This is a genomic window from Dyadobacter psychrotolerans, assembly GCF_004349265.1.
GTDB lineage: Bacteria > Bacteroidota > Bacteroidia > Cytophagales > Spirosomataceae > Dyadobacter > Dyadobacter psychrotolerans.
Genome location: NZ_SMFL01000010.1, coordinates 57,672 through 278,561 on the forward strand (window position 1 = coordinate 57,672; position 220,890 = coordinate 278,561).

General features: G+C 42.1%; 188 protein-coding genes (1 of these 188 cut by a window edge). 99 read left to right on the plus strand and 89 right to left on the minus strand.

Going from position 1 to position 220,890, the window contains the following annotated elements:
• The 7 genes from E0F88_RS23230 to E0F88_RS23260 form a co-directional block, all read left to right on the plus strand.
• On the plus strand, position 1 holds a 1-nt sliver of the coding sequence (locus E0F88_RS23230) for a transglutaminase domain-containing protein (RefSeq protein WP_131960681.1). Its footprint begins 806 nt before the window's first position; only 1 of the gene's 807 nt is visible here; the start codon falls outside the window, past its left edge; its stop codon straddles the left edge of the window (only 1 of its three bases is visible, at position 1).
• 153 nt (positions 2–154) lie between these two features.
• Positions 155–484 (plus strand): hypothetical protein, encoded by a 330-nt coding sequence (locus E0F88_RS23235; RefSeq protein WP_131960682.1) that lies wholly within the window; start codon positions 155–157, stop codon positions 482–484.
• On the plus strand, positions 472–1,521 hold the full coding sequence (locus E0F88_RS23240; protein ID WP_131960683.1) for a DUF6973 domain-containing protein: 1,050 nt from the start codon (positions 472–474) through the stop codon (positions 1,519–1,521). Before E0F88_RS23235 ends, E0F88_RS23240 begins: the two co-directional genes overlap by 13 nt.
• Positions 1,522–1,675: 154 nt before the next feature.
• On the plus strand, positions 1,676–1,930 hold the full coding sequence (locus E0F88_RS34090) for a hypothetical protein (RefSeq protein ID WP_131960684.1): 255 nt from the start codon (positions 1,676–1,678) through the stop codon (positions 1,928–1,930).
• Between the two features lie 116 nt (positions 1,931–2,046).
• Complete coding sequence (locus tag E0F88_RS23250) at positions 2,047–2,331, plus strand: DUF6973 domain-containing protein (RefSeq protein ID WP_131960685.1); 285 nt, start codon at positions 2,047–2,049, stop codon at positions 2,329–2,331.
• A complete protein-coding gene (locus E0F88_RS23255) occupies positions 2,318–2,746 on the plus strand; it encodes a hypothetical protein (RefSeq protein WP_131960686.1) in 429 nt (142 codons plus the stop codon). Before E0F88_RS23250 ends, E0F88_RS23255 begins: the two co-directional genes overlap by 14 nt.
• A gap of 116 nt (positions 2,747–2,862) precedes the next feature.
• Positions 2,863–3,147, plus strand: coding sequence for a DUF6973 domain-containing protein (locus E0F88_RS23260; RefSeq protein WP_131960687.1), 285 nt, complete (start codon positions 2,863–2,865; stop codon positions 3,145–3,147).
• 503 nt (positions 3,148–3,650) lie between these two features.
• On the opposite strand, the gene kbl is transcribed toward E0F88_RS23260, so the two are convergent.
• Both kbl and E0F88_RS23270 read right to left on the minus strand, forming a co-directional pair.
• Positions 3,651–4,838: a glycine C-acetyltransferase gene (gene kbl / locus E0F88_RS23265; RefSeq protein ID WP_131960688.1), complete on the minus strand. Its 1,188-nt coding sequence runs from the start codon at positions 4,836–4,838 to the stop codon at positions 3,651–3,653.
• A gap of 55 nt (positions 4,839–4,893) precedes the next feature.
• Positions 4,894–5,847, minus strand: coding sequence for an NAD-dependent epimerase/dehydratase family protein (locus E0F88_RS23270; RefSeq protein WP_131960689.1), 954 nt, complete (start codon positions 5,845–5,847; stop codon positions 4,894–4,896).
• Positions 5,848–6,019: 172 nt separating this feature from the next.
• Here E0F88_RS23270 and E0F88_RS23275 point away from each other — a divergent pair, with 172 nt between their 5' ends.
• Entirely contained in the window at positions 6,020–6,481 is a 462-nt protein-coding gene (locus E0F88_RS23275; RefSeq protein WP_131960690.1) for an Lrp/AsnC family transcriptional regulator, read from the plus strand.
• A 98-nt stretch (positions 6,482–6,579) separates the two neighbouring features.
• Here the strand turns inward: E0F88_RS23275 and E0F88_RS23280 are convergent, their stop codons facing one another.
• From E0F88_RS23280 to E0F88_RS23310, 7 genes are all read right to left on the minus strand, one after another.
• Positions 6,580–7,110 (minus strand): hypothetical protein, encoded by a 531-nt coding sequence (locus E0F88_RS23280; RefSeq protein WP_131960691.1) that lies wholly within the window; start codon positions 7,108–7,110, stop codon positions 6,580–6,582.
• 115 nt (positions 7,111–7,225) lie between these two features.
• Positions 7,226–7,915 carry a hypothetical protein gene (locus E0F88_RS23285; protein WP_131960692.1) on the minus strand — a complete coding sequence of 230 codons (690 nt, stop codon included), beginning with the start codon at positions 7,913–7,915 and terminating at the stop codon, positions 7,226–7,228.
• Between the two features lie 206 nt (positions 7,916–8,121).
• Positions 8,122–8,550: a hypothetical protein gene (locus E0F88_RS23290; protein ID WP_131960693.1), complete on the minus strand. Its 429-nt coding sequence runs from the start codon at positions 8,548–8,550 to the stop codon at positions 8,122–8,124.
• A 72-nt stretch (positions 8,551–8,622) separates the two neighbouring features.
• Entirely contained in the window at positions 8,623–11,028 is a 2,406-nt protein-coding gene (locus tag E0F88_RS23295; RefSeq protein ID WP_229213881.1) for a hypothetical protein, read from the minus strand.
• A 17-nt stretch (positions 11,029–11,045) separates the two neighbouring features.
• Positions 11,046–12,161: a DUF4249 domain-containing protein gene (locus tag E0F88_RS23300; protein ID WP_131960694.1), complete on the minus strand. Its 1,116-nt coding sequence runs from the start codon at positions 12,159–12,161 to the stop codon at positions 11,046–11,048.
• Positions 12,162–12,172: 11 nt separating this feature from the next.
• A complete protein-coding gene (locus E0F88_RS23305; RefSeq protein ID WP_131960695.1) occupies positions 12,173–14,941 on the minus strand; it encodes a TonB-dependent receptor in 2,769 nt (922 codons plus the stop codon).
• Positions 14,938–15,681 (minus strand): hypothetical protein, encoded by a 744-nt coding sequence (locus tag E0F88_RS23310; protein WP_131960696.1) that lies wholly within the window; start codon positions 15,679–15,681, stop codon positions 14,938–14,940. The genes E0F88_RS23305 and E0F88_RS23310 overlap by 4 nt, the downstream gene beginning before the upstream one ends.
• Positions 15,682–15,932: 251 nt before the next feature.
• Between E0F88_RS23310 and E0F88_RS23315 the strand changes: the two genes are divergently transcribed.
• Together E0F88_RS23315 and E0F88_RS23320 are read left to right on the plus strand one after the other, a co-directional pair.
• A complete protein-coding gene (locus tag E0F88_RS23315; RefSeq protein WP_131960697.1) occupies positions 15,933–16,994 on the plus strand; it encodes an NAD-dependent epimerase/dehydratase family protein in 1,062 nt (353 codons plus the stop codon).
• Positions 16,995–17,191: 197 nt separating this feature from the next.
• Entirely contained in the window at positions 17,192–18,040 is an 849-nt protein-coding gene (locus E0F88_RS23320) for a hydroxymethylglutaryl-CoA lyase (protein WP_131960698.1), read from the plus strand.
• Between the two features lie 108 nt (positions 18,041–18,148).
• Here the strand turns inward: E0F88_RS23320 and E0F88_RS23325 are convergent, their stop codons facing one another.
• Both E0F88_RS23325 and E0F88_RS23330 read right to left on the minus strand, forming a co-directional pair.
• Complete coding sequence (locus tag E0F88_RS23325) at positions 18,149–19,021, minus strand: PorV/PorQ family protein (RefSeq protein ID WP_131960699.1); 873 nt, start codon at positions 19,019–19,021, stop codon at positions 18,149–18,151.
• A gap of 59 nt (positions 19,022–19,080) precedes the next feature.
• Positions 19,081–20,196, minus strand: a complete 1,116-nt coding sequence (locus E0F88_RS23330; protein ID WP_131960700.1) for a DUF8457 domain-containing protein — start codon at positions 20,194–20,196, stop codon at positions 19,081–19,083.
• A gap of 110 nt (positions 20,197–20,306) precedes the next feature.
• On the opposite strand from E0F88_RS23330, the gene E0F88_RS23335 reads away from it, so the two are divergent.
• Entirely contained in the window at positions 20,307–20,906 is a 600-nt protein-coding gene (locus E0F88_RS23335) for a thymidine kinase (protein WP_131960701.1), read from the plus strand.
• 228 nt (positions 20,907–21,134) lie between these two features.
• Here E0F88_RS23335 and uvrA read toward each other — a convergent pair whose 3' ends face one another.
• A complete protein-coding gene (uvrA, locus tag E0F88_RS23340; protein WP_131960702.1) occupies positions 21,135–23,996 on the minus strand; it encodes an excinuclease ABC subunit UvrA in 2,862 nt (953 codons plus the stop codon).
• A gap of 315 nt (positions 23,997–24,311) precedes the next feature.
• Here uvrA and E0F88_RS23345 point away from each other — a divergent pair, with 315 nt between their 5' ends.
• Together E0F88_RS23345 and E0F88_RS23350 are read left to right on the plus strand one after the other, a co-directional pair.
• Complete coding sequence (locus tag E0F88_RS23345; protein WP_131960703.1) at positions 24,312–27,572, plus strand: SusC/RagA family TonB-linked outer membrane protein; 3,261 nt, start codon at positions 24,312–24,314, stop codon at positions 27,570–27,572.
• A gap of 31 nt (positions 27,573–27,603) precedes the next feature.
• Positions 27,604–29,367, plus strand: coding sequence for a RagB/SusD family nutrient uptake outer membrane protein (locus E0F88_RS23350; protein ID WP_131960704.1), 1,764 nt, complete (start codon positions 27,604–27,606; stop codon positions 29,365–29,367).
• Positions 29,368–29,443: 76 nt separating this feature from the next.
• Here E0F88_RS23350 and E0F88_RS23355 read toward each other — a convergent pair whose 3' ends face one another.
• From E0F88_RS23355 to E0F88_RS23365, 3 genes are all read right to left on the minus strand, one after another.
• Positions 29,444–30,901: an amidohydrolase gene (locus tag E0F88_RS23355; protein ID WP_131960705.1), complete on the minus strand. Its 1,458-nt coding sequence runs from the start codon at positions 30,899–30,901 to the stop codon at positions 29,444–29,446.
• A 133-nt stretch (positions 30,902–31,034) separates the two neighbouring features.
• Positions 31,035–32,681 carry a RagB/SusD family nutrient uptake outer membrane protein gene (locus tag E0F88_RS23360; protein ID WP_131960706.1) on the minus strand — a complete coding sequence of 549 codons (1,647 nt, stop codon included), beginning with the start codon at positions 32,679–32,681 and terminating at the stop codon, positions 31,035–31,037.
• Between the two features lie 19 nt (positions 32,682–32,700).
• Positions 32,701–35,982 (minus strand): SusC/RagA family TonB-linked outer membrane protein, encoded by a 3,282-nt coding sequence (locus E0F88_RS23365; RefSeq protein WP_131960707.1) that lies wholly within the window; start codon positions 35,980–35,982, stop codon positions 32,701–32,703.
• Positions 35,983–36,949: 967 nt separating this feature from the next.
• Here E0F88_RS23365 and E0F88_RS33780 point away from each other — a divergent pair.
• Complete coding sequence (locus E0F88_RS33780; RefSeq protein WP_165940135.1) at positions 36,950–37,114, plus strand: hypothetical protein; 165 nt, start codon at positions 36,950–36,952, stop codon at positions 37,112–37,114.
• Positions 37,115–37,127: 13 nt separating this feature from the next.
• Here the strand turns inward: E0F88_RS33780 and E0F88_RS23370 are convergent, their stop codons facing one another.
• The 4 genes from E0F88_RS23370 to E0F88_RS23385 all read right to left on the minus strand — a co-directional run bounded on the left by E0F88_RS23370 (position 37,128) and on the right by E0F88_RS23385 (position 39,616).
• The gene (locus tag E0F88_RS23370; RefSeq protein WP_131960708.1) at positions 37,128–37,532 is read right to left on the minus strand and encodes a PIN domain-containing protein; all 405 of its coding nucleotides are present in this window, start codon (positions 37,530–37,532) and stop codon (positions 37,128–37,130) included.
• On the minus strand, positions 37,519–37,746 hold the full coding sequence (locus E0F88_RS23375) for a hypothetical protein (RefSeq protein WP_131960709.1): 228 nt from the start codon (positions 37,744–37,746) through the stop codon (positions 37,519–37,521). Before E0F88_RS23375 ends, E0F88_RS23370 begins: the two co-directional genes overlap by 14 nt.
• Positions 37,747–37,833: 87 nt before the next feature.
• A complete protein-coding gene (locus tag E0F88_RS23380; protein ID WP_181956108.1) occupies positions 37,834–38,439 on the minus strand; it encodes an IMPACT family protein in 606 nt (201 codons plus the stop codon).
• On the minus strand, positions 38,429–39,616 hold the full coding sequence (locus tag E0F88_RS23385; protein ID WP_131960710.1) for an MFS transporter: 1,188 nt from the start codon (positions 39,614–39,616) through the stop codon (positions 38,429–38,431). The genes E0F88_RS23380 and E0F88_RS23385 overlap by 11 nt, the downstream gene beginning before the upstream one ends.
• A 192-nt stretch (positions 39,617–39,808) precedes the next feature.
• Here E0F88_RS23385 and corA point away from each other — a divergent pair, with 192 nt between their 5' ends.
• Entirely contained in the window at positions 39,809–40,753 is a 945-nt protein-coding gene (gene corA, locus E0F88_RS23390) for a magnesium/cobalt transporter CorA (protein WP_131960711.1), read from the plus strand.
• Between the two features lie 26 nt (positions 40,754–40,779).
• On the opposite strand, the gene E0F88_RS23395 is transcribed toward corA, so the two are convergent.
• Positions 40,780–41,664, minus strand: a complete 885-nt coding sequence (locus E0F88_RS23395) for a glycosyltransferase family 2 protein (RefSeq protein WP_131960712.1) — start codon at positions 41,662–41,664, stop codon at positions 40,780–40,782.
• A gap of 67 nt (positions 41,665–41,731) precedes the next feature.
• The gene (locus tag E0F88_RS23400; RefSeq protein WP_131960713.1) at positions 41,732–42,682 is read right to left on the minus strand and encodes a glycosyltransferase family 2 protein; all 951 of its coding nucleotides are present in this window, start codon (positions 42,680–42,682) and stop codon (positions 41,732–41,734) included.
• Between the two features lie 269 nt (positions 42,683–42,951).
• On the opposite strand from E0F88_RS23400, the gene E0F88_RS23405 reads away from it, so the two are divergent.
• Positions 42,952–43,962 carry a ribonucleoside-diphosphate reductase small subunit gene (locus E0F88_RS23405; protein WP_131960714.1) on the plus strand — a complete coding sequence of 337 codons (1,011 nt, stop codon included), beginning with the start codon at positions 42,952–42,954 and terminating at the stop codon, positions 43,960–43,962.
• Between the two features lie 35 nt (positions 43,963–43,997).
• Here E0F88_RS23405 and E0F88_RS23410 read toward each other — a convergent pair whose 3' ends face one another.
• On the minus strand, positions 43,998–44,465 hold the full coding sequence (locus E0F88_RS23410; RefSeq protein WP_131960715.1) for a regulatory protein RecX: 468 nt from the start codon (positions 44,463–44,465) through the stop codon (positions 43,998–44,000).
• A 114-nt stretch (positions 44,466–44,579) separates the two neighbouring features.
• On the opposite strand from E0F88_RS23410, the gene E0F88_RS23415 reads away from it, so the two are divergent.
• From E0F88_RS23415 to E0F88_RS23425, 3 genes are all read left to right on the plus strand, one after another.
• Positions 44,580–45,392 carry a metallophosphoesterase family protein gene (locus E0F88_RS23415; protein ID WP_131960716.1) on the plus strand — a complete coding sequence of 271 codons (813 nt, stop codon included), beginning with the start codon at positions 44,580–44,582 and terminating at the stop codon, positions 45,390–45,392.
• Positions 45,393–45,560: 168 nt separating this feature from the next.
• Positions 45,561–48,935, plus strand: coding sequence for a PKD domain-containing protein (locus E0F88_RS23420; protein ID WP_131960717.1), 3,375 nt, complete (start codon positions 45,561–45,563; stop codon positions 48,933–48,935).
• Between the two features lie 3 nt (positions 48,936–48,938).
• A complete protein-coding gene (locus E0F88_RS23425; protein ID WP_131960718.1) occupies positions 48,939–49,949 on the plus strand; it encodes a PorP/SprF family type IX secretion system membrane protein in 1,011 nt (336 codons plus the stop codon).
• A 33-nt stretch (positions 49,950–49,982) separates the two neighbouring features.
• On the opposite strand, the gene tyrS is transcribed toward E0F88_RS23425, so the two are convergent.
• Positions 49,983–51,284: a tyrosine--tRNA ligase gene (gene tyrS, locus E0F88_RS23430; RefSeq protein WP_131960719.1), complete on the minus strand. Its 1,302-nt coding sequence runs from the start codon at positions 51,282–51,284 to the stop codon at positions 49,983–49,985.
• A 216-nt stretch (positions 51,285–51,500) separates the two neighbouring features.
• On the opposite strand from tyrS, the gene E0F88_RS23435 reads away from it, so the two are divergent.
• Entirely contained in the window at positions 51,501–52,340 is an 840-nt protein-coding gene (locus E0F88_RS23435; protein ID WP_131960720.1) for a BRO-N domain-containing protein, read from the plus strand.
• A gap of 2 nt (positions 52,341–52,342) precedes the next feature.
• Here E0F88_RS23435 and E0F88_RS23440 read toward each other — a convergent pair whose 3' ends face one another.
• From E0F88_RS23440 to E0F88_RS23450, 3 genes are all read right to left on the minus strand, one after another.
• Positions 52,343–52,954 carry a Uma2 family endonuclease gene (locus E0F88_RS23440; RefSeq protein ID WP_131960721.1) on the minus strand — a complete coding sequence of 204 codons (612 nt, stop codon included), beginning with the start codon at positions 52,952–52,954 and terminating at the stop codon, positions 52,343–52,345.
• An 83-nt stretch (positions 52,955–53,037) separates the two neighbouring features.
• The gene (locus tag E0F88_RS23445) at positions 53,038–54,282 is read right to left on the minus strand and encodes an S-adenosylmethionine:tRNA ribosyltransferase-isomerase (RefSeq protein WP_131960722.1); all 1,245 of its coding nucleotides are present in this window, start codon (positions 54,280–54,282) and stop codon (positions 53,038–53,040) included.
• A 48-nt stretch (positions 54,283–54,330) separates the two neighbouring features.
• Positions 54,331–54,843: a hypothetical protein gene (locus E0F88_RS23450; RefSeq protein ID WP_131960723.1), complete on the minus strand. Its 513-nt coding sequence runs from the start codon at positions 54,841–54,843 to the stop codon at positions 54,331–54,333.
• A gap of 235 nt (positions 54,844–55,078) precedes the next feature.
• On the opposite strand from E0F88_RS23450, the gene E0F88_RS23455 reads away from it, so the two are divergent.
• From E0F88_RS23455 to E0F88_RS23470, 4 genes are all read left to right on the plus strand, one after another.
• Positions 55,079–55,633, plus strand: coding sequence for a cob(I)yrinic acid a,c-diamide adenosyltransferase (locus tag E0F88_RS23455; protein ID WP_131960724.1), 555 nt, complete (start codon positions 55,079–55,081; stop codon positions 55,631–55,633).
• A gap of 108 nt (positions 55,634–55,741) precedes the next feature.
• Positions 55,742–56,809, plus strand: coding sequence for a branched-chain amino acid aminotransferase (locus E0F88_RS23460; protein ID WP_131960725.1), 1,068 nt, complete (start codon positions 55,742–55,744; stop codon positions 56,807–56,809).
• 122 nt (positions 56,810–56,931) lie between these two features.
• A complete protein-coding gene (locus tag E0F88_RS23465; RefSeq protein WP_131960726.1) occupies positions 56,932–57,447 on the plus strand; it encodes a cupin domain-containing protein in 516 nt (171 codons plus the stop codon).
• A 124-nt stretch (positions 57,448–57,571) separates the two neighbouring features.
• Positions 57,572–58,474, plus strand: coding sequence for a DUF72 domain-containing protein (locus tag E0F88_RS23470; protein WP_131960727.1), 903 nt, complete (start codon positions 57,572–57,574; stop codon positions 58,472–58,474).
• A 34-nt stretch (positions 58,475–58,508) separates the two neighbouring features.
• On the opposite strand, the gene E0F88_RS23475 is transcribed toward E0F88_RS23470, so the two are convergent.
• Positions 58,509–60,653, minus strand: coding sequence for a hypothetical protein (locus tag E0F88_RS23475; protein WP_131960728.1), 2,145 nt, complete (start codon positions 60,651–60,653; stop codon positions 58,509–58,511).
• A gap of 176 nt (positions 60,654–60,829) precedes the next feature.
• Here E0F88_RS23475 and E0F88_RS23480 point away from each other — a divergent pair, with 176 nt between their 5' ends.
• Both E0F88_RS23480 and E0F88_RS23485 read left to right on the plus strand, forming a co-directional pair.
• The gene (locus E0F88_RS23480; RefSeq protein ID WP_131960729.1) at positions 60,830–61,207 is read left to right on the plus strand and encodes a VOC family protein; all 378 of its coding nucleotides are present in this window, start codon (positions 60,830–60,832) and stop codon (positions 61,205–61,207) included.
• A 9-nt stretch (positions 61,208–61,216) separates the two neighbouring features.
• Complete coding sequence (locus E0F88_RS23485; RefSeq protein WP_131960730.1) at positions 61,217–62,317, plus strand: AI-2E family transporter; 1,101 nt, start codon at positions 61,217–61,219, stop codon at positions 62,315–62,317.
• 56 nt (positions 62,318–62,373) lie between these two features.
• Here E0F88_RS23485 and E0F88_RS23490 read toward each other — a convergent pair whose 3' ends face one another.
• On the minus strand, positions 62,374–63,690 hold the full coding sequence (locus tag E0F88_RS23490; protein ID WP_131960731.1) for an ABC1 kinase family protein: 1,317 nt from the start codon (positions 63,688–63,690) through the stop codon (positions 62,374–62,376).
• Between the two features lie 3 nt (positions 63,691–63,693).
• Positions 63,694–64,368, minus strand: a complete 675-nt coding sequence (locus E0F88_RS23495; RefSeq protein WP_131960732.1) for a TetR family transcriptional regulator C-terminal domain-containing protein — start codon at positions 64,366–64,368, stop codon at positions 63,694–63,696.
• Between the two features lie 319 nt (positions 64,369–64,687).
• Here E0F88_RS23495 and E0F88_RS23500 point away from each other — a divergent pair, with 319 nt between their 5' ends.
• A complete protein-coding gene (locus E0F88_RS23500) occupies positions 64,688–65,146 on the plus strand; it encodes a GNAT family N-acetyltransferase (protein WP_131960733.1) in 459 nt (152 codons plus the stop codon).
• 15 nt (positions 65,147–65,161) lie between these two features.
• On the opposite strand, the gene E0F88_RS23505 is transcribed toward E0F88_RS23500, so the two are convergent.
• The 3 genes from E0F88_RS23505 to E0F88_RS23515 form a co-directional block, all read right to left on the minus strand.
• Complete coding sequence (locus E0F88_RS23505; protein ID WP_131960734.1) at positions 65,162–65,614, minus strand: hypothetical protein; 453 nt, start codon at positions 65,612–65,614, stop codon at positions 65,162–65,164.
• Between the two features lie 46 nt (positions 65,615–65,660).
• Positions 65,661–67,838, minus strand: coding sequence for a phosphocholine-specific phospholipase C (locus tag E0F88_RS23510; protein ID WP_131960735.1), 2,178 nt, complete (start codon positions 67,836–67,838; stop codon positions 65,661–65,663).
• 99 nt (positions 67,839–67,937) lie between these two features.
• Positions 67,938–69,419, minus strand: a complete 1,482-nt coding sequence (locus E0F88_RS23515; RefSeq protein WP_131960736.1) for an aminotransferase-like domain-containing protein — start codon at positions 69,417–69,419, stop codon at positions 67,938–67,940.
• A 117-nt stretch (positions 69,420–69,536) separates the two neighbouring features.
• Between E0F88_RS23515 and E0F88_RS23520 the strand changes: the two genes are divergently transcribed.
• The 6 genes from E0F88_RS23520 (at position 69,537) to E0F88_RS23545 (ending at position 75,970) form a co-directional block, all read left to right on the plus strand.
• Complete coding sequence (locus E0F88_RS23520; RefSeq protein WP_131960737.1) at positions 69,537–71,483, plus strand: TonB-dependent receptor plug domain-containing protein; 1,947 nt, start codon at positions 69,537–69,539, stop codon at positions 71,481–71,483.
• A 227-nt stretch (positions 71,484–71,710) separates the two neighbouring features.
• Positions 71,711–72,931 (plus strand): sensor histidine kinase, encoded by a 1,221-nt coding sequence (locus E0F88_RS23525; RefSeq protein WP_165940136.1) that lies wholly within the window; start codon positions 71,711–71,713, stop codon positions 72,929–72,931.
• A gap of 65 nt (positions 72,932–72,996) precedes the next feature.
• Positions 72,997–73,794, plus strand: coding sequence for an alpha/beta fold hydrolase (locus tag E0F88_RS23530; protein WP_131960739.1), 798 nt, complete (start codon positions 72,997–72,999; stop codon positions 73,792–73,794).
• 72 nt (positions 73,795–73,866) lie between these two features.
• On the plus strand, positions 73,867–74,466 hold the full coding sequence (locus tag E0F88_RS23535; protein WP_131960740.1) for a pseudouridine synthase: 600 nt from the start codon (positions 73,867–73,869) through the stop codon (positions 74,464–74,466).
• 114 nt (positions 74,467–74,580) lie between these two features.
• Positions 74,581–74,949 carry a YccF domain-containing protein gene (locus E0F88_RS23540; RefSeq protein ID WP_131960741.1) on the plus strand — a complete coding sequence of 123 codons (369 nt, stop codon included), beginning with the start codon at positions 74,581–74,583 and terminating at the stop codon, positions 74,947–74,949.
• 19 nt (positions 74,950–74,968) lie between these two features.
• Complete coding sequence (locus E0F88_RS23545) at positions 74,969–75,970, plus strand: NAD(P)H-quinone oxidoreductase (protein ID WP_310589730.1); 1,002 nt, start codon at positions 74,969–74,971, stop codon at positions 75,968–75,970.
• On the opposite strand, the gene E0F88_RS23550 is transcribed toward E0F88_RS23545, so the two are convergent.
• Positions 75,971–77,044 (minus strand): DUF3500 domain-containing protein, encoded by a 1,074-nt coding sequence (locus tag E0F88_RS23550; protein WP_229213882.1) that lies wholly within the window; start codon positions 77,042–77,044, stop codon positions 75,971–75,973. It abuts the gene before it with no gap.
• Between the two features lie 189 nt (positions 77,045–77,233).
• Here E0F88_RS23550 and E0F88_RS23555 point away from each other — a divergent pair, with 189 nt between their 5' ends.
• From E0F88_RS23555 to E0F88_RS23585, 7 genes are all read left to right on the plus strand, one after another.
• Positions 77,234–78,577, plus strand: coding sequence for a deoxyguanosinetriphosphate triphosphohydrolase (locus E0F88_RS23555; protein ID WP_131960742.1), 1,344 nt, complete (start codon positions 77,234–77,236; stop codon positions 78,575–78,577).
• A 128-nt stretch (positions 78,578–78,705) separates the two neighbouring features.
• On the plus strand, positions 78,706–79,830 hold the full coding sequence (locus tag E0F88_RS23560) for an FIST signal transduction protein (protein ID WP_131960743.1): 1,125 nt from the start codon (positions 78,706–78,708) through the stop codon (positions 79,828–79,830).
• 2 nt (positions 79,831–79,832) lie between these two features.
• Entirely contained in the window at positions 79,833–81,173 is a 1,341-nt protein-coding gene (locus E0F88_RS23565) for a sensor histidine kinase (protein WP_131960744.1), read from the plus strand.
• Between the two features lie 45 nt (positions 81,174–81,218).
• Entirely contained in the window at positions 81,219–81,650 is a 432-nt protein-coding gene (locus E0F88_RS23570; RefSeq protein WP_181956109.1) for a response regulator, read from the plus strand.
• Between the two features lie 26 nt (positions 81,651–81,676).
• Positions 81,677–83,650: a response regulator gene (locus E0F88_RS23575; RefSeq protein WP_131960745.1), complete on the plus strand. Its 1,974-nt coding sequence runs from the start codon at positions 81,677–81,679 to the stop codon at positions 83,648–83,650.
• Positions 83,651–83,750: 100 nt separating this feature from the next.
• Positions 83,751–83,975 (plus strand): CDGSH iron-sulfur domain-containing protein, encoded by a 225-nt coding sequence (locus E0F88_RS23580; RefSeq protein ID WP_131960746.1) that lies wholly within the window; start codon positions 83,751–83,753, stop codon positions 83,973–83,975.
• Positions 83,976–84,041: 66 nt separating this feature from the next.
• Entirely contained in the window at positions 84,042–84,956 is a 915-nt protein-coding gene (locus tag E0F88_RS23585) for an alpha/beta hydrolase (RefSeq protein WP_229213884.1), read from the plus strand.
• A 12-nt stretch (positions 84,957–84,968) separates the two neighbouring features.
• Here the strand turns inward: E0F88_RS23585 and E0F88_RS23590 are convergent, their stop codons facing one another.
• From E0F88_RS23590 to E0F88_RS23615, 6 genes are all read right to left on the minus strand, one after another.
• A complete protein-coding gene (locus E0F88_RS23590; RefSeq protein WP_229213885.1) occupies positions 84,969–86,174 on the minus strand; it encodes an ATP-binding protein in 1,206 nt (401 codons plus the stop codon).
• 40 nt (positions 86,175–86,214) lie between these two features.
• Positions 86,215–86,856, minus strand: coding sequence for a ligase-associated DNA damage response endonuclease PdeM (gene pdeM, locus E0F88_RS23595; RefSeq protein WP_131960747.1), 642 nt, complete (start codon positions 86,854–86,856; stop codon positions 86,215–86,217).
• Positions 86,846–89,308 (minus strand): ligase-associated DNA damage response DEXH box helicase, encoded by a 2,463-nt coding sequence (locus E0F88_RS23600; protein ID WP_131960748.1) that lies wholly within the window; start codon positions 89,306–89,308, stop codon positions 86,846–86,848. The genes pdeM and E0F88_RS23600 overlap by 11 nt, the downstream gene beginning before the upstream one ends.
• A 94-nt stretch (positions 89,309–89,402) precedes the next feature.
• Complete coding sequence (locus E0F88_RS23605; protein ID WP_131960749.1) at positions 89,403–90,575, minus strand: ATP-binding protein; 1,173 nt, start codon at positions 90,573–90,575, stop codon at positions 89,403–89,405.
• Positions 90,576–90,616: 41 nt separating this feature from the next.
• Positions 90,617–92,215 (minus strand): ATP-dependent DNA ligase, encoded by a 1,599-nt coding sequence (locus tag E0F88_RS23610; RefSeq protein WP_131960750.1) that lies wholly within the window; start codon positions 92,213–92,215, stop codon positions 90,617–90,619.
• Positions 92,216–92,245: 30 nt separating this feature from the next.
• The gene (locus tag E0F88_RS23615) at positions 92,246–93,343 is read right to left on the minus strand and encodes a ligase-associated DNA damage response exonuclease (RefSeq protein WP_131960751.1); all 1,098 of its coding nucleotides are present in this window, start codon (positions 93,341–93,343) and stop codon (positions 92,246–92,248) included.
• 140 nt (positions 93,344–93,483) lie between these two features.
• Between E0F88_RS23615 and E0F88_RS23620 the strand changes: the two genes are divergently transcribed.
• The 9 genes from E0F88_RS23620 (at position 93,484) to E0F88_RS23660 (ending at position 100,316) form a co-directional block, all read left to right on the plus strand.
• Positions 93,484–93,879 (plus strand): DUF5618 family protein, encoded by a 396-nt coding sequence (locus E0F88_RS23620; protein WP_229213886.1) that lies wholly within the window; start codon positions 93,484–93,486, stop codon positions 93,877–93,879.
• A gap of 85 nt (positions 93,880–93,964) precedes the next feature.
• Positions 93,965–95,146: an ABC transporter substrate-binding protein gene (locus tag E0F88_RS23625; protein ID WP_131960753.1), complete on the plus strand. Its 1,182-nt coding sequence runs from the start codon at positions 93,965–93,967 to the stop codon at positions 95,144–95,146.
• A 53-nt stretch (positions 95,147–95,199) separates the two neighbouring features.
• Complete coding sequence (locus E0F88_RS23630; RefSeq protein WP_229213887.1) at positions 95,200–96,264, plus strand: FecCD family ABC transporter permease; 1,065 nt, start codon at positions 95,200–95,202, stop codon at positions 96,262–96,264.
• Entirely contained in the window at positions 96,261–97,295 is a 1,035-nt protein-coding gene (locus E0F88_RS23635) for an ABC transporter ATP-binding protein (protein ID WP_131960754.1), read from the plus strand. The genes E0F88_RS23630 and E0F88_RS23635 overlap by 4 nt, the downstream gene beginning before the upstream one ends.
• A gap of 65 nt (positions 97,296–97,360) precedes the next feature.
• On the plus strand, positions 97,361–97,762 hold the full coding sequence (locus E0F88_RS23640) for a hypothetical protein (protein WP_131960755.1): 402 nt from the start codon (positions 97,361–97,363) through the stop codon (positions 97,760–97,762).
• A gap of 58 nt (positions 97,763–97,820) precedes the next feature.
• On the plus strand, positions 97,821–98,219 hold the full coding sequence (locus E0F88_RS23645) for a nuclear transport factor 2 family protein (protein WP_131960756.1): 399 nt from the start codon (positions 97,821–97,823) through the stop codon (positions 98,217–98,219).
• 4 nt (positions 98,220–98,223) lie between these two features.
• Positions 98,224–98,823 carry a GNAT family N-acetyltransferase gene (locus E0F88_RS23650; RefSeq protein ID WP_131960757.1) on the plus strand — a complete coding sequence of 200 codons (600 nt, stop codon included), beginning with the start codon at positions 98,224–98,226 and terminating at the stop codon, positions 98,821–98,823.
• Between the two features lie 104 nt (positions 98,824–98,927).
• Entirely contained in the window at positions 98,928–99,827 is a 900-nt protein-coding gene (locus E0F88_RS23655; protein WP_131960758.1) for a carbon-nitrogen hydrolase family protein, read from the plus strand.
• Positions 99,828–99,947: 120 nt separating this feature from the next.
• Positions 99,948–100,316, plus strand: coding sequence for a hypothetical protein (locus tag E0F88_RS23660; RefSeq protein WP_131960759.1), 369 nt, complete (start codon positions 99,948–99,950; stop codon positions 100,314–100,316).
• A 427-nt stretch (positions 100,317–100,743) separates the two neighbouring features.
• Here E0F88_RS23660 and E0F88_RS23665 read toward each other — a convergent pair whose 3' ends face one another.
• The 8 genes from E0F88_RS23665 to E0F88_RS23700 all read right to left on the minus strand — a co-directional run bounded on the left by E0F88_RS23665 (position 100,744) and on the right by E0F88_RS23700 (position 113,587).
• The gene (locus tag E0F88_RS23665; RefSeq protein WP_131960760.1) at positions 100,744–102,171 is read right to left on the minus strand and encodes an APC family permease; all 1,428 of its coding nucleotides are present in this window, start codon (positions 102,169–102,171) and stop codon (positions 100,744–100,746) included.
• Positions 102,172–102,222: 51 nt separating this feature from the next.
• Positions 102,223–104,013, minus strand: coding sequence for a DUF885 family protein (locus tag E0F88_RS23670; RefSeq protein WP_131960761.1), 1,791 nt, complete (start codon positions 104,011–104,013; stop codon positions 102,223–102,225).
• 92 nt (positions 104,014–104,105) lie between these two features.
• Positions 104,106–105,365 carry an NAD(P)/FAD-dependent oxidoreductase gene (locus tag E0F88_RS23675; RefSeq protein WP_131960762.1) on the minus strand — a complete coding sequence of 420 codons (1,260 nt, stop codon included), beginning with the start codon at positions 105,363–105,365 and terminating at the stop codon, positions 104,106–104,108.
• A 263-nt stretch (positions 105,366–105,628) separates the two neighbouring features.
• Positions 105,629–106,630 (minus strand): 4-hydroxyproline epimerase, encoded by a 1,002-nt coding sequence (locus E0F88_RS23680; RefSeq protein WP_131960763.1) that lies wholly within the window; start codon positions 106,628–106,630, stop codon positions 105,629–105,631.
• A 99-nt stretch (positions 106,631–106,729) separates the two neighbouring features.
• Entirely contained in the window at positions 106,730–108,199 is a 1,470-nt protein-coding gene (locus E0F88_RS23685) for an aldehyde dehydrogenase (NADP(+)) (RefSeq protein WP_229213888.1), read from the minus strand.
• A 225-nt stretch (positions 108,200–108,424) separates the two neighbouring features.
• On the minus strand, positions 108,425–109,363 hold the full coding sequence (locus E0F88_RS23690; RefSeq protein ID WP_131960765.1) for a dihydrodipicolinate synthase family protein: 939 nt from the start codon (positions 109,361–109,363) through the stop codon (positions 108,425–108,427).
• Between the two features lie 210 nt (positions 109,364–109,573).
• Positions 109,574–111,511, minus strand: coding sequence for a DUF3857 domain-containing transglutaminase family protein (locus E0F88_RS23695; protein WP_131960766.1), 1,938 nt, complete (start codon positions 111,509–111,511; stop codon positions 109,574–109,576).
• Positions 111,512–111,523: 12 nt separating this feature from the next.
• A complete protein-coding gene (locus tag E0F88_RS23700; RefSeq protein WP_131960767.1) occupies positions 111,524–113,587 on the minus strand; it encodes a DUF3858 domain-containing protein in 2,064 nt (687 codons plus the stop codon).
• Between the two features lie 185 nt (positions 113,588–113,772).
• Between E0F88_RS23700 and E0F88_RS23705 the strand changes: the two genes are divergently transcribed.
• The 4 genes from E0F88_RS23705 to E0F88_RS23720 all read left to right on the plus strand — a co-directional run bounded on the left by E0F88_RS23705 (position 113,773) and on the right by E0F88_RS23720 (position 122,370).
• Positions 113,773–114,864, plus strand: coding sequence for a Gfo/Idh/MocA family protein (locus tag E0F88_RS23705; protein ID WP_131960768.1), 1,092 nt, complete (start codon positions 113,773–113,775; stop codon positions 114,862–114,864).
• A 438-nt stretch (positions 114,865–115,302) separates the two neighbouring features.
• Entirely contained in the window at positions 115,303–118,563 is a 3,261-nt protein-coding gene (locus E0F88_RS23710) for a SusC/RagA family TonB-linked outer membrane protein (RefSeq protein WP_229213889.1), read from the plus strand.
• Positions 118,564–118,599: 36 nt separating this feature from the next.
• A complete protein-coding gene (locus tag E0F88_RS23715; protein ID WP_131960769.1) occupies positions 118,600–120,168 on the plus strand; it encodes a RagB/SusD family nutrient uptake outer membrane protein in 1,569 nt (522 codons plus the stop codon).
• A 138-nt stretch (positions 120,169–120,306) separates the two neighbouring features.
• Positions 120,307–122,370 carry a T9SS type A sorting domain-containing protein gene (locus E0F88_RS23720; RefSeq protein WP_131960770.1) on the plus strand — a complete coding sequence of 688 codons (2,064 nt, stop codon included), beginning with the start codon at positions 120,307–120,309 and terminating at the stop codon, positions 122,368–122,370.
• Positions 122,371–122,453: 83 nt separating this feature from the next.
• On the opposite strand, the gene E0F88_RS23725 is transcribed toward E0F88_RS23720, so the two are convergent.
• From E0F88_RS23725 to E0F88_RS23765, 9 genes are all read right to left on the minus strand, one after another.
• Entirely contained in the window at positions 122,454–123,233 is a 780-nt protein-coding gene (locus tag E0F88_RS23725; protein WP_131960771.1) for a TIGR00266 family protein, read from the minus strand.
• A 62-nt stretch (positions 123,234–123,295) separates the two neighbouring features.
• Positions 123,296–123,547, minus strand: coding sequence for a hypothetical protein (locus E0F88_RS23730; protein ID WP_131960772.1), 252 nt, complete (start codon positions 123,545–123,547; stop codon positions 123,296–123,298).
• Between the two features lie 138 nt (positions 123,548–123,685).
• A complete protein-coding gene (gene gltX / locus E0F88_RS23735) occupies positions 123,686–125,236 on the minus strand; it encodes a glutamate--tRNA ligase (protein WP_131960773.1) in 1,551 nt (516 codons plus the stop codon).
• Positions 125,237–125,379: 143 nt separating this feature from the next.
• Entirely contained in the window at positions 125,380–125,748 is a 369-nt protein-coding gene (locus E0F88_RS23740; protein ID WP_131960774.1) for a Rid family detoxifying hydrolase, read from the minus strand.
• A gap of 116 nt (positions 125,749–125,864) precedes the next feature.
• Complete coding sequence (locus E0F88_RS23745) at positions 125,865–126,383, minus strand: acyl-CoA thioesterase (RefSeq protein ID WP_131960775.1); 519 nt, start codon at positions 126,381–126,383, stop codon at positions 125,865–125,867.
• Between the two features lie 50 nt (positions 126,384–126,433).
• Entirely contained in the window at positions 126,434–127,282 is an 849-nt protein-coding gene (locus E0F88_RS23750; RefSeq protein ID WP_131960776.1) for an outer membrane beta-barrel protein, read from the minus strand.
• 180 nt (positions 127,283–127,462) lie between these two features.
• Positions 127,463–128,158: a head GIN domain-containing protein gene (locus E0F88_RS23755; RefSeq protein WP_131960777.1), complete on the minus strand. Its 696-nt coding sequence runs from the start codon at positions 128,156–128,158 to the stop codon at positions 127,463–127,465.
• A 96-nt stretch (positions 128,159–128,254) separates the two neighbouring features.
• A complete protein-coding gene (locus E0F88_RS23760) occupies positions 128,255–130,789 on the minus strand; it encodes a PspC domain-containing protein (RefSeq protein ID WP_131960778.1) in 2,535 nt (844 codons plus the stop codon).
• A gap of 29 nt (positions 130,790–130,818) precedes the next feature.
• The gene (locus E0F88_RS23765) at positions 130,819–131,184 is read right to left on the minus strand and encodes a PadR family transcriptional regulator (protein WP_131960779.1); all 366 of its coding nucleotides are present in this window, start codon (positions 131,182–131,184) and stop codon (positions 130,819–130,821) included.
• 234 nt (positions 131,185–131,418) lie between these two features.
• Here E0F88_RS23765 and E0F88_RS23770 point away from each other — a divergent pair, with 234 nt between their 5' ends.
• From E0F88_RS23770 to murA, 4 genes are all read left to right on the plus strand, one after another.
• Complete coding sequence (locus tag E0F88_RS23770) at positions 131,419–131,934, plus strand: dihydrofolate reductase (RefSeq protein WP_229213890.1); 516 nt, start codon at positions 131,419–131,421, stop codon at positions 131,932–131,934.
• Positions 131,909–135,892 (plus strand): putative type IX secretion system sortase PorU2, encoded by a 3,984-nt coding sequence (gene porU2 / locus E0F88_RS33785; protein WP_229213891.1) that lies wholly within the window; start codon positions 131,909–131,911, stop codon positions 135,890–135,892. Before E0F88_RS23770 ends, porU2 begins: the two co-directional genes overlap by 26 nt.
• Before the next feature lie 166 nt (positions 135,893–136,058).
• A complete protein-coding gene (locus tag E0F88_RS23780; RefSeq protein ID WP_131960780.1) occupies positions 136,059–136,790 on the plus strand; it encodes a DUF4290 domain-containing protein in 732 nt (243 codons plus the stop codon).
• Between the two features lie 128 nt (positions 136,791–136,918).
• On the plus strand, positions 136,919–138,226 hold the full coding sequence (gene murA, locus E0F88_RS23785) for a UDP-N-acetylglucosamine 1-carboxyvinyltransferase (protein ID WP_131960781.1): 1,308 nt from the start codon (positions 136,919–136,921) through the stop codon (positions 138,224–138,226).
• Between the two features lie 164 nt (positions 138,227–138,390).
• On the opposite strand, the gene E0F88_RS23790 is transcribed toward murA, so the two are convergent.
• Positions 138,391–139,251: a 3-keto-disaccharide hydrolase gene (locus E0F88_RS23790; protein WP_131960782.1), complete on the minus strand. Its 861-nt coding sequence runs from the start codon at positions 139,249–139,251 to the stop codon at positions 138,391–138,393.
• A gap of 144 nt (positions 139,252–139,395) precedes the next feature.
• On the opposite strand from E0F88_RS23790, the gene E0F88_RS23795 reads away from it, so the two are divergent.
• A complete protein-coding gene (locus E0F88_RS23795; RefSeq protein ID WP_131960783.1) occupies positions 139,396–140,313 on the plus strand; it encodes a class I SAM-dependent methyltransferase in 918 nt (305 codons plus the stop codon).
• Between the two features lie 15 nt (positions 140,314–140,328).
• The gene (locus E0F88_RS23800; RefSeq protein WP_131960784.1) at positions 140,329–141,651 is read left to right on the plus strand and encodes a cryptochrome/photolyase family protein; all 1,323 of its coding nucleotides are present in this window, start codon (positions 140,329–140,331) and stop codon (positions 141,649–141,651) included.
• Positions 141,652–141,752: 101 nt separating this feature from the next.
• Here the strand turns inward: E0F88_RS23800 and E0F88_RS23805 are convergent, their stop codons facing one another.
• The 13 genes from E0F88_RS23805 to hisH all read right to left on the minus strand — a co-directional run bounded on the left by E0F88_RS23805 (position 141,753) and on the right by hisH (position 153,634).
• Positions 141,753–143,030, minus strand: a complete 1,278-nt coding sequence (locus tag E0F88_RS23805) for a M16 family metallopeptidase (RefSeq protein ID WP_131960866.1) — start codon at positions 143,028–143,030, stop codon at positions 141,753–141,755.
• A 71-nt stretch (positions 143,031–143,101) separates the two neighbouring features.
• Positions 143,102–144,253, minus strand: coding sequence for a type IX secretion system outer membrane channel protein PorV (porV, locus tag E0F88_RS23810; protein ID WP_131960785.1), 1,152 nt, complete (start codon positions 144,251–144,253; stop codon positions 143,102–143,104).
• Between the two features lie 107 nt (positions 144,254–144,360).
• Entirely contained in the window at positions 144,361–147,747 is a 3,387-nt protein-coding gene (gene porU, locus E0F88_RS23815; RefSeq protein ID WP_131960786.1) for a type IX secretion system sortase PorU, read from the minus strand.
• Positions 147,725–148,342 carry a SprT family zinc-dependent metalloprotease gene (locus E0F88_RS23820; protein WP_229213892.1) on the minus strand — a complete coding sequence of 206 codons (618 nt, stop codon included), beginning with the start codon at positions 148,340–148,342 and terminating at the stop codon, positions 147,725–147,727. Before E0F88_RS23820 ends, porU begins: the two co-directional genes overlap by 23 nt.
• Before the next feature lie 70 nt (positions 148,343–148,412).
• On the minus strand, positions 148,413–148,787 hold the full coding sequence (locus E0F88_RS23825; protein ID WP_131960787.1) for a PG1828 family lipoprotein: 375 nt from the start codon (positions 148,785–148,787) through the stop codon (positions 148,413–148,415).
• A complete protein-coding gene (locus E0F88_RS23830; protein ID WP_131960788.1) occupies positions 148,741–149,514 on the minus strand; it encodes a phosphoglycerol geranylgeranyltransferase in 774 nt (257 codons plus the stop codon). The genes E0F88_RS23825 and E0F88_RS23830 overlap by 47 nt, the downstream gene beginning before the upstream one ends.
• Positions 149,511–149,930 (minus strand): hypothetical protein, encoded by a 420-nt coding sequence (locus tag E0F88_RS23835; protein WP_131960789.1) that lies wholly within the window; start codon positions 149,928–149,930, stop codon positions 149,511–149,513. The genes E0F88_RS23830 and E0F88_RS23835 overlap by 4 nt, the downstream gene beginning before the upstream one ends.
• Before the next feature lie 91 nt (positions 149,931–150,021).
• Positions 150,022–150,360: a phage holin family protein gene (locus tag E0F88_RS23840; RefSeq protein WP_131960790.1), complete on the minus strand. Its 339-nt coding sequence runs from the start codon at positions 150,358–150,360 to the stop codon at positions 150,022–150,024.
• Positions 150,361–150,421: 61 nt separating this feature from the next.
• Positions 150,422–150,757: a phage holin family protein gene (locus tag E0F88_RS23845; protein WP_131960791.1), complete on the minus strand. Its 336-nt coding sequence runs from the start codon at positions 150,755–150,757 to the stop codon at positions 150,422–150,424.
• A 13-nt stretch (positions 150,758–150,770) separates the two neighbouring features.
• Positions 150,771–151,400: a bifunctional phosphoribosyl-AMP cyclohydrolase/phosphoribosyl-ATP diphosphatase HisIE gene (hisIE, locus tag E0F88_RS23850; protein WP_131960792.1), complete on the minus strand. Its 630-nt coding sequence runs from the start codon at positions 151,398–151,400 to the stop codon at positions 150,771–150,773.
• Between the two features lie 48 nt (positions 151,401–151,448).
• On the minus strand, positions 151,449–152,222 hold the full coding sequence (gene hisF / locus E0F88_RS23855; RefSeq protein ID WP_131960793.1) for an imidazole glycerol phosphate synthase subunit HisF: 774 nt from the start codon (positions 152,220–152,222) through the stop codon (positions 151,449–151,451).
• A 35-nt stretch (positions 152,223–152,257) separates the two neighbouring features.
• Positions 152,258–152,980: a 1-(5-phosphoribosyl)-5-[(5-phosphoribosylamino)methylideneamino]imidazole-4-carboxamide isomerase gene (hisA, locus tag E0F88_RS23860; RefSeq protein WP_131960794.1), complete on the minus strand. Its 723-nt coding sequence runs from the start codon at positions 152,978–152,980 to the stop codon at positions 152,258–152,260.
• A 66-nt stretch (positions 152,981–153,046) separates the two neighbouring features.
• Positions 153,047–153,634, minus strand: a complete 588-nt coding sequence (gene hisH / locus E0F88_RS23865) for an imidazole glycerol phosphate synthase subunit HisH (RefSeq protein ID WP_131960795.1) — start codon at positions 153,632–153,634, stop codon at positions 153,047–153,049.
• Positions 153,635–154,037: 403 nt separating this feature from the next.
• On the opposite strand from hisH, the gene E0F88_RS23870 reads away from it, so the two are divergent.
• From E0F88_RS23870 to E0F88_RS23900, 7 genes are all read left to right on the plus strand, one after another.
• The gene (locus tag E0F88_RS23870; RefSeq protein WP_131960796.1) at positions 154,038–155,528 is read left to right on the plus strand and encodes a M14 family zinc carboxypeptidase; all 1,491 of its coding nucleotides are present in this window, start codon (positions 154,038–154,040) and stop codon (positions 155,526–155,528) included.
• A 193-nt stretch (positions 155,529–155,721) separates the two neighbouring features.
• Positions 155,722–158,616 carry a TonB-dependent receptor gene (locus tag E0F88_RS23875; protein ID WP_131960797.1) on the plus strand — a complete coding sequence of 965 codons (2,895 nt, stop codon included), beginning with the start codon at positions 155,722–155,724 and terminating at the stop codon, positions 158,614–158,616.
• Between the two features lie 64 nt (positions 158,617–158,680).
• Positions 158,681–160,351, plus strand: a complete 1,671-nt coding sequence (locus E0F88_RS23880; protein WP_131960798.1) for an IPT/TIG domain-containing protein — start codon at positions 158,681–158,683, stop codon at positions 160,349–160,351.
• Between the two features lie 312 nt (positions 160,352–160,663).
• The gene (locus E0F88_RS23885) at positions 160,664–161,245 is read left to right on the plus strand and encodes a hypothetical protein (RefSeq protein ID WP_131960799.1); all 582 of its coding nucleotides are present in this window, start codon (positions 160,664–160,666) and stop codon (positions 161,243–161,245) included.
• A 233-nt stretch (positions 161,246–161,478) separates the two neighbouring features.
• Entirely contained in the window at positions 161,479–162,087 is a 609-nt protein-coding gene (locus E0F88_RS23890) for a HupE/UreJ family protein (RefSeq protein ID WP_131960800.1), read from the plus strand.
• A 118-nt stretch (positions 162,088–162,205) separates the two neighbouring features.
• Complete coding sequence (locus E0F88_RS23895) at positions 162,206–164,581, plus strand: M1 family metallopeptidase (protein ID WP_131960801.1); 2,376 nt, start codon at positions 162,206–162,208, stop codon at positions 164,579–164,581.
• Positions 164,582–164,766: 185 nt separating this feature from the next.
• Complete coding sequence (locus tag E0F88_RS23900) at positions 164,767–165,720, plus strand: D-2-hydroxyacid dehydrogenase (RefSeq protein WP_131960802.1); 954 nt, start codon at positions 164,767–164,769, stop codon at positions 165,718–165,720.
• Positions 165,721–165,724: 4 nt separating this feature from the next.
• Here E0F88_RS23900 and E0F88_RS23905 read toward each other — a convergent pair whose 3' ends face one another.
• From E0F88_RS23905 to E0F88_RS23930, 6 genes are all read right to left on the minus strand, one after another.
• A complete protein-coding gene (locus E0F88_RS23905; protein WP_131960803.1) occupies positions 165,725–166,129 on the minus strand; it encodes a response regulator in 405 nt (134 codons plus the stop codon).
• A 17-nt stretch (positions 166,130–166,146) separates the two neighbouring features.
• Positions 166,147–167,430: a sensor histidine kinase gene (locus E0F88_RS23910; RefSeq protein ID WP_131960804.1), complete on the minus strand. Its 1,284-nt coding sequence runs from the start codon at positions 167,428–167,430 to the stop codon at positions 166,147–166,149.
• A gap of 6 nt (positions 167,431–167,436) precedes the next feature.
• Positions 167,437–167,757, minus strand: coding sequence for a circadian clock KaiB family protein (locus tag E0F88_RS23915; protein ID WP_131960805.1), 321 nt, complete (start codon positions 167,755–167,757; stop codon positions 167,437–167,439).
• Between the two features lie 3 nt (positions 167,758–167,760).
• Positions 167,761–168,054 carry a circadian clock KaiB family protein gene (locus E0F88_RS23920; RefSeq protein ID WP_131960806.1) on the minus strand — a complete coding sequence of 98 codons (294 nt, stop codon included), beginning with the start codon at positions 168,052–168,054 and terminating at the stop codon, positions 167,761–167,763.
• 34 nt (positions 168,055–168,088) lie between these two features.
• A complete protein-coding gene (gene kaiC / locus E0F88_RS23925) occupies positions 168,089–169,801 on the minus strand; it encodes a circadian clock protein KaiC (RefSeq protein WP_131960807.1) in 1,713 nt (570 codons plus the stop codon).
• Positions 169,802–170,009: 208 nt separating this feature from the next.
• Positions 170,010–170,783: a TlpA family protein disulfide reductase gene (locus E0F88_RS23930; RefSeq protein ID WP_165940137.1), complete on the minus strand. Its 774-nt coding sequence runs from the start codon at positions 170,781–170,783 to the stop codon at positions 170,010–170,012.
• 334 nt (positions 170,784–171,117) lie between these two features.
• On the opposite strand from E0F88_RS23930, the gene E0F88_RS23935 reads away from it, so the two are divergent.
• The 10 genes from E0F88_RS23935 (at position 171,118) to E0F88_RS23980 (ending at position 182,709) form a co-directional block, all read left to right on the plus strand.
• Complete coding sequence (locus E0F88_RS23935; RefSeq protein ID WP_131960809.1) at positions 171,118–172,365, plus strand: SGNH/GDSL hydrolase family protein; 1,248 nt, start codon at positions 171,118–171,120, stop codon at positions 172,363–172,365.
• An 88-nt stretch (positions 172,366–172,453) separates the two neighbouring features.
• On the plus strand, positions 172,454–175,927 hold the full coding sequence (locus tag E0F88_RS23940) for a PVC-type heme-binding CxxCH protein (RefSeq protein ID WP_229213893.1): 3,474 nt from the start codon (positions 172,454–172,456) through the stop codon (positions 175,925–175,927).
• Positions 175,928–176,270: 343 nt separating this feature from the next.
• A complete protein-coding gene (locus E0F88_RS23945) occupies positions 176,271–177,017 on the plus strand; it encodes a ThuA domain-containing protein (RefSeq protein WP_131960810.1) in 747 nt (248 codons plus the stop codon).
• Positions 177,018–177,418: 401 nt separating this feature from the next.
• Entirely contained in the window at positions 177,419–177,784 is a 366-nt protein-coding gene (locus E0F88_RS23950) for a DUF1304 domain-containing protein (RefSeq protein WP_131960811.1), read from the plus strand.
• Between the two features lie 321 nt (positions 177,785–178,105).
• Complete coding sequence (locus E0F88_RS23955; protein WP_165940138.1) at positions 178,106–179,341, plus strand: RHS repeat domain-containing protein; 1,236 nt, start codon at positions 178,106–178,108, stop codon at positions 179,339–179,341.
• Complete coding sequence (locus E0F88_RS23960) at positions 179,341–180,033, plus strand: hypothetical protein (RefSeq protein ID WP_131960813.1); 693 nt, start codon at positions 179,341–179,343, stop codon at positions 180,031–180,033. Before E0F88_RS23955 ends, E0F88_RS23960 begins: the two co-directional genes overlap by 1 nt.
• 252 nt (positions 180,034–180,285) lie before the next feature.
• The gene (locus E0F88_RS23965; RefSeq protein ID WP_131960814.1) at positions 180,286–180,879 is read left to right on the plus strand and encodes a T9SS type B sorting domain-containing protein; all 594 of its coding nucleotides are present in this window, start codon (positions 180,286–180,288) and stop codon (positions 180,877–180,879) included.
• A 21-nt stretch (positions 180,880–180,900) separates the two neighbouring features.
• Positions 180,901–181,485 (plus strand): hypothetical protein, encoded by a 585-nt coding sequence (locus E0F88_RS23970; protein WP_131960815.1) that lies wholly within the window; start codon positions 180,901–180,903, stop codon positions 181,483–181,485.
• Complete coding sequence (locus E0F88_RS23975) at positions 181,467–182,012, plus strand: T9SS type A sorting domain-containing protein (RefSeq protein WP_131960816.1); 546 nt, start codon at positions 181,467–181,469, stop codon at positions 182,010–182,012. Before E0F88_RS23970 ends, E0F88_RS23975 begins: the two co-directional genes overlap by 19 nt.
• A 265-nt stretch (positions 182,013–182,277) precedes the next feature.
• Positions 182,278–182,709 (plus strand): hypothetical protein, encoded by a 432-nt coding sequence (locus tag E0F88_RS23980; RefSeq protein ID WP_131960817.1) that lies wholly within the window; start codon positions 182,278–182,280, stop codon positions 182,707–182,709.
• Positions 182,710–182,955: 246 nt separating this feature from the next.
• Here the strand turns inward: E0F88_RS23980 and E0F88_RS23985 are convergent, their stop codons facing one another.
• The 4 genes from E0F88_RS23985 to E0F88_RS24000 all read right to left on the minus strand — a co-directional run bounded on the left by E0F88_RS23985 (position 182,956) and on the right by E0F88_RS24000 (position 185,489).
• Positions 182,956–183,378, minus strand: a complete 423-nt coding sequence (locus tag E0F88_RS23985) for a hypothetical protein (RefSeq protein ID WP_131960818.1) — start codon at positions 183,376–183,378, stop codon at positions 182,956–182,958.
• A 460-nt stretch (positions 183,379–183,838) separates the two neighbouring features.
• Positions 183,839–184,375, minus strand: a complete 537-nt coding sequence (locus tag E0F88_RS23990) for a hypothetical protein (RefSeq protein ID WP_131960819.1) — start codon at positions 184,373–184,375, stop codon at positions 183,839–183,841.
• A 101-nt stretch (positions 184,376–184,476) separates the two neighbouring features.
• Positions 184,477–185,160 carry a hypothetical protein gene (locus E0F88_RS23995; protein ID WP_131960820.1) on the minus strand — a complete coding sequence of 228 codons (684 nt, stop codon included), beginning with the start codon at positions 185,158–185,160 and terminating at the stop codon, positions 184,477–184,479.
• Positions 185,157–185,489 carry a T9SS type A sorting domain-containing protein gene (locus E0F88_RS24000; RefSeq protein ID WP_131960821.1) on the minus strand — a complete coding sequence of 111 codons (333 nt, stop codon included), beginning with the start codon at positions 185,487–185,489 and terminating at the stop codon, positions 185,157–185,159. The genes E0F88_RS23995 and E0F88_RS24000 overlap by 4 nt, the downstream gene beginning before the upstream one ends.
• A gap of 314 nt (positions 185,490–185,803) precedes the next feature.
• On the opposite strand from E0F88_RS24000, the gene E0F88_RS24005 reads away from it, so the two are divergent.
• On the plus strand, positions 185,804–186,394 hold the full coding sequence (locus E0F88_RS24005; protein ID WP_220466369.1) for a DNA-3-methyladenine glycosylase family protein: 591 nt from the start codon (positions 185,804–185,806) through the stop codon (positions 186,392–186,394).
• 12 nt (positions 186,395–186,406) lie between these two features.
• Here the strand turns inward: E0F88_RS24005 and E0F88_RS24010 are convergent, their stop codons facing one another.
• The 3 genes from E0F88_RS24010 to E0F88_RS24020 all read right to left on the minus strand — a co-directional run bounded on the left by E0F88_RS24010 (position 186,407) and on the right by E0F88_RS24020 (position 188,858).
• On the minus strand, positions 186,407–187,138 hold the full coding sequence (locus E0F88_RS24010; RefSeq protein ID WP_131960823.1) for a tRNA threonylcarbamoyladenosine dehydratase: 732 nt from the start codon (positions 187,136–187,138) through the stop codon (positions 186,407–186,409).
• Positions 187,138–187,782 carry a TatD family hydrolase gene (locus E0F88_RS24015; RefSeq protein ID WP_131960824.1) on the minus strand — a complete coding sequence of 215 codons (645 nt, stop codon included), beginning with the start codon at positions 187,780–187,782 and terminating at the stop codon, positions 187,138–187,140. The genes E0F88_RS24010 and E0F88_RS24015 overlap by 1 nt, the downstream gene beginning before the upstream one ends.
• 185 nt (positions 187,783–187,967) lie before the next feature.
• Positions 187,968–188,858, minus strand: coding sequence for an NAD(P)H-binding protein (locus E0F88_RS24020; RefSeq protein WP_131960825.1), 891 nt, complete (start codon positions 188,856–188,858; stop codon positions 187,968–187,970).
• Positions 188,859–188,936: 78 nt separating this feature from the next.
• On the opposite strand from E0F88_RS24020, the gene E0F88_RS24025 reads away from it, so the two are divergent.
• The 4 genes from E0F88_RS24025 (at position 188,937) to E0F88_RS24040 (ending at position 191,317) form a co-directional block, all read left to right on the plus strand.
• The gene (locus tag E0F88_RS24025) at positions 188,937–189,338 is read left to right on the plus strand and encodes a winged helix-turn-helix transcriptional regulator (protein WP_131960826.1); all 402 of its coding nucleotides are present in this window, start codon (positions 188,937–188,939) and stop codon (positions 189,336–189,338) included.
• Between the two features lie 93 nt (positions 189,339–189,431).
• Positions 189,432–190,283 carry an alpha/beta hydrolase gene (locus E0F88_RS24030; RefSeq protein ID WP_131960827.1) on the plus strand — a complete coding sequence of 284 codons (852 nt, stop codon included), beginning with the start codon at positions 189,432–189,434 and terminating at the stop codon, positions 190,281–190,283.
• A gap of 86 nt (positions 190,284–190,369) precedes the next feature.
• Entirely contained in the window at positions 190,370–190,783 is a 414-nt protein-coding gene (locus tag E0F88_RS24035) for a DUF6157 family protein (protein WP_131960828.1), read from the plus strand.
• Between the two features lie 108 nt (positions 190,784–190,891).
• On the plus strand, positions 190,892–191,317 hold the full coding sequence (locus E0F88_RS24040; RefSeq protein ID WP_131960829.1) for a VOC family protein: 426 nt from the start codon (positions 190,892–190,894) through the stop codon (positions 191,315–191,317).
• 45 nt (positions 191,318–191,362) lie between these two features.
• On the opposite strand, the gene E0F88_RS24045 is transcribed toward E0F88_RS24040, so the two are convergent.
• Positions 191,363–192,229, minus strand: a complete 867-nt coding sequence (locus E0F88_RS24045; RefSeq protein ID WP_131960830.1) for an endonuclease/exonuclease/phosphatase family protein — start codon at positions 192,227–192,229, stop codon at positions 191,363–191,365.
• A gap of 227 nt (positions 192,230–192,456) precedes the next feature.
• Between E0F88_RS24045 and E0F88_RS24050 the strand changes: the two genes are divergently transcribed.
• Positions 192,457–192,924 carry a YMGG-like glycine zipper-containing protein gene (locus tag E0F88_RS24050; RefSeq protein WP_131960831.1) on the plus strand — a complete coding sequence of 156 codons (468 nt, stop codon included), beginning with the start codon at positions 192,457–192,459 and terminating at the stop codon, positions 192,922–192,924.
• Between the two features lie 95 nt (positions 192,925–193,019).
• On the opposite strand, the gene E0F88_RS24055 is transcribed toward E0F88_RS24050, so the two are convergent.
• The 3 genes from E0F88_RS24055 to E0F88_RS24065 form a co-directional block, all read right to left on the minus strand.
• The gene (locus E0F88_RS24055) at positions 193,020–193,952 is read right to left on the minus strand and encodes an NAD(P)-dependent oxidoreductase (protein ID WP_131960832.1); all 933 of its coding nucleotides are present in this window, start codon (positions 193,950–193,952) and stop codon (positions 193,020–193,022) included.
• 98 nt (positions 193,953–194,050) lie between these two features.
• Entirely contained in the window at positions 194,051–194,998 is a 948-nt protein-coding gene (locus tag E0F88_RS24060; protein WP_229213894.1) for a DUF4886 domain-containing protein, read from the minus strand.
• A 131-nt stretch (positions 194,999–195,129) separates the two neighbouring features.
• Positions 195,130–195,909, minus strand: coding sequence for a TspO-related membrane protein (locus tag E0F88_RS24065; protein ID WP_131960833.1), 780 nt, complete (start codon positions 195,907–195,909; stop codon positions 195,130–195,132).
• Between the two features lie 200 nt (positions 195,910–196,109).
• Between E0F88_RS24065 and E0F88_RS24070 the strand changes: the two genes are divergently transcribed.
• From E0F88_RS24070 to E0F88_RS24110, 9 genes are all read left to right on the plus strand, one after another.
• A complete protein-coding gene (locus E0F88_RS24070) occupies positions 196,110–196,649 on the plus strand; it encodes a pyridoxamine 5'-phosphate oxidase family protein (protein WP_131960834.1) in 540 nt (179 codons plus the stop codon).
• A gap of 631 nt (positions 196,650–197,280) precedes the next feature.
• Positions 197,281–200,535, plus strand: coding sequence for a SusC/RagA family TonB-linked outer membrane protein (locus E0F88_RS24075; protein WP_165940140.1), 3,255 nt, complete (start codon positions 197,281–197,283; stop codon positions 200,533–200,535).
• A gap of 45 nt (positions 200,536–200,580) precedes the next feature.
• On the plus strand, positions 200,581–202,386 hold the full coding sequence (locus tag E0F88_RS24080; protein ID WP_165940141.1) for a RagB/SusD family nutrient uptake outer membrane protein: 1,806 nt from the start codon (positions 200,581–200,583) through the stop codon (positions 202,384–202,386).
• A 28-nt stretch (positions 202,387–202,414) separates the two neighbouring features.
• Positions 202,415–205,411, plus strand: coding sequence for a SusC/RagA family TonB-linked outer membrane protein (locus E0F88_RS24085; RefSeq protein WP_165940142.1), 2,997 nt, complete (start codon positions 202,415–202,417; stop codon positions 205,409–205,411).
• An 18-nt stretch (positions 205,412–205,429) separates the two neighbouring features.
• Positions 205,430–207,187, plus strand: coding sequence for a RagB/SusD family nutrient uptake outer membrane protein (locus E0F88_RS24090; protein WP_131960838.1), 1,758 nt, complete (start codon positions 205,430–205,432; stop codon positions 207,185–207,187).
• 39 nt (positions 207,188–207,226) lie between these two features.
• Positions 207,227–208,243 (plus strand): DUF5627 domain-containing protein, encoded by a 1,017-nt coding sequence (locus tag E0F88_RS24095; protein ID WP_131960839.1) that lies wholly within the window; start codon positions 207,227–207,229, stop codon positions 208,241–208,243.
• A 62-nt stretch (positions 208,244–208,305) separates the two neighbouring features.
• The gene (locus tag E0F88_RS24100) at positions 208,306–209,427 is read left to right on the plus strand and encodes a glycoside hydrolase family 99-like domain-containing protein (protein ID WP_131960840.1); all 1,122 of its coding nucleotides are present in this window, start codon (positions 208,306–208,308) and stop codon (positions 209,425–209,427) included.
• A 34-nt stretch (positions 209,428–209,461) separates the two neighbouring features.
• A complete protein-coding gene (locus tag E0F88_RS24105) occupies positions 209,462–210,436 on the plus strand; it encodes a metallophosphoesterase (RefSeq protein WP_131960841.1) in 975 nt (324 codons plus the stop codon).
• A 41-nt stretch (positions 210,437–210,477) separates the two neighbouring features.
• Complete coding sequence (locus E0F88_RS24110; protein WP_131960842.1) at positions 210,478–211,545, plus strand: glycoside hydrolase family 99-like domain-containing protein; 1,068 nt, start codon at positions 210,478–210,480, stop codon at positions 211,543–211,545.
• Between the two features lie 64 nt (positions 211,546–211,609).
• Here E0F88_RS24110 and E0F88_RS24115 read toward each other — a convergent pair whose 3' ends face one another.
• Positions 211,610–212,746 carry a serine hydrolase domain-containing protein gene (locus E0F88_RS24115; RefSeq protein ID WP_131960843.1) on the minus strand — a complete coding sequence of 379 codons (1,137 nt, stop codon included), beginning with the start codon at positions 212,744–212,746 and terminating at the stop codon, positions 211,610–211,612.
• 354 nt (positions 212,747–213,100) lie between these two features.
• Here E0F88_RS24115 and E0F88_RS24120 point away from each other — a divergent pair, with 354 nt between their 5' ends.
• The 7 genes from E0F88_RS24120 to E0F88_RS24150 all read left to right on the plus strand — a co-directional run bounded on the left by E0F88_RS24120 (position 213,101) and on the right by E0F88_RS24150 (position 220,390).
• A complete protein-coding gene (locus tag E0F88_RS24120; protein WP_131960844.1) occupies positions 213,101–213,700 on the plus strand; it encodes a Crp/Fnr family transcriptional regulator in 600 nt (199 codons plus the stop codon).
• Positions 213,701–213,897: 197 nt separating this feature from the next.
• Entirely contained in the window at positions 213,898–214,263 is a 366-nt protein-coding gene (locus tag E0F88_RS24125) for a hypothetical protein (protein WP_131960845.1), read from the plus strand.
• 84 nt (positions 214,264–214,347) lie between these two features.
• Complete coding sequence (locus E0F88_RS24130; protein ID WP_131960846.1) at positions 214,348–215,031, plus strand: hypothetical protein; 684 nt, start codon at positions 214,348–214,350, stop codon at positions 215,029–215,031.
• Between the two features lie 894 nt (positions 215,032–215,925).
• Positions 215,926–216,441: a hypothetical protein gene (locus E0F88_RS24135; RefSeq protein WP_131960847.1), complete on the plus strand. Its 516-nt coding sequence runs from the start codon at positions 215,926–215,928 to the stop codon at positions 216,439–216,441.
• Between the two features lie 18 nt (positions 216,442–216,459).
• On the plus strand, positions 216,460–217,020 hold the full coding sequence (locus tag E0F88_RS24140) for a hypothetical protein (protein ID WP_131960848.1): 561 nt from the start codon (positions 216,460–216,462) through the stop codon (positions 217,018–217,020).
• Positions 217,021–217,032: 12 nt separating this feature from the next.
• Positions 217,033–219,435 carry a TonB-dependent receptor gene (locus tag E0F88_RS24145; RefSeq protein ID WP_131960849.1) on the plus strand — a complete coding sequence of 801 codons (2,403 nt, stop codon included), beginning with the start codon at positions 217,033–217,035 and terminating at the stop codon, positions 219,433–219,435.
• 4 nt (positions 219,436–219,439) lie between these two features.
• A complete protein-coding gene (locus tag E0F88_RS24150; protein ID WP_131960850.1) occupies positions 219,440–220,390 on the plus strand; it encodes a DUF4249 domain-containing protein in 951 nt (316 codons plus the stop codon).
• A 46-nt stretch (positions 220,391–220,436) separates the two neighbouring features.
• Here the strand turns inward: E0F88_RS24150 and E0F88_RS34825 are convergent, their stop codons facing one another.
• On the minus strand, positions 220,437–220,607 hold the full coding sequence (locus E0F88_RS34825; protein WP_374756324.1) for a GNAT family N-acetyltransferase: 171 nt from the start codon (positions 220,605–220,607) through the stop codon (positions 220,437–220,439).
• Positions 220,608–220,630: 23 nt separating this feature from the next.
• Between E0F88_RS34825 and E0F88_RS24155 the strand changes: the two genes are divergently transcribed.
• Positions 220,631–220,890, plus strand: a 260-nt coding sequence (locus E0F88_RS24155) for a hypothetical protein (RefSeq protein ID WP_131960851.1), incomplete at its 3' end; no start/stop codon positions are given.

The window sequence follows — 220,890 nt, forward strand, 5'->3', positions numbered from 1 at the left end:
ATTTTTCAAACAACTTCTTCACTATCGGATATATATTCCCGTAATTATTTAATAGTAAATCGCTTATTAAAAGTGCGTTTTGCATTGTGACTTATGGCTGGAAGTCCAGTCTTAAAATTATTTAAGTCCAATATGAAACTATTATTACATTACGATGAACAAAACGCCGAACTATTTATCAAATCTGTTAATGCTAACCCTGCTTGCTGGGGCTGCATGTAATCGGAACGAGTTAGCCGTTCAGCCTGTGCCAATCGCCCAAGCCATAGTTCCTGATGAGATTTCTGTGGAACGGGCAAAGGCTCTGTATGAAAGTGCAAACAAGGCAGGCGAAGCAATAGCAAATACGAGGAAAAAGAAACTCGGAGAGGCTCCGGACTGGGACAGACCTAAAAGGCTTAAATTTAAAGGTGGAACCAGTGCGTTAGTGATCCCGATTTTGAAATGCAGGAATCAGCTACACTTACCACTATGGGCTTCATAAAAGACAAGTCCAAAATTGCGGAGGAGGATTTGATAACCCCTGTTCAGCTGGTGGTGTACCTAGACGGAGATGGAAAAGAAGTGGTGGAACGTATGTATACCAAGACTGATGCAGAATACCGGAAGCAGAAAAAATCAAAAGACAAGGATTTCACTGGTATGCACTGGTTTGAAGACACGGAAGGGCATTTTAAACGTGGATTCGTATACAAGAATGGAGAGCTTGTTCAGACCTTGTTGCCGAAGGACATTGGACAGCAAGGAAACTTACGAACTAGTTGCGGGCTGATATTGCAATCAACAACCATTGATTATTATTCGATCGCGTGCTCGTCAAACGGTTGTGGGCCTCCCCAATTTATGTACACCGAAAGTTTTTCCTACTATGTTGCTGACAGAAATTGTGAGCAAAATAAGCATGACACGGAGTATGCACCTTCTGGCAGTGGCGGCAGCGGAGGAGACACCTCAGGCGGGGATCAGAATCAAGATGACACGGTTACTGAGGGATGGGCGGTACCTGAAGACAGGATCAGCCAATTTAATGCCTGGCTTCGAGACTTGAATCCCCGTGAAACTGCATGGCTGAAAGCTAACCCTGGGAAAGCTCCTGCGGCCTGGTTCAATACCCAAAAGGCTGAGAATCAATCCAGGTCTGAATATATGTGCCAAAAGGATGGCATTTTCAGTGACTGGATTGTAGATATTGACGGGACAAATCAAAATGCCTTTAAGCATGCCTATTGGAATGCTATGAATTATAATTCGTTCGGAGAAGAGGAAGCTAAGATAATAGGAGATAACCACGAAGGAGACTGGACCGTTAAAACTTTGGATATTGATATGGATCTCCAAAATAATGCTCTTGGACGCAAAGTAGCTCAAACCTGCGGATGCTCGGGAATTGCACTACGTGATGCCGTTTTGAAGGCAATAAAGGATGGACGTGGAAAACGTAACTCCATAGGCGTCACGGGTAAAAAGGAAGAACGTCTAATCTCCACTAGCTCAGCAACCACTTTCTGCAATGACAATTAAGCAATTTTTTTCGACCGTTTTCTTATTACTGGTGGGTTGTGGTCGTTCTGACATTATAGAGCGGCACATCATAACAGATCTGTCGAGATCACATTCTTTTTTTCATACTATTCAAAGAGAAAATAGTATTGTAAGCTATCATATGAAAGGCACTATGAATGGAACGGTTGGAAGAATAGAAGGAACCTGCTTTAACCAGGATGAATTTTTCATCTCCGCAGGAAACCTCACGGAAGTTGACAGTGTCTCATTAAGAAGATACTTCAGAATTTTTAAAGACTCGGTGAATACGGAAGGAGGCTGTGAAGGAACCCAATCAGGTGCAATGTATTGCCTGCAGATTATCCCCGGCACAGCAACAAAAGGGAAGATTGAGGTGGAATTCAGGGAGTATGGATATGGCTTTTAGTGCCTACGCTTACTGTATCTCTGCAAGCTGTTCATTATTGCAGCATGCAGTTTTATATTCAGTTGTGATTATTTTTTCTGGATCATAAACATGAATCAAATGCCTTTTAGAATGCTATGAATTATAATTCGTTCGGAGAAGAGGAAGCTAAGATAATAGGAGATAACCATGAAGGAGACTGGACCGTTAAAACTTTGGATATTGATATGGATCTCCAAAATAATGCCCTTGGACGCAAAGTAGCTCAAACCTGCGGATGCTCGGGAATTGCACTACGTGATGCAGTTCTGAAGGCAATAAAAGATGGACGTGGAAAACGACGATTTGTTAGCCCCGACACTCAATTAAATAAACTAATTAATACAAATAACGCAACCAGCTTTTGTAATGATCACCTTTAAGCTGATTCTCACTATTTTAATGGTAGCGGTGGTTGGATGCGGGAGACCCGACATCATCGAAGTCCAAACGATTACCGACTTTTCCGAGCCACAATCTTTGTATTATGCAATAAAAAGAGATGGGAGCAAAGTTGATTGTAGAATCAAGGGAAAGATGAACGGGACTTTGGGTTATTATGGCAACAATTGCTTTAACCCTGAAAAGTTCTCATCGGTCATTGCTAGCAATCACCTTAGCGATGTTGACAGCGTTACTCAACTCAATTACTTAATAGTCTTCAAGGATTCAATTTCAACGGAAGAAGGTATTGAGACCAGCCAAAAGGGCTCTTTATTTTGTGTGAGATTTATTCCTGGCACAGCAACAAAGGGCAAAATTAAGGTGGAATTCCGTGAACATGGATATGGCTTTTAGTGCCTACGCTTACTGTATCTCTGCAAGCTGTTCATTATTGCAGCATGCAGTTTTATATTCAGTTGTGATTATTTTTTCTGGATCATAAACATGAATCAAATGCCTTTTAGAATCCTATGAATTATAATTCGTTCGGAGAAGAGGAAGCTAAGATAATAGGAGATAACCATGAAGGAGACTGGACCGTTAAAACTTTGGATATTGATATGGATCTCCAAAATAATGCTCTTGGACGCAAAGTAGCTCAAACCTGCGGATGCTCGGGAATTGCACTGCGTGATGCCGTTCTGAAGGCAATAAAAGATGGACGTGGAAAAAGGCTCTCAAAAGGCACTACTGGCGATAAAGAAGCTCAATTATTCCCCACAAGCTCAGCCACAACTTTTTGCAATGACAATTAAAGAAATCCTTATACCTATGCTACTGGCACTAGCAGTAAGCTGTCGACGCCAGGATCTTACAGAAGTCCAAACGATAACAGACATATCGAAACCTCAGGCTTTGTTTTACAAAATACGAAGAGACCAAAGTAAGGTTAGTTATAAAATCAAAGGAGTCATGAATGGGACGTTGGGTTTTCACGAAGGTAATTGTCGCGATAATAATAGATTTTCTACGTTTATACATGGCAATAATCTTAGTGAAGTAGATATTATCATGAGACGGAGATTTATAAAAACATACAAAGACTCCATAGTTGTTGAAGGAGGAGTAGATACCAGCCAAGAAGGGACCATGTATTGTATACGATTCATACCCGGCACAGCAACAAAAGGGAAGATTGAGGTGGAATTCAGGGAGTATGGATATGGCTTTTAGTGCGATAAGTTAATTTAATTCCGCAAGCTGCCAACCTACAGCAGCTTGCGGTTTTTCTCCTTTATATATACTTAATACAAAGCTATCAAATTACCCCAAGCTCCTTCCCCACTTTCGTAAAGGCGGCGACGGCGGTTTCCAGGTGAGACTGATCATGTCCGGCTGAAATTTGTACACGAATCCTTGCTTTTCCCTGAGGTACAACCGGATAGAAGAAGCCGATTACGTAAATTCCTTCATCCAAAAGTTTGGCTGCAAATTCCTGTGCAAGTTTTGCGTCGTACAGCATAATCGGTACAATCGGATGCTCGCCGGGAAGAATATCAAAACCTGCTTCCGTCATTTCCTTACGGAAGTAGGCCGTGTTGGTTTCCAGTTTATCACGAAGTGCAGTTGATGACGACAATATATCCAATACCGCAATAGAAGCACCCACGATGGACGGAGCCAGTGTATTGGAAAATAAATAAGGACGTGAACGCTGGCGCAGAATTTCAACAATCTCTTTTTTAGCAGCCGTGAAACCACCCGACGCACCGCCCAATGCTTTGCCGTAAGTTCCGGTAATGATGTCAATCCGTCCCATTACGTTTCGGAACTCATGTGTGCCGCGACCCGTTTTTCCGATAAAACCGGACGCATGACACTCATCGATCATCACCATTGAACCGTACTGTTCGGCGAGGTCGCAAATTTTGTCAAGCTGTGCAATTGTTCCGTCCATTGAAAAAACACCATCTGTTACCACCAGAATCCGGCGGCTTCCCTGTGCTGCTTTCAATTGCGTTTCAAGATCATTCAGGTCGTTATGTTTGTAGCGAAAACGTTTTGCTTTACACAAACGAATACCATCAATTAAAGAAGCGTGATTCAGTTCATCGGAAATGATGGCATCGTTTTCTCCTAACAGCGGTTCAAAAACCCCACCGTTTGCATCAAATGCAGCGGCGTAAAGTATGCAATCCTCAGTACCCAGAAACTCAGCAGTTTTGCGTTCAAGTTCTTTGTGGATATCCTGGGTTCCGCAGATAAAACGTACCGATGACATACCGAAACCATGTGTTTTTATCGCCTCGATTCCAGCTTTAATTACATCCGGATGTGAAGAAAGCCCCAGGTAATTATTCGCACAAAAATTAAGCACCTCTTTACCATTGTCGGTAGAGATCAGTGCAGACTGGGGCGTTGTGATGATACGCTCCTTTTTATACAGTCCTGCTTCTTTGATTGCGTCCAGTTCCTGCTGAAGTTCCTGCTGAATATTTCCGTACATGATTGGTATATTTTAAAATGTTGCGGCCGGTCACAGCCAAAAATTACTGCAAAGGTCAGATTTTAACCGTTTTATATTTTTTCTGTAATTCAGAAATCATTTCTTCAGTCATTTTATCAAGGGTATAGGTTGGTCGCCAGCCCCAGTCTTTTTTAGCAAAGGAATCATCTATCTGCTGTGGCCATGATTCTGCAATACCCTGCCGAAAATCCGGTTTGTAGCTAATCTCAAAATCCAGAATTAGTTTTCTAATACTTGCAGCAATTTCTTTGGGAGAAAAGCTCATTCCCGCCAGATTGTAACTCGTGCGGACATTAATTTTATCACTTGCAGCTTCCATGAGACGCACCGTTGCATCCATGGCGTCGCTCATGTAAATCATAGGAAGCGTAGTATCTTCTTTCAGGAAACATTCAAAATGTTCACCTTTAACTGCTTTGTGATAAATATCAACAGCATAATCCGTAGTGCCGCCACCAGGCATCGACTGATAACTAATGATTCCCGGATAACGCAAAGAACGAATATCGAGGCCATATCTTTTAAAGTAGTAATTCGACCAATTCTCCCCTGCTGCTTTGCTGATACCATAAACCGTTGCCGGATCCAGGAAAGAATACTGTTCAGCGGTAACATCCACATTTACTCCGAAAACTGCGATTGAACTTGGATAAAATATCTTTTTCACCCCATTTTCGCGCGCTGCTTCCAACACGTTAAAATAAGTCTGCATATTAATATCCCAGGTTTTCAACGGTTCCTTTTCTCCGTTTGCAGAAAGGATTGCAGCCAGATGGTATATCTGGGTAATTTTGTGTTTGCGAACAATACTTGAAAGACCGGCCGCATCGGTAGCATCCAGTTTTTCAAAATAATCTGTCTTTAACTCCGGCTCACGTAAATCAGAAGCGATAATCCTGTTTTCTCCGTAAATTCCACGAAGATATTCCACCAGTACGGAACCGATCTGCCCGTTTGCACCAATTACTAAAATACGTTCTGATTTCATTTTGTCGAGCGTTTATTAAAAGCATAAATCACTTGCAATTTTACCTTTTCAGATATAATTTTCAATATTACAGCACTTTGTCAGCAAATATTCCCAGACTATGTTAATTTTAAAGTAAATATTACTTTGATCACTTGTATTCGTAATTAACTGCAGTAAATATTATTCCATTATGGAGCAACTTGATAAAATCGATACTAAAATCCTCAGGATCCTGCAAAAAGATGCAAAAAAGACAACCAAGGAAATAGCTACCATGCTGAACCTGACCATCTCACCAATCTACGAGCGGATCAGAAGACTGGAAAGCCTGGGATTTATCAAACAGTATGTGGCCATTTTGGACAAAAAGCTTATTAACCGCTCGGTAACAACCATCTGTCAGGTTTCCATGCGCTACCACAATGAAGCTTTTATTGAAAAATTCGAGCAGGAAATTCAAAATCTGGAGGAAGTACAGGAATGTTATCACATGGCCGGTCAGGTTGATTTTTTGCTTAAAATAAATGTTGGAAGTCTGGATGAATACCATGATTTCGTAAAATATAAACTATCTAAAATCGATAATATCGGTGTACTGAACAGCACATTTGTACTTAAAGAAATTAAGCACACGTCAGAATTTTATATTTAAGAATAACCTCTTTTATGCAAGAAAGGCTGTTCAAAAAATGACAGCCTTTCTTATTAATGAATTCTCTGTTCTACGCCATTATTACTACTCCACGTTCGTCAGTAAACCTTCGCAAGAACACCAGCCAGCCAGGCTGAAAGTTCTATGGCGGCGGCATCTGTATTATGGCTTTCAACATCTCCTGTCTGGCTAAGCAGAATTGGTGTATAAATCAATTTTTCCGCGTCGTAACGATAAGCATAAAACAGAGTTTGCCCCTGATCTGCTCCTTTTGCTACCGGTTTGGAAAAACTGTTTCCTATCGAGCTTATTTTTGAAATATTCTCTTTTAACTCCGCCATAGAAACACTTTTATCTGTATTGACAGAATTTGAAAGATTTTCTTTGAGCTGGGCTACAGACAACCCCGATTTTTCAGTTACTTTATTCCACTGAGCCGGTTTATCATACGTTTTGATTTTCCCATCCTTGTCTATTAAAAAACCTCTGAACTGCTCTCCCCAGGCAAAATTGGTATAAGAAACTTCAAAGTATACCTCCTGATCAGACACTGGTTTTACCATATTGTCATCACATGCAGTGCTAACAAATAATAAAGTTACGAAGAGACAATACAGTGCGGCTTTCATGGATACAGGATGATTGAATAAATAAATTTAATAAAATAATCTGGTTACATTATTAAAAAGAAGCTGACAACAAACTGATTATCTTGAATTTACACCAGATTCTTATTAAAAGGCATCAATTCCTGTATTTATCGACTTCTATGTAGAGCACCTTGCCATCCTTAAAATGGATTTTTATCAATTCCCAAAGACCAGCTCCAGTTCTTCGAACAAAGTACCACTGTGGCGAACGGGCCATCAATACGTCGTAAGGTGTTGAAAGCGTTTTGGTTGCCAGCAACAATCGCTCAAACTTGTGGGCGTATGTACCATTGTTGCGGATTTTTACCAGTTTTGGATAAACATCAGTTGCTCGGTCGCCGATACGGACCGACAGTTCCACCGTTGAATTAGACGGCCACTGCTTAATAGACTTTCCGCTGTTCAGGTAAATACTTTTAACCTTTCCGGATTCAAACGATAATTGTACTCCCGAATCCGTTCCTTTTGCCTCATCGAATACAATGTAATCATAAAGCGGAATGCGGCCCTGTAAATCTGCAAGGTTTACCGAAAAATTACTGACAATGTTGATATGTGTAATACTGTCTGTTTGCCCCAGCGATTGCGTTGCAGAATAAATCTTTTGAGCTTCTTCGTTAATTCCAATTCCCAAATAATTCCCGGAAGTGATACTATCCTTGCCAATAAGTGTAGCAAAAGGCGGATCAACGATAATAATTGGATCAGGCTGTAAATTGTCTAACTGGCAGCTGCTGCCGGTAAGCACAAGAAAAAGCAGAATTGCAGCGGTAATATTTTTCATTTGCTAAGGATAAAGATTAATAGGTAATCAGGAGACCCTTTCGCTTTTGATTTGGTTGTAGTGAGGACGGATTTTTTTCTTAAATTTTCGTATTACAAATAATGAATAGGCCGTATTCGCAATTTTACTAGCTTTTACACCCGGGTTTCTTTACCGCACAAATGTCGATGTATAACTTCAGAGCTTAGCCAGCTTCATAATGCACTTTATTTTTTAATATAAATTATATCGATATCTGCCAATTGATCAACTTTAGTAAATACTCTGGCCTTCCCATCATATTCAATTTCTAATGTTCGATCATTGATCCACAAGACTTGGATATCAATGAGCGTTTGATATTGCTCATGTGCCTTAGCACGGCCATGATCACTATCCGCAACAAACAAATTACCACCGCTACTTGTAGCCTCACTGGTATCTAATAATGTAACATGTGTTGAAAAACCCGTTATAGCACCACAATCTCTATCATAAACTAAAACTTTTTTTAAATGATCAGGAGAATAGATGGTTTGGTAAATCTCATTTCCACAACCTGCATCACCAAAATAAATAAAGATAAAGATGAAAATACTCAGAACCAAGATCATGCTACCAAGTATTACGCCTAGAATTTTAAGTGTCGTGATCACTTTACTTTTTATCATCAGATAAGTACCCACTATTAAAATAAATTCGTAATAGTCCCTTAAGCCGCCCTTCCCCTACAAACTCCGCTTCCCAACATAAAAATTAAAAGTCTTGCTGCCGGCAACACCCTTTTCAGTAATACCCTGCACCACAACTTTATAAGAGCCTGTTTGTTCGGAGGTAAAAAACTGAATTTGCGCTTTTCCGGTTTGGTCCGTCACTACATTCGGAGCCCAGTGAAGTAAATTTCGGAAGTCGGGCAGGCGGCTGACAAGTTCCGTCTGGCTGTCATATTTTGGCGCATAAAATTCCCGTTGCGCCTGCACACCTTCGTATTGCGTAATGAGCACACGCGGATCAGGTTCGAAACCGGCAAGATCATTTTTGTAGGTAGAAAAACTGACAATACCCGTAAAATTCATTGCACCCAACAGATACCAGGAACTCAGCAATTCTACTTTTTTAATTTTAAGGGGATCAATTTCCATGATTTTATCTACGTTAAAAACCGGGATACCGTCCAGCAAAACAAGTGGATCTGTTTTGTAAAACGTATTAGGCAGCAACTTATCCACCATCCGGAAGTGAAAACCTTTATCTCTTCTTCTGACCACAACTCCTCTTACATATTCCCTCAAAACTTCTTCCATTGTTGGGAAACGGGTAAAATCATCCAGAAAATACTTCTCATCAGGCACACCAAAAAACGCCAGAGAATCTGTCAGAACTGCTTTACGGGTTGTAAACAAACGTGGCAAGAAGGAGTTGCCGCTCTGCATATTGATGCTGCGTGTCAACAACGGATTACCCAGATTTTTATCAAACTTAAAAGCAGGAACAGCAGCCTGAGAAAACTGTTTTGAAAAGGGATTACTGATCTCAAATTTATAGGTAGAATCGCGCAGCAGATTGGTTTGCAGCGTGACCTCTTTTGCACCGGTAAAATTTTTAAGTTCAAACATAAAATTACCTTCCGCATCACTATGGTTCACATAAAGCTTTGCAGGAAAATCCAGCGCTGCAAGGTAGGAATCAATCCCCGGAGCCGGACTGTTGTCGGATATGTTCAATACTTTGCCCAAAACCAGATGTCCGTCAAATTCAGGAAGATGCTGGTATTTGGGTAATGTTCCGCCAAAGACATCTTCCCATTTAAACCTGCGCCAGCCATGCGAAATAATCAGATCATCCAGTTGACGATCCGTTTCCTTTGTATTGTTTTGAAAGTAATAGGCGGGATCTTCAATACGCCCTTTCAGGTCCGAAGTAAGAAAGAAATAACTTGAAATATCATTTTGTGCTAAGGCCTGGATACTGTCGGTCAGAAAAACCGAAACGGACATATTCGTCAAACTGCCTGTTGTTTCAGCAGACAAATTCATTGTTACTTTTTCCCTTGTAGCAAATTCAGGCTTGCCCACGCCCGCTTCAATATTCAGCCGTTTTTCAGGCCTTTTGAAATACAGTCTTTCACAAACTGGTTTGAGTTTTTCATTGAGAATAGTCATATGAGAAATGCCTTCGCCCAGCTGTGCGCGGTTGATCAGGAACTCAGTCCTGTTTCCTGCAAAGCTTTTTTTATCTGCAATCGGGTTGATTTGTCTTGTATGAGCTAGTAGATAAACCACGGATTGCTCCTCTTCTGCCGGACGGATTACACTTACCTTAATCAAATTGGAAGTCGAATCAGTCACGCGCATCACATAACCTCTTTCCTGTACCTGAGGCAATGGATAGGTATGTTCTTTGCCCTGGCTGTCGGTAATTATTGCACGGTAAGTGTCGGTTGTCTGAGGTTTAAAAATAAAACTTCCGATACCAAATTTACCAGGCTGAAACTTTACGATTTCATCATTTTGCCCACTGACAACAACCCCTTTAAATTGGATCCCTTTTCCATCCGGTCCTGCTGCACGAAACGCAACCTTACTTTCAAGACCTTTTACCAGATATCCGCCTTCCGGGAAAAACTGTACGTCATACGTGATTTCCTTTTTAGCATCCGGCTCGGGATCAAATTTCAGAAATGGGTTTACAACCGTAATATCGGTTTCAAAGAAATAATCTGCACCGAAATTTTTCATCCAGTTGGAATAACATCTTACTTTATAATTCCCGCTTACAACCGAAGCCGGAATCAGCAGCGATCCGTTTCCTTTGCCTTTCAGAAGAGAAAACTTGGTCTGAGCGACGGCATTATTCTCTTTGTCGAGTATTTCCAGGTAAGCCACTTTGCTCATATCCAGAAAACGATGGCGGGACCCGTCCAGATTATATGCCTTAAACCAGATCGTTTCTCCTATCAGATAGAAAGAGCGGTCAAGATGCACATATATTTTTTCCTGTAAAGCAGTAGTGCTGTAAAGATTAAACCTGTCTTTCAGCGATTTTACCATCGGATCATCCTGCCCGTAACTCCTGGCAGAACCAACAGCCAAGGTTAAAAAGAGGAGCAATATTTTTTTATATCTTTTTATCATAATCTTCACCGATATAGTTATTGCCAAAAAGGAGGTCTGATATTTGTTCCACCCTGTGCACGGCAATCCGCGCAAAAGCTGGAAGTTGTTAAAACGCTATCCATTCTTTCACCCTGATAACTGATTAGCATAATGCCGCTGGCTTTAAGCGCATCTGCCACCGACAAAGTATCAGGCGGATCGCACCTTGGATACAGTCCGCGGTTAGGCGTCAGGAAAATCCGTTTTGAAGTTTCCCGGGAAGCACTGAAATAGCCGAATACCAGTTCTTTTGGATTCGCAATATTTTTAATATTACCGGTTACCTGTGATGGCTGCGGGTCAAAAAGACTTCCGGTTCCCTGAGTCGTTTTGGCCAGCGCCGTCCAGTACTCAAAAGCGTCCTGCGTTAGACCAAACTGCTTGACCAGAATACTATATTTGATATAAAATTTATTGGTACTGATCGGTACGACGTTGATCGGCAAATCCCGTATCGCGTCGGCGCTCAGCTTGATGGTAGAACCCAGTGTGATGTTCGTAGAAAATGCCGATTTCCAGCACAGATTAATGTCTTCATTCCGATAGACGATCTCATTCTTTTTTGTATCAATAACCAGCGTAGAATAATACGCTGCCCTGTACTGATAGGTTTCTTCAAACTTCCATTTGTAAAACCGTGTTTTGTTGGTCGGGTCGTGTGTATTTACCTTAATAACCATAGCATCCCGTTCGGCATCGTAAACAGAACCCAGACTGTCAATCGGAGGTGTTGTCGTAACAGGAACATAATCCGACATATATTCCTTCCCGCCGGCAGTTTTGATCCTGAGCCGGTATTTTCCTGAAAGATTTACATTAATCGGAGGAAGAAAATAAGCCCCTTTTCCTTTTTCAGTGAAAGAATAGGCCGTCCCGGATTCCATCTCAACAGAAATCTTGGCACCGGTTTCAACCGATATCGCCGATCCGTCATTTGTATTTTGTGTCCGGCGAAGTTCAATTTTACTTGTATCGCTGCCTGCATTCAGAAAACCATCAACAACCAGATATTTTTCATCCGAATTTACTTCCGGCGGAGAGAAGGGTTCGATACAGCTATCCACACAGAGGAGCAGGATAAAAAAGCTAAATTTCAATAAATTATATTTCATAACATTCCTGCTTAGAATCTGAAATTGTAAGTAATCGTAGGAATAGGCTGTCCAAAAATCGAAAGCTGATAACCGTTGACCTGGCCATTAACTGTTTGAAAATAAACCGAACTCGGGTTTTTTCTCCCAAATAAATTATAAACTGCCAGCGTCCACGAGCTGTGTGCCAGCTTTTTGATCTTATGATTGCCTTCGATGTTCATGGCAAGATCCGTCCGGTAGTAATTTGGAATACGGAACTGGTTACGATCTGCATAATAAACTCTTTGTGCTCCATCGATGTAATATTTCCCGATCGGAGGCGTGTAAGGCCTGCCGGTGCTGTAAGTAAAGTTTAGAGAAACACTGAAACGATGTGAGAAGCGGTAATTGCTGATCATCGTAAAATCGTGGGGTTTATCGTAGTTGCTCGGGTACCAGTTGCCTTTATTCGGCGCATCTACCGACTCACGATCCGTTGCCCTTAGCAGCGTGCGGGAGTAAGTGTAACCCAGCCATCCGTTAAGCTTTCCGGTCATTTTTTTTACCATAAATTCAACACCGTACGCCTTGGCTTTCGTATTTAGCACAGCCGCTTCGATGTTGTGGTTCATGATCAGCGAATCACCGCCTTTGTAATCGAGGAAGTTTTTGATGTTTTTGTAATAACCCTCCAAAGAAACCTCAATCTTATTTCCTCTGAAATTACGGTACAGCCCAAGCGAAACCTGATCCCCGATTTGTGGCTTCACATACTTGTCACTTAACTTCCAGATGTCAGTCGGAGAAACCGTCATCGTGTTGGTCAGCAAGTGGATGTATTGCCGTAAAGTGTTATAACTGAGTTTCAGGGAAAGATTGTCCAAAACACTGTAACGCATCGAAGCCCGGTACTCGGGTCCGCCATAGTTCTTGATCGTCTTTCCTGAACCGAATTTTTCTGTTCCGTTTTCATAGATGTAGTCAACCGGAAAACCTGGCAGATAATTGTTAACCGTTTTGGGTCCAAGATATTGGTAAAAAGAAAAACGGATACCGGCTGTGATGGAAAGGCGGGGATTAACCTCAAATTTGTCTTCAATATAAATCGCGCTTTCGAGAGCCTGCTCCGGCTGCAGTGTATCCGGAATGATCAGAGATTCGGCACCCCGCGGAGTAAATGTTCCGGGCTTTAATTTGTAATATATTGAGCTTACACCAAAATCAAGCGTATGTCTTGGATCAATAACATAACTGAGATCGGCCTTAAAGTTGGACTGCTGAATATTAAATTTCAGGTCAAAGGAGTTAAGCGGTAGACCCGAAGCACCCATGGAATATTTGTACTGACTGTGCGAAACGGTATAAACGCTGTAAAGTTTCGGGTTAAAAGTATGTTTCCATTTTAAAGCAGCAAGCTGATTCTGATAGGTGTAAAGTGTATCACCATACAATCTGAAACGGTCATCGCTGACATAACCGGTTAAAAACAAACTATTTTTCTCATTGATCTCATGGCTCACATGCAGGTTGACATCATAAAACGAGGCTGAACTTTTGTTGTAAGCTGGATTATCCAGTGCTTTAATTACCCAATTGGAATAGGTTGAACGCCCGCCAAGCAGAAAAGACGTTTTATCTTTAACTATCGGGCCTTCTACGGTTAATCGCCCTGTTACCAGTCCGATCCCACCGGAAGCCACAAATTTTTTCTTATTTCCGTCACGGCTGTTGATATCAAGTACGGAAGATAACCTACCGCCAAATTTGGAAGGAATTGTACTTTTATATAACTCCACATCCCTTAATACATCAGGATTAAACGCAGAGAAAAACCCAAAAAGGTGGGAAGGATTGTAAATTACTGCATCGTTAAAAAGGATCAGGTTTTGATCCGTAGACCCTCCGCGAACGTTTAGCCCTGTGCTATTTTCACCAACAGATTTAATACCAGGCAGGGTAAGAATCGTACGAAGCAAATCTGTTTCACCAAAAACAGTTGGTACTTGCTTGAGATTTTTAATGGTCAGTTTCACCTGTCCCATCTGCGTGCTTACCACGTTTTTGTCCATTCCTGCTTTTACGGAAACTTCTTTTAGCGCAATCACGCTTTCGCGCATTTCGATGTCCAGTTTTCCATCGGAATAGAGGATAACCTGACGCTGGGTTTCGCGCATTCCAAAACTTTTAATTCTGACAAGTTGCTTGCCCCGCGGAATGCTTAAAGCATACAATCCAAGCGCATCCGTAGTCACACCAATCGAGGGTGACTCGATATAAACAGCAGCTCCGATCACAGGTTCACCTGTAATGGCATTTCTGACATAACCCGTGAGCGTGGAATTACCCGGTGTAATTTTTGTCTTTTTTATGCCAATTTCATGGACTTTACTCTCAGCGGAAGAAAGCAGCTTTTCCCTCACGCCGTCTTCCGGCCCGGCATAAGTTACCGCACCATTTTCAACAGCATTAGGATCGAACAGCCCAGGCTGAAGTTGTGTAATGATCCTCGGCCCCTGGGTAATATATATACGTTTTTGGCCATCGATGGCATATTCAAATTCAGAACCTTTGAAAACCTGGTCCAAAACCTCCCGGATAGTTTGATTTTCAACATTCAGGTCCAGTGAAAGCGAGTCGAAACGGACGGCATCGTAATAAAAGAAGTATTCGGTTTGTGATTCAACCTGTTTTACAAAATCATGAAAACGGGCAGAATCAAGACGCATTGTAATCTTTTTCTCAGGCACATTTTGTCCAAAGGAATTTTGGAGACACAATACTGAACAAAAGAGAAAGGTGAAGAGTAAAAGTTTTTTCATGGTTTGGCTAATGCGTCATACGTTGCAACCATCTTGGCAATGGCTGTTTCTCTTTCTGGTCTAAAAGCAATATTTTCGTCCCGCAGTGCTTTTCTGAGTTGTTTTTTGTATTCAGGAAACAAAGCAAGTACCGATTTTTTTGAACGGACGAAATTATACTTTCCATTTTTTCTGATGTAGAAAAAGCTTTTCTCAGGGAAATAAGCGATCACCCGTTTGTCCACAATTTTCTCCTGACGCTGTTTTGTCCTGCGTACCAGAAGCTGCGATTCGCCATTATATACAAGATCATAAAAACCGGTACGCATCTGCGGAGTGATATCCTTTCCAGATTCAAATCGTTTGAAGGTGTGCCCCTCATTCCAGAAATAATCAACCTTTTCAGACTGTAATAACATCGGATCGCCGTTCAAATGTTTTATAACCAGCTCATCCCTAACCAGATCATACATCAAAGCGACACTGTCAAACCGCTGTCCTTCATAAAAGACAATTCCCTTTTTCCACTTCCTTTCTTCGAAAAACTGGTGTTCTTCCATTCGGGAATCGTAGATATAGTAAAGCCGGCCGTTGTAGAGGTTTTGAGATTGGGCCGTAGCGGTCTTATAAAGTGAAACCGGATAGCTGGTTTCCGGCGGAGTTTCTAAAGAAATTCCGTTTGGTTCTGACGACGCTGTCTGCCCAAAAGAACATACCGATTTCAGTACCAAAACAGATAAAACAATGGTAAAAACGCGCATAAATAAACTGGTTTTATTCCTTTTACGCCACAGAACCGACTTTTGTGGCAGAGCGGGTATCAACCCATTAAAGAAGTGAACGCAAGTTACTTACTATTTAAAGACAATAATTATTTAGCAGGAAGCAAAAGCACGATTTCTTTCCAAAAACACAAAAAATGTGACGTTAACTATCCATTCTTATTGAATGATCCTAACTTTGGACTTTGGTTCATCACACATTCACTTTCATTCAATCACCAATTTCTTTTATGAAGATACTAATTACAGGAGGTGCAGGTTTCGTAGGCTCCGCCTTAGCAATATCACTTAAACTTAATTATCCTGACTACCAGATATTTGCTCTCGACAATTTAAAACGCCGTGGCTCCGAGCTTAACCTGACCCGGTTAAAAAAAGCTGGTGTTGAATTTGTTCACGGAGACATAAGAAATAAAGAAGATTTTGACAGTATTCCGGCTGTGGATACCGTTATTGAAGCTTCTGCGGAACCTTCGGTGCTTGCAGGATTGGACGGCACACCCGATTATCTGATCAATACCAATTTGGTGGGAACGGTGAACTGCCTTAATTACGCGCTGAAACATAAAGCTGCATTTATATTTCTGTCGACAAGCCGGGTGTATCCGATCAAAACGATTGAAACTTTAAATTTTGTTGAAGAAGAAACCCGTTTTGCACTATCCGACGACCAGCCGGTTCCGGGTGTTTCTTCAAAGGGAATAGCCGAAGACTTTCCGTTGAATGGCGCAAGATCATTGTATGGAACCACCAAGCTTGCTTCCGAACTGATCATTCAGGAATACAACGAGTTTTACAACCTTAAAACAGTAATTAACCGTTGCGGTGTTATTACCGGTCCCTGGCAAATGGGTAAGGTTGATCAGGGCGTAATGGTCTTATGGATTGCAAAACACTATTTTAATCAGCAGCTGGGTTATTTTGGCTACGGTGGAACCGGCAAACAAACCCGTGATATGCTGCACGTAGCTGATCTTTATCGTTTGATCGACTGGCAGCTTCATAATCTTGACAAAGTAAACGGAGAAATCCTGAATGCCGGCGGCGGACTTGAAAGCAGTGCGTCGTTGCAGGAACTTACAAAAGTTTGTCAGGAAGTAACCGGAAAGACAATTCCGATTAAGGTGGTTCCGGAAAACCGCACTGCAGATATTCGTTTGTACGTAACTGATAACACAAAAGTTACCGCTTTAACCGGCTGGAAACCCGAAATTGGCATACGTCTGATTGTGGAAGAGATCACGGCCTGGCTGGCAGAAAATGAGAAAGACCTTGCTCCTATTTTGATGTAATATTTAGGAATTTTAAGGTAGCTTTTGAACTGGAATTTTAAATTCTGATTCAAAAGCTGCCCAAAGGGCATCCTGTTTATAGAAAAGAATTCATAGACCTTCTCAACTCCGCAGGAGTTTCCTGTCCGAAGGAATTTTCTTTAAAATTTAAATTCAATCTTCCTGCAAAAACGGTACGATCATTTAAATTGCAAAACATGAAAATTATCGAATGCCCGAGAGACGCCTGGCAGGGCTATCATCCGTTTATCCCTACTGATCAAAAAATCGCTTACCTCAACCAACTGCTTCGGGTTGGTTTTGATACCATTGACTTTGGCAGTTTCGTATCTGCAACAGCCATGCCGCAGGTGAGTGACACAGCTGCGCTTCTTGAAAAACTTGATCTTTCGGTATCGGCTTCAAAATTGCTGGCCATTGTTGCAAACGAGCGTGGTGCACAGGAAGCCTGTACGTTTGAAAAAATAACCTATCTGGGCTACCCTTTTTCAATTTCTGAAACATTTCAGCTTAGAAATACCAACGCAACAATTGAGGAATCACTTCTTCGTGTTCAGCGCATTGCGGCGCTTTGCGAAAAAGCCGGAAAGGAACTGGTTATTTATCTTTCAATGGGTTTCGGGAATCCGTATGGCGACGTATGGAATCCGGAAATTGTAATGCAGTGGGTTGAAAAACTTAGTCAGTTTGGAATCAAAATTTTCTCCCTCGCTGATACAGTTGGCGTTGCAAAAACAGAAGATATTCAAGCACTTTTTTCAGCACTTATTCCAAAATGGCCTGATCTGGAATTTGGAGCACACTTCCATACAACCCAAGATCGTTGGGAAGAAAAAACAGAAACCGCCTATCTTGCCGGCTGCCGGCGTTTTGATGGTGCACTGCTGGGTTACGGCGGCTGTCCGATGGCTCAAAACGATCTGATTGGAAACATGCCAAGCGAAAGACTGATCGACTTTGCAAAAGAAAAAAATGAATTGATTAATATTGATTTGGAAGCGCTGGATCAGGCAAAGAGGATGTTTTTGGAATTAATTAGCAACTAGTTTTTTACCGGTCGGATGGCAAAAAAGCCATGCGACCGGAGAGGCTACCCGTCCCACGGCTTTTTCGCCGTCGGACGGGTAAAAGAATGTTATTTCAGAATAAAAAATTTACTCTTCCTCCTTTTTTTTCCAAAAACAATAACCCAGTGAAAAGTGATGCGACCAGCCAAGCTGCGCATGTGAATGCACCGCATAATCGAAGTAAAACTTCCCACCTTTAAAACCTGCACCAAAATGATTAGTCAGCGGGCGGGAATTTAAGCCGGTTCTGATGAATAGTTTTTTCAAGAACTGATATTCCAAACCTCCTTTTACAGAAACAGGCAAATCTGTGTTTTTATCAATTTCGGCAGTCAGTACCAGACTCTTTTGTGGTTTGTAAAGAAATCCGGCACGCAGCAAAGTAGGGACGCGATTTCCATAATCGCCGGAATAAGAGAATTGTGTCAGATTAAAAACATGTGCACCAAACGAAAAACGGGGCGAGAACTGAACAATTCCACCAAACTCGATTGCAATAGCATGTCGGCTGATGGTCAATGAAGGTGCATTAACAGCATTTTGAAGATAATTGACCTTCGCACCCAAACTGAATCGCCCTACTCTATGGCCGGCTCCAATTCCCAAAGCCAGCTGGTTGTAAAGTTTATCACCAAATCGTTGAACAGTAAATCCCGCTCCAAAATCATCACTTAACGGTAAAACGCCGCCAAATCCGATCGTGCTGATACCGTCAAAACCATAATGTGAATCGTAGGTAGAAATAACAACCGCTTCCTGAATACCGGCAAGTCCGGCAATATTGCTGAAGACAGAACTATTATCGGAATTAGCAACCGTTGCGCTGCCCATACCCCAGGATCTGGCACCGGCAGGAAAAGGAAAATCCTGACCGGGAGTTCTGCACGGTAGAAAAACAAAAATGAAGATTATTATGATGAAGTTTTTCTGTCGAGATAAATATCCAGATCGCTCTTTCATATTTACTGCGGCAGTTAAAAAGCTGCCGGTTATTTACCGGCAGCCCACTATGCTGAATATCAGCTAAATTTTCTTTTTACAATATTCAATAAAGCAGTAACGGCTTCTCCATTGACATCCCATGCATATTTTGAAGCATATCTATGCCAGATCAGATTTTGCGCCTCTTCATAACTTTTTACCATATCAAGCTCATAAATCGCTTTTTCGAAATGCTCGCTATTTTTGCTAAAAAGCTGATTTACAAACATAAACCTTTGACCCAACGGAATGGAAGCTGCAATGCTTTCCACTTTTACAGGTATCGTTCCATAAGATTTATCTTCACCCGGTTCGGGCATATTAGACTTAAAACGGTTATTAAGCGATTCCCGCTCTGTTGAATTGGTTTTAGCTACAATTTCGGATAAAACAGCTACACCAGGTTCGGCACGCTGCGGAGCGGCGGCAGGTTCAGGTCTTACGGTTTCACTTTCTCCAAAAGCGGCGTCAAAAAAAGATTTTGATTCAGATTTTAATGGAGCAACGTTTGCCTTTTGTTCTTCCTTCGGAAGCAGTTCAGAAAGGTTAAGCGGGAAGATCTCTGAAAACTGTATAAGATAAGGGTCTCTGTCATCCAGCAGATCTGCATTATTTTTAACTTCAAAAACCCAGCTAATAGCCTGCGTCTGATAAACAGATTCAGAACCGCTTTCCACCAGTTTTTGCAGCAAAGCTTCACCCATGGCGCGATGGATATGAGTGTATTTCACAAGCTGTTCTGCCTTTTCCTGTGTAAATTCGGAATCGGCAGGTAATCTTATTTTTTCCTCAAAGTAAACTTCCGGAGTAAATAATAATTTCAGCGCATCCTTCACAGAATCAAGCAGCAATGGTTCCAGGTCAGTGCGTTTTACTGCAATGTGTTGGGAAGCAGTGTTCATAAAAGCCTGAAGTGCCTGTTTTACTTCATCATTATCAAAATCAAAAAACACACTGCGGAAAGACTCCGCATTGCTTTTCCACTGTTCGAATAAACGATTAAGCATTCCAAGGTTCACCTGGCGTACCGGTGTAAGTTTTAGCAGCTGGGCACCGGTAACTATATCCTGCGACCGGTAGACTTCGTTCAAAACCGTAGTCGAGAACCGGGCAGCGTATTGATTGAGAGCAATTGAATTCAAACTATTCGACATACGAATAAGATCTTTTTAACGAAAGTGTTTAATAAAAATATGTTTGCTTTGTAAAGATAAATAAAATTAGCTGTTACGTCAGGTCTGCCTGATTCAATTATACCACTTACATGTTCATCGAACCATTAAACAGGAAAGCAAATCAGATCCCCAGAACCGGCTGGGTTGAAGTGATCTGTGGCTCCATGTTCTCGGGAAAAACCGAAGAATTGATCCGCAGACTCAACAGAGCCAAAATTGCGCGTCAAAAAATACAAATCTTTAAACCTGCTTTGGATCAACGTTACCATGTCGAGAACATTGTTTCTCACAACGACAATTATATCCGTTCCACACCGGTTTCATCCTCGGCACAAATCCTCGAATTGGCCGAAGATTGCGAAGTTGTCGGAATTGATGAAGTACAGTTTTTTGACGAAAATATTGTCGGAGTGGTTGATGGACTGGCAAATTCAGGAAAACGCGTGATCGTTGCCGGGCTGGATATGGATTACTTGGGTAAACCATTTGGCTGCATGCCGCAGCTGATGGCCATTGCGGAATTTGTCACCAAAGTGCATGCAATCTGCATGGTTTGCGGTGAAGTAGCCTCGCATTCATACCGCCTTTCAGAATCCAATGAACGTGTATTATTGGGAGAAACAGATCTTTACGAAGCGCGTTGCCGGAGATGTTTTAATTTAGGAGAGGAAGTTTCGCATCGGGAGTAGATTTGGTTTTCGGAAAATATTGTGTCATAGATGACAAGCTGCCCTGATAGAAAGAAGGCTCCTAAGGAGCCCGCCACCACTCTGGTTGTGACGGCTCTTCTATAAACAGGTGGCTTCTATGAAGCAGCAATCGCAACACAGAATTTGCCCCATCGGGGCATCCTGTTTATAGAAAAACATTAAAACAACATCCCAATTAACTCCATAGGAGTTTCCCTGTTAGCACCCTCACCCCTTCAACTCCTCTTTCAAAAAATGTCCGGTATAACTGCCTTTCACCTTTGAAACCTTTTCCGGGGTACCTTCTGCGATAATACGGCCGCCTAATGCCCCGCCTTCGGGTCCTACATCAATTACATGGTCAGCCACTTTAATTACATCCAGATTGTGCTCAATTGTCAAAACCGTATTTCCTTTCTCGACGAGTTTGTTCAAAACATTGAGCAAATGGCGGATGTCCTGAAAATGAAGCCCGGTTGTAGGTTCATCCAGAATGTAAAGTGTCTTACCGGTATCTCTTTTCGACAATTCTTCCGAAAGTTTCACACGCTGTGCTTCTCCGCCGGAAAGCGTAGTAGCATGCTGCCCAAGCGTAATATAACCCAGGCCGACGTCGTTCAATGTCTGTACCTTTCTCAAAATACGGGGCTGATTTTCAAAGAATTCAAGTGCTGTTTCCACTGTCATATCCAAAATATCCGCCACCGATTTTCCTTTAAAACGAACTTCCAAAGTCTCACGGTTGAACCGTTTTCCTTTGCAGGTTTCGCAATTGACATGTACATCCGGCAGGAAATCCATCTCAATTTTTTTCATACCCGCTCCCTCACAATCCTCACATCTTCCGCCTTTCACATTAAATGAAAAACGACCAGGTTTGTAACCACGGATCTTCGCCTCGGGAAGCTCTGCAAATAGGATACGGATGTCACTGAAAAGATTGGTATATGTAGCCGGATTTGAACGTGGTGTCCGTCCGATCGGAGACTGGTCCACCTCAATTACCTTATCAATATGTTCAAGTCCTTCAATGCTTTTGTAGGCAAGAGGTTCACGTCTTGATTTATAAATATACTGATTTAACAGCGGGAACAGCGTTTCATGAATCAGCGACGATTTCCCGCTTCCGCTCACACCGGTAACACAAACCATTGTCCCCAGCGGGAATGACAGATTTACATTTTTAAGATTGTGACCCGTGCAGCCTTTCAGCGAAATAACATTTCCGTTTCCTTTCCTGCGTTTTTTGGGTACTGCAATACTTTCCCGTCCACTCAGATATTCTGCAGTCAGTGAGCCGTTTTTAATAAATTCTTCCGGCGTACCCGCACCTACAACATTTCCGCCATGCCTTCCGGCTCCCGGCCCGATGTCCAGGATATAATCGGATGCAAGCATCATGTCTTTATCATGTTCAACCACCAAGACCGTATTGCCCAGATCACGCAGACTTTTCAGCGAATTAATCAAACGTACGTTGTCCCGTTGGTGTAATCCGATGCTTGGCTCATCCATGATATACAAAACGCCTGTCAGCTGTGTTCCAATCTGTGTAGCCAACCTGATCCTTTGTGCTTCACCGCCCGAAAGCGTTCTTAAAGCTCTGTTTAAAGTCAGATAATCCAATCCGACATCCAGCAGAAAACCAACCCTTTTACGGATTTCTTTCAAAACCTCATGACCGATCACACGCTGTCTTTCTTCAAGGCGGTCTTCCAGATTCACCAGCCAGTCGGCCAGCACGCGGATATCGCTATTGGAAAGCTCGGCAATGTCCTTTCCGTCTACTTTAAAATGCAGGGATTCCTTTCTTAATCGTTTCCCGTTACATTCAGGACAGGTTTGAATAACCAGAAAATCTTTCAACCAATCCTGGATTTTATCGTTTCCGGTTTCCTGCTGGCGTTTCAAAAAGTTAATAATCCCGTCAAACTTCGTTTCCCATTCTGTTCCCGGATATTTTTTTGAAGGAACAGGAACCGCATCTTCACTTCCAAAAAGAACCATTTTGATTGCTTCCTCCGGAAATTTATTCAAAGGCGTGGACATGTTTACCTTGAACGGTTTCAGCAATACTTCCAGCTGCTTGAAAATCCAGGCTTCCCTGTATTCTCCCATTGGCGCAATACCTCCCTTGCTAATGCTCAGGGATTTATCCGGCATGATGGATTCTTCCGTAATTTCCTCTACAACGCCCAAACCCTGGCAGGTCGGACACCAGCCATAAGGTGAGTTAAACGAAAATGCATTCGGTGCAGGATCGTCATAACTGATACCCGATTCCGGATCCATCAGGTTTTGGGAGAAATAATAGGTTTCGCCTTTTTGGTCTAAAACCATAAGCGCACCTTTTCCTTGTTTAATAGCCGTAGCAACCGACTGGCTCAAACGATACCGTGACTGTGGATCATCTTCTTCCTTTTTAGGAACCACACGGTCGACGACTATTTCAATATCATGGACCTTGTAACGGTCCAGCTGCATTTTTGGAACGATATCCTGTACTTCCCCGTCCACACGCACTTTGGTATAACCCATCCTTGCAATCTGGACAAAAAGCTCGCGGTAATGCCCTTTACGGCCTTTCACAGCAGGTGCAAGCAACACCGTTTTCTGTCCCAGAAACTGCGTCATCAGCTGATTGACAATCTGGTCCTGGGACTGTTTCACCATTTTCCTGCCCGTTACATACGAATAGGCCTCACCCGCTCTCGCATACAGCAAACGCAGGAAGTCATAAATTTCAGTTACCGTACCAACCGTAGATCGCGGGTTTCGTGAAGTCGTTTTTTGCTCGATGCTGATTACCGGAGAAAGGCCACTGATCTTATCAACATCGGGACGTTCCATTTCTCCAATAAAGCCTCGGGCATAAGCCGAAAAACTTTCCATGTAACGTCTTTGCCCTTCCGCATAAATCGTATCGAAGGCAAGAGAAGATTTCCCGCTTCCGCTGATACCGGTTACAACAACCAGTTTGTTGCGGGGAATGCTGACGTCAATATTTTTTAAATTATGCTCTCTGGCTCCCTGCACTTCTATCAGATCCTGGCCTTCAAGTGTAACATCAATCGTTTGTTCCAATTCCATCCAATCCGTTTTTTTCCTCTTTTTCACCCGAGGTTAATAGAATAACCACAAATGTAATCCTTGAGTTGCAAAAATCTGTGCCCAATATTTTGGTTAAAAACGTATAGTCCACTTAGCATGAAATCAAGATTATGACGGTAAGTGCAAACGTTTGTTTAGTAGGATAATAATCAGAAACACTCATTTTGTAACCATTATTATATTTATATTTTTTCTTATTTTAATCCTTTATTAATTTCTATTTGTCACCGATTAATGTAATTTTGAAAGTATTTTGATAAAAACTTATACATTTTTAACACGAACAAATTTACTATGAAAGAAAATCTACGAAGCCACTTATGGTTAATCATCCTCTTACTGACGACGCTATGCTGTACGGTCAGTTATGCGCAGGAAAAGAAAGTTACAGGTAAAGTTTCGTCTGCTATTGACGGAACAGGAATCCCCGGAGTAAACGTCCAACTGAAAGGTACCAATGTCGGAACAGTAACCGACGCTGACGGACAGTATTCTATTGAAGCCAGCGGCGCAGACGCTACACTGGTCTTTTCTTCGATCGGTTATATTAAGCAGGAAATTACGGTTGGTACCAGATCGGTGATTGACACGAAGCTCTCCGACGACATTAAAAGTTTAACTGAAGTGGTAGTAACCGGCTACGCTTCTCAGCGCAAGCAGGATATAACCGGGGCTGTAACAGTAATTAATACAAAGGAGCTTACCGCAGTTCCTGCCGCCAGTGTTACGCAAATGCTTCAGGGACGTGCTGCCGGAGTTACAGTAGGTAACGACAACTCTCCGGGAGGTGGCACCATGGTACGTATCAGAGGATTCGGATCTATTAATAATAACAGTCCGCTGTATGTAGTTGATGGTGTGCCAACACAGGGAACTCTAAATCAGATCAACCCAAATGATATCGAATCCATGCAGGTACTGAAGGATGCATCAGCTGCTTCAATTTACGGTGCCCGTGCTGCAAACGGTGTTGTGATTATTACAACTAAAAAAGGAAAACCGGGAGCGCCAAGTATGACATTTGACTTTTACACAGGTACTCAGCGCCCTGGTAAAATGCTGGATCTCTTAAATACAAAAGAACTGGGGCAATATTTGTACTTGTCTGACCTAGGTGCCGGCAAAAATCCGTCGGCTACTTCTCCATCAGCTCAGTATAAATTTGATGAAAATGGAAACCAGACTATTGCAGATTATATTTATCCCAATGTATTTGGAACGCTTCCCAGTAATTATACCTACACCAATGACATCGCCGATCCTAAACTGGGGACTACCGCTTTTAACATAACAAAGGCAAATAAGGAAGGCACTGATTGGCAGGATGTTATTTTTGATCCGGCTCCTATTACCAATTATCAGATAGGTGCAAGCGGAGGTTCTCAAAATGCGAAATATGCCATTTCTGCTAACTACTTCAAACAAGATGGTATTCTGAAATACACGAATTACAAGCGTTACTCCATCCGTGCAAACACTGAATTTACCAAAGGAAAAGTAACAGTAGGAGAAAACCTGACCTTCTCTTATGACGAAAGACAGGGAATAACGAACAATGACGAAAGTAATCCAATCATGTTTGCCATTCGTGTCCACCCTATTATTCCGGTTTATGACATCACCGGAGGTCCGAAAGAACTTGGAGGCGAGAATACATCTGCATACAATGGTTTTGCAGGAAGCCGGGGAAGTAATTTAGGAAATGCACCCAACCCATTTGCACGGCTTTATCGTGAAAAAGATAATATTACCAAAGGGACACACGTCTTTGGGAACGCATATGCTCAGGTTGACATTTTGCCGGGACTTACCGGTCGAACCAGTTTCGGTCTTGAGTATAACCAGTCGAACCGTTCGGAATATTTTCACCGGGATATTGAAGCTGCTGAGGCAAGAAATGCGAACAGCCTGAACGTAATTAATAACCTGGATCGCTCATTTACCTGGTTCAATACATTAAATTACACTAAAATATTCGCAGGATCTCACAACATCAACATTTTAGTAGGTACCGAGGCTGTTAAGACTTATGAAGCAGCATTTCAGGCAAGCAGAAGCGGATTCGCCTTTGACGACCTTGACTACCGTTATCTGGATGCAGGTTCTGCGGCTGGTTTGGCAAATGCAGGTGCAGGAGCTATCAGGAGTGCCCTCTTTTCGCAATTCGGCAAAATCAACTACGGTTATAAAGACCTCTTACTAGCGGATTTCACCCTGCGCCGTGATGGATCATCCCGTTTTTCAGAAGCCTATCGTTATGGTATCTTCCCGGCGTTTTCTGTAGGTATGCGTATGACTGAGTTGGGTTTTATGAAACCAACACGCAAAGTTTTGGATGATTTGAAACTTCGTTTCGGCTGGGGTAAAACAGGGAATCAGCTGATTCCAAATGTTTATAACGCATATACACTATATGCAGCTGATCCTCTTAACAATGGGTACGATATTAACGGTACCGGCTCATCCATTGTCGGCGGATTTGACCTTGTCCAATTCGGTAATGCAGCTGGAAAATGGGAAACCAATACTTCTACAAACATTGGTATCGACGCGGTTTTATTAAAGAGTAAACTTGAAGTCGTACTCGATTTTTACAACCGCAAAACTACAGACATGCTTACGCAGATAGCGATGCCCCGTACCGCCGGTACAGGAACGATTCCTTATACCAATATCGGAGAAGTGTCCAACAAGGGTTTTGATATCGGAATCAACTACCGCGACAGAAGAGGTGACTTCTACTACACATTGGGTGTAAATTTTGGCCATTATAAAAACAACGTTGAAAAGCTGAACAATGACCCTAACTCAACCATTTTTGGATTTGCAACCAGACTTCCTGCCATGTCAGCTACCAAGGCCGGATATCCAATCGCCAGCTACTACGGATACTTTGTTGATGGTGTAATAAAAGACCAGGCAGAAGCTGACGCCGCTCCGAAATTTGGTTCGTACACCCGTGAAGGTGTTTTCAAATTCAGAGATGTAAACGGAGACGGAATCATCACTGCTGCCGACAGAACTATTATCGGCAGCCCCCATCCGGACTTCAACTACGGTGTGAACCTGAACGTAGGATACAAGGCGTTTGACCTGACAGCATTTGGACAGGGTGTATATGGAAATGAGATATTCAACTACACCAGATACTGGACAGATTTCAACGTGTTTCAGGGTAACAGATCGAAGGACATGTTATATAACTCCTGGAAACAATCCGGTGATAACGCCAAGCTTCCAAGACTTAACTCTGGTGATGCTACCAGTCAGCAGGTATCCTCTTACTTCCTGGAAGATGGCTCTTATTTCCGTATCAAAAACATTCAGCTGACGTATACAATACCGCCGATGCTTTTGAAAAAAATCAAAATTGCTTCCGCACAGGTATACATACAAGGTCAAAACATGTTCACATTCACCAAATACACAGGTCTTGATCCTGACATTAACCTGAGAAGATCGGGCAATAACAACGAGGACAAACACCTGGGTGTAGATGAAGGTGCTTATCCTGTTTCAAAATCCTACCTGGTCGGTCTGCGTTTTGGTTTCTAATTTCTGACATTAACGAAATTCATAAAATACAATGAAAAAAATAGCAATCATTCTCCTGCTGACCGGACTGAGCTTTTCATGCTCCGACAGTTTTTTCGATCTGAAACCGCAGGGACGGGCATCAGTGGAACAGTTAAGCAACAAAAATGGGGTGAATGCCCTTTTGATAGGTGCCTATTCGCTTGTTGACGGAGTTGGATCAGGTAACACCGGTCGACAGTCTACAGTCTCAAATTATGTTTTTGGTGGAATTGCCAGCGATGATGCCGTAAAAGGAACGGATGCAGGTGACCAGCCTGAGCAGTCATTTATCGAGCAATACAACTGGCTTTCCGACAACACTTACTTTTTGGGTAAATGGTGGCATCAGTATGATGGCGTTGCAAGATGTAACGAGGTAATTCAGATTGCGAATAGCGATTTGATTAAGGATATGACCAAAGAGGAAATCCTTCAGGTTACAGCAGAGGCACGTTTTCTGAGAGGATTCTTCCATTTTGAAGCAAAAAAAATGTGGAACAAAATCCCTTTCATTGACGAAGTTATTTACAAGTCGGCTGATCCAAATTCTACCAAAGTACCTAATACCGAAGATATTTGGCCTAAAATTGAAGCTGATTTTGATTTCGCTGCTAAAACTTTACCCGGAGTACAATCCCAAAAAGGAAGAGCTACACAATGGGCGGCGAAATCTTTCCTTGCCAAAACCTATTTGTTCCAGAAAAAATGGGCTCAAGCAAAAACTTTACTTACCGATGTATTAACAAATTCAGGAAAAAAATTGGTTGCAAACTATCATGACAACTACCGTACTACCGGAAACAACAATACTGAATCAATCTTTGAAATTCAATTTTCGGTAAATGATGGGACAAACGGAAATAATGGAAATGCCGGTGATAACTTAAACTGGCCGTACTCAGCCGGAGCTCCCGGACGAGGTTGCTGTGGATTTTATCAGGCTTCTCATAATCTGGTGAATGCATTTAAAACTGAAAATGGTTTACCAATGATCGGTAGTGCCGCGGACGGAACAGCGGATACCTACAATAAGGTTGATTTACCAAGCGATCAGGGTATAAATGCAACCACAGCATTTACTTTGGATAAAACTATCCCTGTAGATCCCCGCCTTGACTGGACCGTAGGACGCAGAGGTGTCAACTTCCTCGATTGGGGCCAGATGCCCGGTTCTTCATGGATTCGTGACCAGGCTTATGCAGGACCTTTCACAGGTAAAAAATGGATGTATTATGTAGGTGAAGAAAATAGTACGACCCATTCAACCAGCAGACGTAACGTAAATAACAACTTCCGTATGATCAAACTTTCTCACATAATACTATGGCTAGCGGAATGTGAAACAGAGCTTGGAAATCTTGCAGCTGCAGAAAGCTTGGTAAACCAAATCCGAAACCGTGCAAAAACAGGTTCAGTACAGGACGCAACAGTTAAATATGTGGTGGAACCGTATCCGGCAGGTACTTTTGCGGGCAAAGGAGCCGACTATGCAAGAAACGCTGTCCGAATGGAACAACGACTTGAGTTTGCCATGGAAGGTCATCGTTTCTTCGACCTGGTTCGCTGGGGAATTGCCGCAAAAGTGCTGAATAAATACGCCGCCGAAGAATCGGTGCCAGGAAAAGAGCCTTCCGGACGTACGTTCAGCAAAAGAGGATACATGGTTGGAAAAACATTTACTGAAAAAAATAACTACTATCCACTGCCTCAGGATGAAATTCTGAATAGCCAGTTAGATGGCAAACCAACGCTGACACAAAACCCCGGATATTAACTAAAAACCAAACATAACGCAGAACGCCGGTCGAATATCTGACCGGCGTTTCTGTTTTAATATAATCTTGGGAAAATTACTTTCTGTAATCCAATGCCGGTTTCCTGTTCCCCACCATCGCTTCGTATTTGAAGTTTTGTCCTCTTGCTTTAAGCCAGTCGGCTTGTGCAGTTTTGATCAAAGCAGGATCTTTGAAAAGATCAATAGCCGTAAGCGCTAACGTTTTGGCGGCAACCATCATTCCTTTTGGGCCGATGGTCATTCCGCCTGCGGCAACTGCCTGCCAGCTATGTGCAGGCGTACCCGGCACCCAGGTAGCCGCAGCAAGACCAACCGTTGGTACTGCCCAGCTTACATCACCAACGTCTGTTGAGCCACCCATGCTTTCCGGATCTGTTGAAAACGGAGCAACTTTTTCGGCCATTGAATAAAGCGGGCTCATTTTACCGGGGACAACCAGTGATGGAATCAATTTTTCAGCAAAAGCAATTTCTTCCGGACTGTATTTTAATCCACCCACAACGTCAAGATTTTTATGCATTGCTCTGGCCAGCGATTCTATTGGCAAGAGATCATAAGCGCCGCCGGTAACTTCCAGTTCCACTTTTGTTCCTGTTCCCATCGCTGCGCCCTCAGCAGCCTTCACCATTCTGCTCCATACATCACGCACCACTTCACGGTTTGGATGGCGGGCATAATAATAAACTTCTGCAAAAGCAGGAACAACATTTGGTGCTTCTCCACCCCTGGTAATTACATAGTGAATTCTTGTTTCCTGAGGTACGTGCTCACGCATCATGTTCACCATGTTGTTCATAGCTTCAACGCCGTCAAGCGCAGAACGTCCGCGTTCAGGAGCACCGGCAGCATGTGCTGCGATACCTGTAAACCGGAATTTACCTGAAATATTGGCAAGGGAACTGGACGGATTTGCACCGTTACGGTCGGCTGGATGCCAGTGAAGAACAATATCTGAATCTTTGAAAACGCCTTCGCGAACCATATAAACTTTTCCTGAACCGCCTTCTTCCGCAGGACAGCCCATGAGTTTGATCGTTCCCGTTTTCCCTCCTTTTTTAAGCCAGTCCTTTACAGCAATGGCAGCAGCAGATGAGCCGGTACCAAACAAATGATGCCCGCAGGCATGTCCTGCTTTTTGCCCTTCGATAACCTTGCGGTCGGCTACAGCCTCCTGCGCCATACCTGGAAGTGCATCAAACTCAGCAAGAATACTGATCACTGGTTTGCCGCTTCCGTATGTCGCCACAAAAGCAGTAGGGATTCCTGCAACGCCTTTTTCAACTGCAAAACCTTCCCTTTTTAATTCTTCCTGAAGAATTTCAGAACTTTTGTATTCCTGATAACCCACCTCTGCCAGATCCCATATTTTTTTTGAAATCTCTGCATAATGATCCTTTTTCGCTTCCAATCCCCCGATGACTTCCTTCTGTTCCTTATTAAATGTAGTTTGCGCTTCAAGGGTAAAGACACTCAAACACATTAGTATTGAAACGCCTAATTTATTTCTTTTCATAAAAATAACTTTTATCATCAATGTGGCATTGACGAAATTAAACATTGTGATACAAAAGAAAAACATGACGATAGTTTTATCCATCTTCATGCTCCCCTTTATCGCGCATTAATTGAACTCCGTTTATTGATTTCTAGAAATTCGGGTTCTTAATTGCTGCTCCGGTTGTCGGATTAAGTTCGGCTTCATCAGCAGGCACATCCCAATAATCCATGAAGTTGTAGTTGACGGTAACGTTGGTATGTACCTTCTCATTCAGGTAAAACGTATTTCCATAACCACCTCCGCCTTTAGAAATATCATAGGTAATCCCCCACCTTCTATAGTTGTAGAACGACAACCCTCTGAATGCAAGCGCTACTCTACTTTCCAAAAAAAGCTCCTTCATCGCTGCGGCTTCCGTAGTAACTGTCACCGCTACCGGAGCTATACCGGCTCCCATATGGCTCCGAACGGCGTCAACATAACCTAAGCCAGTTGCAATGGAGCCCAGTCTGATGTTTGCCTCTGCCAGCATCAGGGCATTTTCTTCATAGCTTCCAGCAATGAAAAGCTCGTACTCACCTATCTCACGGCTTCCATAATCATAAATACCCTTACCCACGAGGCCATTGGTATTGGTATGCCGGGTACCAAAGAACGTATGCCCAAACGACGCAGTCCCAAAATTCCCCAACCGGGCATCGCCGGCCTTGAAATTTTGAACGAACCGCTCACTGATATGGAAGGTTGGACTAGGGCCGACAGACAACGAAGCTGCGGTTCCTCCGCCGGCAGTAAAGAAGCCATTGGTGGATAAGGATCTACCGGTAAAGACGACATCTCCCTGCTGGATGCCATTAGTTGCCAGTTTTAATACCTCCTGCCAATTTGCAGCGGTCATCTTTGGGATGGTTGCTCCAGTGATCGTGGCCGAAGGATTGCCGTTGACAAACGGGGCAAGGTGGTTGACCAGGATGTTGCGGGCCAGCATCGTGTTTACATTACGTTTCCATACTGCAACCGAAGGCACCCCGCCATTCCCCGTTTGCGTAAAAGCCGGAATGAGACTGGTAAGAATATTGGAATAGGTGGATTGATCACTTACACCGTCCAATGTAGTAGCAGCCAATTTAAAATAATAGTTGGATCTTTCAATCACCGCATCCTGGGTTACGTAATTACTGGAGGTCGCCCCGAATTCATCAATAATCAGACCTGAGTAGTACATTGAGCCAATGGACGCATAAGCGTACCCTTTCCACCAATAGCACCAAGCTTCAAAAGTTGCCTTTGTTGATGCATCGCTGGTAATCGTTGGAATGAGAGTAAGCACTTGGTTGCAACCGTTGTTGAGCGCATACATATTTAGCCATTGATAATAAGTGGCATTGTAGCCCGAGCCCGTACGGGCACGCGTATTATTATCTCTCATTTCAGTAACATTAGAAATGGCGGTTTCAACTTTGGTACCGTCTGGAAGGGTAAAATAATTGGCCTGCCCTATCCGGTTTATGTTCTGGTTGAGGGCAGTTATTGCCCCCACCATATCACCCAATAACTCCTGGTAACCGTACGGCAGCGAAAAATAACTATTTCCCAACCAGTCATCGCCGTCGTAAAAACCATCGCGATAAACCACCCCCTGTGCAAGGGAGCTCAGACCACTCACCGAAGTGACGTTAGCGGACAGGGTAGGAGAATTTGGGTTACCTACCTCAAGCTGATCTTTGCAGGCAAAATTGCCTCCCATCACGAATGCTATCATCAGCACCCAAATGAATTTGCTTTTTATTATCATAATTCGATTTGTTAATGTATCAGAATGAAAGATTTAAACCGGCCTGATATGATTTGGTGTTTGGCATAGTTCCGTTATCAACACCACGGTCGAAGGAAGAATTGGCGGTCGTAGCTGAACTAATCTCCGGATCAAAGCCTGTATACTTCGTAAAGGTGAGAATGTTCCTGCCGGTCAATATCAGTTCAATCTTTTTGAAGTATTTCAGTTTCACAAATCGAGTCACATCGAAGCCGAGCGATACGTTACGCAGCCTAACAAAAGAAGCATCTTCGTAGTAATAATCTTTTGTTGCATTACCTCCACCGTTACGGCTATTGCTCGCACCTGCACCTGCACCTGCATAAGCGCTCATGTAATATGCCGTGTAGGCTGCTGTTTGTCCACCAATGGTTACAGGCGTTGCAAAATCTTTATGGATTGCGTCGCGGTACATCCACTCCCTTACTTGGTTGTACAGATGGCTTTTATACACCCAGTCGAACTGGAAGCCCAATGACAACCCCTTATATCGCAAATTATTGATAAACGAGGAGTTGAATTTAGGGTTAGGGTCGCCAAACGAAGTAGCGGTCGATTCCCATTGGATTGCCTTGGTATTGATGTTGACCACACGCCCGTCCACAATGTCGTAGTTGTTCACGTCTGCTTCTTGGATGAAACGGGTTCCATCCGCCTTCAATTGATTGACGCTGGTCAGTGCTTTATATCCGAATATCTGCCCTATTTTTTGTCCCGCACTCAAGGTGAGCGCCGAGCTTCCAGCCGATGAGGTCAGGATAATGTCCGCCCCGCCCGCAATAGCATCGACTTTCGATGTTTGCTTGCCGAAGTTGGCGGTAAAATCCCACCTAAGATCCTTTGTTCTAATCACGGGCAAATTCAACGAAAACTGTATCCCATGAGAAGACATCTCGATGGCATTGGTCAACGATCTTACGGTACCGGTGGAAATAGGTTGGCTGACCGAATAGATCACATCCTCACTGGATCTCTTCCAATAAGTAAAAGAAAAATTCACTTCCTTTAACCAGTTGCTGTTTTTGTTCAATACCAACGTGAGATCCGTCCCTAATTCGAGCTCTTTCGAAATTTCCACTTTCAGGTTCGGGTTATTAACTGTCGAAGGATTGGCATAATAAATCTGATCACCCAGGTTACCCTGGCTCAGCACCGGGTAACGGTCGAATGCCCCTGGCTGGATACCGGCTTCGCCGTAAGCCGCCCTGAGCTTAAAATAAGGGAGAATGGGTTCTATGCCACGCCAAAAATTAAAAGCAGAAGGTGCAAAGAACCCGTCATAATGTGGAAAGGTAGCAGGCTTGGAGCCTCCGCCAAATGCGGAAGACCAATCGCTCCGAAAACCAACAGTTACTCCTGCATAATCTCCGAAATTAATTTTCTGATTGACTAAATAGCCGTAGGTGACAAATTTTTGCTCGTAATCGCGCAAAACTGACTGCTCGCTGGTGGACGACATATTGATTGGTGGTACCAGTGGCAGCGCATAACCGTATGTATTATACTCAGCATACAACTTCTTCCGATAATCGAACGAAACCTGCGTTGAAGTTTCGATAGGGATATTCCAACCGAAATCCTTCTTAAAATCGGTGTAAATGAAAGCGCTGCCCAGGAAATTCTGGAAACTATTCTTGTACTGATAATTATAAATGTCACCTGCCAGGTCGGAAGCAGCACTATAAAAGCTGGTGTTAATGTTTTCCGTCTGGTTCAAAGTTGTCTGGCGCACGCTTTGGTTTTTGTAGTTGATCCCGTAGGATGCATCCAGCGTCAAAAACTTATTGACCATGTAGTTCGCATTGAAATTCTGGATCACGTCCACCTTCTGGTCGTCAGAGGATTTATAGTAAGCGTCATAGTACGGATTCCACGCATTGACCGACACAATGCCTGCACGTTGTTGACCGATTGGCGTACCATCGTCATACGTTTTATAAAGGTCGAAGAAAGGTGAAGTATTTAAGAAGCTCCAGACCAGTCCTGTATCGCCCGGTCGGTCTCCCAAGCCGAAATCGGTTCCTCCTCCTCCTCCAAGTCCTGCATCTATATTATTTGTCGTATATACGAGCTGGGTAGTGGACCGTATTTTAAAGTTCTTAAAAAGCTCGGTTCCTATGTTGGCACTCAGATTGGTCCGCTTATAGTGCCCATTATTCATGATAGGCGTCAGCGCATCGCTATGCGAAAGCGAAAGCGAATAATCCGATTTGTCGCCACCACCTGAAACACTTAAGTTATGGTTCCACGTATTGCCAGTTTTAAATATCTGCTTGAAGTGATCGTAAAACTTCAGGTTGGCATTGTATGGCTTATCTGAGATATTTTCCGGCGAAAGCACCGCCCATCTCGTGTTCCTGGCGCCCAAAGTACCACCGCTAGGCGACAGCCACGGGTTCTCATAGGCTATCCCGGTTATTGCGTCCACCTCGCTATACTCAAGAATCTTTCCATTAACATCAACTATGTTATTGCTTGCGTCTGTTAGCCAGGAGTGTAGGTTGGCTTTGTTCACATTACCGCTATTAATAAAGGTATTTTGAGAGTAACTGGCAGAATAATTGATTGATACAGGTCCCTTCTTACCCTTTTTTGAGAAGATTTGTATTACACCATTAGCACCTTGCGCTCCATAAAGAGCCGAAGCTGCAGCACCTTGGACAACTTCTACACGTTCGACATTGCTCAGGTCCAACGAATTCATGTCTGTCGCCCCCAATTGGATACCATCCAGCATGATCAGGGGTTTGGTACCACCTTGCACGGAATTGATACCTCTCAGCACGATATTGACCGGGTCGCCGGGGTTTCCACTGGTCGTAGATATCTGAGCACCAGGGATTTTACCGATCAAAGCCTGATCAATGGAAGCTGTGGGCGCCTGGGGAAGATCCTTGGCTGAGACACTCTCCACGGCAATACCCAGCCTTGCTTTGGAAGTAGCAACGCCACTACCTGTCACCACGACTTCTGCTAAGCTTTGGATGTCACTCACAAGCTTCACGTCAATGATTGTTTGGTTCGCAATTGAAACCTCTTTGGTCACCATCCCAACGAAGCTGAAAATTAGCTTGGCATTAACAGGAACCTGAATCTTGTAAAAGCCATCCATACCCGTTGTAGTACCAATGTTAGTACCTAATACCAAAATGCTAACTCCCGGTATCGCCGACTCGTCGTCCGCCGCTGTCACTTTCCCTGAGATCGCTTTTTCCTGCGCCCGGAGCAATGAAGGAATCATCAGAAAGCATAACATGCCCAATAATAAAATACGCATCATAAAACTTTAAGTTAGGTTAATAGATAAAAAAACTCCTTGGACAAACACATTACTTAAAAAACACAACAATACTTCGTTGGACGCTGATATGAGTTCGCAAGAACCCATTCTCAAATTCCGGAACACATGTACCAGACAGAAAAAAAGTGCGATAGATGAATTTTCCCACAGATGGCCGCCGGTTGCAGGTCGCTCCGATTTAAGAAAGGTTACCACCGACAAACCAAAAGAGCGATATGATATTGATTACGGACCTGAAAATACCATAGCACTCTCCACGTCCCGGCATTCACTGCCAAACATCATACAGTGTCGATCAATTAGCCAAATGAAGTATCAACTCCATACCTTACATGGCTAGCTCCATGGAATGAAAAAACGATGCTCAACTTTAAAACTCATTTCATCCGCGTTATAGTTAGGTTACTGACAGTACAAATACTTAAATCGAAAGTAAATAAAGAAAAATACAATACAAAAATTTATATATTTACGATTTTCCAAAATTTTACACTAATAAGTGTCCTGTATAACAATATTTTATTCTGTAAAAATTGAATTTTACCCACTTTTGCGTCAAATTAAATAATATATTCCTGTTAAATATTTAATTAATACCAATAATCTGGATTTTGTAACTGATAAGCACATTTATGAGACCTAAAAAAATATTTATTTTATCCTACTAATACTTTCATAAACAATAAAATAATTTTCCCCTCCTCACATATTTTGCAGGTATAATATAAACATTTTGAGGTACTTAGATGTAACTATCGGTTAGTTTCGATCGATGTTATCCAGTTAAAAGATCGCAGAATAATATAAGTTCACGTGATATTTCACCAAGCAATAGGTTGTTACAATAAAAAATAAGTGGAGACTAAGAATTCGAAAGAGTTTCCGGGAAGAACTGGCACTTTTCCACAGCTTTTCTTAGGTTTGTCGGTATCAAACCAAAACAGCTATGACTATTAAAAACGAAAGTGAATACGAAAAGGCTTCGGAGCGGGCCGATGAGATTTTTGGAGCTAAAAAAGGAAGCCCGGAGGATATAGAATTACAGGAGTTACTTAAAGCGATAAAGGCTTATGAGGATGATTTTGTGAAGATGCTGAAGGGGGAGAATTAGAGAGCTTAATATTTCAATTAAATGGATTGGAAATAGTTAGTGTGCCACTAACAATGAGGCCATCCTGCATAGCTTCTGAAAACAAGGTGGAACACTTTACTTCAATCGCCGAAGCAACGATTATTGAGTCGAAGAATTGAAAATCATAGCGTTTGATCAAATCTATTGCTGCCTTCATGGTGGACTCTTCTAAACCAACACATAAACAATCACTTATTAGATCAGCCCAAATACCGATAATATCACTTTTGGAGTAACCAAATTTCTTTTTACATACATTTCCGACTTCTACTAGAACCTGAGAATTAATATATGGAGAGCCTGCAATTATTCTTTCTGCAATTTCTTTCTTGGCACCGTCTTTATCGAATAGATAAAGAATAACATTGGAGTCAACAAAAACGTTAGTCGAAGTCATTAGCTTCCTCACGGTCAAAAGTAAAATCGGACAGATTTACCCGCGGATAAACTGAATACTTATCTTTTACAGCTTTTAGCCTATCAGACAAACTCTTCATAACATCTGTTTTTTTCTCAACAACAGCTATTACCCGTACCTCCTCACCAACAAAACTCTCTGGAAGCTGAATGGTAATCGAAGCCTTATCCGGTATAATTGTTTGCGTAAACATGACTAAAACCTGGTTATTTGAACAGTCAACAAAACGAAGTTACAAAACTATCAGACAATTAATAAACCTTAACCTAATTGAATTCGGTCACAAAAGGTTTAGTTTCAGCCCTTCCACCTTTTCACAACGGGAGACGAAACGTTCAATAAGTGTTGTCCGAACTTCCACAACCATGCTGCATTCCATTTCAAAATGCTGTTCGGTAACAGGGAGTTCCATCTCTTTTACAATCCGCATCACATCGTTCATCTGTATATAAGAAAATATCAGCTTATAATTTTGAAACAGATGAGAAGTGATTATTTCTGCTTCTTCCAAAGCCAGTTCCGTTGCCGTTTTGTACGCATTGATCAAGCCCGGCACACCAAGCAGAGTTCCGCCAAAGTAGCGCACCACCACAACCAGAATATTGGTAACATCTTTTGAGTAAAGTGTATTCAGAATCGGCCGCCCGGCTGTTCCGGACGGTTCTCCGTCGTCGCTCATGCGGTAACTCATACGATCCAATCCCAGTCGGTAGGCATAACAATGATGCACCGCTTTGGGATGCAGTTCACGTAATTCGGCAAGGTTTAATTTTGCTTCATTTTCATTTCGGACCGGAAAAGCGTATGATAGAAACTTGCTGCCCTTGTCTTTGAAAAATCCTTCGGCATTTCCCGAAATGGTCCTGTAAGTATCGTCAAATAACACGATTGGCGCGTCTTTTATATTGCTGAACAAAAATGGTATAAACTAGCGCAGCAGCTGCAAATCCTGCCATACAAAGAAAAACCAAAGGAAGATTTGTACGTTTGTTCGCAAACAGCGCGGCCGACAAAAATGCACCAAGGCCGATACCAGCTTCCAGCGAAATGTACATCGTCGCCAAAGCACGTCCCCGGTTATGTTCCGCGCTCAGGTCAACCGTCCAGGCAGAAAGAACAGGTGAAAGCACGCCCATAGCCATGCCGAAAAAAGCAGCACCAACTAAAAACATAACAACTGAATTTGCATAACCGGTAATAACCATTGATAAAATCAAAATGGAACATCCGGCGATAGTAACCGGAATACGACCATGTTTGTCCGAAATTTTTCCCGCTGCAAGACGAATTAGTATAGAAAACAGTGTAAAGACCATAAAGTATATACCCCTATTTTTCAATCCTAAATAGCCGCTAAAATCAGGAGCCAAGGTTGCTACTGCACCAAAACCGAAGTATACCAGGAATGTAATCAGTGCCGGATTCAGCACATCAGGTTCAAAGATATCGCGCCAGGTAATCTGAAACGCCTTCACGGACAGCGGCTCCTTCACTTTCAAGGTTTCCTTCATATTGAACAGGATCACAATGGAAAGCAGAGCAAATGCGGAAGAAGTATAAAAAAGCACATTCAGTGAAAATAACTGGCTGATCATACTGCCTACTGCCGGCCCAAAGGCAGAGCCAACACCCATACACATTCCATGTATTCCCATAGCCTCTCCGCGCCTGTCGGCAGGAACAATATCGGCAACATAAGCGGAAGTACCGGTTGGCTTAAAACCTGTGGAAAAGCCATGAACCAACCTTAAAAGTAAAAACGGCAAAACTGTAGTAAAAACAGGATAGAGAAAGCCGCACACAAAACACACAATGGACCCGACAGCCATCACCGGAACCCTTCCGATCCGGTCGGTGAGGCGTCCGCTGAATGGTCTGGACAAGCCTGCTGTTAATGTAAAGAGCCCAATAATATAACCTTTGTACTCCGCTCCGCCCATCGCAGACAAGTAGCTCGGCAGCTCAGGAATAAGCATGTTAAAACTGGAAGAAAAAAGAAACGAACTCAGACCCAGCAGCCAGAATTGTGTTGTGAAGATCCCCTTGGAAGCGGTATTTTGCATCGTGCAAAAATAGGAATAATATGGAGAAAAGGGATTAAGGAAGACGGAGGATGTCTAAATAACGTAACCCGTAGATTGATAAACTTTAATTAAAACATAAAATTCCTGCTACATTGTAAATACCCTCTGTTTTCCTTACTCCTTTCTTCCTTTCTCCTTTTTTACCTCCGTCTTTTTTCCCAATTTTAAAAAATGGTACGTATTTTCTATAAAGACGGGCGTTTAATTAGACGCGAAAATGACATGAGAGAACTCGGCAAGGTGAAAAATCTTGTTTGGGTGGATTTGCAATCACCTACTCCCGAGGAAGAGGAATGGGTTGAGAATAAATGTGATATCAGTTTTCAGACGCCCCAGGAAATCGTTGAAATTGAAAGCAGTTCGCGTTTCTTCGAACAAAATGACACCATCAACGCCAACTCTAACTTTCTGAAAGTTGATCAGAATGGTTATGAAACCTATCCTGTTTCTTTTATCCTGAATAAAAATATTCTTTTTACCTATCGCAGAGGAGATTCGAAAACCTTTGCCGACGCCGTAAAAAAAATGAAGGTCAGCCCGGATACGTTTCAGACCGGAGTGGACTTAATGCTTTTACTTTTGGAAACCCGGATTGAAGCAGATGCGGATTCACTTGAGGCCATATCAAGGGATATTTCGGCGATCAGTAAGGACCTTAGCCACGAGCAAAAAGCAAGACAGGAAGTGCTGATCCGAATAAGCGGACTTCAGGAAATTACGATGATGCTGCGCGAAACAAGTATTGACAAACAGCGGGTACTCTCTGGCATATTACGAAGCCAGTATTTCCCGGAAGACCGGAAAGAACATTTACGGATAATATTAAAGGACATCAGTTCCCTGCTCGAATACACCACCTTCAACTTTGAACGCCTGGAGTATCTGCAGAATACGTTTATGGGTTTAATCAACCTGGAACAGAGTCAGGTGATCAAAATTTTCACCGTGGTGACGATTATATTTATGCCGCCAACGCTTATTGCAGGAATTTTTGGAATGAACTACACGCATATCCCATCAACCGGTGAACCCTGGGGATTTTATGTTTCGCTACTGCTGATGGTATTATCCTCCGCGATTGTACTTTGGTTTTTCAGACGAAAACGCTGGATATAAAAAAAACGGGAGGGCTTTTTATTAATTTAAAAAGTACCTCTAATCCTTTTCATCAGATTTTTAAAACGGATCGGAAGCGGTATATCCAGTTCGCTGAGCGGTCCGTCAAACCCCTTTCCTCTTCTGAGGTAATATCTGGAAAATGTCCCGGAAGTAAGTCCCCATTTGTTGATAAATGTGTAGTAACCATTATTTTTCTTCACCCTTTTCACGGATGTTGAACCAAAATGATAAACACGGCTTTTACTTACACCTTTAAAAAGCCGGATACCCATCTTCCATAATTTCATCGAAAAGTCCGGATCGGAATACATTCCCGGTGAAAACTCGATGCTATATCCACCAACAGTATCCCAGATGTCCTTATGCACGACATTAGGAGGCCAGGTTGCACCCTGCCAGTCGGCCATCGGTAATTTGTCATATTCAGCAAGTAATTTATCCTCCTGAAAAGAGCCGATATCCTGCCCAAAATCTCCTTTTATTGAGCAGATGCTTTGGGGAAAAGCTTCAATGGATGTCCCTGAAATAAAAAACCGGTTATGTCCGATGGTTTTTATTTCCTCATAAAGGTCTTTATCCCAGCCGGGGCAAACATACATGTCATCATTTAGATATAAAATGTAGTCTGTAACAGCCAGGGTGGCGGCGGTATTCAGCGCATAACAGACACCAATATTTTGTTTGCTTGATGAATAATCCAGATCTCCCTGCGCTTTTACCCAGTCGAGAGTACCGTCGACGCCTTCGTTTACATGGACAATAATCTGGTGTTTATAACCCGAATTTTTCCTGATACTCGCAATACAAAGTTTAAGATACGCCAAATTGTTCCATGAAGGAATCAGTATTGAAAACAGAAAATCCTTTTGGTCACACGACTTTTGACATATTACTTTTTCTTCAATCATCTGCGGGTTAACTTTTAATCCTGATAACACATGTTCGGGTTATCTGTGATTTCCATCAACTGGAAAATTATTCAATTTTATAAAACATTTTCAGGCAAAACAGCCATCTCCTGAATTCACTTCTCTTTTTATAAGCTGTAATTTCCTTTCGGTACCTGAAAAAGATCGTCATTCTCGTAAAGTTATTACTGAAAGAAAAATTCTGGTAGCTTTTGCTCAGGGAATAAAAAACTTTTTTTATTTCAACAGGCTGCTCCGGGCATTTTTCGTACATCAACTTCATCCGCTGACGAACTAATTCGTCACGCTCCTCTTTACTTATTTTCCTCTTTTTAGTCGCTTTGGACCCGCCGCCGTTTACGCCTATCACATTACCCCCGTGCTGTCTGTACAACACAAGTACTTCGTGTACAAACTTCATTGGAGCAGATAAGGTAGCCACAAATCCAATCCAATAATCGTGTGTCACCATGGAAGGCAGAGGAACACTTTGCAGGATAACCTCTCTTTTTACAAGCATGGCATGGCCGGAAGCGGTACCTCCCACGACATAATTCAGCGGAGTCCAGAAATCAAGCAGATTTTTTAGATCGTTTAATTTAACCCCCGACCTCTCACCTGCTGCATCTATCAATTCCGAATTGCAATAAATCAGCGAATGGTGTCCTCTCTGCCTCATCAGAATACTTATCTTTTCAGCAAGCCAGATATCGTCCTGATCACAAAGTGCAATATATTCGCCCTGGCAAAGTAACAGTCCCTTTTCAAAATTTCGGATGTACCCAAGATTTTGCTCAGCTTTATATACTTGTATGTTTGAATAAACGGCTACATACTCATCCAGTATCGCAGGAGTTTGATCCGTTGACGCATCGTCTACAATAACAATTTCCAGATTGGGGTAAGTTTGTGCAACCAGACTATCTAATTGCTCCCTTAAAAAACGTCCTCCATTATAAGTCGCCATCACAATGGAAACAAGCGGGGTTGAACGTGACGGTTCTGCGGGAGTAATCATTTTATAAATCAAATTGAACTTAACTGTTTTTAAACCTGCCTTCACCAACACATTCTGACTAAATAAGATGTAATTTTTGAAGCCAGTCGGCACGGACAAAGTTAAGCCATTCCGTAAAGAATTTTTCTAAATAAGATTTGAAATTGATCCGCTCTGATTTGAGATTGTAAAGCAAAGCATGTAGATTTGCTAACCCTCAAACACGGCCCACCCAATCGGGCCGGCCATAAAAATACTAAATCTGATCCAAGTAAATAATTAAACTAATTATGTCACAAGAGCTTAGCAAACAGGAGGGCCCGGCTCCGGAACCTTTGCTGATAGAAGATCCTTTGCGTTTTGTATTATTCCCGATCAAACATGGAGATATATGGGAAATGTACAAACGTCATGAAGCGTCGTTTTGGACGGCAGAAGAAATTGACCTTTCGCAGGATCAGAAAGACTGGGAAAACCTGAATGATGGCGAACGTCATTTCATTTCCCATGTTTTGGCTTTCTTCGCTGCTTCAGATGGTATTGTAAATGAAAACCTTGCGGTGAATTTCCTGAGTGAAGTGCAATATGCAGAGGCAAAATGTTTTTATGGCTTTCAGATCGCCATGGAAAACATTCATTCTGAGACCTACTCGCTGCTGATCGATACCTACATTAAAGATCCTGCTGAAAAAGACCATTTACTTCGTGCAATCGATACAATCCCTTGTGTGCAGAAAAAAGCTGACTGGGCTTTGAAATGGATCAACAGCCCTGTTTTTGCCGAAAGAATTATCGCCTTTGCTGCTGTGGAAGGAATCTTCTTTTCAGGTTCTTTCTGTTCCATTTTCTGGTTAAAGAAACGCGGTTTGATGCCGGGACTTTCATTCTCCAACGAGCTTATTTCCCGTGACGAAGGTCTGCATTGTGAATTTGCATGTTTGCTTTACACCCGCCACATTGTAAATCAGCTTCCTCAGGAGCGCGTGATCGAGATCATGCTGGATGCAGTTCGTATTGAGCAGGAATTTGTTACGGATGCTTTGCCTGTATCGCTGATCGGTATGAATGCGGAACTGATGAACCAATACATCGAATACATTGCAGACTTCTGGCTGGAACGCCTGGGTTGCCCTAAACAATTTGGTTCGGCAAATCCATTTGATTTCATGGAGTTGATCTCACTTCCGGGAAAAACGAATTTCTTTGAAAAACGTGTTGGTGAATACCAAAAAGCCGGTGTAATGAGCGGTTTAAACGATAAAGATTCCGGACATAAAATATCTTTTGATTCTGATTTTTAGCTATTAGCAGTTAGCGGTTGGCTGATAGCTTGCCGCTAATTGTTAAAATCTTCCATCTCCCCTATCGTCTTCCAAACCAGTTCGCTTTCGTATCCTTTGCCTAATGCGAACCTGGCCAGTTTTTGTTTAAGCTTAAAAACATCCGTTTCTGTGCGGGAAAGGAGATCTTTCTTTTTTTGTAAAAGCTCTTTCAATCCGGTTAAATAAACTTCATCGCCAATTTCCCCCATTCCTTTGGCAATGCTGTAATCACTTAGTCCCCGCCGGTGTAGCTCCTGTTTAATTTTCATTCTTCCCCAGTTTTTCATCCTGAACTTACCGCCGGCGTAGGTTTTGGCGAACCGCTCTTCGCTCAGGTAATTCATCGAGATCAACTCCGCAATAATTTCGTCCGCTTCATCACCCCATACATCCCACTTTTTAAGACGCTGTTTTACTTCGTCCTGGGTCCGTTCCTGATAGGCACAGTAAGATGCTGCTTTTTGAAGAATGAGACGATCCATGACTAGTACGTATTAAATATTGTTAACAAGATGCAAGATTAAAGAAAATATCAATGACGATTAGCTATTTTTGAGAGAAGATAACATCCCGAACTACGACCTGCTAAATACCAAATGACTTTTAAAAGACGTTCTTTCCTGAAGATGCTTCCCGTACTTCCGGGTGTTTCCATTTTAACCGATTTGACTAATACCTCTTTGCCACCAAGCGTAACAATGCGGTTTATTATAGCTTCGGACGGCCATTTCGGACAACCCGGCACTGATTATACAACAATGCATACGGATCTTATTGGCTGGGTAAACAGAGAAAAAATGCAGCGCGGGGCTGACTTTATTTTCTTTAACGGAGATTTGATTCATGACGAACCAACGCTTTTGTACGATCTGAAAACCATGTTTGGCAAACTGCGCGTACCGTATTATGTTGGCAGGGGAAATCATGACAAAGTAGGGCTGGACGTGTGGCAAAGTACCTGGGGCTACGGAACCAACCACAGTTTTGTAAAGGGAGACTACGCTTTCATTGCTGGTGATACATCAAACGAAAAAGGGCAATATGTTTGTCCGGATATAAACTGGCTGCGTAGCGAAATCACAAAATATGCCAACAAAAAAGGCATTTTCATATTCCTTCACATTACCCCTGAAAAGTGGACAGACAACGGAATTGACTGCAAAGAAGTTGTTGAACTCTTTGAAAATACACCCAATGTAAAAGCCATTTTTAACGGCCACGATCACGATCAGGACAGCAAAAAACAAAAAGGGAAAATGCCCTATTTCTTCGATGGACACTTTGGAGGAAACTGGGGAACAGCATACAAGGGTTACCGTATTGTAGAAATTTTCGAAGACGATACCTGGCAAACCTATCAGTACAACCCAACCGCTGCACCGGTATTGAATTCATTTACGGGGAAGTGATTCCTGAATTTGAAAGAAGTGATTTGAGCAGACTTTATTATCCCTGAATCAATGGATTAGGCTGGGTATGCAAAACAGATGACGAAGATTTTGTTTGACCGAATATGGAATTGTGTTACCTTGGGACACATAAATACCTCCATAAATCAGTGAACCCTAACAAATCTTTTGAAACATTTATACATCTCACTATTTCTATTCCTGTTTAGTGTAATCGCCAAGGCTCAGGAACGGGTAGATATCACCACCTGTGAGGGAACCGGAACCGGTATCGTATGTGTCGCTCCGCGCGATTCGCTCTACAAGCTTTGTGTAAAGGTAACTCCCGGCCCATGTGTAGACAAAAATTACACCATCGACTGGGGTGACGGCAAAATAGAACCAATTGTTCTAAACAGCGCACTTACCCTCACCCATGAGTATGATTTGAGAAACTTTGTCAGAAGTTGCTCAACAGGAGAATACAAGGTTAGTATTTTTGTTGAAAACAAAACCTGCCCAAATGATAACAAAGGTTTTCGCGTAACATTTAATAAAAATCCTCAGGCAAAACCCGCAGTACAGATGGCCTGCGAAGGTTCATCCGTCTCATTCATTAATAACAGCTGCCCCACTTCTTCTGATATCAGGTTTCTTTGGGAATTCAGTGACGGGCAGACCAGTACTGCCACTTACCCCAATGTTTCTTTTACCGATCCTGATAAAACCTACAAAATAAAACTTACCGCCACTTCACAAACCTGCGGAACAAGCACCAACGAAGTTGATTTTAAAATGACCAGACGCCCCGTTCCTCAATTCAAAACTACGGGTGTCAATATACTTGGGCAAGACACCGTCGTCTGTATTTCCGGTGGGGGAATTGTGACGATGGACGGCACTGTTTCAACAGATGAGACCAACTACTATTGGCAGATCTCAGGCGGAAAATATACCTACGAAGATAAGACGCACAGCAGTTCGGGCACAATAAAAGTAAAGTTCGAAGAGGCAAAGGAATACACGATCAGCCTTGTCGCAGGCAATAATTGTGGCTCCTCAAAAGCGTTGGTAAGAAAGATCAAAGTGGTTAATCTTGCAACGTTAACACTGGTACCTCAGGCAGATGTATGCGAGGAAATAAAATATAAAATTGCGTCTCCATTATCAGGAGCAATATACACACTTAACGGAAAAACGGTCGATCCGAATCAGGAAATTACCTTACCGCTTTCATCCAGTCCTTATATCATCAACGCGAGTCTATCCAATGCGTGCGGTAACCAAATATTGTCGGACACCTTCACAGTTTCTGCTCCACAGCCGGTCAAAATTTTGAATTTCCCAAAAGATACAATTATCTGTTTAAGCAATACAGCAATACCCCTTATTGCCAATATCGCCGGAGGAAGCTGGAGTACGCAGGGTGTTGAAACACAAAATGGAAGAAGTTTTTTTGTACCAAAAACCGCAGGGACCTACACACTCACTTATTCCAGAGGAACAGGAAAATGCCTGATGACCGATGCTGTTACCATTAAAGTGGATGGAATTCAGGTCACTACCACCGATCAGACGATCTGCTCAGGAACTCCGTTCACAAAACTTTTGGCAACACCCTCTGGCGGAACCTGGTCGACGTCGAACTGTTTAAATTGTATTAAAGGCGACACACTTTTATCAGGAGGATTAACAGTTACCCAGCTCACGCTAACCTACGAAACCGGAAACCAGAATGGGTGTAAAGCATCGGCAACTTCTAAAATTACGATTGGGCAGCCTAAAGCATTTTTCGACCTTGCAGCTGGCTGCGCGGGAACATTTAAACCCACCAACAATTCTACCGGTGCAGGATCTTATACATGGCTTGTGAACGGAGTCATCGCGTCTTCCCTTGCCAATCCCGAACTTAAACTCACTTCCGGAATCCAAAATATTACACTCGTAGCCAAATCGGGAAATTGTGCTGATACGCTAAGGAAGCAGATAAAGATCACCTCAGCTCCTGCACCAGTTGCCTTCACACCAAGTGAAACGCTGGGCTGTGCACCTTTAAAAACAACTTTTTTGTTAAACGGAGCCGCCGATAACGATGCCACTTATACCTGGTCATTTGGGAATTCAACCTCTTACACAGGAACCCAGCCTCCAGCGCAGACGTTCCAAAATCCGGATAAAATCGACAGGACATACACCGTTACGCTAACATCCGGCAATACCTGCGGGCAGCAGACTTTCAGTAAGGATATCATCGTAAGGCCATTTGTTAGGGCTGAAATTGGCGTTGATTCGACCACGCTGCGCTGCACACCGGCGCAAATGTTATTTTCGAACCGGTCTGTCGGACATGACAAAAATCTATCCAGATGGATCTTCGGGGATGGCACGTCTTTTATTTCAGCAAACGACACTTTGTATCATACCTACACCGCAAAGGACAGTGCCAGAACTTACCAGGTGAAGCTGGAAATTTCAAGTGCCTGCGGACTCGATACCGCGGAAATTTCAATCCGTGTATATCCTACCTCCGTTAAAGCACTTTATACGATTTCCAAATCCATTGTTTGTCCCGGAGAGTCGGTTCAGTTTACAGATGCGACCGTTCCAAAACCGAACCGGTGGCTTTGGAAATTTGGTGACGGAACTATTTCCACTCTTGAAAACCCAACCCATGTGTTTGCCAAATCACAAAGCGAATTCAAAGTAACGCTTCTGGCTTATACCTCCTGCGGCTACGATTCTACTCAATTGACTGTCAAAACCACGGCAGCGCCATCAGGAACTTTTGATGACGTTCCTATTGCCTGCCAGGGATCTGCTGTACAATTTAACAACAAGTCAGACTTTCAACTTGGTTTCATCTGGGATTTTGGTGATGGTTCGCCGCTTGACTCAGCCAACCATTCGCCTCTGCACATTTATGACAGATCAGGAAACTTTACCGCCTCCCTGTTCCTCTACCGGGGTGTACAGTCATGTAAAATTTTAGCAAAAAAAGCCGTCGTATCTGTCGTTTCATCGCCCGTTGCAGACTTTGGCTTTCGAACTGACTCCTTATTCTGTGCGCCCGGCCCGGTCAGCCTGATCAACCGTTCTGAAAATGCCGATGCTTACCAATGGACTTTCAGCGACGGAAGAACCACCGACGCAGCAAGCCCTTCTCTACCTTTTGATGAAGGCTTGTACCACGTTAAGCTTATTGCGACCAAAGGCGGAGTTTGTAAGGATTCAGTAGAACGAATGGCAGCATTTGTTGTACGCAGGTGTGAGGTAAACATCCCGGAAGCTTTTACACCTAACGGAGACGGAATTGGAGACCGGTACACAATTTTTGGAAGCGGAATACTTAAAATTAACGCGCTCCGGATCCGTAACCGCTGGGGAGAGATGGTTTTTGAGGCAAAAAATATTCCTTCCGGAAGCCAGCAACCAGGAGAATCATGGGACGGCACTTTCGGAGGAAAACCGATGCCGGCAGATATGTACATTTACGAGGCCGAAATCCTGTATGCCGACAACCGCATATCGGAAAAATTGAGAGGAAACATTTATCTGGTGCGGTAGTCTATGAAAAAAACATTATTAATACTCATTTTTTTATTTTCTGGGGGCACAGGAATTCTGGCCCAGTCTCCGCAGTTTTCGCAATTCTACTCAAATCCGATTTATACAAATCCTGCTTTTGCCGGAGACGCGGGAACGCCACGGTTCATTGCCAACTATCGTAATCAATGGGCGTCTGTTGGCACTCCTTTCCAGACAGCGGCATTCTCGTTTGATACCTACGCCGAAGACGCAGGCATCGGTTTTGGGATGCAGGCACTGCATGATCAGCGTGGTTCTGCACTAAAAAGTGATCAGCTGTCCGCTCAGGTTTCAAAACTGGTATTTTTAGACGGACAGAAAGAATATCGGTTGATAGGAGGATTACAGGGAGCATGGACTTCCAACCGCTGGAATGGAGATGATCTTTCTTATGTTTCCCAGTTTCTGGGCAGCAGCGATCCCATGGCAGCCGTTGGTATTACTACCAACCGGGTTACCGCCTCTGCAGGAGTTCTTCTTGAATATGTTCCCAAGTCGGACTATGACGCTACCTACTGGATTTCCAGTGCATGGCATAACATCGGTGTTAATGAAGACATCAGCATTGAACATCAGAACGTAAATTTTCAGGTTGGAACCAAGATACCCATTGAAATTCCGTCCTTTTTCGGCAACAACCTGGGAAGAGACCTTGAACGGGAAAGCGCAGTGACGCTGGCCATGCAAGTAAGAAAACAAGGAACCAGCCGGCAACTGGACGCCGGATTTAACATCATCACTTCACCGCTTTTATTTGGCGTTTGGTATCGCGGAATGATTTTCGGTCCGACGCGCCGGGATGCGCTGATTGGAACCGTTGGCTGGGCGATGGGAAATGTAATGCTGCAAACTAGTTACGATTTACCTGTTTCTTCCCTTGGACAGGACACAGGTTCTTTCGAAGTTTCTGTTTGGTACGGCATTGATGCGCTTTTTCGGTTTACAGGCAAAGGCAGCCACGACAGGCGATCGAGAAAGTGCCTGAGGTACTAACCCCCAGAACAAATTTGCCCGGGGGTTTTAATTTCAATTCACTCGTATCAAATGATTTTTCTTCCCCTTCGATATCAGCACAAAGCGATTTTGCAGTAAATTAAAATCTGCCAGAGACTGTTCGGCCGAAGTAACTTTTTCTTTATTGACACTAACTGCGTTTTGCTGGATGGCACGGCGCGCTTCGCTTTTTGAAACATACACTTCTGCCCTGGTTGCGGTAGAAATCAGATCAGTAATGTTTGTACAGCTCTCCCACTCTTCACGGGAAATATCTGTTTGCGGCACTCCATCGAAAATCGTATCAAATTCATCCAGTGCAATACTTTGCAAAGTTTCCAGTGTGGCTTTACCAAAAAGAACTTCTGTTGCTTTCAAAACCAGCTGGTAAGCTTTTTCAGAATGAACACGAACGGTAAGCTCTTCGGCAAGCGCTTTTTGTAAAATTCTCAGATGCGGCGCTTCGGCATGCTGTGCTTCCAGTGCTTCAATTTCTTCCTTATTACGGAATGAATAAACTCTCAGATAGCGGGGACAATCTTCGTCGCTCTGGCCAAGCCAAAACTGATAAAATGTATATGGTGATGTTTTCTCAGGATCCAGCCAGATATTTCCGCCTTCGCTTTTACCAAATTTAGATCCGTCGGATTTTGTCAAAAGCGGTGTGGTCAAAGCATAAGCCTTGAAGTATCCCTCCTCATCTCCTTCTTTTCTACGGATAATTTCAGTTCCTGTAGTAATATTGCCCCATTGGTCCGAACCGCCCATCTGGAGACGGATATTTTTATGTTTGTATAAATGGTAAAAATCATAACCCTGTAAAAGCTGGTAGGAAAATTCTGTAAAAGATATTCCGGTTTCCAGACGTTTTTTTACCGAATCTTTGGACATCATATAATTGACGCTCAGAAACTTGCCAGCCTCGCGAAGAAACTGCAGAAAACCCATGTCTTTGAACCAGTCATAATTATTGACCATTTCAGCCGAATTTTCGCCGCAGTCAAAATCAAGAAATTGTTCCAGCTGTTTACGGATACCTTCCTGATTGAAACGCAAAGTATCTTCATCTAAAAATGAGCGCTCAGAAGCTTTAAAAGACGGATCACCGATCATTCCGGTTGCGCCCCCAACCAGTGCGAAAGGCTTGTGCCCGGCGCGCTGAAAATGAACCAGAAGCATGATCGTTGCCAGATTGCCGATGTGCAGAGAAGAAGCTGTCGGATCAAAACCGATATAGCCGGCCGTCATTTCTTTTTTTAGCTGCTCATCTGTTCCCGGCATCATGTCATGCAACATTCCACGCCAGCGCAATTCTTCAATAAAATCAGTCTTCATTATTTCCTTTTACTAAATGTTTATCCCCACAGGTCTCACCTGCAAAATTGAACCGCAAAGGTAAAGGTTATGATTCTTAAAACCGAGATGAGATAAACTTAAAGGTGAATATGCCGTAAAGGCTTAGAGCTTATTGATGTATGATTGTTCATTTCTAATTGTTTGAATATATTTAACCCAGATATAATCTTCATCAACAACTTAATATCCACAAAAATGAGCAACATCAAATTGTTTGAAAGCAAACAGGTTAGAACACATTGGGACGCGAAAGATGAAAAATGGTATTTTGCAATCGCAGACGTCATATTCGTACTAACGGATAGCCCAAACCCGCAGGTTTATTGGCGGGTAATGAAAAAAAGATTAAAAGATGAGGGAAATGAAAGCGTTACAAATTGTAACGCTTTGAAAATGGTTGCGGCTGACGGCAAAATGCGCATGACCGATGTCGCTGATACAGAGCAACTTCTAAGAATAATCCAATCCATCCCCTCTCCAAAAGCAGAACCTTTCAAACAATGGCTTGCAAAGGTGGGGTATGAACGCATGCAGGAAATAGCCGATCCTGAACAAAGTCTGGACAGGGCAAGGGAAAACTGGCAAAAGCTGGGGCGAAGTGAGAAATGGATACAGCAGCGCATGACCGGGCGGGAAACGCGTAATAAATTAACTGACTATTGGAAAGAAAGCGGTATTGAGAAAAAGGACGAATTTGCTTTTTTGACAAATATCATTCACCAGGAGTGGACCGGACTAACTGTTAAAAAACACAAGGATCTCAAAGAACTTAAATCACAAAACCTAAGAGATCACATGTCTGAAGCGGAACTGATATTCACTGCACTGGCAGAGCTGTCGACCCGACAAATAGCAGAATCAGAGGAAGCAACAGGTTTGCAGGAAAATGCAGATGCAAGTAAAAAAGGAGGTTCTGTTGCTAAAAATGCCAGAAAAGAACTTGAAAGTCAGACCGGTAAAAGCGTAGTTACAGGCGAGAATTTTTTACCACCGGCTCAAAAGATGAAAATAATAAAGTCCGGTGGTGAAGAATAATTTTAAGATAAAGCACCATTAGCCGGCATTCCCTTTTCCTCCACAAACACAATTCCATCATAAATTGCAGAAACAGGCATTGTAAAACCAAGAAGATCGAAAGTTATAAACGATTCCATCGATTCGAATGACTGGTATGTCCAGATTCCTTCCTGAGCAGTACGGGTGTAAAGCTCAACATAACATTCATACTGAGAAAACAGCATGTAGTAGTTAAGAGAAGGAATTTCTTTGTATCGTCTTAGCTTAAATTCCCGGTCGTATGTAGCCGAAGATTTGGATAAAACCTCTACTAAAATGCCCGGATGCCGTACAATATATGTTCCGGAGATATCGTCCGGCGCACAGGTAACGACTACATCCGGATACGGATAATAGAAATTAGCTATTGCTTCAACCTTTACGTTTTCTGCAAAAACCCTGCATCCTTTCGGTCTGAAAATTTCTTTAAACAATGTTCGTACATTTCCCACAATGTCGTTATGGTTCATTGTAGTGCCAGCCATAGCGAAAATCTCTCCGTCATAATATTCGTGACGGATTTCACTCTTCTCTTCCATTTCCAGATATTCTTCCAAAGAATATTTTTGTTCGGCTATTTGTGCTAGTTCCATGTGATGATCTACATAAATGCATGACAAATTACACTAAAAACCGATTATTTACAAAAGACTATATATCTGATATTTGGGTGAATTTATGCAGGCGGGTTATCTTTATTCCACAATAAAGAAGAATCTCCGTAACTAAGAAAGCGATAATCCTTGTTCAGAGCTTCATCATAAATGCTAGTCCAATCCTCACCGACCAATGCAGCAACAAGTAAAATCAATGTGGAACCCGGCTGATGATAATTGGTGATAAGTCCTTTACATAACCTGAATTTATAGCCCGGAAAAATAAAGATCTCAGTTTCCCCAACAATGTGATCCAGTTTTTCCTTGTCCATAAATTTTGCAATGGCAAGAAGCGATTGTTCAGCTGATGGTAAATCTGTTTCTTCAAACGGATACGGATATAATTTTTCTATTTGAAATTCAGTCGTTTCGGAGCGGAATAATTTCACTCCAAACCAATACAGACTTTCGAGCGAACGGAGAGAAGTGGTTCCTACCGGAACAATTGTTTTTACACTTCGAAGCAAATTTTCAATCAGTTGCCGGGTAAAAACGACCTGCTCTGAATGCATCCGGTGTTCGGTAACTGAACTGACTTTTATCGGCTGAAAGGTTCCGGCACCCACATGTAGTGTAAGAAAGGCAGTATTAATACCTTTATTTTTGAGCTGCCTGAAAACATTTTCCGTAAAATGAAGACCGGCAGTAGGTGCAGCGACGGCTCCGTCCTGATCTGCATATACGGTTTGATAAGTCGTCTTATCTGTTTCTTCTGTATTGCGGTTTAAATAAGGTGGTAACGGAATTTCACCCAGTGCTTTTACAATATCAAGAAACACAGCTTCCGAATTCCATGATAACCTGATGTGGTTTTTGTCGTAGTCAACATATTCTACCGACAATTTTACCGCCTCACCTCCGAGTTCAATATTGGTTGTTAAAATATCCGATTTTTTCCAGCGCTTTTTATTTCCGATCATACATTCCCATACGCAGGTATGCTGCACCAGCATAGCATCGTTGATAACCTGCGTTGGCTGTTCAGGATGTAAAAGCAGTATTTCAATGGTCGCACCGGTTTGCTTTTGAAAGTATGCTCTCGCCGGAATAACTCTTGTATTGTTAAAAACGAGAAGCGTGTCAGCTGGCAGATTTTCAGTCAGGTCTTTGAAACGTTTGTGTACAATTCCACCATCCTTGTAAACCAGAAGTTTGGAGCTGTCGCGCGGATCTAGCGGATAACGGGCGATCCGTTCATCGGGCAGGTCATAAAAATAGCTTTCCAGACGAATCGACTCCGCCTGTTCTAACCAGTTATTTTTCATGTGAGAAATAAGTAGCAGGAAGATTTACCTGATTTGCAAAAAACTATCTTACAATTTATCCTCAGGAACGGGCGTCCAGAGCAAACGCAAAGGCATGATAAACACAATGATCATCAGCGTCATACCGACATAGTATATCCATGAAAAATCAAAGACATCCATTTTATACTGGGTACTGTTGATTGTCGCCAATGCAAAAAGACTAAACCCGATAATCGTGTTGATCACTGCTACCAGGCAGTAAAGCCAGTTCGTCAGGTGTTCGTTTAAAGCTGCCCGGTGCTGCGCCCAGATCTCACGTTTTAAAATAGGCAGATGCATGGCATCCATATTTGGAATTTGTTTTGCAAGTCCTGCGATAATCACATTATTTACTAAAAACAAACCCATTACAATATAAAAGACATTTTCCTTTCCTACATATTTTTCGGCAAGGCCCGTCTCCGAAAAATCCACTGCAACCATTTCCGGAAATAAGGAGTAGGTCCAAACCAAGGCTCCGATTACCAGAAAAACAGATAACCAGCGCCATATCTTAATAACAAATGTTCCAACTTTCATGAATAAACAACCCTCGCAGGTTTTCTTTTTTTCGCCATAGTAAATTTGGCTGCAAAATTAGGTCGGGGAGTTTCTAAAACCTAATTGACAAATCACGAATATTGGATTAATTGCAGCAGAACATGTTAAACGACTTGTTGCCATTTCCAAAGAAGTCGTTTAACCTTGATATATTCGCCTTGTTTATCATTACTCGCAAAAACGTAGTTTTTAATTTTTTTGAAATAATCATCAAATGAAAATATATACAAAAACAGGGGACAAAGGAACGACCTCACTCATTGGCGGAACGCGTCTTAGCAAAGCCCACAGACGTATTGAGGCATACGGAACAGTTGACGAACTTAATAGTTACATTGGTTTGCTGGGTGACCAGGCTGTTAATCAAAACCGAAAGATTTTATTAAAAGAAGTTCAGGACAGGCTTTTTACCATAGGATCACACCTTGCTTCTGAACCCGAAAAATCAAAAAGAATATTACCGGATCTGGAAGCGGAGGATATTCTTTTACTGGAAAAAGAAATGGATTTAATTGATAATCAGGTAACTGCGCTGCGTGCATTTGTACTCCCCGGTGGCCATCCCTCAGTATCATTCGGACATGTAGCCAGAACGGTATGCCGCCGTGCCGAACGCGCGGTTATTCATTTACAGCAGCAGGAAGAGGTGGAGGATATCGTTGTCCGTTATCTCAACCGGCTGTCAGATTATCTTTTTATGCTTTGCAGAATTATGACTGTTGAACTGGGAATTGAAGAAGTTGTATGGAAGCCCAGAGTAGGCAAATAATTAATTGTTACACTAAATACTCTAAGATTGTTAATATAATTTCTTTAAATTGCAAGACAATTTAAAGAAGTAAAGAGTCTATAACATTCAGCAAAAATTTCAGGCATTATGACAGCCGATACGTTGCAAATAGAGATACAGCAAACACAAAAATCACGTTTGCAGGAGGTTGATTTTAACAACCTGGTTTTCGGAAGAAACATTTCCGACCACATGTTTATTGCAGAATACCGTGACGGCCAATGGCAGGATACGCGTATTGTCCCTTACGGAGATCTCTCACTAAGCCCTGCTACGGCAGCACTTCACTATGGTCAGGCTATATTTGAAGGTATGAAGGCTTATAAAAATGCAGAAGGTGAAGTACTTCTTTTCCGCGCAGTGGATAACTGGAAAAGGATGAACAAATCTGCTGAGCGCCTTTGTATGCCAACAATTCCTGAAGAAATCTTTATGGGTGGCCTTACAGAACTGCTTCGCCTGGATTCGGGATGGGTGCCTTCGCAGGATGGCTGCTCGCTTTATATCCGTCCGTATATGTTTGCCACTGATCCATATATCGGTGTAAAACCATCTGACAGTTACTATTTTATTATTTTCACCAGCCCGGTTGGCACCTATTACGCCAAACCTCCGCGTGTGAAAGTGGAAACACAATATATCCGTGCGGCAGAAGGCGGCGTGGGCGGAACAAAATGTGCAGGAAACTATGCTGGTTCTCTGTATCCTGCTAAACTTGCTCAGGAAGAAGGTTATGATCAGCTGATCTGGACGGATGCCCGTGAACATGCTTACATCGAGGAATCAGGTACGATGAATATCATGTTTATTCTAAACGGAAAACTGGTTACTCCTTATGTGTCGGAAACAACACTTGACGGCGTAACCCGTAAAAGTATCGTAGCCATTGCACATCACTGGGGTATTCCGGTAGAGGAAAGAAGAATTAGTGTGAAGGAAATCATAGATGCTTTAAAAGACGGAAGTCTTGAAGCAGCATTTGGTGCAGGAACTGCAGTTGTTATTTCTCCATTTGCGACAATCGCTTACGAAGGCGTGGATTATCCGCTTCCGGAAGTAAAGGAAGATTCTTTCGTTGCAAAAGTTAAAAACTACCTTACCGACCTGCGTACCGGCAAAGTTGAGGATGTTTTTGGCTGGACGCTTAAAGTTTAACAGACGCAAACGACAGTAAAGTTGCTCAAATAATAAATTTAACAGAGATGCCCTGAATTTTCGGGGCATCTTTTTGCTTTTTATCCTAATTTTGAAAATCAACCCGGTTTAACCCTTTTAGCATGATACAATCATTTAGCGCAACAGCCGATAAGGATGTCGTTTTTGAAAAAGTAGGACAATTTATCAAAGAACAGGGCTTTACTGTCGTAAGTAAAGATCACTCCCGCCCGTGGGGTGGATTTTTTGTTTTGGAAGAAACAGAAGCACCAAAGTTCATTTCAACATTCTTCCCTCACCTGTCACTTGAAGATTTTGCAGGCTACGAAAAATTAAGCCCAAAAATCCTGGTTGTGGCTCCTAACAAACGTCTGTCGTGGCAATATCACCACCGCCGTGCCGAAATATGGAAGGTAGTAGGCGGAAATGCAGGTATTGTAATCAGTGATACGGACGAAGAGACAGAATTGCGTCAACTTCCAATCGGCACGGTAATTGACCTTAAAAAAGGAGAACGTCACCGCCTTGTAGGTGTTGATGAATGGGGAATTGTAGCCGAAATCTGGCAGCATACCGATCCTTCGAACCCATCTGATGAAGATGATATCGTTCGTGTTCAGGATGATTTTGGACGGTAGTATTTCAACACGGAGTTAACGAAGTTAAGCACAGAGTTCGCGAAGCTTTACTTTTTACTCGGTGGAACTCTGTGTTAAACTCATAATAACTCTGTGTTAAATTTATCTTAAATAATAACTAGCCATGAAATTCGGAAAAGTTGACAATCCGTCGGAGATAGATTTTACATTACCGAAAGACCACCAGGACACAAAAAAAGTTTTGGGTTCTAAGGGAAAACCCAATATTTACATTGGCTGCGCGAAATGGAATAAGGCCGACCTGAAAAGTTTTTACCCAAAAGGGACAAAAGATGAACTTGCTTATTATGCGACGCAGTTCAACAGCATTGAATTAAATGCTACTTTTTATAACAACTTTCCCATTGAGACTATCGAAGGATGGTATAACAAAACACCAGCTGAATTCCGTTTTTTTCCAAAATTACACCAGGGAATCAGTCATTGGAAAAGACTAAAAGATGCCAAACAGCCAACAGATCTGTATCTGGATGGCATTGCGCATTTACAGGAAAAACTGGGCATGCTCTTTCTCCAGATGCCGGATAACTTTGGCCCAAAAAACTGGGAAACGCTCAGAGACTACCTGGAAGAATGGCCATCAGGTTTTCCGCTGGCGCTTGAACTTCGGCATACGGGCTGGTACGACGGTACCTGGAACAGTGATGACCTTTACGCGTTACTGGAAAGAAAAAATATTTCTCATATCATCACAGACTCAGCAGGAAGGCGCGATTTGCTGCACATGAGGCTTACCACGCCTACTGCTTTTGTACGTTATAACGGCGCAAATGTAGATTCAGATTATACACGGCTGGATGACTGGCTCGAGCGCCTGAAAGAATGGTCGGAAGCAGGAATACAGAATATCTATTTCTTCGTACATCAAAACCATGAAGAAGCTTCTCCTCTTTTATCAGCGCATTTGATCAAACGAATGAACGATGAACTTGGAACAACGATAAAAATTCCGGTTAACCCAGTAAAACCTGGCGCAGATCAGCCGGATCTGTTTGCAAAAAAATAACAAGTCCGGCGCGAACCTCATGTTCGCGCCATTTTTATTTCCCAATATTTCTGTCACCCTGCCCTAACAATCCATGGTAATAAGCCATATAATAGGGCAGCAGAAAAAACGTACCTTCATGTTCGTCGTGTCCGTCTCCCTCAGAGGCTAGTAAGGCAAAGCCATCACGATCCTGACGAACATGCCCACGCTCGTCTACCGGTAATGCGTAACCATCCACACGCCAGCCCACATTTTCATTTTGTAACGGCGATGAGTCAAACACAACATCCAGCCGATGCGTATTATCCATCGTGTAGCCAATAAGATCAAGCGGTATTTTATGCAGATTTTCCAGAATGTAAGCCGGATTGTTGCTGCCTTTGTATAAACTCTTCACGACTTTTGGTGCGTAAAGCCTGTTTTCGGGAAAGAGATTTTTGTTTTCGAACATCTTCTTGTCGGCCAGCTCGGTAAAGCGATTAGCCAGCGATCCATAAATTGCGTCCCAAAAAGCATTCTTCTGTTTGCTGATATGCTGCCAGGCGCTTTCCAGCGATTGACGATACATAAGCAGCAACGCAGGATCGGTTTCATATTTAATCAATCCATACATGCTCATCAGACAAAGATTGTTATCCCAGGGCACTACGTTTTCGGGAGGGAAAAACTCTTTTGGATGCAATGCATAGATATGGTAATTGTATTTGTCACGAAGGATTTTAGCTTCCCTGTCATATTTTGGATCACCGGTTACGTGTTTTGCTACATTCAGGAAAGACAGCATAATCATTGAATTTAACCCGCGCTGGTCGTAGCCGTAAACCGAAGCAAAGTATTCAGGAGAAAAATCGCCCCAACGCGTAACCTTTCCATCATGATCTACCAGCTTGTAGCCATGACGAACAAGATGATCGGTAATGTCGCCAACCACTTCTCGAACCGCTTGTTTCTCATCTTCTGTTTTAGCTACCAGATCATAGTAAATTCCGTAGAAAAAGAAGTGGCCCGCAAGTTCATCCGAGCTTGTATCGCATTTCCACAAATATTTACCATCCTTACTTTTTGGAAAACGCGGATAAATATTTTTCCACATCGGATCTGTTTTCTGATGTTTTAAATTCGCCTCCACACTATATATTTCGTTTATGGGTTCATGCCAGTCGGCAGGAATAATGACCCGTGCAGGAAATCCTTTTTCATGTGTAATATCAACCAGCCACTTGCAGGCTTTGAAGCTTCGGTCAGCCAGCATTTTTGCTTCCGGATCGCCGGTGGCAGCATAGCGAAATGCCTGCGCCGCACCATACATGGCTGTATACATGCCATCATTATCGGAAATCGCGACTTCTGACGAATCCACATTAAATTGTTCTTTCAGATGACTTTGTGCAATAAAACCCATCCGGTTGTGGCGTTCTTCCACCTGTTTTGTGAAAAACTTTGCTTTCTCTTCCAATGACATCGTTACAGGAGAAATCTGGCTGATACCCATATCCGTTGCGATCCATGCCGTTCCGTCTTTCTGGATTGCAATATCATTCACCTGATCCGATGGCAACCACCGGCGGCTTGCTCTGTATTTGAAATAATCATTATCTACCTCAATTGCTCCCTTTTGCGTTCCAAACCAAACAATTCCGTTAGGTCCGGCCGCAGCGCAGGTAAACTTATTAAAAGGCAAACCATCCTTTCCGGTAAATAACTTCCAGGTTTCGCCGTCGAGATATCCCACACCCTCCTCTGCACCAAACCAAAGCCGGCCCTTAGAATCCGTGACAAGAGCGGAAACAATTTTTAACGACCAGTTATATTTTTCATTTTCAGGAAAAATTCTTTCCGGTTTTTTACCATTTTTATAGATATAAAGACCTTTATCACAGCCTATTGCAAAACCACCTTTAAACGGAACCAAAGCTAATATCTTTGCTCCGGGAATGACGGGAAGTTTTGAAACACCTTCCGCCTTTAAACCTGAAGCAAATAAATTCCACTTTCCATTTTCAAACTGAAAATATTGTTTCGATTGTCTTGCCACAGGTTTATTGTTTACCATCGAAAGAAGATCAATTGGTCCTGAGGGCAATCCGTCTTTGAAGGAGTGTATTTTTACAACTTCCTGTATGAATATCTGATCACCAACAGTTTGCGCTGGTAAACAGAATGGGAATAATAACAGCCAATAAAGGAAAAACTTCATTTTAAGCAGGGATTAGATTTAAATGGCCGTTTGGCAGACAGGATTAATACTTGTTTTGCAAACAAAGAGGCTATAAAAGCTAAAAAATGAAGGAGTTTATGTTTCTTGCTTAATAAATGGAAATGGCCAGTTCCAGACCTGCCGGAAGATATTCTAAAACCAAACCTTGAAACAAAATGAGCAGTATTTTAGGACTTCGAACTACAATTTACAAAGTACCCGACGTAACCCTGGCTAAGGAATGGTACGCCAAAGCTTTTGAAACACCTCCTTACTTTGATGAACCTTTTTATGTCGGTTTTAACATCGGAGGTTATGAACTCGGGTTGATCCCTGATGTCTCACCGGAACCCAAATCCGGAAATGTAGTTACTTACTGGGGGGTGAAAGACATTCACACGGAATTTCGCAGGTTTATTGAATTAGGAGCAAAATCCAATGAAATACCAGAAAACGTGGGCGGCGAAATTATGACTGCTACGGTTAAAGATCCCTGGGATAACGTAATTGGAATTATTTACAACCCGGAATTTGTGCCGGAGAACCAGCTTTAAATCTCTTTGATGGAACCTACCTCTGCCAAACCATTTTATCACCAGCTTTCACACTCGCTGATTGCCATTGCCCTGATAACGCTTGCCATTTATCTTGGACAGGATATTTTGGTTCCGCTTGCGATGGCCGTACTTCTCGCGGTTTTGCTTCGGCCAGTGGAAGGATGGCTGACGCGCCATGGTGTGCCCAAGGTCCTTTCCATAAGCATAGCTGTAACTGCTGCCGTATTGCTTCTTGCAGGTTTAACAATCCTGCTGTCCATGCAGCTTTCTGATTTTTCTGATGAATGGCCTAAACTGAAACGTAACATCAACGACTCTTACAGAGACATAAGACGCTGGATAAGAAGAGAATACAGCGTAAGCTATCGTCAGCAGGATCAGTACATCAAAAAGGCACAGACCCAGACACTGGAAAACTTTCAGAGCGCAGAAACGATAGGCGTTGTTACCGGACCACTTGGATCTTTGATATTAATCCCCATTTATGTTTTTCTGTTTTTGTACTACCGTGCAATGCTTTTGCATTTTATGATCGTATTGTTTGCAGAAAAATACAAAGCGCAGGTGATGGAAATTGTAGGTGAAATCAAAAGTATCATCCAAAGCTACATGGTCGGATTGCTGCTGGAAACAGGCGCTGTTGCAATTCTAAACTCTGTTGGTTTATTAATTTTAAATGTTCAGTACGCAATTCTGCTTGGTGTGATGGCCGCAATCCTAAACCTAGTTCCATACATAGGCGGGCTGGTAGCAACCGCCCTGGCGGTGATGGTTACCTTCATCAATCATCCGGACGGATACACGCTGGCAGGTGTCGTGGGTGTATTTCTGACGGTTCAGTTTATTGATAATAATTTACTTGTACCTCTGGTTGTTGGCTCGAAGGTTAGGATCAACGCGCTGGTATCTATTGTAGGCGTTTTAATCGGCGGTGCACTGGCAGGAATTTCGGGAATGTTTCTATCTATTCCTGCGATCGCCATGATGAAGGTTGTTTTTGACCGTGTCGATGGCCTGAAACCCTGGGGAATATTACTTGGAGACCAGACACCTGAACAGGCTAACAATAATTTGTTCAGGATGGTGAAGAAGAAAAGTAAGGAATAGCAAAAAAATTAGCCTGCCGCATCAGGAAGGGACAGGCTAATTCCAAAAAACGTCGACTAAATCAAAACATTAACATGCCTGTTCTGCCCCGTATTAACCGTCGCCTTCAAATCGTGAAGCAGGCTGAATAAGCCGAAAAATGTACGGTTGATGTAAATAAAGTGTTTTGAACCGCGGTTTACGTTCATCTTTTTCAACTCCTTGTCATTCGCATATCTTTCGCCCAGTTCAGCAAGTTTTCCAAAGAAAGTTTCGTCAGAAAAATCAAATGTTTCCGATTGGAAAGGCTGCGTCAGCAACGATAAAACGTCATAAAACAGGTTTGAAAAATAGACAGTTTCAGCTGGTGTATCCTTATCAAGCAAAATTTCAAGTTCAATTAATTTTGCCTTGTAAATAGCCGGATTATCCAGATTTTCTTTTTCCGCCAGCTCAAAATAGGGATGATAAAAGGAATCAGGAATTGCTTTCATACAGCCAAAATCGATCGCGATCAGGTTTTCATCAGCATCAACGAGGAAATTTCCCGGATGCGGATCCGCATGTACTTTTTTAAGCTGGTGAACCTGAAACATGTAAAAGTCCCATAGTGCCTGTGCAACTTTATTGGCAGATTCCTGGGAAGGGTTGGTTTTGCACCATTCAGACAAATGTTTGCCTGTCATCCAATCCATCGTGAGTACACGCTCACAGGAATATTCTGCATAATATTTGGGGAAAATCAGATTCGGAATGTGTGCGCAGGCTCTTGCTACTTCATTACTCTGAGCCAGTTCAAGCGTATAATTTGTTTCTTCAAAAAGTTTGGTCTCAACCTCTTTGAAATACTTATCCGAATCTTTTGCCTGAATATTAAACATTGACATGGCAATCGGTTTTACCAAAGCCAGGTCAGAAGATATACTTTCAGCAACCCCGGGATATTGTATTTTCACCGCGAGCTGTTTTCCGTCAGCAGTGGCTTTATGCACCTGTCCGATACTTGCTGCGTTAATTGCATTGGCATCAAAAGTGTCAAACATGTCCAAAGGTGATTTGCCAAAATACTTTCTGAACGTTTTGATAACCAGCGGAGCAGAAAGCGGCGGAACGGAAAATTGTGATAGCGAAAATTTCTCGACATAAGCCTGAGGCAGAAAATTCTTCTCCATACTCAGCATCTGAGCAAATTTCAGGGCACTTCCTTTCAGGTTTTTCAGCCCGTCATAAATATCCTCCGCGTTGTTGGTATTCAGGTTGTCGCGGGCAGTTTCCGGACTTGTGATTTTCTCACCGTAATATTTTAAATAATTACCTCCGATTTTCACGCCGGTGGTGATCAGTTTACTTGCACGCTGTATTTTCGATGTTGGAATTCTGTCTATGGTCTCCATTCGTTACCTCAGTCTTTCTTTAATTAAAAATTTACCAAAATCGATCACGCTTTCAAGCGGTGTGGTGTCGATCAGGTCAAACGTTGCACGGATTGATTTTTCGATAAAAAGGTCTGTTTTTTCAAAACCCAGGGATTCATCGTCCAGCCAAAATTTCAGTGTAACCAGAAATTGTATCCAGGCACCCTCTTCCAGTGCATCCTGCTGTGCTTTGCGGATCCGCTCGCTTTTTACTTTAAGATAACCCGCGCTCGTTTCTGAAATATATTGTTTAAAATGAGCCCTGAATTCTTTTAGTTTCAGAAGCCCGTTCAGCCTGTTTTTATCCTGGCTCAAAGCAAACACGACGTAACTTCTGTTTGCTGTAAGTATTTCAAAATAAGTGTAATAGTAAGTCAGCAGTTTGTCGCGAAAGCTAAGTGAAGTAAGGTCACCGCTCTGGTTAATAAGCTGTAATGTTAATCCGTGAAAACTTACAAAAACACTTTTTTCTATCGAATCGATGGAAGAAAAATATTTGTAAAAGTCCTTTTCTACAATGCCATTTTGTTTACAGAATAAATAAACCGATTCCGGCTTTTTATTATTCTCCAGACAATAATGCATGTACAATTCTGTAATTTTGTCTGCCGTGAGTTCCTGTGGAGTCGCAGTTACTTCTTTGATTTTTGTTGCCATTATGATATGTATGATAAGTCAGTCTGATGATTCCAAATAAATTTAACGAAAAACCCGGTCTTTTCTTACGAACAGTTTTCCGGTGAAGTCCTCATAATTACCAGCAAGTCAGGTTTATTTCGCATTGTTGGCTCGTAGTTAAACAACAAAAAATTCTCTGGTAAGTATCCATTCATAGCATTTATTTTAATTATTATTTCAAAACCTTTTTAACCCGTCCGACGGCAAAAAAGCCGTCGGACGGGGCGGGCCACCGGTCTATGGTGAAATAACCGCCAAACCGGTAATGAAAACCTGCTAATCCTATACAAATTTTCCTATGCTTCAGATAGTAAGAACCAACAGTGACAACCCCGATTTTCAACTTTTAACGCAGCAGCTTGATGTGCAGCTTTGCGAAATTTACGGCACCAAAAAGGAAGATTTTGAAGAATACAATCGCATCGAAAATCTGGAAACGGTTGTAGTTGCATACGAAGATGAAGTGCCCGTCGGCTGCGGATGTTTCAAAAAATTCAATGAAGATTCAGTTGAAATAAAACGCATGTTTGTCGTTCCCGAACGCCGGGGAGAAGGAATTGCTTCGAGGATTCTTTATGAGCTGGAAACCTGGGCAATTGTATTAAAATATACCTATTCGGCTCTGGAAACCGGTAAAGGGCAGCCTGCTGCTATTGAGCTTTACCAAAAGAGCGGATACACCATTACAAACAATTTCACTCAATATGCCGATCAGGATCGCAGTGTTTGTATGTTAAAGGCTTTGTGGACGGATTAAAATGTTTCACCACATTCAGTTTTTGGGTGACCAGGGAATTTCAGAGAGATTTGAAAAACCGTATCCATTTGCAATTAAGGCCACATAAAAGGGTAGAAAGCAGGAAGCTACCCAAAATATCCAAAAGAAGACTTTCCAGAACCGGGTAATCTCGTAATTTGAATTATCAGTCCTGCCCGTTTCTTTTGAAACCCGGAAATAATTAAAAAGTAAGTTATAAAGAAGTGAAAAAGGACCAGCTGTAAATACAAGAAAAATTATAAGTCTGGAAGTTTTATATTCCTTTGATACCTCAACTAAATCTGTCAGGTGTAATATTAACATTGTGGCACCCATCATTAGACAACCAATCCCAACGGTTAGCTGAAACATCGTAGACAACCAGGCCAGACCGGGTTTTCTGCCTTCGGTTACATCCTTTTGATGTAAAACATAAAAGGTGTAATAGTATTTATATAAAAATTCCATAAGCTTAAATCTGTTTGATAAAAATTGATTTTTGAACAGACATTACTTATATATTTTTACCCATCTCCGGATCACTCACACCATTTTTGCCTGTTTCCACCCGGCCTGCAAACCTGCGCTGATAATTCCTATCTCCGGAAATGGTTGCCGTGAAATCGTACCAGTTACCGCTTTTATCCAACAGCCAGGTTTTTTCAGAGGTTGATTTTAATGTCCAGGGACCATCGTTCCGGTAAGCATTTGATGTTATAGTCAGCACGTCCGAAGTCTTATTTCCAATAACCTTTAAAGTGATGGCACCTTTCACAGGAACATAAACAATTTTCACTTCCGGTTCAGGCTGATCTGCATTTCCTGAAAAAGACCGGAAATAACCATTTGGTCCAAAAACTTCCAGCGAGTACGCTCCAATGTTTTCGTCAACATTCCAGTCGTCAGTTAACATTTTACCTGCTTCCACGGTGTAGCGGCGGGGAATTCTATTGAGATGTAAAAGATCGTAAACATGGAAAACTGCCCCTGCCTTCCCTGTATTTTCAAAGTGAAGCCTGAGTTTTCCCTTTGAAATGACTGTTGCATGCGTGTGCAGCTCATAAGGCAAAGCCCGCGAAAACCGTGTTCCTTTCTCCTGATATAATCTTGCAGGAATGTCTGGTGCTGATGCCCGCGGCAGCGATTTTGAAGATTCTTCTATTTCCCTGTATTTGCTCGTATCGGGTAATTTTGGAAAAACAGGATCATTGGGGTTAATGAAATCAAAAGCCGAAGTAAGGTCGCCGCTTATCGCCCGGTGCCATGGACTGATCGCAGGGATTGATACACCAAACCGCTTCTCAATGAACTGCCCGACAGAAGTATGATCAGTTACCTGAGAATCCACCCAGCCACCTTTGCTCCATGGCGAAATGATATACATGGGCACACGGGGGCCCATTCCCCACGGCCTTATATTTCCTGAAATGGTATCTCTTTTGTCCTGATAAAACCGGGTTCGCTGCGTACTGCCAGCCTGAAATGGATCCGGAAATTTCTCCGTTCCATGTTGGTTGTTGAAATACATTCCCGCAAGATCCATCGTAGATTTTCCCGCCAGAGATCCGTCCAAATTATATGAAGGCACAGCCGGTGCAGGCAGGTGATCGAATAAACCATCGTTTTCATCAAAGGTTAAAAAGAAAACGGTTTTACTCCAGACTTCCGGGTTGGAAGTGATTGCTTTTAAAACCTGTTGTGTAAAGTCCCCTCCTCTTGTCGGACTGGAAGGACCGCTGGGATGTTCAGATGCACTTTGGGACGGAAGTATCCAGCTAATCTGCGGCAAAGTTTTATTTTTTACGTGTGTGGTCAGGTCATCCAGAGACCAGTGTTTCATTCCGTTTTCGTAAATGGGGGAACCGGGTTTGGCAGTTCTAAAACTTTCAAAAGCCAGACAGCCATGCATGGCCCCCTGCCAGTTATCATTCGGATCCTGATAAATACGCCAGCTTATCCCTGCCTTTTCCAGCACATCCGGAATTGTATCCCACTTAAATGATGAACCGCGGTAAGTATAACCCGGCTCAGGCATGTTTCCCGGCTTTTCGGTACCTGCCACATGCTCGGGCCAGCACCGCAGGTTTACAGGTTCAGAGTCTGCATCCGTACAATTTATTCCGGCAGCTCTTTTTTCAGGGTTGAAGTTTGAACCAGACCAAAACATAATCCTGTTTGGATCTGTGCCGGTTGCTACCGAACAATGATAGGCATCTGAAATGGTGAAAGATTCAGCAAGTGCATATTGAAACGGAATTTCTTCACGGGTGTAATAAGCCATTGAATACGGAGTCTTGAACATAGGCCAGAAGCCGTATTTTCCCTGGTTCCATGCGGCCTGGGTATCCGGAAAATCATGTGGCGTTCCATTAATCAAAGCTGCATTAACCGTTTTTTTATCGGCGCGGTAAGGAGCTATTTCTCTTTTTCCATCCGACTGCAGAAAAACACGTTTGCCGCTCTCCAGGGGAATAGGAAAACGGTCACCAAAACCGCGAACTCCTTTCATGGAACCAAAATAATGGTCAAAGGAGCGGTTTTCCTGCATCAGGATCACAATGTGTTCAACATCTTTAATTGACTTGCTGAGATTGTGCGCATCCACAGCAAGCGCTTTTCGAATGAGCGGAGGCAGCATATTGAGAGCGGCGCCTGCAGTGGCCGACATACGGAGGAATTTGCGACGATTCATGAAGATGTCCCGTTTTGGTAATGGGTAACTTCAAAAAAAGCCGGTTTTACACAAATTATACTGCCAGCCGGAGATTACGAAATCGTAAAGTAATGTGTATTATTTCTTTACGGCTTGCTCCAAAATATCGAGTGCCCTTTTCATTTCAACTTCATCAAGATTTCCAAAACCCAGCCTGACGGCACTGAGTTTCCCCGTCTGAAACAAAAGAGTTTGGGGTAAATGAAGATCTTTCTTAAGACACTCCCGGCTTACTTTCATAAGGTTGATATCCTTTCGCCATTCTGTCCAAACGGCCAGACCTCCGGGTGGCAGGCTATGTATAAGCTCATTTTCAAACTTGTCTTTCAGTAAACTGCAAAGCAAATCTCGGCGTTCATGATAAACCTTTTGCGCCTTTTTCAGATGTCTTTGAATTTCACCTTCGCGCAGCATTTCTCCCAATGCCTGTTCCATCATCAAATCACCCTGACGGTCAATAATTCGTCTCAGTTTTGCCAATTCCACGATAAAATTCTCCGGCGCAACGATGTAACCGGCACGCAGCCCCGGAGCCATCGCTTTACAAAACGATCCTACATATACCACCATCCCCGAAGCATCTGCACTTGCCAAAGGTAAAACCGGGCTGCTGTGGTAATGAAAATCATAGTCGTAATCGTCTTCCAGAATAACAAAACCATACTGAACCGACAAATTTAAAAGTGCTACCCTCCTCTCGGCACTTAACGTCACCGTGGTCGGATAGTGATGATGTGGCGTCAGGTACAACAAACGGATCTTTTTCGTTTCGCACAGTTTTTTGACCGATTCAACGGAAATACCGTGCTCGTCCACCGGCACAGAAAGTATGTTTGCCCCGGCCTGTTGAAAAATCATGTTTGCAACATAGTAACTCAGATCACCAACCACCACATGATCACCCCGTTCGAGCAGAAGCATGGATGCCAGGTAAATACCCATCTGAATTCCGCGGGTCGTCATCACGTTCTCCTTTTTGATATGAAGTCCACGCGTATTGTTCAGGTAAGATTTGAGTTCTTCCCTGTAAAATTCGTTTCCCTCCACATGCGAATAACCCAGCAAGCGGCTATTGTTTTTTCTTTTTAGCACACTTGCGTAAGCCTTTGAAAGTTTGTCAAGCGGAGCAAGACGTACATCCGGAAGACCGTCCGTAAATTCAAGCTCGGTTCTGGAAACGGAAACAGACCGGTCCAGCAACATGCTTTCCCTAAATAAAAAACCTGCTCTTTGGGGATGAGAAGAAATATAATCCAAACCATTTTTTAAGGGTTCGGAGGGAATGACAAGTGCCTTTTTGGTAACAAAGGTTCCCCTGTTCGGTAAGGTTTCTATCCAACCCTGCGCGTCAATTTCGTTGTAAGCGGCGACTATTGTCTTTCGGTGAACTTCCAGCATTTCAGCCAGCATCCTCGTTCCGGGAAGTTTAACACCTGGCACAAGCACACCACGCTGGATAGCACTCGTCATTTTACGCGCAATTTGAATATAAACCGGCGTAACAGACAACCTGTCTATTACCAGCAAGCTTTTAAGCAGAATTTCAACCGGACTACTCATAATATCAAAACCGGAGCATGTTAACAGTCCGGCAAGATAGTAGTTTTGTATCAGACAGCTCGCAATAAGCTTTTTGAAATTATCACTAAATCAATACCCAGGTTATTTTAATGCAAAATGAAAAATTATTTACCAAAGGTTTTACTTGTACTTTCCATTCTGTTTTCCCAAAATATCATTGCACAGGAAATTTCTCTTGACCCGGTTACTGTAACCTCTTCCCTGACTGAAAAACGCGCCTCGGAAACGGGGAGAAATATTGCGGTGATCAAAGGAGAATATTTTCAAAATTTGCCGGTTCATTCCATCGATGATCTGCTACGGTATGTTCCGGGTCTGGAAATTCAGGCGCGCGGGCCGATGGGATCACAGAGTGATATTGTACTTCGTGGCGGAACGTTTCAGCAAGTGTTGGTTGTGTTGGATGGCTTGCGGCTAAACGATCCCAATACAGGACATTTTAATAGTTACATCCCCATTGCTTCCTCTGAAATTGAAAGAATCGAAGTTTTGAAAGGAGCATCTTCATCTATTTATGGTTCTGAGGCCGTTGGCGGAGTTGTTCATGTTATTTCAAAAGCATTTGCCGCAAAACTGAAATCCGGTGATCAGGAGGCCGGTTCCTCAAACAAAGCAGCTTTGAACCTCGGATTAACAGGTGGTGAATATGGTTTAAGAAATGCCAATGTTGGCGCTTTTGTTCAAAGAAATAAACTGGCTGTTTCGGGCGGGTTGGTTTCTAACAATGCCGATGGTGTTCAGCAGCGGGGCTCACGTGGGTATTTTCATAACAATACGGCTTCGGTTTCTGCCAATTATGCACTCTCAAATGATTGGAACGTCGCGGTTCGGAGTTCTTATGATCGCCGGGATTTTGCTGCGCAGAATTTTTATACGACTTCAATTGCCGACACAGCAAACGAACAGGTAAAAACTTCCTGGAACCAGTTAAAAGTCGGATATAAAAAAGGTAAATCTGCTTTTTCCCTGGATGGAGGTTATAAATATGTGAAAGATCAATATCTGTTTAATACCCGGTCCATTCAAAATATCAGCAAATCGCAGCTTTGGCAGGGACTTTTCACCTGGCAGCAGACTTTCACAGAAAACACAACACTGGTAACCGGATTGAATTATCAGAATAAAAACATCTCTTCAAACGACAGAGGTGATCATTCAATTAATCAGCTGGCTCCTTTCGTTTCATTTTCCCAACGAATCGGAAGATATTTGACAGTGAGTCCGTCTATCCGTTTTGACTGGCGGGAGCGGATCGGCACCGAAGCTGTGCCGCAGGTTAATATTTCCTACAAAAAAGACATACTTCAAATTCGTGGAAGCGCCGGAAAAACAATTCGTGATGCTGATTTTACCGAGCGGTACAATAATTACAACAAACCTATTGTAACAACAGGAAACAAAATAGGCAGCCCCGACCTGAAAGCAGAACGGTCGTTTAGCTATGAAGCAGGAGCTGATTTATTTCTCCGCGATTTCAAACTTTCAGGTACATTTTTTCAAAGACTTCAAAAAGACCTGATCGACTACACCAATACGCCTTATGCTCAAATGCCAAGAAATGAGAACCTGACTCCCGCTGGTACTTATGCATTAGCCAAAAATATAGCGACAGTCAACACAACCGGATTTGAGGTTGACGTACAATACACCCGGTTAATTGCTGAAAACCAAAAACTGTGGCTTACGGCGGGGTTTACGCAACTGAGCAGTGAAAGCAGTGATGTTACACCCACTTTTTATATTTCTTCTCACGCCAAATTGCTGACCAATTTTTCTGTTCTGTACCAATATGCAGGTTTTTCGTTTAGTGTAAACGGTCTGTATAAAAGCAGGGCAAAACAAGAGGCTACTTCTTTGCAGGCCGTTGTTTCAAAAGAATATTTTGTCATGAATGCAAAAGCTGAATATGCCTTTTTGAAGAAAACGCTGGGCATTTTTGTTCAGGCCGATAATGTATTTGACAAAAACTATAGTGATTTATTAGGCTCACCGATGCCCGGAAGATGGCTCATGGGTGGAATCAGGTACAGTTTCGTAAAATAAGTATCATTTTCTGATAAAATCGACCTCATAAAACTTATTTAGCTTTATTATCAAATTAATTCTATTTAATTTAGCAGCCGATGTAATAATTATCTTACATCAATATAGAAACGGACAAGAAAAGTGATGATTTAATTCGCTTTTGGGGCCGATCAACGCAGCTAGAAATCTTCGATATTACATTGACAGGAATGATGTCGATGAGTGCTTTTCAACCAATAGCGAAGATGGACACGACTTCTGATATTAATAAGGGTCTGCATTACAGGATATTGCAAAATATACCTGTGGCAATACTTCTCATTGATCAGAATTATGACTTTCTGTTTGCCAACTCCCTTTTCCGGAATTTAACAGGCCTTAGTCTATCACAGACCTCAGGAACAGACTGGACAGATTTCATCGCTTCTGATAAAAGACAGCATCTTTTTCAGGTGCTATCCGAATTAAAAAATCAAACATTTTCTTCAAAAAAATTATCAATACAATTAACATCCAAGCCGGATAGCCGAACCAGTTTGATGATTACCTCGGAGCAGGACGATAAGCTGGGCTGGTTATATTCTCTGACGTTTTTGCCCTCCGAAACCAAAATCATTGTTCCTGAAATAGATATTTTGGATCTGAAATCAAATGAATCAGATTTAAACCAACATACGGACAGAACTAGGGAAATAAGTTTAATTGGTAAAAATGATGAAGCAACAGAAGTTAAACTTGCGGACCGTCAGGCTCTTTCAGAAAAGTACATTGCTGAATTAAAAGCATCCAACCGGTTAAAAGATAAAATTCTGGCAATCATTTCTCATGACATGAGCGCCCCGATTGCTTCACTAAAGGGACTTACTTCTTCACTTCTGGATGAAGAACTTAGCGAGAAGGAACGGGCACTTGTGAGAGAAAGTTTACTAAAACAGCTGGACTCAGTTAGCGAGCTTACGGAAAATTTATTACGCTGGGCTACGAATTCGTTTACAAAACAGGGTCCGGGAAAAACGGAGCCGATTAAACTGCTTGATGTTGTTGACCGTAACGTTCAGCTTATCGCTCCCCAGGCATTTACCAAAAAAATTAAAATAACCTCCAAAATTCCGGCTGGTTTATTTGTGCGTGCAAACAAAGACCAGTTGCATATCGTAATCAGAAATATCATCACCAATTCGATGAAATACACACCGGCTAACGGTGAAATTGATATTTCAGGAAATGCGCTGAAATCAATTGTACAGATACGTGTAAAAGACACCGGCATCGGAATAACGAGTGAACAGCTGGCAACACTGTTTACCTACACGCAGAACAGCACCTATGGCACGAATGGTGAAAAGGGAATCGGACTTGGACTGATGCTTTGCAAAGAATATGTTGAAGCAAATGGCGGAAAAATAAGCGTTTCAAGTATTGTGCATTCGGGAACAACCGTGCTTATTGAGCTGCCCGCTGACTGACAAATCAGAAGCTCTAATCTTAAATCCGGATTGGTGCGTATATCTAGCCTAATCCGTGTTTTACTATGAATTCATCTGTCGGGCATCTGTTCATTTTAATATTCACAATTATTATCACTACCACTTTCGCAAGCGCTCAGAATTCAGTGTCTTTGCCGGAGCCTGACAGCAAAACCTCAGAATCTGGTAATTCACTTTCTATCAGTTCAAATCCAACGGTCAATGTTTATTTCCTAAGCGGATTGGGCGCTGACAAGCGTGTTTTCAGCAGGTTAAAGCTAGACAGCCGGATTTCAGTTAACCACATCGAATGGATAAAACCTGAAAGAAGAGAAACTTTGAAACATTACGCAGGACGGCTGGTGACACAGATCGACACCGCCAAACCTTTTCGGCTGGTTGGTCTTTCCTTTGGCGGAATCATCGCGTCGGAGCTTTCTGAAATTGTACATCCTCAACAGGTTATCATTATTTCGAGCACATCAACGGGCGTACCTGTTTCTAAATTTAACCGCGGATTAATCCGGTTTTTGTTACTTTCTCCTTTCGCAGCGCCTATACTGAAATCCGCCAACAAACAGACTTACAAATATTTTGGCGCCGACACGCCGGAACTTAAAACACTTCTTAAAGATATCCTGCACGATACGGACAGCCGGTTTCTGAAATGGGCACTTGCCAGGATGAGTGGTTGGAAGCGGGAAGAAAAAGCACCAAACCTGTTTCATATTCACGGAACGGCCGACAGATTAATTCCGATCAACCTTGTACAGCCCGACATAAGAATTGAGGGAGGGGGGCATTTGATGGTTTACGGACAGCCGGAAGAAGTATCACGTCTGCTCAATGAACATTTGAAATAACGGCAATTTAATCACAGCACTTAAATCCGGGATAATTGTTCAATTTTGCGGAAGTTTCAATTTCCGCCACCAATGAGTTCCCATCGTTATTTTATTATCAACAAACCTGCCAACATGGTTTCCCAGTTTGTCAGTCCTGATGACGTGGGTCTGCTGGGAAATCTTAAGTTCGAATTCCCGGAAGGAATACACGCAATCGGCCGCCTCGACAGCCATTCGGAAGGATTGTTAATTCTCACAACAAACAAAAAGGTTACCAATCTTCTCTTTCAGGGAGAAGCGCCGCACGAAAGAGTTTATCTGGTTTTGGTGGGCCATTTGGTTAGTCAGGAAACGCTGGAACTGCTTCGTTCGGGAATCGCTATCAGGATCAAAGGCGGTATCAATTATACTACTTCTCCCTGTGATGTTCAGATTATAGATCGCCCTGAATGGCTTCCAAAAGCCAAAGCCGAACTGTGGAATGTACCGGTAACCTGGCTAAAAATCACCCTGACCGAAGGGAAATATCATCAGGTTAGAAAAATGGTGCGCGTCGCCGGCCACCGCTGCAAAAGACTGATCCGCGTTAGTATTGAGAATCTCGAATTAGGAGATTTACAGCCAGGTGAAGTAAGGGAAATTGAGGAAACTGATTTTTTTGAAAAACTAAAAATCAACAACTGGAAGTAATCCGTTGAATAACTGGTTAAAAGCCCGATGAAATAATCTTCTGTCCGTCTGTCAAAAATAAATTTCCTTTTCGGTTAAAGAAGCTATCATTGCAGGCAAATAACATCATTAGTTATGAACTTAATAGGTAACATTATCTGGCTCGTCTTTGGCGGATTTCTCGTTTTTCTGCAATACATTCTTTCCGGATTTGTACTTTGTCTTACGATCATCGGTATTCCTTTTGGTATTCAGTGCTTTAAAATTGGTTTTTTAACTCTGTTTCCTTTTGGAAGAGAAGTGCGGGAAGTGCCTGGTAATACAGGCTGTTTGTCTACGATCTTTAATATCATCTGGATTGTGATCGGCGGTATCTGGATTGCGCTGACCCATTTGTTCTTTGGAATACTTCTTGCCATAACCATAATCGGACTACCCTTTGCAAAACAGCACTTCAAGCTGATGAGCCTGTCTTTCACACCGTTCGGGAAAGAGGTTGTCTGAAACAAACTTAAATGGAAGTATGGATAACCAAATGAATGCCGTCGTTATTACCCGGCCAGGCGGGCCGGAAGTTTTACAGATACAAAAAAGACCAATTCCGGAACCCTCGGCAAACGAGGTTCTCATCAAAATATATGCGGCTGGCGTCAATCGTCCGGATGTGTTTCAGCGCAAAGGATCTTATCCGCCTCCTCCTGGTGCTTCTGTTGACATTCCCGGCCTGGAAGTTTCAGGTATCATCGAAAAATGCGGAGAGGCGGTCACCGGATGGAAAGAGGGTGATGCGGTTTGTGCGCTTTTGCAGGGAGGTGGTTATAATGAATATGCAGCTGTCAGCGCAGGACAATGTTTACCCATCCCGTCAAATTTCAGTTTTGCAGAAGCTGCTTCTTTACCTGAAACGGTTTTTACCGTCTGGCAAAATGTATTTCAAAGAGGGGATTTAAAGGCAAGCGAACATTTTCTGGTACACGGCGGAAGCAGCGGAATCGGGATTACGGCAATTCAATTAACCAAGGCCTTTGGTGCCAAAGTTTTTGCGACAGCCGGAAACGATGAAAAATGTGATGCGTGTTTAAAACTTGGAGCAGATAAATGTATTAACTACAAAATGCAGGATTTTGAAAAAGAACTCAAAGACGACGGCGTGGATGTGATTCTCGATATGGTTGGCGGTGATTACATCTCCAAAAATCTCAGGTTACTTCGTGAAGAAGGCCGGATGATTTTCATTAATCTGATGAAAGGAAATAAGCCCGACCCCGCCGATCCTGTTGATTTTGGACTGGTTATGAAAAAACGCCTGATTATTTCCGGAAGCATGTTGCGCAGCCGGGATGCTGAGTTCAAGCGTGCACTAACCGCAGACATTCTAAAAAATGTATGGCCGGTAATAGAATCCGGAAAGTTTAAACCGGTAATTTTTAAACAATTCAAAATGGCGGAAGCACATCTGGCTCATGAACTGATCGATGGCGGCAGTCATATCGGCAAAATTGTGTTGACTAATAGTTGGGACTAATCAGCGATGTGCTTTGGCATAATGCGCCTTTAACATATCTTCTCCAAAATCATTGGTAAGATCCCGTACGACGGAATGGATATGATTTCCTCCGTTTTGGGTGTTATCAAATTCTATCAGAAATGTGGGTCCGTGGATTCGGTAATAATGCCCGTGTCCCGCACCAATTATCGGAGTTTGGTCGCCCATCCAGGCAAAGTGGATATTGTCCAGACCTGCTTTTGCCAATTGGCTTAATTGTTGGTTTCTCAATGTAACATGGTAGCGCTTTAAATATGAGAGAATCAGGTTTCCGAAAATCACTTTTTGCTCCGCGTTCATTTCTTTCATAGAAATCCCCTGTATTTTTTCAAGTGAAGCTTTCCGGCTGTTTGATGTAAAAATTTCGTTGGGAGCACTTTTTCCTATCAGTACTTTTTCAAGCTGAACCGGGCTCATTGTACGTAATAAATCGAATGCAATATTTTGTTCATCGGCCAATATTGTTCTTCCTTTTTGCGGAACATCAGCCAGAACCTTACCCGGATTACTTCCCATAAATCCGGGAGTAAAATCGACATTGCCATCGATTACGGTAAAATGCAGCGACAAATGATGCCCTTCTACCCGCCATCCCCAGGGATCTTTACCCGGAATACCATAAACAAGAAAAGCATAATTCTCAGGGTCTCGATACGTGTCATCCGCCGGACGGTTTTCAATCACCCGCAAAACGTTTTCAAGATCGATGATCTGCTGTGCTTTGCCATATCCTTCATCACTTAAAACCAAACGGATCATAGCCATTGCGGACTTCTGCTGCTCTGCATCCATTTTTTTGAGTGGAAGCCCTTTCCGGTCTCTGGGCGTAAAATGCCAGTCAAAACGAAGAGCGTCTTCAAATTCAATAGCCGCCAGCTGCCTTTGTTCCGTATTTAATGTTTTCAAAAAACCGCTTACAACCTCCGCCATTTTCACAGCCAAAACCGGATCCTTTTTTTTTACCTGTGCCTTTACCGAAAACGACAGAGTAAAAAACAGAGCAATGAGACCTAAGTTTTTAATCAGTAAATATTTGGAAAACCGCATATTCATTTTAATTAACGTCTGGTTTGAAAGAGTGATAAGAAGTATAAAATTTCATCTGTTTTCAAAAGGAAATTAATCCGGAAAACTACCACTCCTGAACTCAGATCGAACCTGTTTCAGACTTTCGTGATCATTATCATTAACCGTATTATTTCGCCAAAAGCAGTTAGATTTGCTTTATATAAACGTTGAACAATGAAGTGGGAAAAATTACTCTCTGCAAAAAGGTGGGGAAGCGAAGACAAATACATAGAAGACCAGGCCGAGGCAAGATCCGAATTCCAGCGCGACTACGACCGGCTGATTTTTTCATCCCCCTTTCGCAGGCTTCAGAATAAAACACAGGTATTTCCCTTACCAGGAAGCGTTTTTGTTCACAACCGGCTCACACACAGTCTGGAAGTTGCCAGTGTGGGAAGGTCTTTGGGAAGGATTTTTTATAATAAATTAAAAAAGGAAGAACCAGGAATCGACGACCGGCTTCCTTTGATCAGTGAAATTGGAAACATTGTTGCGGCAGCCTGCCTGGCGCATGATCTGGGAAACCCAGCTTTCGGACACTCTGGTGAAGCAGCAATTTCCCATTATTTTACACATGATAAAGGCCTGATTTATAAAGATAAAGTTACCGGGGCACAATGGGCCGACCTGACTCATTTTGAAGGAAACGCCAATGCTTTCAGGATTTTAACACATCCTTATGCAGGAAAAGGTTATGGCAGTTTTGCTCTCACCTACTCCACCCTTGCCTCTATTGCGAAGTACCCCTGCGAAGCAGCAGCGGGCCACGACAAGTCAAAAATTTACACCAAAAAATACGGTTTCTTTCAATCCGAACAGCAGGGTTTTCAGCGGATAGCGATGGATCTTGGTCTGGAAAAGGTGCAGGATTCTCCGCTGGTTTACAAAAGACACCCGATTGTATATCTGGTGGAAGCAGCCGACGATATTTGTTATAACATTATTGATCTGGAAGACGCGCACCGGCTTAAAATTTTGTCATACAACGATGTGGAAAGTTTGTTGTTACGTTTGTGCAACGACCCGAATCTTCCTGCACGACTCGCCGACATTGACGACGACGATGCCAAAATCAGTTTGCTTCGGGCAAAAGCCATCAACATTCTGATCACAACGTGCTCAGAGCTTTTTTACAGGGAACAGGAAAGTATCTTAAACGGAGACTTCAATTACAGTCTTATTGACGAAATTGATGAGCCTTACAGGTCTGTCATGAAGGATATTGAACACATATCAATAAAAAAAATCTACAATTACTCTTCTGTTGTACAAATTGAAGTTGCCGGTTATAAGGTGATGGGCGGATTGCTGGAAGAATTTATACCTGCTTATCTGAACAATAATTCTCATTATACCAGAAAGCTGGTCGAGCTTATTCCAAAGCAATTTATCACAAAAAATACAGACGAGTATTCCCGGATTCAGACCGTCCTGGATTTCATTTCCGGTATGACGGATCTTTATGCAGTTGAACTTTTCAGGAAAATAAAAGGGATTTCGTTTCCTTCAATTAGTTAAAAGCAAGTATCATTTAACTGAAATCTCCTTCTTAAAACAAAGTATATTTCCGGGCCTTGCTGCCACTTTTTTTTACGGCGAAACTTTTTGTAACTTGTTCATCTAAAACTCAACACCTCCTTCTCAGCATGAAAACCCAACAGCTTGTCTATACAGGAGAAACTTCTGTTAAACCATTCTCTTTTGCTCCTGATTTAATCTTTGTTTTTGGAAACAGAGAACTTCTTGAGAATACCAATCTTACCGTTCAGCTTCACGAATTGTATCCGGATGCCATCTTTTCAGGTTGCTCCACCGCAGGTGAAATTGCTGGTGAATCTGTTACTGACAATACCATCGTTATTTCTGCGATTCAGTTCGACAACACGCCGCTCGCTTCCGCAAAAGTATCGCTTACGGATGTTGACTTTAACAGCTTTGAAACAGGAAAAACACTGGTTTCCCATCTTCCGACAGAAAACCTTAAACACGTTTTTGTTGTTTCCGACGGTTTGCGCGTAAACGGCACCGATCTGGTGAAAGGTATGCGTGCCGGACTTGCTACCAATGTTACCATTACGGGCGGACTGGCAGGTGACGGCGCCAAATTCAGCAAAACAGTTATCGTTGAGCCAGACGGTGTTATTACCACAGAAAACGTTGCTGCCATTGGTTTTTATGGCGATTCTATTTCCATAGATTTTGGCTCTCGCGGTGGCTGGGACAGCTTTGGACTCGACAGGCTGGTGACCCGGTCACACGAAAATGTTCTCTTCGAAATCGATGGCGAACCGGCTCTTGACCTTTATAAATCTTTCCTGGGAGACCGTGCAAAAGACCTTCCTGCATCGGGACTTTTATTTCCGCTTAGTATGCGCGACAGTGAAGACCGTGCGCCGGTAGTAAGGACAATACTTGGAATTAACGAAGAGGAGAAAAGCCTGACCTTCGCAGGTGATATCCCTCAGGGTTCGTTTGTAAGGCTGATGAAAGCCAATAACGACCGCCTGATCACGGGAGCCGAAGAGGCCGCAGGAATTGCCATGGAAGGCCGCGGAGAAGCACCGGAATTTGCTATTCTGGTAAGCTGCGTTGGCCGCAAACTGGTATTAAAACAGATTGTGGAAGAAGAGGTGGAAAGTGTTTCAGAAGTATTGGGAAAACCTTCGATAGCCGGTTTTTACTCTTACGGCGAGCTTGCTCCTTTCAATAAAAATGTCTTTTGCGAGCTGCATAATCAAACAATGACAATCACTACATTCAGGGAAGAATAAAAATGCTAACCTCAGACTCAACGGAACTAAGTTATCATCGTCTTTTAAAACGGCAGATCCGAAAATCACTTCCATGCGAACTGGCCGAAGATCCGCGGCTTCACGAATTTCTAAGTTCCGTAAGCCAGGCATACCTGGAGTTTCAGGAAGACCTTGGCCGGGTTGAACATATTCTGGAACAGAGTTCAAACGAACTGTTTAAAACCAACCGTGAGCTAAGCCGGATAGCGGAGGAAAAAACCAAAGAGGCCGCTTTTTCTAATCAAAGGCTTGAAGAAGTAGTAAGCAGCATTTCGGAAGTGCTGGTGCAGCTGGACAAAGATGGCAATCTGGTTTATCTGAACAGCGCCTGGGAATCGGTGACAGGTTATAGCGTGGCTGAAAGTCTGGGTAAAAACTGGATGACATTCATTCCCGCCGAAGCAGGAAACGGTATTGCCGAATTACTTGATTCTGAAATAAAAACCATGGAGGCCACGGTTCAGATTTCCACCGCCGACCGAACCGAAAAATGGCTTGGCATTACACTGAGTCACCACATGTCGGCTGATGCTACCCATGTTGGTTACATCGGTACTTTTGTTGATATAACCCAGCGTGTTGAATCTGAGAAAAAATTAAAATCCTACATGCGGGATCTCGAAAAAATCAACGCAGAACTGGATCAGTTTGCTTACGTAGTTAGCCACGATTTAAAGGCCCCTCTCCGCGCGATCAATAATTTGTCGGAATGGATCGAAGAAGATATAACAGATCTGATTGAAGGAGATACAAAAGATCAGTTTAAATTACTTCGCGGGCGCGTTCACAGGATGGAAAGTCTCATCAACGGTATTTTGTCCTATTCCCGCGCCGGTCGTATCAAAACAACCAAAGAGCGTTTTTTGGTAAAAAGTATTGTGGATGATCTTTGTGAAACTTTTGGCACAAAAAAATCGGTCAGTTTTAACCTTGAGGGCGATCCGGAGCTTGAACTGGTTTCAGAAAAGATCACTTTGATGCAGATCCTGCAAAATTTCATGTCCAACGGTATCAAATATAATGATAAGCAGGACGTCGTTATTACCGTAGGCTGGCAGGAAACAGATTCTTTTATCCAGTTTTTTGTAGCTGATAACGGACCCGGAATCAGTCCGGAGTTTCATGACAAAATTTTTGTCATTTTCCAGACTCTACAATCCCGTGATGAAGTGGAAAGTACAGGGGTTGGACTCGCCATTGTCAAAAAAATAATGGATGAAAAAGGCGGAATAATACGTGTGGAATCTATAATGAAAGAGGGTACAACTTTCTTTTTCACCTGGCCTAAAAACGAAGTCAAAGATACTGATGCTCAACCCTAACCATTACGGAGCAGTATAATAAACCAAATTTATAAAAGTATTACAATGTTAATTTCAAATCCAATTCCCATGACGATCTTGTTGGTAGAAGATGACGAGGTAGATATCATGAATGTGAAGCGTGCATTCAAAAAAAATAACATTTCCAATCCCCTTTTGGTAGCCCATAACGGAATCGAAGCACTGGAGTTGTTACGTTCCAAAGCAGTGGACGCTCCAAAACCAAAAATTGTTTTGCTCGACCTGAATATGCCAAGAATGGGCGGAATTGAGTTTTTAAAAGAAATTCGTCAGGATCAGGAATTGAGCGCATTATCCGTTTTTATCATGACAACTTCCAATGAAGATGGTGATAAAATCGATGCATTTAACCTTAATGTAGCGGGTTACATTTTAAAGCCACTGTCAATGGACCGTTTCATTGCAGCTGTGTCGACTCTGAACAGTTACTGGACACTTTGCGAATTCCCTGAATAAATAAAAACTGCCTTTCTCGCTCCTTTATGACACCCCTTACCATTCTTTTAGTAGAAGATGACAACATTGATGCAATGGAGTTCAGGCGTGCGTTGAAAAAAAGTCAGGTCGAAATAGCCGAGATCAGAGTTTGTAAATATGCCGAAGAAGCATTGCAGACTTTGGAAGCCTGGCAGCCTGGCTGTGTTTTTATCGACTACCAGCTTCCTAAAACCAATGGATTGGAGCTGCTGAAAAAGATTAAGAGAATGGCGCCAAATCTGCCGGTAATTGTGCTCACTTCACAGGGTGATGAGCGCATTGCGGTGGAAATGATGAAAGCGGGTGCGATGGATTATTTTCCAAAGTCCGAAATTAATGCCGAGAAGCTGACAAAGGCTTTCCATACAATGAACCAAATGTTCGAAATGGAAAGACAACGGGTTGAAACGCAGAAAGAACTCTCAGAAAAGGAAGAGTTTATAGATAAAATTGCCCTCTTATCTCCCAATATTATTTATGTAATTGACATAGAAAAATGGACAGATATCTTCCATAACAAGCAGATTTGGGATATTTTAGGTTATACCGAGGAAGATCTTATGGCAGAAACTGACAGTATTTTTCTTAAAATTATCAACATACAGGATCAGATTCGTTTCCGTCAGCATTACAGACATATCCGTCAATCGGTCAGGGACGGAGAAGTGGTTGAAAAAGAATTTCGCCTGAAACATAAAAATGGATCGGAAGTTTGGATTATCACCCGGGAAGTTCCGTTTAAACGTAATGAAAAAGGCGAAGTTCAGGAAGTATTGGGGACCGCTATTGATATTACCCGCAGAAAGTTTGTTGAAAATGAACTGATACGTGCGAAAAAGGATGCAGAAGAAGCTTCACGGATTAAATCCGATTTCCTGTCAACCATGAGCCACGAGATCCGTACCCCGATGAATGCCATAATCGGTTTTACGGATTTACTGCTCGACAGTGACTTTACAGGACAAAATCAGCAATACCTTAATACGATTAAATATTCTGCTGATAATCTGATGGTTATCCTGAATGATATCCTCGACTTTTCAAAGATTGAAGCCGGCAAATTTGATCTTGAGAACTTCGAATTTGACCTGCGGGAAAAACTGGGATACCTGCAGCAAACCTTCGAAGTAAAAGCAAAACAAAAGAATATTGAGCTTGCATTTAAGGTAGATCAGGACGTTCCGGAATTCCTGGTTGGTGATGCTTACCGGCTGAATCAGATTTTGGTGAATTTACTTGGTAATGCTCTCAAATTCACTTCCGTTGGATTTGTACGCCTTTGGGTGATGGTTGAAAAAGATCACGGAGATAATGTGGATCTTAAAATCGAAGTTTCCGACTCAGGAATTGGTATTTCGGAAGATAAGCTGAATATCATTTTTGACAGTTTCTCGCAGGCACATCAAAACAATGCCTCCAAATATTTCGGAGGTACCGGGCTGGGATTGACCATTACCCGTAAGATCACCGAAATGATGAATGGCTCCATTTCTGCCCGAAGCGAGCTGGGCCAGGGCGCTACGTTCTGTGTTTACCTGAATTTCAGAAAAAGTGTCAAACCAATGGTGAAATCCAATGTCAATATCACCGCCAACTTTACATTGAAAGGCTATCGAATTTTGGCAGCAGAAGATATTCTGGCGAATCAGATTTTACTGAAACATTTGTTAAAAAAATGGGAGGCTGATTTTATCATTTGTAATAACGGGCAGGAAGTGCTGGACACGATAGAAACACAGCAATTTGACCTCATCCTGATGGATATTCAAATGCCCGTAATGGATGGAATTGTGGCAATGAAAACGATCCGGAAGCTTCATCCGGGTTATGTAAATGTGCCCGTAATTGCATTTACAGCAGATACATTTGCCGAACGAACTCCAGAAATTGCAGAATGTTTTTTTAATGATTTTGTAACAAAACCCTTTAAAACAGAAGAACTTATCAAGAAAATCTCACGTCATTTATTGCCAGTTTAAAACGCTTCCCCCACAGAAAATGTATTTGTACTAATCCTAAACTGCATTTTGCTGCTTCCGGCTTCAATCAGGACCCTTACCTTTGTCATAAAAATTCATCATGACGAAAGTAAAACTTACAATAAACAACAACGGTTCGGTTAAGATAGACGGAGATTTCGAGATCGTCGACATGCAGGGAAACAATTATGGTTTGCAGGGAAGGACGGTAGTATCAATATGCAGATGCGGAATGTCGGCTAACAAACCTTTTTGCGACGGATCGCATAAAGGTCACTTCGAACACAATGCAGTAGCCTTTGATTTACCTCCAAAAAAGGCTTAATCTCCAATCAAATCGATTTCTGATTTCGCAACGTAAGTATGTTAATACATTATAACACCTATCGTTGTGAAACCAGAAATCCGCATTACATTCCTCATACTTTCGATAATTATCGGCGCGATCTTGCTGACCCTTTCCGGTTGTTCATTAAAAAGAATAAACCGGACAAAGGACCTCGTTTATACAGAAGCTGGCAAAATTGTTGAAACAGATCAGCAGCTTAGCATCTTCGCTCCCGGAAAATCCAAAACGCCAGATGATGTTCTGGTTTTTATTCATGGCGGAAACTGGAATTCAGGAAAAAAATCTCAGTACAATATCATTGGAAGTCACTGGGCGAAAAAAGGTGTCGTATATGTTATTATCGATTATCCGCTTAGTCCTGCTGCCGATTACAGAGAAATGGCGATGGCATCCGCTATATCCGTAAAATGGGTGAAGGAAAATATTAGCCGCTATGGAGGAAATCCTGAGAGGATTTTTGTGTCCGGGCACTCGGCAGGCGGCCATCTGGCTGCTCTAATTTCCACGGATGATCAATATTTTGAACAGCTTGGAATAAAAAATCCAATTGCCGGAACTGTGCTTATCGACGCAGCCGGATTGGATATGTATGGTTATTTGATGGAAGAAAAATTTGCAAAAGGCCACACTTATTTAAAAACTTTCACCGACGACCCCAAAACCTGGAAAGAAGCTACACCACTTTATCATTTACACAAAAACATGCCGCCTATGTTGATTTACCGCGGTGGAAAAACCTACGAATCAATTTTAGAAAGCAACGAAAAATTCATAAAAGCTTTGCAGGATTATGCTCCCGGAACGCCTTATCACATCCAGGAAAAGAAAAAACACATCCCTATGATCACCCAGTTTTTCAATCCCTGGAATGATCGTTATGATGAGATCATTGAATTCATGGGGAAGGTTGATGAAAGAAAGAATTCATCGGAATCAGATATTGTTAAGAAAAATTAAGATTTTAAAACACTAAATATTGCTTCTAACCATTGACAGCCAGTTCATAACATTTATTCCGTTTGATCTTTCTTCCTCCTGATCACCTGCATAAACAATCAAGCCCGATTTTTGCCCGCTTAATTTATTCCAATAAATTAAGCTTTTGAAAAATTCACTGTTTATGGTTTTACCAGCTTTTATTTCAACAGGCAATAACGAAGTGCCATTGTCGATAATCACATCAACTTCATGCCCGGTTTTATCACGCCAATAGTATAAATTGATTTGTTTCCCTGTATTGGTTCGTTTTTTTACCAATTCTGTTACTACCAAACTTTCAAACAAACTGCCTCTCAACGGGTGTTGTAATAATTGATCTTTTGAAATAATACCTAGTAACGAGCAAACCAGACCTGTATCATAAAAATAAATTTTGGGCCTTTTTATCAAAGTTTTATTAAAGTTTTTATAATGTGGTCTTAACAGATAAATAATAAAACTACTTTCAAGAATTCCAATCCACGACTGAATCGTTTTAGTATCCACACCTGTTTCCACGGCTAGCGAAGTCAGGTTCAGTTCCTGACCGGATCTCCCGGCCAGGAAGCGCATGAAACGTTCAAAAACAATCAGATCAGTTATATTTTTTATCTGCCTGACATCTCTGTCAATGTAGGTTCTTAAATAATTTGGATACCAGTCCTCAGGAGGGATACCCATGTCATAGATCGGCGGATATAAGCCCTTTAATATCAATTCGTTTTCATCCGGTGCCGCTTTACTGCCAGCAAATAACTCATCTGTGCTGAACGGTAAGAGATTCAGAATTGCGACACGCCCGGCAAGGCTTTGCGAAATATTTTGCTGTAAAAGAAAATTATTGGAACCTGTAAGTATAAAACGTCCGGCCTCTTGCGAAGAGTCGAGAATCTCCTGGAGATAGGAGAACAATTCCGGAGTTCGCTGAACTTCGTCAAAAATTGCGCCGGATTCGTAACCATTTAAAAATCCTCTGGGATCTTCAATAGCAAATCTTCTTGTGTCGGGATTCTCCAGTGATAAATAAACCTTCTCAGGAAAAAGTGATTTGACAAGTGTTGTTTTACCGGATTGTCTTGGCCCGGTAATAGCCACCGACTTAAACACCTTTGACAATTGAAGGACTTTTTGACTTGCAATTCGTTCTATCATAAGCAAATATACCAAAAACCGGAAAAATATGGAATCTGATTCCATATTTTTCCGGTTTTATCATAACAAGCTTATAAACAAATAATTATCCTACCCGAAAAACCTTTGTTTCAGTTGTGATAAATATGTTTCTCCTGTCAGCCAGATCCATCTGAAACCCTCCTGTAAAAACGCCGAAGCTTGGCAAAATGGCCTGATTGGGATCAACTACAAAACAGGGTAAACGAAAACTCTGCCGGCCTTTTCCGTAGGTAGTAAAAACAGGATGCACATGTCCTGCAAATACAAATTTCTCCGGATCAGGTTCTACCTTGGGATGATGAGTAAAAACAAAATTCTCTTCTTCAAAGTCGTTGATAAAAACCCGTAAGTCAGCTTCAAGAAACATACTTACCGGCAAAATATCGTGATTGCCCATTACGATAAGCATGTCGATGTAGTGATGCTTATTTCGCCAGGTTACAAAAGTGTCCCACTCGGAATTGTAATCGCTGTGAAACAAATCGCCCAGGAAAATAATGCGGCTTGCTCCTGTATTCTGAACCAGATGATTGAGTCTTTCAAAATTATTATCAGCGGCGATCGTTGGAACCGCAATACCTTCTTTTCTGAAATGTGTGATTTTCCCTAAATGCAGATCTCCGATTAATAATGTTTGTGTTTCTTCCCAAAAAATGGCACGCTGTGAAAGTAATATAAAATGGTTTCCTCTAATTTCAATCTGCATCACTATACTGTTTTAACATCTTCTGGATACGGTCTTCCAGCTTCTCCGAAGTTAGCTGTTCCCGAAGCCGGTCCACCATTATAGGGAACGAAAAAGGCGTCGGCTTTCTCGTTATTTTTATAATTATTTTTTGAGTTGCAATCCGGTCAAGCGCCCTTCGCATCCGGACTTCTTCCAACTGATAGGTCAACACTTCCTGAAATGCCTGATTTACAAGCAAATTATTATTTTCATATTTTGTCATCACTGTAAACAGCAATGAGCTGGAGGCTTGTATATGTTTGGTTTTCATAAATTTCCCGGGATAACCCTGAAACATGAGTCCTGCAATAGCTGCAATTTCCCGGAACTTTCGTTTTGCCATCTCTGTCGCGTTGACACTTTGGTAAATGTCGTCAACCAAATGAGCCGTTGAAAACAAGTCCGTTTGTTTCATGACTTTTTCAAGATCGACATACTGGTCGCTCAGCAATTCAAAACCATAGTCATTCATGGCAAGCGAGAATGTGATCGGAGACAATTTACTGATCCGGTAAGCCAAAATGATCGCCATACCTTCATGAACCAGTCGCCCTTCAAACGGAAAAACAAAAATATGATGTCCTTCCCGTGTTTCGCATTGTTCAATTAACAATTCCGTTTTTTTAGGAATGGCTGAACGCTCTCTTTGTAATTCGAGAAGCGGCTTAAGTTTCGTAAGTTCTTTTTCGTTCAACGGATTTTCAATGGCACTGTCGATCCTGTCCCTGATAAAAGTCGATAATTGAGACGACAGTGCCATACGGCTTCCCGCCCAGCGTATTAAAAATCCCTTTTTGCCTTCGGCTTTTTTAACAGTAACCGTCATTTCATGAATCCGTACAAATTCCAGGCTCATACCACCAAAGTAAAATGTATCGCCGGCTTTCATACGGGTAGCAAATGTTTCCTCTATTGAACCTATATATTTTCCATGCTGAAATTTTACTTTTAAAACCGTATCCGAGACAATCGTACCCATGCTCAGCATGTGCCTGTGTGCTATGCGACGGCTGGTTACTACATATCGCCCATCTATTCTTTCTACCTTTTTGTATTCGTCATATACTTCCAAAGACGGACTTCCGGTTGTAATATAACCCAGCAGCCACTCCCATTCCTGACGATTGATAAACTGATAGCCATAACAATTTCTGACTTCCTCAAACAATTGCTTTTCTTCAAAACCTCCGCCAACTGCAAGAGTAATCATCCATTGTGCTAAAACATCAAAAGCATGAATAACAGGCGGACGATCTTCAATCATTTTCTTTTCAACACCATCTCTCAGTGAAACAGCTTCTACCAGCTCCAATGCATTGGTTGGACAAAAATAAATTTTACTGGCAACGCCTGGCCTGTGCCCACTCCTGCCCGCACGCTGAATAAACCTGGCGATACTTTTAGGACTTCCCACCTGAATAACGGTATCAACCGGACGAAAATCGACACCCAAATCCAGACTTGCCGTGCAGATTACCAGTTTTAATCTTTCATCATGCAAGGCCTCCTCAACCCAATCACGCACCTCCCTGTCAAGTGATGCATGATGAAGCGCCATAATACCGGCAAATTCCGGATATTTTTCAATAACCGTCCGGTACCAGACTTCTGCCTGCGCACGGGTATTTGTGAAAATTAAAGTTGTTTTACTTTTTTGAACAATTTGGACAACATAATCAACCAGTTTCGTTCCCATATATCCGGCCCAGGGAAGCGTTTCCACTTTTTCAGGCAAGATGCTTTCGACAAGAATTTTCTTTTCTGTTTTTGATTTAATAATCACATTGTCTTCTTCCGCAGAATCCATACCAACAATCACCTGTTTTGCTTCTTCCAGATTGCCAATGGTCGCTGAAATCCCCCAGGTTTGCAAATGAGGATTAATCGTTCTTAATCTTGCTATGGCAAGTTCAGTTTGTGTACCACGCTTGCTCCCCATGAGCTCATGCCATTCATCGACGACAATGGTATGCAGGTTTTTAAAAGTTTCTGAACTGTCTTTTTGTGCAAATAAAAGATGTAGACTTTCCGGCGTGATCAGCAAAGCTTCCGGCATTTGCTTTTTTTGGCTGGCTCTTTCTTTGGTACTGGTATCGCCGGAACGGACACCAATCCGTAAATTCAGATTCATTTCCAAAGCGGCTGCCTCCATGTTTCTGAAGAGGTCTTTGGAAAGCGCACGCAAAGGCGTAACCCATAAAATCTGCAATCCTTTACTTCTTTTTGCAGGATTTTTGGGTAAAGAATTGATGTATCGTATCAAAAAAGGAATCCACAAAGAATAAGTTTTCCCGCTGCCGGTAGGCGCATTTACCAACCCACTTTTGCCCGAAAGATATGCTGCAGCTGCCTCCTTTTGAAAAGCCGCCCACTTCCAGTTTTTCGATTTAAACCATTGCTCAACAATGATATGTCCGCGGGATTTTGTCAAAGGGGATAAAGTTACAAATGACTCAATATTTACATGTCAGTTGATTTAAAAATGTTGTTCCAAACAAAATGATGTGTTACAATTCATTTAAAATCTATTTATTTAACAACTCTTCCATCAACGAAAATAAAGATATTGCCATAATTCCCTCTCCCATGGAAAAAGTATCCCTCCCTGCGTAAACTACAAATTTGCGATCTGGCTTTACATCTTCACAGGCAGTATGAAATCCTCTTGACAGCTTTGGCGCTGAGTTTCTCTTTATTTCAATTGCCCATTTTTCGCCCCCGGCAAATTCCAGTATTAAATCAATTTCTGCTCCACCAGGACTTCGATAGTAAAATGATTGTGTCCGGGATGGAGCTACTCCAATTATATTCTCTATCACAAACCCTTCCCAGCTACCACCAACCACGGGATGCCCAAGCAAACTATTATAGTCACCGATGTTGAGCAAAGCATGTGTAATGCCGCTGTCTCTTAGGTATATTTTTGGACTGCGCACTAATCTTTTACCAACGTTAGTCGTCCAGGGTCGTAAACGCCTTACCAAAAGCAGGTCGGCCATCAGATCCAGATACCTGCCAATAGTAACTCCTGAAACTTCCAGGTTCCGGGCTAAATGGGCTGCATTTAAAACACTACCCTGATTATGAGCGAGCATAGTCCAAAATCTTTCTAAAGTGGCCGCAGGTATTCGGGGACCAAACTGAGGAATATCTCGTTCTAAATAAGTTTTGATGAAATCCAACCGCCACTCCATACTGTCTGAATCTGAGCTGGTAAGAAGACTTTCAGGAAAACCTCCTCTTAACCAGAGGACATTCATCTTTTCCACATCGTCTCCTGCATACTCCAAAATATCAATCGGATAAAGCTCAATGTAAGAAATACGCCCTGCAAGAGATTCTCCAGATTGTTGTAGCAGATCCATTGAAGCAGATCCAAGAAATAGAAACATGCCGTATCTATTATCCTTCCTACGCTCCTGATCAATGATACCACGAAGTTCCATAAATAATTCCGGAAGTTTTTGTACCTCGTCCAGAATGATCAGGCTTTCACGGTTGGCTTCATGAAAAGTTCTAAAATCCTTTACTTTTTCAAGATCCAATCGATTTTCTAAGTCGAGGTATATAGAAGGTTTTGATTCCGAAACGCTGAGGGCAATCGTCGTTTTTCCGATTTGGCGTGGCCCCATCAGTGCGACAGATGCACTTCTTCTTAACGCATCTTTTAATTTTGCTTCTATTCTTCTATCTATCATCTCTGCAAATCTAACATTAAATGTAAGATTTGCAGACTTATTTACTTATAAACCTCCAATATTCCCTTCAAATTCGCGAGTGTATCCGCCTCGGCAGCTTTTTTGTCTTTTCTCCATCTTAAAATCCTGGGAAAACGAACGGCAATGCCCGATTTATGTCTTGAAGATTCATTGATTCCTTCAAATCCGATTTCAAAAACCAGTTCGGGTTTTACGGTACGCACAGGGCCGAATTTTTCGAGAATATTACGTTTGATAAAATAATCAACCTGCCCGATCTCCGCATCCGTTAATCCGGAATATGCCTTTGCAAATGGAATCAGTTTGCCATCTTCGCCCCAAACAGCGAATGTATAATCCGTGAATAGCTCGGCTCTTCGTCCCGAACCCTTTTGGGCATAAATCAAAACAGCATCAATACTTAGCGGATCAATTTTCCATTTCCACCAGTCCCCTTTTTTTCGCCCCACCTGGTAGGTACTGCTTTTTCTTTTGATCATAAATCCTTCCGCAATATTTTCCCTCGACGTTGGATGCAGGTCATGCAAGTCGCTCCATTGCGAAAATTCAACCAGCCGAGAAAGGTTGAAAACATTTTGCACCGGAATATCAGCATGGATTTGTTCAAGCTGTGCGCGTCTTTCCTGTTGAGAATTGCTGCGAATGTCAATTCCGTTGGCTTCCATTATATCGTAGGCAATAAAAGCAACCGGCGCTTCTTCCAATACTTTTTTTGATAAATTTTTACGACCTATCCTGGTTTGCAAAACACTGAATGGCATCGGTTTATTCTCAAAATAACTTACAATTTCTCCATCCAGAACCGTTCCGTCCGGAAGTACCGAGCTCAGAAAATGAAGTTCCGGAAATTTATCGGTTGATAATTCTTCGCCCCGTGTCCAGATAAATAATTCATTGTTTCTGTAAATGATCTGCGACCTGATACCATCCCATTTCCATTCAACAAACCAGTCTTCAGCGTTTCCCAAACCAGACACATCGCCCTCGATCGGATAAGCCAGAAAAAACGGATAGGGTCTTGAAGCATTGTCGTTTTCGCCTTCATCCAGAATCAGGTTTTTGAAATTTGTATCCAGCGGATCCCAGTTTCCCATCACACGGTGCGCTACTACACTCGGATCAGTAGAAGTTGCTTCTGCCAGGGCACGTACTACCAACGTCTGCGAAACGCCAATACGAAAACTGCCCATTAATAACTTATTGAAAACGAAAGTTTCATGCTGTGACAATTGGGACCAGGCCTGAAGAATATGATCATGCTTTTCTTCGTCCGTCATTTTTGGTAATAATCCCAGATAGTGAAACCAGTCTGACAACGATTTATCAGAATCCTCTGATTTCGTTCTGGGTAAAATCAGCGAAATTGTTTCGCCCAAATCTCCTACACTTTGATAACTTTCCTGGAAAAGCCACATGGGAATGTTCGCTTCTGCCGCCGCCCATTCTTTCACCTGTGTCCGGTTGACCTTAAAAGATGGCCGCCTGCCTGTAAACAAAGTCAGTGCCCACATCTTGTCTTCATCCGACGCAGTTTGAAAGTACTGTTTCATCAACTCCACCTTTGCATTGGTTTTGTTGGTCCGGTCGAGGTTCATGAAAAGTTCAGCGAATTGTTTCATTGTCGGCGATTGGCTTTTAGCGGTTAGGGATTAGCTTAGTTTCAGATCGGGATCGTCCGGAACTGGCGATATGTCTTTGTTATTCTCAATCCCTTCTGCTTCCGGTCCTTCTCCTGTTGCACGGTCTTCTGTTTCCTCTTCATTACCGTACATGGTTGTTACCTCTCCCGCTTCAATTCCGTTTTCATTCAGCCAGCGGGAATATATGCTGGTATAACCATGCGTAACATAAACCTTTTCTGCCCCTGATTCAATCACAGCGGTATTCAGATCGGGCCAGTCTACATGATCACTCAAAATAAACCCCTGGTCAACGGCTCTTCGGTTTTTTGCACCCCGCAAAGCCATCCAACCCGAGCAATATCCAAGAGAATAAGGATTAAACTTACTGATCCAGGTGCTGCTGTCTACGGACGGAGGAGCCAACACAAGTGATCCTCTGAAAAGCTTTTTGTCTGTTTCCTTCGTCACCAGGGTTAGTTCCGGCAGGTCATGGCCAGCTTCTCTGAGTCTTTCGTTTAAAATATAAATAGCTCCGTGGGCGTAAATAGGCCCATCAGGCAACTGAATTCCTTTTAAAATCCGCTGCATTTTTCCCAATGAATAACCCATGAGAATACTGGCTTTGTCCTCCTGCTTGTTTTGGGCAAACCAGTTATCTATCTCCGAAAAGATTTCCTGTTGCGGCTGCCACTTGTAAATGGGCAAACCGAAGGTAGACTCTGTTATAAAAACATTACATTTTACCGGCTCGAAGGGCGCAGCAAATCCATCATCTTCAAGCTTGTAATCGCCACTTGCTACCCAAACTTCTCCTTTGTATTCTACCCGAACCTGGGCAGAGCCGATAATATGGCCCGCCGGATGTAATGAAAAAACAACACCGTTGATGACAAATTTCTCACCATATTCAACCGTTTGCAAAGAAATATCGGGACCAAGGCGAAGGCGTAAGATAGCCTCACTGTCTTTATGGGCAAGATAATGTTTGCTTCCCCAGCGTGCATGGTCGCTGTGCGCGTGTGTGATGATCGCACGGTCCACAGGTATCCACGGATCGATGTGTGCATCTGCCTGAGCACAGTAAATACTTTTGCCGGTAAATTGTAAAACGGGTTGTGATGCCATGACGACGAATTCAATAAAAGCATGCCAATAATAATCACTACTCACGTCCGGTGTTTAGTAAAAAAATAGTGTTATTTTCGAGATTACTTTTCTGAAAATTGTAGTCAGATCAATAAATTCATTTTCACTAAGTCTTGATTATGACAAACGAAAACACTGAAATAACAACTCTGCCTGCTCAGGAAGCTGCAAGATATCTGCAAAATGCCCGTGAAATACTGAGCGAAAAAGCGGGTAAAAAAGATGGCTTGTATGCTGATGTAAAATATGTGAAAATGGCCGCGGGAACTGCTTATTCAGCGGCTTTGCTTATTTTGGATGAATACTTAAAACAAAAAGAAGGAATCAAATTTATCAAGCCTAAAAGTATTGAAGACTACATAAGTCGTATTAGAAAATACGACAAGAAGTTGTTATCGTTGCTTGTAGATATATATGATGAACTTCATTTAGCCGGTTATTATCACGGGACAAGATCAGTTAATACCATCCAAACCGGTTTAAACAATGTAACCAAAATGCTTGCTTATATTTAACTCCTGCCCATCGGTGTTTATTCCAATTCAATTCTTACTACTTTTGCCCGTAACAAGGTTCAAGACGTAATGAGAGAATGACAAGATGAAGGAATTTACAATCCGCCCTTTTTTATCAGTTCTGATTATATATCTTCTTTTAGCAGGATGTACATCAAACACTTCCGAAAAAACTGAGCAGAAATCAACTGGCTCTAAAAAAGATTACTACTCTGAAAAACTAGAAATAAAGCACGCAAAAGGTTTTAGAATCAAATATTTCAACAATTATAAAATCGTTGAAATTCTAAATCCATTTGAAAAAAATACGGATACAACCAGGTATCTGCTTCTTCAGAGACGAACAGTCCGCCCCACGGGTTTTACCGGTCATCAGGTTATAGAAATTCCTATACGCAGTTTGGCAACTACTTCTTCCATGCACGTTGGTTTGCTCGACTTTCTCGAATCCATTGAAGTACTCAAAGGAATTGGGGGAACCCAATATATCTATTCGCCAAAAGTAATCCAGTTAATCAAAGAAGGAAAAATCCCGGAAGTTGGAAAAGATCAGGGGCTCAATGAGGAGAAACTCGTAAGCATGCATCCAGATCTGATCATGGCCATGGGAAGCCCGGGAGCCGGGATGAGCAAATATCAAACGCTTGCAGATGCCGGAATTCCTGTTCTGATAAACTCAGAATGGGTAGAAACAACTCCGCTTGCTCGCGCTGAATGGGTAAAACTCCTGGCCGCATTGCTCAACAAGGAAGAACTGGCTAACCGGAAATTTTCCGTGATTGAAAATGAATATCAAAGATTAGCTACTCTTGTCAAACAGGCAAAAACCAAACCGTCGGTGATCTCAGGCTTAAATACAAAAGATACCTGGTTCTTGCCAAGCGGTGATAGCTACATGGCCCGGTTTTTCAAAGATGCCGGCGCTGATTATCATTGGGCCGAAACAAAAGCAACCGGAAGTCTTGCTTTGGGTTTTGAGACGGTTTACCCGATCGCGCTCAAAGCCGATTACTGGCTGAATGTGGGTTTTAACAGCAGTGATTCAAAAAAAGACATTCTCGCACAAGATTCCCGTTACGATGACTTTAATGCTTACAAATCTGGTCATATGTACAGTTACAATAACCGGGTAAATGATAAAGGTGCAAATGATTTTTTCGAATCAGGAAATGTAAATCCGCAAAGGGTACTGGCCGACCTGATTAAAATATTTCATCCTGAATTACTTCCGGAACATCAGCTGTTCTACTATAAAAATTTGAAATAAATACACCTGAATTCCACTTGTCACTAAACGGATCTAACTTTTTAACTCAAAAAATGCAAATTGATTCTGCCGTTCCGGGAACATCGCATAAACTGGTCATGATTGGTCTGGTAGTTCTGGCTGCGTTTTTTTTCATGGTCGATGTGCTGCTGGGTTCCGTGAGAATCCCTTTCAGCGAAGTTGTAAGTATTATTTTTTCAGGAAAATCAGAAAATACAGCATGGCTGTTTATCATTGAAAAGATAAGATTACCAAAAGCAGTTACGGCCGTTTTAGTCGGCTGCGGCCTCTCTGTCAGCGGATTACAAATGCAGACGCTATTCAGAAATCCATTGGCGGGACCCTCCGAACTGGGCATTACCGCAGGGGCAGGGCTCGGTGTAGCCGCCGTGATGCTTACTGCCGGAAGCAGCACAAGTATTTATGCGATCAGGCAACTGGGCATATCCGGAAGCTGGCTCATTATTGTCATGGCTTCACTGGGATCCGCATTGGTCCTCTCTCTTATTTTACTGATTGCAGGAAGGATCCGTGATAATGTCATTTTACTTATTGTAGGTGTTATGATCGGTACAATAACCATTTCCGTCATCAGCATCTGGCAATATTTCAGTCAGCCGGAGCAGTTGCAGGAATACATTATGTGGACTTTTGGATCATTGGGCGGTGTTGTCCACTATCACTTGTATGTTCTTTCCGCTGTTGTGATTTTCGGGTTACTGCTGGCATTTGTTTCCTCCAAAGCACTCAATGCACTTTTATTGGGTGAAAACTATGCAAGAAGTATGGGGCTTACAGTGAGCCGAACGCGTTTAATGATCATGGCCAGTACCAGTTTGTTAACCGGCAGTATCACAGCATTCTGCGGACCAATTGGTTTCATTGGTATTGCCATTCCACACATTACCCGTTCCTTACTCGGCACCTCCGATCACCGGATTTTGATTCCCGGCACCTGCCTCGTCGGTACGGTGCTGATGCTGATTTGTGATATCATCGCACAAATGCCGGGTACTCAAACCGTGTTGCCCATCAATGTTGTAACCTCACTATTAGGCGCGCCGGTTGTCATCTGGATCATTATCAGCCGTAATAACATGCGCTCTTCATTCTCATGAGTAAATCCACATCCTTACTGGCCACCCGGAACTTAACGATTGGATATAAATCGGGGAACACAACCAAAGTAATTTCAGAGAATTTAAACCTGACTCTCGAGGCAGGAAAAATGGTTTGTTTGCTGGGGCCCAACGGTGCCGGAAAATCTACATTGATGCGTTCGCTGGCGGGTTTACAAAATGTTTTATCAGGAGATATCCGTATTGAAGGTGAATTACTTTCTGATTTAAAACCTTCTGATCTTGCAAAAAAACTAAGTCTGGTGCTCACTGAACGTATTGAAGCCGGTAATCTTACTGTTCAGGAAGTGGTTACGCTGGGCCGCACACCTTACACCGGCTGGTTAGGCAATTTGAGTAATTATGATAGAGAAAGAATTAACCTGGCGCTTGAAGCAACAGGAATCCCGGAATATAAACTTCGCCGTATTCATCAGCTGAGCGACGGAGAAAGACAAAAAGTAATGCTTGCCAGGGCGCTCGCACAGGATACAAATATCATTTTGCTGGACGAACCCACGGCACACCTGGATTTGCCAAGCCGGGTGGAAATGATGCATTTGCTGCATAACCTGGCCCGGAAGAGTAACAAAGCGATCCTGTTAAGTACCCATGAACTTGATTTGGCTTTACAAACGGCGGATCAGTTGTGGCTGATGAAACAGGGAGGAGAAATTGCAACCGGAGTTCCGGAAGACCTTGTGTTAAATGGTGCTTTTGAATCTGCCTTTGCGAAAAAAGACTTTTATTTTAACAGAAGCTCCGGCACATTCTCCATTCAAGAAAGCACGTTTCCTTTAAACATAAGTCTGTCAGGAAATCAGGATCTTATATTTTGGACTAAAAGGGCATTAGAGCGCGAAGAAATCGGAACTTTGACAGACGCGGTATTTCGTTATCATATCGACATCACAGAAACGTCGTCAGGAATTGTCTGGCAGCTAAAATGGGATGAAAATATATCAATGGTTACTTCTCTGGAATCACTGGCCAATGAGCTCAGAGTAATAAAAAATGCGGTGACTCCCTAAACCAGGGCACTGAAAGAACTGAAACGCTATTCGGCCGGTTCTTTCCATATCCAACAATAGTAATCATGACAAAAAAGAAACGCAGTTATATCATTTTCGCAGTTATTGCCCTGGTGATTGGTTATATCATTTTCGATTCAACGTCTCAGCCCAATGTGAATGATCTGAAAGGTAATTTCAAAGAAGTAGCGGTATATAGAAACGAAAACAATACAGGACCAATCGTCCGGGTGTACGCTGTCACCGTTCAGGGAGAACCGTGGGAAGAAATGCAGAAATATGGCGATTTGATGCCCTATACAAAGTATGGGAGCACAAAAGTTTATTTCTTTGATGAACAAAAGCCCTTTCCGAAAACACTCAAACCGGGAGAACAAAACTTTGAATCATCATTTAATTCTGCCTGTATCGCTTCGTATACAAAAGATCCAAACGGACAGGTTTCTTTAAATAAAAACCCGTTTTAAATATCTGGCTGCAATTATCTTTGTGTTTGTAAAATTTCAATTCTGTTAAAATTCTCAAATGGCTGCATTAGAAATCGTTCAGGAATATTATTCCAATTTTAATAATAAAGACTGGCAGGGAATGCTGGGGCTGCTTCATGAAGAAATCCGTCATGAACCTAACCAGGGTGATCCACGTATCGGTCTGGAAAAATTCACGGAGTTTCTTCAAACGATGGATACATCTTACGAAGAAACGCTGACCAACATGACTTTTTTTACTACTCCAGATGGTACACGCGTCGCGGCTGAGTTTACGGTAAATGGTATTTACAAAAAAGGAGAAGAAGGCATGCCGGAAGCGCACGGACAGTCGTATGTTTTACCAGCTGCTGCTTTTCTGGAAGTAAAAGATGGAAAGGTCAGCCGTGTAACTACCTATTACAACCTCCCGCATTGGATCAGCCTTGTATCCTGACCCAATGTCAACTTTAACTTATATTACAAAAAAAGGCAGCGAAATTGAATCCGTTTTTGACGACCTTGCAGCGTTGCGCATAGCTGTTTTTCATGATTATCCTTATTTGTACGAAGGAAATACTGCGTATGAAAAGGAATATCTGAAAACTTATTCAGATTCTGAGAACTCATTTTTGTTTGCTGTTTATGACGCGCAAAAGATGGTGGGTGCAACTACATGTATTCCTCTGAAAAATGAAACAGCCGAAATACGCAAACCTTTCGAGGATGCCGGTTTTGATATTAATACAATTTTCTATTTTGGCGAAAGCATCCTTTTACCTCAATATCGGGGAAATGGCCTGGGACATCGTTTCTTTGATGAACGGGAAGCGCACGCACGCAGCTTCGGGAATTTTAAAATAACCTGCTTTTGCTCGGTCGACCGTGGAGAACATCATCCGTCGCAGCCGGAAAATTATCGTCCAAATGACGTTTTCTGGCAAAAGCGTGGTTATATAAAAGAACCATCTCTGCAAAGTTTTATGGATTGGCCCGATATCGGCGAAAGTGAATCATCAGGTAAAAAAATGGTTTTCTGGGTTAGAGAACTAGACTATTAATTTCACGCGGAGTAAGGAGAGAAAGGCTCAGAGTGCGCGGAGATTCAATATTTTGTGCTCTGCGTTTTTCTTATTTGGCTCTGCGTGAAAAATTATATGATATTATGGAAGTAAAAATTGCCGCTGCTCAATATCCGATCACTGAACACGCTTCATTTTCTCAATGGGAATTACATGTTGAAAAGTGGGTTACTGATGCTGTAAACCGGGGAGCACAATTATTGGTTTTTCCTGAATACGGCGCTATGGAGCTGGTTAGTATTTTTTCTCAGGAAATTAGAAATGACATCAGACAGCAGGTTAACGAACTCGATTCACTGAAAGCAGATTTTTGCGAAGTGTTTTCTGATTTGGCAAAAAAACATAGAACGATCATCGTAGCGCCCAGTATTCCTGTCATCGACAATAGCAGAAATGTAAACCGTGTTTATGTTTTTTCTGACAAAGGACTGGTTGGTTACCAGGATAAGTTTTTCATGACCCGTTTTGAAAATGAAGAGTGGGGTATTCAAAGCGGCGAAAAACAATTGACCGTTTTCGAGGCATCCTGGGGCAGTTTTGGCGTTCAAATTTGTTATGATGTGGAATTTCCGCTTGGATCCCATCTGCTGAGTTCAGCCGGTATTTCGCTGATTGTAGCCCCAAGTTGTACAGAAACGATACGTGGTGCTACGCGCGTACACATTGGTGCACGGGCTAGAGCGCTTGAAAACCAAATCTATACTGCCGTTTCCCAAACCGTTGGTAATGCACAGTGGTCGCCGGCGGTAGATATTAACTATGGCTTCTCAGCCTTTTACAGCACGCCGGATAATGATCTTCCCGAAGAAGGTATTATTTCAACAATGAAGCCTCAGGAAGAGGGCTGGCTCATTCAATCGCTGGATTTCGCAAAAATTCAGGTGGTCAGGAGTGAGGGCCAGGTTTTCAATTACAAGGATCAGCAGTTACTCCTGACGGGGTTTCAGGAAGAAAAAATTACGATCTCCAGGAAAGCTGTCTGAATACATCTTTATCAGACAATTATATTTAACAAAGACATAACAGCAAAAATGATACACTGGCCTCATTTTTGTAAATATTTGACTTACATTCAATGATTAACCAAATCTAAAACCAGCGTTATGAACATAGGAAACATTGATATATTGGGAGACCAGGAAGAAACACTTGGTACCGCGGAAGATTTGACTGAGGAAATATCAATGGATACGCAAATCCAGGAAAGTTTGGGTAGCCGGATCAGGATTGAGTTCGAGACATCCCGCGGTTTTTGTGTCGGTTATTATACAACCAATGATGTTGGGCATGAGGAGCTGACTATGGAACCGGAGTCCGTCATTACACTCACATCTCTTTTCCCAGCTTACTACGGAGCTTACATTAATGCACTTAACCGTGATTGGGTTGATATCGATTTATCAGAAAAATATGATGGCTGTCCGGAATATAAGATCTACAACCGCACTATCGAAACCGGATCAGCTCAATAAAAACAAAGGCCGGATAAAATCCGACCCTGTTCTATGCTAGCGTGCTGTGTGAAACTTCTTTAAATATTAAAAGTAAAATGACTTCGTTTCTGCGTAAACCAATGCGAACAGCAAAAACGATACGATCAAAATAATCAGGTCTTTAAATGATTCTGTTTTTTTCGAGGCTTCCATGTTTATTTCAATTGAACCCTAACTTCCTGTTCTTCAAATTTGAAAGTGAGCGGGTAGGTTTTAACCATTAATTTGAGGTTAAGACTGCCTTAGAAACAACTGGTCACATTCTTTTTAAAATAAATATCAGATTACTGATAAGTAAAAATTTCCAAACCGAATTGAATGTATATTTTACAACTTGGATAAATGAAAAAGCTGCTCACAACGTAACCATTAGGTTGTCGTAAGCAGCTTTAAAATTACTGAGATATTACGCTACGATCTCTTTCCTGGCAATCAGATAATAAACCGGGATACCCAGCAACACGATGATCAGTCCCGGCCAGGTATACTCAGGTTTATAAATGATCAGAAGGATACAAAATGCAAGCCCCATTACGATGTAGATAATCGGAAGAAACGGATAACCGAAAGCTTTGTATGGTCGTGGTGCATCCGGTCTTTGCTTACGCAGAATAAAAATCCCGACAATAGTAAGCATATAAAAAACAACAACTACAAAAGAAATCATATCCAGCAGGTTGCCATACTTTCCGCTCAATGCCCAAAGAGAAGCGATAATACATTGAATCCAAAGCCCGAACTCAGGAACTGAGTTTTTGTTCAGCACACCAACCTTTTTAAAGAAAAGACCATCTTTCGCCATGGAGTAATAAACCCGCGCTCCGGACATGATCAAACCATTGTTACATCCAAAAGTTGAGATCATAATCATCACCGCAATAATGATCGTTCCGGCACCTCCAAAAATTGCTTGTGATGCCGCTACACCAACACGATCTTTATCAGCCGAAGCAATGTCCTGCAAAGACAAAACGCCTGTGTACATCACGTTTGTCAAAAGATAAATCACTGTTACGATGATTGTTCCCAAGGCAAGACTTAAGCCGATATTACGCTGTGGATTTTTAATTTCACCTGCTATAAAGGTTACGTTATTCCACGAATCACTACTAAAAATAGAGCCTACCATCGAAGCGGCAATTGCACCGAATGCTGCAATGGTGGTATAAGATTCAACACTTCCGTCAAGATTCAGTTTATGCAGATCCCACATCGTTGCGGAATTCCAGTTAGCGGCCCATATTTCAGGATTCATGAAAAGCAGACCAAAAACGATCAAACCCAGAAGACTTAACAACTTGGTCAACGTAAAGGTTGTCTGAATAATTTTACCACTGTTTACTCCACGGGTATTAATAAACGTAAGCAGCACAATGACGACAATGGACAGTAACTGCGCCGACGAAATTTTTAAAAATCCCAAATTGAGCGCTACAATATCCTCACTAAAAAACGGAAGCAAATAAGCGGTAAACTTTGCAAATGCAACAGCAACGGCAGCGATGGTGGCGGTTTGGATTACAGTAAAAAAGCTCCATCCGTACAGAAAACTAATCAGAGGATTGTATGCTTCTTTCAGATAAACATACTGCCCGCCTGCTTTTGGAAACATGGCACTAAGCTCCCCGTAACTTAAAGCAGCGGTTAGTGTCATGAAACCGGTAATTACCCAAACAAAGATAAGCCAGCCCACACTTCCCGTATTTCGGGTGATGTCCGCGCTCACGATAAAAATCCCGGAGCCGATCATACTTCCGGCAACCAGCATGGTGGCATCTACCAGTCCTAATGTGGGTTTAAATGAAGTTGTTTCTGCGTTACTTTCTAGTGACATAAAAGGTTTTAGGTTAAACAGGCCAGGTTATTACTCTTGTAAGCTACAATATTATTTGAAACTATAAAACTTCCATTTCGTTTTAAAATCGGGAGTTAAAGCCTGATTTGTCAGCGTAGCACGAACCATTTCTATCGGCATGTTATTCTCTTTCATTATAGCATCATGAAATTGTTTAAAACTCATTTTGCCACCATCAACCAGTTCCTTTTTCAGGTTGTATATCTGAAGACCGCCAACCAGATAAGCAAGCTGATAAAGTGGACCATAATTACCTTCAAATGAACGCCTTACTTCACCCTCTGCATTTGCTCTTTCATGTCCAACCCTGTCAACAAGGAAGTCTATACATTGCTGTGGAGTCCATTTACCCAAATGGTAATTTAAGGAGAAGATAATCCTTGCGCAGCGGTGCATTCTCCAGAAAAGCATCCCGATTCTTTCTTCCGGTGTTTTGGCAAATCCTTTTTCGTATAACAACAGTTCCCAGTACAATGCCCAGCCTTCCGTCCAGAACGGTGTACGGAAATCACCGCGGTAAGATTTATAGCGGCTGTTCATGTAATACTGAAGATGGTGACCCGGTACAAGTTCATGATGAACCGTCGAGCGCGAAAAATACGGATTATTACCACGCATACTCATCAGCTTATCTTCATGCGCCATGGTGTTGGTCGGATAGGAGATAATAATGTCACGACCACCAAGGAAAAACGGAGATGTCAGCTGACGCTCCGGCGTCATCATTTGCATACCCCAGGTTTCATCAGCAATTTCAGGATATTCGCCCAGATTATTTTTGATGATAAAATCTTTCGCATCATTGTACAATTTCATAATCAGCTCAGGCTGCGCTCCTGCCGGAACAAAACTGTTTTTTACTTTTTCCTGTGCTTTTTTCCAGTCGTTTCCAAAACCCATTTCCTGTGACGCTTTCAGCAATTCTTTATCGCACCAGGCAAATTCTTTGTTGGCAAGTTCAACCAATTCATCCGGAGAGTAAACGATCATTTCCCTTCCAAGCTGGCGAATCAGTTCTTCGCGGCCAATCGGAACACCTTTGATTCCGCTTCCGTCTTCTTTTTGGGTTGAGTTAAGTTTGCCCTTGCTTTTCATTACTTTGGCATATACGATAAGCGTACTGTCCAGTGTTTTGAAAGGCTTTGGCACCCACCAGGTAAACAATGGATCATAGCCGTTGTAAAATTCATAGGTGCTTTTCAGGCGTGCTTCAATTCCGCTGATCGCTTCTTCTCCGCAAAGAGCCAAAGGCATATCAAGCGATTCAATTTTTCTTGCTGATTCCAAAGCTGTTTTCACTTCCTTTAGAATAGAATTCAGCTCACCTGCAACCTGCTCTCCGTCCATCTTCGCACCGCGGCGTCTTGCTTTTTCAAGCTGATAAATTCTGTCAGCAAAAGGAATGTACTTAGCGATCTGGTTGTACTCCTTTTCTTCCTGAGAAAGAGTCAGCAAATGATCTTCAACATTTCTTTTAAGCAAAATGTAGTCAACTTTACCATAAGTGCTCATGGCGTTGAAATCCATCTTTGCAAGTTTGTCAAGATAATCCTTATCAATTTCGTTCAGCCGTTTCCGCTGTTCAGGAGAGTTAAGGGTATTGGACATTCCGCCAAAGCCGCCGCGCGTCTGCACCATTGGCGAATAAAAATAACGTACGGCTCTGATATCCTGACCATATTGAATGATAAGACCGGCAGTTTCGCTGGACTGTTCATAAAGGTTAAATTTGCTTTTTGGTGTTTGCCCGAAAACCAGGTTTATACTTAAAAACAAAAAGATAAAAGTGCCTGAATAAAGGGACAGGAGTCGTTTTTTCATAGGTTGGGTTAAAGATTTAATTGGTAGGTCAGTCTGAATAGTTATTGATTTTATATTCTTTGTACAAAAAAACAGTGAGCCATTTTCACGGCTCACTGGTATCTTTCAGGGTCATAAAGTTTGATGTCTGCGGAAAGTGCAGCTCTGTTGGCCAGTTCTGCTACCAGCTTACCGGTTGCAGGGCCTAAGCTAATTCCCATCATGCCATGCCCGCCGGCAACGATCAGGTTTCTTAGCTTTTTGCTGTAACCCAAATAAGGAAGACCATCCGGAGAACACGGCCTGAAACCGTACCAGATATTTTCCTTTGCCGGTACTTCAACCGGCAACTCAGGATAGTACTGAGGTATTGAATTAACAATCCCTTCTACCCGGTTCATATTGATCTTATCATTTAAAGCAGCCAACTCCATTGTTCCTCCGAAGCGCACCTGGCCGTTCATTGGTGTAACTGCCACACGTGCTTCGATCAGCAATGCAGGATGTTTAATCGGGTGTGCACTGTTAGGCTCCATAAAAGAGTAACCTTTTCCAGGCATCACAGGAATAGACAAACCTGCCAGTTTCGAAAGCTGGGGAAGCCAGGATCCTCCTGTCATAATCACAAGATCTCCTGATACTGTTCCACTCGCTGTATTTACAGCTTTTATCTCTCCGGCCTGAATCTCATAACCCGTTACTTCTGTGTTGGTAAGAATCTCACCTCCATTACTTTCAACAAATTTTACAAGCTGCGAGATAAGTGCATGGGGATATAGGTGTGCGTCGCAATGATAATGAACAGCGCCCATTACGTCAAGCTTCACGCCAGGTTCACGTTCCTGAACCTGCTCTTTTGATAGCATTTCAACATCAAGACCCAACTTCTGCGCATCTTTTCCAACATGAATTTCTTCTTCACCGGCTTTGGCAGTTTTATAAAGCATTAATATGCCTTTTTTCTCCAACCCAAAATCGAAACCTTCTTCTTTGGAAAGATCTTCATAAAGCTGTTTACTCAGCAAATGATAATCTCTTAAAAACGGCGCTGCCTTTTCCACATTGGCCTGGGTAGCGCTTTTCAAAAATTTAAGTCCCCACGAGATCAACGCGAAGTCAAGGGAAGGTTTTACATAAAAAGGACTGCGGCTGTTAAACATCCATTTGATTCCTTTCGAAACCATTCCGGGTGCAGCCAGAGGAATAAAGTGGCTGGGTACGATCATTCCTGCATTCCCATGAGAGCAGTTGTCTCTCAAATCGTCTTTATCGATCAATGTAATTTTCCACCCGCTTTTAATCAGATAGTAAGCCGAAGCCAGTCCCATGATGCCTCCCCCGATGATTACGGCTTTGCCTTTATTTGCATTCATTTGTTGTTGTTAATAGCCAATTCTATTATTAATATGTTCAAGAACCCTAAAAGGGTTGAATATTCGTTCGTTTAACATTCAACTCTTTCAGGGTTGTGTCTGATGTTTCGCCTATTATATTCCAGGGGCGATGCCCCTGGCTATTGAATTTAACCCTTTCAGGGTATATTTCGGAACAAAGGTCAACCCGGATTTTCAACCGTAATTATTCCATGCTCACCAAATCATGTATCCCGGGCTAACAGCTAATAGCCATCAGCTCCTTAAATTACCTGAAAACCATAAGCATATGGATCCTCTTCATCGTCAATGAAAATGTTATTGTATCCGGTCACCACTGCCCATCCTTCGATACCAGGGATAATGGCGGGTTTATCTCCGATCATCACTTCTTCTTCAACAGTTCCTGTGAATTTGGAGCCGATGATGCTTTCGTGGATAAATTTGTCTCCTTTTTTAAGTTTTCCTTTTGCATGCCATTGTGCCATGCGGGCAGACGTTCCGGTACCGCAAGGTGATCTGTCGATTGCTTTATCTCCGTAAAAAACTGCATTACGCGCAGTCGATGTCGGGTCTAAAACTGCACCGGCCCACAGAAAATGGCTTAGTCCGTTTATGTGCTCGTTTTCTGGATGTACAAATTTATATTGCTCATTCATCCGTTTTCTGCACACGCGGCTCCAGCTGATCAGCTGATCGGCAGTGTAATTTTCCAGTCCTTTGAAGTTCTCCTGCGGATCAACGATCGCGTAGAAATTTCCTCCGTAGGATACATCCACAGTCAGCGTACCAAGATCCGGGCATTCAACGGTTAATTTCTCAGCCGCCAAAAATGATTTGATATTGATCAGCTTAACTGATTTTACTTTTTTACCAACCTGTACATATTCAACCAGTACCAGCCCGGCCGGTGTTTCCAAACGAAGTTTTCCCGGAACTTTTGGTATTACCAATCCTTCTTCGATCGCAATGGTTACCGTACCAATCGTACCATGGCCGCACATAGGCAAACATCCGCTGGTTTCGATATACAAAACACCAATATCATTTGCAGGATCAATCGGCGGATACAAAATGCTTCCGCTCATCATGTCGTGACCACGGGGTTCAAACATCAGCCCTTTTCTGATCCAGTCGAACTCTTCCAGAAAGTGAAGGCGCCTTTCCATCATGCTGTTTCCATTCAGCAAAGGACCGCCGCCTGCAACCACACGAACAGGGTTCCCACAGGTGTGGGCATCTATACAAAAAAATGTTTTACGCATAACTATATGGCTTTCGGCAGTCAGCTTTCGGCACGAATCAAATGAAAGTTTTAGTATAGTAGACTTGGAAAGTCTTGAAGACTTTCCAAGTCTGGAATCTTAACTTATCGCTTCTTTTGTCAATTCATTATTAACAGTTCTCCAGATATTCAATGGATTACTGTTTTTCAATTCCTCAGGTAAAAACTCATCCGGCCAGTTTTGAAAACTTAGCGGACGCACAAAACGTTTGATAGAATCTGCTCCTACCGAAGTATACTGGTTATTGCTTGCAGAAGGAAATGGACCTCCATGATGCATCGATTTGCAAACTTCAACACCTGTTGGAAAGTTGTTGAAAATTATCCTTCCGCATTTGGTACCGATCAAAGAAACAAGCGCTTCATTTTCAGCCAGATCTACGCTGGTCGCAAGTAACGTCGCAGTGAGTTGTCCGTGAATTTTTGCTGTTACTGCAAGTGCCTCTTCTGCATCTTTGCATTTTACAATTAACGCAAAAGGACCAAATACTTCATTTTGCAAGGCATCATTCAGCAGAAAATCCAGACCGGATACCGAAGCAACTGTTGCAGAACCCTGTCCTTCCGAAGCTTCCGCAGTCGCAACAGCAAGTACCTCAACGCCGTTCTGCGAAATCATTTTATCCAAATTACCCGCGTAACCTTTTGCAATACCTGCATTTAACATGGGAGCAGGAACAACTTTCAGGATTTCTTCCTGTAAAGTATCTGTAAACAGATTTAGATCCTCACTTTCCACACTGATAACCAAACCCGGATTGGTACAAAACTGGCCAACTCCCAAAGTAAGGGAAGCTGCGTATTGTTTTGCCAATTCGGATGCGGAGGTACTTAGTTTTTCAGGTAAAAGAAAAACGGGATTGATACTTCCCATTTCGGCATAAACCGGAATCGGATCAGGTCGTTTATTTGCAACCTCTACCAATGCCATTCCTCCCTGATAAGAACCTGTAAAACCAACCGCTTTGATAAACGGGTGACTTACAAGAATTTGCGCTTCTTCATAAGTTTCACAAACAATGTGTGAAAATGTTCCTTCGGGGAAACCGCTTTTTTCAACACCTCTGCTAATCGCATCAGCCATCATTTTTGATGTTTTCGGATGTCCCGGATGCGCTTTCACGATAACCGTACAACCGGCAGCTATTGCACCTGCTGTGTCTCCGCCGGCAGTTGAAAATGCAAAAGGAAAATTACTCGCGCCGAAAACAGTAACCGGGCCTAAGCCAACGTTCGTTTTTCTGATATCTGGTTTCGGAGGCGTACGTTCCGTATTGGCTGTATCAATGCTTGCGTCAAGCGAACTTCCTTTTTCAAGCGCATCTGCATAACTTCTCCACTGAAAAATCGTCCGCCCTTTTTCTCCGACAAGACGTCCTTCAGGTAAATGTGATTCTTCCTGAGCCGTAGAAATCAGTTCAGGACCGAGAGATTCAATTTCATCTGCAACAGTGCGCATCAATGCTACCCTTTGAGAAATACTGAATTTCCCAAGAGCAGTGAAAGCGTCCTGTGCTTTTTCCAATGTACTTTCTATTTCTTTTGTCAAAACTTTGATGTTTAAAACGACATATTCTGTGGACGAAAACATTTTATTCTTCGCCTGAAACAGATAAAAGGAGGCTCCTAACGGAGCCTGCTATGTATCTGGTTAACTTTTTCTATAAACAGGATGCCATTTTGCGGCACGATTACGGGAATAAGCTGCGAAACATTAATAACAAAATTTCACCCCGAATGTTCTGTTTTAAGTCAGGAGTCTCCTGATTTATGTTTATGCCAAAGAAGCGTCAGCTGTCAGATTCAGATATTCCGGTAAAACAGGCTGAGTTTCTATTGATTTATTGATTACATTCAAAACATGCTCTCTTTCAGCACCAGTCAAAACCATACGCGGAGCTCTTACATACTCCGAACCAATGCCCACAACAGTAGCAGCCAGTTTAATGTTCTGAACCAATTTTGGATGAATGTCAAGTTCTAAAAGAGGCAGATACCAACGGTAGATAGCCAATGCTTCCTTACAACGGTCCGCTTTTACGAGATTGAAAATAGCAACAGTTTCTTTCGGGAATGCATCGACCAAACCGCCAACTACTCCGTCAACACCCAGCATCACTTCTTCCATGATAAGCGTATCAACACCACAGAAAACTTTGAAGCGGTCACCGAAACGAGTGAAAAGACGTGTTACATTACTTACATCACGTGTCGATTCTTTAATTGCATGAATGTTTTCAATTTTTGCCAGTTCCTCAAACATAGCCAGGGTAACTTCAATTTTGTAGTCAACCGGGTTGTTATAGATCATCAACGGCAAAGAAGTACTGTTTGCGATCGTCTTGAAATAAGCTACTGTTTCATCATCATCCGCTTTATAACGCATTGGAGGAAGTACCATAAATCCGTCAGCGCCGATAGACTCTGCTTCTTTTGCGATACTTACTGCTTCGGCAGTTGACTGTTCTGCGATACACAAAACAACTGGCATTCCAGCTGGAAGCGCACTTTTCGCAAACTTAACCAGTTCATTTTTTTCAGCACGTGTAAGTGTACTTGCTTCTCCAAGAGACCCCGCAATGATCACACCGGTAATTCCGGCTTCAACCTGTGCCTTTAAATTCTTGTCAAAAAGATCGAAATCAATTGTGTCTTCAGCAGTAAAGGGGGTTACTAGTGCAGGAAATACGCCCTGCCATGATTCTTTGTTCATATAGGTATTAATTAAATATTGTACCAATTCTTTTCATCAAAAGTACTAGAAGGATATGCAGGAAACATTTCGTGTTTTAATCAATTATATACAGATTTTAACATAAATGAATTTTCACCCCCTTATAAAACAAATGACATATATAAGTCAGGAACACAGACTTTATATATGCCATTTACCAAAATTGCAATAAAATATTTGGAATCGGGATTATTCCTTGTTTGCTACAAACACTACCTGAGCGCGGTCTGCCTTCCTAACTTTTTTCAAAAACTCGATCCAGGCAGTATAATCTTTGGCGGGATAGCGCCCGCCGTTTAATACAACTTTCCTTGAACAAAGCAGCTGATCGCCTGTAAAAGCAGTTTTTGTCTCAAAACTTCCAAAAATAGACTTAACCTGAACTGCCGGCAGAAGCGACTCCGGCTTATAACCGGGCGGAATTGTATAAGCAATCGTGTCAAGATCGGTAAAGTCGTATTCAGAGGGCGGCAGATAAAAATCTGTGTTTCGTTCGGTAATAGCCGGCATTTCAAATGGCCTGCTGAGCAAACTTGTTTTTACAAACAAGCGTGTCCCGGTCTTAGTAGCACAGTTACGGACATTCAAATTTAACTTTTCGGTAACCGACGGCTCTTCGTCTTTTCCCTCGGTAAGCTCAAAGCGTTCGAGGTCGAGACTGGGCAGATTGATGTGACTGATAATCCATTTTTTCTGAGCTTCCCCGCTGCTGTTGTGCAGAATACTTGTTCTAGATTCCTGCTGCAAGCCCGTGTATAAGGTATGCACCTGTATCTTACCGTCGCCGGTTGCTTCGAGTTTTACGTCAGCACGGCTTTTACGCAGATTGTGATGCGATCTGTAATCCGGCGTTGTTATCAGCTTTCCTCCTTTTGGCATTACAAGTAAGGCAGGGCGCCCACCTGTGAACGTTCCCATAAAATTGGCAGGTGTAGTCTGGCTTGTACATTCGAGCCAGATGGTATCTTTTTCAGCGATAGCGCAGGCAATGACGTGATTGAACTGGCTGCTGGGAAAATCCGGTTTGATCTTCACTTCTTCCCCGGCTTTGATCAGCGCTGCATAACACGGAATGCCAACCTGCCGGAGTGCCGCCAACGTGAAGTTTGTCAAAGCTTTGCAGTCTCCATAACCTTTGTTTGCTACCGTCGCCGCATCAATGGTTTGCCAGCCACCAATGCCCAACTGAATACTTACGTACCGGGACCTGCCCTGCATCCACTTATAAACAAGTAAAATCTTTTCCCTGTCGGACTTCGCATTTTTTACTAATTCCTGAATTTCTGCCTGCGTTGCCGCCGGAAGCAGATCCCGTCCTGCATTAAGTGTATAATAAAACTTACTCAAGTCCTCCCAGCTCGTAAAACTTCCCTGATAATCCTGGATTTCAAAATCAGAAGGAGCTGTAAGAATCATCATAGCTGACTCAATCAATGGTAAAGGGTAAGAATCTGTCGTTTTAACAGCTGGCCTGTTATCGATTTTCCAAATATACAAATCCGATCCATCCGCGTCTTTGCTCTTCACAACTGCAGGCGCTTCATTATATCCTTTATACCTGAATTGAAAACCTGCGGGCATTTTTACCATGTAAGTACAATGCTCAACCGATGATTCCGAATTCTGTGCTACCATCCATCTTGGATAAAACATCATGTTACGGTCACGGATGTCGTAGCTGTACTCAATAGTGTACGGATAGGCATAACTTTTCCTGCCAAAATCAGCAGTCTTAACTCTGGCATCTGTGATATCATCTCCGCCTGCACCATAGCCGTAATCTTCGATGTCTGCGTTTTTTAGCCTTTTTATTACCTTTCCCGTTGCATCGTATAGGTTACCGCTGATGTCGGTAATTTTGGTAAACTTATCGTAGCGGACCATTAATTGGCTATGTCTTTCCTCTCCTTTCTCATTCAGGATAGTAACTACCAATCGATTATGTTGCTTTGCTTCTCCTTTTGAAATAATTTCCCAATAACTTTCATCCAGCCTGATCACTGCGTTGGCTTCTGTGAGTAGTGTAGAATTTATTTTGGATACACTAAAATCTTCCTGGCTAAAAACGGGAAAACTGAATAAACAACAAACCAGTAAAAACAGGTTTTTAAAAGTAAATGTTTTCATGACAGGTAGTAATCAGTTGACTTTTTTCTTAATAACCAGCGGCTGCGCGTGCTTCTGGACAACTCTTTCGAAGAACTCTTTGAGATCGTGGTATTCCTCTGCCATGAAGTGGACCTTATTTACGATAATCGTACTATTTACCTGGATCACATTTCCGGTTTGAGATACCTGATAGGCAAATCGGCCTCCCTTTTCAGGAAGGGCAATCACCTCCGATTTAGGAATTTCTTCCAGCGCATATCCGTCAGGCAGTTTGAAACTACCTATATATGAAGAGGAAATCCCGCTCCCAAAGTCAAGCGGGTAAATTCTCTCACTGGACTTTAAGGGGTTAGTACCCCATCGTCCTACCAAAAGCGGATTAAAATAAAACAGCCCTTCCGAAACATTATCATCCTCGTAGCTAAAATCACAGGCGATATTTACAGTTCCTTTCAAATCACCATCCTTATTTTTGATAGCGATGTTCTTTACCTCCCATTCCGGAAGCTCCTTTTTCAGATTTTCATGATAAACACTTTCCTTTTCAATACCATACTTTTCGCGCCAGCTTAAAGCCTCATATCCACCGTAAGATATTGTATAACTTCCTTTAACTGTACCTTCCTCCGGATTAATCTCCGCACTGATCATTTCAAGTTTGCTTTTCGAATCCCTGGGAAGAAGTTCGATAAAACGCCCGGGACCTTTTTTGGGAATGAGGCGACCAGATCCATTCAAAGCATATTCAGGAAGCAATCCCATTCTGGCATAGGGCTGCGTGGCGTCCAGCAGATATTCCTTTTCACCAATTTTAACATGGGTGACTACGTAATTAAAACTTTCCATAAGAGGAATCGCCTGATGAATTTTACCATTCGACCTGGTGCTGAGGATTACGGGATTGCTATCCAGATCAAGTTCGCGGAGCAGAGTGGTCAGGGAAAGATTAATATCACTCGCATTACCCTTTTTATTGTCATAAGCCTTTTTCACTCCTTCCTTTGAACCCGTACCTGTATACCCATCCCATTTTGTATGGTTCTGTATATGTGTATAGGCGAGTGCAAGCCGCTCTTCCGGATCATTGGTCTTCTTGATAATCTCTTCTTTTATTTCTTTTAAGTAACCCGACTTTCTTAATTCTCCTCCAAACCAGGGCATCTGGTCGAGCGTTCTGTCCACATTTTCCCAGGTTTGGGAGTAACGCTTGATAACCTCCCCGGGAATTGCATAACTGGATAGTTCGAATTCGATTTTAGAAAGATAATCCCTGGCTGTTGTTATATAAGGTTCATTGACAAATGCAGGAGCATCCTTTACAACAAAGCGATAAGCCATCCCGTCTCCGTTAAATTTGCTGTGTCCAACATCGGTATTTACCCGCTCATGTTTGTTGATAAATAGCGGCAGATAACCTCCCATCGTCATTTTGTATTCGAGAAAAGCAGGAATATTTATACGAAATTCACTCCATTTAAACGGAATGGAACCCTGGAAGGTCCAGGTTTCAGGTTTGTCGCGAACGCTAAGCGGCGTCTTTTTGGTATAAGAATACTCAATTACCGACCCTTTTTTAACATTTGGCAAATTAAATTTCATTGTCCAGTATGTATCCGACGACTTTTCATCTTTCACCGACTTTTTGTCAAGCGGCGTCGTAACGATCTGGTTTGCTTCCAGGTTGTGGGTAAATCCTTTCAGATCATAAATCCGTTCTTTTTTATCGGCAGAGGGGCCATCGTAATAGGAAAGAGAAACAGACGCCCTGTCGAGCGCCGATTCCTTTAAAATCTTGATTCTTGCCCAGCAGTCCATGATCATAACCAGCCCCTGGTGATCATCATAGGAGAACCGCACGTTTCCATAATCATAAAGATAAACGGCATCAGCTGTACTGTCGCCGGGATAGGCAACCATGTCCAGTGAAGGGCGATCGATGAAACCAAGTTTGGGTTTGAAATCTTCCTGGGAAAAAGCCAGGAACGAAACATTGAGTAGCAAAATCAGCACAAAAGCTGTCCTGATAACACGGAATAGTCCATGCGGTTTTGTAATAACAAGCATTGATAGATGTGAAGGGGTAAATTTGTGCATAATTGCATGTTTATTTTGAATTTTAAAAATTTATTTGTCACCGATCATAGATTAAATTTTCGTCAGAAAAGACCATCCGGTGAAAACGGATTATAATTCTTATTTTTGACACGAAATTGAAGACAGCTTTGTTGAGCTTATATCATTCCTAATAACCCAAAATCATTACAATTACCAATTACTTTATGTCATCTTCATTAAATGAAAATCCACTTCGCGTACTGGTTGTCGGCTGTGGTAACATGGGAGCATCCCACGCTTTTGCCTATCAATTACTGGACGAATTTGAAATTTGCGGAATCGTATCAACGGGAAAAAGCAAAGACGTTTTGAATGAAAAACTCGGAGGCGGATACAGCCTTTTCAGTGATTATGAAACTGCATTAAAGGAAACGAAACCGGATGCAGTATGTATTTCAACATATCCGGATACACACGAAGAATTTGCGATTCTTGCTTTACAAAGCGGAGCGCATGTATTTATAGAGAAACCACTGGCTGCTACGGTTGAAGGGGCAAAGAATGTAGTTGCTGCTGCGAAAGAAGCAGGAAAACAAGTGGTGGTTGGCTACATTTTGCGTCACCATCCTTCGTGGGAACGCTTTGTTGCAGAAGCACAAAACCTTGGAAAACCGCTGGTCATGCGCATGAACCTGAACCAGCAAAGCCATGGATATATGTGGGGCGTGCACCGTAACCTAATGAAAAGCCTGAGCCCGATCGTGGACTGCGGCGTACATTATATAGACGTAATGTGCCAGATGACGCGTTCGAAACCCCTTCGTGTAAATGCAATCGGTGCGCGTTTGACAGAAGATATCCCGGCAGGAAATTACAATTACGGTCAGCTTCAGATCTGGTTTGAAGACGGTTCGGTTGGCTGGTACGAAGCAGGGTGGGGACCGATGATCAGTGAAACTGCATTTTTTGTAAAAGATGTGATCGGACCAAAAGGATCTGTATCCATTGTAGCAAAAGATGCCGGAGCAACCGGCAAATCAGCATCAGTTGAGGCCCATACAAAAACAGAGTCCATCCGTGTTCACCATGCTGCACTGAACGAAAAAGATGAATTCGTACAGGAGGATTCATGGATTAACCTGGAAGACGAGCCGGATCATCAGGAACTTTGCAACCGCGAACAGCGCTTTTTCCTGAAAGCCATTCTCGAAAACACAGATTTAACAGACCACTTACAGGATGCTGTAACCAGTCTGCAGATCGCTTTTGCATGTGACGAATCAGTTCGGACCGGAAGAACGGTGGATTTGGAATAAAAGCATATTACCTTATATAAAAAAGCTCTGTAGGTTTGAAACTTGCAGGGCTTTTTTTGCACATATACAATACCCGAGTTTTTAATTTTTTTTAAGATTAAAAAGTGATTTTCATTTTTGCAAACGTTTGCAATGTTATCTTTATGTTAAAGTGCATTAAATAATGAAAATATTAATGTTATTTGGCACCAGATTACTTCACAGCCTTGAACTGATATCCTAAATATTCAAGTTTCAGGCCCCACCCTCAGATTTTATTATCATCAAAAATTCACAATAAGATTTAATTATACCAAAAATCGAATTGCACTTTTTGATTATTAACTATAACTAACCATTTAACCTTTTATCTATGATAAAACTTACCAGGTCAATGTAACCTGCGCATCGCAAACTCAATAGATACCAAATTACCAGTTTACCTAACAAATCTAATTAATGAAAAAAATCACTACCTCTCCAGGTATGACCCGAAACAGGGCCGTACTTTCGAAGTGTGTGCCATTCTTCCTGGCACTCATGTGTGCCACACAGGCCGAAGCAAATTTCCGGAATATAACAAGTGGCAATTTCGGCATCAATATTATTGCAGAAAGATCTATTAAGGGCAAAGTAGTTGACAAAAGCAATGGAGAAGGGCTTCCAGGTGTTAACGTTATTGTGAAAGGTACAAGCACCGGAACAACTACCGACGCAGAAGGGAACTACACCATTACAGTTGCTGATGACGGCACAACGCTCGTTTTCAGCTTTGTTGGCTATATCAGCCAGGAGGTTGCCGTTGGAACCAAAAGTGTTGTAGATGTAACGATCGAATCCGATTCAAAAGCCCTTAGCGAAGTGGTGGTAATCGGATACGGTACTGCCAGAAAATCAGATCTAACTGGTTCTGTCGGTTCGGTAAAAGAAGCCGAATTAAGAGAACGTCCTGTTCCTTCATTGAATCAGGCGTTACAGGGAAAAGTTTCCGGAGTACAGGTTAACGTTAATTCAGGACGCCCGGGTGGACGTTCAAACGTACGTATTCGTGGTTTTAGCTCAATTAACTCATCTAATAACCCATTGTATGTGGTGGATGGTGTGATGCTGCCCCAGGGTAATCAGAACCAGTCAAGCCAGGCTATCGACTTTATCAACCCTAACGACATTGTATCGGTTGAAGTTTTAAAAGATGCCTCATCCACAGCCATTTATGGAGCACGAGGCGCAAATGGTGTAATTATGATCACCACCAGGAGAGGTAAATCCGGTGATGGAATCATTACCTATAACCTGGATCTGAGCGTACCAACAGCAGGACCAAAGCGTGCCAAAGTATTGAATGCACAGCAATATCTGGACGTAGAAGATCTTTCTTACAAAAACATGCAGAAGTATGATCCTGCAGGATGGGCAGAGGGAAAATACGCCAGCCATAATCCACAGGTTCGCCGTCAACAATTGCAGGATAAGTATCCTGAAATTTTCACGGTTACCACCAATCCTGACGGCACCAAAAAATTTGCCCCTAACTATGATACAAACTGGTTTGATGAAGCCACACAAAACAGAGTTTCTCAAAACCATCAGCTTGGATTTAGCGGAGGTAATAATAAAACAACCTACTCGCTTTCACTTGGCTACCGCGATGACCAGGGTTTGATCAAAACATCTTATCTGAAGCGTTATTCGTCCCGATTCAGTATTGATGATCAGGTAAAAAAATGGCTGCGGATCGGCGGAACGCTTAGCTATAATAATCAGGCTGAAAATCTGGTCGATATCAATGACGCGGTTCCACGCCAGATGGTTGAAGATTTTCCGTTTCTTCCTGTAAAATACAAGGATGGTGTTTATGCCAACAACCGCGATTATCCCGGAGCAGAGGGAGCGTTTAGCTCCGTTCACCGCCTGATGGGACGTAAATACAACCTGAATACTCAAACAACGCTCGGTAGCCTTTATGGCAACGTAACTCTCGCAAAAGGCCTTGAACTGCGATCGGTTTTGGGAATTAATGTAATTAACCAGGACATAAATCAATCTCAGACACGCTCCCTCACTCCGAATGAATTGGGAACAGCGAGAAAAGAAAACAGAAAAGAAACGTTCTGGTCATGGGAAAACTATTTAACTTATAATAAAACGGTCGGAATTCATTCTTTTAATGTTCTTGCGGGTATATCCTGGCAAGAAACCAATATCTCAACTTCCGGGGTTGGATCTCAAAATTTCGCAACGGATTACTTTGGATATGATAACCTTGGCGCAGGAGCAACGCTTCCTTCATCAAATCCTTACGTATCGGGAGCGTCACGATTTGCATTTAATTCCTACTTTGGACGTATTAATTATACACTGCTGGAAAAATACCTTTTCACAGTGACTGGCCGTGCGGACGGTTCATCCAAATTCGGTCGGGACCATAAATTTGCATTCTTCCCATCTGCTGCATTTGCATGGAAAGTATCGGATGAGGAATTCCTGAAAAACAATACACTTATTTCCAATCTTAAGCTACGCACAAGCTACGGTGTGACTGGTAACTCTGAAATTCCTCCGTATTCTTCTTTGCCTCTTTTAAGTTCTACTTATGCAAGTGTATTTAGTGAATCAAGAGTGAGTGGAACGGGTATCAGCGTTTTACCAAACCCGGATCTGAGATGGGAAAAAACGGCTCAGACAGATGCCGGACTGGAAATCAGCTTTTTGAAAGGAAGAATAAATCTGGAAGCTGATTATTATTACAGAAAAACCACTGACATGCTTCTGGACGCACCCGTGCCCCGCACAAGTGGTTATGCTACCATCCGCAAGAACGTAGGTTCGATGGAAAACAAAGGATTTGAATTTGGCTTGAACACTGTAAATATTGAAAATTCAAAATTCTCCTGGAATACCAGTTTCAATATTTCATTTAACCGTAACAAAGTATTGTCACTGGCTACACCGTCAGATATTTTTGGTGTGGGTGGCCCTTCTATCACAAACCAAACAAGTATTATTCGGATCGGCGAACCTGTTGGCGCATTCTGGGGACTTACCCGGCTGGGAACATGGTCGGAAGCTGAAAGGGATGAAGCGGCCAGATTCACAAGCTACCGTGGTAACCTGAAAATGCTTCCGGGCGATATTAAGTATAAAGATGTGAATGGTGATGGAGCTATCACAGATGCGGATCGCAGCATTATCGGAAATGGCAGCCCGAAAGGTTGGGGAACCCTGGCAAACACAATACGATACGGAAATTTTGACCTTACGTTTGACATGCAATTTTCTTACGGAAATGACCTGATGGATATGAACCTGCACGCCAGTGAAGACCGTGTATCACTTGCTAACAGTTATGCCACCGTATTGGGAGCCTGGACACCAACCAACCAAAACTCACAAATAGCTGAGCTGCGCGATACCAAAGCGGGATATGTAACCAATGTAGATACACACTGGATCTTTGACGGATCATTTATCCGCGGACGTAACCTGCTTCTGGGATACTCGTTCCCGTCGGAACTGGCGAGCAAGTTGAAAATGAGCAAATTGAGAGTTTATTTATCTGCTCAAAACTTCTTCCTGATCAGCAAGTATCCTCATGGCGATCCTGAACAAACACCTATTCGTGGTAACTTTGACACGGAAAATGTATTCTCACAAGGTATGATCTGGCACGGATACCCACGACCAACGACTTACACGGCTGGTTTGCAGATTGCATTCTAAAAGGTCAGACTCATTGAACATTAAATGACATTGAAAATGAAACTATTTAATAGAAAAAATCTTACAAAAATACTCTTGTGCGGAGCTGTGCTTCTTGGTCCTTCCAGTTGCAGCGACTTTCTGGATGAGAAAAACCCTTCTGCTTTACAGCCGGATGACTTTTTTACACTTCCCGATCATGCACAATCCGTTGTAAATGCAACCTATGCCGGCTTGCGATTCTATGGTGAAGGAGCGGGTATTTTTTCGGCCAACTGGCAATTGCTGGAAGCCGTAACTGGTACTGCAACTACTCAGACAGGTCAAAACTCTGATCTGAACAACCTGTATTCGCTGACCTACGACGGCAATACAGGCCATGTAAACAACTGGTGGAATGGACTTTACCGGATCATTGCAAATGCTAATTTGGGTATTGAAAAGATACCCGGCATTACTTTCCCGGCAGCAGATGAACCAGTGAAAAAAAGATTAATTGGTGAAGCCCGATTTCTCAGAGCCTGGGCCTACTTTTATGTTGTGCGTATGTGGGGAGATGCTCCGCTGGTCACAAAGCCACAGACAACCGAATCAGCAGACTTTAGCCCTTCCAGAACGTCACAGGAAGAAATCTACAAACTTATCGTAGAAGACCTTATTGCGGCAGAAGCGGCAGGGTTACCGGCAACTGCAACTACGGGACGAGCTACACAAATGGCAGCGAAATCACTGTTGGCGAAAGTTTATCTCACTATGGCAGGGTTTCCGCTGAGCAAAGGTGCCTCGCATTATAAGCTAGCGGCAGACAAGGCACTGGAAGTAATTACGTATTCAAAAGCAAATTCAAGTACACTGGGTTTGTTCCCTACTTACAGAGAGCTGCATCAGGAAACCCTGAAAAACCGTGTTGAGCATATATTCCAGATTCAGTACAACAGTTCGGTGGCCCAGTTTCCTTTAAATGACTTCTTCCCGAACTTTAAGCCTGTAACTTACTCAGGTCCCAGCGGAACCGGAAGTACGGTTCCAACCACGTCATTTTACAATTCTTACGATGACAAAGACCTGAGAAAGAAAAATCAGGATGGCTGGTTCTATACTTCCTATTACACCAACGGGACCGGGGCCGAATTTCAGCTGGAAGCCCCTTATGTGTTTAAATACTTTAACATTGCAGCACTGGGCGGGCCGGGCATTACACCTACCAGATTAAACAATCTGAATGTAAACCTGATCCGTTACGCAGAAGTTCTGTTGATTTATGCAGAAGCTCAGAATGAAGTTGGACTGAATCAGGAAGCTTACGATGCCTTTAAACGCATTCGTGACCGTGCACAGCTAACTACACCAGCACTGGGAACTTACACCCAGGCAACATTCCGCGAAGCAGTATGGAAAGAGCGATGGTATGAATTCGCCTATGAAGGTATTACCTGGTTTGACATGGTTCGTCTAAGAAAAGTTTTCAATGAAAAGACCAAGGGTTTTGATAATTTCATTGGGCATCTCAACCTGAACGTAGGAGCCGGAGTCGAGTTAAAAGAAAAACATCTGTTGTTTCCGCTTGGTATTCAGGAAATGCTGAATAACCCTAATCTGAAACCTCAGAATCCGGGTTACAATTAATTGATTTAAGTTTGCTTTAAAGAGCCGGTTGCCGATCAAAAACGGGACCGGCTCTTTGCTTTATTAAAAAACCTGACATTTTTCCCTGCCAAATAACTTAACTTCATAAAACCACCGAGAAAGATAACCCGATGCCGCATGGTAAAAAAGATTTTAAGACATCGTTTCCATTTTGTCAGGGAGTTGTTTTTTTTCAAAACGACCATCTTTACACTGTTTATCCTCAATCCGGCTGTAAGTCAACCGCATGCACAGCTTATCATTACCAGTCCGCTAAACAATCAGGTTCAACAGCGTAACAATCTGGGCGTTGCATCCATTTCTATCACAGCATATTCTTACTTTCCATATTCCAAAGTTGAAGCCCAACTACTACCCGAAGAAGGTAACAAACATCCAAAAGTCGAATGGGTTTTTGACCAGCAGCAAATTCAACAAGGTTTTTTAAATACTACAATTCAGGCAAAAACCGGTTGGTATAAACTAAAATTACGTGGCTATGCAGCCAACGGAATCACCGACACTGCAATCGTATCCCGCGTAGGTGTAGGAGAAGTTTTCTTAGTAGCGGGAAACTCTAACGCCATGGGAATCCCGGGACTTGGATCTAAAAATGCATCAGGAAATGTCGTTGCCTTTAATGCAACCAACAAAATGCTGAATCAGGAAATTATCACAGTCGCTCCGGATGAACCTATGCAGCTTCCGAAATTTACTCCGGTTATTTCTGATAACTTAATTTTCCCGTCCGGTGAAGCTTCCTGGTATTGGGGCGAACTGGGAGATTTGCTTTTCAAAAAAATGAATACCCCTGTTTTATTTCTAAATGCAGCCTGGGCTGCCGCCAATTCTGAAAATTACAGGGACGCGGCTTCCGGGAAGGATGCCTATAATTTATACGTCGGGAAAAACTGGCCCAACCGGCAACCCTACACCAATCTCATCAACACCATACGATATTTCAATTCATGGCTCGGAGCCAGGGCTGTATTGTGGTCACATGGTGAAAACGACGGTCAGCTGGGATTTACCGAGGACAACTATTTCAACAATATTAAAACGCTGATTGAAAACAGCAGACGGGATTCGGGATATGATCTGCCTTGGTTCATTGCAAGAAATTCGGTTAGTTATACCTCTGATCGTCCTTACCAGCCGGTTATCAATGCACAAAACCAGCTTTCCATTTTAAAAAATCTAAACACTTTTCCAGGACCAAATCTCGACACCATTCAGGTTCCCCGGCCCGGACACGGGCATTTTGAAAACATCAAAGGCGGAACGCAGGGTTTATCATTGGCAGCCGCAGCCTGGAACCGTACCTTAACCGACTCAGTATTTCAAAAAGTCATTCCGTTTGAACCAAAAACCGTTATTTATACAGGTATTGTTCCCTCCGCTTTAAAACCCGGAGCAAGTTTTTTACTTCCATTTCGTGTTAGCGGATCCAACGATTCACCGGCTGAGATACATGCAGAATTACTAAATGAAGAAGGGAAATTTGTTGAAACAGTAGGCATTGGAAATGAAAGTCCGCTAAGCGTAACTCTCCCTGAAAATATCAAAAATGGAATATATAAACTCAGGGTTGTCGGTAGGCGTCCCATCTTAGCAGGCAGCAGGTCAACCGAATTTTATGTAGATAAATCTTTATCGGAAAATGACTTTATCCATCACATCTCAGCACGCCTTATGGGTCAGCAGATTGTGATTTCCTGGCTGATGGCTGCAAATCCTGAACTAACACAAATGGTTTTGCAGAAGACAACCGATGGTGAAACCTATTCTGACCTGCAAACAGTAGCGGCCATAAACAATCAGAATGATTCTCGTCTTTATTACTTTTCTGATTTAAATGCAGATGAAAGTACCATCTTTTATCGGATACGTTTGGAGCACCAAAATGGAAAGATATCACATTCTCCTGTTGTTACTGTTTTTCAAAAAGGAGCACCGCCACGTTTTATTGTTTTTCCAAATCCGGTTGTCAAAGAGTTCTACCTGCGATCCGATGAAGCAGAACCGATCTTAAAATGCAATTTGTTTGATGTTTTGGGGCGTGAACATCCCGTACTTACAAATCAACGCGAAGTAATCGGTGTGACTACGGCAAGACCGGTTTATGAACTTCCTGCCGGAAACTACTTCCTTAGGATTGTCAGTCAAACAGGTGTAAGCACACAGACTGTTCTGTTTCGGTGAAGCAATTAGACTGACTTAAAAAAGTAAAAGAGGCAAGCACAAAGCACTTACCTCTTTCAAAAACTATATAAAACTGAACCTTATTAATCTTCAAACAAATTGCCCAATCCTCCGATGATCGAGCCGCTTTCTTTTCTGGAGTTCGGGCCGCCTATCGACAAGCGCTGAATCAGTTTGGATATCGGCATAGACTGTATCCAGCAACGTCCGGTGCCCTTAAGCGTTGCCAGGAACATTCCTTCACCGCCAAAAACCATCGATTTCAAACCACCTGAACGTTGAATATCAAAACTCAGTGATTGCTCAAAAGCAACAACACAACCCGTGTCAACCCTAAGTGTTTCGTTATTCAGCTGACGTTCCATCACCACACCACCGGCATGAACGAAGATCATTCCATCGCCTTTCAGTTTTTGCAGGATAAAACCTTCACCACCAAATAAGCCTGAACCAAAGCGCTGGTTGAAGTGGATTTTCATACTTGTTCCCATTGCAGCACAAAGAAATCCATCCTTCTGAACAATCAGTTCGTTACCGTAGATTTTGGAAAGGTCAACCGGCATGATCGTTCCCGGATAGGGCGCTGAAAAAGCTACCTTTCTCTTACCAACACCATGATTTGTAAAATGCGTCATAAACAGTGACTCACCGGTAAGTACCCGCGTTCCAGCCTGAAATATTTTACCCATGATACTTTGGTTAGGCTCAGAACCGTCGCCCATTTTGGTCTGGAACTGAATTCCGTCTTCCATATAAAGCATAGCTCCGGCCTCAGCGATGACCGTTTCGTTAGGATCCAGTTCAACTTCAACGACCTGAATATCGTCGCCGATAATTTTGTAATCAATCTCGTGTGAAATCATTTCAAATTTTAAGGTTTATTGTTTTACAAGTTTGAATCAGAACTGGTATCCGTCAGCAATTGTCACTCCTCTTCTTCCTCGCCGGTTGCTTTTGGCTTTACCTTACGGGTTTTCCGGCCCGGTATGTCCTCACGGTCGCGAAGCTTTTTATCGTCTACATTTTTATTTAAAAATGCATTAATACGATCCATATCAAAACTGGTAGAGATTTCACCAAACGAATTGATCTGAATGTCGAACCCTTCCAGGTCTTTATGCACTCTTGGCTTTTCGTTAACCGGTTTAGCCGCATCGGTTTGTTTTTTCTTCGCCATACATTTTTGGGCTTTCGGCCCGGTCAGAACTGCTTTTCGATTGCCTGACCAAACCTGGTAAATAAAAATTTACTGTAACGAAAGTATACAACCAGCGGCCGTATATCAAATCAAATTGATCAAACGGTATATTTAAAACTATGCCAGGCGAATTTGGGCAGGTAAGCGGTTAAGGGCATTATTCAGCCTGTTCACAACTTCTTCCTTACCTAAAATTTCCATGATCACCATCAGATCCGGACCAGCTCCCGCGCCAGTTACTGCCAGACGCAAAGCCTGCATGATCTTACCCATTTTAATGCCGAGCAATTCCATCGTCGAAGAAAGTGTTGCTTTGATTTGATCCGCTACAAAATCTCCTTCAAACGCTTCCAAAGCATCTTTAAAACCAGAAATACCGTTTACCGCCTCTTCATTCCATTTTTTTACAACAACATCCTGATCGTAAATCTCGGGAGCATTAAAAAGGAATACCGATTCATCTGCGATTTCCTTTACAAAATGAACACGGTCTTTAAGCAGGTGAACGATCTGTGCTACCTGCTCATCACTTACATTAATTCCCTTAGCTGCAAAAAATGGCTTTACTTCCTCCGCAATCACCGTATCATCTTTCAGTTTCAGGTATTGCTGATTAAACCAGTTCGCTTTCTGAATGTCAAAACGCGCGCCGGCTTTATGTACACGATCAAAACTAAATGATTTGATCAGGTCATCCATACTGAATATTTCCTGCTCCGTGCCGGCATTCCATCCAAGCAGGGCAAGAAAGTTTGCTGTTGCTTCCGGAGAATACCCTTCTTCACGGAAACCCTTAGCCTTATCACCTGTTTTCGGATCGGTCCATTCCAATGGGAAAATAGGAAATCCACCCAGATCAGCATCACGTTTTGACAACTTACCGTTTCCATCTGGTTTCAAAAGCAGCGGAAGATGGGCAAATTGCGGCATGGTGTTTTCCCAGCCAAAATAACGATAAAGCAAAACATGCAGCGGAGCCGAAGGAAGCCATTCTTCACCACGGATCACATGCGTAATTCCCATCAAATGGTCATCGACGATGTTGGCCAAATGATAAGTAGGCATTCCGTCCGATTTCAGCAGAACCTTATCATCGATCTGCGACGAATGAACAACCACCCATCCGCGAATCAGGTCATTGAAACGAATATCCTCTTTCGGCATGATTTTCATCCGGATTACATAAGGTTCCCCGCTTTCCAGTCTTGCCTTTGTTTCTTCCGCAGAAAGCGTCAGCGAATTTTTCATCTCCTGGCGTGTGATGGCATTGTACTGCACCGCAGCCACTTTTGCCTCTTCCAGGCGCTTACGCATGATTTCAAGATCTTCTGCTGTATCAAAAGCGTAGTATGCTTTACCTTCGCTAACAAGTCTTTCAGCATATTCGCGATACATTTCCTTTCTTTCCGACTGGCGGTAAGGTGCATGCGGCCCGCCGGTTTGCGGCCCTTCATCTATTGTAATTCCCAGCCATTCAAGTGCTTCCAGGATGTATGCTTCTGCACCGGGAACGTACCTGTTCTGATCTGTATCTTCAATACGAAGCAGCATTTGTCCGCCTTGCTGACGGGCAAAAAGATAATTATATAAAGCCGTACGGACACCACCTGCATGAAGCGGACCCGTTGGACTGGGGGCGAATCTCACCCGAACTGGTAACTTATTCATTATTTGAACATTAACTTATTTAATTTGTCAGGAATTGTCATAATTTGTCAGGGGTTGTCATTTGTTGTTCATCACAAGTAAAGACTAAACCTAACCACATCATGACAACACTTGACTATCACCTGACTACCCTTGGCTATTCCCTACTCCACCGCAATCACCGAAATTTCAACATTCACATCCTTCGGAAGACGGGCTACCTGAACAGTTTCACGTGCAGGCGGTTCGCTCTTAAAAAAAGAACCATAAATTTCGTTCACTGCTGCAAAGTCATTCATATCTTTTAGGAAAATACTGGATTTTACCACATTGCCAAAGCTAAGTCCGGCTGCACCCAGAATGTGACCAATGTTTTGCATTACGACACCAGCTTCTGCCTTGATATCACCAGATTGCGCCAGTTCCGCTGCGATTTGACCGGAAACATATAGTGTTCCGTTCACTTTTACAGCCTGACTGTAAGGTCCGATCGGTGCCGGTGCTTTATCTGAAAAAATAATTTCTTTTGCCATGAAAATATATGATGAGTGAGAGAATGACCGAATGTGCAAAAAAGCGCGTACGATATCATGCTCTGCAGTTATTTAATCCTGCAAAAGTATCAAAAAAATACGGGATGAGGGCTTCCTTATTGCACTTCGAATAATGCTTTTAATTCAGTGGCTTCGGATGGATTCATTCTTCCTGCCAAAACCAGCCTAAGCTGACGGCGACGCAATGCGCTGATAAAAAGCTCATTCTCTTCATCGGATTCCGGTTCCAGGGGCGGAACTTCAATAGGACGTCCGTTCTGGTCTACGGCTACAAAGGTGTAAAAAGCACGATTGGTGCTCACCCGTACCCCTGCTGGGATATCTTCTGCCCACACTTCCAGAAAAACTTCCATGGAAGAATTAAAAGACCGGGTCACTTTTGCCTTCATTGTAACAATGTTTCCCAGCCTGATCGGTTCAGTGAAAGAAACATTGTCGACAGAAGCAGTAACGACAATACGATTTGAATGTTTCTGTGCTGCAATAGCCGCGCAGATGTCCATCCAGTGAAGCAGCCGTCCGCCCATTAGATTGTTTAGCGTATTGGTGTCATTGGGAAGTACCATTTCAGTCATGATGACTTCTGACTGATGCGGATGTTTGGCCTTGAGCATGTTCAATTTATTATTCAGAAAAATATTAAAGGCTTAACCTTCTTAAAAACCTAGAATTTAGGGCAGCGCGTTTTTTTACGTTCAATAGCCTGCATTCTTGTCCCGATCAGATAAGTTGCACGAACCTGAAAGAACGTGTAGATGTCTTTCATATCCCCTACACCACGGTGCCAACCGGCCTCCTTGGGAGTAAGTCCGATTTCAGAAGAACGGTCTGAAAGCTGTCTTGCCAGGTCACTGGGTAACAAATCCGGATTGGGATAAACCGTAGCAACATCGTCGAGATAATCGGAAAACATAAAATTGCTGTTTAATTCGAGCCCGATACTCAGCCGCTCAAACGCCTGAAACGAAATTCCGGCACCTCCGCTTACTGAAAGCGGCAAACGGCTGTACTTCACTCCTTCGGTCGTAAGTGGAGGAAGGCTTACCCAATCACCATTAAAATTGGTTTTTGTATTCAGGAAAGTTGCACTCATACCCAGAAAAAGGTAAGGATTTACTTTCGAGCGGCGGTTAAAGGAAAACAAATCAGCCTGTATACCTAAATTGACATCCGGATTTCGGGAGCGGAATGAAAGATTATCGATTGGAAACTGGGAATACTTTTGATCACCGGATACCTGATAAAAACGAACTTCGCCTCTGGCACTGAAATGCTCGGTAACCCTGTAAAGCGCCCCGACAGAAATCGCCGGACCAAGCCCCAAATGTTTTAAACTTGGTTTATTGTTTAAGTCCCCATAGTAATAGGCAACCCCAAGGCTACCCGTGAGGCTTAGTACACCAAACGGAGGAATGTATTTGCCATTAAACTGTGAACGCTTCTGAGAAAACACATCCTGAGAAAAAATACAAAAGCAAAGTAAAATCAGTAGTATAGATGTATAGCGTATCATTTAAATTCAGATTTCTTCTTATTAAAAATATTTTCAAAATTTCTAAAAGTGAAGAAGAAGGTATATTGTCCGTAAATATATTACTCTTAAAATAATAAGTTGCTTTTCAACAGGATTTCTGGCAAAAGAAAAAGCCGGCATATACCGGCTTTTTCTCTAAACGTACATTTCTATGGTGAATTATTGTCTTTTCACAGAACTAGCTCCGGATGTGCTTGAATGAATATCTTTCGCATTTCCCGAATATCTGATGCTGCTTGCACCGCTTGCTTCGGCATGAATAGAAGTGCTTGCAGCAACCGCCGCACTGCTGGCTCCGGAAGCATCGATATTCACTTCTTTTGCAGGAAAATCTTTCCCTTTAAATGAAGAAGCACCCGAAACTTCACCGTTCAGAACATCACATTGTCCCGTTAGCAACAGCTGTGATGCGCCTGATAAATCCATTGAAACTTTCGTAGCAGCCAGATCCATCGTTACCTGCGAAGCACCTGAAACCTCGATATCCATTGTTTTTACACCTGAAAATCTTTCAACATTTACCTTACTGGCACCTGAAAAATCGACGCCCTGTAAAGCAGGCATGGTAATACTCACAATGACAGTCTTGCGGTTTTTACCCCAGTTTTTATCTTTATATCCAAGTTTCAGAGTTCCGCCTGAAACGTTTGCTTCCAGATCATTCAGGTCTTCGCTTCTGCCCGAAGTTGTTACGCTGTATTTACTTCCTTGTTTTACATCAACTTTAAATGCGCTCCCCATTTCCAGTTTGCTAAAACCGGAAACTGAAAAACTGCGGCTTTCCTGTGCAAAAGCGGTTAGAGATACCATAACAAGCATCAAACCCGAAATTCCTGATAAAAATAGTTTTTTCATGATCTGTCAATTTTTGTGAGTTTTAACAAGGATGTTTATCTATCATCAAAAGTTGCATCCGGAACTGCTTTTATCACAGCTCCGGATGTATTCAGATTATTCTCTTACTTCAATTTTACTTGCACCACTCGTGCTTTTCTTAATATGAACTACTCTTCCAAACTCTGCCTTAGAGGCTCCGGAAGCATCGATATCCACATTTTCGAAGTTCATTGCAGTTGCATCCAGTTTGCAGGCACCTGACAAATCAAAGTTAGCCGACTTGGCATTTCCTGTAAATTTGGCTTTTGATGCACCGGTGAGTTCTACAACCAGTTCGCTTACTCCCACGTTAACTTCCGTTTTAGAAGCACCCGAAACATCAATGTTTAATTTGGACAAACCGGTAAAGCCTGAAATCCGCGCTTTATTTGCTCCTGATAAACTCACACTTTCAATCGTTGGCATTGTGATAATTAACCCGACACGGTTCCAGCTCTTATTGTCGAACAAACTAAAACCTTTCGAGCGTTTTACATGCAGCGTACCATTCTCAACACTCACCTGCAAATCATCCACATCTTCTTCTTCACCATCGGCAGAAACATTAAATTCTGCTCCCTGCCTGATACTGATTGAATAAGCACCGCCCATATCCAGTTTTTGAAAATCACCAACCGGGAATTTTTTAATATAATTTCCGCGCTCTCCCAGATTTAGTTCGCTGTTTTCGTCATCATAATTATATTCTTCACGGTCTTCCTGATTGTCCGAATTATTTTTGCTGATAAATTTCTCAGGTAAATTAATACAAACCAGGCCTGAATCGCGGCGCATCACCCAGCGAAGTGTAGTCCAGTTTACATCATCATCATTTAAGTCATAATTATCAAGATGATGATAGCTGTTATTTCGGTGGGAAACCGAATTCCAGAAACTGCTCGTCATGGCAAACGGCCTGTCATAAGGGATATGCAGTGTTACGTCAATTTCCTGATTACGGAACGGATCACCTTTACCAAACTCAGGTCCTTCGCGAAACAGAAAGACTGAATCTTTAACTTCCGGTTCATATTGCATTTCCGAAGCCAGTTTACCTGCGTCTTCTCTCGTGCGTCCTCTTGAGTATGCTTTTTTCTCTAGTTTAAGACTATCGGTACTGCTGAAACCCGCGAGATAAATATCAACATCCACATTTTCGTCGTCGTCTTCATCATTCTGATCGAGCGTTAATGTACCGTTTGGAACCGGGTAATAGGCTGTGGTAACAAAATCACCTCGTTTTGCAAAGTTGCGTGAGAAGGAAATTCCTTGAACGGTGCTGACGATACTACCTACGATCCAAAGGCCAAGCAGTGTAAGCCACACCGAGCTGCCTACGATTTTTTTGTTTGATAAAAGCGTAAGTCCTAATAAAAGAAAGGTTGCCAAAGGAACTGCTGCTACAAGAAATCCGGATAAAGTCAGGCTTGCAGGTATTTCCTGTAAAATCCGCATAGGAATTGGCATATCTTCAAAAGGCGCCGCATTCGTAAATCCAAGCATAATTCCGCCGGCGATAACCAGGCTAATCAGAGCAAGTGCTGAAACACCTACCAGAAAAATACCAACCAGAATTCTTAAAACAGGTCCTAAACCTTTAAGCAACTTGCCCAGCGCACCGATAATTAACGCAATGGCACGGAAAGGGAAAAGTAAAATTTTGGACAGTGCATTTTCTTCACCTGTTTTTTCATCAAGGTTCAGGCTTTGTTTAATATTCGATTCGATGTTGGACAGTGTTATCGGTTCACCCTGCATTTCCATTTTCTCGGTCAAGGTATGCGCAACCGGCGCGATAATCCACAGCACAATATAAATCAGGAATCCTGTACCAAAGAACAAAATAGAAAGTACCCAAAGGAAACGGACGACACCCAGATCAACCCCGAAATAGGAAGCAACACCGGCAGCTACACCACCCACAACCTTACGATCGGGATCACGATAAAATTTCTTGATTTTGGTATCTTCTTCCAAAGTTGAAGAACCGGGAAAGGCAACCCACATGGCTATATACACCAGCACCATAAAACCTGAAAAGGGTCCAAATTCATCTTCCATGTCCAGGTTAAAAATACCGGAACCGGCAGGAAGACCGATCACTGCAAACAAAAATGCAAGTCTTACCCAAAGCGGATCAATCGTGAAGTAATGTGCCAGACCAGCAGCTACACCACCAGCCAGTTTTCTGCGTAAATCTCTGTAAAGCTTTTTGGGATTTGTGGATTTAAAGTTCTCTGTTTTAGGTGTTTCAAAAGTAGAAGATGTAAATATTTCTTCTCGCGGAGCGCTTTTTGGAGCCGCTGCTGCCAATGGATCTGCGAGGATATCTTCTGCCTGTTCGATGGCTTCAAAATCGGCAACGGTACCCATCGCGGCGATCAGTTCGTCTACATCGGTAAGGGAAATAACCTGTTTGCTTTCCGCTTTTTGTTTGTTCAGGAAACGTTCCGCAATTCTGCCTTCTATATCGGAGAGGATTTCTTTGCTGTCTTCAAAAGAAGAAAAATACTTTTGTATTGCAGAAAGGTAACCTTTCAATTTCTCGTAGCCATCTTCCTCTATATGGAAAATACTGCCACCTATATTTATGCTGATTGTCTTTTTCATGATTGTAATAATCGAATGTCTTTAATTGATCAGTTAGGATTGGATGTGCCGGTTTTGCTTAATTCTTCACTGCGGTGAATAATTGTTTGCACAGAATCAGCCAGTTCAAACCATGTTGCCTGCATTGCATCCAGAAATATCTTCCCCTCATCAGTCAAAACATAGTATTTTCTTGGAGGCCCCGATGAAGATTCCACCCATTTGTAGTCCAGCCAGCCGGAGTTTTTAAGCCGGGTCAACAGCGGGTAAAGCGTACCCTCCACAACCATGATCCGGGCGGATGTCAGTTCATCCAACATATCCGAAGCGTATACTTCGCCTCTGGATATGATGTGCAGAATACAGAATTCCAGGATCCCTTTCCGCATCTGCACTTGGGCATTTTCAATATTCATATTGGGTTCATGTGTTTATTAATGATATAATTTCATGGCTGATAGATAAGATTCTCACTTTCTACGTTACAAAGGTATACACAGGTACTTTGCGATGCAAGGTACCATGTTAATAAATTTTTACAGATTTGATGAGTGGTTGATAATCAGGGTTAACCGGCAAATTTTCGGTGTTGATTTTAAATGTTGCTGAATTGATTTATATTTTGAGAAAATCATCAGTCAACGGACATCATGTTGGATAACCAACCAAAACTTTACCTGATCGCTGCCATGAGCGAAAATCATGTGATTGGAAAGGAAAATCACCTTCCATGGCATTTGCCGGACGAATGGAAACACTTCAAAAAGGTTACAAACGGAAAGCCATTTTTAATGGGCCGAAAAAGTTATGATGCGCCGGACGCGCTGCATTCTACCTACCGGAATGTCATTCTGACCGAACATCCTGAGACGTATCCAAATCCGGAAACACAGTTCGCCACAGACCTTCACACTGCGATGGCGTTACTTCGGGAGGAAAACGAAGTATTTGTATTGGGAGGAGCATCGGTTTTTGTGCAGACATTACCATTGGCCGAAAAGCTCTTCCTGACCATCGTCCACGCAGAAGTTGAAGGAGACGCCTATTTCCCGGAATTTGATTTAAAAGACTGGGATCTGATTTCTTCTGAATTCCATGGCATCGACGAGGACCATAAACACGCCTTTTCGATGAATTTGTATGTCCGGAAGAAACCAGAAATATAAAAGCTTCAATATAAAAAATACCTTTCGGATAAGGAGGGCGGGGATTTGTTTAAGTTTTATACTTTTTGCTTTTATCAGCTCCCGTTTACAATCCCAGCCGTTATTTGGTGACGAATGGATCAATGTCAGCCAGACTTACCTTCGTATCCCAATTACCCAAACCGGGTTTTATAAAATTACCAGCCAGGAATTACGTTCAGCCGGACTGCCGTTGGACAATATTACTGCGGCTTCCATTCAAATGTTCAGGCGTGGAAAAGAACTGGCCATTGAAGTTGAAAGCGACACTTCCGGCATGTCGGGTTTTAACGGCTCGATCGGATTTTACGGTCAGCGAAACGACGGCATGCCGGATTCAGCGTTTTATGTAAAACCGGAAGCGATCCCGCATTTGTATTATAGTCTTTATTCCGACACCGCAGCGTACTTTTTAACCTGGCGGTTGGATGGATTATCTGGCAAAAGAATTGCGAAATCACCAGTTGAAAAATCAACGCAAGCCATCAACTATCACTATGAGGAAACTTCTGCGCTCTTTAACAGTCACTATTCCACTGGTAATTTTTATCCCCTGGGAACCGGTTTTGAAGACGGCACCGCATTGACTGCTTACGACACAGGAGAAGGATGGACAGGCAAAGAGTTAAATTACTCCTGGCAAACCGTTGATATCAATACCTCCAATCTGCTTTCCGAAAACATAGATCAGATTGAAATTGAGCTGGTAATAGTGGGGCGAAAGGCAGGCCAGCACGAAGTTGAAATCCATGCAGGTAATTCCGGCAACCTTGGGCGGCAGATCAACACAATTAAATTCTCTGATTATCAGCCTGTCACATACAGCTTTCATCTGACAAGGGATGATATGGGTAAGGCACTCCAAAACGGCAAACTCGTTTTTTCGGTTTATGCAAAAAAAGGAACGATATCTGTCTCTCATGTTAAATGGAGGTATCCTCAGAAAACAACTTTGACTTCCGCCGGTTCACAGAATATTTTTCATTTTAACAGCGCAAGTGAAAATACATTTTGGGAAATAGGAAATGCTAACGGATGGCGGTTTTATGATTGTTCTGACCCTTACAACCTCCGTAAACTAAATAGTACCGAATCAGGAATTGAAACCACAGGAGCGCGCAGTGTAATTGGCCTGAAAGAAACTTTAAAAGCCGTTTCGCTTAAAACCATACACTTTCAGCCGATCAATACATTACAAACCGACTATCTGATTATTTCCCATCCGTTAGTCCGAAAGCCGGTCGACGATCTGGATCCGGTTGCAGCTTATGCTCTTTACCGGGCCTCGAAGGAAGGAGGCGGCTACAAAACAATTGTGATAAACAGTGAAGAAATTTTTGACCGTTTTAATTATGGAGAGCCGGGTCCTTCGGGTATTCGAAATATGATTAACCGGTTATTTCAAAACGGGAAACTGAAATTTGTATTTATCATCGGCCATTCCATTGATCCGCAAACAGCCCGCAAATTGCGTAATGCAAGATCGGTTGATATGGTCCCCAATGCTGGCTGGCCGGGATCCGATCTGGCTTTGTCGGTGAATTTAAATAAAAATCAACCTTTTGTTCCAATCGTTCCTATTGGCAGGATCAATGCAGAAACGCCTGAACAGGTTTGGACTTATTTACAAAAAGTAAGAGCCATGGAGGCGCAGCCTGTTTCAGCGCCCTGGCGAAAAAATATACTTCATTTAAGCGGCGGACGATCTGCTTCTGAGCGTGTTGATTTTCGCGGTTATGTCAATTCCTTTGAAAAAACAATTTCCAACTCATCTTTGGGAGCCAGTGTGCAAACCCTTTCCAAGCGAAACGATTCAGAAGTAGAACAATTTCCATTGTTTAATTACCTCAATAAAGGATTGGCTCTGATGACACTTTACGGTCATTCAGGAATTGATGTTTCTGATATCGATCTGGGTTATGCCAGCGACGAAAGCCGGAAATATCAGAATGATCCTTTTTATCCCGCCGTCATTGTAAATGGCTGTGCGATAGGAAGTATTTTTTATTCCAATAAAACCATCAGCACCGACTGGATATTTTCTCAAAAGAACGGAGCGGTGCTCTTTCTTGCACATACTTTTAACGGCGTGTCTTCATCTCTTAAACATTATACCGATGCATTTTACGAAGTACTTGCCGACTCCGCTTTTACGAGTGAACCATTTGGCACAATACAAAAGGAAGCAATTCGCAGAAACATGCTGGCATACCCAACTTTGTCTGACGGGATCACCGCCCAGCAAATGAACCTGCATGGCGATCCGGCGATCAGAATATTTCCTGCAAAACTGCCTGATTACACATTCGATTCTACGGCAATCACGATAACTGATGTTTCGGGCAAACAACTCACTTCATGGAGCGATTCAATCAGCATCCGGATTGGCGTTTTAAATAATGGACGGTTTAAAAAAGAAAACTGTAAGCTGACTATTAAAGCTACCGACGCCAGTCTTAATACATTTTCATACCCTTCCCTTTTTGATCCTGTGGTCTTTGCGGATACTTTAATTATCAAAACTAAAAATCCGTTTCGTAATCCAGGCGAATGTTCCATTGCATTCACACTGGACCCGGACAATGCGTTACCAGAGGAAATTGAATCAAATAATAGTTTTGAAAAAAAACTATTAATTCCGCAAGGTGGTGCTTTTCCGCTACTTCCGCCGAATGGTCATAGTACGAGCCAGCGTGAAATTGAATTGATTGCGCAAATACCCTTCGACAGAAATACCAAAACAATCATTTTTGAATGGGATACGGTAAACACGTTTAGTTCTTCTCAAAAAAACACCGCATCGGTAAACAACTTTACAGCCATTCAAAAGATTACTTTTTCTGACAAATCAAAAAAGTTTTTCTGGCGTGTGTACATTCCGGGAGGCGAAAACCGGCCACTGGAAAGCCGTTCTGTTATTTACGATCCGGATTTCCCAAACATAGAAAACCTGCCGGAAGGCATTGCATTTTTGCAGCAGGCGATTCCGCCAGAAATTCAGGAGGGAGAACAGTTTACAGCGAATATTTACTATCAAAATATCAGTAAAACGGCATTCAAGGATTCTGTTGACGTTTTTGTAACACATTCAGGCATTAAAAAAAATGAGCGGTTCAAGATCAAAGGCCCTGCGCTGTCAGCAAATGATGTTTTTGATTTACCACTTAGTTTTTTAACCCTGGGAGAAACCGGAGCACATCAGATTTCGGTAACTTTTAATTCTAAAAAGCTTCCGGAAGAAATTTACACGAACAACCAGATACAATTCTCCTATCAGGTAATTCCTGATAGGATTAAACCCATTCTCCATGTAAGCATTGATGATCGTCTGCTGGCGGATGGCGATTTTGTTTCAGCTGAACCGGTTGTTGGCATACAGCTCATTGACGAAAATAAATTTCTCATCCGAAACGATACGACAGATATTGAAGTATGGCTGACAAAGGACTGTTTAACTTGTAAAGAGCAGAAAATTTCTCTTTCGGAAGCTATCATTCACGCACCTGCTCCCAATGACTTCCGGATATTACTTACTCTTGCAAATTTGCCCCCCGGGAGCTACCGGCTCCGCGTCAAAGCGATGGATCTGAGTGGAAACCAGGTACCGGATTATATTATCAATTTTAATATATCGGATCAGGTTAAACTGATCAATGCAGGCGTCGGACCAAATCCTTCCGGCGACTGGTTTCGGTTTTATGTTGATTTAGAAACAATATTACCTGAAAATGAAATTGTCATCACGGTTTATGATTTGCAGGGAAGAGAATTTAAAAGAATATCGGGTACGTTACATGCAGGCAAAAACGAATGGTTTTGGTTTCCGGAAAATCTTCCCGTAGGAATTTATTTGTACCGAATGGAATTAAAAGGTGGCAATGCCGTTATGTCTTCCGTAGCTATTGAAGGACCGCAGGGAAAATTAATTTGGGTAAGATAATTTTATCGGAACTATTAATTTCGTCCCCTCTTTTAAGCATCTTATTCTGTTACTTTCACGAACCTATTTGACACACTGGTCGCAGCGTTTCGGTTTCCGTGACGCTCATTCCTTTTCTTTCGGTAAAATCTTCTTATTTTTGTCAATTATAAAATAATTCAAGCCCTTGAAAGAATACGGCAGTAACGTACAAAAACTTACCGAACATATCGTACAGATAGAGGATCGGACAAAACGCACGCTTTATGCGCATATTTTGGTAGAACTCATGCGGCAGATACACCCGAACATGAGGGACAACCAGGATTATACTAATAAGCTTTGGGATGACCTATATATTATATCAGGATTCGAATTGGATGTTGACAGTCCATATCCACCTCCTTCTGCCGAATCTTTAGGAAAAAAACCACTTACAGTTGGCTACAATCAGCATAATCTGATCTATCGTCACTACGGTAGAAATATCGATCTTTTGCTGGACAAAGCGGTTAATACGGAAAATGATGAGGATCGCCTTGCGTTCGTTTCCTATATTTTCCGTTTAATGAGGTCGTTTTTCAATACCTGGAACAAAGACAATCCGGAAGACCATGTTCTTTTGGGTCAGCTGGAACAAATCGCTAAAGGAAAATTGAAAGAAGAGATAGACTACATCCGTAAAAATGGGCCTGTAGATGCATCTCCGAAAGACCGCAACAGCAACCAGGAACGTAATCGTGGGAATCACCAGGGCGGATTTAAGACGCAGCCCGGGCATAACCAGGAGCGTCAGGGGCCAAATAACCAAAATAATCCAAGCCGGAACCGCCCAAATAATAACAAGTTTGCCGGAAGAAATAATAACAACAATAACAACCGCAACAATAATAACAACCGCAGAAAGCCAGGTATCTAACCTGACTTCTCTTGTTTGTTAAACCTGGTGACCCGGAATTTATTCATGGATCATTGGCATAATCGTTTCTTAACTTAGACGGACTTTTTCGTCACAAACCTTTCAGCAAACTGCTGCCCAATACAAAAATGGCTTCATTTAAAATAACAGGAGATAGGCGTCTTAAGGGAGAAATCATACCTCAGGGAGCAAAAAATGAGGCGCTGCAAATCATTTGCGCAGTGCTTTTAACCAAAGAGCCGGTAACAATCCATAACATTCCAAACATTCGTGATGTAAATCAACTGATCGATCTTTTGGGAGATTTGGGCGTTCGCCGTACCAGCCTGAGTGAATCATCTATTCGTTTTGAAGCAAGTGATATCAATCTGGACTATCTTGAATCAGATTCTTTCCGCCAAAAGGCAGCGGCTTTGAGAGGCTCTGTCATGTTGCTGGGACCCATGCTTGCACGGTTCCGCAAGGGACGCATTCCAAGGCCGGGTGGTGATAAAATTGGAAGGAGACGATTGGATACACACTTCCTTGGTTTTGAAAAATTAGGTGCGGAATTCAGTTATGATGGTGAGGATGGCGGATTTTATAAGGTGGATGCAGCAAATCTGAAAGGTGCATTTATGCTTTTGGATGAAGCTTCGGTTACCGGAACTGCCAATGTATTGATGGCAGCCGTGATGGCCGAAGGAACTACCACCATCTATAATGCAGCCTGTGAGCCTTATCTTCAGCAATTGTGTAAAATGCTGAACCGGATGGGAGCAAAAATTTCCGGCATTTCGTCCAACTTACTCATCGTTGAAGGAGTTACTGAACTTACGGGAACAGAACATACCATGCTTCCGGATATGATTGAGATTGGTAGTTTCATCGGACTTGCTGCGATGACACAATCTGAGATTACCATCAAAAATTGCCAGATCGCACAACTGGGAATTATTCCTGAAGTGTTTCAAAAACTGGGCATCAAACTGGAATTCCGGGGCGATGATATATTTGTACCCGCTCAGGATCATTACCGCATCGAAAACTACATGGACGGCTCTACATTAACCGTAGCCGATGCGCCATGGCCTGGCTTCACTCCTGATTTGCTGAGTATCGTTCTCGTGACTGCCATTCAATCGCAGGGAACCGTGCTGATTCACCAGAAAATGTTTGAAAGCCGCCTTTTCTTTGTTGATAAACTGATCGAAATGGGTGCGCAGATCATTCTTTGCGATCCGCACCGCGCCACGGTTATCGGCCACAACCGCGAAACACAGTTACGCGGTATTCGTATGACATCCCCCGACATCCGTGCAGGTGTTGCACTGCTGATTGCAGCCTTGTCCGCAAAAGGCGTCAGCATTATCGATAACATTGAACAAATAGACAGAGGTTATCAGAACATCGATACCCGTCTCAACGCAATTGGTGCTGAGATTATAAGACTGTAATTGATAACACGAATACCAGAAACAAAAAGACGGAGCCTGCGAGGACTCCGTCTTTTTGTTTACCTCCCACTTCTCACCACCTCAAGGCGATGCGCGGGGCTGAAGGATGGAAGGCTTTTCAGGCTAAACAGCTTTTCACATTTTAAATCTCGCTTTTCACTTCCTTACTTTTTCTTACCGTAAGTGCAGGCCGTGTTGTCTTCCTTCACATAGTACGACTTGTAATTGGTCGCCTTTGGATCCATACATCCTTTCAGGTCAAGCAGCTCCACTTTTCTGAACTCTACAGGATGACTTTCACTTTGCAGCGAAATTGAACCGTGATCCAATAATTTACCTGCGATTACAACAGCAGGGTCATGCCCGCTCACGTTTCCGCCTCCTAACTGTGGCTTGTTATAGGCAAGGACCATTTCGCCATTGGCATAATGCTGTATCAGAGAATCACCCAAAACAAGCACTTCTGCACGCACCCACTGGTCGCCGGCATAAGTCTGCGATTTGGAGTTGATACAATGCGCTGTGATCAGTTTTCCATCAATTACCACATTGGTTCCGGGCGTACACAAGTTACAGGTAGTTCTTTTATTTGTTCCATCACCTCCCAAAAGCTGTACTTCAATTGAGGCAGGAAAATCCTGGTCTTTACCCATCGTTGCAGCCGGCTGGCCATGAACCATTATACCGCTGTTACGAAGCGCCCAACCTTCACCCTTTGGAGCCTGATCGCCTACAAAACGGTACTCAACAGCAATACGATAATATGAGAAATCCCCTTTGTAGAAGATGTGACCATATTTTTGCTTAAAATCGTCATACTTATCGTAACGTACTACCATCTTTCCGTCTTCAACCCTGAATGTATTTCCGAAATTATCATTAAGGTCATTACCACGGATTTTAACGTCCCATCCATCCAGGTTTTTACCATTAAAAAGTTGTTTCCATTCCTGCTTTTCTGATTTTTTCTGTCCGAAAGAGAGAATACTGATCAGACAGAACAATGCAGTCAATTTTAATTTCATAGGTTGATTTTTTAAAAGATTGTAAACTAATAATTGCCGGAGATAAAAGGTAAACCGTACATTCGTGCGAATTATCCTCCTATTTTCCGTGTTGTTTTTTAACCAGGACGTACTCCGCGAAGTCAATGGCGGAGTAAATATACTATGAGAACGAATAATATAAAGCGCAAAGGGCATTCAGAAGATTTTTTTGGCACATATCGCAACTTTTGGTGGAATGAAGGTTTCCTGAATTTACTTAACAAACGACTGCAGTTACAGACACATCACAACATGCTTGATGTGGGCTGCGGACAATGCCACTGGAGTAAAATTCTGGCCGACTATCTGGGCAAACCTGCCAAAGTCTACGCCGTAGACAACGATCGCAAGTGGTCGAAAGGAGAGAAGGAAATCCGTAGTTACTTTCAGGAAAAGAATATTGATTTTGAATTAAAAAAAGGAGATGCGCATGAACTGCCTTATAACGACAATTCTTTTGATCTCGTAACCTGCCAAACGCTCCTTATACACGTTGAGTATCCAAAAAATGTAATTAATGAAATGAAGCGGGTGCTCAAGCCCGGTGGCACAATTCTTTGCGTAGAGCCAAATAATCTCGTACAAAGTCTGACTCAAAGTTCGGTTTCGACCAACGATCCGATTGACGAAGTGCTGGATCATGTAAAGTATGCGCTGATTTTTGAGAGAGGGAAAAAGAAACTGGGTCTGGGGGACAATTCACTGGGTGATCTGGTTCCCGGATTTTTATCGCAGGCCGGTTTTGAAAATGTGGAAGTCAGGCTTTCGGATAAAGCAATAGCCATGTATCCTCCTTATAACACCGATGAGCAGCTGGCTACCATGAAACAGTGGCAAAATGGCAATACCTGGAGCAACGAGCAATTCAGCGATTACGATTATTTCAGGGCCATTGGAAAGGACAGCCTGGAATTTTATGAACGTTATAAAGTTAAATATGCGCATCTGGGAGAACGGATTCTTCGTAACATCGATGCCAACAAGTATCACTCTGCCGGCGGTGCCATGATGTACATTATTTCAGGTACCAAACCGCAGTAATCCGATTTAGTTAATATGAGTTCACCATCAAAAGAGAAAATTGCTGTATTCTGGCACCGGAGGGATTTGAGGTTGCATGATAACGCCGGTCTTTACCGTGCACTTCGGTCGGGATATAAAGTGCTTCCTCTTTTCATCTTTGATCGTAAAATTCTGGATGCACTCGAGAATAAAGAAGACAAACGTGTCATGTTTATTTACGATGCCATTCTTGAAATAAAGGATAAACTGAATAAAATGGATTCGGATATTCTTGTTGAGCATGGTTTTGCTGCGAATGTCTGGAAAGAACTAATCACAAAATATAACATAGCCGAAGTATATACAAACGGGGATTACGAACCTTATGCAACTGAGCGGGATCAGGAAATCACTGATATTTTAGCAAAAGAGAATATTCCTTTTAAGTCTTTCAAGGATCAGGTAATTTTTGAAAAAAAGGAAATACTGTCCGGCCAGCATACACCATACACGGTTTTTACACCATACAGCCGCGCCTGGAAAGACAAGTGTAACAAATTTTTTCTTTCCTCTTATCCTACCGAAAAGTACTTCTCAAACTTTTTCAGCCACACAAAACCCGACATTCCTTCCTTAAAAGAAATGGGATTTGAGAAAACGGATGAGGATTTCCCTTCTGATAAGGTACGGGATGAGTTGTTGGAAAAATATGAAGAACAGCGCAATTATCCTGCTTTACCTGGAACTTCCCGACTTGGTATTCACTTGCGTTTTGGTACAATCAGCATCCGTGACATGGCGCGCAAAGCTTTTGACACCAGCAATACCTGGCTTAATGAATTAATATGGCGGGATTTTTACCAGCAAATACTCTGGAATTTTCCTCAGGTAGGTAAAGGCAAAGCGTTCCGTCCTGATTATGATAAAATTAAGTGGCGTAATAATGAAGAAGAATTTAAAGCCTGGTGTGAAGGAAGAACGGGTTATCCGCTGGTGGACGCAGGGATGCACCAGATAAATGCAACCGGTTTTATGCACAACCGCATACGCATGGTCACAGCAAGTTTTTTAACCAAACATCTTTTAATCGACTGGCGATGGGGTGAAGCTTATTTTGCTGAGAAATTACTGGATTATGATTTAGCGGCTAATAACGGTGGCTGGCAATGGGCCGCGGGTTCCGGCACGGATGCAGCCCCTTATTTCCGGATTTTCAACCCCACAGCACAGGCTGAAAAATTTGACAAAAAAGGAGAATACATAAAAAAATGGGTTCCTGAACTCAACTCTCTCAACTACCCTGATCCGATCGTAGATCATAAATTTGCGCGCGAACGCTGCCTGAAAGCTTATAAGGACGCGCTGGATAAAAGTTAGAAGCCCTAAGTTCACAGTTTTTAGCAGACAGTTTACAGCAGCACAACCTTACCGGTTAACTAGAAACTGTTTACTGTAAACTTAAAACTGTGAACTAAAAGCTACTTCCCCCCTACCACAACTTCAAGCATATCCTCGGGTTTCAACCAGGTGTTTGCCATTTCCATCACATCTTCGCTGGTTGTTGCATGAATCTGGTTAATGTATTGGCTAAAAAAATCAGTAGGTAAACCGTCCAGCAAAAGCACTTTTCTCCTGTCTGCTACCTCAAAAGCTGTATTTAGAGAACCTGCAAATTCTCCTGTCATAAAGTTTTTAACAGTTTGTAATTCTTCGTCATCAACCAGTTCTGTCTGCAGACGGTAAATTTCCTTTTTGATTTCATCAATAGTTTGCTGGGTAAACTCCTTTTTTACATCAGTACCGATCATAAAATAACCATCTTGGCGCAACGTAATCAGGTGTGACGAGATTCCGTAAGTAAGTCCTTTTTCTTCTCTAATATTTTTCATCAGGCGCGATCCGAAATATCCGCCCAAAATTTCATTGGTAACCAGGAGTTTAAAATAGTCGCGATGATGACGTGTAAACATTTTACGGCCCATCCGGATGGTAGACTGCACCCCGTCCTTTTCAACCAATATCTGTTTGTTCGCATAAGAAAACTGTGGATCATGTACTGTAACAGTCGATTCCGTTCCTGCCTGATCCTGTCCCAAAAATTCCTTAACAACCTCAACATCTGCCGCAGTAACCTGTCCGGCTAAAACCAGCGTACATTTACCGTTTTTTATATACTGATCAAAATGGGCAACTATTTGTTCTTTTTTCAGTGATTCCAGATCAGCTTCATTTTGATTCCGGCCATAAGGATGATTATCACCAAACAACGCTGCCCGAAATTCGGTTGTAGCCAGATATGCCGTTTTTTCTTTGTTAACACGGAGATTCTGCATTGTAATATTTCTCAGCTCTTCCAATTCCTTGTCGGGAAAATTCGCTTTCTGAATCATTTCCTGAACAAGCGGAAGTACATCCGGAAGGAATTTGGACAAACAGTAAATGACAATTCCGGTACGATCTGAGGTATTGTTAAGATCAATAAAAGCACCGACTTTGTCAAATGCTTCGCTTATTTCCGAGGAAGTGAAGTTTTCAGTTCCTTCCGAAAGCATTTTTATTGCAAAAAATGAAGCACCGTTATACTCTTCCTGCCAGCTACCTGCGTCGAAAATACACTCCAGCCTCACCACTGGTTGCTCGCCGATATTGATGACATGAAGTGGAATACCGTTATCGAGTATATGTGTTTTTGTTTCAGGTAAGTTAATAGAATCGATTACCTTGAAATCAGGGGCAATGGTACGGTCAAGAATCATATCAGTAATATAAAAAAGCGAATGACGTTGCAATAACGCCATTCGCCCTGGAAAAAGAAAAATACCTTATTTTAGTTTTCAGTATCGCTCACATCAAGCTTTTCTGCTTTATTCAGGCCAAGAGAAAGCGTGATACGTAAAGTCTGTGCAAGAGGACTTCCCTGAGTAACCGGGAACAAATATGCAAAGTCAACTGCATAACGGTCTGCAAAGCGAATACCGGCACCAGCTGTGAAAAATTTACGGTCACCTTTGTTTTTGTTTTCACCGAAGTAACCAGCACGGAGTGCAAAAATATCGTTGTACCAGTACTCAGCACCAATTGCCAGAGCGACTTCCTGTAATTCTTCTTTAAAACCATCAGGCGCATCAGAGAACGACCCAAAGGCACCGGCTAATGCTCCCTGCGTATTGATATTCGTAACGCCATCCGGGGTTGGTACCATTAACTTGCTTGCATCAACGATAAAGTTAAACTTATTACGTCCGTCAGCCGAGTAAGTAATACCACCACCCAGTTTAAGGTTAGTTGGAATAAAGTTTTCTGTTTCTGTACCGGAACCGTAGTTTACTTTACCTCCAAGATTTGAAAGTACAGCACCAAGAGACCAGGTAAATTCTCCTCCATTCTCGTCATTTTTGTATTGTTTTCTATAAAACGCGCTGATATCACCAGCCGCGGTTCTTGCAGTACGTAACGAAACATTGTTAATTACAGCGTTTCCTGACAAGTTGGAAGAAATATATTTCAAGGTAAGCCCCATAGAGAAGTTTTTACCTAACTGGCGCGAGTAAGTTCCGTTAATGGCAAATTCCTTGGAATTGAAATAACCATTTTGGCCGCCTTGTGCATCCCGCAAATCAAGTCTTCCGTTATCAAAATAATTGGCAGAAATCGCAACTGCAGAGCTCTTGTCCAGCTTTTTGTAAGCTGATAAATAACCCAGCCACATATCGTCAACAAGGTTACGCAGCCATGGCGTGTAAGATGCCGAAACACCGAAATCTTTAGTATTGTAAGGAAGCTTGGCAGCATTCCAGTAGGTTGAGTTGGCATCGGGGCTTAATGCAACACCTGCTTCTCCCATACCTGCACTTCTCGCATCAGGAGCAAAAGTCAAAAAAGATAGTGGTGAATGTGGAATTCGTGTACCCTGTTGGGCCTTTACTACCCCACTTGTTAAGATAAATAAAGAGGATAACGTAACAAAAAAAATTCTCATAGAAATTGGATTTGCGATAGGAAGTGCTTTTAATCAGCTTCTTTAAAGGGTCAAAAGTACAATGAAAGATAGTTAATACTAAAAAATTTTATAAGTTTTCTTCAAATCTAAGGCGAACGAATGATCTTACCCGACCGTTTATCAACAGTGTTATCCTTCAAAGATCGTATTTCAATGGTATAAACATATAAAATCGCCGGTAACAGCAATGATCCGATACGGGTAGAAGTAACCAATTCACTGATAACTGCTTCGCTATTATAATATTGCCAGTTGAAAGCTCCAAGCTGCTGTCCGTTACCAAGCAATAGCCGAAAAGTCACCTCGACGTCCTCATTAACCCGGTCATGATTCAGTTCAAAAGAAAGCTCCCGGTCAAAAGGATTTGGATAAACCTTGAAATTAGTCAATTTAATCCCACTGGCTAAACTTACCTGAAATCCGAACGCAGATTCTGAAAAGTTAGTATATGTATCCCAGACTTTTATGCGAACGGTATAATTACCCGCAGGCAGGTCTTCAAACGGATACCGGATTGAGCCGGACTTATAGGTATCAACGTCAGCTGTATAATAGTCATTCAGCACAATAACCAGGGTATCATTTAATGTCATGACAATATCATGGCCAATTCCGGTTTTAGACACGTTAATGCCGCTGTCGTCACTTAGCTTTACATAAAGGATGGGCGAACTGGTTACTACATCTCCGGTTTTAAAATCTGTATGATTAAGATAAGTACTTATTTTAGGAGAAGTTTTGTCTTCGGTTAAGGCTACGCTTCCTCCGACCAGTATGTCCAGCTGGCCGCCCGCATCCGTCAGACTGTCAGAGTGCACAGCGTAAATACTGATTCTGCCCATACCTGTCCTGTAATCAATATCCTTAGGCATAATAAATTCAAAAGAAGCTACACCGTTACGAACAGTGACGTTACCATCAAATAACTTACTCTGGAACTCGGAATAACTTTCGGGATCTCCTTCGTTGCCCTGTGTTTTAAAAACAGATTGTTTATCGAAAACAGACACCCTGGCAGAACCGGAAAAATTTTCATCCCGGCTGCCATTTTCTTTATCATAAACCTCAAATTGCAGTTTAACTTTTTGAAGCGCACGAAGTGTATCGGGCTTTTGAACAAATCTGACACTTTTCTTAGGTTTTGCCAGTCGCATGGACGGATCTCCGAGCAGAGCAAAGTTGCGGTTGAGCGCACCAACCAAACCCTTGTTTTTTGTCTCACGGAAAATATCCCCCAGCCTTGTTTTGACATCAGCCTGTGAAAGGGCTTCGTAAAAGGCTTTATTAAGTGTAAAATTGGTACTTGAATACACCGGCCGCGTTGTACTTACTGCACCTATCGCCCCGCCCTTGGGACTTAACACCATAAGTTCCGCTCCTGAAACCAGACCCAAATCATCGTACCGTCCGAAATCACAGGTTGCGGTCAGGAGTAGCGGCAGGTTATCCAACCCGCGTGCTGAGAGCATATCGCCGATCGTAAGCACTTGTTCCTCTGCCCAGCCACTGGTGCCTCCATGCCCGGTATAGTTCAAAACCAGTGTTCCGTTTTTGATGCTTTTTTTAATAGCAGCATTTACGGCAGGTACTTTCTGACCGCCGCTGGTTGTGGTTTGAGGAAAAGCGTCAAGGAATATCCGGGTTGGAAGAAAATCATTATTAATGAGCTGTGCCAGCTGGTCGGCATGACGCTGATGCACGTTGCCGTCACCATCGTCTGCTACAAAACTGACTGTATTTCGCCAACTGTCTAAACCTTTTGGTGAAGACCCGTACCGTATCAACTTGTCCACTACAATTTTAGCTTCCTGCACCGATTTCACCGGAAGTCTCCCAACGCCTATATCCATCGTATGATCACCCGAAGCTGATTCCGGCCAATTGCCTTCGCCATCTTCCATGAAGCCATAATAATCATCAGAAGAATAGGTATAAACAGGATTTAACGACTCCCTGCTTTCGTAAACCGGCAACCAGCCTTCACGCTGTGCTTCCGTTTGGTTTTCAAGATTGTTTTTATAATCATAGGTTGCGTCTCCAAACAGCAACAGGTACTTCAATTTTCCGGGCTGTTTTTTAAAGAGTTGTTTCGCAAAATCCCTGATCGCCGTCAGATCGGGTTTACCTGATGCGTACTCGTTGTATACCTGAGGCGTCGTTACGACCAAAACATCCAAACCATCATTTTCTCCACGAAAAGATGCCAGTCGTTTCGCCTGACTTTCCCAAGAAGCAGGTGTGATAATTAACAGATCCGGAACAGTACTGGCTGACAGATTTTGATTAGAAACCGATTCCCATCCGTCCGGGACAAAGGCTTGTGAAATAGTAAAACCCACATACTTTCTCAATTTCAAACCACCACCAACAGTTACGGATGAAGTACTATTAAAGTTTGTAGACGATGGATTATAAATGTCTGTAATATTCCAGAACAGCCAGTCGGCCCGAATATTTTTTATTTGATAGGTAACTGTACCTTGTGTTTCGGGAAGAAAATGATAAACCTGCTGCTGATCATAAGCGCGAAGTTCTCTTTTAACCTGGATTCCTGCATAATTCAAATAAGCCTGTGCTGAACCCTGCCCGCTTCGGTCATACTGAACTCCAACAGTGAATGCTGATGGAGGCTGAGCACCGGTTATTGTATTAAAAATAACATCGGATCGCTGGCCTTTAATATCATACGTATTTGCGCCAACAGTCCCGATTGTGCTTTCTCCAACAGATTGCCCGTTCATCTGCCAGATAAAACGGGTGCCTACCTGTGCTGCACCAACTGCCGAACCTACAAATCTGACAGGTGATGAAGGCAAAATACCTGGCATGTCCGCCTGCACCGTAAACGCAGTTGATCCGGCAAGATATTCTCCCAGCCACTCCCGGCCAGAGCGCAGCATATTCACAGATTCTTTTTCGTGGTACCAGTAGTCGGTAAAGTCGGTTACAACTTTACTGCCTGCATCAGGTACACTTACAGCATTTTTAATTCTTAATCCGTTGGCAGAACCAACCCTGAGAAAATAGTAATTTGAACCCGTATAAATATTTGTTTGATGACTCAGAACGGTGTTAACAGAGTCGTACAAAATGACATTCGGACCCTCCGCATAAAAAAATACAGCATCCTCCGAATCAAAACGTCCGTCATCACCGCCCTTTACCCAAATCGCATTTTCTTTCAGATCTGTATTGCGTACAACAGAATTTCCCTGCGGCAGCATGCCTCCCCCATTTCCGAATATCTGAATTTTTGCAGGATCAATATCTGAAACCCGCAGACCCATTGATTTTAACAGGTTAGCATCAATTTTATAGACTCCGGTTTTGGTTACTTCCAGCTTAAACCAATTTCCCGACGACAAAACAGATGACTGCTGACCAAAAGCGGACAGGCATACAGATAATCCAAAAAGGCAAAAAATGCTTCTGGAAAGTATCCCGTTAAAATCAACATGCTTCAACCAGTGCATGGGCAGGGATGGTATATCTACGTTGTGAAATTTTATCTGTACAAAGCACCCTTGTCCGGCGAACTGAACCTCTGACAAACAACCTGTTCTGAAAAACGAAATCAGCTCCTTCATGCAGATGTATCAGAGCAGTTTTATTTAACAGAATGGAAGGATCATCGTACTTTTTTAATGCATTGTAAAGTATCTGATCTGCACCGGTGGAGGCTTTTGGACTAACCGCATAGGCCAGCAGCGGCTTTAAGATGTCAGCGGGAAACACATTTTCATTCATAACCGGCTGTAAAAGAACACTAAACTCTCTTTTCCATTCTACGCCGTGAGGTGCCGGTTTTTTACGAAACGGACGTTTATAATTTTGATAAACAACATAATGTGCAACTTCATGAAGATACGTAATCAGGAAATTGTAGGGATTAAGATTGATATTGACCGTTATGCGGGGAGTAAATCCTGGCCTGATGGTAAAATCACCCAGACGGGTACGACGCGGACGCGAGAGAAAAAAATCAAAATTATAGTTTTGAAACAGATGTTCACAATAAGCAAGCGCTTCATGCGGCACATAAGGCTCTAAGGATACTTTCTTTACCATTCCTTAAATAAAAAAAGAAAAGCCCTATTTTCATAGGGCTTTTCAAAACTTTTACAAGTCTTCTGTGAAATTACTTCACTGAATCAGCAGCAGCTGAATCAACAGTAACAGTATCAACAGCGATTGTATCAACTGGAGTTTCAACAGTTACAGCAGTAGAATCAGCAGATTCTTCAGCTGGCTTGCTAGTACAAGAAGCGAATGCTACCATCCCGGCAACGAACGCAAGAGCGAATATTTTTTTCATTTCTTGGGTGTAATTAAGGTTCGATGCAAAGGTAACAGGAATGGTTTGAATAATCCCAACATTTTGGATTGTATTTTTCCAAGAACTTAAAATTTCCTTAGAAATTACCTCAATCCCTTTATTTTGTACAATATATTCCTCTATTTTTCTTCTAAACCTTTTGCAATTCGCTGTTAAAAGCGCTGACGCTCGCAGCAACTTCGGGAAGCAAGGCCTGATTTTGCTCTATCCCATTTCCGACAACCACCACATCTGCGCCGGCCGCTAGTGCTGCGTATGCTTTTTCATAGGAATCAATTCCGCCGCCTACAATGATAGGTGTATCTACAGCCTTACTTACTGCCGAAATAATTTCCTGCGGCACGGGATATAATGCTCCGCTACCTGCATCCAGAAACATATTCCTTAGCCCAAGCATCTCGCCCGCAAGTGCCGTACATGCAGCGATACCAGGTTTGTCTCTTGGCATTGGTGTGGTGTTACTGATGTAGGATACCGTTGTAAGTTTCCCGCTTTCAATCAGCATGTAACCCGTAGGCAAAATTTCAATTCCGCTTTTTCGAAGCAATGGCGCAGCAATAACCTGTTGACCAATTAAAAAATCAGGATTTCTGCCAGAAATAAGGGACAGAAAAAGTATGGCATCTGCGGAGGGATCAATATGAAGACTGCTTCCAGGAAAAAGGATAGCAGGGATTTTCGTATGCTGATGAATGGATGCAATAAGCTGATCAATCGCGTAATGGGTTATCAGACTTCCACCCACAAAAAAAAAGTCAACACCATTCCGTTCTGCGTATTCCAGAAATTCGGGAAAGGTGTCAAAGTCTACTTTATCAGGATCTAAGAGAACAGCAAACGATTTCCTTTTTTCACTTTTTCTGGCTAAAAGAAGGTCTGCAATTTTATGATTCGCTGTTTTCATTCGGTTTTACGGTCATCTGCAATATATTTCTCAAGCTTCTGTCGCGCCCATCCTATTGCTAACGTCCAGGCCAAGCTTTGAACGGCACTTTTTACCGTATTCTCACTGCTTTTTTTCACCTTCACTTCCTTTGCAACCGGCTGAGGACGTTCAGTATTTTTTCCTTTTATTTCCTTTTCTTTCTTTTTTGTATCGGGTAGTAATGCATTAAGCACCAAAAAAGTAGTCGTAACAACACCTCCGATGATTAATGCCTGTTTGCCATATTGTTTTGCATCACTTTTAAGATCGCCCCACTGGTCTTCCAGCTTATCGCGATAAAGATTTGCCTCATATATCAGAGACTCCTTTTCTTCGTCTGTGTTGGAAGAAAAAGGTTTTGACAGTTTTACGGAAGAATCCAATGATTGACTCATTTCAAACCTGTTTATGTGTGTCAGGAACCGTAATGATTCCAAAAATAACAATTTTAAACGAAATCTATTTCCTAAATACGATCTAAAGGTATCAGTCTTCCTTTACCTGAACAAAACGAACGATAAATTTTCGCACAAAACGAATAAGTCTTTCGCGGAAAACAATACACAAAACCAGTTTGAGAACAAACACGCCAAGCAGGATCAAAAATCCGAGGTAATCGCTGTGAAGCCATTTATTTAAAAAGGTCCCTAACAAAATTACGATCAGAATAAGTATCGTAAGACCTATGCAAAGCAATGCAGCGGCATAAATTGCCATAATAACTGCACGCTCAATTTTATCTCTTATTTCGATTTTAAATAAATCGATCCGGGTTTCGAAATACTTGAAGAGTGTATCTTTGATTTCCTCGAGTTGACTTATCATAAGGCAGTAGTTTTCAAATCATGTGTAAAATAAACGCTCTGACTGAGTTCGCTTTTGTACACTAATCTAAAAACATACCAAGAATGGCCGAAACGACCGAAACAACAAATCCAAATAATAACGCGGCAATAAATCCATCTACTCTGAAGCCCGAAACAAGGTAGGCAGCGAGGTAGATTATCAATACATTAATCACAAAATAGAAAAGCCCGAGTGTCAGGATTGTTATCGGCAATGCCAATATCTGCAGAACGGGTTTTAAAAATGTATTTAAAATACCTAAAACAATGGCAACAACCACGGCTGTGGTGAAATTGGCAACCACTACTCCGGGTATTAAATGGGCTGCAACAAGAACAGCTAATGTGCTGACAATTAGACGTATGATTAAATTCATATTCAATTTGGTTTTAAGAGTGTCGGCTACGAAGTACGCTAATTACCTCATCTAAGTCAATGTTTTTTTGCTCCAAAAGCACAAGAAGATGGAATAACAGGTCAGAAACTTCTCCTTTGAAGAGATCTGCATCGTCATCTTTTGCTTCGATAACGACTTCAACCGCCTCTTCGCCAACCTTTTGAGCAATTTTATTTATACCTCTTTTGAATAAACTACTTGTATACGACTCATCAGAAGGGTTTATTTTTCTCTCTCTGATTACCTGCTTTTGCAAATAGTTCAGAAATGCCGCTTCCCCGATTCGTGTATCCTGACTATTTTTTTCCCCAAAACAAGTATCGGCTCCGGTATGACAGGTTGGCCCTGCCGGCGTTGCTTTTATAAGAATCGTATCGCCGTCACAGTCAACAAGAATTTCCTTTACAAAAAGAAAGTTGTTCGATGTTTCTCCCTTTGTCCAGAGACGTTGTTTGCTGCGACTGAAAAACGTCACCGTACCTTCATCCTGGGTTTTTTCAAGTGCTTCTTCATTCATATATCCTACCATAAGCACTTTGCCCGTAGCGGCATCCTGAATAACAGCCGGCAATAGACCGTCCGCTGATTTAGAAAAATCAAGGTCTGAAACTGTATTAGTCATTAAATCACTCATTTATAAATATTGTGAATTTCTTGTAAACTCGGACTATTAAATTGTCATTCTCATGGCAAGATCCTTACCTGCCAGGTACTCTTTCAGGTCAGGAATATCAATTTCCCGAAAGTGGAAAATACTTGCCGCCAATCCCGCATCGGCCTTCCCTGTTGTGAAAACATCGTAAAAGTGCTCCATATTACCTGCTCCTCCGGAAGCAATTACCGGTATATTGGCATTTCCGGAAACAGTTGCAGTCAGTTCAAGCGCAAAGCCGTTTTTAGTGCCATCGGTATCCATTGATGTAAGTAAAATTTCTCCCGCTCCCCGGTCTTCAACTTCCTTTGCCCAGGGAATAGTCCGCAAATCCGTAGGTTTACGTCCGCCATGGGTGTGTACGATATGCTCTCTTCCGTTTTCAGTTTCAATGTATCTGGTATCAATGGCAACAACAATGCACTGACTCCCAAATTCGAGCGATAACTCATTGATCAGATCAGGATTGCGAACCGCCGACGAATTAATTGAAACCTTGTCGGCACCTGCATGCAGCAAAGCCGAAACATCCGCGATGGAAGAAATTCCTCCGCCGACTGTAAAAGGAATATTGATGGTGTGCGCTACTCTTCTAACCAGATCTATAAAAGTAGAACGGCCTTCAACGGTAGCCGTAATGTCAAGGTAAACCAACTCATCCGCGCCCTGGGCCGCATACATCGCGCCCAGCTCCACAGCGTCTCCGGCATCCCGCAGGTTTACGAAATTAACCCCTTTTACAGTTCTGCCCTCTTTAACATCGAGGCAGGGAATAATGCGTTTTGTAAGCATTTTATTAATTTAACAATAAACAGGTTACTATGGTACTAAATCATAAACCTTTGTAATTCCGGCAGGCTAATACGGTTTTCGTAAATGGCTTTGCCAATAATCACGCCATAAATATTCATTTCGGCCAGTTTTTCAACATCACCGATATTACTTACGCCTCCGCTGGCTATTATTTTCAGATCCGGACATTTATCGTGTAAATTTTTGTAAAGATCAAAAGAAGGCCCCTGCAGCAAACCGTCTTTGGCCACATCAGTACTAATCGCATACTTTATACCTAAATCAACATAGTTTTCCACGAAGTCATAAACCCAAAGTTCCGTTCCTTCTTCCCAACCGCTAACCGCTACTTTTTCATTTTTCGCATCAGCACCGAGAATTATTTTATCACCTCCGTAAACGGATAGCCATTCCTTAAATAAATCCGGCTGTTTGACGGCAACACTTCCGCCGGTCACCTGTTTTGCGCCACTTTCAAAAACAATCCTGATATCTTCTTCTGACTGAACACCGCCTCCAAAGTCAATATGAAGTGAAGTTCTGGAAGAAATCTTTTCGAGAACTTTCCAATTGATCACCTTTTTTGCCTTCGCGCCATCCAGGTCAACCAAATGCAAACGTTTCAGTCCGGCATCTTCAAACTCCATCGCCACTTCCAGCGGATTTTCATTGTATATCGTCTTTTTTCCATAATCGCCCTGCGTTAATCTTACGCATTTTCCGTCGATCATGTCTATGGCCGGGATAATTTCAATCATATTATTTAGTTTCCCGGGCCGCTGGCCTGGGTTAAGATATTTAAAGCCTTTCAGGCTATTGATATTTTATATTTTTAAAAAATTTTCGATAATCTGCTGTCCTACATTTCCGCTGATTTCGCAGTGAAACTGGGCAGCGTAAAAATTATCCTTTTGCAGCATCGCGCTGAAAGGAGTTACATAATCACAACTGGCCACGGTATATTCACAAACCGGTGCCGCGTAACTATGTACGAAATAAACATAAGCATCATCGGTTAACCCTTTGGTTAGCTCTCCTTTGTATCCGGAGATGTTGTTCCATCCCATGTGCGGTACTTTAAAGCCAGGCGTCGCAGGAAAACGTTTTACATCGACATCAAAAATACCCATACATTTGGTATCGTTTTCCTCGGAATATTTACACATCAGCTGCATCCCGATACAGGTACCAAAAACCGGTTGTTTTAACGAAGGGATCACAAGATCCAGTCCTGTTTTTTTCAAATAGGACATTGCCGTACTTGCTTCTCCGACACCCGGAAAAATAACTTTATCGGCAGACCTTATTTCTTCCTCATCATCTGTGTACAAATAACTTGTTCCGATCCGTTCCAGGGCATACATTACCGACTGGACATTTCCTGCGTTGTATTTGATAATTACGGTTTTCATTAAAATAGGATGTGACGGTCCGGGATTGCGATAAATAAAAAAGCCCGATTCTTTAAAAATCGGGCTTCTGGGATACTATGTATTCAACCTTATTACAACACTACTTGCAAAAACATGTCATCCAAGACGTCCGAAAGCCAAAAGACTATGATGAAATTGATGATATGTTTTAGCTGTTATCATGCAGCAAATGTAAATAATTTTTACTTTAGATGAAAACGGAACAATTAAATATTATATTAAAATTTCGTTAGAATAAGTTCAAACAAAGCTAGCTTACCTCGTATTTAAGCCATGTCAGAAATTCACAGAGATTTGACTTCGCAATTATTCTATTCGTAAATTGCACGGCTAACCACACGGCAGACCTGGTTATGTCCGGGGTCGATAATGTTTAAAACCCATGAGATCATTCATTTCAAAACTTCTTTTTTCTTTTTTAATCTTGACAACCTCACTGGCCATGGCGCAGTCTGCAGATCAGGCACGGCGCTTATTTGACGCACACAAAAACTATAAAGAAACGACATTGACACAACGCCGTTTCAAACAAAAAGACATTCTTCCGCTTATTGAAAAAAGGAAAGCTGATCCTTTGTATGAAGTCCAAAGCGTTGGAACCTCTTTCGAAGGCAGAAACATACAAATGCTTAAAATAGGTACCGGAAAAAAGAAGGTGCTGCTATGGACCCAAATGCATGGTGACGAACCCACGGCTACCATGGCCAGCTTTGATATCTTTAATTTCTTTGAAGGAAAAAACGACGGCTTTGACGATTTCAGAAAAAAAATCCTGGAAAACACGACCTTATATTTTGTCCCGATGCTCAACCCGGACGGAGCAGAAAAATATCAGCGACGTACCATGCAGGGAATTGACATGAACCGTGACGCAGCTGCCAGGCAGACACCGGAAGCAGTTATTTTAAAAGGTCTTGTAGACAAACTGGCACCGGATTATGGCTTCAATCTTCACGACCAGAGTCCACGATATTCTGCCGGGCGCAGTCCCAGGGTTGCCACGATTTCCTTTTTGGCTACCTCTTACGATTATGAACTTTCAATCAACAAGGTGCGGGAACGCTCTATGCAGCTGATTGTTGGGATGAATAAGATATTGCAGGATTACATTCCGGGCCAGGTTGCCCGTTACAGCGACGACCACGAACCACGGGGATTTGGTGATAATGTTCAAAAATGGGGAACCACACTGGTACTGATCGAATCGGGCGGCTATGTGGGCGATCCTGAAAAACAATACATCCGCCAGCTGAACTTCATGGCTATCCTTTCGGCATTGGGCTCAATTTCAGATAATTCGCTAACAAAGGAAAACCGGGAAGATTATTACAAAATACCTGAAAACGGCCGCTGGTTATATGACCTCGTAGTCCGCAACGCAACCGTGAAGCAGTCAGGCAAAACGTTTACGACGGATTTAGGCATCAACCGGAATGAGGTAAGTTATTCCAACGCGACTAAGTTTTTCTATTATAGCAAAATAGAAGACTTCGGAGATTTGCACCCGCAATACGGAAGTGAAGAACTTGATGCAGCCGGACTCACTGTTGAAAAGGGCAAGGTTTATCCAACCGTTTACAAAAATGTAAGTGAGGTCAGCAAACTCAACGCGCTGAATTTGTTAAAAGAAGGATATACTTATGTTCGCCTCGCCCCGGACAGTAATACCCGAACACTCGGACTTTATTTTACGACATCACCCCTGCACATTTTACGCGGCGGACAGCCTGCACCTTCCGGCGTTCCCGGACTGGGTAACACCGCTACGTTCATACTTAAAAAGGGAAGCAAAGTGAAGTATGCCGTGATCAACGGTTTTGTTTACGATCTGGACAATTTTAAAGGTAATACGGGAAATGGTATTATAGAGTAAAGCGTAAAGCTCATAATACGAGCTTTACGATCACTCAGGCTATTATCAGCTTCTCTATTATTTTACCAAAAATCATAAAATATTGATTTTCAGCCCAAATCAGTATTTTTAAATAACCAAGCCATAACATACGGTTAACATTGGGGTAATATTGGAAGTCTACTTTTGTGTCGAAAATATGACACCTTAAAGTATGAAAACCAAATTATTTACCATCCTCCTGTTTTTCTTCACCGTATCTTTTGCATTTGCCGATCCAGGCACGATACGCGGCACAATTAAAGATGCCAAAACCAAAGATGCACTTATTGGCGCTACCGTTCTGATCGAAGGAACACAAATCGGCGCTGCAGCAGATGTTGACGGAAACTTCACCCTGCCAGGTGTACCTGCAGGAAGTTATAAAATCATCATTTCCTTCGTTTCCTACAAAACCAAAGAAATCCCTAATGTAAGAGTTGAATCCGGAAACACGACGGTAATTGACACCGAAATGGACGAAGAAGGAACGGCTTTACAGGAAGTGGTTGTAAGAAGCGCCCGGGTTACCAATACGGAAGTTGCGGTTATCAGTGAGATCAAGCAATTAAAGCCGATCGCAGTTGGTATTTCCGCTGCACAGATCCAGAAATCACAGGATCGTGACGCAGCTGCAGCCATGCGCCGTATTCCGGGTGTGAGCATTGTTGACAACCGGTTCGTGATGATCCGCGGTCTGGGCTCACGTTACAACGCGGTTTTGATCAATGATGTAATCACACCTTCATCAGAAGTGGATACACGTTCTTTTTCTTTCGACCTCGTTCCAAGTAATATCATTGACCGGATGATCGTCTATAAATCAGGGTCAGCCGAATCACCTGGTGATTTTGCCGGCGGAATTATTAAGATCTATACAAAAAAACGACCTGAACAAAATTTCATAGATGCAGCGGCGACCATTGGGTACAGAGGTAATACTACTTTCCAAAATGCACAGACACACGAGCGGGGCGGATTAAATTTCCTTGGACTTTGGAGTAAAGACCAAAGTTTATCAAGTGCTTTCCCTGCAAGATCGGCCGATTTCAATGTATTGAGCAATCAGGAAAGAGCATCTTTTGCAAGACTTTTTCCAAACAACTGGGCACTTAAAAATGTTAACATTGCTCCTGACCTTCGCCTGGCTTTGAATATAGGTAAGCGTTTCGAGATCGGAAATGTAGATGTGAGCAATATTACAAACATCAATTACTCTCTCACCAACCAACGCGCAGATGTAAACCTTTCCCTTTACCAAAATGGTTTGATCGCCAATGAGGTTTTTGAAAAATATACAGATGCAAGCTACCAGCGCCAGTCACGCATCGGCTTGCTTCATAACTGGACTTTCCGTTTCTCTCCTGTTTTCACAATGGAATGGAAAACCCTTTTAAACCAATTGGGAAATACAGAAACCGTTGTGCGTAACGGACAAAAAGTGATTGATGGTTACGATGCATTAAGCTATTCACAAAGATTTGAAAACAGAACTATTGTTACAACCCAGGTATCAGGTGATCATAAATTAGGTGAGCTTACAAAGCTGAACTGGATCACAGGTTATGGTTACACAGGTCGCTGGGAGCCAGACTGGAAAAGAATCCGCTTCCAGCGTATTACAGGAGCAACCGGAGCTGACGGCCAGCCTGCCCCATTTGCAGCAGTAACACCCAATGACCCGACCGCTAACGAAGTTGGACATTTCTTCTCAAAACTGGGTGAACGTGTTCTAACCCTTTCGGTAAACGGAGAGCATAGTTTTGGTAACCCAACAGACCGCGAACCAAACCGCATTCGTTTCGGACTTTACGGAGAAAGAAAAGACCGTGACTATGAAAATCATTTCTACGGTTACAACAACATTGGAAATGCAAGTGCTATTCTAACACAGGGTATCGGTTCTATTTTTACGCCTGAAAATGTAAACGGACAAACAGGCGGACTTACAATAAAGGACGGAACAAAAGACCTTGATTCTTACGAAGGGATTAACAATTACACAGCAGCTTATCTTAGTGGTGATGTTAATTTCGGAAGCAAAGCGATTCTTACCATAGGCTTCCGCGGTGAATACAACAATCAGCAACTACATTCATATATTGTGAATGAGAGGAAAGAGCTGGTTAACAATAAAATATTCATCCCGCTTCCTTCTCTGAACTTTACTTACAGAGTTTCGGAAAAGCAAAATTTAAGACTTGCTTTCTCTTCAACGCTGAACCGTCCTGAATTCCGCGAACTTGCTCCTTACGCATATTATGATTTTAACCTGCAGGCTGACATCCGCGGAAATACAACTTTAAAAACTGCGAAAATTCAGAACCTCGATGCTAAGTGGGAATTCTATCCGTCTGCAAATGAACTGATCTCGGTAACAGGATTTTACAAACATTTCAAAGATCCGATTGAGTCTTTCCTTCTGCCGGTTGGTGGTAATGGTCTTGCTTATACTTTCATCAACGCAGGTTCAGCAGAAAACTACGGAGTGGAAATGGAAGTTCGTAAAGGTTTCGTAAACGCAGTAAGCCCTTTCATTCAAAATCTGACTTTGGTAGGTAATGTTTCTTTCATCAAAAGCACAGTAAATCTGGGTGAATTTGTTCAGGGACCTGATTTGGGCGGAGAAATCCAGAATTATGACCTGACAGGCCTAACTGACAAAAAACGCCCGATGGCTAATCAGTCCCCTTACCTGATCAATGCCGGAGTTTACTATGCAGACCCGGCTACGGGATGGCAGTGGAACGTGCTGTACAATGTATTTGGACAAAGAATCTTCGCTGTTGGTAACCAAAACAACCCAACAGTTTACGAAACACCGAGAAACGTAATCGACCTGAACATCAGCAAAAGGATCAAACAAAACCTGGAAATCAGATTAGGTATCCAGGATATCCTGAACCAGCCGGTTCGTTTTGCACAGGACTTTAACCGCAACGGAAAAATCGATAAGGATATCACTTCCATGACCGCAAACGCCGATCAGGATATCCGCAAGTTCAAACGCGGCAGCTACTTCACTTTAACAGCGGCTTATACTTTCGGAAGAAGAACAGTTATTCCATAATTACACAATCAAGAAAATTACCAATCAAACAATTATCCCTTTTGCAAACCAATTTCAATTCGCTATGAATATTATTAAAAACCGGCTGTACTTTCTATTCCTTTTGGGAGGTATGTTTGCAGCCACAACTTCCTGCAAAAACGACGACACACCTACTCCTGTTGAGGAAGTACTGGCGGTGAAAACAATAGTTCCGGCATCAGGGCCGGTTGGCACCAAGGTGGTTATTACAGGTACAAAATTCGATGCAACTCCTGCCAATAACACGGTTTTATTTAATACAACGCCTGCAACAGTAACAGCTGCAACCACAACATCACTCGAAGTAACCGTTCCTGCCGGTGCTACAAGCGGCTTGGTTTCTGTTACCGTAGGGGGAAAAACAGTAAAAAGTGCTTCCAATTTTGATCTTGCCGCACGTGCAGTTGTTGAAAAACAAGGTAACATCACCGCAAGCGAAACCTGGACAAAAGATAAAATTTACTTGCTTAAAGGTTTTGTATATGTAACAACAGGCGCTACACTAACTATTGAACCGGGAACGGTTATCAAAGGTGGTGGAATTGCCCTTGACCCGGCCGGACTTGGAAAAGGCGGAACGTTGATCATCAATGCAGGTGCAAAAATCATGGCAGTTGGTACCGCCGCTGAACCTATCGTATTTACCTCAAACGCTGCTCCGGGAGCACGTAAATATGGTGACTGGGGTGGCTTGGTTATCATTGGGAAAGCGCCTCACAATCAATTGGGCAGCAAAGGACCGGAAGGTGGTATTTCAGGCCAATTAGGTACAGATAATATTGCTGATGACAACTCAGGTAAACTTCAGTATGTAAGAGTTGAATTCCCGGGTATCGCACTTACAGCAGGCAACGAAATCAATGGTATTACATTTTATGCAGTAGGTTCAGGTACAACAGTTGACCACGTACAGGTTTCTTACAGTGGTGACGATTCATACGAATGGTTTGGCGGAACAGTAAACGCTAAAAACCTGGTTGCTTTCCGTGGATTTGATGATGATTGGGATACTGACTGGGGTTTTGTTGGTAAAGTTCAGTATGCGCTTTCATTGCGTGACCCTGAGTATGCTGATCAGTCGGGATCAAACGGATTTGAATCTGATAACTTCGCAGGAACGGGTGAACCAGCTACGGCACCAAATAATGGATTTCCATTAACTGCTCCTGTTTTTGCTAACGTTAGTAATTTCGTTTTTCCGGGAACACCAAATACTAATCCGGGATCAGGATCAGGATTATACCAGTCAGCAATGCACTTACGTCGTAACACAGATATCAGCATTTACAACTCAGTTTTTTCAGGATATCCTGAAGGGCTTCGTTTGGATGGTGCAAATACATTGGCTCATGCTACAGCCGGAACTTTGGATTTGAAAGGAATTGTATTGGCTAACACTACTATTTCAGTTCGTGGAGACCGCGCGACAACAGGCGTTTCTGATGCACAGGCACTGGCTTATTTTAGTGCAGCGACTCGTAAAAACACAATTCTTACAGATGCTTCTACATTGCTTTTAAACGCTGATAACTTCAAACTTACAGCACCGAAATTCTTGCCACAGGCAACATCTCCTTTGTTGAAAGATGCTGTTTGGGAAGGAAAAGGTGCAGATGCATTTTTCACAAAAGAACTTTTCAGAGGTGCCTTCGGAACAACAGACTGGACAACAGGCTGGACAAACTTCGATCCTCAGAACACTCCGTACAACTAAGTAACAGGAGAAAAACCTTATAATTGGTGTCAGAATTTAAAAAGGCCGGGAGCAGATGCTTCCGGTTTTTTTTATTTTTTACGCTCTGTAAACAATGCAGAAATTCCCATCTTTCAAATTCAAAGTGGCGTTTGCTCCAGTCATAATTGGAGTGAAGCGGATAACAAGGCTAATTTTCGAAAGTTAACAATTTGATAACCCAATATAATATTTGATAAATTATATTTTCAATAACTTCAAGTACTCAACTTTTCCTAACACAGAACGATGACTCTGAAACATTTATTTATCAGTTTTTTAATCTTATGCCAGATGCTTAGTTGCAAATCAAAAGATTCATCCCCTTTGCTTAATGATAATTTTGAAGCTATTTATCAACAGTTTCACGGTAAGTATAAAATTGTCAGCTCAGTGAGCAGTGAACCGTTGGATATAAATCTGGACGGCTCATCTTCCTCGGATTTGCTTACTGAAATTGACGAACTCACAACCGGAACTTTAACAAGCCCCTATTTGCAAATTGCTATCAATCGTTCGTCAAAGGTGAATGTGAAGCCCTCATATTTATTTATACAGGCCTGGCCCGAACAATTTGTAAGAATGGGATCAGGTAAAGTGTGGGATGGAACTGAAATGATTCCATTTCATCCTGATTATAGCTTTGCCTATGATATGAAAGTAGTTTTCCGAGAATTTGAATTTTCAAAAGACAGAAAAAATCTTACTGTGAAAATAGATGATTCAGAAAAACCACTTTTTTCACAATCTGCCCCAAACACTGTTACAGTACTGAATGACGGTAAACTTGTAGTAGTAGCCAATCGTAAGATTTATACGAGTTTAGGAGTAAAGCAGGTTACTGTAACAACAACTACGAACGATTTACCAGGTTAATTTAGAATATTTTTATTGGTACCGATTGGGTGAAAATATTAACAACTTTAAAAATCAAGAAAAAAACCGGAAGCACATACTTTCGGTTTTTTTGCTTAAAACTGATAGTTTATCACTTTTCCGGATTTACATAAGTGCTGTTGCAATCCTGCTGCAAAACCGATAACTTCGGATCTCGATTTTTGTCCTGACAATTATTAGAATTCAAACTTTTATTTATTAATATTTTCTGAATGTCCGAATTTCAGGCTTACCTCCAGTTGGGTTTTGAACATATTACAGATTCCAAAGGATATGATCACATTTTGTTTATCATGGCACTTTGTACGGTTTACACCCTGATGGATTGGAAAAAGGTCACAATCCTGGTCACTGCTTTTACCATCGGTCACTCAGTTACACTCGCGTTATCAACCCTGGGATTGGTCAATATTGATCCTGCTGTTATTGAGCTTCTTATTCCTGTGACAATATTGATCACCGCCTCTCTTAATTTTTTTTACAAAGAAAAAAAAACGACTTACGCGAAACAAGGGACTACTTATACGGCCCGGTATCCGTTAGCTTTATTTTTTGGATTAATCCACGGTCTTGGCTTTTCTAACTATTTAAGAGCGTTGCTGGGAAAAGAAGCTGATATCATTAATCCCCTGCTGGGCTTCAACATCGGCCTGGAACTGGGACAGCTGGTTATTGTATTTATTGTTCTGACTATTGCCTTTGTACTGATTGAAATTTTACGAATCACAAAATTGACCTGGGTTCATATTCTGTCCGGAATTATAGCCGGAATGTCGTTATCGCTGATTATCAACAATGAGTTTTTACAAAACAGTTTATAATTTTGAGATCAGCGAAGAAAATTTTTCAAAAAAATCTCTGGACTCTCATGTTAACTCTGTCCACCTCTGTGTAACTAACAACTTCCTGACATCGTAACAAAAACAACCTGCTAATCAAATGAAAAAACTATTGCTTCCGTTGGTCATGCTGCTGATCCCGATGGCGACGATCGCCCAGCAAATGCCCGCCAACCCAAATTACAAGGCGAACGACCGCTTTGAGCAATTGGGGACTGTCTTACCGACGCCCAATTCGTTCAGGTCCGCTTCCGGAGCGCCTGGCCGTGAGTACTGGCAAATGCGCGCAGACTATGATATCAAGGCAGAACTTGATGATGAGAAAAGAAGAATCACTGGTTCTGAAACCATCACTTTTTTTAACAACTCTCCGGACGAACTGAAATACGTCTGGATGCAGCTGGATCAAAACCTTTTCAAAAAAGACGGAATTGGCGCAACTTCCCGTACCGGAACGCTGAACGAAAAAGGCATGAGCATTGCCCAGCTTCAATCCATGAACAACGGAAGAGGTTCTTCCCTGGATCCAAAGACGGAATATGGTTATGAAATTGGCGCCGTAAAAGACAAAGCTGGTAAAGCATTGCCTTACAAGATCGTCAATACCATGATGCGGATCGATCTTCCGGTTGGACTAAAGCCCGGAGCTAATGTTGTTTTCTCAGTAGACTGGGGTTACAATATCACTGAATATTATGGCCGCAGCGGTTATGAGTTTTTTGCCAAAGACGGCAATACCAATTATTTCATCGCACACTGGTTCCCACGCCTTGCACCTTATGATGATGTAAACGGCTGGAACCATAAACAATTTCTGGGACAGGGTGAATTTGCGCTGATCTTCGGAAATTACAAAGTGGCGATTACCGTTCCTTCGGATCACGTAGTGGTAGCGAGCGGCGAATGCCAGAATTACGCACAGGTTTTAACGGCTTCGCAAAAACAGCGTCTTAAACAAGCTGAAACTTCCAAAACGCCCGTGATGATCGTTACCCAGGCAGAGGCAGAAAAAGCAGAAAAACGCGAAAACAAAAAGCCTGGCAAAAAAACATGGATCTACAAAGCTGATAACGTTCGTGACTTTGCTTTTGCAAGCAGCCGGAAGTTTATCTGGGATGCGATGTTAAGTGATGTTTATAAAAACGGTAAAAAGATCTGGTGTATGTCGGTTTATCCTAAGGAAGGCAATCCGCTTTGGGAGCAATATTCAACCCGCACTATTGAACATACGTTGAAGTCTTACGGTAACCGCACTTTTGAATATCCTTATCCGGTTGCGATCTCCTGTCACTCTACTTCCGGCGGCGGAATGGAATATCCGATGATCAGCTTTAACGGCGGTCGCCCGGAAGAAGATGGAACTTACAGTGAAGCAACCAAATATGGTATGATCGGTGTAATCATCCATGAAGTGGGCCACAACTTTTTCCCGATGATCGTCAATTCCGACGAGCGCCAGTGGGCATGGATGGATGAAGGCATCAACACTTTCTGCCAGTATCTTGCTGAAAAAGAATGGGATTATAACTTCCCTACCCGCCGCGGCGAACCTAGCCAGATCACGGACTATATGTCATCCGACAAATCGGTTCTTTCTCCGATCATGAGTTCGGCTGAAAACGTAATAGGTCTTGGGCCAAATGCTTATGCAAAACCAGCTACCGCCCTGAATATTCTGCGTGAAACGGTAATGGGCCGCGAATTGTTTGATCATGCCTTTAAAGAATATGCCACACGCTGGAGATTCAAAAACCCAACTCCTTCCGATTTTTTCAGAACAATGGAAGATGCCTCCGGCATTGACCTTGATTGGTTCTGGAAAGGCTGGTTCTATGGGGTTGAGCCCGTTGACCAGGATCTGGTGAGTGTAGACTGGTTTAGTATCGATACACAAAACCCTGAAATCGAAAAGGAGCTTGCACGTAAGGAAGCTGCCAGAAAAGCGAGTACAATCAGCAAAGAGCGTGATCTTGCGAACAAATCCAATACCGTCGTTGCTCAGGATTCGACCATGGCCGATTTCTACAACCGTTATGATCCTTTTAAAGTTACAGCAGCCGATCGCCAGAAATACGAGCAATATCTTGCCGGACTTTCTCAGAGCGAACGTGATCTGATTCAGAACAACACCAACTTTTATACACTTTCTGTTAAAAATAAAGGTGGGCTCGTAATGCCGGTTATTGTTAAAATGGACTTTGAAGACGGTACAGATTCGACGGTTACATTCCCGGCTGAAATCTGGCGGTTCAACGACGGGCAGATTAACAAAATAATCTCAACCTCGAAAAAGGTGTCACAATGGACGCTTGATCCTTATTTCCAGATCGCGGATATTGATGCAGCAAATAACTCATTCCCAAGAGTTGCCAAACCAACACGTTTCCAAATTTATAAACAGCAGCAGATGCGCCGTCCGCCAAACCCAATGCAGGCAGAAGGTGCAGGAAAAATTGGCACAACGCCCAAGAATTAGGATTTCAATATAAAACCAGAAAACCTTCCGGATTCAATTCGGAAGGCTTTTTTATGCAATTTCAAAAGTAATTTTATGTAACTTCAAAATAGAAGTTATGTAATTTCAAAGTTTGATAATTACAAATGAATTTTTAGTCAGTTTAGGCTGCACTAATCTATTCAGAGTAAAACTTTACCAAAATTATGAACATCGTTATTCTCGACAACTTTACTTTAAATCCAGGCGACCTGGATGATTCTCCTCTGCAGGCTTTGGGAAATGTTACCATTTACGACCGGACTTCAAAAGAACAAATTGTTGACCGTGCTGCAAATGCGGAAATTCTTATTGTAAACAAAGTTGTGCTCAACGAAGAAACTCTGGATCGGTTGCCTGCTTTAAAATATATCGGCGTGGTGGCCACGGGATATAACAATATCGATATTGAAGCCGCTAAAAAGCACAATGTCATCGTCACAAATGTAAAAGCTTATGGTCCGGCCTCTGTGGCCCAGCATACTTTTGCTTTGCTGTTGGCTTTAATGAATCGCATTGAAACACACAGTCAAAGCGTTTTTGCGGGTGAATGGGCAGCATCAAAAGACTTTGCTTATACCAAAAGTCCGCTTACAGAACTGGCAGGAAAAACGATGGGATTAATCGGACTGGGAGACATCGGATCGCAGGTTGCGAACATAGCATCTGCTTTTGGAATGAAAGTAATTGCTTACCGCAAAAATCCTAACAGGACGCAGAACAACGACATTACAATGGTTACACTGGAAGCCATTTTTAAAAACAGCGATATCGTCAGCCTGCATTGTCCGCTGAATGATGAAACCCGAGAAATCATCAATGCTTCTACGCTTTCACAAATGAAGAAAACTGCCGTTTTGCTAAACACAGGAAGAGGGCCGTTGATTAATGAAACAGATCTTGCCGAAGCACTTAAAACCGAAACGATTGGCGGAGCAGGACTGGATGTACTTTCTACCGAACCACCTGCTGCAAGCAACCCGTTGTTATCCGCACCAAATTGTGTGATTACGCCACACATTGCCTGGGCATCCTTCGAAGCAAGAACACGTCTGCTACAAATGGCAACGGATAATTTAAAAGCATTTATCGACGGCAAGCCTTTGAATGTTGTTTCCTGACCTGTTAATTAAAAACATTTTCCGCATATGCTTTCAAAATTGCATCGATCATCTCATTGTAACCTTCAAGTGAAACCGGTTTAGGCTGCACGGTTAAAGCGCCAAGAAGCCTGCAATCATCAATCAGTTTTTGATCTGTGTAGGTGGAGTAGATAACAATAGCGATTTCGCTGTAACGCGGATTCGCTTTTAATTCACAAAGCGTTTCCTTTCCGCTCAGCTTCGGCATATTCTGATCCAGGATAATAACGTGAGGAAAATCAGAATCAGCTTCCACCGAATTAAGGTATTCCAAAACCTCGACACCATCCGTTACACTTGGGAAAAAGGCAACATCAGTCCGGTGTTTCAAAAAATCCTGAAAAAACCAGCGGTCATCGGTGTCGTCGTCTGCTAACAATATCTTCATCAGAAAATAACAGATTGCTATATGTTTTTGTTGTGCCTTACCGGCAGGGTGATCGTAAATTCCGCCCCCTCTCCCTCCTTACTAACAGCGGCTATTTTGCCATAATGTTTGTCTATAATCTTCTTCGTAATGGCCAGCCCGATTCCTGATCCTTCATACTTATCCTTGGTATTCAGTCTCTGAAACAGCGAAAAAATCTTTTCAACATACAGATCATCAAAACCAATTCCATTATCGGTTACTGTAATGGTACATTGCTCCTTATTACCGGATTCTGTGTGTTCATCAAAAACTATCTTAGGTTCAATTTTGATAACAGGCGGCTCATCCGGTTTGGCAAATTTTAAAGCATTGCTGATTAAATTCTGGAAAACCTGTCTGATCTGACCGCGGTTTACTTCAATAGTAGGTAAGTTTCCCACTGTGACCAATGCTTTCTTTTCTGCAATAACGATCTCATAATCTTCCAGAACTTCTGAAACGACTTCTCTCAGATCGGTTTTCACGAAATTATCGTTGTTGGCTGCAAGCCGGGAATAACTGAGGATATCAAAAATCATCGTCTTCATCCGATTGGACGAAGCAATGATTTTATCCAGAAACAGCGGCCCGTCTCCGCTCAGTTCCAAAGCATGTTTATCACGCAGCAAGGTAGCGAAGATCAGTATTTTACGTAAAGGTTCCTGAAGATCGTGTGAGGCAACGGAAGCAAACTGCTGCAAATCGTGATTGCTTTTTTCAAGTTCTACATTCGTTTCCGCAAGCTTTTGATTGTTCAGGATCAACAGTTTTTCGATGTCCTTCTGAAATGTAAGATCAGTAAGAATGACACTCATAGAAAAACCCTCATCCAGATCCAGCGTTGTTACTGAAAGCTGAAAAGGAATTTGTCTTTCTTCACCAATGATAAAAACTTCTGCTTTGCCATCTGCAATCCACCCATCCTCGAAAATACTGTTATAAATTTCGAGATATTCTTTTGCAATAAAAGACCGGAACGACAGCCCAATCACCTTGTATAATGGAAGTCCAACGGTGGAGGCAAATTTACTGTTGCAATATAAAATGACGCCATCCCTGTTTAAGGTAACGGCTCCTTCGTTCATTTTTTCAATAAAAACCCTGTAAGTCTGATCGGCCGTTTTTAGCGTATACAGCTGATGCCCGTCTGCTCCGTTTACCACCAGGGCATCCACCTGGCCGGTACGGATTGCAGTAATCGTCTCGGTCGCCTCTTCCAGCTGATCGTGAAGAATCCTGTTTTCTTCGAGAAGTTGTTCGTATGTTTTTCCCTCTTTCATTAAAAATCAAATTGAAAGTCCTAATCCTTTGAGAACCTTGCGGGTGTCGGACATGTCTCCAACCATTCTTCGTTCGGGTAAGGGAAAACTTTTAATCAGAAGCGGCAGCGCAATAATATTCTCCCGTTCTGCCAAAGACTTTTGCTGGTAAACGTCAATAATTTCAAGAACATAGTTACCATCCAGATATATCTCACATATTTCTTTCAGGTTATTTACAGCCCTGAGAGAATTAATAGACGCTCCGGCAACAAACAGACGCAACGCGTACGGACGGTTTTCATCGTTCTGTTCATCACCCTGCTGTATATCTAAATGTTGACTCATTCGTTATTTTTTTGCGGGACGAATGTTCAGTCCAACCAGTACTTTTTCTTCGTTTGACAAATCGCCGATAATCTTTCTGATCGGTTCAGGCACCTTTTTTACAAGCGTTGGGATGGCAAGAATCTGATCCCCTTCGGCAAGCTGTGGCTCTACCAACAAATCAATTACTTCAATTACATATTTATCTTTTAAATGCTCCTCGCAATACCTTTTTAAATTCGAGAGAGCCGCTACCGACTTTGCGGTTTTGCCGGCTACATATAATCTGAGTTCCCAGATATCTTCAGTTACTTCCATTCTGCTAAGCTATATTAATTCATTTCGGACAGGTTTACTCCTTGCCATCTCTTTTCTGTGTAAGTTCCGTTCGGTTCTTTTCCAATACAGATTTTCTTAACTCATCTTCCACATAACTCCGGTTAAGATCTTCCTGGAATGATTCGAATTCTTCTTTCAGGCTTCCGATTTTAGCCTCCAGAACCATTCGTTTTCTTTCAATTTCCCTATCCTTCATCGAAACGGCATGATCCTTAATCACAACACCTGTTTTTTCCTGAAGCTGTTGTGCTTCCCGCGCCGAACCTGTCAGCACACCATCCGGACCAAGATAAACATCCACCATATCCAGGCCGTTATCTGAGATCACAAATTCTCTGATCTGGTTTGAATGTTTCATTCCCCTTGATTTCATCACATAAAGACCGCGGTTTCTTTCTCCGTTAAATTCAATATCCCGTACCAAAAGCCAGGCATCAACCAGTGATGAAATACTTTCATCCGTTTGGCCGGTTACATTGTCATTCAATGTAAGTGCTGTGAACATAACAGTGATCTGTTCCGCCTGAAGAAAATCTATTAATCTGATTAGCAGACTTTTAACCTCACTAACCGACCCTACAGTGATTAGATTGGTTATAGGATCAAGAATGACAGCGTTCGGTTTAATCTGCTTCACCATTTTATGAATAGCGACCAGATGCATTTCCAATCCGTTAAGTGTAGGCCGGGATGCATGAAATTTCAAATGCCCGTCATCCACATGTTTTTGCAGATCAATATTAATCGAGCTCATGTTACGGACAATCTGCTTTGGCGATTCTTCAAAAGCGAAGTAAATGCAGCGACCACCTTTCCGGCATACTTCATTTGCAAAACATCCTGCAATACTTGTTTTACCAGTTCCTGCTGTTCCGGAAACTAATATACTGCTTCCCTTAAAAAATCCTTTTCCACTCAGCATTTTATCAAGCCCTGAAATTCCGGAAGAAACTCTTTCCGAAGAAACGTCGTGGTGAAGCGTGAGGGAAGTTACCGGTAATACAGAAATACCATCCTCATCGATCAGAAAAGGATATTCATTTGTACCATGTACCGAGCCCCGGTATTTTACAATACGAAGCAGACGGGTTGAAATTTTATTACTCACGCGGTGATCAAGCAGGATCACACAATCGGAAACATATTCTTCCAGACCATGCCTGGTTAAAGTACCATCGCCTTTTTCGCCGGTAATAATTGTCGTTACTTTTTTACTTTTAAGCCAGCCGAAAAGCCTGCGAAGTTCCGCCCGAATAATTCCCTGATTATTGAGGCCTGAAAAAAGATTTTCTATTGTATCCAGAACAACTCTTTTTGCTCCGATACTGTCAATGGCATGGCCCAGCCTGATAAACAGACCATCCAGATCATATTCTCCCGTTTCTTCTATTTCGCTTCGTTCAATATGTACATGATCCAGCTTTATTAATTTATCATTTTGAAGCTTCTCAAGGTCGTAACCTAACGAAGCAACATTCATGGCAAGCTCTTCCGCTTTTTCCTCAAAAGCCATGAAGACACCCGGTTCATTGTATTTTAATGCACCATGAACAATAAATTCTATTGAAAAAAGAGTCTTACCAGACCCCGCTGCCCCACAGATGAGCGTTGGTCTGTCTTTGGGAAGGCCGCCTTCTGTAATCTCATCTAATCCCGTAATACCTGTATGTGATTTTGGAAGAGATCTGGCTGTTAAATTTGTATTTCCTGAGGGTTCTAAGCTCATTTAAATTCGGTAGTTTTTCAAATATTAAAAAAATCAAATCCTCATTAACGGAGTCAGATAGTAAAAAATCATGCCAGCATTTAAACCAAAACTAACTGTAACCTATATACCCGACCTCATTATATGCATTTTAAAAGACAAGAATCTAACTTTCATCCAGCGAAATGTGTATCTGAGATATGCTGAAAACAGGCTTTGACAGATGGATTCAGATTGCATTATTTTTTGACGCTTCCCTGTCGAGAATGTAAATGAGCTTGGACGCATCGCTTACCACTTTGACTACCAAACCCTTTTTGTTGATAACGATATGTGTCGGGTATTGTCTGACATTCAATTCTTCATTCAGATATTTTTCCTGGTCAGCGACTACCGGGTAGTCAAATTTTACCCTGCTTAGAAATTTTTCCAGTTTTTCTTTTGAATCAAGCGCAAGACTCAGAAAAACAACATCATCCCGGTTTTTATATCGTGCCACCAGCTTATTAAGTTCAGGCATTTCTTCTACACAGGGCTGACAACCAACAAACCAGAATTTCAGTACTACGATTTTACCCTTAAGCGTTTCAGAGTTATAAGCCTTTCCATTTATATCTGTATAATTAAAGCCCGACAGTGGCTTTCCTTCCCGCTTGTAGTGGGTAAATTGGGTATAAGCCCAATCTTTCAAAACCATTTTTACCTCATCATTAACCGACGGAGCCAACCGATAAAGCTGGTAGTAAACTGATGAATCCCTTGCTATTCTTTTTAAGGGAAGAAAATCACCGGATGAAAGTTTTTCCATAAATTTCCCTGTCTCCATTGTTTTCCCCGCCGTGTCCAGAGCCACATACTCTCTATATAGTTTCACGTGCCGGGAAGTGTAATTCCAATAGCTGTTAAAGCTCCCTAAAATAACCTCAGGCTTTTCAACTGGCTTTCCATAAAGGTTTTTATCTCCTGATTTACCACAACTCAGAATGTAACATGTCATGGACATTATTAAAGTGATAGCAGGTAGCCTCTTCATTACCGATATTTTCATAGTTTACGCTTTAAGTTGTTAAATAAATTACGGTAGGTTGCCCAAAGTTTAAACATAACGAATTAAAGCTTAATTGTTAATTTTTAAATACATAACCTCAAAACAACGTTCTGAACGCATGCTATCATGACAAATTAATCACATTTGTGTAAAGACGCTCCCTTCGGACGCTTATTAATCTTCCACCATTGGGAGTATAAACGCCCCCTTGTTTCGCTTTTTTCTCTGTTGAATAAGGCTTTTACCCTGTTGACCTAAATCCTAAAGAATTTTTTTAAAATTGAGATGCATGAGAAATACTAAGTTACTGACTCTTCTTGGTTACATTTTATTAGTTTTTATTACGCTTCCCCAGAAATTTGCTGCTGCCCAAAACAAAACTCAAACCGTTACTGAAACACCAGGCGGCACGTTTGATCTAAAAAATGGCGACCGGGTAGTTTTCCTTGGAAGTTCGGTTTTTGAAGATGATTTCCAGTACGGCTATCTTGAGCTTGCGCTGACAACCCGCTTTCCGGACCGTAACGTCACTTTCCGAAACCTCGGATGGTCCGGCGATAATGTCTGGGGAGATGCAAGAAGCACTTTTACCAACCCGCCAACTGCTTACCAGCACTTGATGAGAAACATAGCAGAAGCACAGCCAACGATCGTTTTTCTTGCCTATGGCGGCGTGGAAGCGCAGGAAGGCCAGGCAGGACTTGCCCGTTTTCAGGATGGTTTAAATAGCCTGCTTAACAAAATTGATGAACTGGGATCCAGAGTTGTATTACTTTCACCTGTTCCTGTTTTGTCGGGCGATTCATCAGCAAATATTGCCAAACGTAATGCCGACTTAAAACTTTATTCGTCTGCCATCGCCAAAATAGCTTCCGAACGAAAGAAACGTTTTATCGATGTTTTCACTCCGATTCAGGAAGCAGGAAAAAGAGTAAAAGTTACCGAAGACGGCGTCCATCTGAACGATACCGGGTATTACTATCTGGCAGGAGCACTGGAAAAAGGACTGGGACTTTCTCAGGAAAACAAACCTGCAGAGATAACGGTTAGCAAAAGCGCTGCCGATGGAAGTCCGTCAGTCAAAATTCTGGATTCAGGTAAAGATTTTAATAATCTGAAATTTACGGTTGAAGAAAGTTATCTGTCTCTACCGATACCTTCCGCCATCACGGATCAGACAAAAAAGGTTAAAATTTCGGGTTTGAAAAAGGGAATTTATACCCTGACAGCCGATAACGAAGAGGTGGTAACTGCTTCAGCAAAAAAATGGGCTGAGGGCGTCGAAATAAAACAAGGCCCTTCGTTTGTTCAGACAAAAGCATTGCAGCAAATGATCCTGCAAAAAAACGACCTTCACTTTTTTCAGTACCGGCCAATGAACGAAACGTACATTATCGGGTTTCGCGCTTACGAACAGGGAAAGCATACCAAGGACCTGGCCGACCAAAGCATTCTTATCAAATGGATTGAGAGCCAGATAGCCCTGAACCGCAAGCCGAAAGAGCATATCTATAAACTTGTAGCTGTTGGCAATTAGTTTAAAGCAGCATTTCCCCGATTGAAGAATCAAATTATCATAACATTAAAAAAGCCGACAGCCGTTAGCTGAAAGCCGATAGCCAACAATGAAAGCATTTAAGAATATTAAGTTGTTTTACGGAGCTGCGATACTTCCAATGATCCTGCTCATGACCTCTTCGGTTAATCAGGAGAGCCGGAAAGAAAACCCGGATCCGGATGTACAAAAAGAACTGGCATCTTTTAAAGTTGCAGAAGGTTTTGAAGTCACACTCTGGGCGGCAGAACCGCTCGTGGCAAAACCAATTCAAATGAACTGGGATGCCGACGGCCGTTTATGGGTCGTAAGCAGCACGGCTTATCCACACTTGAAAACCGGGGAAGTAGCCAATGATAAAATCTTTGTCATTGAAGATACCGATGGCGACGGAAAGGCAGACAAAACCACCATTTTCGCCGAAGGGCTGATGACACCAACTGGAATTCTGCCCGGTGACGGCGGTGTGTACGTAGCCAATTCTACCGAAATCCTGCACTTTGCCGATACAGACGGAGATGGCAAAGCCGATAAAAAACGCAGGATCCTGAACGGTTTTGGAACGGGAGACGCGCATCACCTGATTCACACATTTCGCTGGGGACCGGAAGGAGATTTGTATTTCAATCAATCGATCTACATTTATAGCCACGTAGAAACACCATTTGGCACCAAAAGACTTGAAGGCGGTGGCGTATGGCAACTAAACCCTAAAACCCTGGAACTGGATGTCTATGCAAAAGGAGGGATCAATTTCTGGGGTCTGCAGTTTGACAAATGGGGACAATCGTTCCTGACCGACGGTGCAGGCGGAGAAGGAATAAATTACGCTTTCCCGGGTGCAACTTTTGTGACCGCACCGGGTGCGGAACGACTGGTACGCGGACTTAATCCCGGACAGCCTAAACACAGCGGACTGGATGTAATTTCCGGCCGTCATTTACCGGATGCGTGGCAAGGACGAATGATTGCCAATGATTTCCGTGCCAACCGTATCAACAGCTTTAAACTCACCGAACAGGGCAGCGGTTATGCTTCCAAACAAATGGAAGACCTGATGTGGACGGACAATGTTGCTTTTCGTCCGGTAGATATTAACGTGGGACCCGATGGCGCAATTTATGTTGCCGACTGGTACAACCCGATCATACAACACGGAGAAGTTGACTTTTTTGACCCGCGCCGCGACCAGGAACATGGCCGTATCTGGAAAATAACAGCTAAAAACCGCCCATTGGTAAAAACGCCGAAACTAAGTGAAGCACCTGTAAAGGAATTACTGGACGCCCTGAAAGTACCGGAAGATCTTACCAGGCTGAACGCCAGACAAACCCTGAAAGAACGCGGAGCGAAAGAGGTAATTCCTGCCCTGCAAAGCTGGGTTGGATCTCTGGATAAAAAGAACGCAGATTATGAACATAACCTACTTGAAGCACTTTGGGTATACCAGGCACTTGACGTGGTAAATCAGCCGCTTCTGGAAAGTTTGCTTAATGCGGAGAGTCATCAGGCCCGTGCGGCAGCTTTGCGTGCACTTGAACTTTGGTCTAACAAGGTTTCAAATGTACCAGCGCTTCTTGCCAAAGCTGTAAATGATAAACATGCTCAGGTTCGCCTGGAAGCAGTGATCGCCTTGCGTAAAACACCAACCGCAGAAGCTGCCCGCACAGCTCTTACAGCAGTAGAATTCCAAATGGATGAATTTCTGGATTTTGCATTATGGCAAACGACAAGGCAGTTGGAACCGCTATGGATGGCGAAATTAAAAACGCAGCCCGATTTCTTCGGAAATGCAAAAAAGACGGTATTTGCCTTAAAATCTTCGATCAATCCTGATGCCGTGACACAGCTTGTACAGCTTTATCAAAAAGGCCAGGTTCCGGAAGAATATCAGAAAGATGTCCTCAGCGCTATTGCGAAATCGGGAAAACCGGCAGATCTGAATGTGCTTTTTGAAATGGCAGTAACAGACAACAATAAAAACACCGCCGCACAGTTAAGTGCACTCGAAGATGCAGCCCGCCAAAAGGCACTCAAACCCGACGGTGATTTGAAACGCATTGCCAACTTTGCAGAAAACGACGATGAAGCCGTAGCCATGAGTGCCATTCGTTTGATCGGCCTGTGGAAACTGGACGAATTGAATGGTCAGCTTGTAACTTTAACTCAAAAAGGAGATAAAAATATTAAAAAAACAGCACTGGGCGCAATCGCAGCTCTGGACAAAGAAAAAGCTCAGAAACAGCTCATCGAAATGGCAGGAGCCAAAAACCCTGCTGAATTAAGAATATTGGCAACTGCCCAGCTTGCGACCCTGAACGCAACGGAAGCTGCAAGAATCGGAACGGATCTGATGCGTACTTTACCTGCTCAAACAGACCTGACTGATCTATACCTTGCTTTCCTGGCCAATAAGCCTGGCACGAACGCACTTGCTGCCGCGATAACAGAGAAAAAAATCCCCGAAGCTACGGCAAAAACCGCAAGGCAGCTTATGCAGAGCCGGATACCTTTTAATCGCCAGAAAGCGGAGGAAGTAGTTGCACTGAAAAAAGCCCTGGAAACTTCCGGCGGAACTTTACCGGCGGAAAAAATGCCACAGGAATTAAACGACCCGGCTATCGCCAGTCTTGCCAAAGAAGTTAAAAACTCTGCCGATCCTGAAAAAGGAGAACAGATATTCAGAAGAAGTGCCGTAAGCTGTACAACCTGTCATGCCATTGGCGGAGCGGGTGGACTTATAGGCCCTGATTTAAGCAGCCTTGGAACAAGTTCTCCTGTTGAAACCATTATCCGCTCGGTAATTTATCCTAACCTTTCTATCAAAGAAGGATACGACATGAAACGGGTAGTTAAAAAAGACGGCAGCGAGATGATGGGCTATCTGGTAAGCGACGGGTCTGCTGATATCGTAATGCGGGACGTAACTGGCAAGGAAGTATCGATATCTAAAAGTCAGGTACAGCTGATGGAAAAAGTACCGGGCTCGCTGATGCCTCCTGGCCTGACTGCCGGTCTGGACAAACAGGAGTTCATTGATCTGATTGGATTTCTTTCCAGAATGGGAGAATCGGGAAAATTCCGGGTGCCTACAACCCGTTTTGTACGCAGATGGAGCACGGTAACGCCTAATAGCCAGCTAGCAAAAAGAATTCTGGCAGAAGGCCCGGGTTATATTCTGAAAGACAACGCAAAAGTATCCTTCGAACCGCTTTACAGCAAAGTTGCCGGCGACCTGCCTTTGAACGAATTACCAGTGGTGGAAGCCAGCGCAGGCAAACGTTACAGCTTTATTCGGTTTGAAATTGAAGTAATGAACAAGGGAATTGTAAATCTGGGCTTTAATACAACCACCGGTATCACAGCCTGGGTTGGCGGAAAACCGGTGAAACTGTCCGGCTCCGGCCTGACTGCCGACCTTTCACCGGGCATTCAATCCATTACGCTTGCTGTGGACCGCGGCACATTTAAAGAAGGGAACCTTCATATCCAGTTGGTTGAAGGAGACGGTGGTGCACAAACGAGGCTTGTTATGGGAAGGTGATTTTTTGGTTATAAATTATAGAAAGAAGAGGTTCGCACGATGTACGAACCTCTTTTGATTTTAAAGGAGCAAATCTTATTGCTTAGAAGCTGAATTTGAAACCTCATTGCTACCTCCAAAATTATTCGTGTAAATTCGTGCTATCCGTGGCTAAAAATTTTATACCATAATACAGCCCGCTTTTCCAGCCTCATAACTATTCCATAAAACTATTCGTGTAAATTCGTGTATCCGTGGCAATAACCATAAAGTATATCGCCACACACAATTGCCTTTTCACCAATATCAAAATGGTGGCACGGAAGCGATCAAAATTTCAAAACAACCCCGAATCCAAAACGACATGTCAAAGAAATTACCAATCCTGCTTTTTTTTATCCTGAGTACAGTTTCGGCTTACGCACAGCAGTTTAAAGCCTTGCTGTTTACAAAAACGGCCGGTTTCCACCACGAATCGATCCATGAAGGCGTCGCCGGCATACGAAACCTGGCTGCAAGGCACAGTTTCCGTGTAGACTGGCAGGAAAACGCCTCTGTTTTTAACGAAGGACAGCTAAAAAATTATGACGTTGTTATCTTCCTGAATACGACCGGTGATGTCCTGAATGCTGAACAGCAGGCTGCTTTTGAAAAATACATACAAAGCGGCAAAGGCTGGGTAGGCGTCCACGCCGCCGCAGATACGGAGTACGACTGGCCCTGGTACACCAAGATGGTAGGTATGATGTTCAACATCCATCCGGCTCAGCAAACTGCCTACATCGATGTAGTGGACAGCAATTTCCCCGGCCTGGAACGTTTCCCGAAACGTATGTTGTGGACCGACGAATGGTATGAATACCAAAAGCCCTACAAGTCCAACGACCTGAAATTCCTGCTTAACCTGGACGAAAAAACCTACAACCCAAAAACCAACAAAGGTCCCGGCATGGGCGACCAGCATCCGATTGCCTGGTACCACAACTACGACGGCGGCAGGGCGTTTTATACCGGCCTGGGACACATCGGCCTCGTTTACTCCGACCAGACTTTCCTGGATCATTTGTACGGCGGGATCTATTGGGCTGCTACCGGGAAGGCAGTAAAATAAAGTGAACATTCGCTTACAAATCAGATAACCTGTGCATTCTAAGCAAGCAAATCACAGGTTATCTTTTAAGTCTTTAACGATGAACACCACAACCCAAACCAACCAGAAGTGGATTTTCATATTCTTCTTTCTGAATTCCAGTATTTTACAATACGGTGCTAATGTATTAACAGACTATTACAAAATCGACAGACCAGAGTTAAGTCATTATTTTCTTACAGGCCTTATCACAGCAATTTTAGCCGCAGCAATTGAATATATTACCCGAAAGAGGTCTGTCCGATTCAGATGGTTAGTAGTTGCGGCTATACTGGTGTTTACCACAATAGTCGTAATATTAAAGCACCGATTGGGCTAGCTGTTTCAATACATTTAATCAATAAAAGTTAAATTCCTGCACAATGGAAATCCTTGGAAAAATTCTCGTTGGCCTGGTGGCAGCGGAGCATTTGTATATCATGTACATGGAAATGTTTGCCTGGGAAACTCTGGGTAAAAAAACTTTCAAAGGCTCGCTGGCGCCTGAGCTTTTTAAACCTACCAAAACCCTGGCTGCTAATCAGGGGCTTTACAATGGTTTTTTAGCGGCAGGACTGATCTGGTCTTTATTCATCGAAGATCACCACTGGTCTTTTTACGTTGCCATTTTCTTTCTTACCTGTATTATCGTCGCCGGTTTATACGGTGCCGTTACAGCCAGTAAAAAGATTTTTTATGTGCAGGCTTTACCGGCTATTGTAGCGCTGGTTGTATTGCACCTGAAGTAAATATTGTTATTTCATTAGCTTATCAATCACGATCTTTCTGGCTTAAGAAAGAATATAAAGTGCATATTCAAAGACGATTAACGTAACATTATTTCCTGCTTCCGTTCTATGGAGCCGATTACGAAAGAATAAAAGGCGTTTTAAAGCAGAGCGGAACAGTCATCAATACCCGGTTATATTTCGCCGGAGGTTTTGAAAAAGACGTTATTACAGCAGGTGCAACGCGTTATATGCAATACATTTCGTCTCCTGCAGGTTTAGTGGCTATTGTGGAGAGTCAGGGAAGCAGTCATACCTTTCATTTATACCTATACCGATCATTTGGGGTCGATAGTAACAGTAACTAACAGCTCGGCCGCAATAGAAGCACAGCAAAGTTTTGATGCCTGGGGCCGGAGAAGGATTTTTGATACCTGGGCAATATTTGGGCCGACGGAAACAGTGCCTAATATTCCAGTTTGGTTGTATCGGGGCTATACAGGGCATGAACATCTGGACCGGTTCGGGTTGATTAACATGAATGGCCGGTTGTATGATCCTGTGCTTGGCAGGATGCTTTCTCCGGATAACTACATCTCAGATGCAGGATTTAGCCAGGATTATAACCGATATTCCTACGCACGCAATAATCCACTTCTTTATACGGATCCGGATGGAAATATGCCGTGGATTACAATGGCCATAGGGGCGGCTATAGGCGGGGTGATTAATGGGTATACATATGCCATACAAGGAAAAGGCTTTTTTAACGGATTTTGGCGAGGAGCTATTACTGGAGCAATTGCAGGACTCACAGGGTACTACGCTCCAATAGGAGCAATTCCTGGATTGGCGTATGGGGCGGCATCAGGAGCTGTGACCGGAGGGGTAGGTGCCGCTTTAAATGGAAATAATATTTGGAAAGGCGTGGCGATGGGAGCTGCACTTGGAGGAATAAGTGGAGGAATATCAGGAGGGATTGAAGCCCATAAATTGGGAGCAAACTGGTTGACTGGGGCTAGACCTGATCACTACAGTCTGGCATCAGATGCTTTAGTGTCAGGCGGAACTCCTGCTACCTATTCTGATGAGTATCTTTACAAATTGAAAAATGAAACTTGGGAGGAAATAGGGCCAGGTGGAAGAATGACCATGGATCCTGCAAAAATAGACCGTGGGTATACAATGGGTACGGATGGTGTAATAACCACACCGGATAAAATACGTGCCCTTGCTTATACAAAGTCAACTCCATGGAAGCATGGGTACTCGTCAAAAATCTTCTTTGGGAAGGCTGCTTTTTCTTCAAGAGAACAGTTGGCTTCAACAATGGCACACGAATTTGGACATGTTACCTTCGCAAATTCGGTATTGTATAATATGTCTAAATGGGAATTAACTAACTCCATAGCGGATAACGAGGGGCATTTGGCAATTTATCAAATGCAGAATAGACTGATAGAAATCAACGGTTGGCAAAAAATTGGTTCTCCTTATCCACTTGGTCGCGAGCCGGTTAATATGGAACTATACAAACTGATAAAACATTTAGCCAGACCTGTTACCTTCCCCAGATAATGAAAGCCAATAAGCTAATTCCCTCGATCCTTTTTTTAGTTATATTTTTTGAATCATGCTATCATGAGGGAAAAATAGATGTTTCTTTCGCTTTAGTTAAACTTAGTAAAATGGGTAATAAGAAGGCCATACGTGTTTCAATAAAAAACAACTCAGATAAAAATGTTTTTATTCTTTCAACATATCTTGTGAATAAAGTCGACTCCGCCCACCCTTGCAGAAACGATATTTTGGGAGAATACTCAAAAATTAGTTCTCATACAGGAGACGATTGTACGATGAATACGGGAACTTTACTGTTTGAATATTTACAAACGATACCGTTTACACGGGCAGACCATGCTGGGCTTAAAAAAACTCTTTCCTCTGGTTCAGGAAAGGATGAGTTTGATTTCAGCACATGGTTTTTCTACTTGATTCCGGGTTATCATCTAACGAGGCCCGCGCCGTCCTTTATTTTCATTGAGGCGAAAAAAACGACATATGTTTATTTTACCATCGACGAAGAGCTTAATGATTTAGATAAAGGTGTTTACAAATTGGAATGGTATTCTAAAGAGAGATTACAGCATGTTATTTCACCAGGCCAAGGAAAAACGTCGTTTAAAAAAACGATCGAGGGGGAAACTATAAATGGATATGAATTTTATGATGGTGATTTCGTCGTTCATCCGTTGCAAATTAGACTTTGAATTATGCAATGTTTCATCAAGATAAAGCATGATTTGCTTTGGTTGCAATTAAAACCGGAAGCGATGACTTTACAAGACTTTGGCCATCAAGCAATCCAGACCATGACTAAATATTTGGGTGCATTTCAACTCTCCGCACCTAAAAAAAACGGCAGAATTTTCTTCTGCGACTTTGAGACGGCGGAGCTAATATGGAGTAAAATCTGGTAACCATAGTCCTGGAAGGAGCCGATTGCTCCGGGTTAATCAGGCATGTGGCGAACAAAATTTGGTCATTTTCTTCTCAAGCGAAGTTTTGAAATGCACCCTCTGTTAATAGTATTTATTGTCTGTACCGCTCAAATATGCTCATCTCAGGATGATGCAAAACCCCTTTCTGATACTTACAAATCATGTTGTGGTATTGAGCCAGTTACGTTTAATGTAGGTAAAGCAAATGTGTATGTTCCAAATGTTTTTACGCCAAACGGTGATGGAATAAATGATTTGTTTTTACCAACAATAAATTCGGAGGTAAAGGCATTGATAAATTTTACGATAATAAACGTAGCTGGTGATACCGTGCTGTTCAACAGAAGAGATGTAATTCTAACGGATCCAAAGAGTTTTGCATGGGATGGCAAACGTTATGATGGTAAACAGCATGTGGGTCCGTTCAAATATGGAATGGCGGTTTATAATAAAAATAATGAGCTTGGAATTGTTGAAGGAAAGGGATGCGTAATTCCCTGCACACCTGAAATGGCTGTTTTTAGATCCAAGGAAGGTTGCTTTTATCCTATTCAGGCCGGAAAAGAAGGAACGTTGGACAAATCAATTAACACCGCAGAAAAAGGTTGTTTTTAACAAATTTTTACCTTAACCCTCATGAAAAGTATCTATCTTTTTGTTTTTCTTTTAATCACCTGCCAATATTCATTTGCGCAGGTAACCTATGAATACGACGCTGCCGGCAACCGAGTAAAACGCACGTCTTCTCCTGCTCAGCCAGGCTGTAACTTTACTGTATCGGCCTCAAACACAAATAGCAACCCGCCAACGGGTGCAGGTTTGACTTTGAATGCGGGATGCAGTGGATCAGACTGCAGCGGTGTGAGCTATTCGTGGAGCGGCAACGGTGTGAGCGGGACTTCGTCCTCGTTGAATATTACGGCCCCAGGCACGGCAGGAACCTATACATATACGGTTATAGCCAGTAAATCCGGCTGTTCATCTCAAACGTCAACTACCACGATTACGGTTGGAGGAACTGTCACAGCCTGTGCTGTCAACAAGGTTAAGATTAAATTTAGAACCCAGAACGATTGCTGCATGGACCGTTTGATCGGTGCCAAGATCCAGGCTCCAATAATGGCGGAAGCAGCTGGTCGGACATATATACATTTACCCTGGCAGGTACCGGCGCTTTTGAAAGTATCTCGTTTTCTAATTCGATGGTTTATAGCTCTTTAAGGTTTCAGGCCAGTCCGACCGGCTGGGGCGAAGTAAGAGAGCTTGAATTTTATAACGGAGATACGAAATTGACTGGAACAGGTGTCGGGTCTCCATCAAATAATTCCAGTGATACATATGCGGCGGCCTTTGATGGGAATGAAGGCACAGAATGGAATGGCCCAACGATGGGAACGGTTAATTTTGTCGGGCTGCAAAACGTAACTTGTAACAATTCGTTGAGGGTCGCGGCTTTCGAAATTATAACTCAGGACCAGAAGTCTTCCGAATCCACTGATATTGGAATTAACATATATCCTAATCCCAACGCAGGCAAATTCGATGTTAGCTTCTATCTGGCTAAAAGTGCAAAAGCAGAAATTTCCATAGTTGATGTAAAAGGTAGAAATTGGTACTCCAAAAAATTAGTTGGTATCGGAAACCATAAAGAGCAAATCATTCTTTCTGACAATGCCTCTGGTGTATACCTTGTGGTGCTTCGTAAAGAAGATGGTATTGAAGTGAAAAAGACTGTTGTTATAAAGTAAACGATCTAGCCCTGTGGGTTCATTCTACGGGGATAGATTTTTTAAAAGATGAAAGACGATTTCGATAAGTTAACAAAACACGTTTTGCTGATATTGCCTGAATGACGCTTGTATTCATACAGGATCAGCCGGTTATAATAATTCCGGCGGCTCGATAATAAGTCGGAGGCGATTGGTATGGGCCTCGGAAAACGAAGGCAAATGGGCGCTACAAACGATCCGATAAATTTTTTATTTAACACCAGCTCAGCAGCTACCTTGTGCAATGGATACTAGACTAATAGTACTTACTGCGATCCTGTTTATGATAGTTGGTTGTAAAGACCGGGACATCCGCGAGTCATATTTGATCACGGATTTATCAAACCCAACCACGCTGACTTTTAAACTCAAAAGCAGCAACGGCAATGCAGGATACAGAATTAAGGGCAGAATGAATGGAACACTGGGTTATTCTGAGGGACTTTTTTTTGAAGGTCGAAAATTCCCTTCATTTAACACAGCGAATAATTTAGATAGTCTGGCTGCACCAGTTTTACGGGATTACGTTCGGGTGTCATTAGATTCTATTACTGCGGAGAGCAATTTAAGCATCGGGCAGAGTGGCCTTATTTATGGGTTACATTTCATCCCTGGTACGGCAACCAAAGGCAAGATCGAAGTTGAGTTTTGGGAACGTCCAACCGGATTTTATTAAGCACTTAGATTCTACGGAGTTAATGAAAGGCGAAAACCATCCCAAACAGCAGTGCTTGGGATGGTTTTTCGCCTCTTTCCTTATCGTAACCTTCCCTAAGATGGAGAAAGTAATGCCAGCTGCGGCCTATAACAGATCTAAAATACTTAAAATAAGCACGTTAATCCAAGCTCCTCTTTAATGAAATGTCGCCATTAATCGGATTTTTAAGGTTGGCCTATCGGAACAGACGACCTTTCAAATTCTTTACGCAAATAAACCCGGTCTTTGCAAAACACCTGGCTCCCAGCTGGAATCGCGGCGGCGCAGGGTGCGCGCCATGGTCAAAACTTCCTCCAACCGTTCTTTTTGTTCACTGGCCGAATCCTGGCTGTGAAAATATTCTCCGATCATCTCCCACTCGAAAGTATCTCCCTTAGCATCGTAAATGCCAATCGGAATACGGTTTTCATCCGTCATCATCGTGCTCTGAACGGACTGCGCTTCTTCCTGAGATGAACAGCCAACATGATTGTAATGGCCGTTAAGCAGGTATAAAACCGAAAAACGGTTTTCTGAAACATCCTGATCAGAACTTTTGGACTTGAACCGCTGTGAAGACTTTTTACGGCTGTTAGAGGAAAGTAAACTCCTGAATGAGTTGCGGAAATATTTTTGTATTTGTGTCATAGTCTTTTCAAATTTTAAGAATTGATTCGGGAGATTCAGAAGCGATATTGTTTTTGTACAAATTTCACTTTTTTCTGAACAAGTTGAATATTCCTTCATTCAACCACTCAAATCAGTTCTTTCAGTTTACATAATATTTAAATAATCATGAATAAGGGTAAAACATGTTTTTCTCTTACTACCTTATACCAATCTATAAAATTACAAACTGATATTGTCTGTCAATAGTTTATGCAATTTAACTTTATTGACAACTTCATGAAAAGTTCTTTAACGCTTTAACAGATTACTTTGAATAATACAATTTTATCCAATTGCGAATCCGGACGATTTCTGGTAAACCAAAACAATATTCTCAGGCCACCAGTTTTAGCAAACCAGTGGTCCATTGGAATAATTATATAAAAACACACATTTACAGAGTTATTTATCTCACGAAAAGGACGACAACAGACACACTTTACGACTCCACACCAAAGAAAAGCCCGATTAAAACCAAAATCCACATAATACTCCCCAAAACGATCAGGACAATATGCCTGCCGCTAAATGAAGTTCGCTCTGTGACGATAAGGTCGGAAGCATTGACCCTTGCATAATTAAAAGCCTTAAAGGGCTGTATAAGAAATATAACGCCAAGCACTGAAACCAGCCAGTAAAAATCTGGTAACCGTGCCATGATATTGAAAATTATAAATCCTGCAACCAAAAGCTCGGAAGTGTAATCCTCCTCATAATCCTTCTCTCTCGCGAAGGACAGGATCCTTTTAAATAAAGAGTTTAGGAAAATAATTGAGAAAATCGTTCTGGCGGCAGGCATAATATCCAGTCTGTCCTTTTGTTGAAAAAAGCGCCAGGCTTTATAAATCCACCAAATTTGATACAATCCGAAGGTAAGAATGCAAAGAATGACAAACTTGTTTAAACTAATGACTTCCTGAGGTTCTACTGCTTCATCGATTTCAAGATTGTCGGGGACTTCGTACTGATTTTCCATGTAGACAATTAGAGGGTTTATTAAATGAATAATTGAAATACAGTTCAGACCGGATGTTATTTCAGGTCAATGTAACGTCGCTCAGTGGGTGAGCAGGATTATTATCTCAACCTAAAACCAACTTCCAAAGCCAGTATACCATACCTCTCACTTTTACTTTTCCCCAACTGTCCTTTAAGCCGGTTCAGCGGTGAAAGGTCATAGCGCAGATTGATCAGCGCGTTTCTAAGTTTATAACTTACTTCCAGAGGAACAACCGGCAATATTCGTTTATAATAATGATTGAGTACGATCGATTTTTCTATCTCGACGCCGTAACCATATATTTCAGGCAAGCCCGATAGCGAAGCAATCAACACATGCGTGCCTGCACCGGCACCAACAGATAAACGACCGGCGAGGTTATAGTGAATCGTGGCTCCGACGCCAAGTACATAATCAGAAGACCAGCCGTTGTAAATTCCGTTGGATGCACCGCCGGCATCTTTAATCATTAATGGCTCATCCCAGTAAGTATGCTTGGAAATATTAGTATAAACTTTCAAACTTAGATCCCTGGAAACCGGGCTCCAGAGCGACGCCCCCGTTCCAACTCCCCCTAACAATAGTTTAGGCGAGGTGTTACGATTATAACCCAAAACCGGGAATATAGATTTATCCGAATTGCCGCCAGGTACATAGGCATTGATACTGGCGTTTAAGTACCATTCCCTTTTGTTTTCCTGACCACAAACAGAAAGACTTGCCAGGAGACATAATATCAGAAAATTGATCTTTCGTGTCATATCTTCAAAAATTTCTGCGAATAGGTTACTGAATTCATTTTTACAATTGCCTGATAACTGCCTTTAGGATGGTCGGACAGATCAAGCGAAAACGAATTTATAACACTACCAGCAGGCACGTCTTCTTCAAAAATAATTTTTGCTTTGGGATTAAAAACCTGAATCTGATAAGAGACCTTTTCCTGGTTTTTTACATATAGGTTGACGCGGTTATCACTGGGATTCGGGTACGGAATAATTACTTCAATCTGCTCCTGTTCGACGGAAGGTATTTTAGAGCAACCGGCAAGCAGCATTACCAGAAATAGTAAAATGGAAAACTGTTTCATTAAACTGGGATTAGAAGATAAGGGGAATCTTGTCACAAGAAAACCAGGAGGTTGACAGGAAAAAGATCCATCACAACTCGTTTACTTTTGTAACCGTAATGATAGTAATATTATAAACTAAGTAAAAGCCTGTCTTCTAAATCTTCTGGTATTTTACAAGCCCATTTAACAATAACCGGTAATATGAACTATACTATATGAAATTTACCGCCTCGAAACGTTCCAAGCCAGAGTATTAACACTTCTTCGATAGCTTTATGCCCGAAATCTTCACCCAAGCCACCTACCATCCAATTTGCGATAAACTGGCGTTAATGGATACTGATCTAAAATATATCATTGCTACTTACGGATACCCGGTATTATGGAGCAGACCAAATACGTTTGAAAGTCTGGTACATATTATTTTAGAACAGCAGGTTTCACTGGCTTCTGCCCTGGCTGCTATCAATAAATTGAGGCAACGCGTGCCGGAAATTTCTCCGGCCAATGTTTTGGCATTATCCGATACTGAACTGAGGGAATGTTATTTCAGCCGTCAGAAAACCGTTTATGTAAGGCATCTCGCCGAAGCAATTAATTCGGGGAAAATTGATCTCGCCCGGTTCGAAAATCAGGAAGATGAAGAGATTCGCAAGGATCTGACAGAATTAAAAGGAATTGGAAACTGGACGGTTGATATTTACCTGATTATGATTTTGCACCGGACTGACATATTTCCGTTGGGCGACCTTGCAGTACTAAACGCAGTCAAAAAAGTTAAATCACTTAACGTGACCGCAACCAGGGAAGAGATCGTCAGGATATCAGCACAATGGAAACCTCACCGCACGGTGGCTTGTATGATATTGTGGCATTACTATTTGAGTAAGCCGGGCAAGCGGATTGTGGAACCTGGGAATTAAATCACAGCTGTTTTAAACCGCCTCCCCCACTAAATCCCGAATCACTACCGAAGCACAGGTAGCACCAAATACAGCCGGCAGGTAAGACATCGTACCATAAGCTGATTTCTTATAATTCGAACCGTCAGTTAATACAAGCGATTCTTTTAACTGTTCTTCGGTTGAAAAAACGGCTTTAATTCCTTTTGAAATTCCTTCTTTTTTCAGGTTTTTTCTGATTTGCTGGGCGAAATTACAGTTGTAGGTTTTGGAAATATCTACCACTTTCAGCATCGTCGGATCCATCCTTCCGCCTGCGCCCATGGAGCTAACAATACGCATTTTCCGATGAAAGGCTTCTTTCAAAAATGTGATTTTGGGTGTGACACTATCGATGGCATCAACGATATAATCATAGTTAGAACCGGAAAGAATTTCAGCAACGGCATCCGGATTGATAAAGGTTTTTATGACATGCAGAGTCACCTCGGGGTTGATAGACTTTAACCTTTCGGCCATAATATCGGCTTTGCTTTGCCCATGGTTGGTTGCGAGCGCGGGCAATTGTCTGTTTCTGTTAGTTGGATCAACGGTGTCGCCGTCGACGATCGTCATGGTACCAACGCCATTCCGGCAGATAAATTCAGCTGCGAAGGAACCTACTCCGCCCAGTCCGATCACCAGTACATGTGCTTTACTTAGCCGGATCAGGTTTTCTTTTCCAATTAACAATTCGGTTCTGGAAAGCCAGGAGAAATCCTCCATTATTTAAATACGTTTAAGAAGTTCTGTTCAAGCTGCAAAACAATCTCTTTTTCCGTAATATTCTTAATTCCTGCTGCCGATTTATAAATTTCCCTGATATCAACATCTGCATCATCAGTTTCCAAAAACACCTGTTGCAAAGGCGTAGCACGAAAAGTTTCCAGAATATAAACATGTCCGCTAAGTAGCGCTTTTCCGAAAGACAAATAGTAACCGCTTTCAATAACCGGCTGAAGAATAGACCTTTTGTTATTTATTCCATGAAATATAACAGGCACCTTTATTCCTTTTAACTCCGCAAGAACCTCCGGAAATGCTTTTACACAATGAATAATGATTGGCTTGTTAACTTCCTGTGCCAGGGCAATCTGCCATCGAAAAACTTTGAGTTGTAAATCCCAGCCGGTGGAAGTCAGTTTGTCAAGGCCGCATTCACCAACAGCAATGACACCGGGTTTTGTGATATGGTCGGTCAGAGACTTAAATTGTATTTCAGGATGCAGATTATGAAGATACCAGGGGTGCAAACCCAGACTCACTTTTTGACCTGAAATGTTATCAGCGAAATCCTGATAAATATTTTTAATGCTTATGACATCTGCCTTAGGAGTATTTTCGAGATGTGTGTGAATGTCGTAAAACATCAGATTACTTTTTTAGGAAACTTTATACAACTCTCAAAGTAGCCGAAATAACCTTTTTTAACCCAAAAAACCTATATGAAATAGTGTTGTTTAACATAGATATGATACCCGGACATGAACTATTGAAAAAAATACAGCCCGAAATTCGACAAATAATGAATCCGAGGCTGCATTTTTTTATTCTATCAAATATTGTAAGCCACTGCAAATTCCCTTGCGAAATCTTCCAGTTTGTATTCACCCAAAACCTGCGGACGGTTTTTCCAATAATCTTCCTGCAATTTCCCTTCACGAATGGCCTTACCCATGTCGGTATACAGTTTTGCAAAAACAGGGCTTAATCCTGCCTGTAACATCCCTTCCGTTGATTGTTCATCTGTAAAGGTTATCCAGGGTATTCCTGGCTTATCTACGGCAACTCCCAGAACTTCGGCAATTTCGGTCGGGCGTCTTTCATCGCTGGCAATGTAGGTGATGTTAAAACCCGTAAACGAGAGAGCAAGCAATTCCGCCGTGGCTACTTTGGCAATATCTCCTGTGTCGGTTAAGATCAGTTTCTCATCGGTATCACCAAAATTACTTCCGGTTATACCGGCATTTTTAATCAGACCTGCCTGTGAATAAAGATTATAGAAAAAATAAGAAGGACGGAGTGCGTTGACATTGATATTCTCCACCTCACGCAGTTTATCTTCCAGGTATGCTAAACCGTCGATAGGTCCAGCTCCTGTTTTCATGTGCGCGCCGATACTGCTCAGCAACACTACGTTTTTAATTTTCGCCGCAGAAACTGCTTCAACATAACGGTCTCCGATTTCCCTTTGAAACTTTGGATAATCGGCAATTGAAAAATCACTTGGCACCATCAAATAAACGGCATCTGCGCCTGCAAAAGCATTTTTAAGAAAGTCCAGGTCGTGTACAGAACCAATCGCAGCCTTTGCGCCAAGCGATTCTATTTCCACCTTTTTACTTTCACTGCTGCTGATAACTGTTACTTCATGGCCCGCGCTAATCAAGTTTTTAACAACCGGCAAACTGATATGTCCCAAAGAACCTGTGATGATATATTTCATAATTTTGATTGATTTAATGTTCTGCAAAGCTATATTTGTACTTACTTTTATACAAGTACTTACCCCAAAGTATGTATTATGACAAAGATCAAAGAAAGCTCGACCTATAATGCCAATAAGGAAATTGCTTTGCAAACCTGCCCGGTTACCTATGTTATGAATAAAATCGGCGGTCATTGGAAACCGATCATTCTGCATCACCTGCTTTCGGGCAGCAAACGGTACAGCGAGATCAAAAGGGCAATGCCGCATATTACAGAGAAGATGCTTATCCAGCATTTAAAACAACTGGAAGGTGATAACCTTTTGATCCGTGAAGCCAAACCCGTTGTACCTCCCTATGTTACGTACACGCTTACAGAAGCCGGCCAGGAACTGGAATCGGTGATTAATGCCATGGCTGCCTGGGCTTTCAGAGATATGGAACGTTCGGGTTTTGCCTGTGAAATGGACAATGGTGTAACAGCAGTTAGCAATTAGGTATAAGCGATTGGATAAATACTCCATTTTCGTTATTGCCTGAGCTCGTGAAAATCTCATCCAATACTTTATCTTGCCAAAAAAATTTAATCAATGCGAATTCTTTATACGATCCTGTTTAGCTGTTACGCCACATTTTCATTTTGTCAATCCAACAAAACCGCTGCACCTATCCCATTTGTTCTTGGATATGTTGAGCAATTAAAGTCGGTCGAATTGGGCGAAAACAGGACGTTAAATATCAATCTGCCGGAAGGTTATAATGCGCAGGACACTTTAAAATATCCGGTAGTGTATTTGCTTGACGGTTCTGCCGATGAGGATTTTATACATATCACCGGCTTGTTTCAATTCAATAATTTTTCCTGGATAGACCGCGTACCAAAATCAATCATCGTTGGGATTGCCAATGTTGACAGGAAACGGGATTTTACCTTTGCAACCACCAGTGAAGATGACAAGAAGCTGATGCCAACCTCCGGAAAATCCGATAAGTTTATCAGTTTTATTGAAAAGGAATTACAGCCTTTTATCGAAAAAAAATATAGAACGACATCCTCCAAAATGATAATCGGGCAGTCACTGGGTGGACTCCTGGCGACGGAAATTCTTTTCAAAAAACCATCTTTGTTTGATAAATATGTGATTATCAGCCCGAGCTTGTGGTGGGATAATGGTTCATTATTAAAATTAAATCCGGAGATCCTTCAAAAAACATTTACTAAAAAAACCGATATTTATATTGGTGTAGGCAAAGAAGGACTTACCCCCGGAAATTTACCCCGTGTTATGGAAGTGGATGCCAATTTACTGGCAGAAAAAATAAAGAAATCTGAAAGTAAAAATGTAAACGTGTATTTCGATTATCTGCCGCAGGAGGACCACGCAACCATAACGCACCAGGCAGTTTTTAATGCTTTAAGACTTTTGTATCCGGCAAAATAGCCAGATAAATGATAACAATTAAATAGTAACTTTCACTCCTGACAAACAGCTGTCATCCGGACATTTTAGAAAACAAAATCACCGCTATGAAAGTCCATACAACCAATTACGAAAACACGTTTATCGCAGTTGCAGACGATAGCCCCGCAACTTCCGGAGAGGTTCCACCGGTGAAAGGTGATACGAAAACGGTTGCGAACATTGCCTTTGAAATGGTGACTAAAAATCCATACAAATTCACTTCGGACGATGTACTTTTCCATGTTTACGCTGAACGTAAAGATCTGACAGCAGGTGAACTGGAAGAAGCAAGAAAACAATTTTTCTCCAAAGGTCAAGCCTGTATGCGCGCTTCGCCGTTAACCAAACGTTACGGCTGGGGAATTCACAATGATGAAAAAGGAAAGATTGCTATGTATGGCGTAGGAACGGATGACTATGAAAAATTTTCAAAAGATGAAAACATTAAAGTCGTGAAGGCAATGAAATCCAGCCGGTAAAACTGTCCTGACCGGCCCCTTTAAAAGTCTTCTTATCCCCTCCTGATCGTTGATTTTGTTTCTTAAACTTGTAGTGGTAAATAGTTCTTAAACTTTATCATACAACAAATGAACAACCAGATATATCCATGTTTGTGGTTTGATGGCAACGCCAAAGCTGCAGCAGATTTTTATGTTTCTGTTTTCAAAAACTCCCGGATTCTGACTGATAATCCGATGGTTGTTATTTTTGAAGTAAATGGATTTAAGATAATGGGACTTAACGGCGGTCCCCATTTCAATTTTAACGAAGCCGTGTCGCTTGTCGTTAACTGTGACTCACAGGAAGAAATTGATCATTACTGGGAAACACTTACTTCCGATGGCGGCAAAGAAAGCATGTGCGGCTGGCTGAAAGACAAATTTGGTTTCTCCTGGCAAATTGTACCTTCCAACCTGGGTGAACTCATGTCAGATCCTGACAGGGCACAGCGTGTCATGCAGGCAGTTATGGGCATGAAAAAGCTTGACATTGAAATACTTCAAAATGCATAAAAAAAGGTGAGGATTCTGAGCCTCACCTTTGAAATTTCCTCTGATCTATTTAAGAATTTTCACTTCCGAAATAACCGGCAGGTGATCTGAATAATACCGTCCTTCCTGCTGATCGGTGATGGTTGCGTGCTGTAATACTTTTACTTTGTCATTGACAAAAATATAATCAATTCTTCCAGGAATAGGTTTATTGCTTACCGCAAAACCACTCGATGTATTTACCGGGCCATAATGCGGCATTTCGCTGATGTGCAGTGCATCTTTCAAAGTACCGCCGGCAACCATGGTTTTATAAGGAGTGGAAGTATCAATACTGTTGAAATCTCCGGTAACGATAACCGGCATTTTTTTAGCGATCGAATCAATCTGCGACCTTAAAATCTCAGCACTTTTTTCCTTTGCAATGGATCCTCTGTGGTCAAAATGCGTATTAAAGAAGAAAAACACAGTGCCCGTTTTTTTATCTTTTAACTTACACCAGGAAGCAATCCGCGGATAAAAAGCATCCCAGCTTTTGCTTTCCTTTACATAGGGCGTTTCCGAATACCAGAATGTCCCCGAATCCAGCAAGGTAAATCGATCTTTGAGATAAAAAATAGCGGTAAACTCTCCGTTTTTACCTGCAACCCGCGGAATGCCATACCACTTATATTCGGGAAGACTTTTTTCCATATCACCGAGCTGGTCCCAGTTTGCTTCCTGTGTTCCGAAAATATCCACTTTGTGATATTTCACCAATCCGGCCACGTTTCCCTTTCGGTATTCCCAACCGTTGATGCTGTCAATTGAATTTTTGTAGCGGACATTGTAACTCATCACCCGCAAATCCTGCGCGGCAACCTCTCCGGCAAATAAAACTGCAATAAAAAACAGCAGTAACCGGACTTTAGAAAATTTCGTAAAAAAAGTCATTTTAAATTATGGTTTAGGTTTCATTTAATTAGTCGTAAACAAGCAGGTCTGTTAGTAAGAAGAATTGAGTTTATCAAACCTACTGATTAGGAATCTGACATCATGATCCTGGCAAAGTTAACCTGGAGTAGTCAGCTGTATGTTAAGACTGCATTATCGTTTACACTCCCGCCCAGACCACAATGGCACGGTTTTAGAACGTATATGCTAAACATCAAATCTCAATTATGAAATTCTTAGCTTCAATATTTTGTGCATTACTGTTCTTAACATCTTGTAACAGTGGGTCTAACCAGGAAGCAAAACTTGCAGATACCAAACAGGCCACCATCGATTCAATGAAAGTTGTATTGGCAAAACAAGCCGCAATCGACTCTATGAACGGAGTAATGGCCAAACGGGAGGAAGAAGCTGCTTTACGGGAAGAAGAACTTAAAGCGCAGAATGAGGAAAAAAACAGACAAATTGTAGCCTCTAACAACGTTGCAGCACCTGTTGCAGCTAAAAAGAAAGGTTGGAACCATACGGCTAAAGGAGCTGTAGTTGGTGCCGGAACTGGTGCCGTTACCGGTGCAATTATCAACAAAAAACGTGGTGAAGGTGCTCTTATTGGTAGTTTAATCGGAGCAGGCGTTGGTGCCGGTACCGGAGCAATTGTTGACAATTCTAAAAAGAAGAAAAACAAAGGTAATTAGGTTCAATAAATTCAAAAAAGGCGATTCGGAGTAATTCCGGATCGCCTTTTTGTTTATAATACTCATCCATTTTACTTCTCACATTTTACCAGCAACTAATATCCATCCGATAATTTAACCTCATCCTCAATTTTCTTCTTTTTCAGAAACTTATCGATATTGGAAGCAAACTTTTCAACCTTATCTCTATCACGGTCTTTATGTCCGGCACCCGTATGCTGGGTCAAAATAACATTTTCCATTTCCCACAACTTATTCCCTTTTGGCAAAGGTTCTTTTTCGGTCACATCCAGCACAGCTCCGGCAAGCTTTCCGTTTTTCAGGGTTTTTATCAATGCCGCTTCATCGGTTGTATTTCCCCTTCCAATACTTGCGTAAAGACTTCCTTCTTTTACAGCTTCAAAAAAATCAGCTGAAACATAATTTTCAAGATTTCCCGGCAGTGTATTGATCACCAGATCAGTCTCGGGCAGTTGTTTTAAAAGATCTTCAAAAGAATGAATGTCGGCATCCGGATCACTTTTAGCGGTCATTTGAACTTCGCAGCCAAAAGCAGTCAGTATTTTTTTGATATGCTCGCCGATAGCTCCCGAACCCAGAATAATAACTTTTTTCTCTCCCAAGATTTGAAGATCGTTGCTAATTTCTTCGCCAACCCAGCGTTTTTCAATTTGATTGCGCACCATGCTGTGCACACCGCGATAAAAACCCAGAATACCGCTTACAATGGTTTCGGCGCAAGGTATGGCCGACATGTCGCCAACGTTGGCCACGGTTCCTTTGAATTTTATATCCTTGTACTGCTCAAAACCAACATTTTCCAATTGCCAGAATTTGAGCCCTGAAGGAAAATCTTTCAGCAAATCAGCAGGTGGATTTCCAATTAAAATTTCAGCAGATTTTAAAGCCTCTTTTATCTCTCCTTTGGATATTTCGGAGTTGAACGTAATTTCAGCTTCCTTAGGCAGCCGCTTTTTTAACGCAGACCGGGATTCTCCGGAAAGCTCAGCAAAGACAAAAATTTTCATGTTATTTAGTTGATGATTTTCAGAAGTGGAATTTGACGCGCTATACTTTGCATTTCTTTTCCACCTTAAAATATTGTTCCATCAACTTCATTTTCTTGTCAACGCTTCTTTGAAGTGACTTCCTGAGCAGTTTTCTTTAAGATAACATCAAATTCTTCGCTTACTTTTTCAGGGCGGAATTTTAGTTTAACAGGTGATTCTTTGAATAAAAACGAATACCAGACCAACCCTCCCAAAAAGCAGCCTGCTTCATTGGCATGGTTTGCATCAAATGCAAGTTTCTGGCTATTGTCGTAACGATATCCGGCATGCAGAGAGTAAGTCTGATCGGGCAGGTTTGGCGATTGCGGTTCTTTGAAATCAAAATTCACATCAGGCTTGTAAGTAGTTGCCGGATCTGAATTTATCTTCCAGAAAGCATCTCCGACAGGAATAAGTGGAATACCCAAATCTTTTGAAACGGTATGGTAGGCAGATCTGGATTTTTCCCACATTTCTTTTGCACTTGTCGCAAACTGCTTGTCGGCAGTTTGGGTAAATTGTTTGGCATCGGAGCGGTAGGCCCAGGTTTGATGCATTACAATTTTTGCTTTTGGCTGAATGGAGCGGATCAGGTCAAAAAGCTTTTTTGCATAAGGCGAATAGGTTGTCACGTCGCCCGAGTTCATCGAATTTTGCTGGATCGTCACCACATCCCAGGTTCCGGCAGACAACAACTGACGCAGCGACTTGCCTCCATAAGCCTTTCCTTTCGGATCATCGGGATTTTTCTCTGCGGCTTCGGCTATTTCCCAGTGACGCTGTAATGAACATCCGCCAAGTTCAGCACGCCCGATTTTTAAAGGATGTCCGCCTTCCGTAGCCAGCTGAGGAAGATACCGTGTTGCATTTTGAGAAAAGCTATTTCCGATCAGAAAAAGGCGGAGTGTATCTACCTTTGCAGTTTTAGAATCAAAAGATTCTGAAAAACAGATGGTTGCAAATAAAAGGGTAAAGATGGCGGACATTCCAAATATCCTCGCCGTATGTATTATGTTAAATCTCACGTTCAAAAGTTGTTAGATTATCAAAAGCGTACTTTGATGATTATCTAATCACAGCGTTCAGACCAAAAACATTTTTATGGCAAAAAAGCCATCTGTTTGACAACACTCGCCGGACAGCTTATCTTTACTTTTTATTTTGCCCCAATAAAACTTTTGCCCTTATTTTTGTAACCATGAATGCCGCCGGCTATGAGAAGTACCGCAGCAGCAATTATCGCACTGTAAGCGATAGCCTGATTAGCATCCCAGTTGGCAACTCCCACTGCAATTAAACCCCAGGCGCCAACGGAGGCCGATTCGCGCAGATTTCTTTTCCAGACAAGCACTATGTAAATGACCACAGCTACGCAGATCATGATAATTGTCCAGCTCACGGGTGATATTCCAAAACCCGACCAGCCAATTTTAGTAAGGTAAGCCGCCACATTAGCTATTATTGCAACCATGATCCAGCCCAGATAAAAAGCAAAAGGCCACCATTCCAGCGCAACCTGTTTAAAAGTAACCAGGTCCATTTCCATCCGTGTACGATAGACAATTACCAGAAGGGAAGTTAAAAGAACACTCATCACAATTACCGAAAGACCGGTGTAGTCATAAAGCCAGGCCAGAATCCAAAGACAATTAGCAACACAGGAGAGCACAAACATCCAACCGATTTTCGTCACTACCAATGGCGTTTCCGACGAACCGAACAATCCCTTATTCTGATGAACAACAAAGGCGGCCAGGCCGATGTATATCAGGCCCCAGATGGAAAATGCATAACCGGCAGGTGTGAAAAAATTTTGATACCTGGCTGATACGCTGGCCATTGTACTATTGTTAAAAATGCCGGTATTGGATAAATAGTTCATGATTATCGTGATAATCAAAGCAAGCGAATTTGATATTTGTAAAGTCTTTTTCATACATGTAAAATCTGCCGGAGATAAAATTTTGAGATTCGGTTCGAAACTAAGTAATGTCTATCAGGCTAACTAATAAACCACAGACAGAAGTTTTGGAAGGTATCAATAAAACTGTACCTGACTAACCTGAAACAGCCGCGCTTCACTATTGGTTGGAATGATCTTTGATTAAAAAAATTCCGAAACTAATCACACAAGTTATGGACAGCATCAACCAACAGCAGGAAGAAAAAAATCACGAAGACTTATTTGGTCCGGACGCAGGTAAAAAAATCAAAGAAATGGCCAAAAGTGCAAATACATGCCATTTCTGTACCCGGATCACGACTGGAAAACCGCTCACAGTGAGACCGATGTCAATACAGAAAGTGGATGACGACGGTGTCTTCTGGTTTTTAAGTGCCGAAGACAGCAACAAAAATGTAGATATTCAGTCCGACCCAAACGTACAGTTGTTGTTTCAGGGATCGCAATACTCTGATTTTCTAAGTATTTATGGTACAGCCAAAATATTAAAAGACCGGCAAATCATAAAAGAACTTTGGGAGCCTATCCTGAAAACCTGGTTTACAGAAGGTATCGACGATCCACGTATTACGATTATCAAGGTAGAAGCAAAGGAAGGATATTATTGGGATAACAAACACGGTAATGCAGTTGCTTTCGCGAAAACGCTTGTGGGTGCAGTATTGGGAAAAACGATGGATGATTCAATTGAAGGAAATCTGATAAATCCCTGAAAGCAATATTACTTCTTAACTTTCTGTAAATCAGTTATTGATACGGCCTGACTAAGAATAATAAAAAGTTCTTAATCAGGCCGTTCCCTTTACCCAACACGATTAAATTTAAATAAATAAAAATTTATTACAAAAACTTGTTTTTGGCATTTTATGCCTTTATTTTTGAATAATGTTTAGTTAGTGCGTTAATATGGAATTTACTATAAATGATTTAAGGATCTATAATTTGAGATTAACTTACGAGGCAACTTTTTACCGTCTTCATAATAATATCTTAATATAAATTGGATAGGTGCATTAAGTAGATTGTAATATTTTCGCCTTTTCTAAATACAATACCTCTTTTCAACATTTCATTTTAATTACCTGTCTCTGTGTATCTGACTTTCCCTGAAGCATTATTTACAAAAAAATAACTTAGTGCGTTAATCATGAACTTGAATAACAGATCGTAATTTTTAACAGTAACCCCTGAATCTATGAATTAGACAAATACGCTACCTAAGAGCCGGGAAACATCATCTTCCTTCTGGTTCGTCTTCCAATATTCACAAACGTATAGTAACATCCGGCATCCTGGATGGCTGATAAACTATTGCTTTTGCTCAAACAAGAACAAATCAAATCAATGAAAAAAGATTCAGATTTTCGAAAGATCTTACATCCTCTTTTAAGATTCTCAATGATTCAGGCCTTTGCAGCGATACTAATTTCCGGTATCTCCCTGGCAAATGTATCCAGGGAATCTCACAGGACTGTCAGGACAATTGCAGCTGATATTACTGTCAGTGGTAAAGTAACGAATGATAAAGGTGAAGCGCTTCCGGGCGTGAGCATCCTCGCCAAAGGCACACAGCAAGGTGCCACAACCGATGTTGACGGAAATTTTACGATAACCGTGCGCAACAGCGACGCAACGCTGGTGTTTTCTTTCGTAGGATATATTCCTCAGGAAATTATTATAGGAAACAAAACCAAGATGGAAGTATTTCTAAAGGTGGATGAAAAAATACTGGATGAAGTCGTGGTTGTAGGTTTTGGCACGCAAAAAAAACAAAGTGTGGTCGGCTCCATCGTTCAGACTACCAATGAACAGCTAAAGCGTGCAGGTAACGTAACCGACTTAAAACAAGCCCTAACCGGGCAACTACCTGGTTTGACAACCGTTACATCCAGTGGCGAGCCGGGAGGAAACGCAAATGGTGAAAGTGCCACGCAAATTTTTATCCGCGGAAGAAACACCTGGAATGGCGGTCAGCCGCTTATCATGGTCGATGGTGTGGAAAGAGCAATGGAGAATATCGATGTAAGCGAAGTTGCCACAATTTCGGTGCTTAAGGACGCTTCTGCAACGGCCGTTTTTGGGGTGAAAGGTGCCAATGGCGTTATCCTTATCACTACCAAAAGAGGTTCAGCATCGAAACCACAGCTTTCGGTTACTTACAACGCTACGGCACTGACTGTTTCGCGTTTACCGGAAAAACTGGATTCGTACGAGGCGATCATGTTAAGAAATGAAATGATCGAGCGCGAAGGTTTGCTCAGTCCGGTTTCCTGGGGCGATTACGTTCCTTATGATGTAGCACTGCGGTATCAACAACCGCAGAGCCCAATTAACTCACTACTGTATCCTAACGTTGACTGGAAAAAGGCCATGTTCAAGGATGTGTCATGGTCGCACCGTGCAAACCTGAACGTAACCGGGGGAACCAAGTTTGTTAAGTATTTCGGTTCGCTTTCGTATCTGAATGAAAGTGATATGTTTAAAAAATATGAAAACAATAAGAATTACGACCCGAGTTATGGTTTCAACAGGTTTAACTTCCGGAGTAATCTGGATTTTAGAGTGTCGCCTACTACAAACGTAAAAGTAAACCTGGCAGGCTATTTCAGTCAGAAGAATACGAACTATTCATTTGCAAATTCTTCTTCAGGAACCAACCCGCTTGCCTGGGCTGCAGTTTACCATTTTCCTCCTGATGTAATTTTGCCGCAATATCCCGACGGTAGCTGGGGACAAAATTATGCCCTGCCTCCCGAGTCTTTACAAAACCCGGTTGCTTTGATTTATAACACGGGTGTATGGCAAAGAAGGGAAGTTGCACTAAACTCCGATTTTACGATTGACCAAAAACTGGACGCAATCACCAAAGGACTGAGCGTCACCGGTTCGCTGTTTTATGACAACAGCATGCAAACAGTAGGCGGGATTGGTGACCAGAATAACGTTCGCCCTGAAAGTAACCTTTTGGGAAAAATCGTTTATCCTTCAAGATACACAGGTGGCGATCAGGATCCTAGTGAGTACACCGAAACAACTCCGGTTACAGCAGCAAACGCCTTCGACTGGGTAGTAAGCCCCTGGACGGTTAATCCGGAAGAAGTGAACGCTACTTTTACAGGATATCTTCCAATTAAAAGGAGACTGATGTATCAGTTGCAGACCAACTATGCTAGGGATTTTGACAAACATCATGTAACTGCACTGGCTTTATTTAAAAGAGAGCAATATGCGCAGGGAAGCATGTTTCCAAGTTTCCGGGAAGACTGGATCGGCCGTGTTACCTACGACTACGATACACGTTATTTACTTGAATTTAATGGTGCTTACAACGGTTCAGAGAAATTTGGCCCGGGATACAGATTTGACTTTTTCCCATCTTATGCTATGGGATGGGTTGCTTCAAATGAAAAATTCTTCAAAGTTGACTGGATCAATCATTTGAAGTTCCGGTACAGTGCCGGTACAGTTGGGGATGACGCGGGTGGTTCAAGGTGGGCATATCAGTCACAATACGCTTATGGAAATTCAGGTTTGCTAAATGCAAACCCGAACGAAAAAAGTCCTTATATATGGTATCAGGAATCTATCGTTGGTAACCCGAATCTGCATTGGGAAAAAGCACGTAAAACCAATTATGGGGCAGAACTAGGCTTTCTGAATGACCTGGTAACCGTAAACTTCGATTATTTCACGGAGAAAAGAACCGACATCGTTATCGGAGGAACCTCACGGGCTATTGCTCCCTATTTTGGGGCCACTCCTCCGGCTGCCAACCTTGGACAGGTTAAGTCAAAAGGACTTGAACTTGAACTTAAGATTAACAAACGTTTTGCATCGGGATTGAATTTGTTTGGTAATTTCTCTTATACGCATACCGAAAACAACGTGTTGAACAGAGATGATCCGGCTTTACAAACAGCTTATCTGAAACAGGCTGGCTACCAGATCGGACAAACGAGAACGCAGTTGAACACCGGTTTCTATAACAATTGGGACGATGTATTTGCAAGTGTTCCTCAGCAAACCAATGATCTGTCAAAGCTGCCGGGATATTACAACCAGTTGGATTTTAATGGTGATGGCGTTATAACAGGTAACGACGACACCGTGCCGTACGGATATTCCGATGTTCCTCAAAATAATTACAACGCTACAATTGGCGGAGGTTATAAAGGTTTTAGTGTGATGCTTCAGTTCTTTGGGGTAAATAATGTTTCAAGAAGTGTACCTCTGGATAACTTTTATTTGTACCAAAATGTGCTTTTTTCTCATGTGAGAGATCACTGGTCGGAAGACAACCAGAACGCCAGCTCCTATCTTCCAAGATGGAAATCGCAGGGACAGTTTATCGGAAATTATTTCCTGTATGACGGTTCGTATGTGAGATTGAAAACCGCAGAGGTTTCTTACAGTTTTCAAAAACCGATGCTAAGCAGATTTGGCTTGCAGTCACTTAGACTGTTTGTAAATGGCAATAATCTGATATTCTGGTCAAAACTTCCTGATGACCGTGAATCTACATCATCAGGCGGTGCAGCCAGCGCGGGTGCATACCCAACACCAAAACGATTTAACGTCGGCATTGATTTAACTTTTTAAAGAACGGTCATGACCAGGAATTTACTTAATATTTATAGAAAGAGCATGATAAGAAGCATCGTTTTACTGGCGTTTCTTTTTGGAGGCTGCGAAAGTTACCTTGACAAATCTCCGCAGGCAACGATTACAGATACCGATGTATTTGGAAGTTTCATCAGTTTTCAGGGTTTTGTGGAAGAAATGTACGACTGTGTGATCGACATTCACAAAGTGCTTGGAGGAAACCAGTTTTACAATTTCAGTGCTTCTGACGAACTTCTGTCCACTGTACCTATTATCTGGGACGATGGCAATTATTGGAACCAGACAACTTTCCTGTATGCTGCAAGCCCTAATCTGGCATACCAGGCTAACCTCACCCGTATGCGGGTCTGGCCATTTGCCTGGTATGGAATCAGAAAGGCAAATTTGGGTTTAAGCAAACTGGATCTGCTGACAGATGTAACGGAAGAAGAAAAAAATGCGATTAAAGGGCAGCTACTGTTTTTCCGCGGATTCCTGCATTTTGAACTAATGCGTTACTACGGAGGACTGGCGTATGTCGACCAGGTTTTGTCCTCATCCGAAGAGCTGACCTTACCAAGACTTAGTTACAAAGAAACTGCGGCAAAAGTATCCGCAGATCTTGAAGCAGCCGCAGCGCTTCTACCTTTAAAATGGGATGATGCCGCAGTGGGAAAAGCAACACTTGGTAACAACGGGCAGCGGATCACGAAGATACACGCCATGTCTATGCTGGGTAAAAATCTGTTATATGCGGCAAGCCCGATGATGAACGAGAGTTCAACCGGTAGTAACACCTACGATGTTGAATTAAGCAAAAAGGCTGCCGATGTATTTACAGAAGTGATCCGGATTTGTAACGAGTCCGGCACTTACAAGTTACAAAGCTGGGCTACCTGGACAGATAATTTCTGGGTTTGGTCACCAAGTAACCGGGATAGACCGGGAGGTACTGAGGTGATTATGAATCCGACAGTTATTATCCCGAGTTATGTGCGGTTTACCACGAACAGAACCAGTAATCCGGTTCAGTATGGAGCAGGAAACAGCCGTGTGGAAGTGCCTACGCATAACTTTATCAAAAACTATGGTATGGCCAACGGCCTGCCGATTGACGACCCAGCTTCCGGATACAATCCAAATGATCCCTGGACAGGAAGAGATCCCCGGTTTTATATTGATATAGTTTATGATGGGGTGAGGCTGGTAGATAACGCAACTGCAGCGGCGGCAAAATCCAATGAATTTGCACAGCTTGCCAACAACGGTTTTCACAGAAACGGTACACCTGCAAGTGCTGGTGTCGCAGGAAGTGTAACTGGTTATTTCTACAAAAAATGGACTCCAAAAGGTAACAATCCATGGGACAACCGCTGGGGAAATTTCCAGTCTTATCACCCGCTTATGCGTTTGGCGGATGTGTACCTGATGTACGCAGAAGCAGCACTAAACGGGTATGGCACCCCTTTGTCAAAATCTCCGGCAGCAACACTTACCGCAGTTGATGCAGTAAACATGATCCGCAATCGCGCGCAATTGCCCAATCTGACAGCCAAATACACCGCATCAAAAGATGCTTTCATGAAGCAGATCATTCGTGAACGCGCTGTTGAATTCGCTTTTGAAGGACACCGCTTTTTCGATCTGCGCCGCTGGAATATTTCAGGAAACCCTGAATATCTGCAAAAAACAGCCATTGATTTTGATCGTGGTGCGAATGGAAAACCGATCAATCTAAGCGAGCGTACGGTAGTAACCAGGGTTTTTGAAAAAAGACACAACTGGCTTCCTTTCCAGTTGAAAGACGTAAAACTTTATGAAGGCTTTCCCCAAAACCCGGGATGGTAATCATTCATTTCACAAAAAGCTGACTTACATGAAGAAGATATATTGGTACTTAAGTTGTTTGTTTTTGCTGTTCCCTGCAATTACAAAAGCTCAGAAAGTTCCTGCTGCAAACCTGATGACCATAGAATCGGTCGTTGTCGATGAAAATGGCAGTCCGATCAGCGGGGCGTTTGTTTATGGAAATGAAGGCGTTGCGGTTGCAAAGACGGACGTGCGCGGAAAATTTACGCTTTATACGCCTGAGTTAAGCGATTTGCTGATCGAAGCACAGGGCTATGAATCCTTTGTTTTTGAACCGGGGCAATACCGGAATACGGAAACGCTGACATTGAAGAAATCCACCTTTTTGTATGGAGAGCGGGATGCAGTTCAAATTGCTTTTGGAAAAGTAAAAAAAGGAAACCTTGTCAATGCAGTAACTGTATTTGACCCGAAAGAGCTCCGAAAATATGATAATACGCAAAGTATTTCATCTGCTTTAACAGGCCTGATTCCGGGAATGCTGGGTGGCTCAAATATCCGTGGTATTGGCAATGCTATGTTCGTCGTTGACGGACTTCCGCGTGATATCAGTACAATTAACCTTTCCGAAGTTGAGCAGATAACGGTTTTAAAAGATATCAATTCATCTATTTTATATGGAAATGATGCAGTAAATGGTGTGGTACAAATTACTACCAAACGTGGACAGCCATTTAAAAAACAGATAAACGCTACGGCTTACTACGGAATTTCCCGTCCCAGTGCCCTGCCCGAATATTTATCTTCGGCAGACTACATGGAACTTTATAACGAAGCCAGATTAAATGACGGCCTTGGTATACAGTATGCACCCGGTGTGATAGAAAATTACCGCAGCGGAAATCAATACCGCTATCCGAGCATCGATTATTATTCCAAAGATTACCTTAAAAACCTGAAACCGTTTTCACGGGCAATGGTCGATTTTTCGGGAGGGAATAATGTAGCAACCTATTATTCCAATATCGGATGGACGCAAACGGGAAGTCTTTATAATTTCGGCGAAGGAAAGGGTTTGAAATCAAATGTATTTAACGTCCGCGGAAACATTGACCTTAAAGTAAACCGGTGGATCAAAAGCGCAATGGATGCGGTTGTGGTGCTGAACAACAACAATTCGCCAACCGGGAGTTTCTTTACCAACGCCGCAACGTTACGCCCAAATTTATTTGCTCCGCTCCTGCCTATTTCACTGATAGACCCTGAAAACGCTATTTTAAAAGGTCATAAAAATGATATCGATGACACCTATCTGATCGGCGGTACTGCAACGTATCCAACCAACCCGATTGCTGCCGGCTATTCCGGAGGTACAAACCGTCAGGTTCAAAGGACATTTTCATTCAACAACCGTATTGATTTTGATTTAGGAAGTTCGGTAAAAGGACTTGCTTTTCATACCAATTTGAGCTTTGATTACCTGACTTTGTATGATCAGTTTATCAGCAATACCTATGCATCGTATGAACCGGTATGGTCTGCAACCGAGGACAAAATCACAAGTATCAGAAAATACGGAGAGGATGTCCGCACAGGAACACAGAATGTTGGAAATGCTTCTTATCGACGCAGAATCGGGTTTTATGGCTTACTGGATTACGACCGGACTTTTAACGAGATACATCATTTTGCAGGCTCGCTTCTGGCTTATTCTACCAGTGATAAAGTGCAGACCGATTTGCAGGGAACCAAAAATGCAAACCTTGGCCTTCGTTTAGCTTATGGTTTTAAAAAAAAATACCTGGTTGACTTCAGCAGCGCTTACGTTAACTCGGCCAAACTTCCGGAAGGGAACAGGACAGCATTTTCGCCATCCCTTGGTCTTGCCTGGATGGTGAGTTCAGAAAATTTCATGTCTTCGGCTACTTTTGTGGATTACCTGAAATTGCGTGTTTCGGCCGGTTCAATGAATTCCGATAATGGCATACCCGGCTTCTTTTTATATGACGAAAAATACAGTGGCTCAGGAAGCTATTCCTGGTATGAAGGCACACGGTCAAGAGCTGGTGTGGTACCAACAAACGGAGGCAACCCTAACCTTGCTTTTGAAAAACGTAACGAGCTCAATTTCGGAGTGGAAAGTATGTTGTTCAAAAACCGTTTGTCTGTAAACGCCAACGTTTTCACCAGTGTTTATTCCGATCAGATCACAAGACCTCTAACCATTTACCCAAGTTATTACACAACCTTTATTCCTTACAGAAATTTTGAAGAAAACAGCTACAAAGGTGCCGAATTAGGTCTTTCCCTGCGGGAAACGATCGGAGATTTTTCAATCGTCTTTGGGGCAAATGTTTTGTATTCTACTTCAAAAGTGAACAAAAGAGACGAACTCTTTGCTGTAAATTCCCGTAACCGTACAGGACAATCGGTAGACGCTACTTTTGGCTTGGAATCGGAAGGGCTGTTCAGTGACATTAATGATATCGCAGGTCACGGAATACAGGCATTTGGAACAGTAAAACCCGGAGATATCAAGTACAAAGATCAAAATGCCGACGGAGTTATTGATGCAAACGACGAAGTACGCATTGGCAGATCTCAGGCTCCTTTGTCTTATGGTTTGAATCTTCGTATGTCATATAAAAACCTGACTTTGTTTGCACGAGGAAACGGCAGATCCGGTTCAAATGGCGCTTTGAGCAACAACTATTTCTGGGTTGATGGCGATGACAAATACTCAGCATATATCAAAGACCGCTGGACTGAGGCTACCAAGGCCACAGCAACTTTGCCAAGATTGAGCTCTATCTCAAACACCAATAACTACCGCAGCTCGGACTTCTGGTTATACCGCGACAATTTCTTTACGGTTGACAGACTTCAATTGACTTACGACTTTCCGATCCGGCTTACTAACAAAGCAGGGGTTAAAGCGCTTTCCGTTTTTGCAGATGCGTCCAACCTGGTAATGCTTTCAAAAGTAAGGCATATCAAGGAACTAAGCATTGGTTCTGAACCGCAGTACCGGTCTTATTCCTTAGGTCTGAACATCTCGTTTTAATTATAAAAATAAGATCTTATGAGATTATTACTAAAATATTCCCTGGTTTCTCTGGCAGCGATTTTCCTGGTTTCCTGTAGTTTGCTGGAACCCGTGGACGACAACCATAGCACCATTGACCGTATCTATGCGGATCCGGCTTATGCAGAAGGTGTTCTGATGACGGCTTATACCAAAATCCCAACCAACAGCCTCAGCTTTAATGACGTAGCCACAGATGATGCTGTGAGTAACGACAAGTTAAGTAACTACTCTCGTATGGCTACGGGACAGTGGTCGGCGATGTTCAACCCTGTGGATCAATGGAGCAACTGCATTTCCGGAATTCAGACATTAAACCAGTTTACTACGCTTATCGATACGGTAAACTGGAAAGGATCGGTTCCTGAATTAAACTGGCTTTACACCCAGCGTTTCAAAGGTGAAGCATTTGCGCTGAGAGCATTACTTCAATATCATCTGTTAGTAACTGTTGCGGGTCCGGGAGCAAACGGCCAGATGCTGGGGATCCCGATCATCGATCAGTTTTTAAACGTTAATGCAGATTTTAATATTCCCAGAGCCACATTCGAAGAGTCGGTAAACCGTATTTATTCAGATATAGATCAGTCGTTGAAATACCTGACAATGAATGATTATCTGAATGTCACAAATGCGAGTCAGCTGCCTGCCGGTTATGAAAAAGTAGCAACAACCAACTACAATATCGTTTTCGGTTCTGAGCTTAATCAACGTATCAGCGCGCGGGTTGTTAAAGGGCTGAGAGCAAAACTTGCGCTCCTTGCTGCAAGTCCTGCTTATAGTACCGATGCCACCAAATGGGTTCAGGCAGCTAACTATGCAGGAGAAGTTTTGAAAACAATCGGCGGAGTAACAGGTTTGGATCCAAACGGAAATAAATTCTATTTAAAAACCCTGGTTGACGTCCTGAACGTATCCGCAGCTACGCCAATCGACCAAAAGGAAATCCTCTGGAGAAGAGCAGTTGTAGCTTCTAACACAAGAGAAATGGCGCATTATCCTCCGTCATTGTTTGGTAAAGGAAATTTGAACCCGACACAAAATCTGGTAGATGCTTTTCCTGCCCTAAACGGATATCCGATTTCGAGAACAGAAAGCAACTTTGATAAAGCCAATCCTTATGCCAACCGTGACCCCCGCCTTCGTCAGTACATCACTTACAACGGCAATACTTTTGCAGGAAAAACCATTATAACCGGTGTTGGAGGTGGTGTTGATGCAAAAGATTCGGTTGAGTCTTCAACGAGAACAGGTTATTATCTGAAAAAACTTTTGGTTGAAGAAGTTAATTTAAATCCTGTTTCGACTACAACTCAAAAACATTACGAAACGCACATGCGCTATACAGAACTGTTTTTGATTTATGCAGAAGCAGCCAATGAAGCCTGGGGACCAACTGGAACCGGCACTTTCGGATTTTCCGCTAAGGATGTGATTGCAGCTATCCGTACCCGTGCAGGTATCGCCAAAACGGATCCTTACCTTACTTCAATTTCGACCAAAGAAGATATGAGAACATTGATCCGCAATGAACGCAGGCTCGAGCTTTGTTTCGAAGGTTTTCGTTTCTGGGATCTGCGCCGCTGGAAAAGTAATCTGACTGAACCTGCAAAGGGAATCAATATCAATAAAACAACTTACAATGTGGTAGATGTTGAGCCCCGCGCATACAGCAACGACTTTATGTACTACGGCCCTGTTCCTCAGACAGAAGTGGTAAAATATTCAGCACTTATTCAAAATAAAGGGTGGTAATCATTCTCTAATACTGAAATCATTAAATTCCTTTTTGACATGAAGAAATTATCACTTTTACTGATTTTGCTGGCCGGAATGTTCGGCTGTAAAAACCAGGAAATCGAATTTCCGGATTACGACTACACGACCGGATATTTCCCATATCAATACCCGATCCGGACTTTGGTACTGGGCGATTATATTTATGACAACACCAACGACAACGACCATAAATTCCTGATATCTGCGGCGATGGGTGGGGTTTATAAAAATGATCAGGAAAGAATATTTAAAATCCAGGTCGACAACAGTTTGGTTAACCAGGCAAAATTTGCTTCTACCAACCAGCCGATGTACGCCCTGCCTGAAAGATATTATAAACTAAGCTCCACCGATCAGCTGATCATCCCGAAAGGTGAGTTTAACGGAAACATAGAAGTGCAGCTTACCGACGCATTTTTTGATGATACCCTGGCTACAAAACTGGCCTACGTTCTACCAGTCAGGATTACCGAGGTTTCCAATCTGGATTCTCTTCTGGTAGGAAAATCAATTCTTGCCAAGCCTGATCCGAGGATCGTCAGCAATTGGGATGTAACACCGAAAAACTTCACCATGTTTGCTGTTAAATATGTCAATCCTTTTCATGGAAATTATTTTCACAGAGGAAAAAGTACATTAACTGATGCTGCCGGAAAAGTGCTGGAATCGAGCATGTACCACCAGCAATATGTAGAAAAAGATGAGGTTTGGACTTTGAATACAAAAGCCAAAAACAAGGTTACCGTTGAGGGCGTAGTTCGTGCAACTGCGGTAACTGGAAAACTAAGCATGCTTCTGACTTTCACCGGCAATGACTTCGTTATTCAAAGTGCTCCCGGCTCTGCATTTAATATCACCGGAACCGGAAAATTTGTGGACGACGCTGATGAATGGGGAAATAAAAAACGCGATGCGCTTTATTTGAATTACCAGTTTACACAGGGAGCAAATAAATATACCGCAACAGATACCCTGGTGGTTAGGGACAGAGGTGTAATTTTGGAACTGTTTCAACCTGTAATTACTCCTTAATTTTGACAACGGCAGTCTGTTATGCAGGCTGCCATTATTTTTTACCAAATGACTTTACCGTTATGAGAATTGATTTAAAAAAAGCCATTATACTGTTTACCCTTCTTTTTTTTACAGCATGCTTATCAAATATTTCTGCGCAGCAAAATAAAAAACCCGTAAAAGTCGGGGCTTATTATTACGACGGCTGGGGTGGAAAAAATGCAAAAGCAGACAATCCCAATGAGCCCTGGGCAAAAAATGCACCCAGACAGGTTACCAAAAGAATGCTCGATGAATTTGCCGACCGGGAACCTGTGTGGGGATGGAGAAGCGATTCGCAGGAAATTATGGAGCGGCAAATCGATCTTGCTGCAGATAACGGCGTTGAGTTTTTTCTTTTCTGCTGGTACTGGCGGGATAGCAAAGGCCCGATCAACCTGGAAGAAATTGCTAAACTTCCCGGGCACGAAAGCATGAACCGGTATTTGAAAGCAAAAAATAAAAACAGGATTAAGTTCGGATTACTCATTGCCAACCACCAGGGAGCAGAAATTACAGGAACTGAAAACTGGGAGAAAGCGACCGAACACTGGATGCAATATTTCAACGATCCACAGTATATCAAAGTCGACTCAAAACCGATGGTGGTTATTTTTAATGCCAAGGGAATTGAAAACGCGGACATTTCAGCTATGAAGCAAACCGCGCAAAAGCAGGGTCTAAAAAATGGACTTACCATAGCAGGCTGCGGCAATACGGAGGGAAAAAACTTCGATATCAGTACGCACTACAATGTTGTACCCGGATATTCCGCCGGTCCGGAAGAACATCCGTATTCCGAATTAGCTAACGCACAACGCGAGCGCTGGAAAGGCACGGCCGAAAAACCTTATATCCCGACAGTCATAGCCGGCTGGGACAAACGCCCCTGGGAAGATGCGAGCGGCAAAGCCACATCGGGCGGAGCCAAACAGGGCTGGTTTTACACAGGCAAAACACCTGAACAGTTCAAAACTTTTCTGTCTGATGCTGTTACCTGGATGGACAAAAATCCTGAACAGACGATTAAGGAGCGCATGGTTCTCATTTATGCCTGGAACGAGCTTGGAGAAGGCGGCTACCTGGTCCCGACAAAAGGCGACCCGAAAGCGAGTTATCTTAAAGTGGTAAAGAATGTGGTTTCAAACCAAAATAAAAAGTAGTTAGAGAAAACGTATTTTAATCTTCAAATAACAAATGAGTTTTAATTTAAAAGCCATTGCAATCACACTGATCAGCATTGGAACACTTGAATTCGCTTCTGCCCAAAAATTCACCATACCCGTTTTTCCGGATACGCAAAGTGAAGTCGGAGGAAATCACAACATGTTTACCAGCCGGATCAAATGGGTTGTTGACCATAAAGATTCGTTGAAAATTCCGATGGTTTTACACGTGGGCGACCTGGTCAATTTTGACAATTATGATCACTATGAAGTTGCCAGCAAGGGCTATGAATCTTTTGATGCCAATCACATTCCCTACGCAATTGCTCTGGGAAATCATGATACAGAGGCGGTAGGTTTTAACAGCGGCAGCGCGGCTCCCGGCAACGTAAACCAGAATTTAAGGAAAACACACAAGTTTAATTCCTACTTTCCGGTTTCCCGTTTTTCAAACCAGCGGGGAAGATACGAGGCCGACAAAAGCGATAATGCTTACTATACTTTCAAAGTGGGTAATACCAACTGGCTGGTTATAAGCCTTGAATTTTGCCCTCGAATGGGGCCGATCAACTGGGCGGGAGATATCGTTAAAGAGTTTTTCAATTACAACGTCATCATTATCACACACTATCACCTTACTCCGAAAGGAGAAATTGCTGATCGTAATGCAGGATATGGAGATTTCAGCCCGAAGGATGTTTTTGAGCGGCTGGTAAAAAAGTATTCAAACATCCGTTTTGTCCTCAGCGGCCACGTGATGAGCTCAGCATTAAAAGTTGATACGGGCGAAAATGGAAATAAAGTTTATCAGATCCTGCAAAATTACCAGAACGAAGATCTGGGAGGCGGTTACATCCGGCTTCTTTCATTTGATATTGATAAAAAATCGGTTTCGGCCAGCATGTACTCGCCTTATTACAAAAAGACAAAAGAAGACACGTCTAAATTTTCAATAGAAGGCATCGACTTCATCAAACAAAATGAAGAGAGATCGCTGAAACGCTAGATTTTAAACATTTATTCAACTGTCTTACCAGCATTTTAGACATGAAGATTTTGAGCTCACGGATTATATTGATTTTGACTTTCCTCATCGCAGGAAATGGTCTTTTATTTGCCCAAAAAGGAAAAAACAAAGTCGGCGCTTACTACTTTGACGGATGGAGCGGAACGACCTTTCACATTACCGACGACCTGAAAACAAACTACACCAATCGCGAACCGGTTTGGGGTTGGGTAACGAGCAATCAAAAAGTCGTGGATGAGCAAATTGCAATGGCAGCCGGTGCAGGTCTTTCGTTTTTTAGCTTCTGCTGGTATCACAGAAATGGAAAAACACCGGAAGAATTGCCGGAAAACCGGGCCATATCGTTTTACAAAGCTTCAAAAAATGTCAAAAAACTTGAATATTGTTTGCTGGTAGCCAATCATGGAGGTTTTGATGTAGGCCCGGAAAACTGGGATAAGCTGACGAAAATATGGCTCGAAGAATTCAAAAATCCGCAATACCTGCTGGTGAATAAAAAACCGCTGCTGATCTTTTTCGAATTCACCTCCCTGATCAAAAATTTCGGTTCTCCCCAGGCTGTGAGTGAAGCCTTTGCAAAATTGAGAAAAAGCGCCTCGGACGCAGGCCTCGACGGTGCATCCATCGCAATATGTGCAGGCTCAGCTGATGGCGTTGCCAAAGCAACCGACTGCGGCGCAGACGTCATAACAGGTTATAATTATCACAGCGTAGGTTTCAAAGGAAAAGAGCAGGCAATTCCTATCGACACTTTGCAAACAGCCGAACAAAACCTTTGGACAAAATTGGATCAGTCAGCCGCCAAGCCGTACATACCGGTTTCCACAATCGGCTGGGACCCGCGCCCATGGTCAAACGATAAAAACAGATATAACACACAGCCCTATTTCACCGGTTTTTCAGCACAATCCGTTGAAAACTCAGTTAAAGGCCTGCTAAACTGGATGAACGCAAATGTATCTTCAATGACCGGAGAACGACTGGGATTACTTTATGCCTGGAATGAAAATGGCGAAGGCGCCTGGCTCACTCCTGGGAAAACGGGGTTGAATCCTTTGACGGGTTTGAAGAAGGCTTTGAAGAAATGATTTATCACTGGTAAACCTGGAAGTTTCACCCGCGACGAAACTTCCAGGTTTACCAGTTTTTAATTTAAAACTGATCCACATTCGGCCAAACCGTTGACTTGTTATTAACGGCCTTCCAGATCACGGCATCCATGTCATTAATAAACTGGGACGAGGTGCTTCTTGTGTTACAAAGTATTACCCAGCAAAAACCATCCGGTGTCCTGACAATCTCCGTAGCGGTGCCGGGCAAACTTCCGGTATGCCACCAGTTGTTGTAAGCGTTCACCGCCAGTCCGCAGGCATAATTGACATTGGCCGTAGAACCCGTGGTCAGCGTTTTCATTGACTCAGCGTTAAGCAGATCGGGTTTGCCAGAAAAGCCATCCATGCGAACCAGCAACCTGGCCAGATCGGTAGCACTGGCAATCCAGCCGCCATGTGCATCCATTCTCGCCACATTATAGATGTAAGGATTCTCGCCACCCTGACCATAATAGGTCGTTTCATCTTCTTTTTTATCAGCCAGCGTGTTTCCTCCAATGCTCATCCGGGTTATTCCTGATGGCTGAAGAATATTGGCTTTCACCCATTGTTCATAGGTTTGCCCGGTTACTTTTTCGATGACCTTTCCCAGAACACAGTAACCGAAATTGGAATAATCGTATTTGGCACCCGGAACACTCGTCAACGGCCTGTTAGCCAAAGTCCAGCTGATCAACTGGTCCTGACTCATAGCCGCATTGGTAAACATAGGATCGTTTACGCTATTTCCCCAGCCTCCGCTCGTATGCTGAAGCAACTGCCTTACCGTGATATTGCCAACCTGACCTGCAGGGGCTGTATAAGTAGTACCAAATAAACACTGAGGCCCGAAAACCTTTTGATCGAGCGAAAGCTTTCCCGTTTCAGCCAGCTTTAAAATCGCAAGTCCGGTAACCGTTTTCGACACGCTGGCAATCCGGAATAAGGTAGCGTTGGTTAGATCTTTCCCTGATGTTTTATCCGACTTGCCATAACTTTTGGCATACACCAGTTTACCATCTTTCGTGATCGCAACGGAAACGCCGGGTACGCTATACGTTGCCATAAAACTGCTGACTGCATCATCCACCTGCGGAATATCCACCTGTGTTTTGTCAACCGGCTCAACGGTTGTATCGTCTTTGGCGCAACCAATCAATAAAAGAAAAAAGAAAACGGAAGTTAGTAACCTGGTCATAACATGAGTAATAGGATTGAATTGAATGCTACAAATTTCCGGCAGCCCCAATCCAAAACCAATCCATGTTAGCCTGGAAATTGGGTATATGAAAACATATATTTTTTTGGCTTAAACACTATCTAGCCAGTAGTGGCAGGTGGGGCTAGTCAGAAAACAAAAAGTAAATTGAGATAATCTGCTCGTTTTAGGTAATCATAGGATGTGTCAATTAAATGCATACCTTGCATAGATATAGTTCTTATCATTAGTTAGCACATTTTGTACTGCACACAATGTTCAAATAACATACTATATATCAATACGTTATGAAAAATGAAGCTTAATATTTGATTCATTTTTCCTACTTTATCAATGGATGCTTTATTACAAAATTTAATTAACCTTACCCGGTTAGAAGGAAAAGCTATTGAACCCATCTTACAATTTTTCACTCCGGTAAAGGTTTCTGCAAAAGCAATCCTCCTGGAACCTGGCTCGGTAAGTCAAACAGCCTGGTTTATTGGTCATGGTATCCTTAGAGCATATACCATTGTACAGGAGAATAAACGCTCAGGGAACCTGGATGATGGAGACCTGTTAGACCGAGAAATAACAAACTGGATAGTGCCCGAAAATGGATTCTTAACTGACATTAAAAGTTTCCTTCATCAAACACCTTCGAGATACTTCATTGAGGCTCTTGAACCCTCCAGATTATATAAGCATGACTATAAAAACTACCAGGCAATTCAGCAATCCTACCCCGAAGTAGCTCAGATTATATTCGAGAATACCCTTATAATGGCTGACCTGCGAGTACAGATGTGTAATCTCCGTAATCCCATTAATAGACTACAGATGTTTGAAAAGATGTATCCTGGTATGTCTGGTCGTATATCTGTAAGTATTCAGGCCTCATATCTAAATATTGATAGAGCTACACTGAGCCGTCTTCGCGGTAAAATAAAATAATTAACACAAATGTTACCGTCGACTGACTCGAATCAATTCATTAATTGATTCGAGTCAATCTAAGTATTCAATCTTATATATACTTTTACAAATGTATCTATATCATTAGTTAATATCTATCCGGTACGATATTAACTAATGATATGCAAAGCATAAAAAAAAAATTTAATCATTGCTAACTTTAAACTACGCTAATTATGTCAAATTTTAGTCTTCGTACTGCCGCTGTAGGTATTACCCTCTCTACAATTTCCGCTTTAGGTTTAGTTAATGGGAATCTTACTTCAATTGCTAATCGATGTGTCGGTCAAGCAGAAATCACAACTTATAAGGGAGATTTAAGCTCTTTGGATGCGGGTGTAGAACGTTTCGCTGGCTGGAAAATATTTGACTACAAAATATGGGATGGTGCAGGAAAAGTAGTGGTAGCGGCCCTATCAGCTGCCGCCTCATATTTAGCCGTTGATGCAATAAATGGACCGGGTGATACGACCAGAATGGCGCACTTATCGGACCTACAAAATTCTATTCAACAGTCCATATTAATTGAAGAGTTAAATTAATGTAGCTTAAAATGTAAGAGGTACAAACTAATGTGTACGTCTTACATTTTAATTATTCCATAAATACTTCTTTGACAAAGAAATATGACAAACATCAATAAAAATACAAGTAGATTTGATATCAATGAATATATTATTTCATTATGCAAAATATTTGTATTTTTCATATTCATAACATATTGGATAGCTACATTGATATATTGCAGTCCAAATAATTTCATAAGAATTGAGCTAAACAAATATGAAGCAGTATTTGAATCGATGTTTTATCAAAAATGGACTTTTTTCACACCCCCTCCTAAAGTTAACGAAAGGGTATATTTTTTATTTATAGACAAAACAAAAAATAAACAAGTTATAGCTTGCGAAATATTTCACACAATTAGAAAAAATAAGAGAAAAAATCCTATTTTTAATACAAAGTACGAAGCTATTGATGGGATGCTTACAGGAAGTACTTATGCACTAAATAACAGCGTATCTGACAGATTAGAAATTCTACGAAAAACCTATCCTGATTCTTCAAAAGCTTACTTTCAAAAAGAACTTAACTTGTTATTCACAAATGAAAAGTACCATTCTGTACATTTTAAAACATTAAAAAACTATGCGCAAGAAATCGCCAAAAAGTACAATATAAATAAAAATAATTATACTTTTAAGATAAGGATGGTAACCATCGAAATTCCGCCTTTTAAAGATAGGTTTAATAAAAGATTCATTCCAAAAAAGAAAATTGTCTTTGAAACATTCCCTGTTAGTATATAAAATGGAATCTATACTGTATAAACTGCAAAGGAATCCGAATAATTCAATATATCTGTCCATTTTGAGATTATTTATATGCTTTCATTTGATAAAGAAATCAATTATGTTTATTACTAGTAGTGAGCTACTTTATGGACAAAATTCATTCATATATCACAATACTGGATCATACGTTTTTGGTGTTAATAGTTCGATTTTAAGAGAAAATTATCAAATATTAATAATCATATATATTATTTTAATAACATTATATTTTTTTGGAATAGGCAAGCACTTTACCGCATTTTTAGTATTTGTTCTATTTCGAACCTTCCAAGAATTAAATGGAATGGTTTCCAATGGTGGGGACAATCTTTTGTATTTTATCTTATTATATATGATTTTTATAGATTCGTATAAATATTTCTCTGTTTCAAAAATACAATATACGACAATACGGATAGAGAAAATTTCAAACTTATTAAGCAATTTGGCCGCATATTCCATTTGTATACATTTGTGCTTTGTTTATTTTTTTTCTGCAATTGGAAAAATAAATACCTCAGAGTGGTACAAAGGTGTCGCTGTATATTACACACTAATATCAGAGAGGTTTAATGGAACAAATTATAATAGTTTATTGGCAAAAAATGGATACTTTACTACAATTTCAACATACTTTACATTAGTGTTTGAGCTTCTATTCCCATTTTTTATTTGGAATAGATATTGGAGATTCCCTCTTATTATATCTGGTATATTTCTTCATATTGGAATATATATATTTATGATGATCCATGATTTTGAAATTCTTTTCATTTCTCTCTATGGATTGTTCTTTAGTGATGATGATCTAAGATCGTTCAAGGAGCATCTGGTAAATAGTTGGAAACCGTTACTTAAAGAACAAAAATTATGAAAAATGTTGTATTTATAATTTTATTATTATCTAACTTGCCGTATTCACAGACAGTGGATAGTGTTAAATACAAAGTGCTTAAAGAAGAAATAAACTCATTTCATAAACACTTGCCATATTATTCGATATCAATAAGGAAATTTACTTCCAACGATAGCGCGAAAATAAAGGCTACAGAGATATACTACAAAACTCATACTTTATTAAATAGTACACTTGGTGCTTTTATGGTTGAAAATGAACCTTACCAAGAATATGCAAAAGATAGGAATTTATCTGAATCAATGAAGCAAGTATTGCCAATTCTATCGTCAAATTATTATGAGCCGAAAGCCATCCTGAAAATTAGAAACAATTTAAAAAAACTACCTCCGTATTATAGAGACTTATACAATTTACATAAAATTACTTATGATTTTGTAAATCTTGATACAAAAGGAAAAGTTGTGAAAAAGTCAGGCAACATAGCTGAATTGTGTGATAAGTTATATAAAACTTTATATATTAATTAACATTAAATGCTTATCAATATGAAAGTGAAATTTTGTTTGTCTATTTTGTTAATTACGACTCTATCCCGTAGCTATCTGATTGCGCAAGGCACAGAAGGTCAGCTTACTAAAAACCAACTTAGAATTGATTTTTTATTCCCTGGCATCGCGTTTGAGAGAGCAGTTTCTAAAGATATGAGCTTTGTGCTAGATTCTCACGTAGGCTTGACGTCTGCTGATAATAACGAGCTAGTTAGAAAAAATGTGGCTATGCAAACAATATCTCTGCAATACAGGTATTATTTAAATCTGCAAAAGCGATTTTCTAAAGGTAGAAGTACCTTAACAAATTCGGGATTATACACCGGCATAATTACTGAACAGGCTATTTTTTACGGGCAAAAAGAATCGACACTGTTTTCCAAAGCAGGCATAATCAGCGGATTCCAGCAAACTTTTCATAACGGGTTCAATATTAACGTTGCGGGAGGAGCCGGATATACAGATGGTATAAATTTTAAAGCTAAAATACGACCTATTATTCAGCTTTCACTTGGCATTGTTTTAGGCGCTAAAAAGAAATATCGTCAAAAGGAATAGACAAACTCATTGATGGATAAAAGTTTAATATCTTGTCTATTCTTCCTGCTTTCTTTTTCCTCTGTGTCAGGACAGTCAGTGGTTATCAATGGCTATGTTAAGGAATCTGGCAGTACTGAGCCTTTGGTCGGTGCAAACGTGCGGGTTGAAAGTGGATTAAGATCGGCGACCACAAACACATACGGGTATTTTGTACTAAATATACCTATGTCTATGGCTCAGGATTCCATTGTTATTTTTACTTCAATGGCGGGGTACCCACCATTCCGTAAAGTTATAAAATTACAACCTGTTATACGTCTTGATATTATCTTGTCGCCAATGGAACTGGATCAGGTGATAATAAAAGATAGTAGAGAAAACACGGTAGATCAGGTCCAAATGGGGCAGATCGAACTTTCTGCGGCTGAAATAAAAACGTTGCCTGCAATTGCCGGTGAAAAAGATGCTTTAAAGATACTCCAGCTCATGCCTGGTGTAGGGAAGGGTACTGAGGGAAGCAGTGGAATATTTGTGCGAGGCGGAGGGGCTGACCAAAATTTAATTATTTTGGACGAAGCAACGGTTTACAACGTCAATCATCTTTTTGGTTTTTTTTCTGTATTTAATAATGATGCTGTAAAAAATGTAACTCTTATTAAAGGAGGATTCCCAGCTCAGTATGGGGGGCGGCTCTCGTCTGTGGTGGAAGTTACAATGAGAGAAGGTAACAGACAATCATTGCATGGGGAGGGTGGAATAGGCTTAATATCTTCACGATTAACTTTGGAAGGTCCTTTAAAGAAAAATAAAAGTTCATTTATTATTTCCGGACGTCGTACATATCTGGACGTATTACTCTCACCGTTATTGAGTCTTGCATCAAACGGTAATGCAAAACTTGGATATTTTTTTTACGATCTTAACACTAAATTAAATTATGATATTGGGAAAAATGATAAAGTATACTTCAGCGGCTATTTTGGAAAAGATAAGTTTTATGCAAAACTAAAATCAGGAACTTATGAGAGCCAGGCCTTATTTCATTGGCAAAATGGCACCGCAACTGCAAGATGGAACCATTTGTTCAATGAAAAGGTATTTTCCAACATGTCACTGATATTTACCAATTATAATTTTGAACTCAACCTGAAAAATTCATTCTCTAAAAAGGATGTTCCTGAACCGTTTATAGTTAATCTAAGTAACTTGTCCTCGATCACGGATTATTCTATTAAATATGATGTCGATTATTTTACCAATCCTTCACATGCATTTCGCTTTGGTCTTCAATCCATTCTACATCAGTTTAAACCAAGTGTTATAGAGGCAATTGACACAGAGACCGGAGAGCACATTCAATCGAAACAGCAACAAAATAGTTTTGAAAGTGCTATCTATGCCAGCCATAATTGGTTTCCCGGAGCGAGATTTAAAGCAAGTACAGGACTTAGGATTGTAAGTCACGCAACAGAAGGAGCATTGTCATTTCGTGCCGAGCCAAGGATTAGTGTTTCTTACAAGCAATCTGCGTCATGGGCTGTTAAAGGCTCCTACGCTATAATGAATCAATATGTACATTTGTTATCGAATACCGGGGCAGGATTTCCCACAGATTTATGGGTACCAACTACAAAACTTTTAAAACCAGAGCAGTCTAAGCAGGTTTCTCTGGGTTTGGTTCATAATAATAAGCAATATCCTGACTACATCTTATCAACTGAGGTGTATTATAAAACAATGAATCATATTGTTACATTTAAAGAAGGAGCTAATTTACTTTCTGTCTTAGATGGACCGTCAACAATAGGAAATACTGATTGGCAAAATAATGTAACCTCAGGAAAAGGCTGGTCTTACGGAATGGAGCTCCTGCTAAGGAAAAGGGTAGGTAAATTAAGCGGATGGATTGGCTATACATGGTCCAAGACCTATTGGCAATTTCAGGAAGTTAATGATGGAAAAAAATATTTGCCCAGAAACGATAGGCGTCATGATCTGTCTGTAGTTGCTATGCTAAAGGTAAATAAAAAAATTTCCATGTCCGCAACCTGGTTATATGCAACAGGAAATCATCTGACCATAGCTCGTGAAACCTACAATGCTCCTATACATTATCCAAACCAAGACAATTATTTCGATCTTACACCTTATGAAAAAATTTTTGGGACAAAAAGTGGCGTTGGCGCTTATGGTGATAAAAACTCCTTTCAGGCAGTTAGTTATCATAGGCTGGATATCTCAGCACAGTTTGCCACTACAAGACGCAAATATGATGGAGCGTGGGATATCGGTTTATATAACGCATATAACAGGAAAAATCCGTTCTATTATTCACAAAGCACTAAAATAGTTAATAACAAGGAAGTGCAAATACTTAAAAGGGTTTCACTGTTTCCGGTTATACCTTATGTAAGCTATAATTTTAAATTTTAAAGGCATGAAACTCCAGTGGGCGGTAACCAGACAGGTAGCTCTAAATTTATTTCAGGCACTGGCTATTATTTTTTTTCAAGCCTGTAGCTTTTTTTCACCAGTCGTAGAAGTGAATCCCGATAAGTTTACCGACCAGATTGCTTCAAAATTAGTAGTTGGATGTTTTATTTCACCTCAGGATTCCGTTGTTAGAGTAAGCTTAACAGAATCAAAATTATTGTATGATACATTAAATCAATCATCAATGGTAAGTGATGCAAGAATAGTATTGTACAGTAAAAGTGACTCACTTGTTATTAGTGACACACTATCAGGATATTACATTTCTCCAATAAAAAGTTTTGTAATACAAGGTGGAGAAATATACAAATTAATAATTAAAACCCCAGACGGGCGAACTGTTAATTCTACCTGCACGGTTCCGGACCAGTCAATTCAAATTAAAAAGATAATTATTGATTCCGGTTTTGTGAGAACCGTTACAGTCGGCAATACTCCCATAGACAGTACGATGGAAAGATATGCCTCTATTCAATGGGAGGATCCGGTTGGCGTCAATTATTATCGTGTGTTTGGTGAATTAAGTCAATCAGAGACCATTCAATTGGTAAACAACTCTTTAAAAATAGACTTTAAAAAACTTCTATTCTTCAATGAAGAAAATTCGAGAACTATGATTCTCAGCGATAAGAATCAGGAAAATGGGGTTATGCAATCCGCGGATGGTATTTACTGGACCGGTACGTACAGGGGTAGCGTTATCAGACAGGAGATTGAAATGAATCTTCTAAACATCGATAAAATTTACTATGATTATTATCAAAGCATTAACCAGGCCAGTCTTGCCGACGATAATCCATTCGCCGAGCCTATCAATATTACAGGAAACATCAACGGAGGATTTGGATGTTTTGCTGCTTACAATATGAGTACGATTAAACTTAAAATCAAATAAATGAGAGATAATCAGACGTAGCCGTGTTAAAACGTATTCAAGAAAGTTATAAGGTTTTATTCATGTCTATATAATAAAATTTGCTAAATGAAAAACCGACCTTACGGTAAAGTTTCATAGCTGATTTATTTTTTGTATTCACCGTAAGAATCGTTTCTTTGCAATTTTCACTCTTTAACCATTTAAGGCTTTCAAGCAATAATAATACTAATTTCAAAATAAAAAGTCGTATATTTATATATGAAATATGCTGACATTATTAAGGAAAGTATAGCTGATTTGCTTTTCATGGAAAAGCGTGAAAAGAATGCAATGCGTCGTGATCGAATTCGATTTATAAGATCGCTAAAAATGGGAGAGTATCGTAGCCAAGCTCGTGCAGGTGCTGCGATTGGATTGGGCGAACGACAATCACAACGGCTTTGGAATAGTTATGTTAAGGGCGGAATTAAGGAATTACTATCAACATATTCAGACCGTTGGTGGGGCAAACTCAGCAG

Bases quoted from the DNA above. Each gene is read 5' to 3' on its own strand.
- E0F88_RS23645 (WP_131960756.1), top strand. From the start codon at position 97,821: ATGGCTGCATTAGAAATCGTTCAGGAATATTATTCCAATTTTAATAAT.
- E0F88_RS23440 (WP_131960721.1), bottom strand. From the start codon at position 52,954: ATGGAACTAGCACAAATAGCCGAACAAAAATATTCTTTGGAAGAATAT.
- E0F88_RS23295 (WP_229213881.1), bottom strand. From the start codon at position 11,028: ATGATAAAAAGATATAAAAAAATATTGCTCCTCTTTTTAACCTTGGCT.
- E0F88_RS23910 (WP_131960804.1), bottom strand. From the start codon at position 167,430: ATGAAAGAGGGAAAAACATACGAACAACTTCTCGAAGAAAACAGGATT.
- E0F88_RS23805 (WP_131960866.1), bottom strand. From the start codon at position 143,030: ATGATTCTTGACCGTACCATTGCCCCTGATTTCAAGGTAATCGATTCT.
- E0F88_RS24000 (WP_131960821.1), bottom strand. From the start codon at position 185,489: ATGAAACAGTTTTCCATTTTACTATTTCTGGTAATGCTGCTTGCCGGT.
- E0F88_RS23345 (WP_131960703.1), top strand. From the start codon at position 24,312: ATGAAAGAAAATCTACGAAGCCACTTATGGTTAATCATCCTCTTACTG.
- E0F88_RS23445 (WP_131960722.1), bottom strand. From the start codon at position 54,282: ATGAAAAATAACTGGTTAGAACAGGCGGAGTCGATTCGTCTGGAAAGC.
- E0F88_RS23890 (WP_131960800.1), top strand. From the start codon at position 161,479: ATGTCCGAATTTCAGGCTTACCTCCAGTTGGGTTTTGAACATATTACA.
- hisH (WP_131960795.1), bottom strand. From the start codon at position 153,634: ATGAAAACCGTAATTATCAAATACAACGCAGGAAATGTCCAGTCGGTA.
- porU (WP_131960786.1), bottom strand. From the start codon at position 147,747: ATGCACTGGTTGAAGCATGTTGATTTTAACGGGATACTTTCCAGAAGC.
- E0F88_RS23965 (WP_131960814.1), top strand. From the start codon at position 180,286: ATGTGGCGAACAAAATTTGGTCATTTTCTTCTCAAGCGAAGTTTTGAA.
- E0F88_RS23530 (WP_131960739.1), top strand. From the start codon at position 72,997: ATGAATTCATCTGTCGGGCATCTGTTCATTTTAATATTCACAATTATT.
- E0F88_RS23300 (WP_131960694.1), bottom strand. From the start codon at position 12,161: ATGAAATATAATTTATTGAAATTTAGCTTTTTTATCCTGCTCCTCTGT.
- E0F88_RS23830 (WP_131960788.1), bottom strand. From the start codon at position 149,514: ATGAAAACAGCGAATCATAAAATTGCAGACCTTCTTTTAGCCAGAAAA.
- E0F88_RS23700 (WP_131960767.1), bottom strand. From the start codon at position 113,587: ATGCACAAATTTACCCCTTCACATCTATCAATGCTTGTTATTACAAAA.
- E0F88_RS23985 (WP_131960818.1), bottom strand. From the start codon at position 183,378: ATGACACAAATACAAAAATATTTCCGCAACTCATTCAGGAGTTTACTT.
- E0F88_RS23905 (WP_131960803.1), bottom strand. From the start codon at position 166,129: ATGAAGATATTGTTAGCAGACGACGACACCGATGACCGCTGGTTTTTT.
- E0F88_RS23630 (WP_229213887.1), top strand. From the start codon at position 95,200: ATGCAAATTGATTCTGCCGTTCCGGGAACATCGCATAAACTGGTCATG.
- E0F88_RS23980 (WP_131960817.1), top strand. From the start codon at position 182,278: ATGGATACTAGACTAATAGTACTTACTGCGATCCTGTTTATGATAGTT.
- E0F88_RS23680 (WP_131960763.1), bottom strand. From the start codon at position 106,630: ATGCGTAAAACATTTTTTTGTATAGATGCCCACACCTGTGGGAACCCT.
- E0F88_RS24020 (WP_131960825.1), bottom strand. From the start codon at position 188,858: ATGAAATATATCATCACAGGTTCTTTGGGACATATCAGTTTGCCGGTT.
- E0F88_RS23405 (WP_131960714.1), top strand. From the start codon at position 42,952: ATGTCACAAGAGCTTAGCAAACAGGAGGGCCCGGCTCCGGAACCTTTG.
- E0F88_RS23505 (WP_131960734.1), bottom strand. From the start codon at position 65,614: ATGGAATTTTTATATAAATACTATTACACCTTTTATGTTTTACATCAA.
- E0F88_RS23950 (WP_131960811.1), top strand. From the start codon at position 177,419: ATGGAAATCCTTGGAAAAATTCTCGTTGGCCTGGTGGCAGCGGAGCAT.
- E0F88_RS23510 (WP_131960735.1), bottom strand. From the start codon at position 67,838: ATGAATCGTCGCAAATTCCTCCGTATGTCGGCCACTGCAGGCGCCGCT.
- E0F88_RS23250 (WP_131960685.1), top strand. From the start codon at position 2,047: ATGAATTATAATTCGTTCGGAGAAGAGGAAGCTAAGATAATAGGAGAT.
- E0F88_RS23400 (WP_131960713.1), bottom strand. From the start codon at position 42,682: ATGATTACTCCCGCAGAACCGTCACGTTCAACCCCGCTTGTTTCCATT.
- E0F88_RS23800 (WP_131960784.1), top strand. From the start codon at position 140,329: ATGAGTTCACCATCAAAAGAGAAAATTGCTGTATTCTGGCACCGGAGG.
- E0F88_RS24090 (WP_131960838.1), top strand. From the start codon at position 205,430: ATGAGATTATTACTAAAATATTCCCTGGTTTCTCTGGCAGCGATTTTC.
- E0F88_RS23650 (WP_131960757.1), top strand. From the start codon at position 98,224: ATGTCAACTTTAACTTATATTACAAAAAAAGGCAGCGAAATTGAATCC.
- kaiC (WP_131960807.1), bottom strand. From the start codon at position 169,801: ATGAGCTTAGAACCCTCAGGAAATACAAATTTAACAGCCAGATCTCTT.
- E0F88_RS23770 (WP_229213890.1), top strand. From the start codon at position 131,419: ATGTTGGATAACCAACCAAAACTTTACCTGATCGCTGCCATGAGCGAA.
- E0F88_RS23590 (WP_229213885.1), bottom strand. From the start codon at position 86,174: ATGGAATCAGATTCCATATTTTTCCGGTTTTTGGTATATTTGCTTATG.
- E0F88_RS23665 (WP_131960760.1), bottom strand. From the start codon at position 102,171: ATGTCACTAGAAAGTAACGCAGAAACAACTTCATTTAAACCCACATTA.
- E0F88_RS23500 (WP_131960733.1), top strand. From the start codon at position 64,688: ATGCTTCAGATAGTAAGAACCAACAGTGACAACCCCGATTTTCAACTT.
- E0F88_RS34090 (WP_131960684.1), top strand. From the start codon at position 1,676: ATGAATGGAACGGTTGGAAGAATAGAAGGAACCTGCTTTAACCAGGAT.
- E0F88_RS23350 (WP_131960704.1), top strand. From the start codon at position 27,604: ATGAAAAAAATAGCAATCATTCTCCTGCTGACCGGACTGAGCTTTTCA.
- E0F88_RS23450 (WP_131960723.1), bottom strand. From the start codon at position 54,843: ATGAAAGTTGGAACATTTGTTATTAAGATATGGCGCTGGTTATCTGTT.
- E0F88_RS23710 (WP_229213889.1), top strand. From the start codon at position 115,303: ATGAAAAAAATCACTACCTCTCCAGGTATGACCCGAAACAGGGCCGTA.
- E0F88_RS23940 (WP_229213893.1), top strand. From the start codon at position 172,454: ATGAAAGCATTTAAGAATATTAAGTTGTTTTACGGAGCTGCGATACTT.
- E0F88_RS23745 (WP_131960775.1), bottom strand. From the start codon at position 126,383: ATGCTCAAGGCCAAACATCCGCATCAGTCAGAAGTCATCATGACTGAA.
- E0F88_RS23755 (WP_131960777.1), bottom strand. From the start codon at position 128,158: ATGAAAAAACTATTTTTATCAGGAATTTCGGGTTTGATGCTTGTTATG.
- E0F88_RS23935 (WP_131960809.1), top strand. From the start codon at position 171,118: ATGAGAAATACTAAGTTACTGACTCTTCTTGGTTACATTTTATTAGTT.
- E0F88_RS23635 (WP_131960754.1), top strand. From the start codon at position 96,261: ATGAGTAAATCCACATCCTTACTGGCCACCCGGAACTTAACGATTGGA.
- E0F88_RS23760 (WP_131960778.1), bottom strand. From the start codon at position 130,789: ATGAAAAAGACAATCAGCATAAATATAGGTGGCAGTATTTTCCATATA.
- E0F88_RS24040 (WP_131960829.1), top strand. From the start codon at position 190,892: ATGAACAACCAGATATATCCATGTTTGTGGTTTGATGGCAACGCCAAA.
- E0F88_RS24085 (WP_165940142.1), top strand. From the start codon at position 202,415: ATGAAGAAGATATATTGGTACTTAAGTTGTTTGTTTTTGCTGTTCCCT.
- E0F88_RS23540 (WP_131960741.1), top strand. From the start codon at position 74,581: ATGAACTTAATAGGTAACATTATCTGGCTCGTCTTTGGCGGATTTCTC.
- E0F88_RS24035 (WP_131960828.1), top strand. From the start codon at position 190,370: ATGAAAGTCCATACAACCAATTACGAAAACACGTTTATCGCAGTTGCA.
- E0F88_RS23640 (WP_131960755.1), top strand. From the start codon at position 97,361: ATGACAAAAAAGAAACGCAGTTATATCATTTTCGCAGTTATTGCCCTG.
- E0F88_RS24080 (WP_165940141.1), top strand. From the start codon at position 200,581: ATGATAAGAAGCATCGTTTTACTGGCGTTTCTTTTTGGAGGCTGCGAA.
- E0F88_RS23435 (WP_131960720.1), top strand. From the start codon at position 51,501: ATGAGCAACATCAAATTGTTTGAAAGCAAACAGGTTAGAACACATTGG.
- E0F88_RS23415 (WP_131960716.1), top strand. From the start codon at position 44,580: ATGACTTTTAAAAGACGTTCTTTCCTGAAGATGCTTCCCGTACTTCCG.
- E0F88_RS23660 (WP_131960759.1), top strand. From the start codon at position 99,948: ATGAACATAGGAAACATTGATATATTGGGAGACCAGGAAGAAACACTT.
- E0F88_RS24150 (WP_131960850.1), top strand. From the start codon at position 219,440: ATGAAACTCCAGTGGGCGGTAACCAGACAGGTAGCTCTAAATTTATTT.
- E0F88_RS23270 (WP_131960689.1), bottom strand. From the start codon at position 5,847: ATGAAATCAGAACGTATTTTAGTAATTGGTGCAAACGGGCAGATCGGT.
- E0F88_RS23840 (WP_131960790.1), bottom strand. From the start codon at position 150,360: ATGATAAGTCAACTCGAGGAAATCAAAGATACACTCTTCAAGTATTTC.
- E0F88_RS23605 (WP_131960749.1), bottom strand. From the start codon at position 90,575: ATGATAGATAGAAGAATAGAAGCAAAATTAAAAGATGCGTTAAGAAGA.
- E0F88_RS23515 (WP_131960736.1), bottom strand. From the start codon at position 69,419: ATGAGTAGTCCGGTTGAAATTCTGCTTAAAAGCTTGCTGGTAATAGAC.
- E0F88_RS24110 (WP_131960842.1), top strand. From the start codon at position 210,478: ATGAAGATTTTGAGCTCACGGATTATATTGATTTTGACTTTCCTCATC.
- E0F88_RS23465 (WP_131960726.1), top strand. From the start codon at position 56,932: ATGATACAATCATTTAGCGCAACAGCCGATAAGGATGTCGTTTTTGAA.
- E0F88_RS23670 (WP_131960761.1), bottom strand. From the start codon at position 104,013: ATGAAAAAACGACTCCTGTCCCTTTATTCAGGCACTTTTATCTTTTTG.
- E0F88_RS24015 (WP_131960824.1), bottom strand. From the start codon at position 187,782: ATGTTTTACGACATTCACACACATCTCGAAAATACTCCTAAGGCAGAT.
- E0F88_RS23520 (WP_131960737.1), top strand. From the start codon at position 69,537: ATGAAAAATTATTTACCAAAGGTTTTACTTGTACTTTCCATTCTGTTT.
- E0F88_RS23375 (WP_131960709.1), bottom strand. From the start codon at position 37,746: ATGTTTACGCAAACAATTATACCGGATAAGGCTTCGATTACCATTCAG.
- E0F88_RS23255 (WP_131960686.1), top strand. From the start codon at position 2,318: ATGATCACCTTTAAGCTGATTCTCACTATTTTAATGGTAGCGGTGGTT.
- E0F88_RS23315 (WP_131960697.1), top strand. From the start codon at position 15,933: ATGAAGATACTAATTACAGGAGGTGCAGGTTTCGTAGGCTCCGCCTTA.
- tyrS (WP_131960719.1), bottom strand. From the start codon at position 51,284: ATGAAGACTGATTTTATTGAAGAATTGCGCTGGCGTGGAATGTTGCAT.
- E0F88_RS33780 (WP_165940135.1), top strand. From the start codon at position 36,950: ATGACTATTAAAAACGAAAGTGAATACGAAAAGGCTTCGGAGCGGGCC.
- E0F88_RS24005 (WP_220466369.1), top strand. From the start codon at position 185,804: ATGGATACTGATCTAAAATATATCATTGCTACTTACGGATACCCGGTA.
- E0F88_RS23995 (WP_131960820.1), bottom strand. From the start codon at position 185,160: ATGACACGAAAGATCAATTTTCTGATATTATGTCTCCTGGCAAGTCTT.
- E0F88_RS23320 (WP_131960698.1), top strand. From the start codon at position 17,192: ATGAAAATTATCGAATGCCCGAGAGACGCCTGGCAGGGCTATCATCCG.
- E0F88_RS24105 (WP_131960841.1), top strand. From the start codon at position 209,462: ATGAGTTTTAATTTAAAAGCCATTGCAATCACACTGATCAGCATTGGA.
- E0F88_RS23485 (WP_131960730.1), top strand. From the start codon at position 61,217: ATGGAACCTACCTCTGCCAAACCATTTTATCACCAGCTTTCACACTCG.
- E0F88_RS23730 (WP_131960772.1), bottom strand. From the start codon at position 123,547: ATGGCGAAGAAAAAACAAACCGATGCGGCTAAACCGGTTAACGAAAAG.
- E0F88_RS23560 (WP_131960743.1), top strand. From the start codon at position 78,706: ATGAAAACCCAACAGCTTGTCTATACAGGAGAAACTTCTGTTAAACCA.
- E0F88_RS23945 (WP_131960810.1), top strand. From the start codon at position 176,271: ATGTCAAAGAAATTACCAATCCTGCTTTTTTTTATCCTGAGTACAGTT.
- E0F88_RS23615 (WP_131960751.1), bottom strand. From the start codon at position 93,343: ATGGCATCACAACCCGTTTTACAATTTACCGGCAAAAGTATTTACTGT.
- E0F88_RS23845 (WP_131960791.1), bottom strand. From the start codon at position 150,757: ATGAATTTAATCATACGTCTAATTGTCAGCACATTAGCTGTTCTTGTT.
- E0F88_RS24095 (WP_131960839.1), top strand. From the start codon at position 207,227: ATGAAGAAATTATCACTTTTACTGATTTTGCTGGCCGGAATGTTCGGC.
- E0F88_RS23715 (WP_131960769.1), top strand. From the start codon at position 118,600: ATGAAACTATTTAATAGAAAAAATCTTACAAAAATACTCTTGTGCGGA.
- E0F88_RS23875 (WP_131960797.1), top strand. From the start codon at position 155,722: ATGAAAACCAAATTATTTACCATCCTCCTGTTTTTCTTCACCGTATCT.
- E0F88_RS23765 (WP_131960779.1), bottom strand. From the start codon at position 131,184: ATGAATATTGAAAATGCCCAAGTGCAGATGCGGAAAGGGATCCTGGAA.
- E0F88_RS23395 (WP_131960712.1), bottom strand. From the start codon at position 41,664: ATGATTGAAGAAAAAGTAATATGTCAAAAGTCGTGTGACCAAAAGGAT.
- E0F88_RS24050 (WP_131960831.1), top strand. From the start codon at position 192,457: ATGAAATTCTTAGCTTCAATATTTTGTGCATTACTGTTCTTAACATCT.
- E0F88_RS23740 (WP_131960774.1), bottom strand. From the start codon at position 125,748: ATGGCAAAAGAAATTATTTTTTCAGATAAAGCACCGGCACCGATCGGA.
- E0F88_RS23550 (WP_229213882.1), bottom strand. From the start codon at position 77,044: ATGAATATGCGGTTTTCCAAATATTTACTGATTAAAAACTTAGGTCTC.
- E0F88_RS23895 (WP_131960801.1), top strand. From the start codon at position 162,206: ATGAAAAAACTATTGCTTCCGTTGGTCATGCTGCTGATCCCGATGGCG.
- E0F88_RS23310 (WP_131960696.1), bottom strand. From the start codon at position 15,681: ATGCGCGTTTTTACCATTGTTTTATCTGTTTTGGTACTGAAATCGGTA.
- gltX (WP_131960773.1), bottom strand. From the start codon at position 125,236: ATGAATAAGTTACCAGTTCGGGTGAGATTCGCCCCCAGTCCAACGGGT.
- E0F88_RS23990 (WP_131960819.1), bottom strand. From the start codon at position 184,375: ATGGAAAATCAGTACGAAGTCCCCGACAATCTTGAAATCGATGAAGCA.
- E0F88_RS23370 (WP_131960708.1), bottom strand. From the start codon at position 37,532: ATGACTTCGACTAACGTTTTTGTTGACTCCAATGTTATTCTTTATCTA.
- E0F88_RS24100 (WP_131960840.1), top strand. From the start codon at position 208,306: ATGAGAATTGATTTAAAAAAAGCCATTATACTGTTTACCCTTCTTTTT.
- E0F88_RS23285 (WP_131960692.1), bottom strand. From the start codon at position 7,915: ATGAAAAATATTACCGCTGCAATTCTGCTTTTTCTTGTGCTTACCGGC.
- E0F88_RS23335 (WP_131960701.1), top strand. From the start codon at position 20,307: ATGTTCATCGAACCATTAAACAGGAAAGCAAATCAGATCCCCAGAACC.
- E0F88_RS23470 (WP_131960727.1), top strand. From the start codon at position 57,572: ATGAAATTCGGAAAAGTTGACAATCCGTCGGAGATAGATTTTACATTA.
- E0F88_RS23410 (WP_131960715.1), bottom strand. From the start codon at position 44,465: ATGGATCGTCTCATTCTTCAAAAAGCAGCATCTTACTGTGCCTATCAG.
- E0F88_RS23535 (WP_131960740.1), top strand. From the start codon at position 73,867: ATGAGTTCCCATCGTTATTTTATTATCAACAAACCTGCCAACATGGTT.
- porU2 (WP_229213891.1), top strand. From the start codon at position 131,909: ATGTCCGGAAGAAACCAGAAATATAAAAGCTTCAATATAAAAAATACC.
- E0F88_RS23975 (WP_131960816.1), top strand. From the start codon at position 181,467: ATGGTTTATAGCTCTTTAAGGTTTCAGGCCAGTCCGACCGGCTGGGGC.
- uvrA (WP_131960702.1), bottom strand. From the start codon at position 23,996: ATGGAATTGGAACAAACGATTGATGTTACACTTGAAGGCCAGGATCTG.
- E0F88_RS24025 (WP_131960826.1), top strand. From the start codon at position 188,937: ATGACAAAGATCAAAGAAAGCTCGACCTATAATGCCAATAAGGAAATT.
- corA (WP_131960711.1), top strand. From the start codon at position 39,809: ATGGTACGTATTTTCTATAAAGACGGGCGTTTAATTAGACGCGAAAAT.
- E0F88_RS23885 (WP_131960799.1), top strand. From the start codon at position 160,664: ATGCTTAGTTGCAAATCAAAAGATTCATCCCCTTTGCTTAATGATAAT.
- hisIE (WP_131960792.1), bottom strand. From the start codon at position 151,400: ATGACTAATACAGTTTCAGACCTTGATTTTTCTAAATCAGCGGACGGT.
- E0F88_RS23460 (WP_131960725.1), top strand. From the start codon at position 55,742: ATGACAGCCGATACGTTGCAAATAGAGATACAGCAAACACAAAAATCA.
- E0F88_RS23930 (WP_165940137.1), bottom strand. From the start codon at position 170,783: ATGTCCATGACATGTTACATTCTGAGTTGTGGTAAATCAGGAGATAAA.
- E0F88_RS23725 (WP_131960771.1), bottom strand. From the start codon at position 123,233: ATGATTTCACACGAGATTGATTACAAAATTATCGGCGACGATATTCAG.
- E0F88_RS23260 (WP_131960687.1), top strand. From the start codon at position 2,863: ATGAATTATAATTCGTTCGGAGAAGAGGAAGCTAAGATAATAGGAGAT.
- E0F88_RS23720 (WP_131960770.1), top strand. From the start codon at position 120,307: ATGGTAAAAAAGATTTTAAGACATCGTTTCCATTTTGTCAGGGAGTTG.
- E0F88_RS23620 (WP_229213886.1), top strand. From the start codon at position 93,484: ATGACAAACGAAAACACTGAAATAACAACTCTGCCTGCTCAGGAAGCT.
- E0F88_RS23795 (WP_131960783.1), top strand. From the start codon at position 139,396: ATGAGAACGAATAATATAAAGCGCAAAGGGCATTCAGAAGATTTTTTT.
- E0F88_RS24065 (WP_131960833.1), bottom strand. From the start codon at position 195,909: ATGAAAAAGACTTTACAAATATCAAATTCGCTTGCTTTGATTATCACG.
- hisF (WP_131960793.1), bottom strand. From the start codon at position 152,222: ATGCTTACAAAACGCATTATTCCCTGCCTCGATGTTAAAGAGGGCAGA.
- E0F88_RS24135 (WP_131960847.1), top strand. From the start codon at position 215,926: ATGAAAAATGTTGTATTTATAATTTTATTATTATCTAACTTGCCGTAT.
- E0F88_RS23360 (WP_131960706.1), bottom strand. From the start codon at position 32,681: ATGATAATAAAAAGCAAATTCATTTGGGTGCTGATGATAGCATTCGTG.
- E0F88_RS23790 (WP_131960782.1), bottom strand. From the start codon at position 139,251: ATGAAATTAAAATTGACTGCATTGTTCTGTCTGATCAGTATTCTCTCT.
- E0F88_RS24045 (WP_131960830.1), bottom strand. From the start codon at position 192,229: ATGACTTTTTTTACGAAATTTTCTAAAGTCCGGTTACTGCTGTTTTTT.
- E0F88_RS23305 (WP_131960695.1), bottom strand. From the start codon at position 14,941: ATGAAAAAACTTTTACTCTTCACCTTTCTCTTTTGTTCAGTATTGTGT.
- E0F88_RS24125 (WP_131960845.1), top strand. From the start codon at position 213,898: ATGTCAAATTTTAGTCTTCGTACTGCCGCTGTAGGTATTACCCTCTCT.
- E0F88_RS23655 (WP_131960758.1), top strand. From the start codon at position 98,928: ATGGAAGTAAAAATTGCCGCTGCTCAATATCCGATCACTGAACACGCT.
- E0F88_RS23240 (WP_131960683.1), top strand. From the start codon at position 472: ATGGGCTTCATAAAAGACAAGTCCAAAATTGCGGAGGAGGATTTGATA.
- E0F88_RS24120 (WP_131960844.1), top strand. From the start codon at position 213,101: ATGGATGCTTTATTACAAAATTTAATTAACCTTACCCGGTTAGAAGGA.
- E0F88_RS23565 (WP_131960744.1), top strand. From the start codon at position 79,833: ATGCTAACCTCAGACTCAACGGAACTAAGTTATCATCGTCTTTTAAAA.
- E0F88_RS23970 (WP_131960815.1), top strand. From the start codon at position 180,901: ATGAAAAGTATCTATCTTTTTGTTTTTCTTTTAATCACCTGCCAATAT.
- E0F88_RS23570 (WP_181956109.1), top strand. From the start codon at position 81,219: ATGTTAATTTCAAATCCAATTCCCATGACGATCTTGTTGGTAGAAGAT.
- E0F88_RS24130 (WP_131960846.1), top strand. From the start codon at position 214,348: ATGACAAACATCAATAAAAATACAAGTAGATTTGATATCAATGAATAT.
- E0F88_RS24070 (WP_131960834.1), top strand. From the start codon at position 196,110: ATGGACAGCATCAACCAACAGCAGGAAGAAAAAAATCACGAAGACTTA.
- E0F88_RS23365 (WP_131960707.1), bottom strand. From the start codon at position 35,982: ATGATGCGTATTTTATTATTGGGCATGTTATGCTTTCTGATGATTCCT.
- pdeM (WP_131960747.1), bottom strand. From the start codon at position 86,856: ATGCAGATTGAAATTAGAGGAAACCATTTTATATTACTTTCACAGCGT.
- E0F88_RS23915 (WP_131960805.1), bottom strand. From the start codon at position 167,757: ATGAGTCAACATTTAGATATACAGCAGGGTGATGAACAGAACGATGAA.
- E0F88_RS23750 (WP_131960776.1), bottom strand. From the start codon at position 127,282: ATGATACGCTATACATCTATACTACTGATTTTACTTTGCTTTTGTATT.
- kbl (WP_131960688.1), bottom strand. From the start codon at position 4,838: ATGTACGGAAATATTCAGCAGGAACTTCAGCAGGAACTGGACGCAATC.
- E0F88_RS23545 (WP_310589730.1), top strand. From the start codon at position 74,969: ATGGATAACCAAATGAATGCCGTCGTTATTACCCGGCCAGGCGGGCCG.
- E0F88_RS23330 (WP_131960700.1), bottom strand. From the start codon at position 20,196: ATGTCGAATAGTTTGAATTCAATTGCTCTCAATCAATACGCTGCCCGG.
- E0F88_RS23960 (WP_131960813.1), top strand. From the start codon at position 179,341: ATGAAAGCCAATAAGCTAATTCCCTCGATCCTTTTTTTAGTTATATTT.
- E0F88_RS23900 (WP_131960802.1), top strand. From the start codon at position 164,767: ATGAACATCGTTATTCTCGACAACTTTACTTTAAATCCAGGCGACCTG.
- murA (WP_131960781.1), top strand. From the start codon at position 136,919: ATGGCTTCATTTAAAATAACAGGAGATAGGCGTCTTAAGGGAGAAATC.
- E0F88_RS24115 (WP_131960843.1), bottom strand. From the start codon at position 212,746: ATGACCAGGTTACTAACTTCCGTTTTCTTTTTTCTTTTATTGATTGGT.
- E0F88_RS23385 (WP_131960710.1), bottom strand. From the start codon at position 39,616: ATGCAAAATACCGCTTCCAAGGGGATCTTCACAACACAATTCTGGCTG.
- E0F88_RS23880 (WP_131960798.1), top strand. From the start codon at position 158,681: ATGAATATTATTAAAAACCGGCTGTACTTTCTATTCCTTTTGGGAGGT.
- E0F88_RS23425 (WP_131960718.1), top strand. From the start codon at position 48,939: ATGAAAAAAACATTATTAATACTCATTTTTTTATTTTCTGGGGGCACA.
- E0F88_RS24140 (WP_131960848.1), top strand. From the start codon at position 216,460: ATGAAAGTGAAATTTTGTTTGTCTATTTTGTTAATTACGACTCTATCC.
- E0F88_RS23610 (WP_131960750.1), bottom strand. From the start codon at position 92,215: ATGAAACAATTCGCTGAACTTTTCATGAACCTCGACCGGACCAACAAA.
- E0F88_RS24010 (WP_131960823.1), bottom strand. From the start codon at position 187,138: ATGGAGGATTTCTCCTGGCTTTCCAGAACCGAATTGTTAATTGGAAAA.
- E0F88_RS23355 (WP_131960705.1), bottom strand. From the start codon at position 30,901: ATGAAAAGAAATAAATTAGGCGTTTCAATACTAATGTGTTTGAGTGTC.
- E0F88_RS23835 (WP_131960789.1), bottom strand. From the start codon at position 149,930: ATGAGTCAATCATTGGATTCTTCCGTAAAACTGTCAAAACCTTTTTCT.
- E0F88_RS23525 (WP_165940136.1), top strand. From the start codon at position 71,711: ATGGACACGACTTCTGATATTAATAAGGGTCTGCATTACAGGATATTG.
- E0F88_RS23325 (WP_131960699.1), bottom strand. From the start codon at position 19,021: ATGAAAGAGCGATCTGGATATTTATCTCGACAGAAAAACTTCATCATA.
- E0F88_RS23820 (WP_229213892.1), bottom strand. From the start codon at position 148,342: ATGGTAAAGAAAGTATCCTTAGAGCCTTATGTGCCGCATGAAGCGCTT.
- E0F88_RS23705 (WP_131960768.1), top strand. From the start codon at position 113,773: ATGTCATCTTCATTAAATGAAAATCCACTTCGCGTACTGGTTGTCGGC.
- E0F88_RS23575 (WP_131960745.1), top strand. From the start codon at position 81,677: ATGACACCCCTTACCATTCTTTTAGTAGAAGATGACAACATTGATGCA.
- E0F88_RS23625 (WP_131960753.1), top strand. From the start codon at position 93,965: ATGAAGGAATTTACAATCCGCCCTTTTTTATCAGTTCTGATTATATAT.
- E0F88_RS23490 (WP_131960731.1), bottom strand. From the start codon at position 63,690: ATGGAGACCATAGACAGAATTCCAACATCGAAAATACAGCGTGCAAGT.
- E0F88_RS24145 (WP_131960849.1), top strand. From the start codon at position 217,033: ATGGATAAAAGTTTAATATCTTGTCTATTCTTCCTGCTTTCTTTTTCC.
- E0F88_RS23690 (WP_131960765.1), bottom strand. From the start codon at position 109,363: ATGAACAAAGAATCATGGCAGGGCGTATTTCCTGCACTAGTAACCCCC.
- E0F88_RS23480 (WP_131960729.1), top strand. From the start codon at position 60,830: ATGAGCAGTATTTTAGGACTTCGAACTACAATTTACAAAGTACCCGAC.
- E0F88_RS23870 (WP_131960796.1), top strand. From the start codon at position 154,038: ATGAGATCATTCATTTCAAAACTTCTTTTTTCTTTTTTAATCTTGACA.
- E0F88_RS23920 (WP_131960806.1), bottom strand. From the start codon at position 168,054: ATGGAAGTAACTGAAGATATCTGGGAACTCAGATTATATGTAGCCGGC.
- E0F88_RS23555 (WP_131960742.1), top strand. From the start codon at position 77,234: ATGAAGTGGGAAAAATTACTCTCTGCAAAAAGGTGGGGAAGCGAAGAC.
- E0F88_RS24075 (WP_165940140.1), top strand. From the start codon at position 197,281: ATGAAAAAAGATTCAGATTTTCGAAAGATCTTACATCCTCTTTTAAGA.
- E0F88_RS24030 (WP_131960827.1), top strand. From the start codon at position 189,432: ATGCGAATTCTTTATACGATCCTGTTTAGCTGTTACGCCACATTTTCA.
- E0F88_RS24055 (WP_131960832.1), bottom strand. From the start codon at position 193,952: ATGAAAATTTTTGTCTTTGCTGAGCTTTCCGGAGAATCCCGGTCTGCG.
- E0F88_RS23235 (WP_131960682.1), top strand. From the start codon at position 155: ATGAACAAAACGCCGAACTATTTATCAAATCTGTTAATGCTAACCCTG.
- hisA (WP_131960794.1), bottom strand. From the start codon at position 152,980: ATGATTGAAATTATCCCGGCCATAGACATGATCGACGGAAAATGCGTA.
- E0F88_RS23580 (WP_131960746.1), top strand. From the start codon at position 83,751: ATGACGAAAGTAAAACTTACAATAAACAACAACGGTTCGGTTAAGATA.
- E0F88_RS23475 (WP_131960728.1), bottom strand. From the start codon at position 60,653: ATGAAGTTTTTCCTTTATTGGCTGTTATTATTCCCATTCTGTTTACCA.
- E0F88_RS23455 (WP_131960724.1), top strand. From the start codon at position 55,079: ATGAAAATATATACAAAAACAGGGGACAAAGGAACGACCTCACTCATT.
- E0F88_RS23695 (WP_131960766.1), bottom strand. From the start codon at position 111,511: ATGAAAACATTTACTTTTAAAAACCTGTTTTTACTGGTTTGTTGTTTA.
- porV (WP_131960785.1), bottom strand. From the start codon at position 144,253: ATGAGAATTTTTTTTGTTACGTTATCCTCTTTATTTATCTTAACAAGT.
- E0F88_RS23675 (WP_131960762.1), bottom strand. From the start codon at position 105,365: ATGAATGCAAATAAAGGCAAAGCCGTAATCATCGGGGGAGGCATCATG.
- E0F88_RS23495 (WP_131960732.1), bottom strand. From the start codon at position 64,368: ATGGCAACAAAAATCAAAGAAGTAACTGCGACTCCACAGGAACTCACG.
- E0F88_RS23275 (WP_131960690.1), top strand. From the start codon at position 6,020: ATGGAGCAACTTGATAAAATCGATACTAAAATCCTCAGGATCCTGCAA.
- E0F88_RS23280 (WP_131960691.1), bottom strand. From the start codon at position 7,110: ATGAAAGCCGCACTGTATTGTCTCTTCGTAACTTTATTATTTGTTAGC.